Genomic DNA, 230,686 nt, shown 5'->3' with positions numbered 1-230,686 from the left:
ATACTTTACCAGCCAGAAACCGCATCCCGCACAGTACAGGATCCGCAGGCAGTGGTTATGGCACAGGGATTTCATGCTACAGGGAATGTATCAAATTCATTTTTAGCAAAAATAGGTCCGGCCACGGAGAATCCAGGCGGTGGACCCACAGACTCCCAAGCTGGAGCCAATAACCCAAGTGGGGCAAATACCCCAAACTTCCATAATACCAAAGGAAATATTGAGGTAAATGGAGTTGGGCAATTACAATTCACCTTACCAATAGATACTCCTCCGGGAGTTAAAAGTGTAGCCCCACAAGTCAATCTTGCCTATACCAGTGGCTCCGGGAATGGAATTGCCGGATTTGGCTGGAGTATTGCCGGAATCTCTACTATTTCAAGATCAGGAAAAAATATAGAACAGGACGGTGAAAGCAAAAACATTCAGCTGGATTACTCGGATTATTATAGCTTTAACGGGCAAAGATTAATTTTAAAATCCGGTGAATATGGAAAGGAAGGTGCCGAATATACTACAGAAAAGTATTCCAACATCAAGATCAAATCATTTGGTGTTAACGCTTCAGGTCCGGCATACTGGGAGGTTACTTTTGAGGACGGGTCACAGGCAAAATACGAAAAAACATTTTCCGATGGTGGTTTTAGAGGAGGAGGATATATTCCTGCACTCGAATACAACATTACAAAATGGAAAGATGCACAAGGTAATTTTATTACTTATAACTATGAGAGCAACTGGAGCAGCACAGGTTCAGGAGGCTTTAGAGAGTCAAAGGGAGGGATATCAAGAATATCCACGATCAATTGGGGAGGAAATGAAACTTTAAATAAGCCACATCTTAATTCCATTGCATTTACTTATGTTGACAGAGAGTTTGTTGAACAGTCGTATATTCAAAACCTAACAATGGTTCAGGATAAAATTTTGTCCGAGATCAAAGTGAACTCAAATTCTAAGCTTTATAAAACATATAATATAACATACACCAAAGACGATAACGGGCTAGGTTATCAATTCCTTAGTTCAATAACTGAGTCTAATTCAGCTGGGGACCAGGCTAATTCTGTTAACTTTAATTATGAAAAATCTAAGTTGGGTGGGTGGAAATCTACTCAATATGACTCTACTGAAGATCATAAAGTTTTAGGAGATTTTGATGGAGATGGAAAAGTAGATATGTTGAAATATTCTAATACGGTTAATTATTGTAAAAGGTATAATAGCGAAGCTCCGTTATCACCAAGAGCAGACGAAAATGAGATTTCTTATACGGATTACAGTGATTCAAAATGTATGGAATGGGTTTATGAATCGGGAGGTTTTTATCTTTTCAGAAACATTTTTGATGACAATAAACCTGAGAAAATCTATGTATCCGCTGACATTTCTAAAGAATCTCTTGATAACGCATCTGCCATTGTCGTTAAGGATAATAATAATATCGTTAACTCAAAACAAAGTTTGGTAATATTTAAGAAAAATCCAATAAATGGCAGTCAAAAAGCGGATCTGGAGTTTAAAGTATATATTTTCTCTGATAACAATACCTTAGATTATCAGTTTAGCAAAACAATTCAATACTCCCAATATGCTGCAGATCAAAATACAGTAGTTGAAAACCAGCTAAAGGAAGTAGACCTTAATGGAGATGGACTTTCTGAATTGATTGTAACTGTAAAAGACGCAGCAGGTTTATATAAATATCTACGTCTTAATTTAGATAAAGATATTGCTAATAACAGTTCTTTTGCTTCTTTTGACCTTCTTCCTAAAAACTCTCCTGCAATGAGCAATTATATGACAGGAGACTTTGATGGTGATAGTAAAACAGACTTTTTAAGAATTAACAACAATGTACCGACATTTGTTAAACTGCAGGACAATGGGCAAAATATCACGGTCATTGAAACACCAATATTTAGCAATTCTTTGAACAACCCTCCATCTATTACAGGAATTTGGGACAGAGCTGTATTAGGAGATTACAATGGGGACGGTAAAACGGATTTTCTAATCCCTGCAGCATTTGGTTCTTCAGACTGGAGAATGTATACTTCAACAGGTGTAGGATTTGTTGAAAAATATTATAGTAATTTCTGCTATTTTGCTGGAGATGAAAATGACCCGGACAACTATATTCCATGGTATTCCTACAAAAGATCTTATGTAGCACAAGATCTTAACAAAGACGGAAAATCTGATTTTATAGAATTCTATTCACTGGTACAAATAGGTCAAAAGGGAGCTCAATCCCGATTTTTGATTAATTTGTATGAAAATACGGGATACAAAGCCGCCTCTTCAAAAGTTGAATTTCAAAAGAAAAAATTAGTCAACTACAGAATTTCAGAGACAAAATTACCTCCTAATTCTACACGAGGATTAATTGAAAACAGAAGAGGATTCCCGTACAAGTATAACACAGACAGAGCTTGGTATGATCCTTTAGTAGAAAACTTCACATGGTCTACTGTTGCGGATCATTACAATCCAATATTTGGAAATTTCAGAATCAATATGTCTGATGAAAATATTCTTGTATTTCAAAAAAACAGACTCTATAAATTTAATTATTATGATGTTTCAAAAGATGCAAGAATCAAATCAATTACCCAAGGAAATGTAACAACAGAAATTGAGTATAAAGAGCTGAATTCAAATGTTGACCCTAATATTTATCAAACGGTTAAAAAAGAAAAATTCCCTTATTTAGAACTTAATAAAGTTTATCAAACCACAGCTGTATCACAATTAAGATACGCAGGAAGAAAACAGGATTTCCGTTATAGAGGATTTGTCTCTCATTTATTAGGCAAAGGGGTAATAGGTTTCCGCCAATCTGCACGTTCATCGTGGTATGCTGATGGATTTGAAAATACAAAAGTTTGGTCGGGTATCGAAATGGATCCATTAAATGATGCTGCTATCACTAAAGAATGGTCAATTAGAACCAATGACGAGGCAAAAGTATTTCCTGCAGATCTTTCAGAAAATAACACTCAACTATTAAGCTTTAAATCTACAATTTACAACACTGATAAATTGTTAAACGGACAGATATTAACTTCTCTTAATAATATAGACAAATCTAAAGTAGTTACTGCTGTTATTCCAACATCAACAAAAGCAAAAGATTTTCTAACCAATACCGTTACCACAAGTAATATAACTTATGGTGAATACTATTTGCCTTCACAAAGTATTTCCAAGTTAAATGATGGTTTTGCCACAACTATTTCGAATTTCGAATACATTCATAATCCGGCTGGTAATGGCTCTGATTATTACATTGGTCGTCCAAAAGTAAAAACAAGCACGATACAGGCTTATGGTGATACGAAAACTTCAAAAGAAGAATACCTCTATGATAACAATCTTTTAAAGACCTTAAAAAAATGGAATAGGGATAATACGGAATATCTCCAGGAATCTTATAACTACGATGGATTTGGAAATACAATAGAGAAAACAATTGCCAATAGTACAGATTCAAAAACCCAAACTAATAAGGCTCAATATGAGAGTACCGGAAGATTTATTGAAAAGCAAACGGATAATTTAGGCCTTGAGACTCATTTCACCTACAATGATCAGGGACAAGTTTTGACTGAAACTGATCCCATCGGCAATAAGATAATCAATACTTATGATGAATGGGACAAAATAATGAAGTCAAAATCCAATTTACAAGGTACAACCACGTATACATATACAACCCTATTTCGTAATGGAATGCTTGGATTCAGAGACCCTGTTGGAACAGAAACAGCAGAATATTCTCCTGATGGAGGGGTTAAAGTTGTATATACAAATTTATTAGGCCAACAATATAAAACTGCAACCAAGGCGTTTGGACAGGGACAATATGTTTCCAAAGAAGTTCAATATGATGTTTTGGGAAGAAAAACAGGCGAAAGCGAGCCTTCTTATGTTGGTCCGAAACCTGAAAAATGGAATAAAATCATTTATGACGATTCTGTTTTCCCTCCAAAAGTAACCGCTATATCATTTAGTGGTTTAGAAACTGTAAATACTTCCTCAGGATTAAGTACAACGATAGAGGAAACAAAAGGGAATAAGAGAGTGACCACAAAAACCATGGATGCTCTGGGTAATGTAATTTCTACAACGGATAAAGGAGGAACAATTAAATTCTCTTACAATGCTGCCGGAGACCAAATAAAAGCACAATATGCAGAAAATATTGTGACAACACAATATGATTCATGGGGAAGAAAAATTGAATTTAATGACCCTTCAAATGGAGTCTATAAATACGAATATGATGGGTTCGGTCAAATTAAAAAAACAATCAGTCCAAAAGGAACAAAAGAATATACCTATAATAATCTTGGGCAGCTTATTTCTCAGAAAGAAATTTCTACCGCAGATGGTGGAAAGGCTACCAATAAACTGATTTCCTTTGCTTATGATAATAAGGGAAGAATTACTTCAAAATCTGGTACTTCTAAAGGAAAGGCGTATGGTTCTACTATAACATACGATCCGCAGGGACGAGTTATTTCTACTTCAGAAAATAGCAATGATAAATATTTCATAAAAAAAGGAATCACTTATGACGATAAAGCAAGAGTCATTTCTTATGAAAAACAACTATATTCTTCCGGAACCCTTACAAAGGTAGTGGTTGAAAATGCCTACAATGAATGGAACGGGGATTTATACCAGGTAAAAGATAAAAATTCGGGGAAAATTTTATCTGAAATCAAAGAAACTAATCTGAGAGGCCAGATTCTTAAAGCCAAATTAGGAGCGGTTAACATTACAAACCTCTATGATGACAGCAATGGCTTTTTAACAAGTATAAATCATTCTTCTCAAGTTAAACAGGATCTTTTACAGGTAACCTATTCTTTTGATGCCATTAAAAATGAATTAAGAAGCAGAAGAACCGGAGGAGACTTTAATATCACAGAAGTATTTGAATATGACAACAACAATAGATTAGTAAAATGGACTAATCCTGTGACAGGTCAGTACAATTCTAATATTTACGATGTCAAAGGAAGAATTCTTGAAAATGACCAGGTTGGAAAAATTAAATTTGAAAATTCAGCTAAGGTTTATCAACCAACAGGAATGACCCTTAATGCAGCCGGAACACAAAATTATAATAACGATCTTATTCAAAATATTTCCTATAACGAGAATAATGATCCGATATTTATTGATGGAGAAAAAGGGGATGTAGCATTCCAATACGGATTAACAGCGATGAGACAAAAAGTCTCTTTCGGAGGTAATTTTGATCCTGAACAAGAAGGCAAATTTACAAGGTTCTATAGTGAAGATGGAAGCTTTGAAGTGACTAAAGACAATATTACCGGTAAAGAGAAACATACCATTTACATTGGCGGAACTCCATATGAGAGTAATATCGTATATTTAAAAAATTACGATGAGGCCAATGCTTCTTATAGATTCCTACATAAGGATTATTTGGGAAGTATTCTTGCTATCAGTGATGAAGCCGGAAATAAATTGGAGCAAAGGCATTTTGATGCATGGGGTAACTTCACTCATCTTCAAATAGGAAACGGGCCGATCCTGACTGATAAAAACAGCATTGATAATGCTTCATTATTAGTAGACAGAGGATATACAGGTCATGAGCATTTTGCTGAGGTAGGAATTATCCATATGAATGGAAGATTATATGATCCGTTACTCAGAAGATTTTTAAATGCTGATGAAAACATTCAGGATCCATATAATACCCAAAACTATAATAAATATGGTTATGTTCTAAATAATCCGTTGATGTTTAATGATCCAAATGGAGAATTATTTCAATTTGCCTTTCTTGCAGTGATGGGAGCATTTTGGGGAACAGTAATGACGGGTGCAATAATTTCATCAGCTATTGCAACATTTTTATATCTTGCAAAAGCATATCTGACAAAAAGCTTCAGTGTATCGGGCTTCTTTAAAGCCGTCACCATCGGATCAATAACAGGTGCAGTATCAGCAGGCCTCGGCCAGGTATTCAGTGCCGGATCCTTAATTGCAAGTATTGGTAACGGAGTATTATCCGGCGCAGGAGCTTCTGCCGTACAGGCATTAGCCAGTGGAACGAACTTCCTTAAAGGAATTACACAAGGTGCCGTGATTGGAGGTGCTATGGGAGCTATTAGTTGGGGAATTGGAAAATTATTTTCCAACAATAATAGTCAAGATGTATTACAGGCAAATGCAGAAGGAAAATTTAGCTATGACGGTCAAAAGTTTAACAGCCAAGAAGAGCTCATAGAATACATCAATAAGAATAATGGAAATGTAGAAGTCATTATGAAAAAGCTTAAAATTTCAAAGATAGAATTAGTGTCAGAAACTAATTTACCTAGTGCCGGTGATGATAAACACATATTGAAATTAAAGAATGGACTAATGACTGAATATCAAACAGATGCTATGGGCAGTTCTATTGACAATACAGGAAGAACTATTTTTGCAAAGACTGTTAAGTCTGGAGACTATTCTGCCTTATATGTATCTCCAGGATTAAAAGGCATACATGTAAATGGCCATTATCTCGCAAAAACTATTATTAATCATGAATTTATACACAGTTATCATTATATGAAAGGATTAAGCTTTGAAACATATTTAGAAAGGTCGGCATGGTCATACAACTATTCGTATGCTAGATTTCATGGACTAAATGTTGATTCATTTATTAAAAACCTCTCCAGATTTGGTGGATTTAATATTCCTAATGCTTACAAATGGAGCACTGCCGGTCTCGAAAAATTTATAAAATTATATTAGTATGAAAGCCTTTTTAGCAATACCTTTAATCATATCATTCACTTGTTCAATCTTATTTTCTTGTGGAAAAAAAGAGATATTAGGCGAAGACATTAAGATTTTAAACCAAAATAGAAATCTTTCCACTGTTGACGGAACAGATATTTATACAACAGATCTTATGATCGAGCCTGACACTTCGGACACACTTCGGTTTAAACTAACAGATAAGGATTGGGCTTTTTTAAGAAAAAGTTTTGATAAGAATAAAATCTATCTTATTAATAACGATACAAAGATAGGTGAAAGAGCAAATTCTATTGAACCTGCTGATACTATTATAATTAAAACAAATAATAGATCCCTATCAATAAACTATCGCTATTTTCTTGATGAAAAAGAGAATATTGACACTGTAAAAACTAAAAGTTTCAAAGGCTTTATGCACACTTTTGATTCTTTAGTATATTATCGATCTAGGGGAAAATAACTTTTTAACCATAGATGATTTTTAAATTTAGGCTATCTCAATTATGAGGTAGCCTTTTATAATAAATCTATTAAAAAAAGCCACCGCAAAAGCAGTGGCCAAAAAAATCAAATCTAATTATGGACTATATTATAAATTCGGGTTGTTTTCCCCTTCTCTCTGTGGAATACTGAATAAATAATAATTACTGTTCGGAACAAAAGAAGACTTATCAGGGAATCCAAAAATAGAATGCCCTCTGCCGTCTACCGTTTTTACCGTTCCATCCGGAGTAGTGATCTGAACCTTAACCGGTTTTCCATCAGCATCTACAAATGGTTTTCTGACAACAGTTCCCTGTGTTCGTAGAATATCGGAAAGAGAGAATCCTTCTCCAAACAATTCTTTTCTTCTTTCAATCAAAATCTCTTTCACTACCTCGTTCTGAGCTGAAGAGCCTGTATAAAGATTCGCTTTTCTTGCAGCCTTCAATTGGTTTAAAACTGTTACAGCTTGTGAAGTATTTCCGGTTCTTGCTTCTGCTTCTGCCTCTATCAGATACATTTCAGCAGCTCTCATATAGACAATATCTGCAATAAGAGTAGGTTTAAACTTAAACTTAGCATACCTCAGCAATCCTTCTCTTCCCTTAAGACCATCCCATGAGAATAGCTGAGATCTGATATCATTCGAATCAAACAAATCTTTAAAGTACGGGTCAGCCATAAAGTTATAATAAAAACTTCCGGATGATGACACGTCCAGATAATGGAAAGCATAACTCGCATCCGATTGCTCCTGCGTTTGCCCGTGTCCCCAGATCCATTCTACATTGCTGATATCGTTGAAGCCATCTTTATATTTTTCGGCTGGCATCAAAGGAAATCCTTCTCTTGCAATTTTTGCCGATGCAGAAGCCTTGCTCCATTCTCCGGTATTTAAGTAGGTTCTTGCTAAAAGACCATTGACTACCGCACGGTTGATCTTGTCCTTATTATTTCGGTCATAATCTTTCAGCAGATTATCTGCATCCGTAAGATCACTTTTCACCAACGTATAAATATCTTCCAGACTTGCCTTTTTCTTGCCCTGTGTGGTAATTGTTGAAGGTTCCGTATAAATAGGAGCCGTCAAAGCCGTTTTATCCTTAAGATAGCTGAACTGATAAAAACTGGCAATATTCAGATAACAGAATGCACGTAAAGCTTTAGCCTGACCTTTTACCTGGTTCTTCTTTTCCTGGCTGCCTTCCGTTCCATCAATCTTTGCAATAACATTATTCATATTATTAATTGTGGAGTACAACATAGACCAGATAAACAACGGTCGACTGGCTGTGTTATTAGCCATTTCCGCAAACTGATATGTAGAAGCGAAACCATATTTATTGGTTAAAATTGCTACATCACTTCCCATAGCATCACTGGCTCTTAAAACGGTTGAATACCCGATATTGGCATAGGTAGTCCCATCATCGTTAAATTTAGCCCAGGTTCCGTTGATTACCGTTTCTGCACTTTCAGCTGTTTTAAAAACCTCCACCTGATTTGCCTGATTCGTGGGAGCTGTCTCCAGTTCACTTTCACAGCTTGTCAATGACCAAAGACCAACAAGAGCAAAAGATAAATATTTTAATTGTTTCATTGTTTCAATTTTAAAGGTTAAAGAGTGGCCTGAAGACCAAAAGTGATTGTTCTCATTGCCGGATATCTGTAATAAGTGGTACCATCCAGCGACTGCTCAGGATCCATTCCTTTATGTTTGTAGAAAGTCAGAAGATTTTCTGCCTGAACATAAATTCTGAATTTCTTCAATCCTATTCTTTCAAAATAATCCGAAGGAAGAGTGTAGCCCAAACTTATATTTTTAAGTCTCGCATACGTTCCTGAGTATAAAAATCTTGAAGATGGCGTTGTCCAGTTATTAGATATGGTGCTCACTGCCGGAACGTCGGTGTAACGGTTGTCCGGAGTCCATCTGTTCAGCATTTCTTCGCTCCATGCACGACCTCCCAGATTTCCACTATGCATAATTGAGGTATAGTCGGTATCTAAAATTTTTCCTCCGATTCTAAAGGTCAATAAACCTGAAAAATCAAAGTTTTTATAGCTGATACTTGTACTGATTCCTCCGGTTACTTTAGCCAATGCGGAACCTTGTATTGTTCTTGTGGCTTTCCCAACCTCTGAAGTCGTTCCTTCAACGGTATTTCCATTGGCATCAGTAGTAATTGTCTTCCACAATGGATTTCCGTTATTCGGGTCTACCCCCACCCATTCCGGGATATAGAAATCGTAAACAGAACCTCCTACCTGTAATAACTTGGTTCCGGATACGATAGACCCTTTCGGAAGTTTGGTAATGGTATTATTTAAAGTACTTAAATTCACATCTACATTCCATTGAAAGTCTTCAGTTTTAATGGGGGTTGTAAATAATGAAAACTCAAAACCCGTATTTTTAATCGTTCCGATATTGGCCGGAAAATCATTAATTCCTAATGACGGGGCTACCGGCATATTAAACAGAAGATCCTGGCTTTTACGCTGGAAGTATTCAACATTCCCTTTAATTCTGTTGTTAAGGATGGCAAACTCCAATCCTACATTTAAATTAAGATTGGTTTCCCATTTTACGTTCTCCGTCATTGCCTTTTCAAGAACAGTTCCCGGTTCACCCAGGTTATTATAGAATTTGTACAATTCCTGATAAGCGTAGTATAATGGGGATTTATTAGGTTGCAATAATTTGTCGTTCCCTTGTCCTCCGTAACTTGCACGAAGCGTCAGTTGATTGAAGAAGTTTAAGTTTTTAATAAAATCTTCATTCGAAATTTTCCATGAACCTCCTACGGACCAGAATTTCCCCCATCTGTTCCCCGCGGAGAATCTTGAAGACCCATCTGCTCTTCCTGAAGCGGATAAGAAATAAGTATTATTAAAATCATATTCCACTTTCCCCAGGAAGCTCAACAAGCTCACCTTCTCACTGTTTCCACTGAAACTTCCCAGTAATGCCGCAGCATCAGGCTCGTAGTAATAGGGAAGGGAAAACTGTGTTCTTGTTCCGGAAATCGTTTGATAATCGTATTTATAAAATTCCTGCCCTCCTAAAATATTGAAGTGGTGCTTCCCGAATTTTTTATCATAGGTCAGAATATTACTTGTCGTGTAGGACAATGTTCTGTTGTTAGATCTTGTTACCGAACCATTCGTTTCACTTCCCTGTCCGATTAATGGGTTTGAATAAAAATGTCCGTTATAATTCACCAAATCAACAGAGAAACTTGATCTGAATTTCAATTCAGGTAAGAAAGTAAAGTCAAGAAACCCTTTTCCTGAGAAGTTATCTTCCTTGTTTTCATTTTTATCTAAAGGTAATGTTGCTGCCGGATTTTCATTCTGCAGCGCACTGGTAGGTCTGTATTTTCCAAAATCATACACCCGATCTCCGTTGGCATTCAAGATATAAGAACCATCTCCATTCCTTTCATAGTAAGGGTAAAAAGAAGGAATTACTCTCGCTGCCTGAATAATATTACTTGATTTGGAGTCCGAAGAAGGCGGCGCTTGCTGAATACTGTTGGTATAGCTTAAGTTCACTCCAACGTTCAACCAGCTTTTCACTTCAGAATTGAGTTTTAATCGGGTATTGTATCTTTTAAACCCAGATTCTATCGCCATTCCTTTGTCATCAAGATATCCTAATGAAAAGAAATAATTACTTTTCTCACTTCCACCACTGATATCTAAATCGACCTGGTTTCTCGAAGCCACTCTTTGTAAAATATCTCTCCAGTCATCATTCCATAATGCTCTTGCTCCCGGCAATAGCTTTCCGTCCGTTCCTACCGGTTTAGGATAAGCAGCACCATAAGGGTTAATTGATAAACCTGTACCTGAAGTAAGATTATCTGTAGCCATCTGTGCAGCCTGCTGAGCATTGATTTGTCCGGATTGGTATCCGTTTCTCATCGCTTCCCAATACAATTGGAAATACTGATCTGTGTTAACCTGCTGGTAATCTTTTACCGCTCTGCTGGAAAAACCCTGACTGATATTTAAGTTGACTCTCGCCTCTCCTTTTTTCCCTGATTTCGTTGTAATGATAATAATCCCATTGGCTCCTCTTGAACCATACAGTGCACTTGCCGTAGCATCTTTCAGAACACTGATAGACTCAATATCATTAGGACTGATCGCGTTGATATTCCCATCAAAAGGAATCCCGTCAACTACATACAAAGGATTACTGTCGGCACTGATGGAACCAACTCCTCTGATTCGAATCGTAGCTGTAGAACCCGGCTGCCCTGAGGCAGTGGTCGTCTGAATCCCAGGAACCTGCCCTTCCAGAGCTTTTGTAATATTGGTAACAGGTCTGTTGTTAATTTTATCGCTGGAAATAGTAGATACTGAACCGGTGTAGCTGTTTCGCTTTGCTTTTCCATAAGCCACCACAACGACTTCGTCAATCTCTTTTTCTTTAAGACTATCTTTTTTAGGATTGGAATTCTGTCCGCTTACTGTGGTAATTCCCAGAAAAAATGCAGCAACAGGTGGAACCCAAACTTTATAACTAATTAATTTTTTGCTAATCATAATCAATTTTATTTACCATATATCAAAATTTTGCCCTTTGCAGAATAGTCAGCAAAGGGCATCGATATATACGATAAACCAATTGCTTATTTTTCCTTTAAAGGCTGAATGTAACACCTTACTCACGCAGGTTGTCAAGACTTCGCAGGGTCAGTTCCCTCCATCTTTCTTTATAAGCCGATCGAAATATGTTTGCAAAGCTATACATATTTAGTCTACAAAACAAGTAGACTTTAAATTTTATTATGATAAATTTTTAAAAATTAACAATTGATTTTATTAAAAACCATTAAAATAAAGTGTTACAGGAATTATTACTTTATCAAACATGACAAATATCATTAAGGATTCTTTAAAGTGAAAAACAAATAAAAAAACACTGATGCTTTAAAAGTATCAGTGTCGTTAGATGTATTAAAAGAAGACTTTATGCCTTTCTTGTAAGGGATATAAAGATCTTTTTTGTCCCGGAAACTTCCATACACCACCATTTAATTTCATACCATCGGTAGGTATTACCATTGACCTGTACCTGAAGGTTGGTTGTTTCCACTTCAGCTGCAGTGGTCATCCAGTATACAATACCATCACTGTCTGTATTTTCAAAATCACCTGGAGCCAGTGTTACATTAAGATTGGTTTTATTTTGATTCACCTGAGTAGCAAATGACTGATAGCTGATGAGTTGGGAAGTACTCGCTCTGTTATAAATTCGTGGATAATAATAAGCACTGCTGTTTCCCTGTAAAGAAACTTCTATCCCATCGATGGTTGGAAGAGGCTGCAATCCATTGGAAGCGACGTAGCTGCTTAGATTAAAACTGGTGTTGGCAGCAGTTGCATTGGGCACTGAATAGATTGCGGTAATGGTTTCTCCGATATTCAGAACTTCCGCTCCTACTGTAGCAGTACATGTAGCTGCCCCAAACATTCCAGGAATCGTAAATGATGCTGTATTTGGTGATGAGGAAGAGGGCGTACCAGTTACAAAATAAGTCAACAGCCCGCCACCATTGGATAATGTTCCTCCTTGTAATGTAGCGGTTAGTCCTGTCACACCGGTAGAAGCAATAGCACTTCCAGCCGGGTATGTTCCTCCATTTCCTCCATTATAGGGAATTGTCATTGTTCCGTTATACAGCTGCCCCGCCGTATAAGTAGGTGGACTTAATTTTGCTCCAGAGCAATTCAAAGATGAGATCTGCGGAGTAACAGCGGTATTATTAATCAGACTTCGCCATTCAGAACCATTCCAGTAGACATATCCTGCATTTTTCAGATTCCCGGTTCCTGTATTATACACCAGAAGACCCGTTGCCGGATTAGGCACTGTAATCACATCTGTATTTGAATTGAGTGGCACCCTGGGAAACAAAACTCCTTTTTTCTTATTCGCAGCCAGGCCATCTGTATTTATATCCAGTAAAGCCGAAGCATCAGGCAAAATAGTACCTATTCCCACGCTTCCTGTAGGAGTAATGGTAAAGTCGTTGGCTTGTTGTACAGGGGTTGGAATTCCGGTAGCGGGATTATCTTTTCCTCCGTCTACATGAAATATTCCTTGCGGGTTAGGGGTATTAATTCCTACTTGTGAATGTGCCATTGCAGAAATTGCAAGGCCTAGTAATAATAGTCTTTTTTTCATCTCGAAATAATTTTAAATGATCTTAAAAATTGAATGTTTGTTTTAAAAATTAAAACTTGTGTTTATATAATAACATTTGTGTTTAAACTTTGGTAAAGAAAACTTTGCACATAATAAAAAGCAATTACTTGCAACAATTGATTGAAAACTAGAAAAATATCATCATTACCTACTATAATTTTCCAATAATTTCACTAAATTTCGTTGTAAAAAAGAAAATATTACACAACAACCTTTTACAGCTGAAAGCGCTTAAAATTCTATTGCCCGATCAATGTTTAAGTTTTAAAAATCCATTTCAGCAAATGTATTCGTAAAAGAGAAGCAAGAAAAAAGAACTATCAATGAAAATCCAGAAAATAGCTTAAACAATACATTAAATTGATTATCAGATAAATACCAAAGTCATTTATTAAAAATCATTTATAAATCTCAGTTAACATTAATTTTAAATGACACCATTAAATATAAAAAACGAAAAAACAGAAAAATTGAAACTTGAACTGATGGATAGATACATCATTCTCATGCTCTTCATCTTAACGGTTTATCTTTTTATTTTCACTTTTTATATTCATTATAAAATGATGTCATGGTATTTGGCCACAGGAATTATTTTACTTGGTCTCACGTATCCTTTTTTACGGAAAAAATACACTCCGAATACTCTTGTAAGAGCCTATCTGATTGTTGCTCCTTTATACAATTTTTATATCATGCTAGCTTATTGGGGAAATTCTGTAGCCGGATTTTGCTGGTTATTACCAATCCCTTTGGGGGCTTATATATTTTTTTCCAAGAAAGAGGTAATTTGGTTTACCGCCTACACTTTACTCACCATCATCACGGCTATTATCGTAGCGAATACAATTGATTTCAACTTCCCGCATCACTCTCATCAGGAAGTATTGCTTACAGATATTCTTCTGTTTATCTCCAATATCCTGATTATTGCCTTACTTATTTATTATAAGGACATATTAAAGAAACAGGAATTCATACACCGGTTCAATAATCGGATTATGGAAGTTAAAAGTCCCTCAGATACGATTATCGATATTGAAGGGATGGAAAAATTATTTGAGAGAATAGAAACGGCCATGAATAAGGATCTGCTTTTTAAGGATATCAAATTTAATCTTTCAAGACTCAGTGTTGTTCTGGATGTCAACAGTTCCTATATTTCCAAAGCGATCCGGTATAAGGGATATCCTAATTTTAACACCTACCTTAATCAATACAGGATCGATTATGTAAAAAAACTCTTTACTGAAACAGACTTTCAAAAAGCAACTTTAATGTATGTTTATACGGAAGCCGGGTTTTCCAACCAGTCTACCTTCAACAGAGTCTTCAAGCAAATTGAAGGAATCACTCCTTCAGAATATATTCAGCAAAATCTAAAAACGACGAATACACAGGATCTTTAGAAAATATCTATCTTTGGGTAAATTTTTTATATGAAAGTTTTGATTATAAACGGGCCTAATCTGAATCTTTTAGGCACCAGAGAACCGGAAATCTATGGAAATGTTTCTATGGAAGATTATTTGGAAAATCTTAAATATGAGTTTCCTTCTCATGAACTGAACTATTATCAATCCAATATTGAAGGGGAACTTATCAACAGACTTCAGGAAGATGATTTTGATGCAGTTGTCATTAATCCCGGAGCTTTTACTCATTATTCTTACGCGATCGCTGATTGTTTAAAAAATATACAGAAACCGAAAGTAGAGGTTCACATCAGCAATATTTACAAGAGAGAAGAATTCAGGCAAAAGTCTGTAACAGCAGCTAACACAGATGCTGTTTTATCCGGATTCGGAATGGATGGATACAGATTGGCCATACTTAGTCTAAAGTAAATGAATTTCTCTGTTTCATGCAGAAAATAATATTCTCTCGCAGATTGCGCGGATTATGCAGATTTTAAACTTAAGAAGCTTATTTTTATAACACAAGCATTTGCATAATCTTCGACAAAAAAAGCCTCATCAACGATGAGGCTTTCCTATGTTTTGTAATCTTATTAGATTGTCTGTTCCTGCAATTGAGGTCCTAATGAATTTCTCTGCTTCATGCAGAAAATAATATTCGCTCGCAAATTGAGCGGGTTATGCAGATTTTAAACTTAAGAAGCTTATTTTTATAACACAAACATCTGTGAAATTTGCATAATCTGCGAGAAATAAAAAAAGCCTCATCAACGATGAGGCTTTCCTATGTTTTGTAATCTTATTAGATTGTCTGTTCCTGTAATTGAGGTCCTGAAGCAATTAATCTCTTCCCTTCCTCAGTATCACAATACTGCTCGAAGTTTTTGATATATCTTGAAGCAAGATCTTTTGCTTTTTCTTCCCATTCTGAACCATTTTCATACGTATCTCTAGGATCAAGGATGCCTGTAGAAACGTTTGGAAGCTCAGTAGGAATTTCAAGATTCATAATTGGAACCTGAGTTTTAGGAGCATTATCAATAGAACCGTCAATAATTGCATCGATAATAGCTCTTGTATCTTTTAAAGAAATTCTTTTTCCTGTACCATTCCAACCCGTATTTACCAGATAAGCTTTAGCTCCGTGTTCTTTCATTTTACCGATCAATGTTTTAGAATACATTGTTGGGTGTAAGGTAAGAAACGCTTCACCAAATGCAGGTGAGAAAGATGGCTGAGGTTCAGTAATTCCTCTTTCAGTTCCTGCTAATTTAGAAGTATACCCACAAAGGAAGTGATACTGAGCCTGATCTTCATTTAAGATGGAAACCGGAGGAAGTACCCCGAATGCATCCGCTGAAAGATAAACAATCTTCTTAGCATGACCTGCTTTAGAAGGCAATACAATCTTATTAATATGGTAAATTGGGTAAGAAACCCTTGTATTTTCAGTGATAGATCCGTCTGTATAATCTGCTATACCATTGTTAACAACAACGTTTTCAAGCAACGCATCTCTTTTGATTGCAGCGAAGATATCCGGTTCTTTTTCTTCTGATAAATCGATAACTTTAGCATAACATCCACCTTCATAGTTGAATACACCGTTGTTATCCCAACCGTGCTCATCGTCACCGATAAGGTATCTTTTAGGATCTGCAGACAAAGTAGTTTTTCCAGTTCCTGAAAGACCAAAGAATAAAGCCACATCACCTTTTTCTCCTACGTTGGCAGAACAGTGCATTGAAGCCATTCCTTTTAATGGAAGGTAATAGTTCATCATCGCGAACATTCCTTTTTTCATTTCACCTCCGTACCATGTACCTCCGATGATCTGTAATTTTTCAGTAAGGTTGAACATGATGAAGTTTTCAGAGTTTAATCCCTGTTCTTCCCAGTTCGGGTTGATTGTTTTGGATCCGTTGATTACGGTGAAATCAGGTTCTCCGAAATTCTCAAGTTCATAATGAGAAGGACGGATGAACATATTAGTAACAAAATGCGCCTGCCATGCTACTTCAACGATAAATCTTACTTTAAGTCTCGTATCTGCATTCGTTCCGCAGAATGTATCTACTACATAAATCTTCTTAGATTCAGCAAGCTGGTTCAGCACTAATTCTTTACAAGACCCGAAAATTTCCGCTGTAGTAGGTAAATTTACTTTACCATCCCAGAAAATTGTATTTCTTGTAACATCATCCTGAACAATATATCTGTCTTTAGGTGAACGACCTGTGAAAATTCCTGTTTTTACCGATACCGCGCCAGACTCTGTAAGCTCAGCTTTCTCAAACCCCTGATTTTCAGAAGAAACTTCAGCCTGGTATAATTCTTCATAAGACGGATTATACACTACCTCATAGTTTCCTTTAATCCCTAATTTCTCTAAATCCTGGATGATTTTAGTGTTTTTCATTTTACTTATATTTTCTATTTCTTTATTGAGTTCAACAAAAATAATATTAATTATTTGTTAAAGACGGTTTAAATATACTGATATAAGTCAGAATGGCAAATAAAAAAAGGGGATTGTAAAATATTGATTATAAATCAATTATATCACACCATTCAAAAACGGTAGTAAAACCTTTGTCCGAAAAATAGTCTTTAAAGCCCCCAAATTTGGCACTCATCACAAAATCTCCCCCCCATGCACCTAAACTTTTGACAAAAGAAGGGCAATCGGAGAATATTTTTTCTCTAACTGTGGGTATTTCAAGAAAATCAGCAATTTTTCGCTCATGAATCATCATTAGCTCGGAAAAATTTTCCAATTCATTGCATAATAAAATTTTCTTTGTGATATCTGAAAATTCATTCACTAACTCCGGTGACTTCTTTTTCGACTTGTAAAAATTAATTCCTTCCCTGCTGTCTTGTTTCTGATTTAAATGAATAAAAATCAGGTCATTTTTAAAAGGAGGATTAAAATCTACTCTTTCATACCTTATTTCAGGTTGGCTTTGAAAAAGGATAGCCGACTTTTCTTTGGCAACGGCAATATCATATCCACTGCCTCCCAAACTGATTGAATTCAGTTGGAAAGGATCAATTTCTGCCCACTCTGCCAGATTATTCATCAAAGTAGAACTACTTCCCAAACCATAATCGGCTGGAAACTGAAGGTTCGTTTTTAAATAGTAAGTAAAATTATTCTTGAATTTTGAACTGGAAAGTTGCTGAACGTTTTTTAATGTTTTTAAAATGAATTCAGCACTTGAAGTAATGTTGGTTTCAACAATCTGCCAGTTTTTATAATCTATAACAGCCGACAACCATAATCTATTCTGATGATATGCCTCCCAATGTATCAGGGATCTTTCGTCATCTTTTTCTTCAAAAAAAAACTCTTGTCCCAGTCTGGTTGGTACCGCTAAGACAAGAGCTCCATCGATTGCGAAATATTCTGAAGTAAGCATAAGCTTTCCCGGTGAAAAAATCGCGCTCATATTTTTTATTTTAGATTGCAGAAACAGCTTCCACGGATCCATCGATCTTTTTGATCAATCCCTGAAGAGTCTTTCCAGGACCAACTTCCACGAAGTTAGAAGCCCCGTCTTTAATCATATTTTGAACAGACTGCGTCCATTTTACAGGACCGGTAAGCTGATCAATCAGATTTTGTTTAATCTCATCCGGATTGGTTACCGCTGTAGTAGTGATATTCTGATATACAGGAATCGTTGCTTTTCTGAACTTTGTCTTTTCGATAGCAGCAGCCAATCTTTCTTGTGCCGGCTGCATCAATGGTGAATGAAAAGCTCCGTTTACAGGCAATAATAATGCTCTTTTAGCCCCTGCCTCTTTCAATTTTACACAAGCTTCTTCTACAGCCACTGTTTCTCCTGAAATTACCAATTGCCCAGGGCAGTTATAATTTGCAGGTACTACAATACCATTGATTTGTGCACATATTTCTTCAACTTTAGCATCTTCCAATCCTAAAATTGCAGCCATAGAACTTGGGTTGGCATCACAAGCAGCCTGCATTGCTTTGGCTCTTTCTGAAACCAGTTTCAAGCCATCATCAAAAGATAAAACGCCGTTGGCAACCAATGCGGAAAACTCTCCTAAGGAATGTCCTGCCACCATTTCAGCTCCAAGACCGTTTACTGCCTTTAATGCTGCAACTGAATGTATAAAAATTGAAGGCTGGGTAACCTCTGTTTTCTTAAGATCCGCATCCGTCCCATTGAACATAATGGAAAGAATGTCGAAACCTAAAATTTCATTGGCAGATTCCATCAGATCTTTTATATCTTTTCTAGAATCATACAACTCTTTTCCCATTCCTACGAACTGAGAACCCTGCCCAGGAAATACTAGTGCTTTCATGTACTGAATTAAATATTATGCAAATATAACTATAATGTTAACAATATCCTTTTAAACAGATATAAATCATCTATGGAACTAACCTGATTACTCTGTAACCGGTATTTACATAAGCTCCGTTAGCTTTAGATTTTACAAACTCAAATTTTGTAGCAAGCTGAGTCTGCACTTTATTCATCTGTTTGAATATTTCTCCTTTTTTATTCTCTCTGGTCAACATATCATTTACCACATCAAAACCTACGATGGCATATTTTGGTGGGGTTTTGCAATATTTCGTTTTATAAGCTGCCAGGATTTCTTTTTCAAAATTACCGTCCGTATTGATTTTTCTATCCATCAGATAAACCAGATTTACCTGGCTCAACTCGTCCACTTTCTTTTCAAAAACCGGAGAATAGAACATACTGAATGCTTTTACACCCTGTGCTTCTTTAGAAAGAGCAATTATTTTGTTGGCAAAAGCTTCTCCCATGTCATCATTCGCTAAAACAGCAATTACAGGAGCTGCCTGCCCCGTCATCATATTCTGGTCTACCTGAATATCTGAAGGAGAATTAACGATAACTATATTAGGATTTTTCACAGCTTTTTCAAGGCCTGCTTTAATATAGTTGGCATTTTCTTTTTTAGTATCTGCCACTACATAGATTTTCTGATCTGAGTATACAGATTTTACTTCTTCTATGATTTTATCTGCATACGTCTGATTGTTGGTTTCAACAATAATCAGGTTGTTGTAGTTATATAGTTCCGGAGTATTAGCAAAAGGTGCTACTACAGGGATTTTTTGATTTTTAGTAAAGTCCAGAACATCAATTACGTTTGACTTGAAGAATGGACCGATAATAAGATCTGTATTATCAGGATTGATTTGAGTAAGAGAGTTTTTAAATGAAGCTTCATTTCCTGAGTCTACTATTTTGACATCAAGTTTCTGCCCTCCTCTTGCATTTCTTTCAATAGCCAGCTTTGCTCCGGTCAAAAAGTCAAGAGCCATTGCTCTGTACTGAGTTTCGTTGGTACTGTATCCGAATGGAAGCATTAAGATAACGCTCAAAGCATCGCCGTTTTTCTTAATGTATGCTGCGTCTTGTTTCTTAATTCTTAGAACCATTCCGGTTTTAAGACCGTGAGAAAGATCCGGGTTAAGCGCAATCAGTTCATCGATTGAAACTCCGAATCTGTTGACAATAGAGAATACGGTATCACCCTGCTGAACCGTATACGTTACATAATCGTCACCTGCCACAACGTTAGAAGTGTTGGTAGACGAAGATTTTTCATTTCCTGAATCCATTTTTGCTTTTGGATTTACAGGTTCAGCTACTACAGAGTCAGTAGTAGTAGTGGTTGATTTTTTTATTTTAATGGTTTCACCGGGTTTTAAGCCGTTTTCCTCCAATCCTGGGTTTAAAGCGTAAAGATCCTGTTGCGTGATTCCAAACTGTTTTGTAATTCTGTAATAATTATCTTTTGCCTGAATAACATAAGATTCAGTATCTGCAGAAGCAGGAGTTGTTGTTACTACAGGTTTTTCAACCGGAGTTGTTTCTGCCGGTTTTTCCGTAGCAATAACCTGCTGCCCGTCAGCGTATTTTTTGATACTGGCAAGAGGCAATGTAATTTCGTCTCCGATTTTCATGTGAGAATCCAGTTCAGGATTCAGTTTTCTTAAATCGCTTTCAGAAATTCTGTATTGTTTGGTAATTCCATAAATGGTTTGCTTGGGTTGCAAAACAATTTTACCTAAAGAAGTACTTGAAGTTGTTTTTGCTTTTTCAACAACAGCAGCTTTAGTAACAACCGGAGTTGCTGCTTTTTCTGACTTTATGGTTAAAACATCTCCGATCGCCAATTTGCCATCTTTATGCTTCGGGTTTAGCTTCAGCAATTCATCTACAGTCATTCCATACTTCTTTGCAATGTTGTACGGGTTATCACCTTGTACAACGGTATGCGATTTCTGAGCTGAAACTCCCAAAACCATACATAAACTGGATAGAATAAAAAACCTCTTTATCATATTCGATAATTATAATTTACAAAAATACTTCTTTAAAATTAAATGGCAACAATTATTAATTTGGATTCTTGAACCACCATCTCTTCCAAACAATTTTCAAGCCACGAATATCCGTAATCTGAAAAGAACACACTAAAATTATAGACTCTTTCCTGCCATGTTTTGGAAGGATGTACGTCTAAAAACAGATTTTCAAGTCTTTCCAGCAACTCGCCCTGTTTTATTTTTTCAGCATGAAGAAGGCGCTTTTTCATTCTTTTAAATGATTTCAGTTGTCTTACTTCTTCTGCCTTCACCATATTACCAAAAGATTTCTCTGTAGTTTCTGCTGAAGCCTTTAGCACTGAAAAATTAGTAACCAAAAGTTCTTCTTTCTCTTCGAGTAGTTTTAAAATAGTATTATCTTCTAAAATTTTCTGATTGGTGATGACGGTAAAGTTTTGAAAGAAATCTTCAATTTTAAGACCTAACTTCTCAATTTTGCCCAATGTTTTTTCTTTCAGGAAAAGCATTGAATTCCTTGGGATAAGTATTGGAAAAGGAATATTAATCGAAGAAAAATAGTCTTTCAACTCCAGCCAGTACATAATTTCGGCATTTCCTCCGTTATAGGCAAGGTTAGGCAATACTTTCTCCTGATATACAGGACGCATTAATGCATTTGGACTGAATTTTTCCGGATGATTTTCTAATTCGGAGAGCATCTCTTCTTGTGTAAACTGAAGTTTGGTATCAACAATGATATATTTCTGCCCGTCCCACTCAATCCTGTCTCTTGTTTCTGAAAGATAAAACAGGTTGATTTCACGAGGATTTACCTGGACCTTGCCATACTTTTCGGTTAGAAATTTTACTTTATTCTCTGATTTTTTTTGCAAAGCGGAATCAAGAAGCTCATCTTTAAAAATCTCTTTCATCTGACTTTTAAGTTCTCCGGAATCTCCATCTAATATTAAAAGCCCAAAGTCTGAAAAAAGTCTGTTCACAAGGATTCTTATAGCCTGAGTTAAAGTATTCCCAACCTTATAGGCTTCTCTCATCATTAATATTAATTCTGTTCCGAAAACTGAATCTTTAAATTCTTTTTCGAATTCAGAAATGAAATAAGTATCCGTGATCTCAATTCTTCCTACGGGACCGCCGGATTTCTCATTGGTCTCGTAGTAATTGTTCTCTGTCTTAAAATGATTGATCTCTGCAAAATCATGATCCTCTGAGGCCATCCAATATACCGGAACAAAATTAAAGTCCGGAAAATTCTCCTTCAGATAGGTACACGTTTTTATGGTCTGTAAAATCTTATATACAAAAAATACAGGTCCGGAAAAAAGGTTCAACTGATGACCGGTGGTAATTGTAAATGTATTGGGTAACTTAAGATCTTCCAGGTTTTGTTTCTGTTTTGAAGAAAGTGCAAAATCCGAAAACTGCCTTTCCAGCACCTGGTGGAGGATTTCTCTTTGTTCTGATGAGAAAGTATCCTGTTTCAGGTGAATCTGTTGACGAAAATTCTCTACAGAAAATGTTTTATTTTCAAAACCCTCAATTTTTTGGTTTAAAAAATCTTTTACCAATTGAGGGATGCTTTCTATATCATTGAATGATATTTTATTAATTGTTTTCAACTTGTATAGTTTTTAGTTGAACAAATACCACACGATACCAATATTCAGTCTGAAATCATACACCGGATAGTGTGGAAATGCATATGCTTTATTATTGGAAATAACGGTTCCTATCTGCTGCCCTTCTATGAAAAAGAACATTTTTTTAACTTTCATATTGATATAAATGTCGGCGATAGGCTGCCCACCAATCGAAAATGAGTTGGCATTAGGCAAAATATATTCGTTAAGAACAGGGAAATAGTCTCTTGAAGCAAATTTCGAGAAATAATATACCTTAAGTCCTGCCTGAATTTCTGCAGCCTTTTTAAATGCCTGCGTCTGATAGAAGAAATTGGCTCTTCCGATAAAGCCAGGCATGGGAAGCAGATCTTTATTGGTTAATGCATTCTGGAAATGCACTCTTGTATTCAAATTAAATTTCCCAAAACTGAAAGTAGCATCACCTCCGATCTGAGAAATATTCAAAGAGCTGTTGCTTTGTTGTGGGTTGCCAATACTATTAAAATAGGTGTAGTTATCAATTCTGAAATAGTTGGCAAAGATTTCTGTTTTAAACCACTTCAGATTAATATTTCCACCAATTTCCATGATGGATTGATTTTTGGCATTTTCAAGATAATAATTAAAGTTGTTGTAAATAGAAGTATTCAACAGATAATTGAATGAAGGGTAAGCACTTTGAAAGTTTACTTTTAAATTAACAAAATAATCTTTTATAGGTTCAAACTTCAGATTATTGGTTGTTTTAAGATAGCTTTTAAACTGGCTACCGTTTGAAAATTCCAGGAATGAATTCAACTGAATTTTATCCCAAAGTTTTACCTGTAGATTTCCTACAGCACCGATTCTGTTTTCTTTAAGTTCACCAGGATAAGGAACTCCGTTTTCTATAACGACGTCTCTTATTCCGAATTTAATCATCTGGTAACGAACTCCGGCATCCAGTTTAAATTTTTCATTATTAAAAACCAGGCTTACCGTATTGCTGAAATTATCGGAGTATTTTTTTGTTGTCAAAGGAAATTTATCAATCAAATCTGCAGCAGTGCCGTACCAATACTTTTCTAAAGCATCCTGATTATAATAGTATTTATTTCCCTGATGTGACATTGTATGCCTGATACTGAAAGGGAATTTTTCAGAATTAAATGGGGTAAACTGATGGCTCAGGTAGTATCTTCGGTAAGAAAACTGGGAGCTGGTCGCTATAAGGTTTACCTGTGCATTCTGTCTGTTCTTATAGTTACTGTCTCCGCTTTGGAACAAATTATCTTCGGTTATCCCACCACTTTCCTGATTGTTTACATTCTGGTGAATATAGTGAGCAAAAAGCTCATAGTTTCCACTTTTTGAAGTATAGTGTCCTGAGAATATGGTATTGTTATTGGCCGCCAGTGAGTTTCTATACATCCCCTGGGATCTGAGTCCCATATATTCCAATGCAAAATTGAATCTTTTCCCTATATTTTGGGTATAAGTAGATCTTAGCACCGCTCCGTTTCTCATTGCATTGTGGTAAATGAATGAGGCCGTAGGAGTTTTCACATCATAATATTTTACATCATTTGCTCCCAGAATCATATACGATTTATTGGAAGGTAATAAGGACAGGTTCTGCTCTGCATTCACTTCGAAGACGAGAGGATTAAACCCTGAGCCAACATTCGCAGGCTGCACTCTACCGAAGTTATCGTGATTATTATATTGTGAGAATATATGTGTTTTATCAAAAGTCATCACCGTATCAAAAACTTTCTTTTCTGAAAATTGAGTTTGAAACTGGTAATCGTTGATGGTAGGCTTGAAAATTTTTAAGGAATCTTTTTTACCGGAGTCGATGACTAATGTATCTTCCGGTTTTTGTTGAAGCTTTTGGGCTTTTACGGTGTCAACAACCTGTGCCCCGGCAGCAAAACTAAAGAAGGTGATTATGAAAAGTATATACTTCATTATTCATTATTGTTCAGCAAAAATAAGAAATAATAATATATAAAAAACCCCTGCTTGGAGCAGGGGTTTCATATAATTGGATTATTGTTGAATATTAATAACCAGTATTTTGCTGAACACCAGGATTCCCAGCAACTTCACTACTTGGAATTGGTAATGTATATCTGTAATCACCGTTTGTAAGATTAGATACATCAACGATATCATCTGTTGAATTTCTATCCATTGATACGCCAGCTTTTACAGCTAATCTTTTCAAGTCAATATATCTGTGACCTTCGAAGCAAAGTTCAATTCTTCTTTCTGCCAAGATATCTTTATAAGCAGCTGTTGCATTAGCATATACAGGCGCCACAGTTGGTGTCCCTGAAAACGATCTAGCATCTCTAATCATCTTAATATTATTTGCAGCTCCAATAAAGTCTCCACTTTGAGCAGCAACTTCACTTAGAATGAAATACATTTCAGAAAGACGAACAGATTTGATGTCATTTCTCGTATTTGTTCCAGTTTTACCAGGATATTTATCCACAATCAGCTTATCTGCTCTTGTATTTACTCCAGGATTCATATAATTAGGATTAGGAGTACTTGAAGGATCAACAAACGCATACTTTCTAACGTCATCCGGTAAAGCTCTTAACATATTGTACAGATTACGTCCCACATACCACCATGGAGTACCAGTAACACTTGAGCTATTCAAATTATATCTAGAACCGATTGCAATCCCATTAGTTCCTGTAGCTTGTCTTCCTAAAGCAAAAATAGTTTCACCTCTATTTGCATCTTTATCATCCCATAAGTTTCTATAAGGATTGAAAGAGTTTGATGTAAGATAAAATGCACTATTCCATGCAGCACTACCAATTGCAGGTGCAGGAGTAACATTAGGTTGGCTCGGAGTTCCTAATGTCAAAGCAAATGCTGCTCCACTCACTCCCGCAGTTGCACTAATTACGGCTTGCGCATCTATTTTAGCCTGCGCATAATTCCCTCTATATAAATTGAACCTTGCACTAATTGCATTAACAAAGCTTTTTCCAACATAATATTTGTTTACATCAGATTTCAAATTTGCTGGTGTTGTTGTAGCTGCGTCGTATTGTGTAAACAATGTTCTTGCAGACTGCAGGTCACTATCAATAAGAGCATAAATTTCTTTATTAGATACTCTTGGTTTTTGAACAAAGTTACTTTCATCCAATTTATCACTTAATATAACTCCTAGCGCATTTTCATCCCCCATATTTGGAGAGTAATAAGTCTCTAATTCAAGATAACAGAATGCTCTAATAGCTTTAGCTTGTGCTATAATTTTATTATAATTAGCAGTTTCTGTAGCTCCGTTAGGAGTAACTTTACTAGCTCCTGCTAATAGTCTATTAACTCTATTAATAGTTCTATAATGACTTACCCAAATAAGCTCAGGTAATGTATCAACACCACCACTTACGATAAAACGGTGTAACGAAAATTCCTGACCACCACTACCATCTCCTGGCTTTACTTCATCAGTAATAACCGAAGTAAGATAAACTTCATTACCAGTTTCTAAATTCCCATATACACTTCCAATAAGGAATGCCTGAAGACCATCCATAGTCGCAAAGGCTTGTGAATCATCTAACTGTCCCGGCTGAACAGCTTCAATTGCATCACTACAACTGTTAAGCAGAGGTAATGCTGTTAAAGATCCCGCTACGAATAATAATTTTATTATATTTCTTTTCATTTTTTAAATTTTAAAATTCTACATTGAAACCAACAGAGAATGTCTTAGGGTTAGGATAAACACTCAATGAATAATCAGTAACTGGTTCTGGATCTAGACCTTTCCAGCTGCTCCAAGTAACAAGGTTTTCACCTTGAACAAAAAGCTTCAATCCTGTAATAGGTAAATTTGCTAAACTCGCTTTAGGGAAAGAATAACCTAATGAGATTGTTTTCAATCTTATAAAGTCTGTTTTGTATAAATATCTGTCAGAACTACCATCTGAACCTGTATTGTTTGCAGTAATGGAAGGTATATCAGTATTTCTGTTATCAGGAGTCCAAGAATTTAATAAATCTGCACTTACATTATTACCTGTACCTAGACCATTAGGATCCATTAACCAAGTATATAGGTTGTCATACTGCCATCCTCCTGCTTGCCAAGAGAATAAAACATCAGCAAATACTCCTTTGAATGAGCCGTTCAAACCAAAACCTCCCTGATACTTAGGATAGTATGACTTCCCAGTCAAAACTCTATCACTATCATTAGGATTCTCTGTAATTGCACCGTTCTTATCTAAGAATTGCATTTCTCCTGTATCCTTATTAACTCCTGCGTAACGCACTAGATTCCATTGGAATGCTAATGATCCGGTAGCGTTTACGTTATCCGTTGGTGAATATCCATAAGGTAATTCTAGGATTCTGTTCTTATTGAATGAACCGTTAGCAAAAATTGATAATTTAAAATCACTTCTATTGAAAATATTATATCGAAGGTTACCTTCAATACCATTATTTCTCATTTTACCGTTATTCCCATCAATTGTAAATGTACCGGTAGACGCAGCTGATATATTTAACTTATTGAATAGATTATCAGTTGTTTTGATATAGTAATCGACGTTACCTTCTAATTTTCTATTGAATAAGACAAAATCTAGACCTACGTTAAACATTTTCTGAGTCTCCCAACGAACATCCGGGTTTCCAAGAACACTTAGTCCAAGTCCTTGTTGGTTAAGGTATGCAGTATTTGTAGTATAAACATTTCTAAATAATGTTGTTGTAGCAGCATTTACAAGAGGGTTTATGTTATTTACCGTTATACCTAAGTTTTGGTTTCCTTGTGTACCATAAGAAGATCTTAGTTTTAACATATCAAATACAGAACCTTCCATGAATGCTTCTTTATCGATATTCCATCTTCCAGATACAGCCCAGAAAGTATTCCATCTGTTTTCTTTTGAGAATCTGTAAGCACCATCTCTTCTTACCATACCTGTAAATCCATATTTACCAGCGTAATCGTATTCAGCAGTTGCAAAATAAGCTAAAGCTCCTGCATTAACTGCAGATGCCTGTACGTTTGGAACATACAACGTAGGAGTTGTAGTACTATATGGAACATATCCTGTTCCTGATCCTAAACTCCAGGTTAATGGGTTTAAGCCATTTTGTTGATATTGTTTAGCTCTGTAGTGAGCTTTAATATAATCTAAATAAGCTCCAACTTCTAAAGTATGTTCGCCCCAAGATTTATTGAATGTAAGGTTTGTAATACTGTTAATATTAAAATCCTTTGTATTATTCAATTGTTCAATACCTCCATATGGATCATTTCCAGCCTTTGCAATTAATGCTAGATATCCATAAGGTGCACGTGCAAACGCTCTATCTGATTCCTTAAAGTCAATTCCACTTTTATGACCTACAGTTAGGTAGTCTGTTAACTTGTAAGCAAAATTAACATTAGCCATAACACTTGTTTCAGTGTATTTGTTTTGAACCCCACCGTTGATGATATCTTGGGTTACCCATGGAATTCTATCACTATATTTATTCTGGTAATCTCTATAAAAATCAGATCCTCTGTTATATGGACTAGGTTCTAAATCTGGTCTTGCCAAGATTGAACTAAATAGTGGATTTTGAAGCGGATTAGCTAGCAAAGCACTAACACTATTCTCCTGATCTAATTGACTTCTCTTAGAGTAACCCACTGCAAGTTGACTACCATAAGTAAATCTTCCATCATTCGACTTACCATTAATGTTATTTCTAAAGGTGAATCTACTAAAATCAGTTGATTTCACAATCCCTGTCATATCATAATATCCTAATGATGAATATACAGAAACATTTTTACCTCCAAAAGTTAATCCTAAGTTATGCTGCTGAGTCATCCCTGTTCTGAAGTATTGTTTTCTCCAGTCTGTATTAGGAGCATTTATAACTTCGTCTTGAGAATATTGTTCATCAGGGCCAAAAACAAATTCATTTTGCAACGCCCTATACTGGCTTCCACTCACCAAATTATACTTATGATTTGGATACGTTGAGAAACCAATAGTAGAACCGAATGAAAGCTTCATTCCACTATTAAATGAACCTGATTTTGTAGTAATTACAACAACTCCATTTGCAGCTCTATTACCATAAATTGAAGTTGCAGCAGCATCTCTAAGTACAGAAATTGATGCTATATCTTCTGGATTTAAGTTTCTAAACTGTGTTCCATTCGTACTCATCCCATCAATTACATATAATGGATCCATAGCAGAGTTAAGAGAACCAATACCTCTTACTCTTACATCAATTCTACCTGATCCAGGAGAACCAGAGCTAGAGTTGATAGTAATACCTGGGGCAGCACCCTGTAAAGAGTTTAGGAAAGATGCATTCGGACGATCCTCCAACACTTTTTCAGATATAGTAGTAGATGCTGCAGTTGATTTAGCTTTAGTAGCAGTCTTACCATATCCAAGTACAACAACTTCTTCAATCTGTTTTACTTTGGATGTAGTATCTTTTTTAGCCGTTTGCGCAAAAGCTACTTGCCCTAAGAAAAACAATGCTCCAGCGCTTAATACACGTAGTTTAACATTCATATTAACAAATTTTAATATATTTTAATCGCAAATATGTTAATAAATATTAACACTTGCAAATTTTTTAAACCAATACGTACAGTTCACATTTACAATACACTATAAAGTCCAAACAACACATAAAAGAATTCATAATATTCTCCAGTTTTCATTTATTAAAATTCACATTAATCAGGAGAAAAACACAAATTTAACAGTTCCGATATAATTGATATTTTTTTATTTATAATCAATCTAAATTAAATATTTATACAAGCAGTTGCATTTTAACACTTTTATTACTATATAAACGCCTAAAAGCAAAAAAAACAGTAAACATATCAACTATTTACAACAATATATTTATACATTTGGCAAAGAATAAAAAAATTAATAAATCATACTACAATGAAAAAAATTATCACATCCACATTCTTACTCGCCAATCTTTTCAGTTTCGCACAACAAAGTATAGTTTCTCAAAACACCCCTGTATCAAGCAACCAAGGAATCTATTATACCCTTCAGTCTGCTTCAGGGAAAACTTTAAGTTATGATGACATTTTAGGAACTCCCTATCCTGATAAAAATTTCGTGAAATCTAAAATTTCCGGAACTAGCGATCAACAAACTCTTGTAAGATATAATAGTTATAATGACGAAATTGAGTTCAAAAAAGATGATAAAGTTTTAGCACTTCCTAAGAGTCAGGAATATGGAAGAATAGAAATTGCGTCTCCAAAGCAAACATTAGTTTTATTAGATACTTCAGACGAATTAAGCGGATACTTTTACGAACTTGCCAATGGCAAAAATACCTTATACAAAAAGGTAAAGACAAGATTTATTGACTTTGTCCCTGCACCTAATGGTTATGCAAGCGATAAACCAGCTACATTTAAAACATTGGATCCTGTTTATTACATCAAAACAGAAAAAGGATTCATTAAGAAACCTAAAAATCAGAAAGAGATTATCGAACAATTCTCAGACAAAAAAGAACCTTTAACAACATTCTTCAAGTCTAATAAAATCAAGTTTGATAAAGATGAAGATTTAATTAAATTAGTCACTTTCCTTAATCAAAACTAGAAACAAACAATTCTATTTGATTAACTGAAATATTTACAAAAAAATAAGCCGTCTCAATGAGACGGCTTATTTTATATTTATTTGAATATTACTTCAACTTTTTCTTAACAGCTACTTCTTCGTATACTTCAAGAATATCACCGATTTCAATATCGTTATAACCTTTCAGGTTCAGACCACATTCGTAACCTTTCGTTACTTCCTTCACATCATCTTTGAAACGCTTCAAGCTTTCAAGCTCTCCGTCAAACTTAACAATACCGTCTCTCAGTACTCTTACTTTAGAGTTTCTGGCTACTTTTCCTGAAAGAACCATACAACCTGCAATGGTACCAACCTTAGAGATTTTAAAGACCTCTCTGATCTCAACATTACCAATTACCTGTTCTTTAATTTCAGGAGAAAGCATACCTTCCATAGCTTCCTTCACTTCTTCGATCGCAGCATAGATTACAGAGTAATTTCTGATTTCAATCTCTTCTCTGTCTGCAAGATCTTTAGCATTAGCACCGGCTCTTACGTTAAATCCGATGATAATTGCGTCAGATGCCGCAGCTAAGTTAACATCAGATTCAGTGATCTGACCTACTCCTTTATGAAGGATATTTACATTAATCTCCGCAGTAGACAATCTCTGTAACTGATCTGATAGTGCTTCAACAGAACCATCCACGTCACCTTTAAGGATAATGTTCAATTCTTTGAAATCACCAAGAGCAATTCTTCTACCCAACTCTTCAAGCGTTGTATGCTTCTTAGTTCTGATAGAAAGTTCTCTTTGAAGCTGCTCTCTCTTATTTGCAATAGTTTTACCCTCACTTTCATCTTCATAAACCTTAAACTTATCACCTGCTGTAGGCGCTCCGTCTAAACCTAGAATTGTTACAGGAATAGATGGTCCTGCTTCTGTAAGGTTTCTTCCTCTTTCATCAAGCATAGCTTTTACCTTACCGTGGTTCTTCCCGGCAACTACATAATCACCAACTTTCAGAGTACCTGTTTGTACCAACATAGTGGCAACATATCCTCTTCCTTTATCTAGTGAAGCTTCAATAACAACTCCCTGGGCATTTCTATCCGGATTAGCTTTTAAATCAAGCATTTCTGCCTGAAGTAATACTTTCTCCAATAGAACGTCCATATTATTACCAAATTTTGCAGAAATTTCCTGCGCCTGAACATTTCCACCCCATTCTTCAACCAGGATATTCATCCCGGAAAGCTGTTGTCTGATGTTATCAGGGTTTGCACTTGGTCTATCTACTTTGTTCAATGCAATAATCATTGGTACTCCAGCTGCCTGTGCGTGAGAAATTGCTTCTCTCGTCTGAGGCATCACATCATCATCAGCTGCAATTACAATAATTGCAATATCCGTGATCTGAGCACCTCTGGCTCTCATCGCTGTAAAGGCTTCGTGACCTGGTGTATCTAAGAATGTAATTCTCTGACCATTTTCCAATTTCACGTTATATGCACCGATGTGCTGTGTAATTCCTCCGGATTCACCAGCGATTACATTGGTTTTTCTAATGTAGTCAAGCAATGAAGTCTTACCGTGGTCAACGTGTCCCATTACCGTAACGATTGGAGCTCTTGATACAAGATCTTCTTCGTTATCGATTTCTTCTTCGTTGTCCGTTTCTTCAAGATCAGCATCTGAGAATTCAATTTTATATCCGAATTCATCTGCTACCAATAATAAGGTATCAGCTTCTAATCTTTGGTTCATGGTAACCATTACCCCAAGTGAGAAACAAGCAGAGATTACTTCAGTTGGAGAAACATTCATTAAGCTCGCCAATTCACCTACTGTGATGAATTCCGTTACTTTAAGAGTTCTGTCTTGTGCTTCTAGCTCTTGCTGACGCTCATCCTGTTCTCTACGGAAAGTTCTTTTATCTTTTCTGTGTTTTGCAGATTTAGATTTACCTCCTTTATTAGTAAGCTTTTCTAATGTTTCCTTGATCTGGTTTTTAACTTGCTCGTCGGTTAACTCAACAGGCATTACTCTTTGACCAGGTCTGTTGTTGTTCGGACCTCCTTTCTTGAAGCCGCCACCTTGGCCACCCGGACGGTTTCCACCACCCTGGTTATTTCCGAAACGGTTTCCTCCAGGACCTCCCTGACCTTGTGGACGATTTCCTTGACCACCTTGTCCCTGACGGTTTCCACCTTGTCCACCACCATTATTATTCTGACGGTTTCCTTGGCCTTGACCACCCTGGTTATTATTTCCTGAATTTTGATTATTCCCCTGGCCTTGTCCTCCTTGTTGGTTATTCGGGCCTCCGGGTTTCTCAATTCTTTTTCTTTTCTTTTTTGCTCCAGAACCTGGTTTTGGTGCAAATTGAGTTAAGTCAATCTTTTCCCCAACGATCTTAGGACCGTCAAGTTTCTGATACACTGTCTCAATTTTCTGTGGTTCCTGAGATTCCGGCTCAGCTTCCACTTTTGGAGTTTCTACTTTTTTCTCTTCCACCACTACCGGTTTAGGAGTTTCTTTTACTGGTTCCACAGCTTTTATTTCTTCTTTTTTCTCCTCCACTTTTGGCTTGTCTTTTTTCACAGGTCTATTTCTAGATTCTATCTGAGACAAATCAATTTTATCCAAAACTTTAAATTCCTGCTTTTCAGGAGTTGCTTTAACTTCCGGCTCTTCTTTCACGATTTCTTCTTTCTTTTCTTCAACCGGTGTCGCTACAGGAGCAGCAGGGGTTTCTTCAACCTCAGGTTTAGGTTCTAGATCTATTTTACCTAAAATTTTAGTTTCTGGTTTATTTGCTTTAGCTCTTATCACTTCAGGGGTTTTCTTTTCTTCAATTTCCAGTTTTTCTTCCGGAACTTTAGTGATCACCACCTCATGGGAAGCTTTTCTTTGTTCGCCATCTTTAGCAAACTCAGCTTCCAATGCAGAATATGCCGCTTCTTCCAATTGAGCGTTAGGATTGCTTTCAACCTCAAATCCCCTTGATTGTAAAAACTCTACTAATCTGGACATCGAAATGTTGAATTCCTTAACCGCTTTATTTAATCTAATTTTTGGCATTTATATTATTTACTGTTTTTTTAATTCTTAAAATTAAAGTATTTTCTTTTTACTGTTTATTAAAATTTATTTAAAATCTTAATCTTCAAATTCTTCTCTCAGAATACGCTTCACCTCCTCGATAGTTTCCTCTTCAAGGTCAACCATATTTAAAAGACTTTCCGTCTCTTTATCCAATACAGATTTTGCAGTAGTTAATCCTACTTTCTTAAATTCATCCAAAATCCACTGCTCGATATCATCGTTGAATTCTCTTAATTCAACATCGTCATCCTCGCTGGACTCTCTGTATACATCAATTTCATATCCTGACAACCAAGAAGCCAGTCTGATATTCTGTCCTTGTTTTCCAATCACTTTAGAAATTTCTTCAACAGGAGTATATACTAATGCATAGTTTTGATCCTCGTTAATGTCAATTTTATTAACTGTCACATTTCCTAAAGCTCTCTTCACCAAAATCTCAGGGTTTTTAGACCACTGAATAACATCGATGTTCTCATTTCTCAACTCTCTTACAACGCCATGAATTCTGGATCCTTTTACTCCAACACAAGCTCCAACAGGATCAATTCTGTCATCATAAGCATCTACTGCAATCTTCGCCTTTTCTCCAGGAATTCTCACTACTTTTTTCAGCATGATTGTTCCATCCTGGATCTCAGGAATTTCCAGCTCTAATAACTTCTCTAGGAACTTAGGCGCAGTTCTGGAAATAATAATTTGTGGTTTAGAACCTTTAAAGTCTACTGTTTCAACAATAGCTCTGATATTCTCTCCCTTTTTAAAGAAATCGGATGGGATCTGGTTTTCTTTTGGCAAGATAAATTCGTTTCCTTCATCATCAAGCAAAATCACGTGCTTGTGACGGATATGGTGGATTTCTCCTACTACAATCTCTCCAATCTTATCTCTGAATTGCTCATATAGCATTGCATTATTATGCTCCTGAAGTTTTGTAGCCAGGATTTGCTTCAGGGTAAGAATATTTCTTCTTCCCAACTGAGCAACAGGAATTTCCATGGTAAAGTCTTCACCTACTTCGAAGGTAGGATCAATTTTCTTTGCCTCAGAAATTTCAATTTCCAGGTCATCGTCCTCAGACATTTCGTCCTCAACGATTGTTTTATTTAAAAATATCTGAAAATCTCCTTTATCCGGGTTTACAATTACATCAAAATGGTCGTCTGAATCGAATCTTTTTCTCAAAAGTGTCTTCAGTGAATCCTCAATAATTGCCATAAGATCAATTTTACTGATCCCCTTTTCGTCTTTAAAATCACCAAAGGATTCAATCAACGCTATATTATCCATCTATTCTTTTTTCTTTTTTAAAATTTAATTACTACTAATGCTTTTTTGATCTCAGAGTAAGGAATTTCCTTCTCCTCCTCCACATCTACCTTTCCTTTTCCGATATCTTTCGGCTTTCGGTAACGTAAAACAAGAGTGATCTTCTCATCATCTACTTTTGACAATTCCCCTTCAATCTTAGAAGAATCCTCCAGCATTACCTCAATTTCTCTTCCCAAGTTTTTATTGAACTGTCTTGGTGTGGCTAATGGTTCGCTCAAACCGGCCGACATTACCTGAAGGCTGAAGTCATGTTCTTCACGATCCATATTGAATTCTACAGCACGGCTTGCATCGAGGCAATCCTGCAAAGAAACTCCATTATCACCATCTAAAATCACTGTAATATCATCCCCTGCAGAAATCTTAAGATCAATAAGAAACAGATCTTTTCTGGTCTCAAGGAATTCATTTAATAATTCTTCAATTCTTTTTCTAAACTCCATATTTTTATCTTGATTTACCAGTACGAAAAAAGGCTTTCTTCCGAAGCCTTCCCATTTTTCCCGTAAATCCAATGCAAATATACGCATTTTTTCTAAAAATGCAAAATTATCTTATTATCAAGTAAATAGAAGGAAATTCTTTTACAATAATTTAAAGAAGTATATGAAAGTATTTTTATTATTTTTGTTTCTGAATTTTAAAAACAAACATTTTGAATATAACGATTGTAGGAACAGGTTATGTAGGATTAGTGACAGGAACTACCCTTGCAGAACTTGGCAATTCAGTATACTGTGTTGATATTGATGAAAAGAAAGTAGAAGGTATGAAAAACGGCGTTGTTCCCATCTATGAGCCGAACCTTGAAGAAATGTTTCTGAGAAACATTCAGTCCGAAAGATTATTTTTCACGACCAATTTAAAAGAAGCTTTAGATAAAAGCGAAGTTATTTACCTGGCTTTACCCACGCCTCCCGGAGAGGACGGCTCAGCAGACCTTTCTTATGTATTAAAGGTTTCCAACGATATTGGTGAGATGATGACGGAATACAAAGTCATTGTCAATAAAAGCACAGTACCGGTAGGAACTGCCGACAGAGTACGAGAAGTCATTTCTTCGAAAACAAATATTCCCTTTGATGTGGTTTCCAATCCGGAATTCCTGAGAGAAGGTTTTGCAGTAGAAGATTCGATGAATCCTTCGAGAGTGGTAGTTGGCGCAAGTTCTGACAGAGCTAAAGATATTATGTCAAAAATCTATCAGCCGTTTACCAATACGGGGATTCCTATTATTTTCATGGATGAAAAGTCATCCGAGCTTACCAAATATGCTTCGAACTCATTTTTAGCCGTAAAGATTACTTTTATGAATGAGATTGCCAACTATTGTGAAAAAGTTGGAGCAGATGTAGATAAAGTAAGATTAGGAATGGGAAGCGATGACAGAATCGGCCACAGGTTCTTATTCCCGGGAATCGGATATGGCGGAAGCTGTTTCCCTAAAGATGTAAAAGCACTTATAAAGTCCGGAAAGCAGGAAGATTTCAATTTTCAGATCCTGGAAGCTACAGAAAATGTAAATACGGCTCAGAAAGTAATTCTTATCTCAGAAATTGAAAAATATTTTGGAGGAAGTATCGCAGGCAAGAAGATCGCCATGTGGGGACTTGCTTTCAAAGCGAACACGGATGATATCAGAGAAGCTTCTTCTTTAGACAATATCGCTCTTCTTCTGGAGAAAGGAGCACAAGTTATAGCGTATGACGCAGTTGCAGAAAGCAATGTGAAAAAACTTCTTGGTGACAAAATACAGTATGCTAAAGGAATGTATGATGCCCTTGAAGATGCAGATGCGTTATTTATCTCTACAGAATGGCCGGAATTCAAAAATCCTAATTTTGAACTTATTGCTAAAAAGATGAAAAATAAGGCTATTTTTGATGGAAGGAATATGTATCCGCTTGAAATCCCTGAACAGAACGGATTTTATTATAAAAGTATAGGAAGAAAAACCATTTCATAATAATATTAAATGAAGAACATAATCATTACAGGAGGGGCAGGCTTTATTGGCTCTCATGTTGTAAGAGAATTTGTAAAAAACAATCCGGATACCACAATCATTAATCTTGATGCGCTTACGTACGCCGGAAATTTGGAAAACTTAAAGGATATTGAAAATGAACCTAATTATGTTTTCGAAAAAGCCGACATCACTAAACCTGAAGAATTAAGAAGAGTTTTTGAAAAATACAATCCGGATGCAGTTGTTCACCTGGCAGCAGAAAGCCACGTTGACAGAAGCATCACGGATCCGATGGCCTTCATCAATACCAACGTCAACGGAACAGCCAATCTTCTGAATCTTTGTAAAGAATTCTGGACATTAAATTCTGATCATACGCACGGAAGATTTCCGGATGAAAAAAGATCAAATTTATTTTATCACGTTTCTACCGATGAAGTATACGGAAGTTTGGGAGAGACGGGATTCTTTTTAGAAACAACATCCTATGATCCTCAATCTCCTTATTCTGCATCAAAGGCAGCTTCTGACCACCTGGTAAGAGCTTATGGAAATACTTACGGAATGCCGTTTATCATATCCAACTGTTCCAATAATTACGGACCGAATCATTTCCCTGAAAAATTAATTCCTCTTTGTATTTCGAATATCATTAATGAAAGACCTTTGCCGATTTATGGCGATGGAAAATATACCAGAGACTGGTTATTCGTCATTGACCATGCGAAAGGTATTCATCAGATTTTCAATGAAGCAAAAACCGGAGAAACCTATAATATCGGAGGTTTCAATGAATGGCAAAATATTGATTTGGTGAAAGAACTGATCAAGCAAATGGATGCTAAATTAGGAAGACCGGAAGGGTATTCTGAAAAACTCATTACCTTCGTAAAAGACAGACCGGGACATGACAAACGTTATGCAATTGATGCCACCAAATTAAATAAAGAGTTAGGCTGGAAACCATCCGTAACTTTCGAGGAAGGATTAGGAAAAACCATAGACTGGTATCTTGAGAATAAAGAATGGCTTGAGAATGTAACCTCAGGAAATTATCAGGAATATTATAATAAACAATACAATTAATTTTCCAATACAAAAACAATCACACGACAACACAAATGAAAACCGCTTAATTCGCAAAATACATGAAAGGAATAATATTAGCCGGAGGATCCGGAACAAGACTTTACCCTCTAACAATCGCGGTCAGTAAACAGCTGATGCCCGTTTACGACAAACCGATGATCTATTATCCACTTTCTACGCTACTTTTAGCGGGAATTAAAGATATCCTGATCATCACCACACCACACGATCAACCTGGATTTATCAAACTTTTGGGTGACGGATCTCAGCTAGGCTGCAATATAGAATATGTTGTACAGCCAAGCCCGGACGGACTGGCGCAAGCTTTTATTCTGGGAGAACAATTTATTGGTAATGATCCTGCCGCACTGGTTTTGGGAGATAATATTTTTTATGGTTCTGAAATGGGTACGCTTTTGAAAAATAAAACCAATCCTGACGGAGGAGTCGTTTTTGCTTATCATGTAGCAGATCCTGAACGATATGGAGTGGTAGAATTTGACAATAATTTCAAAGCTGTTTCTATTGAGGAAAAGCCTTTGCAACCAAAATCAAATTATGCTGTTCCCGGTCTTTATTTCTATGACAATACTGTTGTAGATATTGCTAAGAACATCCAACCTTCCGCACGTGGCGAGCTGGAGATCACCGATGTGAATAACGTATACCTAAGTAAAGGAAAACTTGAAGTTGGGGTTCTGGACAGAGGTACCGCATGGCTGGATACAGGAACTTTTGATTCCCTTCATGACGCCTCTGAGTTTGTAAGCGTTATTGAAAAAAGACAGGGCTTCAAAATCGGTTGTATTGAAGAGATTGCTTTCAGAAATAAATTCATCAACGAAGAGAAATTACTGGAAACCGCTGTCAAATATGGAAAAAGCGGGTATGGTGAATACCTGAAGCAACTCGTTGGTAAATAACAATATAATTTATAAAATTTGCAGACTATTGGCTTTACAGCCAATAGTTTTTGCTCATAATAACAATTATCAATATATTAGTTGTTGTTTTTTAGTTTTATGTAAACGATTGTTCATAAACTAAACAATACGGTAAGAAATTAATTATTATAAATTTGCAAAAACTTACACAAATGAACGAACCACAGCAAAAGTGGACAGAAACGATTGAATCCGATCATTCTTTGTTTGATTTAAGACTAAAGGAGGTTTGGAAATACAAAGATCTGGTATACATGTTTGTAAAAAGAGACTTTATTTCCAGCTTTAAGCAGACTATTTTAGGCCCTGTATGGTTTTTTATTAACCCAATTCTCACGACTATTGTTTATTTAATTGTCTTTAATAAGATTGCAAAATTACCAACTAACGGAGCTCCACCTATCTTATTTTATCTTGCAGGAGTAACCCTTTGGAATTATTTTTCGGGCTCACTTCTAGGAACTTCTTACACTTTTACTGGAAATGCAAGTATTTTTGGGAAAGTTTATTTCCCCAGGCTTGTAACACCAATCTCTGTGGTAATTTCAAACCTGATGAGATTTTCCGTTCAGTTTTTACTATTTATTATCGGTTGGCTATATTATTTAAGTAAAGGAGAAGTACATCCTAATATATGGGTTCTTGCCACGCCGTTTCTAATTCTTTTAATGGCACTTTTTTCTTTAGGATTAGGAATGATTTTTTCTGCTCTTACCACAAAATATAAAGACTTAAGTATGTTATTAGGGTTTGGTGTCAGTCTGTATATGTATGCAACACCCGTAATATACCCTGTATCACTCTTACCAGGATTTTTAAAAAAACTTTCATATTATAATCCGTTAACCGGAATTTTTGAATGTTTCAAATATGCATGGATTGGCGTAGGGGATTTCTCACCAATAATGTTGGTCATTAGCAGTTTTATTATTCTTGTTATTTTAGCAATAGGTATTGTTATTTTTAATAAGGTTGAAAAAACTTTTATGGACACTGTTTAATACTTTACTGTCTGTCTAAAAATATAAATTAAAAAATATGCTAGCTTTAAAAGCAGAAAATATATCCAAACAATACAGACTAGGACAAGTCGGAACCGGAACACTTGCCCATGATCTTAATCGATTCTGGTACAAAGTACGAGGAAAAGAGGACCCATACTTGAAAATTGGTGAAGCCAATGATAGAACGACCAAGGGGGATTCCGACTACGTATGGTCTCTTCGTAATATCGATTTTGAAATAAATCAAGGTGATGCTGTAGGCATTATTGGAAGAAACGGTGCTGGAAAATCTACCCTTTTGAAACTTTTAAGCAAAGTAACAAAGCCAACAACAGGTAAAATATATACCAATGGAAGAATTGCCTCTTTACTGGAAGTAGGGACTGGATTCAACCCTGAAATGACAGGACGGGAAAATGTTTTTTTAAATGGCGCCATTTTAGGAATGAACCGTAAAGAAATCAGCAGAAAGTTTGACGAAATTGTAGATTTTTCCGGAGTTGAAAGATACATCGACACCCCTGTTAAAAGATATTCTTCAGGAATGTATGTACGACTGGCTTTTGCCGTTGCAGCTCATTTAGAGTCAGAAATTTTGATTGTAGATGAAGTTTTAGCTGTTGGTGATGCTGATTTCCAGAAAAAATGTCTGGGAAAAATGGGCGATGTAACCAAAGGGGAAGGAAGAACAATCCTGTTTGTAAGTCATAACATGACAGCAATTAAAGAGCTTTGTAATACAGGTATTTTGTTAAATCAAGGACAGATGGCGTACACAGGTAAAATGCTAGAAACCATTATTGAATATCAAAAAAGCAGTGCTACAAAGAGTTCTTATTTATACAATGGGAATATTAATGAGGCCCTTGGAAATGAAAATATCAGAATCAAAGAATTTACAGTCTCATCAATTATGGGAGATCTTATCGACATTGATTCCGGTATTCGAGTGAAATTAGTTTTTGACAATTATGTTCCTGATATCACTCTTGATACAACATTTGAATTAAGAAATTATGAAGAGCTTATTATTTTTCATGTTGGAAAATTCGTTGCAAAAGATAACGATTCAAAAGTTGGAGAATACACTGTAGAATTTGATATCCCTTCCGGGCTATTGAATGCAGGAAATTATTATTTCAAACTATACTTCGGTAAAGACCAGACCCATCTCTTATTTGGCATTGATAATTTTGTCGGATTTGAAGTAGAAAATGTGAAGGTTGGGAATAAGCTTCATATTTACCCAGGAGTAATGCGACCTCATTTTGAATATAACATTCAGACACCATGATTCCAAAAATAATTCAACTTCCAAAAATATATGATAAAAGAGGAAATCTTTCCTTTTTCGAACATCCTAATCAACTTCCTTTTAAGATTAAAAGAACGTATTGGCTGTACGATGTTCCAGGTGGCGAACAAAGAGGTAGCCATGCATTTAAAGAACAGCAGGAATTTATCATTGCTCTCTCAGGAAGTTTCGACGTGATCATTCATGATGGCCAAGAAGAAAAATCATTTTCATTAAACAGATCTTATTACGGATTATACATACCTAAAATGTACTGGAGAAGACTGGAAAACTTTTCAACCAATTCTCTGGCATTGATTGTTTCTGACAGACTTTACGACGAAAATGATTATATCAGAGATTTTGAAGAATTTAAAACACTTGCTCATGGAAACTAGTATTTCAGTATTTGATTGTAGTGTAATTGATCTGGGAAAGATCAGTTTTGATGAAGGAAATCTTACCGTCGTTGAAAATAATTCTTCATTTCCGTTTGATGTAAAAAGAGTTTTCTACCTTTATGATATTGCAGGCGGAGAAAGCAGAGGAGCTCATTCTCATAAAGAGTGTCATCAATTTTTGATCGCAGCAAGTGGAAGCTTTGAAGTTTCTCTTGACGATGGAAAATTCAAAAGACAGGTATTTCTTAATCGCCCAGATATCGGATTACATATTCCTCCGGGAATTTGGGCTTCCGAAGTGAATTTTTCATCAGGAGCAATTTGTCTGGTTCTAGCATCTCATTCTTATAATGAACAGGATTATATAAGAAACTACGAAGATTTTAAAAGAACAAGAAATGATTTTTCATAAAGATCAGATAATAGATCCTGAAAATTTCAGGCAGCCATCCTTTTTTATCAGCCCATTTTCTACTGCTGATTTAGAAAGGAATGATGCAATTATGAAAAACCCTAATGTTTCTGATGATTCTTTAAAGGAATATAATGCTTTTTTTGGTGAACATGAATATTGCCTCAGTGGTAAGGAAGCCATTTTTAATGCACTGGATCATTATAACCTTAAAAAAGATGATCAGGTTTTAATTTTAACTACAACTTCAAATCTGTATATAAGTAGCTGCGTCACAAAAGAAATTGAAAAATTCTGTGGTTGGTCAAGAGAAAAAACCGATAACACAAAACTGATTTTCATTATTCATGAATTTGGTAAAGTATTTCATGATATGGAAACTATTAAAAATTACAATTTACCTATCATTGAAGATTGTGCTATGAGCATGTTTTCTAGTGACGAAAAAGAACTTATTGGTCAATATGGGGACTTTACGATTTATAGTCTCCCAAAATTTTTCCCGATTCAGTTTGGAGGAATTTTAAAGGTAAATTGTAAGAATTATTCTATCAATAAAAATAAAGCGTATCAAAATCATCTTCAAAAAGTAACACTTCATTATTTTGAAGATTCTGAAAACATTAAAAAGAAAAGAAAAGATAATAATAATTACCTTATTCTTGAGCTCTGCAAATTAGGTTTTACTCCCTATTTTGATTATTCGGAACGGGAAACTCCTTCAGTTTGCATGTTTACGAATAATGGACATGATCTTCCTAAGCTTAAAGTTTTTTTACAGAGAAATGGCATTGAGTGCAGTATTTTTTATGGGAAAGACGCATTTTTCATTCCTGTTAACCAAGCTTTAGGAAAGTTTGAAATGGATTATATTATTAACCTTATTACATTTTTTATCAATGAAAGTAAGTAATATATCATTAGGCGAAAATGTTGTTATTGATCCTACCACATCAATCAACAATGTAAAAATAGGAGATAGTGTAAAGATTGCGAAGTTTTGCAGTATTTACGGTTCTGAAAACGTTCAGCTTGAAATAGGAAAAGGTTCTTACATAGGCATGTTCAGTATTCTAAATGGTTTTAAAAGGAAACTATTTATTGGGAAACATGTTTCCATCGCACAGAATGTAAATATTATGACTGATTCCGGGCCAAACGCCAGTGAAGAAATGCAGAAAATATTCCCTTTGATTGAAGGTGAAGTTAGCATTGGTAATCATACGTGGATTGGCGCCAACGTTGTTATCATGCCCAATGTTCAGTTGGGTAATTTTTGTGTTGTTGCGGCAAACAGTTTTGTTAATAAAAGCTTCCCTGACTATTCTGTAATTGGAGGAAATCCTGCAAGACTCATAAAAACAATCGAAAGGTCTGATGAAATTTGAATTAAAAAAATATAACAATTCCTATAAAACTGATTGGAATTCTTTTATTTCAACCTCAAAAAATGGACTTTTCTTTTTTGATAGAGATTTCATGGAATATCATTCTGACAGGTTTACAGATCATTCACTTTTAATTTTTAATGACCAGCAAATTGTAGCCGTTTTTCCGGCCAATGAAAGTGGAGAAGAAATTATTTCTCATGGAGGACTTACTTTCGGTTCTTTGATAATGTCGCATTATTTAAAGGCAAAGGAGGTTTTGGTAATACTTGATGAGATAAAGAAATATTTTACAGAGTTATCTTTTAAAAAAATAACGTACAAAGCCATTCCACATATATTTCATAAATATCCGGCAGAAGAAGACTTATATGCGTTATTCCGCATTGAAGCTAAGCTCTTCAGAAGAGACATCTCTTCTGTGATTGATCTTTCCCATCCAATCCGTTTTTCGGAAACAAAAAGGCAACTTGTCAGGAAATGTGAACAAAAGGGAATCTCCGTTTCCGAAAGCGAAAATTTTACAGAATACTGGACTTTACTTTCAGAAGTTTTACAGAAATTTGGTACAAAACCTGTTCATACTGTGGAAGAAATTACATTATTAAAAGAAAAATTCCCTCAAAACATTCAACTTTTTGAAGCGAAAAAGGATGGAATTATTTTTGCAGGAATTGTCATTTTTAATTTTGACAATGTTATTCACACCCAATATATGGCTGCTTCCCAGGAAGGGAGAAAGGTTGGGGCGCTGGATTTTATCAACTATACTCTTTTAAATAAATTTAGCAACAAAAAATATTATAGCTTTGGTATTTCTACGGAGCAACAGGGAAAATTTTTAAATGAAGGTTTAATTCAACAAAAAGAAAATATGGGTGCCCGGGGAATTGCCTTAGATTTTTATTCTATAAAACTTTAGACTATGATTAAATTTCTTGATTTACAAAAAATAAATCTACAATATCAACAGGAGATTGAAACTAAACTTATTGATGTTTTCCGCTCCGGCTGGTATCTTATGGGAAACGAGCTTGCAAATTTTGAAACGAATCTTTCAAACTACCTCAGAGTACAACATTCCATAGGAGTAGCCAACGGTTTAGATGCTTTACGACTTATTCTTCGTGCCTACATTGAATTAGAGATTATGAATGTTGGTGACGAAATTATTGTTCCATCCAACACCTATATCGCTTCTATTTTGGCGATCTCAGACAATGGACTTATCCCTGTGTTGGTAGAACCTGAAATCAATACTTACAATATTGACATTTCAAAAATTGAGGAAAAAATTACTCCAAAAACAAAGGGAATTCTCATTGTACACCTTCAGGGAAGAACAATTTTCTCCAATGAACTAAAGGCTATTTCTCAAAAGTATAATTTAAAAATCATCGAAGACAATGCACAGGCAATTGGTGCGGAGTGGAATGGTTTAAAGACAGGAAATCTTGGTGATGCAGCTGGATTCAGCTTTTATCCCGGAAAGAACCTAGGAGCTTTGGGAGATGCGGGAGCAGTAACAACCAATGATAATGAATTGGCGAAAACCATCAGAGCTTTGGCCAATTATGGTTCAAATAAAAAGTATATTAATGTATATAAAGGTTTAAATTCCAGGCTGGATGAGCTACAGGCAGCAGTTTTAGATATAAAACTAAAATATATAGATCATGAAAACGAAATAAGAAGACAAATTGCAAAACAATTTATTACAAAAATAGATAATCCTGAAATTGTTCTTCCTGAATATCCCGAAGATGAAAAAGAACATGTTTGGCACGTCTTTGTAATCCGGACAAAAAAAAGAGACCAGCTTCAGGCTTATCTTACAGAAAATGATATTCAGACATTGATTCATTATCCTATTCCACCCCATAAACAGGAAGCATATAAAGAATGGAATGACATGTCTTTTCCAATAAGCGAAAAAATACACGAAGAAGTGTTAAGTCTTCCTCTGTCTCCAATAATGACGGAGGTTGAAATTGAAAAAATAATTTCAGTCATAAATGCTTTCAAATAAGAAACTTATAGATCTTGACCAGCTTATCAAGAAAAAATTACAATTATCTATTAATCAGAAAAACTATGATTTAGCTTTAAGATTGATAGAATTGTCTGCTCATCTGCAGTACAATTACTGTTTTAATGAATCTTGGTATGATAAGGAGCTGGAAGGTTCTCTCAAGCAAATTGCTGACCTGCATTTAGCCACACAGACTATTTCTCCCCAGAAAGATGTCATTATGTTTTATGACTATTTTGGATATGATAATCGTGGATTAACGCAACAATATCTGAGAGCTTTAAAAAAACTTAATAAAAAAATCATCCTCGTATTTGAAAATGAAGGCAGGTATTATAAAAATGAAGCGATCTTATCAGAAATTAAAGATTATGCTCATAAAGAAATATATTATCTAAACGGGGAAACTAGAATTGATAAGGCTGAAAACTTATTTAATATTATTTTATCTGTAAAGCCGGAAAGTATTTTAATGCATCTGATTCCGTGGGATACAATTGCATATTTAGCTTTTTACAAAATAAAAGGAATCACAAGATATCAGATTAATCTCACTGATCAGGCATTTTGGCTGGGAGTAGATATTACAGATATCAATATTGGATTCCGATCTTACGGACTTAATTTGTCTGAACAGTTTAGAAATATCCCAAAACAAAAAAACAAATTACTGCCCTACTATCCGATTTTATCGAGTTCTTCATTCCAGGGATTTGATTTTGAAACAAAAGACAAGAAAATCATTTTTGCAGGAAGCACACTTTATAAAGTTCTGGGAAATAAGTTAGAATTCTTTGAAACCATTCATCGGCTTTTAAACATAAACAAAAATCTTATTTTTGTTTTGGCAGGAAGTGGCAATGCAGATGCAATAACTAAATTTATTGATGATAATAATCTAAATAACCGAATATTCTTAATAGGTGATCGGTACGATTTATTTGAGATCATGAAAAAGGTAGATTATTATATTGCAACTTTTCCTTTTGCCGGTGCATTAATGACTCAGATTGCTGCAGAAGCTGACCTTCCAATTTTTTTATATGTAAAAGAAAATTGCCAATACAATGATATAAAAGATCTGTTTTACAAAACGGATAATTTAAAAAACTTTGATAATTTAGATAATTTAATAGAAAATTTCACACAAGAATATAAACAAGGAGGTAAAAGAATATCGTATAAAGATTCCATGATCACCGAAGCAGAGTTCGCAGAAAATTTAGATAGGATCTTTAATAACGAAAATCCAATGGAGTTTTTGGAAAAACGGGAAAATGTTGAAAATTCTGTTGTTACGTATAATGCTTTGACATTAGAATCCGAAAACCTTTATAATCCTTCTTACCAAAAAACAATAGACAACTATCTGTCACATTGGGAGAAATTTAAAATATTTCCTGAATACAGAAATGACTATTATAAAAAACTCTTGAAAGAAGATAAATTAAAGTTTGCAAAAACGTTATATTACCAAATAACCGGAAAGATATGAGTGTTTTAGTGAAAGTTTTATATAAGATTCTAAATTCTGAAGCTTATAAAGCGTATAAACAAAATAAGCTCGATTATTGGGCAAAAACAAATTTCAAGACATTCGGAACAAATTCTACGATCCCTGAGGAGCATTGGATTAAAAATCCAAAATATATTTCCATAGGAAAAAATTTCAGTTCCTTATTTAATTTAAGACTGGAAGCCTGGGATCACTTTCAGGAAGAAAATTTTAATCCTGAAATAATAATCGGGGATAATGTTATCCTGAATTCGGATGTACACATTGGTGCCATAAATAAAATTACAATTGGTAATAATGTGTTAATGGCAAGTAGAATATACATATCTGATCATTCTCATGGAGATATTTCCGTTGTAGACATAGAAAAGGTCCCAGCCCATAGACCTTTACATTCCAAAGGGCCGATTGAAATCAAAGATAATGTGTGGATTGGTGAAGGAGTTTGCATTCTACCAGGTGTCACTATAGGAGAAAATTGTATTATTGGAGCCAATGCAGTAGTTAATAAGAGTTTTCCAAAAAACTCGGTAATTGCAGGAATACCTGCTAAACTTATTAAAACATTAGACAAAACAACATGAAAAAAATAAAGCCGCTGGCATTTTATCTCCCTCAATATCATCCTATTCCCGAAAATGACGAATGGTGGGGAAAAGGATTTACCGAATGGACAAATGTAGGAAAAGCCAAACCCTTATTTGAAGGACATGAACAACCGATATGTCCTGCAGACCTAGGATATTATGATCTTCGTGTTCCTGAAGTGAGAGAGCAACAAGCACAAATGGCACGAGATTATGGAATACATGGCTTTATCTATTATCATTATTGGTTCGGAAACGGAAAGCAGCTACTGGAGCGTATCGCAAATGAAGTTTTAGAAACAGGTAAACCGGATTTCCCTTTTTGTTTCTGTTGGGCTAATGAAACCTGGTCAGGAATTTGGCATGGATTAACTTCAAAAATATTAGCAGAACAAACATATCCCAGTGATGAAGATATAATTTCTCATTTTAATTATCTTTTACCCTTTTTTAAAGATAAACGCTATATAAAAGTTGATAATAAACCACTACTTATGATTTATTGTCCGGAACATTTACAAAAAGGTGACCCAAATTATATCAAAAAGTTCAGAAAGCTAGCAAAAGAAAACGGGTTTGACGACTTGTATATCATGGCGAGTAACAAACAACCAGATGAGTTGGACTATGATTCCATGGGGTATGATGGAAAAGTTTCACACGCATTCCAAAAAGCATGGATTCCATATATTCAGGGAAAAGAATATATTTCCGGTGCACAATATTATAAAAGAAGATTAAAAGGTATTCTCGGAATAAAAGAGAAGGAAAAGGATAAACCAAAAGTAAGAACTCAGGATATCGCATTGATTGCAGATCAAATGCAATATACCAATGCGAATGTAGAAACTTTTCCTATGGTCTTATCCAACTGGGATAATACTCCCAGAAGTGGCTATAATGGTGTCATTTTAACAAATAATAGTCCATTGGTTTTCAGAAAACAATTGAATAAAGCCGTTGAATTTCTAAGTAAAAAAGATCATTCCGAAAATTTCCTTATATTAAAATCCTGGAACGAATGGGCAGAGGGAAATATCCTTGAGCCAGACCTTAAAAATGGGTTTTCATATATAGAAGAGGTGAAAAAAATTATAAAAGAGTAATTCATGGATACTCCATTAATTTCTATCATAGTTCCCGCTTACAATCAGGCACGCTATCTTAATGAATGTCTGCAATCCATTATGGACCAAACATTCAAAAAATGGGAGTGTATAATTGTAGATGATGGTTCTCCGGACAATACAGAAAATATAGTACAAACATGGTTAGAAAAAGATACCAGATTCAAGTATTATAAAAAACAAAACGGCGGGGTTTCAACAGCAAGAAACTTTGGAATAGAAAAAGCATCAGGACAATGGATTCTTCCTCTTGATGGAGATGATAAAATTGAAAACCAATATTTAGAATTAGCCTCAATACATTTTGAAGAAAGTGATATTGTTTACTGTTATGCTCAATATTTTGGCCTCCGAAATGATGAATTTGTCTTGGAAAATTTTCAAATTCCAAACATGTTACTTGAAAATCAAATCTTTTGCACTGCATTCTTTAAAAAAGAAGACTGGAAAAATATAGGAGGTTTTGATGAAACAATGCATAAAGGATATGAAGACTGGGATTTTTGGCTATCTTTTATTTCATTAAAAAAACAAAATATAAGAATAACAAGACTGCCATATACCGGATTTCTTTATAGAATTAAAGAAGTTTCACGAAATACGGAAGCAATGGAGGCTAATGACGATGAAATACGCAACTATCTTTATAATAAGCACCAGCTATTGTATAAAGAAAATATTTCAGAGTTTAAAAATATCCTCTATGAAAACAGAAAACTTAAGCAGAAAGTTAATCACCTGGAGAAACTAATCAACTCCAAAAGATATCAGTTAACAGAAAAAATATTTTCAATTTTTAGACGATAATGAAAAAACTAGCTATTGTTATTCCTTACTACAAAATAGATTTTCTGGAAAAAACCATACAATCTATTGCTGCACAAACCAACCAGGATTTTGTGTTGTATATCGGTAATGATAATAGTCCTGATAATCCTTTGCCTGTCCTTGATCTGTATTTCCAACCTGATGAGTATCATTATTTTGATTATAAAGATAATTTAGGGGGCAAGAATCTGGCACTGCAATGGGCAAGAATTCTGGATCATGTAAAAGAAGAATGGTTCATTATTTTGGGAGATGATGATACCATTTCTAAAAATTTTGTTGAAGAGTTTTATAATAACCTCATCCCGATTGAAGAAAAGAAAATCAATGTGATTAAATTTTCTCAGGCTTTGATGGATGAAAATGACAACGTTCTCACCTCTTTTACCCGCTATGAGCAGGTAGAATCTTCTGTGAAATTATGGTTGCAGAAAATTTATGATGGTCATCGCTCAAGCCTGTCTGAACATATTTTCAGAAAAAGTGCTTATCAGAAATATAAATTCAAAGAATTTCCATTAGCATGGAATTCAGATGATCTGGCTGTGCTGGAATTTTCAGATTTCGGATCGGTGTATTGTATAGATGCCGCCAAGACATATGTTCGCATATCTTCTTCAAGCATTTCCGGAGATGTCGAAAACACGGCTTATCAGGAACGAAAGGTAGAAGCAAGATATCAGTTTTTTGGTTATCTGATCAATACATATTATACCAGATTCAGTTCCGATACCTTACAAAAACTGATCAATGTACACCTTCATTATTGCTGGCAAAACAAGAAACAATTAAATCTTAATCTCTATAAGCTTTATTATTATTTAAAGAGCTATAAACAATTACTGGGAGCTCCAAAGAAGAAATATTTGCTGTTGAAAAACAATGATTCAGCCTGGGATATAAAACATTATACTGGGAAAGTGGATAAGATCAGGAATAAAATATTGTACCGATATCTCATTCAATATGATCAGCAGGTAAAATCTCAGAGAGAAAACACTTTAAGTATTCCCATCATTATCATTAATTTTAATCAACTTTATTATTTAAAGCAACTGATCGGATTCTTACAGGAAAGGAAGTTTGAAAATATTATCATCATCGATAACAAATCTGATTATCCTCCTCTTCTTGATTATTACAAAACGATCGATCAGAAAATTACAATAGAACGTATGTCTGATAATCTCGGACATAAAGTTTTTTTCGATACTCCCTATTTACAGGAAAAGTATGGTAAAGGATACTTTGTATTAACTGATCCCGATATTGTTCCCAACGAAAAACTTCCCGCAGATTTCATGTCTGAGATGATCTCAAAAATGGATAAATATCACAGCAGCATAACCAAAGTAGGATTTGCCCTGGATATAGAAACCATTCCCGATTATTTTCCTCTGAAAGAGAAAGTTCTCAAATGGGAAAAACAATTTTGGGAGAAGAAACTCGAAAACAATGTTTATTCTGCCTATGTGGACACAACTTTTGCCTTGTATAAGCCGTATTATCCCAACCGATTCAATAATTTACCTTTTTTGGAAGGGATAAGAATAGGTGGAGACTATACCGCCTTACACGGAGGATGGTATATGGATCCTCAAAACTATACGGAAGAATATTTGCATTACATTCAGTCTGTAGATAAATCCAGCTCATGGAAGCTCAATACCAAAGGAGAACATGATAATAAAGGAATCGCAAAATATGAAAACTAATACTCACCATGGATATTCTTTCAAAAACATAGTTTTTAACTATAAAAACACACATTGATCAATGATTATAGGAAACGGACTTATCGCTAATTCATTACAACACATCGATTCAGAGGACTATATATTCTTTGCTTCCGGGGTTTCAAATTCCCTTGAGACCAGAGACTCTGAATTTGAAAGAGAATTTAATCTCCTAAAAGATACCCTGAAAAACAACAGCGATAAAAAATTGATATACTTTTCCACCTTAAGTGTAAAAGACCAGTCAAAGCAAAACAGCCATTATGTTTTACACAAACTGGCCGTGGAAGATTATATCAAAAATAATTCTAACAACTATCTTATCCTGAGAATTGGTAATATTGTTGGAAAAGGAGGAAACCCTAATACCCTTTTTAATTACCTGAAAAGCCAGATAACCAACAACAATACGTTTGTTGTTCATACCCATGCAAGACGACTTCTGATTGATATGGACGATATAACCCGTTTTTTGAAAATCAACTGTATTCTTCCTGAAAATGGTATTATCAATTGTGCCTTCCCTTATTATTACGATTTAAAAGAAATAATTGGTGCTATTGAGAAAAAGACCAGTCAAAAGGGAATATATTCCGAGATCGATGAAGGGGATTTTTATAAAGTAGATTTTGGAGAAAATATCAACTCATTTTTTTCCGGAATAAGCCCCGAAGATTATCTGGAAACTTTAACCAAAAAGTATATTTAAGATGGCGAAAATATCAGTTATAATTGTCACTTATAATGCCATGAAATGGGCAGAAAGATGCTTTACAAGCCTGAGGCATTCTTCAGTTCCTGTCACCTGCATCGTCATCGACAACGGATCTACGGATGGTACTCAGGAATATATAAAAACACAGTTCCCGGAAGTTGATTTTATTCAATCTCCGGAAAATGCAGGTTTTGGAAAAGCCAATAATATGGGCATCGAAAAAGCTTACAAACAAGAAACAGAGTTCTTCTACCTGATGAATCAGGATGCCTGGATTTATCCGGACAGTTTCCAGCAGTTACTCGATGTGTATCATTCCCATCCGGATCAAAACCAGATAGGAATTATGAGCCCGATGCATCTCGACGGCAGCGAGAAAAAACTGGATCTTCATTTTGAAAATTATCTTGCCAAAGATCTTAGAAATAACAGAATGCTTTCTGATATTTATTTTGATGAGGCTAAACCTTACTATGAAATAAGTTTTGTGAATGCAGCCCATTGGTGGATTCCCAGAAAAGCAATCGAAAAAGTAGGTGGGTTCAACCCTTACTTCTTCCACGGTGCAGAAGATTATGAATACATACACAGGGTTTCTTATTTCGGACTTAAAATCATTGTGTGCTCAAAAAGTAAAGTGGTTCATGATACCGTGCAATCGTTTTACAAGAAGGAACCTAAAGACAAAGCAGAAGCATTAAAGACCGCAAGACTCTCTATGCAAATGCAACGTGAGACCAAATATCTTGACCCCAACTACGATTATAATATTAAAAGAGAAAAGACGGCACTGCTCTCCTATCTTCTGAAGATGGGAGCCAAAGGAAATATGAGTGAAGCCCGGTTTTATAAAGACCAGTATCAATACTTTTCAAAAAAATTCGGAGAGATTGAAGCAGCCAGAAAAATTTCCATGACAGCCCCACATCCCTTCCTAAACCTATAAGTACTAATGATTATGGAAAAACTGCCCATCAGTATCTGTATCCTTTCGTGGAAAAGTGGAGAAACTTTAAAAAACACACTGAAGTCTTACAAAAAATACGGTCTTTTACATATGATCGATGATATTGTGATCCTTTTTCAGGAAGTAAGTGAAGAAGACAAAAGAACGGCAGATCAGTACAAAGTCAGATACATAGGACTACAGGATAATATCGGAATCGGAAAAGGAATGAAAGTGCTTGCAGAAAATGCAGTGTGTGAAAACATCCTCTTTCTGGAACACGACTTTGAGCTTATTGAAGGTGAAAAGACCGTATATTCGCGCCTTAAGAGCGGTCTTGAAATGCTCAGCAACGGATTTGAAGTAGTACGTTACCGAAGCAGGGAAAATCCGGGATATCCGCTCATCTCCATCAGACATAAAGGAAATGAACTGAATTATTATGATGATTGGCATGAATGTACTTCCCCTCACCTTCTGGAATCCTTACACTGGCTGGATCCCGCATCAGAATTTCCGGATAAAATCCAGAAAAAAGGAGAATATTTTGTGACCACTTCCCGTTGGGCCAATTGGACGAATAATCCTTATCTTGTCAAGAAAAAGTTTTTGCTGGAAACCATTATTCCCTTTTCAGGAGAAACCGCATCACTCGAAAGAAATATTGCTTCCTGGTGGGTGAAACAGGATTTCAAAATCGCCCAGGGAGAAGGACTTTTTAAACACAATGATCTTACCAAATATCCGAAGAGAACCATTCTTCAGAAGATAAAAGGAAGACTGAAAAATATATTTAAATAAGATGAAAATTCTTTTTCATGAGGATGAACTCAACTATCGGGGGACTTCCATAGCAGTTTATGATTACGCAGATTTCAATGAAAGATATCTGGGAAATGAATCGATTATTGTATACAACAAAAACTCAAAGACCAATCATCCGTTGGGAATTGAAAAATTTGAAAAACGCTTCAAAGTCTACGGTTATTCCGATTTTAATGAAGTTGAAAAAATCATTACCGAAAGTAATATCGACCTGTTCTATGCCATTAAAAACGGATATCTTGACGGAATAGAAACCAAAGCAACTAAAACTGCAATCCACAGTGTTTTCACTCATTTTGAGCCCCACGGCGACGTTTACGCTTATGTTTCTGAATGGTTGAGCGAAGAAATGACCGGATCAAAATATCCTTACGTTCCTCACATGGTCAATTTCGAAACCCACACCGATCTGGATCTAAGGGCTGAGCTGAATATTCCCCCAAAAGCAAAAGTATTCGGTTATTATGGCGGCTACATCAGTTTTAATATTCTGTTTGCTCAGAAAACAATTGAAAAAATAGCCACCAGATACAAGGATATCTATTTTATATTTATGGGTGTAGATCCTTTCATCAAAAAGAAATGGTGGAAATCATTGCCGTCCAATATCATATTTTTACCTCCAAGCTCAGATATTATCATGAAACAAAAGTTCATCAATACCTGTAACGCTTTGCTTCATGCAAGACAAAGGGGAGAAACATTCGGGATTACCGTTGCGGAATTTGCGATTAAAGGAAAACCGGTCATAGCTCTGGCCAATCCACCGGAAAAAGCCCATATCAGCCAAATGAAAGATCAGGCTTATTATTATCATGACAGTAAAGAACTTCAGGATATCATTCTGGATTCGGAACTTAATCTGTCGGCAAAGGAATTATATGAACAATTCCTTCCCCATCCTGTTATGGATAAGTTTAAAAAGGTTTTTATTGATTAAAATATATCGTTCCCACTCCAGCCAGTCATTATGAAAACTAAAATAATCAATTACATCATCGGTTTTATATTGATTATATACTATTATATTAGTGTCCAGAACACCTATATGCAGGTTGTTTTTCACAAAAATGGATGGTATCTCGGTGAATGGCTAATCAGCTATCAGGATGGTGGTTTCAAACGGCGTGGACTTTGCGGAACCTTTTTTATTTTCTTGAATGAAATTACAGGAGCCCAGCTTGAATGGATTGTATTTGCATTTGTATCTTCCATATACACACTTTTATTCTTCCTTCTCATAAAATTTTTCACCCAAAAGAAAAATACACTGCTCACAATAAGCCTTATATTGCTGCCCGCCGGAATGGGAATGGTCTTGAAAGATCCTACAGTTGCCGCTAAAAAGGAAATTGTGATCTTTTTATTCTACCTGATTTATTGTATCTATCTGGAATCTCACAAAAAAATAAGAGATATTTTCATTACTCTGTTCATTATTATTGCCATTCTAAATCATGAAGCAGCGTTCTTTTATATTCCTTTTGTAAGTTTTACCTACTTTATCAGAGACAAGGCTTCTTCTCAAGTTAAAATAAAAAAAATACTGCTGTATCATATTATTCCGGCTGTGGTTACCATGCTGATCCTTTATAAATTCGGATATAGTATAAGCAGTGAAAATTCAATTCAGTTTCTCCAAAATCACGGTCTTAATTTAGTTCTTAAAGGAATTTACGGCTATGATCCTCACTATAATGTTTTGAATTTCTACCAGGCTCACCTCTATGGCTACTTAACCTATCTGATCAGTCTGTTTTTTGCATCTCTGACATTTTTCATCTACTATAAATTCAACAAAATAAAAATCAGCAGAAAATTCCTTATCATACAGGCTATTTTCCTGCTTCCGTTATTTTACATCGCCTATGACTGGGGAAGATGGATCAATATTTTTTTCACATTATTAACCCTATTCACCTTAGGAGAAAAGCAACTGAACAGTTCTCTGAAACAAGATATTGTTGCACTGGTATTAATTCTTTTTAACTCATTGTGGACCATGCTGCTCTTCACTCAGGGCTTTATGACTTTTCCGGCATTAGATGCTCTTATTAAAAAAGTGTATTATTTCATCTATTTTAAAATCCATAATTTGCTTTAAATTATAATACACCAAACCAAAAACGATTAAAAAATAAAAATGTCTGAGATTCATATCATTATTGTTACCTACAACGCCATGAAATGGGCAGAACGATGCTTTAACAGTTTAAGACAGTCTTCTGTTCCCGTAAAATGTTTCGTCATCGATAACGGATCTACAGACGGAACTCAGGAATACATCAAAACCAATTTCCCGGAAGTAGATCTTACTCAATCCGAAAGCAATCTCGGATTTGGGAAAGCCAATAATATAGGAATTGAAAAGGCATACAAAGACGGAGCCGAGTTTTTTTACCTGATGAACCAGGACGCATGGCTGTATGAGGATAGCATGGAAAAACTCCTTGAAGTCTATATCAACCATCCCAATCAGGACGAAATTGGAATTATAAGTCCTATCCACATAGATGGTACAGAAAAACATCTCGATATTTTCCTTGATCAGTATATCGCCAAAAATTACGAGAAAACAAGAATGATCTCAGATCTGTATTTCCAGACTTTAAAATCCTATTATGAAGTCTGGTTTGTGAATGCTGCGCATTGGCTGTTACCCAGAAAAACAATAGAAACGATAGGCGGCTTTAATCCATATTTTTTCCATTATGGAGAAGATGATGAATATGTAAACCGTGTTCACTTTCATCAAAAGAAGGTATTACTCGCTCCCGGCAGCAGAGCCGTACATGACGGTGTACAGCTCATTCGTAAAATAGATTTAAAAAAATATCCCGATCTCCGCATCGAAACCAATATCATGAATCCCGCCATTCCCAACGGATTGGAATTGGAAAAGAAATATTTAAAACAAGGCATGATTAAAAATCTGATGACAGGAAAGATGAATATGTATAAGGAACTGTCTCAAAAAAATAAAAAGATCAGTGAAGATGAAAAAAAACTGACTGATTTCCGAAACCGGGTGTCTCAGAAAGGCACTACTTTTCTTAATCTGTCGTAAATTAGCATATCCAAAACTGGAAAATTAATGATGAAAAATAAAATATTATGTGCGGAATAGCAGGAATTATCGGCCAAAATGCCAAAAACTACCACGCGGAAATCCAGAAAATGACGGATTCTATGATCCACCGCGGTCCGGATTCTTCACATTATGAATTTTATGAAAATGCGGCATTGGGTCACCGCAGACTTTCCATTATCGACTTGTCAGAAAATGGGAAGCAGCCCATGTTCTCCAATACCAACAACGAATGTATTGTTTTAAATGGTGAAATCTACGGATATCAGGATATCAAAAGACAATATGCAGAATATCCTTACCACGGCGGTTCCGATACCGAAGTGATCCTTGCGATGTACCAGAGAAAGCAGGAAAATCTCATTCATGAACTTCCTGGAATGTTTGCTTTTGCCATCTGGGATGACCAAAAACAGCAACTGTACTGTGCAAGGGATCGTTTTGGAGAAAAGCCATTCTATTACGCGGTGGGAAATAATAATGAATTTATTTTTGCCTCAGAAATCAAAGCCATTTTAGCATCCGGACTGATTCAGCCAAAAGTAAATCCGGAAGCGATTTCCAATTATTTACAATATGGATATGTAAGTACCTATCAAAGTATATACAGTAATATTTTCACTCTTCCGCCGGCCCATCAGCTTATCTGGAAAGAAGGAAAAATTACGGTTTCAAGATATTACAGCCTTCCGGCAAAGAATAGAGTCATCAGTCTTTCCGATGCTAAAGAAGAATTTGTTTACCTGCTTAAAAATGCAGTAAAAAAACAACTTATTGCAGACGTGGAAGTCGGGAGTTTCCTGAGCGGCGGGCTGGACTCATCCTCTGTTGTGGCTTTGGTTGATGAATTTCTACCCCACCAGACCACCATCAGTTTTGGATATGACCATAAAGACAGTGAGCTGAAATATGCAAAAGAAATTGCGGATAAATATAAGACCAATCATATCGAAGTTCATGAACAAAAAAAAGATCTTGCAGAATCTCTTCTCAACATTTCTCCTTTTTTTGATGAACCTTTTGCTGACATTTCATTCATCCCACATTATGAAATATGTAAAAATGCAAGAAAGAATCTTACTGTAGCCCTTTCCGGTGACGTTGGCGACGAATTATTTGGAGGATATCATTTTTACACCGTAGAAAATAAGTTGAAAAATCACTTCAGTTATAAAAACCTCATCGCAAAATTCGGACTTAGCCTTTATCAAAAAATAAAGCCCACTTCTTTTCTTACGCAGCAGAACCTGAAATACGATTCTATTTTAGACTTTCATCTCAACAATGTAAGAAATGATTTTAGCAAAGAAGAACGTAAAATGCTGGGCATTTCAACAGATTATCAGCAAGGGTACAGCTTCACACCAGATCCGGATTCACTAAACGATATTATGAGAGTTGATCTGGAAAATTATGTTCCGGGAAATATGATGGTAAAATCCGACAGGATGGCTATGGCCAACTCATTGGAAGTAAGAACCCCATTTTTAGACCTGGACTTTGCGGAGTTCTGTATTCAATTGCCTGATCAGCTGAAACTAACCAATGACAATGATAAAATTATCCTTCGCGAAACGATGGGTTCTTACTGGACGGAAACCATAAGAAACAGGCACAAGCAAGGCTTTGGGCTCAGTGTAAAAAGCTGGTTTGATGAAGAAAACTTAATGAAGCTCTCCAACGATCTTTTAAAAAATCCTAATCAGAAAGTTTTCAATTATATCGATTTTGATGCTGCTCAAAAATTCCTGAATAAAGATCATAAGCACTGGAATCTTTTGCAGCTTGCGCTTTGGGCTCATAACAATCAATCTGTATTATAATGCTTGATATCTCTGTAATTATTCCTGTATACAATGCTGCTGAATTTTTAAAAAAATCAGTGCTTTCGGCATTGCCTTTCGAAGAAGTAAAAGAAATTATTTTAATCGAAGATAAATCTACCGATCACTCACTGGAAGTCTGCAAAAGACTGGCAGATCAATATTCTAAGATTAAACTTCTTCAACATCCTGATAAGGAAAATCATGGCGCAGCAGCTTCACGAAACCTTGGTATTGAAAAATCAACCGGAAACTTCATTACCTTTCTGGATGCTGATGATTATTACCTTCCCAATCGATTTGATGCTGAGAAAACTATATTTGACGATCCTAAAATAGAGGGTACTTTCGGTGCTGTTGGTATTGAATATCTTACCGAAAAAGGCAAACAGGAGTTTCAGTCTAAATTTAGCGACAGCTCCCTTACAACAGTGAATTATCCTGCAGAAGGAAAAGAAATCTTCAGAGGACTTCTTGGGCTTACACCGAAAACTTTCGGTACGTTTTTTCACCTTAATGCCTTGACGATTAGAAAGTCGGCTATTGATCAATATCACCTTAGGTTTAATGAGGTACTTCGTGTACATCAGGATTCTGATTTTATCATTAAACTGGCTTTCCATTCCTACCTGAAATCAGGAATTATTGATGAGGCAATTGCGATGAGAGGAATCCACGATGACAACAGAATTACTAAAATCGTTAAATATTCGCCACAGTATAATCAAAGACAGTTTCTATTCTGGAACTCTTTATATGAATGGTCTCAGCCTCTGTCTTTAGACAAAGATATTGTGCAGCATTTTTATCTTCAGAAAAAAGCTTTTGAGCTTTCCGGAAAAAAAGGTTTTTCTAAAGCCATAGATTTCCTGACTACTGTTATAAAAAATCCGAATATTTTAAAAATGAAATACCGATTTACATACGCTCATTCTCAAAATTGATAAGTTGACCCTCTCATCTGTAAAAAATACCGTTGAAAAATAAAAAACACTCATCATCTTCCAAGATCTGTATTTTTTCATTGCTCTCCTATCTATGAAAAAGACAATTTACCCATAAAATTATTAGAGAATTAATATTCATATTAATTTTATCACATTTTGTTGAAAAAAATAAACCAGAATACGTGAAACTGAAATTAAAATCTTAAATTTCGTGCTGCGAAAGGTACTAAACAAAAACGCAACGTAATTCTAATTTATTGACAAGGAGAAATGGAAATGAGAATATCAGTAATTATTCCCGTTTATAATGCCGAAAAATATGTCCGTGATGCAGTAAAATCTGCTCTTCAGTTTGATGAAGTAATTGAAATCATTCTGGTTGAGGATAAGTCTCCGGACAACGCATTACAGATATGTCAGCAGCTTGCTGAAAAAAACGATAGGGTAAAACTCTATCAACACCCCGACAAGGGAAATCACGGCGCAGGTCCGAGCCGGAATCTGGGGATAGAAAAGGCGATCGGCGATTTTATAGCTTTTCTTGATGCAGATGATTATTATCTACCCAACCGATTTGATGCTGAAAGAGAACTTTTCAAAAACCCCGATGTAGAAGGTATTTATGGAGCACTCGGAGTTCATTATTATTCAGAAAAAGCAAAAGAACAGTATTATCAATTATTTGGTGACAGATTAACGACTGTTTATAAACATTATGATCCAAAAGATGTTTTTCCCGGACAGCTTCACATGTTGGGAAGTTTTGGTCTATTCAGTATTGATACTTTAACGGTACGCAGAGAACCTCTGATGAAAAAAATGAAATCTTTATTCAAAGCTCATCTAAGGCTTCATGAAGATACTGAGTTTTTGTTCCGTCTTTCCTATTATCTGGATCTTTATCCCGGAATACTTGATAAAGCCATAGCCATGAGAGGCGTACATGAAAACAACAGAATCACCAAAGTCGATATGCGTTTCATTGATCCCGCATTCTCCCGTGCACTGCTTTGGAAAGAAGTTGATCTTTGGTATGAAAATGAAAACAACATTTCTGAAGAAGTGAAGATCCATATCAAAAGGATGTACAGAAGTTTCGAAATTGCCAAAGCGCCTACATTTAGGAAATGGGGAATGATCGCTAAATATCTCCTGATTGATTACAAAAGCATAAGATCCGGACTTTATAATATCAATTTCAGGCACTCATTGATCTCCTGAATCCTTGCAAATACCAGAAAAATAGAAAGAAAATTCTGGTTTTTTTACTAAATTAGTAAAAGGTTGGCAAGGTTAGCAGAAATCTCAAGAAATTGTACGGCAAGATATCTCTACTTTTTTTTAATAAAATTTTAAGCCATAAGTATTTATAATTAATTATATTGCAATAGTTTTCAGACACAAAGATGACATAAAAATTGAGTTTAAAAAATGAGAATTTCAGTAATCATTCCCGTTTATAATGCCGAAAAATATGTTTCACAAGCAGTAGAATCAGTTCTTCAGTTTGACGAAGTTCATGAAGTTATTTTGATAGAGGACAAATCCCCTGATCAGGCACTGCAGGTATGCGAGAAGCTTTCCCGGCAGTATGACAGGGTACAACTTTATCAACATCCTGATAAAGGAAATCATGGAGCCGGCCCCAGCCGGAATTTAGGCATCGAAAAGTCTACAGGTGATTTTATTGCTTTTTTGGATGCGGATGATTATTTCCTTCCCAATAGATTTGATGCTGAAAGAGAACTTTTTAAAAATCCCGATGTAGAAGGTGTATATGGAGCACTTGGTGTTAATTATTACTCTGAAAAAGCTAAAGAACAATACTATTCTTTATTTAAAGATAAACTCACTACGGTTTATAAAAGACATTCCCCTGAAGAGGTTTTCCCCGGACAACTTCATATGCTGGGAAGCTTCGGGCTTTTCAGTATTGATACACTTACGATCCGTAGAGAGTCTTTAATGAAAAAAATGAAGCCACTCTTTAAATCTACTTTAAGGCTGCACCAGGATACCGAATTTTTATTCAGATTATCTTATTATCTGGATCTTTATCCTGGAATATTGGATAAAGCTGTAGCTGTAAGAGGAGTACATGAGGACAACAGGATTACCGTTGTAGATTCTAAAAAGGTGAATCCGGCCATTACCCGAGTTCTTTTATGGAAAGAGGTAGAGGAATGGGCCAAAAAGGAAAATACAATCCCCGATCATGTAAAACTTCACATTGAAAGAATGCACAGAAGCTTTCAGATCGCCAATGCCACGACTTCTAAAAAATGGGGCATGATCCTCAAATATCTGGTTAAAGATTATCAGAGCATCCGTTCGGGAATTTATAATATCAATTTCAGAGAAAATTTATTTTAGTTTTTTCGGCTTAATCTGATGGAATCTGCGATTCGGGAAGTGAATTTCTTTCCGGATTCTTTATACATATGATTCCCGTCTGTATAATCAAAATCATGGAAGTTCTTCGAAAAATCGAAAACCTTTGCATTCTGTTTACGTCCGATATCCTGCAATAATTTACTGAACTGGGGGAATTTTTCATTCTCAAGAGCCATCAGTTTTTCAGAGGCCGGAATGCGAACGATGTACACTTTGCCCCGTGTTCTTAAATAACTTATAATTTCGTCAAAAGCTCTTAACCGTTCCGGAGACAGTGCAGTTTCTTTTGCTACCATTTTGTATCCTTCTACTTTTCTTCGGGTTCGGGCTGCTACAGAATCTTTGTTCATATCTACATTTACTTCCAGCCAGCCGTCAGGATGCAGAAATGTATTCGATTTTCCTACTGCCTTTTCTCTTTCTGTAAATATTTTAAACCAACTTCTTGAATAATTCTTCAGCAAATACTCATAATTTGGAGACCAATCATAGAAATACATATTATTCAAAGGAGAGCCTTCTTCCGGAAAACCTTCTTTTTTCCTGATAGTCTTAGCCAGCGAAACATTCCATGGACTTATGCTTAAAATAAAGATTCCGTTTTTAGTTTCGGGGTCTAATTTCCTTTTTAAAGCCTTTAAATAGACCTCGCCATAGGGAGATTCAGCAATATTCAATGAAAAATTATCAAAGGGGACAGAAAGTTTATTTTTTAAAACCTGCGGTACAATTCCCTGTGATCCTCTGGAGTCGCCCAAAATTATATTCTGAGGCTTTTTTACCGCAAAATGCATATAATTATCATCTGTATTCCCATCTGCATAAGATCCTAATATTGCAAGGACAACAATCACTGCAATACAATAAGGTAGTATTTTGATTAAAAACTTTTTCATGCTAAAACTGAAAATAAATGAATGCATTATTCCCGAAATTGGCATAACGGAGAACAATAAAAATAACTATAATATAAAAACTTCGTCTTATCCACGGACTGAATCTTTTGATTTCCAATCCGTGAAATCTCTCCCTGTTGATCCATTCCACCACCAGCATAAAGCCTATAAGACCAAATGCTTTTAAAGGCAACGAATGAGGAACAGAAAAAAGCTCACTACTGAATATTCTTTTAATGTATTGGCAGGCGACAGATACCGATTCTGCTCTGAAAAAAATCCAGGCAATACACGTAACTGAAAATGTAATTAAAATCTGAAAACATTCTTTAAAAGAGGGCAGCCACTTTCCCTGAGCGGCGACTTCAAGGTTCTGGCGGTTTTTATTCGTAATCAGAAGTGGTAAAAAATATAAAGCATTCAAACCTCCCCAGACAATAAAAGTCCAGTTGGCTCCATGCCAAAATCCTGACACCAGGAAAATAATAAAGGTATTCCTGATTTTCATAGAAAGACCTCCTTTACTTCCGCCTAAAGGAATATAAAGATAGTCTCTGAACCACGAAGACAATGAAATATGCCACCTTCTCCAGAATTCTGCAATATCCCTCGAAAAATAAGGAAAGGCAAAGTTTTTCAACAATTCTATCCCGAATAACCTTGAAACACCCAACGCAATATCCGAGTATCCGGAAAAATCACCATAGATCTGGAAAGCAAACAATACGGCTCCTATGACAAGATTACCGGGGCTCTCAGTATGGTAATTATTGAAAATCTCATTCACCAGAGGAGCACAATTATCTGCAATAACCATTTTCTTGAAAAAGCCCCACAGAATCTGACGCATCCCATCTACAGCCTGCTCATAATTGAATATCCTTTCTTTCTGTATCTGCGGCAACAAGTGAGTAGCCCTTTCTATAGGTCCCGCAACCAAAAGTGGGAAATAACTTACAAATACGGCATAATCGGTAAAATTTCTTTCGGCCTTAATTCTTTTTTTATAGACATCAATCACATAGGAAAGCCCATGGAAGGTATAAAATGAAATACCAACAGGAAGTATAATGTGAAGAAGCCAAACATTAACCTTGAAACCAAACCCGTTAAGCAGATCCGAAAAACTTCCGACAAAGAAATTATAATATTTGAAAAAGCCTAAAAAGCCAAGATTAATTACAATACTTAATGTCAGCCAAAAGGTAGCTTCCCGCTTATTTTTACTGTTCTCAATTTTAATCCCTGACACATAATCCAGACCAATTGAAAACATCAGTAAAAACAAAAATCTCCAGTCCCAGCAGGCGTAAAAGTAAAAGCTCGCCAGCAACAGCAATCTGTTTTGGTGCTGAAATTTTTTATTGAAAACAAACCAATACAGACAAAAAACTATTGGCAAGAAAATAAGAAACCCTACTGAATTGAATAACATAACGTGCTTTTAGAAGTTAATGATCTATATCTATTCTCATCCTTCCCAAGGAGCCCGATAGCTCCAGCCTCTATGTTATTTCTATTGAAAAAAAAACGAAACAGAGCGTTTCTTCTTTGGAAAACACTCTTATTTGTTGGGGGAACATTTGTTATTTCAATCACTGTGAGTACTTTAAGTTACACAAAAATAGGTATTTTCAACTTACCTTTATTTTTTTAAGATAATTCCTCATAGGCTTCTCGATGCATTGATAAAATAAAATGGAAGTAATGACCAGGACAACCACATAGATCCAGAATACATTATTAATGCCCGGATCGTACTTCTTCCACTTCAAAATTTCTCTCAGAATGTACAATATCGGAATATGGGTAATATATACCGCATAGCTTGCTTCGCCCAGATATTCTAATGGTTTTAATGAGAAAATACGGGTCAGTGCTCCATTATTACGGGATATCAAAATAATAAGCGGAATAAACAGCAAAGCCATTAAACCATTGTGATAAAAAAGAGGAACAAAAATTAATGATAGCATAATCAATGTAAAAATCACCAGCACCGGAACATCATAGTTTTTCTGCTGGGTATTTTTCACAAAAAATAATCCTGCAAGATTTCCTGCTAAAAATTCATTAATATGCATTACCGGGAAATAATACAACAACTCATGGCTTTCCGTATGGGGTCCTTTATAATAAGATGATTCCGCATACAAACTGCAAAATACCTGGGTAATGATCCAGATGATGACCGTAATAACCCAGATGCTTTTGTTCCCTTTAGAATAAAAATAGTTGTACAGTACCGGAAAGAGCAGATAAAACAGGAACTCAACAGAGATAGACCATCCCGGAAAATTCAAAACCATTGCCTTTCCCGGAATCCAGCTCTGGAGCCCAAACAGATATAAAAAACTGTCGTATATACTAAAATTAGAATATCGGGTCACCAGATAAAGCAACAATCCCAATACATACAAAGGGTAGATTCTGGCAAACCTGTTTTTATAATAATCCAGATAGGCAATCTTATCTTTCTTATGATAGGCTACAATCATAATGAAGCCTGAAAGTATAAAGAAATAACTTACCCCAACATTAGCTTTCAGAAAAATATTCGAAATGTAATCGATTTTATATAAAAACAGATCTTTATTAAAATGGGAAATGACAATTGCCATAGCCGCAAGAAATCTGGTAAATGTAATCTGACTTATCTTCATATAAACTGTTTAAACAGCTGTGTTATAAGTTATATAAACATTTTTCATCCGGATCACGTCAACAAGCATTTAAACGATTCCTACTTAATAAAAACACCAATATATTTCCCTTCGTACTCTACTACTGTGGTCTCGATCTTGTTTTTCTCACAGAAATCCTGGTAAGCAGAATTGTCCCCGATATCGTCACTAATGAAAACACCTCCTTTTCTTAAATGCTTATACAACTCATCATATGCCCATATCCTGCCATTATAACTCTTGTCAGAATCATAGTGTAAAACATCAAAAACCGCATTTTCAGCAAAGATTTTTGGCAGTGATTCCTTATCTGCAAAACGGAATAATTTCCAGTTGTTTCTAAGATGTTCAGGAACTACATATCCTACATACTGATCACCATCTTGTGCCAGATACGGCATATCTGAGCTATACAACGTTCCGTTTCTTTTGATCAATGATATCAACGTTGCCAGGGAAGACCATCCATAGGCAACTCCTGTTTCCACAACATGTTTTGCATTGGCAAACTCACAGGCATAGTAGATCAGCTCCAAAGCACCGGGGCCACCCATTTTTACCGGGCAATCCTTTTCTTTTTGAGCTGCATTTGCTAAAATTTCCTGATAATCTTTTCGGAAAGCCTCTGTTTCAACTCCAAAAAGTTTTGAAACCGCTTCTTGTTGTGATATTGCCCGTTCAGCTGCCCAGGAATGTGTTTTTTCCTTTCCTTTAAAGGCATTGCCTCTGTTGACAGTATTTTTAATAATTTTCCGGCCTAGTTCCGGATATAGGTCGGGTCTTTTCAGATACCCTATAAATGTTTTGAGAACTCTTGTTATTTCGCTCACTGTGTTGCCTTTAATAGAGCAAAAATAAAGATTTTTTTTACATTTATCTAAAAACAGATTATATTTGTCTTACTCAAATGAAAAAAAAAATTTTGGCCGAATCCCGCTATGAAAAAAGCACCGTTATCGTCAGTACTCTTTTTTTTCAGGAACAGTTTTTGCTCAACTGTCTCACTGAAACATATACCAGGAAATCTTAAAGTATCGATTGCAGGCGTAAAGTTTTCTGCTAATCACCATGCTCTCAGACAGGAATTAACGTTCAATACTCTTTTACATTAATATGAAATTTTCTGTACTTATTGCCCATTACAACAATGCAATTTTGTTTAAGGACTGCTATGATTCCTTACTCAGCCAGACTTATCCTGACTGGGAAGCTATTATTGTGGATGACGCTTCTTCAGAAAATGAAAGAGAGATGGTAAAATCTATCATCGCAGGTGACGATCGGTTTAAATTTTTTGAAAATGAAAAAAATAGCGGCGTAGGTGTTACCAAAAGCAGGCTTATAGAGCTAGCCAACGGAGAAATATGTGGTTTTGTGGATCCGGATGATGCTATCCTTCCTACAGCTATCGAATCGGCAATGAATCTTTTTAAACACAAAAAGAAAGTCGTTCTGGCCTATTCAAGATTTATGGCCTGTGATAAAAAACTTACCCCTATTGCTCCGTTTAAATCGGCAATGCAGGTACGAAACAGAGATCCCTACTTTTTCAACTATCCTATTCAGATCGGTCACTTTACAACATTTAGAAAGGATGTATATCTGCAGACAGAAAAGATGAATCCTGAATTAAGGATTGCTGAAGATCAGGATCTGTATTTAAAAATGTATGAAAAAGGAGATGTCCATTTTATCAACGAAACCAACTATTATTACCGGGCTCACGCAGGAGGAATTTCTCAAAACAATAACAAAGGAAAATCGTATGATTACTTTGCACAGGTTGTTTTCAGCACCATGAAGAGAAGAAAGCTTACCACCATTAATGGAAAAAAGATTCCTGAAACGTATTCAAATCACAAGGAGATTTTTGCACTTCTTGAGTATCAAAACGGGATATGGTACAGGATTAAGAAAAAAATAGCCATTACACTACAAAAACTTTTCAGATAATGTCAGAAAATAAGAAAATAAAGGTGTTGTTCAGGCACCGTTCTATGGAAATGGGCGGTGTGGAGAAAGTGATATTAAGCATGCTCAATAATCTGAACCCTGATAGATTTGATATTACGGTATGTCTTAATCTGAATCAGGGTGAGCTTCGAAACGAGTTTCCACATCATGTAAAAAAGGTATACCTTACTGAAGGTAAAGAGAATTTTTCTCAAAATCCACTGATTCATAAACTTCAGCTCCTTCGCAGGAGAATGAAACTGGCAAGTGCACTGAAAAATCATAAAGTCTCTGATCATATCTTAGGTAACAAAAAGTTTGATATTGAAATAGCTCCTTCATATACTACATTTTCGTCAGTCATCAATTCCAGCAATGGAGTGTCGAAAAAAATAGGATGGTTTCATTCCGAAATCAATATTCCTGCCATGCAGCCTTTGGTTCCGGACATTTTAAAAAATTTCCCTCAGTTTGACCATATGATCTACTGCTCTCAAAAAATCAAAGACCTGATGCATCTGCATTACCCGGATTTACAATATCCGGCCGAGAGTGTTGTAATCAATGCCATTCCTATTGAAGAAATTAAAAAAAAGGCAGAAGAAAAAATAGAACCTCTTCCCCAAGGACCGGTTTTTGTGTCCGTAGGTCGTCTTCACAGCAGAAAAGGCTATCATAAACTTATTGATGCCCATAAAAAGCTTATCGATGAAGGTTTTCAACACAGTGTTGTCGTTATAGGAAATGGCGAGGAAATGAAAAATCTTACAGAGCAAATCCAGGCTAACAATGTCCAGGAAAGTTTTATTTTAACTGGAAACAGAATGAATCCCTATCCTTACATTAAAAATGCGGACTACTTCATTCTTTCGTCTGAATCCGAGGCATGGCCTTTGGTGATTGCCGAAGCATTAATTCTTCAGAAACCCATTATTGCAACTGATACCGGAGATGTAGGAGTGATGATCAAAGATCGCGAAACCGGTTACCTTATCAATTATGACACCAACGAAATGTATGAAGCCATGAAAACATTTCTGACAGATACCGAGCTTATTAATACCATCAGAAAAAATCTTGAAACTATTGAAGATCAATTTGATAATCAGAAAATCTTCAATGCCGTTGAAGAGATTATTGAGACCCTTTACATTCAATAATTATTGAGCGGAATATCCACCGTCTACCACAAGATTAGAACCGGTAATCCAGGCAGCTGCGTCAGAAAGCAGGAAGATACAGGCATTGGCTACATCTTCAGGTCTTCCAATTCCCAGCGGGTGCCTTTTAAGGATTTCTTCAGCAGCTTCTTCTCCTATACCGGCAAACATTTTCTCCAGAATCGGAGTATTTACCATAGCCGGACTGATGCTGTTGACCCGAACATTACTTCTGGAAAGTTCCATCGCCATGGAACGGGCTCCTGAAATGACAGCTCCCTTACTTGATGAATAGGCGGCCTTTCCTATCTCACCAACCATTCCTGCTACAGAGGAAATAAATACAAAGCTGGAAGCTTCGGCTTTATACTTTTTGAGCGAAAGAATTTTAGCGATTTCAAACCCGGCAATCACATTCACAGCAAAAATGTCGTGATATAATTTGGGAGTGTGTTTTTTTAATGGAAGTGTTTTTTCAACACCTGCACAATGAATAAAACCTGAAATCTTCCCCATTACCATGACCTTTTCAGCAATAAGCTCTTCAAGGTTTTCACATTGAGTAAGGTCAGCAATAATGGTTTCAACTTTTGTGCCCGGAGCCAGCATAGAAACCGTTGTATTCAGCTCTTCTTTATTTCTTGCAATCAGGATAAGCCCTGCTCCACTTTTGCTGCATTCTACTGAACAGCTTCTCCCGATTCCGGAAGAAGCCCCTGTAATTAGAATGATTTTATCTTTTAATGAAAACGGATTCATTAATCTTCGAAATTTTCTTTACCAATAATATTCATAAGATCAGACACGGTCTCTACATCTTTGAAATCTTTTGTATCGACTGTTTTCTCAAAGTTTTCATCCACAAAAGCAATGATAGAAAGCAAACTGATCGAATCATAGCTTTCTAATTCTTTCAGATTGGTATCCACTGTAAGGCTTTGTTCCTCTTCTAATTCTTCTTGTAATTTTTCTAAAAAAACCGATGTCTTCATATATTTTTTATTTGATGATAGTACTCAATTAAATTTCCAGTATTGTTGCGCCCCAGGAATATCCTACTCCAAAACCTGCCAGCAAAATTTTATTTCCTTCTTTCAGCAATCCTTTATCCATCATATTTTTCAATGCAATCGGAATTGTTGCTGAAACAGTGTTCCCGGTCTTTTCCATATCAATATAGAATTTTTCAGCCGGTATCCTTATCTTTTTTCTTAAATAATTCAGCATAAACGAATTGGCCTGATGAAAAACAAAATAATCTATATCTTCCATGGTCAGCCCGTTCACTTCCATTGTTTCTTTGACCAGTCCCGGTATATTTTCAATCGTGAAATTAAAAATTTCAGGACCGTTCATATACAGGTTTTCCGGGTTAAACTCATTTTCCGGATTCAATTCAAAATCAGTTCTGAAAGCTCCTTTTTTCACAATAAGATTTTCAGCTCCACTCCCGTCAGTTCCCAAACAAAACTTATAATCTCCCGCATTTTCAACTTTTTCAATAATTGCAGAAGCTGATGCATCCCCGAAAATACTGCGGTTTCCTTTATCTTTCGGATTAATATGTTTGGTATAGGTTTCTGAAGTCACCAGCAAAATGCTCTGGGCAATTCCTGCAGCTACCAAACCTTTGGCAAATGCCAGGCCATAAACGAATCCGGAACATCCCAGATTGAAATCCATGGCTCCTATATTCTTCCTTAGCCCCAGTTTATCCTGAAGAATACATGCTGTAGTGGGAAGAAAATAATCCGGACTTTGGGTACAGAATAAAATAAAATCAATATTATTCCTCTCGTAATTTTCAAAAAGCTTCTCGGAAGATTTTATCGCAAGGTCCAATACTGTTTCATTTTCTGAAGAGATATGGCGTTGGGTAATTCCTATTTTTTCTTTTATTCTCTCAGAACTCCACTCCGGAAACTCTTTTTCTAAATCCGTATTGGTCAGAACAGATTCGGGCAAATAATATTCTATTTTAGAAACTTTTATCATATAAATTCTTTTCTTTGTAGAAGAAACAAATTTAGAATAATGATATTCTTATATCGTATCATATTAAAAATTCATACCACCTACCAATATCTCATTAAGCAAATTTACCTCAAAATTTGTATTGCTAAAGGGTTAAAGGTAGGAAAAAATGTTCGCTTTGTAGAAGTTCCGGAATTGGGCACAGAACCTTTTCTCATTGAAATAGGAGATGAAACCACTCTATCCAACAACGTAAGATTTATTAATCATGACGGAGGATATAATGCCCTTCATTTTTTTGAAAAATATAAGGATGTACGAGCTTTTGGACGAATAAAAATTGGGAAACAATGCTTTATTGGTGCAGATACCATCATTATGCTCGGGGTAGAAGTCGGTAACAACTGCGTTCTGGGAGCAGGTTCTATTCTGACGTCTTCCATGCCTGATGGCACAGTGTATGCAGGTATTCCGGCAAAATTCATCTGTACAATTGAGGAATACGGAGATAAAGCCTTAAGAAACAACACCATGTATCCAAGGGAGCTTGAACCTGAAAGAGCAAAACTTGAAGCTTACATTAAGCAAAATCTTCCTTTTACCTATAAACCTGTAAAAAAATAAATGACTGAAAAAAAGAAAATCCTCATCAGAATCGGCTCCCTGCGACACGGAGGAGCTGAAAAAGTTTTGATTAATTTTCTAAAAAACTTACCCGAAGACAAATACGAAATTGATTTACTTATTAATCTTTATACAGGAATGTATATCAAAGAAGTACCGTCATGGGTTAATCTCTACTATCTTGTGAAAGGTGAAATGATTACCACCAATAAGCCTCACGAGATTCCCGTAAAAGCTTTCAGAGTGCTTTATCAGAAAATGTTTCTGTGGTTTCCGTCTTTGCTCTATACCTTTGTTTTAAAAAACAAGAAGTATGACGTAGAAATTGCGGCCATCCACGGGATGTATAAAGAACTTTTATCCAGTCCGCAGAAAGATTCAAAAAAGATCATCTGGATTCAGAATGATATTTTTAATCTGAAAGAATATACTCCGGATATCATCAGACAAATGTTCAATTTTGACAGAATTCTTGTTATTTCAAACAAACTGAAGGAAGAAATGCAGAAGCTGGCAAAAAATGAAAAGGAAAAACAAGCGGTTGTTAAAATATTCAATCCTATAGATAAAGAGGACACTCTTAAGAAGGCCAACGTTCCGGTTGATGACTTTCCTTTTTCAAATGACCTGCCTACCTTTATTACAATAGGCACGGTATATCCTCAAAAAGGGTACGACAGACTTCTCGATGTCCATAAAAAACTAATAGATGAAGGCCTGAAACATCAGATCATTATTATCGGTGATGGCTTTGATCTTGAAAATATTCAATCCAAACTTAATGATCTTAAATTACAGGAAACAGTAAAAATGTTAGGATTCAGGAGCAATCCTTACCCTTATCTGAAAAAATCGGATTTTTATGTGATGTCGTCAAGACACGAAGGTTTCCCTACCATTATTGCAGAAGCACTTATCCTGAATAAGCCGGTTGTTTCCACCGATGTTTCCGGAATTAAAGATCTTCTACAGGACGGGAAACTAGGATTGATCACTCCTAATTCGGAGGATGGAATTTATGAAGGAATGAAAAAATTCCTTACAGATAAAGAACTTCCCTTACAATATGAAAAAGAAATAGCGAATACGGATCTTCCTTTTGTGCTTCAGAAATCAGTAGCAAAGCTTCAGGAAATCATTGATGAATTATAAAAAACTCTGTTATGCCAGATTATACATCAATACAGAAAGATTTTTACCGGGAAAGCGGCCAGTGGCTTTCTACATTTGAGATTTGGACGAAGTGTATCAATCCCAATCTTCATTATATTTATCTTCTCAGAAAAGCTCAGCAATACAGGAAAAAATCTATTCCAGGTCTGTTTTGGAGATTTGTTTTAAGACATCATCAGATTAAATATGGCTTTCAGATTTACCCTGAAACCGAGATCGGAGAAGGCTTTTATCTTGGACACTGGGGAGCATTGGTCATCAATCCCAAAGCCAAAATCGGGAAAAACTGCAATATTGCTCAAGGAGTAACGATAGGCCAGCAGAACCGCGGAAAAAACGAAGGCTTCCCTGTCATTGGTGATGAAGTCTGGATTGGCCCGAACGCTGTCATTGTAGGAAATGTCAATATTGGAAACAACGTACTGATTGCGCCCAATGCTTATGTGAATTTTGACGTTCCCGGAGATTCAGTTGTTATGGGAAACCCCGGAAAGATTTATGCGGCTGAGGACGCTACAAAAGGCTACATCAACAATAAAGTTTGATATTTTAAAAACTGGCTGCTTTCTTAAAGGCTGTTTTTTATTTTAAAAATTAAGAATATTTTAATTTTCAAATGATAAATTCTAATTTTTACTTTGTATTTTTATCTTAGTTTTTTTAAACGTTTGGATTATTGAACGGTAAAGATTTTCGCTAAGGCAAAGTATACCGGCATATTAGATATGATTTTAAGCATATTTTAATATTAAACTTTGTTAAAGGTGATTAATTCTTCGGCAAAAAGTATATTTTTGCACAATTATTGATTTAATCTATTGATTTTGAAAATAATTTAAACGAAACAAATAATTATAGACCTTAAAAAATTTAAAATTATGTCACAATCGTACGAAGTTATTTTTGAAAACAATAGAAAATGGGTAGAATCTAAAGTTTCAGAAGATCCTGAATTCTTCCATGAGCTGGCAAAAACTCAGCATCCTGACTATTTATATATCGGATGTTCAGATAGCAGAGCGACAGCGGAAGAATTAATGGGTGCAAAACCGGGAGAGGTTTTTGTTCACAGAAACATCGCTAATGTTGTCAATACTTTAGACATGAGTTCCACAGCTGTCATTCAATACGCCGTAGAACATCTGAAGGTAAAGCACATTATCGTATGCGGACATTACAACTGCGGTGGTGTAAAAGCAGCGATGACTCCTCAGGATTTAGGATTATTGAATCCATGGCTGAGAAACATTCGTGATGTTTACAGATTGCACCAGGCTGAACTTGATTCTATTGAAGATGAGGACAAACGTTATGACAGACTTGTAGAACTTAATGTTCAGGAGCAGTGCATCAACGTAATTAAAATGGCTTGTGTACAGGAAAGATATATCTTAGAAGAGCAACCTATTGTACACGGCTGGGTATTTGACCTTAGAACAGGTAAGATTATCGATCTGGAAATTGATTTTGAGAAAACCTTAAAAGACATCCAGAAAATTTATAACCTTACAAGTTCTGATTGGGTAATGAGCAGAAAGACAAAATAGTTTTTCTAAAAAGAATGTAAAATGAAATTCTGGAGTATTATTGTATTAACGTTTTTTCTGAATTTTACAGCGCTGCCAAGCATTGCTGCGGTTGCAGGCTGGGATATTCTGAGAACGAATATAATAGTAAACGAAGAAGAACCACATTCTCACCCATCCTCACTTATTGTTTACGAAAAGACTCTTCCGAAACCTTTGGATGTCTTCGATTATCTAAAGTTTTCGGAACCTGATCTTCAGGGAGCGTCTTTTGTTCTGGTAGATGATGCCTTTCATCTATCACCCCTACTTACCATATTTTCTCCGCCTCCGGAAGCTTAATTTTAAAGTATAATTAGATTTTTTTTATAGTTATTCATGCCATTCCGGCTATGGATATCCTGTATGTGCTTTACAATTAACTTTCCAATCTTTTATAATTGATTATTTAGGAATAAATCGATCGGTTATACTATTTTTCAAAACATCATGAAAAAAACATCATTATTAGGAGGAATCAAGGAGAATTTCCCTTCCGGGCTCGTTGTATTCTTAGTAGCACTTCCGCTGTGCTTAGGAATCGCTTTGGCTTCCGGTGCACCCCCATTATCCGGAGTTATTGCGGGTATTGTTGGAGGTCTGGTCGTAGGAACGATTAGTAATTCAAATATTTCAGTTTCCGGCCCTGCTGCCGGCCTGACAGCTATAGTCTTAACGGCAATCACGGATCTTGGTGCATTTGAACTTTTCCTTTGTGCCGGGATTATCGCAGGACTTATTCAATTGATATTAGGGTTTGTAAGAGCCGGAAGTATTTCCAATTACTTTCCCAACAATGTCATTGAAGGAATGCTTGCTGCCATAGGTATTATTATTATTTTAAAACAGATTCCTCATGCTCTCGGGTATGATAAAGACCACGAAGGCCATGAAAGTCTTTTTGATAATGGAATCAACTTCAATTATTTCAGCGAACTGATCCAGGATATTCATGCCGGAGCTATTATTATTACCGTGATATCCATTTCAATCCTTGTTTTGTGGGATAAAATGCCTGCCTTAAAGAGGATGAAAATGCTTCCCGGAGCTTTGGTTGCAGTAGTTTCAGGGATATTGATCAATGAACTTTTCAAACTATCAGGAAGTTCTCTTGCCATCAGTAAAGAACATTTGGTATCGTTACCGGTTCCACAATCACTGGATGATTTTAAAAATCTTATTACGATGCCTGACTTCGGAGGATTCACCAATCCTAAAGTATGGATCGTGGGAGCAACGATTGCCATTGTAGCTTCTATTGAAACCTTACTGTGTATCGAAGCATCAGACAGATTAGATACACAAAGAAGAATTACGGATACTAACCTTGAACTTAAAGCTCAGGGAATCGGAAACCTGATCAGCTCATTTATCGGAGGACTTCCAATGACTTCTGTAGTAGTAAGAAGTTCTGCTAACGCCAATGCCGGGGCAACATCCAAAGTTTCAGCGATGATTCATGGTGTATTGTTACTGGTTTGTGTGCTTACCATTCCTTTTCTTCTTAACCTAATTCCTCTTGCAACCCTTGCTGCCGTGCTGATTCTGGTAGGATATAAACTTGCCAAACCGGCTACATTCAAGCATTTCTGGCATCTTGGAAAATTCCAGTTTGTTCCATTTGTAGCGACTGTGGTAGCTGTTGTAGCAACAGATTTGTTAAAAGGGGTCGGAATCGGTCTTGCGATTTCTGTTTTCTATATTCTTCAGGGTAATATGAAAAGAGCGTATTATTTAAGCAGAGAAAAACTGGATGACGCAGACGGAATCAAGATCAAACTGGCTGAAGAAGTTTCATTCTTAAATAAGGCAGCGATCAAAAAAACTCTTAAAAATATTAAATCCAATTCTACAGTGACTATTGATGCAAGAGACACATCATATATTGCAACAGATGTTCTGGAGATGATACAGGACTTTGCCAATATTCGCGCAAAAGAAGAGGATATCACCGTGGAACTTCTTGGGTTCAAAACTTCATACAGAGATTATGAAAGAAGCCAGGATTCTCACATTTTAATTACTCACAAAAGAGCTATGTAAGCTCATTTATTATCAAACTATTTTTTAACTTTAAATTCGAAAAACAATTAAATTATATGAAAGCACATACATACGAAACTCAGTCGACGATCACTCCTGAAAAAGCATTAGAGTTTTTAAAGGAAGGAAACCAGAGGTTTGTCAACAACCTTAAAGCAAACAGAGACCTTTTGGAGCAGGTAAATGCTACTCGTGAAGGACAATGGCCATTTGCTGTGGTTTTGAGTTGCATCGACAGCCGTACTTCTGCAGAACTGATTTTTGACCAGGGACTTGGAGATGTTTTCAGTATCAGAATTGCCGGGAACTTCGTTAATCAGGACATCCTGGGGTCAATGGAATTCGGTTGTAATGTTGCAGGTTCAAAACTTATCGTCGTTTTAGGTCATACTAAATGCGGAGCTTTGAAGGGAGGACTTGATGCAGCACAAATCGAAGGAATGGGAATGGATAATCTTAACCACCTGATCAATCATTTTAACCCGATCATTGATGAAGTGATTGAAGAAAATGAAGAACGTTCATCAAAAAACAGTTCACTTTTGGAAAGACTGAATCAGCAAAACGTAAAAACAGCAATTCAGGACATCCGTAACCAAAGTTCAACACTTAAAAATCTTGAAGAACAAGGTAAAATTAAGATTGTTGGGGCTAATTATGATGTTGAAACCGGAGCTGTAACCTGGTTATAACATTCTTTAGATTCTCATTTTACAGCTAGTTACAAAAAAATTATATAAAAGATAGAGCATTGCTCAAACAAAAATTGATTGGAAGTTAATTTTTAAAGCACAACAGAAGGCCATCGGAAATCCGATGGCCTTTATTTCTTACAAAAGCGTTGTGGACGTTTGTCTTCTTTCTACTTCCCGTTAAATGCAGACATGGTATTATTGATTCCTGCAAACACAAAAGAAAGACTTGCTTTTGAAAAAGTTTCAATTCTTTCAGATAGCTTTTCTGTTTCTTCTTCATTCCATGTTCCCAGCACATAATCTATCTGACGTCCTGCAGAAAAATCAGCAGAAATTCCGAAACGTAGTCTGGCGTAGTTTTGAGTTTGTAAAACCTCATTAATATTTTTAAGTCCGTTGTGACCTGCATCAGAACCTTTTCCCTTCATTCTTAAAGTTCCGAACGGAAGAGCAAGGTCATCAGTTACAATCAAAACATTTTCCAACGGAATATTTTCTTTCTGCATCCAGTATCTCACCGCATTTCCGGAAAGATTCATGTACGTATCCGGTTTAAGGACAAAAACTTTTCTTCCTTTATATTTTCCTTCTGCCATCCAGCCAAAGTTGGCAGTATTGAATGATACATCAAGTGATTCGGCTATTTTTTCGGCTACTTTAAAGCCTATATTATGTCGTGTATTTTCATATTCTGAGCCTTTGTTTCCAAGCCCAACTATTAAATATTTCATCAGAAATTTTTTGCAAAATTAAGGGATAAAAAATAAAAAACTCAATCTTTGGAGATTGAGTTTTATTATTCTTAAAAAAGGATCTTATTGTGGTTTGTAAATATAATTTACACCATATCCTTTTGTCATGTAAGTTTGTGGATCATACACATAATTTGTACTCTTTACAATCGGGCTCGGGATAGGCGGTGAAAGATCTGTTACCGACCATCTCTTAGGATTGTTTGGAGAAAGAATAAGACTTTCTTTATCATTGATTGTGGTAGATAAAAGTCTTGAAAGTTTGTAAGCATGAGGTAATAATGTGAACGGACTGATTTGGTCATCGTACGCATAATACTCGTAGCTATACTTTGCTGTTACAGGTCCATAGCCACCTCCGATAGCTAAAGGCCCGTAAAGTCTTACCACTTTGGATACATTATCTCCTACATAAGTATATCTTGTTCTTGAGTACGCCGTAAAAGCAAAATTTGTTCCTGCAGCATCCGGCCCGTTTTTCATAACGATAGAGTCCAGTTTTCCGCTGCCGGTATTGTAATATACATTATAAAGTGTTTTCTCCTTTCTTAATAATGTTTGTGGCCCAGGAGCTGTTGCCGGTGGTACTGGCGGCGGTCTTCTGAAAATAGAACGGTTCTCAGAAATCAGCTGAATTTTGCTGTTGTTTGCGTAGGTAAATAACTGAGTGTAAGACACACTGTCTTTATCAAGCTTTCCGTTTCCGTCCAGATCCAAAAAGCCATTAAAATTAATTTGGCTGATTTTATCGCCACTGTACATAATATCAGTGATGGAAGCACTATCTGTAATTACTTTATTAACAAGTAATCCGCTGTAGTAGTACTCTGCAATTGTATCTTTATCTGTAACTTCTCTGTATAATGCTCTGGGACCGGAAAGACCTCCTGTGTTATTAAGATCCAATAAAGGATTCCCCTCTTCATCTAGTAAACTCTTGCAGGAATGTATTGAGGAAAAGCCTGCTATTAGTAAAATAAAATAGAAAATTTGTTTCATTTCCTGGTATTTGATTATTTTTTCACAAATATAATTTTTTTTTGCATAAAAATTATATGATTATTGATATTCAATAGATTAATAATTATCGTTTACCTATAACGTTTTATAAGTAAAGCTCACATTTTGATTTTTTTCAACGGCAGGATACCCCTGATTATCATACGAATAACTTTGTGCTGTATTGACAGAAGGTTTCGTTGGAATCTCAATAAACATTGAGGTAGGGTTATTAGGACATGCCTTATAAAAATTGATGGGATCTATAAGACTTAGCATCAGAAAATAAGTTTTTGGAAGCGTTGAAAACGGGCTTTTCTGGCTATCGTAGTTTTGAAAACTATATTTCGATTTCGTTGCTGTAGTCATATTAGGATTTCCGTTGATATCCAATATTCCTTTTGAACAGACAGCCTGAATAATATTTTCTCCTGTATACGTAAAAGCATATTCTATAAACTTATTGTATGCGCTTATTCCACCTTCCTTTCTTTTTTCAAGAATCTTACTCAGCTTTCCTGTTGTTGCTTCATAAGTAAAGGTATAGTCACTTAAATAAGATACTCCCGGCGTTGCTCCTGTAGCAATTAATGTTGCATTATAAATCTTCCCATTCCCATCAGGAGTAATATCAAAATCATACTTTAAGCTGCTGGATGCAGAACTTACAAATTTTACTTTTGAAATCTCTTTTTTAATTTTGGGATTGGTCGTTGTATTAATGTAAGTCAGTGTTGCTGTATAATTCGCATTACCGGCATTAAGACTATTATCTTTGAAGACTGCCTGATCTAAAACATCAGCAGTTGTGAAATATTCTTCCTGAGAAACATTATTTACAGAAACTTTGGTAAGGACTTTTTGTGGAGGAGGCCCACCATCAGGATTGGGAACCGATTCAATAGGATCTGCGGTGGTATTGCATGAAGCCAGCAATCCAAGAAAAGCAATACCGGCAAACATTTTAAGAAAATAGTTTTTTACCATAAAGAATTTTTTTAGCTTGCTCAAATATAATTCAATTTTCGATAATAGAGCTTAATTTATACCTACAAATTCACAACAAACAGACTTAATAAACAAAAAAATCTAAAAACATAACGTTTTTAGATTTATAATTATTGCTTTATTATGAAATTAATACGGCTGCAATACTGATGTGGTAAGAACAGACTGTGACATATCACCATTAAGGAATGTAGTATCAACAGCTCTTCCTATCCCAAGTGTAGTACTATTTAAGGTCCTGTTGATACAGGCTACTTTCACTGAATATTTGTTTTTTGGAGTAATATTCTCAAGGGTTGCATTAAGGTTAAAAATCTTATAAGCTCCGCTATCCCCCAGCAATACATCTGTTCTCACGGCTTTAAGTTTATTATCAACAAAAACACCACAAGCAAAACTGGCAGATGCGGCACCATTATTTACCTTTTGAGCAGTAGTTTGGAAAGAAAAAGTCACCTTATTTGTTGCATTTGTAACCGAAAATGTATCAACGGCTTGCGGCAATACTGTCCAGTTACCCGTCAGGTCATCATTTTCGTTGTATGGTACAGGATTACCACTTGAAGCAAATGAAACTCCTGTTTGATCGGCAACTGTATTAATAGAGAACAAAGACATACTTCCTTGTCCGTCAGCAATTTTAATACTTTTCCAATCGTTTGCCGGCATTGCAGAGTTATTATGGAAAATATCTCCGGCATTTCCTGCAGATCCTCTCAATAAGTCAGTACCTGCTGTTCTGATCTCTTTTCTTACGTTTAAATCTCCGTTTACATCCAATGTATTAACAGGATTAGGTGTATTAATCCCCACTTGCGCGTTCATTAATCCGATAATCAATAAAAATTGGGCAAAAAATATTTTTTTCATAATTGGTTTTTAATTTATGATCGGGTTAAATACTTGTGGAACCTCATATACATCTACTTTTAAAGACGACTGGGCAACAAAGTCATTAATATTGGTACTTGTATTCTTTCCGATAGCTAATTTTTTACTGGTATCCCCGTATGAAGCAAGTCTCGAGCATGCTACGCTTACGGTATGGTTTCCTTTGGAAAGATTTTGTACAATCCCGATTTGATTGTGCGTCAAGAAAGGATATTGGGAATTAATTGCCCTTAAATTCCTCTGTCTCATATTGATCAGCTTGTTATCTACAAAAATACCACAAGCATAATCTATTGAAGTATCCGGATTTCCATTAGCTCCGAAATTTGCCTGTACTACAGTTTCAAACTGGAAATAAGCTTTACTCTCAGTACTGAACACACTAATCGTCTGTGACAAACCATCGATTTTTTTGAATCCTTTAAGACTGGTGATATCAGCTCCCTTAGTGAAAGTTGCCGCTTTAGAAGTCGTCATATTCGGTTGTTCCGAAGTCACGAATTCTACTCCTGCCTTGTCTGAGAAGGAATTGTTGAATATCAGATAAAATTTATTGGGTTCATATTCAGGAATACGAAGTGTTTTCCAGATAGGAGCATATCCTACACCCTGAGAGACCAGAAGCTGGTCATTATTTCCTTGAGAAAGGCTGTTATCTGTAGCATCCAGTACAGCAATCTTATCTCTCATGTTCATGTCCCCGTTTACATCTAGTTTTGCTTTCGGAGAATCAGTATTAATACCCACTTGTGCCGACAGCATTAATCCTGAAGCAAGAAGTAAGGCCGATAATATATTTTTCATCACTTGATTAGTTGGATTTATAAGTTACATATTCAATAACATCGATCTTCATGGTAGATTCCAATGTAAATGCATTGGCGGCACCATTAGAACTTTGAACATCACGTCCTATGGAAAACTGCGAATTTGAATTTGAGGTAGTAATTTTTCTACATGCAATTTCAAGTTTTTGTATTCCGACCGGAACATTAAGTTCTGTATAATTGAGTGTAAAAATATAATCCATGAGACCTTCCTTTTCAGAATTGTTATTGGAAGCGACTCTGTCCGGACGTACGGCTACCAGCTTCCCGTTTCTGAAAACTCCACATGCAAATCTTACATTTTCTGAAGTAGTAGATACCGGTGCTTTCATTTCAATTCCGGTCTGGAACTGATAAGTAAGCCTGTTTTTTCCGTTTTTAATAGTGAAATTATTTTCAAGACCAGCAATTTTCACCCACTTACCTTTGGCGCCATCCGTAATATCATCTCCAACACTGTTTTTGTAGACATTATCACCTGCAACACCGTTAGAAAGTGTTATAATACCAGTCTGATCCGATGACAAATACGAATTGATCAATTTGTATTGCCCCTCTTCCATAAAGGAAACATTCAATGATTTCCAAACAGGAGATTTGCCTTCTCCCTGGGAAACTAAAACCTGACCGTTCAAACCGGCATTTCCAGCCTGAGTTGAGGTCCCGCCTACTCTAAGTTCTTTTCTTAAAGTCGTCTTTCCATTTACATCGAGAGTTGATTTTGGTTTTGGAGTCCCGATGCCCACTTGTGCGTTGGCAAAGAACGAAAGAAATCCAGCCGTGCAGTATATAATTTTTTTCATAATAAGGACTGCAAATGTACAAATTCAAAATCGAAAAAATTCCAGTTATTTATTCTAAACCCATAGAAATAAACGTATTACGACATAGAATTAATCACACAAAAAAGTAGAATTATTACTACATAACTCTACTTTTCATCTCGATTTGAAATAACAAGACACTTCAAACCCTTTCTGTACAGGCGATTGCCTATTATTTTTAATCATTAAAAGGTGATTTTAAGGGTGTTAAAAGCCTATTAATTCTCTTTGTAATGAATATTTTTCAGGTGAAAAATGACAACAATCACAAAAAAACATATAAAAACTTAAGTTTTTATATGTTTTTTGAATTTTACGAAAAAATTTAAAGGATATTAAAATGATATTTTAATCGTGGGCAATTATGGCCTTTAATAATGCATTGACCTCATCTACATTCTTCACCTTTTCCTTTCTCATCATCAATTGATTGTTCTAATTTTATTAAATTAAAAACCAAAAATAATGACAGGACTTAATATATTTGTATCAGTATAAAATTAAAATGGAAAAACTAATTATAAAAAATTTTGGCCCTATAGCTGACATTGAAATTGAACTAAATAAATATGTTATTCTTATTGGTGATACATCAACAGGAAAAAGTGTAATTGCTAAATTATCAGTAATATTTAATGAAGTAGCGTTCAAAGGAATTAAAACTATTAGTAATTTTAAAGAACATTTAAAAAAATTTAACATTTCCTATCTAAAAAAAGAGAGTTATATAAAATATTCTATTGGTGATGATTATATAGAAATAAATGATAATAAAATAAAAAACAATAATTTCAAAGGACTACAACTTAATGAGAAAAAATTGCATAATCTTCAACAGAAGTATAATAATTTACTTAAAGACTCTATAGTTATAAATGATAGTGATTTATCAAAACAAATATCTGATTTAAAATTATCATTCGAAGAATTAAAAGAAACTTTTATAGATCTACAAAGTCTTGTGCATTATAATCTTCCTCTCTATATACCTACAGAAAGAATAACATTTTCAATGGCTGGGAATTCATTAGCTGGGCTCTGGGCTAATAATATAAATATATCTCAAAGCTATAAAGATTTCGCAGCTATTTATGACAAAGCTAAAGAAGCAATAAAATCTCTTAAATATGATAGTCTAAGTTTTGACTACCATTATAATGATGAAAATGAACATATTGTTCATAATAATAAAAAAATTGATTTGAATCAAGCTTCAAGTGGAATCCAATCGGTCTTACCTTTATTATTAGTATTAAATTACATTTTAATTCAATCTAATAAAGAAACTTTCATTAAATGCATTGTAATTGAAGAACCAGAAATAAGTTTATTTCCCGTAAGACAAAAGGAATTAATTGAATATATTGTTAACCTTTTCAATAAAAGCAAAGCTAGAATAGTAATTCCTACACATAGCCCATATATATTATCCGCATTTAATAATTTAATCCTAGCCAAAAATGCATATAATGAAAACACAAAAAGAAAAGAAGAAATCAATAAAATTATTAATGAGGGACTATGGATCGATTATAAACAAATATCTGTTTATGAAATAAAGGATGGAAAATCAATCACATTAAATGACGATGAACTTAAAAACATAAACATAAGTGCTATTGATAGCGCTTCAGATATACTATCAGAACAAGCCGACCAATTAATTGATATTAGATATGAAGGATAAAATTAAGAGATTTAAGGGCACATATTCTTCATGTAGCGAATTTAGTCGAACAGCAATCGAAAAAGGAAAAAAATATCAAATAGAGTGTACAGAAGTTTACTTAAAAGCAAGAATTGATGACTGCATAATCACATCTAAGTCAATAGAAAAATGTGACTTTTTATTTATTAGAGATTCCGAATGTAAAGAATCAAAAACTGAATTTTATTTTGTTGAGCTTAAAGGAAGTGATATTGAAAAAGCATTTAATCAAATTATAGAAACAATAAAACATTTAACTGATCAACTTTTGTTAAAGAAAGATCTCATTTTCGGATTTATTGTTTCTTCTAAAGTTCCAAGTGGAGGAAATGATGTCACAAAACTTAAACAATTATTTGCAAAAAAATATGGTAAAAAACTTGAAATCAAAAACAAGGTGTTAATATATAAACCAACACCTTAAATAACTCAAATCATTGACTTTAATAACGCATTGACCTCATCTACATTCTTCACCTTTTCCTTTCTCATCATCAATTGATTACCTTCTTTACCCGATTTCTCTTTAAGCTGAGCTTCGGCAGGATTCTTCGTTAAATAATGAATGATGTGCCTGAATCTGTCCGTCTGATAAAACTTATCCTGCGGATTACTTGGGAAGTAGCCTAAAAAGACTCCGTTTTTCATCACAATCTTTTCAAAACCTATATCTGAAGCAAGCCATTTTAATGCAACACTTTTTAAAAGGTTGATCGCTTCTTTCGGCAATGCTCCAAAACGGTCAATCAATTCAAGTTCAAACTGATGAAGGTCTTTTTCATTATCAATCTCTGCAATTTTCTGATACAACAGCAATCTTTCCTCCGTATTGGAGATATATGAATCCGGTAACATCAATTCTAAATCCGTATCGATATTTACATCTTTCACAGATTTAAATAGCTTCTGACGGTCTTCTTCATTGTCAAATAAGTTTTCAAAATCAGCATCATCTTTCAGTTCTTCAAGTGCTTCCTGCATCAATTTCTGATAGGTTTCAAATCCCATTTCATTAATAAAACCACTTTGCTCCGCTCCCAGCAAATCACCGGCTCCACGGATTTCAAGATCTTTCATTGCAATCTGGAAGCCGCTTCCCAAATCTGAAAACTGTTCAATCGCTTCCAGACGCTTTCTCGCATCAGAAGTCATCATATCATAAGGAGGAGTAATCAGATAGCAGAACGCCTTTCTGTTACTTCGTCCAACCCTTCCTCTCATCTGGTGAAGATCTGCCATACCGAATCTTTGGGCATCGTTAATAAAAATGGTATTAGCATTCGGTACATCCACCCCACTTTCTACAATCGTTGTGGAAACAAGGACGTCATATTTTCCTTCCATAAAATCGAGGACATTCTTTTCAAGCTGCCTGCCTTCCATTTGGCCGTGGCCGGTGATAACCCTCGCATCCGGAACCAATCTCTGAATGAGTCCTGCAATATCTTTCAGATTTTCAATTCTGTTGTTAATAAAATAGACTTGTCCGTCTCTCTGAAGTTCATACGAAACCGCATCACGAAGAATTTCTTCATTGAATCCGATAAGTTGTGTATCTACCGGCTGTCTGTTTGGCGGTGGCGTTTTAATTACGGACAAATCTCTTGCAGCCATCAAAGAAAACTGCAAAGTCCTCGGTATAGGTGTCGCAGTAAGCGTTAAAGTATCCACATTATTTTTCAGGGTCTTAAGCTTATCTTTTACCGAAACTCCGAATTTATGTTCTTCATCAATAATCAACAATCCTAAATCTTTAAACTTCACCGAACTGCTCACCAATTGATGGGTACCAATAATAATATCAACTTTCCCGTTTTTCAGATCATCCAGTGTTTCTGACTTTTGCTTAGCAGTCCTGAATCGGTTCACATAAGACACATTAACCGGAAAATCTTTCAATCTCTCTTTGAAACTTCTGTAATGTTGAAATGCCAGGATTGTAGTGGGAACCAGTATCGCAACCTGTTTTCCATCCGTCGCCGCTTTAAATGCGGCTCTGATTGCCACCTCTGTTTTACCGAAACCTACATCTCCACAAACCAATCTATCCATCACCGTATCGGCCTCCATATCTTTCTTCACATCAATGGTTGCCTTTTCCTGATCGGGAGTATCTTCGTAGATAAAGCTCGCTTCCAACTCATTTTGCAAATAAGAATCAGGTGTATAAGCAAATCCTTTTGCTGTTTTTCTTTGAGCATATAATTGAATAAGATCAAAAGCAATCTGTTTCACTTTTGCCTTTGTCTTTTGTTTTAAAGACTTCCAGGTAGGAGATCCTAATTTACTCAGGACAATCTCCTTTCCGTCAGGACCATTAAACTTTGAAATCTTATGCAGTGAGTGGATACTTACATATAACAGATCTCCATTTTTATAAGTCAGTTTAAAGCATTCCTGAATTTTACCATCATTATTTACTTTAACCAAGCCCATAAACTTTCCGATCCCGTGATCAATATGGGCAATATAATCTCCAATCTTTAAAGACATTAAATCTTTCAGAGTGAGTTGCTCCGATTTCGCAAAAGTATTTTTAGCCTTATATCGTTGGTAACGGTCAAAAATCTGATGATCAGTATATACTAATATTTTATGACCATTATCGACAAAACCTTCATGAAGCTCTGACTTAAAGCTTTTAAAAGGAAGCTCATGTTCCAGTTCTTCAAAAATAGATTCAAGTCTTTCTTTTTGTTTTTCGGTGGAAAAAGAAATCCATGTATCAAATCCTGCATTTTGCTTTTCCTCGATATCTTCAATCAGAAGCTCAAAGTTTTTATGGAAAGAAGGCTGTGGAAGCTGCTCCATTTTAATTTCGGTAATTTCCTTTAATCCTTCGATCGCAGCATTTCCAAAATCAACTGTCTTAAACTTTTTAAAATCAAATAAGAATTCCTGATCTGAAATAAAAAGTTCCTGAGGAGTTCTGTGGGCAATGTCTTTATTCAAGGTCTCATATTTTTCAAGAGACTTTTCATAGAAGGATTTGATCTTCTGCATGCCTACCATTCCGTTTCTGGAGATGACATAGCTTTCTTTCGGCAGCAACTGAAGCAAAGACACCCTACTTCCCGTTACAGAAAAATTCATGTTTGAGACCAGTTGGAAGTCTTTTACTTTCTCTACGGAAAGTTGTGTTTCTATATCAAATGTTTTGATACTTTCCACCTCATTTCCAAAGAAAGTAATTCGGTATGGCTTCTCATATGAATAAGAAAATACGTCTACAATTCCTCCTCTTACAGAAAACTCACCGGGTTCCGACACGAAATCCGACTGTTGAAAGTGATAATGATTGAGCAATTCATCTATAAAATCAAAATCTAACTGATCTCCTACTTTAATATGATGAGAAATCGCTTTAAAATCTTCCTTCTTTAATACTTTTTCAGATAAAGCACCCGCATACGCTATGATGACTTTTGGAGATCTTCCAGCATTGATTTTATTTAAAACCTCTGTTCTCAGAACCAGGTTAGCATTTTGTGTTTTTTCAACCTGATAAGGCTCAAGATGTGTTGCCGGAAAGTAAAGAACTTTTTCTTTCCCAAGCAAATCTTCCATCTCCGTATTGGCATATAATGCATCTTCCTTATCATCTACCAGATAAAGAATATTTTTCTTTTGAACCAAAAAAAGCTCAGCCACGAAAATAGAAACTGAAGATCCTGCACTTCCTTTCACAGTAATATGCTGGTTATCTTCTAACTGGTTGAAGATTTCTTTCCCGAATTCTTTTTGCATCAAATCAGGAAGAAACTTTTCGTTAATGGATTTTAATTGCATAAATAGTAATTGGTATAAAACGACAAAAGCGATTTCGGGAGTTTTCCGAAACCGTTTAATGCCTTACAAAGGTACGGATATTTTTTTCTTTGGATAAAAAACAGGAAGAGTTTCAAATTTAAAATGAAACAGTTAACGGTTAAAAAATCTTAATTGTTTACTAATTTATCTAATAACTTGTTAAAAAAATTCTAATATTTTCCCATGGCATAATGTTTGGCTTTTTTCCGCTACCAAACAAAAAAGAAATAGTATTATGAAAAAAGCAATTAGAATCTTAAGCCTTTTTATGCTGATTTTTGCAGCAGCATCTTTCACCTCGTGCAGCAGAGATGACGATCCTACCAACAACGATTTCTTCGCAGGAACTTATAAAGGAAGTGTTTCTTATAACGACGGAGGATCTACCAATACCAGTACCGATAACGGAAGTGTATTTGTAACAAAGATTGCCAGCGGCACAAAGTATAATTTTGCATTTTCAAACGGAATTCCGGATCTTAACGGGGTACAATTTGAGCAAAAAGGAGATCACACTCTGGTTATGATAGGATCAACAGAAACGTCTTATATTAGAATTGACAACAGCCAATTAAAAATCTTATATTTTAAAGATGGTAAAACATGGACAGCCAACTGTACCCGATAGAATCTAAATTAAAATTATATTGTAAAGCCTGTTTTTTCGAAGACAGGCTTCTTTATTATTATGAAATTGCTTTAATTTTTTTTTAAGCTGTACTAAACTTTAGTTAAGTTTCAAAATCCCGTTTTTCTAGCCTGCTTTTTGTATATCTTTATTCAACTAAAACAAACAGTATTCCTTATGAAAAAATTATTATCTGCAATGTCATTAATCTTAGGATTAGGACTTGCAACAGCACAACAGACTGCTCCTGCTACAAGCACAGCCCCTCATCCAGCTCCAAAAACTGTAAAAGCTACTAAGCCTGCAGAAGTAAAAGCTGCAAAACCAATGGAGGTAAAAGCGGCAAAACCTGCAACTTCTAAAGCAGCTCAACCTGCAGTAAAAATGAAAAAGGATGGTACTCCTGACAAAAGGTATAAAACTAACCAACACTTAAAAAAAGACGGTACTCCTGACAAGAGATACAAAGAAAACAAATAAGTACAACATTAACATATAGTTGTTATTTTCATAATCAAATTTCGAGAGACCGATGAACTACTTCATCGGTTTTTTTTATGCTATTCCTACACTGCCGGCAGCCCAATTTTCTTTAATATTTTTTTAAGCTGTGATAAACTTGCGTTAAGGTTCGAAATATAATTTTTTCGATCCATTTTTTGTATACCTTTAATCAACATTAAAAGATAAATTACACACTATGAAAAAGTTAACAACTGCAATGGCACTAGTATTAGGATTAGGATTTGCAATCGCTCAACAAACTACTCCAGCCGCAAAAGCTCAGGCTACACCTAAAACCACAAAGATGACAAAAGCTCCTGAAGCAAAAGCTGCAGATACCAAAACTGCTAAGCCTGCCAAAGAAAAAAAAGGAATGACTGATAAGAAAGCTGCAATGAAATAGGAATACTGATATTTTTGTTGTTTTCAACATCAAATTCTTTACAACCAATGAACTTGTTTCATTGGTTTTTTTTATGCCAGTCTTTATAAAAATGGTTACAGATTCTCTACTTATTTATAAATTTGAACCATGTTAAACTTCTTCAAGAAAAATGCAGCGCTTATCTGGGCAAAAAAACATGTTCAAAAAGCGGAAGAATTCAAAAAAAATGCGGAGAAAAATCAGGAGGATTTATTATTGTCTCTTGTCAGTACTGCTCAAAAAACACTTTTTGGGCGGGAACACGATTTTGAAAACATCCACTCCGTAAAAGAATTCCAGCAAAGAGTTCCGGTTGCTGATTATGAAGACCTCAAGCCTTATATCGAAAGGGTGAAAAAAGGCCAGGCCAATATTTTATGGACAGATACTCCTGAATATTTCGCCAAAACTTCAGGAACAACTTCCGGCTCTAAATATATTCCGATTTCTAAGGAAGGAATGCCTTTTCAGATTGCCGGGGCACAAAGTGCGCTGTTTCATTATATCAGCAAGAATAACAATGCTGATTTTGTTAATGGAAAAATGATCTTTCTACAGGGAAGCCCTGAACTTGAAGAAGTTTTTGGAATAAAAACAGGGAGGTTATCGGGTATTGTAGCCCACCACATCCCCAATTATCTTCAAAAAAACCGTTTACCAAGCTGGGAAACCAACGTTATGGAAGACTGGGAAGCCAAGGTAGATAAAATCATTGAAGAAACCGAGCATGAAAACATGACTCTGATTTCCGGGATACCGCCATGGCTGATCATGTATTTTGAAAAACTAAGTGAAAGACATGGCAAAAAGATCAAACAATTGTTTCCCAATTTGCAGCTCATTGTTACCGGAGGGGTTAATTACGAACCTTACCGGGATAAGATGGAGGATTTACTGGGAGGCAACGTAGATATCATTCAGACTTTTCCTGCTTCTGAAGGCTTCTTTGCTTTTCAGGATGACTATACTAAAGAAGGGCTTTTATTATTAACCAACCACGGAATTTTCTATGAATTCATTCCCTTAGAAGAGTATGGGAAGCCGGATGCCAGAAGATTAACGCTAAAAGATATTGAACTTAACAAAGACTACGCTCTTATCCTTACTACCAACTCAGGTTTATGGGCATATTCTATTGGTGATGTGGTGAGATTTATTGATAAAGCTCCGTTTAGAGTCCTGGTAAGTGGAAGAACGAAACATTTTACTTCTGCTTTTGGAGAACACGTTATTGCTTTTGAAATTGAAGAGGCCATGAAGGCTACTCTTGAAAAATATCCTGCACAGATTGCAGAGTTTCACCTGGCGCCACAGGTCAATCCGGAGGAAGGACTTCCTTATCATGAATGGCTGATTGAATTTGAAAAAGATCCTGAAGAGTTGGCATTATTCAGAAATGAGCTGGATCAGCAACTCAGAGCCCGAAATACTTATTATGACGACCTTATCTCAGGAAACATTTTGCAAAAACTTCATATTACAAAGCTTAAAAAGAATGCTTTCCATGAATATGCCAAATCGCAAGGCAAATTGGGTGGACAAAACAAAACGCCAAGATTGGCAAATGATAGAAATGTTGCAGATCTGTTAGAAATTTACAAGCTTTAAAGATATTTTTTCAATTCCAAAAACGTATATTCGAAAAAAATTATAAATTTGAAAAACTAAACGAAAATAATGAAAGCATCTGTACTGTTAAAATCGTCTTTATTAACGTCTTTATTTGTCATCACTTCTTGTGCCACCACAAAATACAGCGATGATATTTCAAAGAACAATTACTCTAATCTGGAAGCAGGAAAAATCTATAAAGTAACAATGAGAGATGGTTCTCCTAAACAAAAAATACTTTTTAGAAATATGGTTGGTGACAACCTTGTAGGGACAGCGGGTAAAAAAGACAGTACGGAAGTAATCATCCCTAAATCAAATGTTGCAGCTGTAAAAGACAGCAGAAAAGCAAGAATAGCAACTGGTGCTACTATTATTGGAGCTGCCGGCGTAGCTGCTATCATTATCAGTTCTTCAAGAGCTGACTAAAATAGATTTTATCTTTTAGGATAAATTTAATTTATCTTTTAAAAATTGTCATATGAATAGCCTTAAATAAATTTTTAGGGCTATTTTTGTTCATGATTTCCTTTACCCCGTTAAAAACATTACAAAATGTTGAATTCAGGAATCTTCTGACCGGAAGATTTTTTATCGTTTTAGCTTTCAGAATGCTTGCCACTTTATTAGGATGGTGGGTATATCAATTAACAAAAGATCCTTTTTCTATTGGCCTTATCGGACTTTCGGAGGTAATTCCTGCGGTAAGCTGTGCTTTGTATGCAGGACATGTGATTGATATGAATGAGAAAAAACGGCTGCTGCTGATTTGCAATTACGCTTATATCTTTTTAATCGGATTATTATTAATCCCGGCATTTTTAAATGTTGAAATGCACTTTACAGGTCACCAGATTACTTATTTTATCTATGGTGTCATTTTTTTCACAGGAATTGCGAGAGCTTTTATCGGTCCCATTGTTCCTTCTATGATTCCAAGAATTGTAAAAAAAGAAAACTTACCGAATGCGGTTACGCTGAATCAGGCAACGTTTTTGATCTCTTCCGTGTGCGGACATGCTGCAGGAGGCCTTTTGATCGGATACTTTGGTGTAAAATGGACGCTCATTGTTATTTTATCCCTGATATTCGTTGCCTCATTATTTTTCTGGCAGCTCAATAAGCAATATTCTGAATATAAAAAAGAAACTGTAAATGTCGTTGAAAGCATGAGGGAGGGAATCTCTTACATTTTCAGAACTAAGGAAATTCTGGGAGCACTTTGCTTAGATATGTTTGCCGTACTTTTTGGAGGTGCCGTAGCCCTGATCCCTGTATTTGCCACAGATATTTTAAATTCCGGCGCAGAAGGTTTTGGGTTACTGAATGCAGCTTCTGATATAGGCTCTATGTGTATCATTACCATTTTATCAATTGTTCCTTTGCGTAAAAACCAGGGAAAAATACTTCTGGCTGTGGTTACCGGATTCGGACTGTGCATTATTGGATTCGGACTTTCCAAATTGTACTGGCTGTCTTTCATGTTTCTGGTAATGAGCGGAATGCTTGATGGTATTTCTGTGGTGATCAGAGGAACCATCGTACAGCTAAAGACGCCTGATCATATCCGGGGCCGCGTTTTGAGTGTCAACTCAATATTCATCATGTCCAGTAATGAAATGGGACAATTCGAAAGTGGATTAATGGCTAAATTATTAGGGGTAGTTCGATCTGTTGTCTTCGGAGGAACAATGACTGTCTTGATTGCCTTACTTGTAGGAAGCACCAATCCTAAACTGAGAAAAATGCAGTATTAATTTCGCAAGAATAATAAAAATATCTTCAAGATGAAGAGATAAAAACTCAGAATAGAACACTCTATTCTGGGTTTCTTTTTTTAAGCGAGCATATTTATGACAATCACTAATTTAGGAACAAAATAACAGGATTTTAGCAAAGCTTTTCTGATTTCATTTAAAAAATAAAAAACCAAATCGAAATAGTGAAATATATTATTAAACACCAATAGCTTGTTTTCATTAAATATATCTCAAAATCTTTAATTTAACGTTAATAATTTTTTATATTTGCTATATAAAATATCCCCTTATGAATAAAACTCTCCTAATTTTTACCCTTTTCATAATAAGTTTTGGGGTAAAGGCTCAGTCTTTTACCGATAAAACACTACAACAAAGCGCTTTACAGCTTAATACTTCGAATACAGAAGGTGACTTTGACAAGTTATTTAAGAAATTTACAGAAACTAAAACTTCTGAAAAATGGCAGGCTTATTATTACGCTGCTGCTTCACTATATCTTAAAGCAGACTTTTTATTCAAAAAATCACCAACTTCACCGGTTACTGAGTTGAATGCTACTGCAAGTAAAATTGCATTCGCAGCATCCCACGCTCAACCTGATAATGCAGAAATCAATATCCTTTTAGGACTTATTACCCTTCAAAGCATTCAGGCAGGCATTCATAGATATCCTGAAAAGGGCTTGCAATCTGTTTCGGAATACATTTCAAAGGCTGAAACCACTGCTTCCGGTAATCCAAGACTAGCTATTTTAAAAGCTAAACTAGCTGAAAAGTCCGGCAATAAATCTGAAGCAGAGACCCAATACCAAAAAGCAGCAACAGAATTCACTTCTTCGGATTCCTTACCTGGCTGGGGTAAACAACTTATTCATACGAATTAATTAATACTATACTAAGGATTCAATTTTAAACCAGTCAAAATGAAAAAATATCTACTGATTTTTCTAATTTTCATCACCCAAATGGTTTTTGCGCAGCAGGATTGCATCACTGCCATCCCGATCTGCAGTGACTCTGAGATCTCACTAAAACCAAACGGAACTGGAACAGTAGCAGAAGGAAGTGGTTGCTTAAGCAAAGAAAGTAACTCCATCTGGCTTACATTCAGCATACAAACCGCAGGAACATTAACATTTCTCCTGACACCAACCGGCCCTACCGCTCCTACCATTGATTATGACTTCGCTCTATATGGACCAAATCACAGCTGCGCCAACATTACAGAAACCCCATTAAGATGTTCTTATGCAGGACTATTTTCATCAATCACACCTCCTCTTACGGGTCTTAATATGACCTCTACAGATACTACTGAAGATGGTGGTGGTGACGGTTTTGTAAAATATATCGACGTACTTCCCGGACAAGTATATCATTTACTTTTAAATAACTATTCTGATGAGGTTTCCCCATTTAAATTAACATTTGGAGGAACCGCTACCTTGCTGACACCATTTGATCATAATACTGCACAGATTTACCAGCCAAATCCTTTTATACAGCCTGGCCCAACTCAAAATGGTGAGATTCCTATTTGCGGAAACCCTGTAAATTTTGATTTTTCTACATTATCAAACCTAATCAGAAATAACAACCCTAATTTTGTGATCAAATACTATCATAGTGCCGTAGATGCTATGAATGATTATGACCCTATTACCACACCGATTTCTGTAAATACGACTACCAGTTATAAATATGCCATTACCTATGTAGATCCAAACAGCCCTATCAGCTTCCTGAATCAATGTAGAGAATTTGGAGATATTAAGTTTTTGGATAAATCATTTACCCTGAATCCGGCAACGCTCACCTCATGCAGCAACAACAATTCGGGAACAGCGATGTATGATTTAACAACAGCGACTGTAGGTGCCGATCCAACTCATGTATTAAAGTACTACCCTTCAATGTATGATCTTAATAACGGTATCAATGAGATAACTAATCCTTATCAGTATGTTTCTGCTGAAGGATCTGCTTTTGTAAAAGCGACCAATCAATACGGATGTTTTGCGACAGCAGAAATTACATTAAAGTTCTATGCATTAGTACCAGTAAATGATGCTGCTTTAAGAGCTTGTTTCCTGGAAACCAACCCGTCAACAGGTCTATTTAATCTAAACAATGCAGCAGTAACCAACCAGGCAGGAACAACCACTAAAAGATTCTTCCCTTCTTTACTGGATGCAGTAGACGGAACTAATGAAATATTAAATGCATCCAATTATATTGCTCCAAACGGTGTAGTATATGTGAGAGTATCTGACAACAGAGGATGTTATTCGGTGGCTAAAATTACCTTAACGGTAATGCCTCCTGTAAAATCAGAGGTTTTAAAAGATAAAATCATCTGTATTGAAGATAAAACAACATTGGATGCCGGCCCGGGATTCAAGAGCTATGAATGGAGTACCGGCGCAACGACGCAATCGATCACCAATGTAGGAGTAGGAACATACTGGGTAAAATTGAAAACCGGAGAATGTATCACGACTCAAACAGTTAAAATATATCCATCTGAGCAACCTGTAGTTACGAGTATTGATATTTCAAATAATACATTGACAGTTAATGTCATAGGTGGAACTCCTGACTACCAGTATTCAATGGACAATATTAACTGGCAGACCTCCAACGTATTCGGTAATCTTGCAAGAGGTAGCTATAAATTATATGTAAAAGATTCATATGATTGCGACCCTATTGAAATTTCAGTATTGGTTCCAAATCTGATTAATCTGATCACTCCCAACGGAGATGGTGTAAATGATGTGATCGATTATTCTGCGATTGCAGACAAACAAAACCTGGTTTTAACTATCTTTGACAGATATGGTGCTAAAATCCACCAGGCAGATAAATCCAACGGATATAAATGGGACGGAACAATTGCCGGTAAAAAAATACCTACTGGTACTTACTGGTATTCCTTAACCTGGAATGAGAATGATAAAAAGAATACTCCTTTCAAATTCTCCGGATGGGTGATTGTAAAAAACAGAGAGTAATTTTATAATAATTAAAAGCCGCTCTTGGCGGCTTTTACTCTTCACAAAATGATAAAAAATTATTTCGCAAAATTTGTTTCACAAAAATCATTTTAACAATGAAAAAAATACTACTCTTTTTAATTTTATTTATAACACAGGCTGTTTATTCACAATCTGACTGTGTTTCAGCAATTCCAATTTGTGGTAACTCTGACATTTCCTATAACCCGCCTGATCATGGCCTTATTCAGGAAATCCTAAAACAACACGGAGGATGTTTAAATTCCAATGAAAACTTATCAGTATGGTACACCTTTACTGCAGCAACTTCAGGAACTCTTGCATTCACCATCAAACCAAATCAACAGACTGATGATTATGATTTTGCGGTATACGGGCCTACCTCAACAGGATGTGCCGGTTTAATGGAGGATCCTATTCAATATATTTTCAAACAACCTATCAGATGTAACTTCTCTGGGACATCCGGCGATACTGGACTGGACTTAACCATGCCGCCACCGGCAGTATTCCCGGTTAACCCTCCTGGCAACACGGCTGATATGAATGTTGGCTCAACCAAATGGAGTCCTTATATGAATGTTTTGGCAGGTGAAACTTATTATCTGATCATTGACAACTACCGTAGTACAGCGAAAGGTTTTTCTATGATATGGTCAGGTACGGCAAGTTTAAGTTCCGCATTTAACGATCCGGTTCTTTCCCCTAATCCATTTATTACCCCTGGGATTCCAGCTGCAGATGCCAATGATCCAAGTCAGGTGATGGTTTGTGGATTACCTACACAATTTAATTTCTCAACGCTTAGCGCGGGGATTATTAATGGAAACGATGTTAACTTCAACGTATCTTATCACACCAATACCAACGATGCACTTACAGGAAACAACCCGCTTACCATCGCAACAGTAAATGGAACAACAACCTATTATTACAGAGTGGTATATAAGGATCCGAATAATCCGGACAATCCGATCAACGGATGTTTCATAACCGGAAAATTCAAATTTGTAGATGCCAGCATTACTGCCAATACAGCAACCCTATATTCCTGTAATAATAATGGAGCCGGTAAAGCAAAATATGATTTAACAACAGCAAATGTATTTGGTGGTGCCGGAGCAACTATTAAATACTACCCTACTGTAGCCGATATGAATGCAGACACTAACGAGATTACTGATCCTGTTAATTATCTTTCTCCGGAAGCTACGGTATATGTAAAAGTTATTTCAAATTTTGGATGTACAGCGACAACGACCATCAGATTATTATTCTTCGCAACAGTAAATATCAACGATACAACTATTGAAAACTGTTATATTGACAATGATATCACCCGTTCTACATTTGATCTTACCAAAGCAACAATCGGTTTGCCTAACCCAATTCCAGCCAATACCGTAATCAAGTATTACAAAACGTTGGATGATGCTAAAAATCAAACAAACCCGATTTTAAATCCGTCAGCTTATATTTCAGAAAGTACAATCGTTTACGTAAGAGTTGAAAATGACCAACATTGCTACTCGATTGCTAAAATCACGCTGAAAGTTTTACCTCCGGTAAAGTCAGCGGTTTTAAAAGACAAAACCATTTGCGCAGAAAATAAGACAACATTAGATGCAGGTCCTGGATTTGTAAGCTACGAATGGAGCACAGGAGAAACTACTCAATCTATCAGCAACGTTGGCGTAGGTGCTTATTGGGTAAAACTTCAGACAGGAAAATGCTTTACTCTTCAGGAAGTACATGTACGTGCAAGCCTTCAACCGGTTATTACCAATATTGAAATTACCAATAATAATATCACGGTAACAGCTACAGGAGGAGTACCTCCTTATAAATATTCTGTAGATGGTGTTACATGGCAGGATTCGAATTCTTTCTCAGGATTACCTAGAGGAGAGAATACAATTTATGTAAAGGACACCTACAATTGTACCCCTATCCAGATTACAGTTACAGTTCCTAACCTGATCAATGCTATCACACCAAACGGAGATAATATCAACGACTACATCGATTATTCAGCATTAGCTTATAAGAAAAATCTTGTATTCACCGTGTATGACAGATATGGAAACAAGCTCTATGAAGCTAACAGAACAAGAAACTTCACATGGGACGGTACAGCTTTCGGTAAGAAGATCCTGACAGGAACTTACTGGTATACCATTTCATGGAACGAAAATGATAAAAACAGTACTGAAACCAAATATTCAGGATGGGTATTGGTAAAAAACAAGGAATAACTTTTTATCTTATTATATCTAAAAAAATCACCTCTATCTGAGGTGATTTTTTTATCAACATACCCAATCGCCTATTGACAGCATTTTTGGAAAGACTGCTCATAATTTGTTGAATACTATTTTTTAAATATTTTTTAAATAAACTATCTTTGCATCATGGCGCAGAAAGAAACATTATCATCCCTTACACACGGAAACTTTGCAAAAGAATTGTCTATTGCGGATGGAAAAATGCCTCCCAATGCAGTGGATTTTGAAAGACTTGTTATCGGAACTTTTTTGATTGACAAAAAAGGTCTTGACCACTCTATTGACCTCCTGACCTCGGAAGTATTTTATGATCCCAGACATCAGATTATTTTTTCCAGTATCTTAAAGCTTTATGAAGGCAACCATCCTGTAGATTTAATGACGATTATCCAGGAGTTAAAAAAAGAAGATAAACTTAGTCAGGCCGGAGGCGACCATTATATTATCGACCTTACAATGGGAGTAAGTTCATCTGCCCACATTGAATATCATGTCCGTGTTATTCTGGAAAAATATATTTTAAGAAGTCTTATTAATGTTTCTGCCAATGTAATTGACTCTTCCTATAAAGAGTCTACTGATGTTTTTGAATTATTGGATAAAGCGGAACAGTCATTTTTCGAAATTACGAACGGAACCATCAAAAAGGGTTTTGACACGGCAAACTCATTGGTAAAGCAGGCTATTGATACCATTAAATCTTTAAAAGACAAGCAAGGACTTTCCGGAGTACCTTCAGGATTTAGAGATATAGACAAGGAAACCGGTGGATGGCAGAATTCTGACCTTATCATCATTGCGGCTCGTCCCGCGATGGGGAAAACAGCATTTCTTTTGTCAATGGCAAGAAATATCGCCGTAGGACACAAAATCCCAATGGCACTTTTCTCTCTCGAGATGGCATCTGTACAGCTTATCACAAGGATGATTGCTTCAGAAACAAAAATTTCTTCTGAAAAACTACGAAAAGGAACACTTGACGACGAAGAATGGCAAAGGCTGTTCTCTAATGTTTCCGAATTGGAAAACGCTCCTTTATATATTGATGAAACACCATCACTTTCCATATTCGACTTCCGTGCAAAATGCCGAAGATTGGTTATGCAGCATGGAGTAAGGCTTATCATGGTCGATTACCTTCAGCTGATGACAGCCGGAAGCGGAGGAAAAGGAGTTGGAAACCGTGAACAGGAGATTTCCATGATTTCACGTTCATTAAAGGCAATTGCAAAAGAATTGAATGTTCCGGTGATTGCACTTTCCCAGCTTTCAAGAAGTGTGGAAACCCGTCCTGGAAAAAGACCTCAGCTTTCAGATCTTAGGGAATCCGGAGCGATTGAGCAGGATGCGGATATTGTATCTTTCATTTTCAGACCTGAATACTACAAAATTACAGTGTGGGATAATGATGATGAAGGACAGGAAACAACTACTGAAAATCAGGCAGAATTGATTATTGCAAAACACAGAAATGGCGCCACGGCGGACGTCAGACTATCTTTCCTGAAACATTTTGCAAAATTTGGAGATATTGAAGCTGCATTTGATGGTGGTGCCAGTGGTGGATACCCATCTAACTTCGGCGAACCTAGTGGCTTTGATAAAATTAAAACAACAATTCAACCAGGGGCAGCATTTGATCTGCCGGATAGTTCAAAACTTTCAGGATCATCGATGAACGATTTTGATGACGATGACGACTTCCCTTTTTAAACATAACATGTAAAGAGGGTTAAAAAAATAAATAATTCAATTTTTATAAAGCAGATTTGAGAATCGAAATCTATACCGATGGAGCATGCAGCGGAAACCCCGGAAAAGGCGGATATGGCATCCTCATGCGCGTACCTGAAAAAAACTATCAGAAAACATTTTCCAAAGGCTTCCGAAAAACCACCAACAACAGGATGGAACTTCTAGCCGTCATTACGGCGTTGGAAAAACTGAAGTCTACAGAAAATGATATTCATGTTTATACAGACAGTAAATATGTAGCAGATGCCGTTAATCAAAACTGGATTTCAGGCTGGATTAAAAGAAGCTGGAAAAATGTAAAAAATCCTGATCTGTGGAAGAGATTTATTGAGCTTTATAATACGCATACACCCAAAATGCATTGGGTAAAAGGGCATGCCGGCCATTTCGAAAATGAACTTTGCGATAAACTGGCAGTGGCTGCAGCCAACTCTCCCGATTTGGAAATTGACAGCTATTTTGAGGGACTCGATAGCAATTCCTTATTTTGAATCAATTAAGACAAACCTTCAATTGAACGAATAACTTTCACTATTTCATCTTAAGAAATATTATTTTTTGAATAAAAACACATTTTTTTAACAAAATTAACATTAAGTACACATTTATTTAAGAGGATTTAATATCTTTACATATTAATCTAAATCCCATTTAAATGAATAAAAAACTACTGGTTAATTTTATTATAGTTATACTTTTTATATCGGGAAACTTATCACTAGCTCAAACCTATCAGCTTAGCGGAAATCCCGTCAATACAACTGGATGGACGTTAGTCCCAACAGCAGCGATAAATACTGATTTTATTCAACTCACTGCTGACACTAACGACCAGTCCGGATCCATCCGGCTGAACGATCCAATCAACTTGAAATATTGTGATAAATGGAGAGTAGAATTTGATTTTAGAATGGATTCTAACCAAAATTACAATGGAGACGGAATTGCATTCTGGTATCTGGCAAACCCACCTATTGCAAGTGTATTAGGTTCCGGAATCGGAGTTTCTCAAAATGCTGTTGGTTTCATTGTTGGATTCGACTCTTACAACAATACCACCTCAACAACAATGAGTAAAGTCCATGTTGCCTATGGACAGGTTCAAAATACAACCGACACCAATAATGTAGAATTCTTTAATGTTCCGGGGAGTTCATTTCATTCACCTGATCTGAATAGCACACAACCCTTCCAAGGAACAACCTTTAAGCACGTTGAAGTGACAGCACAGGTAGATCCGGCCGCTCCCACGAACTGGATCGTAAAGATCACTATGGATGGCAATGTCATTTGTAATCAGTCTTTCGCTCCTTCAGGCACGGCAGCTGCAATGACTGTTGGATATTTCGGATTTTCATCTTCTACGGGCGGTGCAAGATCTAGACATTCAATTAAAAACGTAAAAATTTATACGGATAAGGTTTCCATTTTACAAAATTCAGTGACTCAATCCTTCTGCCCTAATCCAAGTACCGGATATGGCAGTGTAAATCTTACCAGTTTTAATTCTCAATTCGTCAATAACCCTTCCAATTATACCTTTACTTATTATCCATTTGGAAGTTCTACTCCTATTGCTAACCCGACCAATTATCAATTCAATGCCAATACGACAGTGACTGTCGTTATCAAAGATAATGCAGGAATATTGTGTGATAACCCGGATGGAAAAATTCTGTTGACCATTGCGCCTTTTAAAGCAGAAGATAAAACAATTCTTGCCTGCAATAACAATAAAGCCGGAACAGCCACCTTCAACCTGAATAGCGCAGCCGTAACCGATGTTCCCGGTGTTGTTAAAAAATATTATAAGACATTAAGCGATCTGACTGCAGATACTAATGAGATCATGTATCCTGATAATTATTTATCTGCTCCGGGAGTGGTCTATGTGAAAGTAACAACGCCACAAGGATGTACAGGGACTGCTAAAATAACACTGGCTTTCTATCCTGAAACCCCTGTAAAAGAAGCTACTCTCCGATCTTGTTTTATTGAAAATAATATAACCAACGCTATTTTTAATTTAACCTCAGCGGATGTTACTTCATTAACAACCGGTGCAAGTAAAAAATATTACACTTCAGTAAGTGATGCACTAAGCGGAACTAATGAAATTATGAATTCCCTTCAGTACATGTCGACAACCACTGCCGTTTATGTAAAAGTAACTGACTCCAATGGATGTTTTGCTATTGCTAAAATAAATCTTATCGTTCTACCACCGGTAAAATCGGCGATACTGAAAGATAAAACGGTTTGTATCGGTGAGAAAACAGATTTGGATGCAGGACCAGGCTTCAACGGATATGAGTGGAGCACAGGAGAAACAACTCCTTCTATCAAAGATGTAGGCGTAGGTCTTTATTGGGTTAAACTTAAAACCGGAAACTGTATCACCACTCAGATTGTAAAAGTATTGGCAGCTCCTAATCCTGTCATTTCAAGCATTGATATTAATCACAATACCATTACCGTTAACGTATCGGGAGGCACACCTCCGTATCAATATTCAATAGATGGCGGTACCTGGCAGACATCGAATATATTTACAGGTCTGGCACGAGGTGAAGTAAGAGTTTTTGTAAAAGATTTCTACAATTGTCCTCCTGTTGAAGTTCAGATTACAGTCCCAAATCTTGTGAACGCAATCACGCCTAATGGCGACAACATCAATGATTTTATCGACTATTCTGCCTTAGCTTACAAAAAGAACCTGATCTTCATTGTATATGACAGATACGGGAACAAGCTTTACGAAGCAGGCAAAGTAAGAAACTTCACATGGGATGGAATGGCATCCGGGAAAAGAGTTCCTACAGGCACATACTGGTACACTATTTCATGGAATGAAAATAATAAAAACAATACCGAAACGAAATATTCCGGTTGGGTATTGGTAAAAAACAGAGAATAAATTTTAACTCCAAAGCTGCCTCTCATTGGGGGTAGCTTTGGTGTTGTAAATCTATTTTAATTCAAAACAAAAATTATAAAATGCTATTTCCATTATAAAGCAACTAACAATACCATAATCCATCCACTATGAAAAAACATATACTCATTTGTTTATTAGCCTTTCTATTTGGATTACCTCCAAAATTATTTTCACAAACCTATCAACTCTCCGGAAACCCTGTTAATACAACAGGCTGGAACCTGGTTTCAGATGCTGTTGTAAGTACGGATTTCATAAGACTTACTACCGATCAGACCAGCAGGTTCGGAGCTATTACTCTTGCCGATCCTATTACATTAAGTTATTGTGATAAATGGAAAGTAGAGTTTGATTTCAGAATAGATGGCAACGGAACTGCCCAGTTTGGCAGAGGTGACGGATTTACCTTCTGGTATCTGGCTAATCCGCCTACAGGTTTTGTATCAGGTGGAGGACTAGGAATTCCGGCCAATGCATCAGGCTTAATGGTAGGCTTCGATATTTTCAACAATACTACAGAAGGCCAGATGAGCAAGGTGCACCTTTTATATGGGACCAATAACACTGCCGGAAATAATATAGAATTTAACAATACTCCTGGAAGCACGTTTCACTCTCCTGACCTGATCGGCACTATCCCATTTGTAGGGAATACTTACAAGCATGTTGAAGTAAACGGAGAAACCGATCTTTCCAACCCTACAAACTGGATTATTAAAATAAAAATTGACGGCGTTCTCATTGCCGATCAATCCTTTGCTCCTTCGGGAGGTGCGGTTGGAATGAGCCAGGGCTATTTTGGTTTCTCTGCGGCAACAGGAGGCGCAAGTGCAAGGCATTCAATTCAGAATGTAAAAGTATTTGTAGATAAAGTTCCCATTTTAAGTAACACCATCACTCCTTTTGTATGCACCAATCCAGCAACAGGCAATGGAGTTGTGGATTTAACTTCTTACAACTCTCAATTTGTTAATAATCCCGGAAATTATATTTTCACTTATTATCTCCTGGGAAGCTCCACTCCTATTGCCAACCCTACAAGTTTTCAATATTCAGGAAACACCACCATTAAAGTTATCGTAAAAGATCCTACTTCAACACTTTGCGACAACGGAGACGGAGTTATCCAACTGAATCCGACTCCATTTTCTGCTACTGATGCGACGCTTACCGGATGTAATAACAATAATGCCGGCACAGCAACATTTGATCTCACTACCGCTGCTGTCACCACATTAACGGGAACCACCAAAGAATTCTATCCTACTCTATATGATCTGAATAATGGAATTAACCAGATTACAAACCCTTCTGCTTACGCATCTGCTGCCGCTACCATATATGTAAGGGTGACTACAGCACAAGGATGTGTGAGCACCTCTAAAATCACACTTAACATCCACCCTGTAGTAGTGGTAACCGATACGGAATTAAAATCCTGCCCTATTGAAGGCAACCCATCCATGGCATCTTTCAATCTTACAGGAGCAGTTGTTTCACAAGGGGGATTGACAAAAAAATATTATCCTTCTTTAACGGATGCTATTAATGAAACCAATGAAATTAGTGCTACGGCCGCTGCGGCCTATGTCGCTCCTACCGGTGTAGCCTACATAAAAGTATTTAATTCAAACGGATGTTATTCTATTGCTAAAGTGGCGCTAACGGTATTGGCACCTGTTTTTTCCAGAGTTTTAAAAGATAAAATCATTTGTATGGAAAGCAAAACAACGCTGGATGCCGGCCCTGGTTTTAAAAGTTATGAATGGAGTACAGGAGCAACAACACAAGCCATCAACAATGTGGGAGTTGGCACCTACTGGGTGAAATTAAAGACCGGTGATTGTATCGCTCTGCAAACAGTGAAAATATTACCATCGGAAAATCCTGTAGTAACAAACGTTGATGTTTCCGGAAATACCGTAACCATATTTGCAAACGGAGGAATGCCTCCTTACCAGTATTCAATGGATAATATCGTTTGGCAAGATTCCAATGTATTCCCAAATGTTCCGAGAGGTGAATCTAAGGTATATGTAAAAGACAGCTATAATTGTACTCCGATTGAGATCAACATTACCGTCCCTAATATCATCAATGTTATTACTCCGAATGATGACGGGATTAATGATGTGATTGATTACTCTGCTTTAGCCAATAAAAGAGATCTTGAAATCAACATTTATGACCGCTACGGAGTTCAGCTTTTCAGAGCAGACAGAACAAACGGATACAAGTGGAACGGAACCGCCAACGGAAGAAGAGTTCCTACCGGCAGCTACTGGTATTCTGTCACATGGAATGAAAATAACAAAACAAACACTCCAATAAAGTTCTCCGGTTGGATCCTTGTTAAAAACAGAGAATAATCTTATTTCATTTATCATTATAGAATCACTCCGCCAGCCGGAGTGATTTTTTGTTTGAATTAAAAGGATATATTTCATTTTAAAGACTCTTTATTCATATTCAATTCTTAAATTTGCCTTATGAATTATTTGGAAGCTTTAAGCAGAAGATATTCTGTGAAAAAATTTAATAATCAAATCATTCCTCAGGAGACTTTACACAACATTCTTGAGTCAGGAAAGCTGTCTGCCAGTTCCCTTGGATTACAGCCTTATAAAATTGTCGTTGTTGAGAGTGAGGAAATGAGGCAGAAGTTGATTCCGGCTTTTTATAATCCATCACAAATTTCCACTTGTTCTCATCTTATTGTTATTATTTCAAAGAAGACAATTGAAGAGAATTATATCCGGGGATATTTCAGCCATATTTCGGAAGTGAGAGAAACTCCTTTAGAGAATCTTGATCCGTTTAAAAACAGTATCAGCCAGCATATCAATCAGAAAACACAGGATGAGATCTTCAACTGGGCAGAAAAACAGTCTTATATTGTATTGGCAAATCTTATGTATGCCGCTGCAATTGAAAATATTGACTCTTGCCCTATGGAAGGCTTCCGACAGGATTTAATTGAAGAAATTCTAAATATAAATCCGGAAACAGAAAAAGTAACCGTTACCCTCGCTTTAGGCTACCGTTCTGCAGAAGATGATTTCCAGCACATGAAAAAAGTAAGAAAACCAAACGAAAAATTGTTTAAATTTATTTAATATTTAAACGATTGTACCTAAAGTAAGCATATGATAAAAGCGGATGTATTAGTAATCGGTTCCGGCATTTCCGGACTTTCCTATGCCATTAAAGTTTCTGAACAGCTCCCAGATGCCAAAATCATCATTGTAACCAAATCTGATGAAGACGAAAGCAATACCAAGTATGCACAAGGTGGTCTCGCGGTAGTTACAGATTTTCAAAATGATAATTTTGAAAAACATATTGAAGACACCATGCGTGCCGGTGATGGCGAGAACAAACGTGATGTGGTAGAAATGGTTGTAAAAGAGGCTCCATCAAGATTCAATGAAATTGTAGAATGGGGCGCTCAGTTTGATATGAAAAACGGGAAGTTCGCCTTGGGGAGAGAAGGAGGCCACACTGAAAACAGAATCGTCCACCATAAAGATATCACCGGTTTTGAGATTGAAAGAGCTTTACTGGAAACCGCTAAAAACAGTCCCAATATTGAGATCCTGGATCATCATTATGTGATTGATATTATTACCCAGCACCATATTCCGGGAAAAGAACTTAATGAAGGAGCTATCAATTGCTATGGAGCTTATATTCTGGATGAAAAATCCAAAACGATTAAGAAAATCACTTCCAAAATAACATTGGCTGCTACAGGAGGAGCCGGCCATGTCTATAAAAATACGACTAACCCGACCATTGCCACCGGAGACGGAATCGCTTTTGTAGCAAGAGCAAAGGGAAAGGTTTCCAACATGCAGTATTACCAATTCCACCCTACCGCTTTATATAATAAGATTGACGGCATGCTGTTCCTTATTTCCGAAGCAGTAAGAGGAGACGGGGCAAAACTGAGAACTAAGAGAGGCGAAAAATTCATGCAGAAATACGATGAGCGTGAAGAACTGGCTTCAAGAGATATCGTTGCCAGAGCCATTGACAATGAAATGAAAATTTCCGGAGATGAATATGTGGGATTGGATTGCCGTGAAATGAATCAGGATAAGTTTCTGGAACACTTCCCCAATATTTATAAAAAATGTAAAGACGAGGGAATTGATCCATTTACTCAATTGATCCCTGTTGTTCCTGCCTGCCATTATTTAATGGGGGGTATTGAGGTAGACAGAGACGGACAATCTTCTATCAGGAATCTATTTGCTGTGGGAGAATGTACCAATTCAGGATTACACGGCGCTAACCGACTGGCTTCGAATTCTTTGCTTGAAGGATTGGTTTTCGGACACAATGCAGCCATGAAAACGGTAGCCTTATTAAATGAAAATAATTTCAATTTTGATGACCTGAAAGCGGTTCCGGAATGGAATGAGGAAGGAATGAAAATCATGGATGAAATGGTAATCGTCAGCTATCTTAGAAAACAACTTCAGGAAATGATGAGTGATCTGGTAGGTATCGTAAGAAGCAATAAACGTTTGGCGATGGCACTGCAAAAACACCAGGAAATTGCTGCAGCTGTTGATGAAATCTACCACTATTCCATTTTATCACCTCAATTATCAGAATTAAGAAACCTGACCACCGTCGCACACCTTATCATTACCCAATCTATGGAGATGACGGAGAATAAGGGCGCATTTTATAATAAAGACCTAGCCTAAAAGCATATACAATGAAAAGACCAGCATACGTAACCGATAAAGCATTAAAAACTTTTATAAATAATGCCTTAGAAGAAGATATCCAGGATGGGGACCACTCTACCCTTTCCACTATTCCAAAGGATTTGGAACAAAGTGCTAAGCTTTTAGTAAAACAGAACTGTATTCTGGCCGGAGTAGAATTGGCAGAAATTATCTTCAAAGCATTTGATAAAAACTTAAAAGTTGAAACTTTTCTTAAAGATGGTGACGCAGCAAAAGTTGGTGACATCGCATTTATCGTAACAGGTAGTGCAAGATCCATTCTTTCTACGGAAAGGCTTCTTTTGAACTGCATGCAAAGAATGAGTGGAATTGCCACATTGACGCATGACTGGGATTCAAGGCTGGTAGGGACAAAAACAAAATTACTGGATACCAGAAAAACAACTCCTAACTTCAGAATTTGTGAAAAATGGGCTGTTGCCATAGGCGGTGGAACCAATCATAGATATGGTCTGTATGATATGATTATGTTGAAAGATAATCATATTGACTACAACGGAAGCATTACCAATGCAGTGAAGATGGCCAAAGATTATATTAAAAAGAATAAGAAAAAGCTGAAAATAGAGGTCGAAACCAGAAACCTTGAAGAGGTACAGGAAGCGATCAAAACAAAAGTTGACAGAATCATGCTTGATAACATGGATGTCAAAACAATGAAGCAGGCGGTAAAAATGATTAACGGTTCATGCGAGTCTGAAGCTTCAGGTGGAATTACCCGCGATATGCTTAAAGAAATTGCTTCCACCGGTGTCACGTATATCTCTGCGGGAGCCCTTACACACTCGGCTGAAAATATCGATTTGAGTCTCAAGGCAGTGAAATAGTTTTGAATTTTTAACAAAAACACCAGCACTTTGTTAAAAATACAATAACATGACTTTTTTCATACAAAAATTCAACTTTTATTTAAAATACTGAAAATCAACCACTTAATATTATTAAGACTGATTAAAAATTAACATTGAGTTAATAATAGTTAAAATTTATTTTGCGAATTTTGCAGAAAATTAAATCTAATTATTACTAACGATTATGAAATTAATCAACAAATCAATACTGACTGCGGTTATTACATTATCCACAGCTAGTGTTTATTACGCTCAACAAACTCAGGACACGGTGCAAGCTAAGTCTAAAGACATTGATGAGGTAATCCTAAGAGGTGTTACGGATATCGCTAAAGATAGAAAGACACCGGTTGCTGCATCTACTATTAAAGCAGCACAACTTGCAGAAAGATTGGGTAACCAGGAGTTACCTGAGATTTTGAACACTACTCCGTCTGTTTACGCTACAAAATCTGGAGGTGGTTTTGGTGATGGAGGTCTTACCATCAGAGGTTTCGAAACAAGAAACATCGCGGTAATGGTAAACGGTATGCCAGTTAACGATATGGAAGGTGGTGCTGTTTATTTCTCAAACTGGACCGGACTAGCTGATGTAACAAGTACATTACAGGTTCAGAGAGGTTTAGGTTCTTCTAAATTAGCGATTGCTTCTGTAGGGGGAACAGTAAACTTCCTTACCCGTTCAGCTGACATGAAAAAAGGTGGAGTAATCAGATTAGGAGTTGGTAACGACGATTATTTAAAAACTTCATTTTCTTACAACACAGGGAAATCTAAAGATGGTGTTTCTGCATCATTTTTAATGAGCAGACAGGCTGGAGGTACTTATATTGAAAACACAAATTATGAATCTTATGCATATTTCTTTGCATTAGGTTATGAAATCAATAAAAAGCATAACTTACAATTTACTGTAACATCTGCTCCTCAGTGGCACGATCAAAGAACTTTCGCTCCAACAATTCAAAATTACATCAGATACAATCCTAATAACGACGGAACTCCATACAGAAAATACAATTCGGATTTTGGATATTATACTGATGCATCAGGAAACAGAGTTGCTTTAGCTAACAGATCAAATTATTATGCTAAGCCGGTAATGATGTTGAACTGGGACTGGACAATGAGTGAAAAATCTAAGTTAAGTACAGTTTTATACATGTCAAACGGTAGAGGTGGTGGAACCGGTGAGCTTGGTAAAGTGGGCGGAAACGGAATCACTAACTTCACTGATGCATCAGGTCACTTTAACTATGATGCTATTTTTGCCGCTAACGCAGCCGTTAATTTAAATACTGCAGGAGCAGGAAGTACTTTGGTTAGAAGATCAAATATCAACTCTCACAACTGGTATGGTATTTTGGCTAATTTCCAGCACAAAATTAATGACAACTGGAACTTCTCAGTAGGTACAGATGACAGATATTACTATGGGTACCACTATCAGGTTCTTACAGATCTTTACGGAGGTGCAGGATACAAGGATAATGCTAACAAAAACATTGCAACCCCTAGAATCGTAAATGCACTTTATGATTACAAAAAACTTAACTGGAATCCATTCGGAGGTAAAATGGCTCCAGCTGAAGATCAGATAGGATATAGCAACGATGGAGAAGTACTTTGGTATAGCGGATTTGCGCAGGTAGAATATACTAAAGATAAACTATCTGCCTTCTTACAAGGTTCCGTATCTAACCAGGGTTACCAAAGAATTGATAATTACGTGGTAGATGGAAGTATTACACCAAAAGGTCAAACTGTAAATACTAAGACAGGATTTAAAAATATTTTCGGATATAACATTAAAGGGGGTGCCAACTATAACATCAACGAGCAGCACAATGTTTTTGCTAACTTAGGTTTTTATAGCAAGCAGCCATTCCTTAACTCCGTTTATCCAAGTAACCAACAGTTCATTAACCCTTATCTGACTAACGAGAAGATTTCTTCTGCTGAAATTGGATATGGATTCAGATCTGCGAAATTCACTGCCAACGTTAACGTATACAGAACACAGTGGAAAGACAGATGGTTAAGAAAAACAAGTCAGACTTTCCAATTAGCAGACGGTTCAACGACTACAGGATATTCTGAAATCAATGGAATCACTGAAGTTCACCAGGGAGTAGAATTTGACGGGGTATACAAACCAAACCGTTTCATAGAAGTTCAGGGGATGTTCTCTTGGGGAGATTACTATTACAAAGGAAATGCTAGCGTAGCTTCATTTGATGACAATAACAACCCAGTTACTTTAGCTAATGCTTCAGGAAATACATTATACTTAGATAAAGTAAAAGTAGGAGGATCAAGCAACAACAGTATCCCTCAGATGACTGCATCATTAGGACTTACTATAAAGCCGGTAAAAGATCTTAATATCTTCGGAACGTGGAGATATGTAGGTAAACTTTATTCTACTATTGACGCGGGAACATTCACCAATGTTTCAGCTCAGGAAAAAGGAGTATTGAAATTACCTGATTTCAACTTATTCGATGTAGGGTTCTCTTATAAAATCAGATTACAAAACGAAGCTCAGTATTTCACAATCGGAGCTAACGTTTATAACCTTTTTGATAAAATTTACATCTCTGACTCTGCTACAAGTATATTCGGAACAGATCAAATTAAAGACACCAAAGATCCTGACAACGGGAAAACATGGGAACAAGCCGGTAGAATGTACAATGGTATTGCAACTGGTAACCGTGCTTATTTCGGTTTCGGAACTACATGGGCTGCCACTTTATCATTCAACTTCTAATGATCTAAAATCTTAGAATTTATAAATATTAATCCCGGCTAAAAGCCGGGATTTTTGTTATCTTTAGCAAAACTAACTCATGGAAGATGTATTAACTACTTTTATCAATCACTGGAAATCTAAAGACTATGTGATTGCAATATTATTAACCGGTAGTCATGCATTGGGGCGACAAAATGAAAATTCGGACATTGATATCAGAATTATATTTGATACTACCCAAAAAGCAACGCTGAAAGGCATAAAAAATAAAATTTCATATTTCGCTGAAAGCATTGACTCCGTAAAAAAAAGAATGCAGCAGGACTATGTACGTAATATGAAATTCGAAGCCAGGCTTTTTAGCATCGGAAAGATATTGTATAAAAAAGATGATGCAATCGATGAATTGGTCACTATTGCTCACAAGTTTATGAATACACCTTTCAGGAATATTCAGCATAACAGGGATGCTATCATCTTAAAAACTTATTCACTTTCAGTTAACTATAATTACCTGATGCACAATGAGTCTTCAAAGCTCTATATCTATAATTACATGAGCTTTATGAGGAATGTTTTGCATACTTATTCATGGTTTATAGGCTACGAATTATTTATTGACGTTAAAACAGATCTGATCTTAAATGATCCAAATTACAGAAAGACCAACCTATGGCAGGATTATCCGGATAAGACCTTTATTCAAATCTGGATCAATTGCATTGAAGGAGAGTATAATAATGATAATGTAGAAAAAATTTTTAATTATCTGCAATCAAAAATGATACAGATTGAAGGGAGAGACTTCGAAGTGATTCGTGAGGAAAATATCTTCTAGACTACTAATTTCCAAGCTCCAATTGATTTTTTACGAGTTGGTAGTAAGCTCCTTTTAAACCGACTAATTCAGCATGGGTTCCTTCTTCTATCACTTTCCCCTGATCCAGGACAATAATTTTATCCGCGTGTTTCACCGTCGATAAACGGTGAGCAACAATTATTGCTGTACGCCCTTTAAAGAATTGTTCAAGATTATCAATGATCGTTCTTTCATTATTGGCATCCAAAGCGCTGGTAGCCTCATCAAAGAATATATATTCCGGAGATTTATAGACAGCACGGGCAATAAATAAGCGCTGCTTCTGGCCGCCACTTATTCCCATTCCTTCATTACCGATCTTTGTGTTATAAGTTAAAGGAAGGCCTTCTATAAACTCTTTAATATTGGCAATATGCACAGCATGTCTTAATCTGGATTTATCGATATCATCATCGCCTACCGCAATATTATCTGCAATGGTATCATTAAAAATATAACCGTCCTGCATCACAACTCCTACATAATCCCGCCACATTACCGGAGAAATATTCTTAAAATTTTGATTTCCGAGTTTGACCTCTCCATTGGTAGGTTCATAAAACTTCAGTAATAACTTAATCAATGTGGTCTTACCACTCCCACTAACTCCAACGATTGCCGTTGTTTTCTGATAGGGAATTACCAGATTCAGATTCTCAAAAACATTCTGATTTGATCCCGTATATCTAAAACTAAGGTTATGAACCACCAGATCTCCCCCTGATATTTCCGGGATATATTGGGAGCCCTCAGTTTCTTCTTCATCCTTCTCATGGATTTCATTAAGTCTTTCTAATGAGATACTGGCATCCTGTAATTGTTTAATAAAGCCTATCACCTGGCCTATAGGGCCATTTAACTGGCCTATGATATATTGTATGGACATCATCATTCCTAATGTGATATTCCCCTCAATAACCAATTTTGCTGACAGAAAACTAATGATCATATCTTTTATCTGATTGATAAATCCACCACCAATAGACTGCCATTGATCCAGGGCAAGACTCTCTATTCTTAACCTGAATATCTTTACCTGCAGTGATTCCCATGCCCATCTTTTTTTCTTTTCGGCATTTTGCATTTTAATCTCCTGCATGCCGTTAATCAACTCAATGACCTTACTCTGGGTCTGAGATACCTGGGAGAAATTTTTATAATCCAGATCTTTTCGCTTTTTCAGGAAAAAAAGAATCCACACCGAATATAAGGTAGCACCAACTAAGAATACGAGGAATAATCTGTAATCATAAAACAACAGAATAATACTGTACACAAAAAAGTTAACAATGGAAAACAAAGTACTCAATGCGGAACCTGTAAGGAGCTGCTCTATTCTTGAGTGATCTCCAATCCTCTGCATAATATCGCCTGTCATTCGGGTATCGAAAAAACTGATCGGCAATTTCATGAGTTTGATGAAAAAATCTGAAACTAAAGAAATATTAATCCGCGTACTCAGGTGCAGTAAAATCCAGCTTCTGACAACGTCAATTCCCATCCTTCCGAGATAGAGCATAAACTGAGCAATCAGTACGAGATAAATAAAATTAATATCTTTATTCTGAATCCCGACATCAACGATACTTTGTGTAAGAAAAGGAAGGATCAGAGAAAGTAAACTTCCTGCAAGAAGACCCACCGCCAACTGAACAATTAATGATTTATATTTAATTGCATAACGGCTCAGAAATCTGAGATTCAGTTTTTTCCCTTCATCATCCCATTCTTTATTATAAAAGGCTGGCGTTGTTTCTACCACCAAGGCAATACCTTCTTTTAAGGTTTCATCGGCATTATTTCCGATCCAGTGTTTTATAAATTCATTTTTCCTGTACGTAACAAGCCCATGAGCGGGATCTGATATATAGATCAAATAATCTTTGGATTTTTTCTTGATTTCGTATACTACTACAAAATGTTTTTTGTCCCAATGCACAACACAAGGTAATGGGATCGCTCTTGAAAGAAGGTCAAAATTTATTTTTACTCCATTCGTTTTAAACCCAATTTTTTCCGCTGCATTACTCAAATTTAATAAGCTGCTTCCGATTCTTGTTGTCTCGGAAAGCGTTCTGATATGCTGCAAGCTTACCAGCTTACCATAATATTTACTAATAATACGTAAGCAGGTTGGGCCGCAATCCTTAGCATCGGGCTGGCGATAAAAGGGAAATTTCTTCACAATGATTTAAATAACAAACTTATACTTCAACAGACTTCCGTGCTTTAATCGACTGATATTTTTTAAATAAGAAAAAATAAATTTTAAATTCATTAAAGCGTTGTTTTTCCGTAAACAACCGATTCATACTCATGTGAATATAGCTGGACAAAACAGATAAATAATCATTTCCGACATTTTTTTTAATCTGATCAATGGCTTGTTTCAAATTGGATTGGTTAATAAGCTTTATCACCTCTTCATTGAGCTTCTCGGCAATCACAATATCTTTCATCCTCCTCTGCTCTTCATGTAGGCTGTTTCTCATTATCTTGTCTTTCGTATATTCAAACTCTCTTGCATAGTTATTAAATTGCCTTTCCAGGAAATGTAATCTGGCCTCATCATTGAGATCAGAAAGATTAAGATAGTATTCTGTGAGATAATAGCCCACTAAAAACAGATCCTGATAACTTATCGTATTCCGAAAGTTATATATTTTACATATCAATGATGAATCATAATAAAACAGCGTTTCAGAATCAGTAATATTGGCACCTCCATACCTTCCCAGCTCTCTGACATAGGTATCCTGAACAATATTTGATACATATCCTTTTTTAACCAGCGGTGTCAATACATTGTTACAAGCCTTCATTATCGCAGAAAGAAACTGTAAATCACTTACATACAGACGCAGTCTCAAATGTTGTTTGGGATCTGAATATCTTATAAAAAACCATTTTTCAACAATTCCTTTTTTAACAAATTTACTTTCAATACAATCTGCAAGTTGGAGAAGTATTTTATTGATAAACTTAAAATCCACATAAATTTTAAGATAAATCCACTGAGACCCCGGAATAAACACGTGGGCATTGTAATCGTCTTTACTATTCAGTTTTCTTTCTGCAGACGTTCTAATAGCAGGATACTTTTTATCTTTATTTATAAAAGGGACTATAATTTCTTTATGGTAAATAGGGTCCGTATGTTCATTCGTCTGTTCCCATAAACTCTCATATAAGGTAATATATTTATCTTTCCTATCGACAATTTTCCACAGCATATCCATCCCTAATGAAGTTGATATATCAAGGCAAATTGTATTATCACCTTCTTTAAAGGTAACTAAATTATGAATACTTAATTCTTTTCTGATTATCTCCAGCTTATTTTTGAAATCACTAAGATTTTTGCATTTTTTTAATCCTAAAAATTTTTCATTTCTTATCACCCATTTTTTTGGTTCCAATACATAATTCCCATACGTAACCCTTGGAAAAGACTCTTCGACGGAGTCTATAATTCCCCAATCCCATACTTTAATATAAGGATTACCCTGATATTGCATGTCACATAAAAAATGATAGATAGGGAGGCCATTCTTACTGAAGTTATGCGCATTGGACAAACGAGGTTTAATAGGCTTTTCCAGCTTTCCGGAAAATAAAAATAATTCATTATTTATCAGCTGAATATAGAGATCATCTGCATAAATTTTTTGTTTTTCAGGAAGTACAGAATGAGACAAATAGGGAATTTCGTACCCTCCAAAATGTGGTCTTGCAATGACATTCCCGGCTCTTGCCTGTGGTAAATGAATAACCTCAGCGTAGATATAATTTTTGTCCAGTTCTTCATGCTCATCCATTAATTTACTTAAGTTATTATAGGCGCTCTCATGTGAAGAACAAAAACGTCCTATAAGATTGTTTCCCAAAGAACTTGAAAGGGATGAAATATGAATGAGGTCCTCTGTCTTCTGCGGATAGATTTTAAAAAAAAAGTTAATATGTGGGAGATCCGCTGATACAGTATCATTAAAATGAGTTTTTATATCAGTGGTATTAATAGTAATCTGATCCTTGTTCTGTTTTAAATATTCGTGGTATTTGTGTAAAACAAAAGTTGTTAGCCTATTATTATCATTCTTTTTTCCATTATCATAAAAATCCCTAGTGCTTCTGGCACTTTTGTAACCAATCCCCAATTCTCCGTCTAAAACCTCTGCCAGTTTGACCCTTCTATCTTCATATCGTTCTTTGAATGCTCTTTTAAAAACTTCAAACCAGGAATTTTGAGAAGGTGGTGTGGAAAATTTAGAAACAATATTGATTAACCCTTTTAATTCTTTCTTTGTGTCAGTACTAAAAGTCTGATCGTCTTTTAAATCTATGACATCCAGTTGTATCAGATTCTTTTCTGCGATCCCCGGCAATACAGTAGTAATATGTCTATGAATTTCTTTATAAAATTCTATATTTGACTGACTGCTACTCACCTGAAGCAATAAGTCTTTTACTTGTAATAAGATATTTCTGATCTCTGAAATTTTATCGCTGATCCCTTTTTGATGTAGATTTTCCAAAAATTCTAACAGGATATCAAAATAATCTTCACCTGAAACATTGATATCCAGATTACTCGTTAAAACTTTATTAAGAATTAACCCATTAATATAGCCAACTAATTCTTCTTTTGAAACATCATATTTATTTAATAATTTCTCAACCAATAAGGTATAACTTATACCAGATCTGGATATCTTAATAATATAAGACAATACTTCATCAGATTCCAACGATACAAGATGATGGGTGAGATTCATCTTTTTTAATCTGTATTCCACATACCTGTATTTCCCTCCTGCTTTATATAAACTATTATTTACTCTGTAGGTCAAGAACTCCTGTACGCCTTCAAGTTTCGAAATATAATCTCCTATTTGATATTGAACCTCCATATCTAAACGTGGGAAATATTGTAATGAACCTGATGTTTCTTCATCTTCTCCCCGTTCCTTATAGGTGCCTTGGCTAAAATTAGCAAATAATCCAAATGGAGTGCAGCGACTTGCTGACCTTATGTAATATTTAGCTAAAGAATGAAGTAGCTTTTTCTTGTCCTTATCTGAAAAGTTGTCTGGTGTTGCGACATATTTCAGAGTCTCATTATATAGAATATCAGAGGCAAGATATAACGCCTCATTTAATTGATAGTTTTCAGAAAATTCTTTGATAAGATAATTAAGAATCTCTTGATCATCATTAGCTTCAGAGAATTTATAAAAGTCAAAAAGATTTTTCAAAGGCAGAAGAGGCTTCCTCACTGCATAAAAATTACTCTCGTACATTGTTGTTGATATAATTAAAGAACTTACATTAATAACACATCACCCCATTTAATATCAGGATCTATTAAAGAAAGTAAAGATAACCCGACACCACTAAGCCCTTGTAAAAAGCCAAAATCGTTATAATATCCCCGCTCATTATGCCATGCGGAATGACCGGTTTCATATTTTTCTTCTTCAGAATGAATCATTTCAATCGTTATATTCTTCCAATACTCTATGGCTTCAGAATAATCAGCTTCTTTGTTAAGGTAAGAAAACTTATTAAAAATATGCATTACACCTGCTGATCCATGGCAAACTCCGGCATCTTTAATACTATTGATATTGAGATCTCTTTTGGGTGCTGAAAAATTAATGCAACCTAAAGCTATACTTTTAAAATCTTCATTTTGAATCGCTGTTCCAACATCCCACAACGAAATACCCATTCCTAAATCTCCATAACACCATCCCAGTCGGGATCCCCTACTCATATTGTGTTCAATACTTTCAGCTGCAGATGTCATCGTAGGAAAAAGAGAGTTTTTCTTTGTTTTAAATTTAAAATCCAGCATTGCAGACGTTGCATCGTTCAGCAATATCTTTAATTCATTACTTGAGTTCAGCTGATAAACCTTTGATAAAACAGATACGATAGCCGGCTGCCCATGTGAAAGTCCGAAATTGAGTGTATCATCATATCTTTTACCTTCGCTTACATTAAAAGATGGCCAATACGGCTTATTATAGATCGTACTTTCAGTTCTTAAAGCCAGTTTGGAAACAATATTATCTATGTAGTGATTTGTTTTATGAGCTCCCTCCGTAAAATAGTATAAAGCTCCGATAGCTCCATGTAAAAAATCGTAATTATCCCGATTGATCTCTTCAATAGCGTAGTTATAAATATACTCATCCAAATCAGACAATGCATCTTCTACTTCGAAATCAACAAACTCCTCCTTATGAAGAAATTTTAATAACCAACCTAAACCTGCTGCCCCCGTACTGAATCTATAATTATTATATTTTATACTAGCCTTAATCCCTTCCAGAATATGATCAACCAATATACTTCCTTTGTCTAAACTTTCAGGATCATTAAAAATTTTCCCATGATAAAAATAAAAAAGACAAAGACCGCCTAATTCATTTAATAATCCTGGAACATATGATTGCTTATTCTGATATAATTGATCTATTTTACTTTTTATACTCGTTATTTCTTTTATCAAATTCTCCGTCATAAATTAAATTCATCTTTTATATAAAGATAAACACGGATAACTTTTCTATAAGCTATCCGCGTTTATTTTAATTGTAAATAAAAAAATATTAGGTTCTGTCATCACACATTCCGGACCCGTCCTGTGTAAAGCAATCCATTGTGATATCTGTAACGCAGGCTGTATCATCTGTGTCATTCATTGTACAACCTCCATAAGTGCAATCTTCGTCTGTGCAGTCATTGGTGTTACAACGTTCTGTTTCATCACATACATTTCCTGGACACTGGCTAAGGTCTACGGTAATTACATTGCCTGCTCCAGCTCCCCCTATAATTTTTTGAGATTCGTCCTGTGACAGATTAAGGATGTCTTCTTTGTTAATCTCTAATTTGATAATTTTCTTCTTTCTCATGTTCACGATATTCAGTTTTTAATTAAGTTCTTTCACAATAACCAACAAAGGTTCTGTCACAATCTGTTGCATCTGTGTCATTCATGGTACAGTCTCCGTAGGTACAATCTTCATCCGTACAGTCTGTGGAACCACATCCATCCGAGTCGTTTTCACATCCTGTCGCTGGGCACTGACTATAATCTACAGTAACGGCACCACCACCTCCTATAACTTTTTGAGATTCATCCTGTGACAGATTAAGGATATCTTCTTTATTAATCTCTAATTTGATGATTTTCCTCTTACTCATACATTAAGTTCTTGTACCATTACATTGAAATACATCTCCTGTATAACAGTTTCTATCGTCACTCACTCCGCAAGCACTGTCACAACTGTCCATACCTTCCGTATATCCTTGGCAGCCTTCTTCTGTACGATTACAATCGTCGGGCAATGTCAATTGCTGGCAGGTATCTCCATTATCGTAGGTTAAAGTATCTCCTCCTCCTCCAACAATTTTCTGAGATTCAGCCAGTGAAAGGTTAAGAATATCTTCTTTATTAATTTCCAGTTTTACAATTCGCTTTTTCATGTTGTATTAGTTTGGGAATTACGTTCTTTCGCAAGTGAAGTCGAAAGTTCTGTCACAGTCTCTTGTAACATCAGTGATACAGGCTATATCATCTGTTTCATTCATCGTACAACCTCCATAGGTACAATCTTCTTCTGTACATTCAGTTGTATTGCAACCTTCTGTGTCATTACACACATTTCCAGGACACTGGCTAAGGTCTACAGTAATTACCGTTCCTGCTCCTCCTAAAATTTTCTGTGATTCATCTTGTGATAGATTAAGGATGTCTTCTTTGTTAATCTCTAATTTGATGATTTTCTTCTTTCTCATGTTATAATATTTAGTTTTAATTAAGTTCTTATCGTGTTACAGGTCCAATAATTAGCAGAAGGGCATTGAGAAGATACATCTGGTCCACAATCACAACTTTGCATGTTCTCTGTAAAGCTTTGACATCCTTCTTCTGTACAATCTTCAGAATATCCGGTACCACAATTAGCAGGTTGTGTAACCGGGCAATCAGCGCCATAATCTACAGTGAGTACTCCGTTTTCTCCCCCTAAAATTTTCTGGGATTCATCGTGCGATAGATTAAGGATCTCTTCCTTATTGATTTCTAATCTGATAATTTTTTTCTTTCTCATAGTATTTTCATGTTTTATCTACCAAATATACATTTATTTCCAAATAAAACACATTATTTTTCATTAACAATACACCAATTAGTGTCTAAACCTTTTATTGACGCCTGTTCGTGCATTACATCATAAAAATCTGATGTTTTTTGTACATTTAATAAAAAAATTATGCGATTATTTTTAACACAAACAGTATCTATACTCATGATTTTAGCATTTTTAACTTCCTTCAAAACAAGCAGTAAGTTTACGTCTGAATCGGTAAGTATCGGAATGACGAAAGATCAGGTTATCTCAAAATTTGGAAAACCTTACAAATCCGCATTTACAGAAAATAAAGAAACCAAAGAGATGGAAGAATCCTTATTTTACAAAGAAAACTTCAATCTTGGAAACAGCTCAATTACCAATATTCTACATTTTAAAGGAGGAAAATTAGTAGCTCTTGAACAAGGAAAGGAATCTGAAAATAATTCAACGACAATTGTAACGCATTAACCTTACATAAATGGCCTTTTTATAATAGGTCTCATCTCTTCAACAGAATTTATTTTAAATTCGGAAGAACATGGTCTACAACTTTATCTTTCAACTTCTAATTATCACAATATTAGATTTTATAAATATCAATCCCGACTTCGAGCCGGGATTTTTGTTATCTTTGTGTACAAAAAAAATAGATTATGGATTTTTACAAGATTTTGCTTAATGCCCACAAAGGATTCGGGTATCTTGAACTGCTGCTAGTAGCATTATTTATTATTGCACTTTTGGCTACTATGTTCGGATTCAGTGGAAAAGTGAACAAGTTTTTAAAGAAAACAACTTTATTTACAATGATCTTCTTCCACGTTCAGTTTTTGCTGGGAATAATCATGTTATTTGTATCACCAGGTGTTAAGGCTGCGATATCAGCAGGAACACTAATGAGCGATTCTTATTCAAGATTCCAATATGTTGAGCATCCATTCTCTATGCTTATTGCAGCTGTTTTGATGACTATTGTCAACAAAAAAGTAAAATCTAATGATACCATCTCTTTAGGAGTAGTGATTATGGGATTAATTGCAGTAGGTTTATTTGCATTCGCGTTCCCTTGGACAAGAGTCTTCGGGGCATAAATAGATAAAGAAATTATACATAATGCGTTATAATTTATAAATAGTTTAATCTTAAATTTTTAATTAAATCAATGAAAGTAGCTGTAGTAGGTTCAACAGGAATGGTTGGACAAGTTATGCTTAAAGTTTTGGAGGAGAGAAACTTCCCTGTAACAGAATTAATTCCGGTAGCATCCGAAAAATCTGTAGGCAAGAAGGTGAAGTATAAACAGAAGGAATTTACGATTGTAAGCATGAAGGACGCTATAGCTGCCAAACCGGATATTGCCATCTTTTCTGCCGGAGGTTCAACTTCTCTTGAGTTTGCTCCATTATTTGCGGAGGCAGGAGTAACAGTAATTGACAATTCTTCTGCATGGAGAATGGATCCTGATAAAAAATTAGTGGTTCCTGAGATCAATGCTGATGTTTTAACGAAAGAAGACAAGATCATTGCAAATCCGAATTGTTCTACCATTCAGTTGGTAATGGTTCTGGGACCATTGAACAAAAAATATGATTTAAAAAGAGTAATCGTTTCCACTTACCAATCTGTAACAGGAACCGGCAAAGCTGCTGTAGATCAGCTAAATGGAGAAATCAGCGGAGATGATTCAACTGCAAAAGTATATCCGTATCAGATATTCAAAAATGCATTACCTCACTGTGATGTGTTTTCTGATGATGATTACACAAAAGAAGAAATCAAATTGATGAAAGAACCTAAGAAAATTTTAGGAGACGACACGTTCAATTTGACAGCGACTGCAGTAAGAGTTCCCGTTCAGGGAGGTCACTCAGAAAGTGTAAACATCGAATTTGAAAATGAATTTGAACTGGACGAAGTACGAAAAATCTTATCTGAAACTCCAGGAGTAGTGGTGATGGATGATGTAAAAAACAATCATTATCCAATGCCTTTATACTCCGAAGGAAAGGACGAGGTTTTCGTAGGAAGGATAAGACGGGATCTGTCACAGCCCAAAACACTCAACCTCTGGATTGTAGCAGACAATCTGAGGAAAGGAGCAGCAACGAACGCTGTACAAATCGCAGAATACCTTGTAGCAAATAACTTAGTATAAACTAACAAAATAAAAAAGAGTCTCAAAATTGAGATTCTTTTTTTTATCAAACTCCTGATATGAATACCCAGAAACACACACACAAAGATAAAATAGGATTCCAAAAACTGATCGCCGCATTTGGAGTCATTCTTTTCATCGGAAAGATTATTGCCTGGAAACTCACCAATTCTGATGCAGTGTTCTCCGATGCTATGGAAAGTATCGTGAATGTGATTAGCGCATTCATGGGACTGTATTCCCTACACCTTGCTGCCAAACCAAAAGATGAAGACCATCCTTATGGCCATGGAAAGGTAGAATTTGTTACTTCCGGTATTGAAGGAGCTTTGATTGCTATTGCGGGGATTATGATTATTTATGAAGGGATTCATAGCCTTATTGTAGGTAAAACACTGAGCCAAATTGATCTGGGAATATGGATTATTACAGCAACTGCGGTTATCAACTACCTTTTAGGTTATATCTCTATAAAAAAGGGGGAAAGAGAGAATTCCCTTGTCCTTATTTCATCCGGAAAGCATTTGCAATCGGATACTATCACCACGCTTGGTGTGGTAGGAAGTTTAGTGATTGTTTATTTCACAAAAATCTATTGGCTGGATTCTGCGGTAGCATTAATCTTCGGGCTTTACATCATATTTGTAGGCTATAAAATTGTCCGAAAATCTTTAAGCGGAATTATGGATGAACAAGATCCGGAAATATTACACCAGATCATCAAAATCCTTGAAGAAAACAGACATACAGAATGGATTGACGTGCATAATATGAAAATCCAGCAATTCGGATCCTCACTTCATATTGACGCCCACATTACCCTTCCATGGTATTATGATCTTCGTGATGCTCACAGCGAAATGGAGAAAGTCATTATCCTTCTTGCCAGCAATATAAAACGTCCCATAGAGTTTAATTTTCATATGGATGACTGTAAGCCTATCTCCTGCCCGGTTTGTCAGATCAAAGACTGCCCGGTTCGTGAAAAGGATTTCGTTAAACGTGTAGAATGGACTGCTGAAAATGTAACCAGTATTGACAAACACACTACAGAATAGACTGGAATTAAACAGGCCTATTTATCTTTGTCTTCATTAACCATCATCTGCTTTCTGTAATAAAACATCGGAACAATCAAAAGGATAATCAAAGGCTGAATTACAAACCTCCTCATATAAAAAGAAAAAAGATAGCCTATTTTAAACTGATCATGAATACAGTAAAAATAAATAGGCAGCGCAATGGCAAAAACAATGACCATCATGACCGCTCCCTGCAGCGTCCACTGTTTGTTTTTAAATAAGCCATAAACAATCAGGCAGGAAAACAGCAAATTCAGAATAAATCTGAAAATATGCCCTAACAGTAACTTTCCCCATTCAAAGGCAGGGAATTCAATATTTTTTATCGCTTCGTGGAAGTAATCAAGAAAAGGATCATAGAAGAGTTGATCTTCGAAAATTCTAACACTCACAAGACCACAAATTCCGACAATGACGAATAACCAGTTAAGAATTTTCATGTTTTAAAGCAAAGAATTTAATCCAAATCAGCCAAAGCACAACCACCGTTCCGTAAATAATAGCGGGAAAGACAAAGTCATGAAACATTTTTCCATATTCCTTATAATCCGACATCACAATATTCAACCCGGCAATTCGCAAAAGATTCATAATATACAGTAAAACCAGTCCTACTCCTACAAATACAAATGTCTTTGAACCTTTATAAAAGGCAAAAATAAAAGACACAAATAAGATGATTACGGAAATAGCGTTACAACCCTCAACCATTCTTGTGACATAGTGATTTTTAACATAAAACCAGACCTGTTCGTTCCTGACATCGTCATAAAGCTCCGTCGGATACCCTGTACTATTTTGCAAACTGCTTACCTGATTGGCAATGATTCGTGAAAACGGATCCAGACCGGCATCTTTACTGCTGTTCAGATAAAATTGGTAAGCAAAAAGCAGCACCAGATAGATGATGATGAAACGCAGTAGAATTCCTAAAACCGGCTTAAAGTCCTTTAACATAGTACAAATATAAAAATTAGACTGTAAACTCAACTGATTTTGAGGCAAGAAACCTAAATTTTAAATCACAAACCAGGGAGGGCGTATATTGAAGTCAATATTTTACTTTTAATTGTAAAGATTTCTTCGATCAATAAAGAAACTCTCAAAACAACTTCCCTTACCCTTCAAACATTGTGATTCAACTCACGTTAAATTAGTATATTTGTTTCATATTATGACTTCTGAAAACGCAAAACGATTTTTTGAAAACCATCTAGGTAAAAAATCTTCCGAATTCGTTACACTGGCTCAAAGCGGCTCTGCGAGAGTTAATTTTTTGGCGACCGCCGGCACTGAAAAATATATCATTACCTACAATGAAAATATCCCGGAAAATGAAAGTTTTCTCTATTATTCCTATATTTTTTCTGATTTAAATCTAAATACGCCAACCATTTTTGCAGTATCTGAGGATAGAAAAATATATGTACAGGAATTCCTGGGAGCCCAAACTCTTTCCGAACTCATTGCAAAAGAAAGCCTTTCGCCTCATGTAAAGCAGCTGGTACAACAAACTCTGGAAAAATTGTTTCAACTGCAAACTCAGACTCAGGGGAAAATAGATTATTCAAAAACATTTGAATATGAATGCTATGATGAACTTCCGGTGATTCATGATTTGTATTATTTTAAAAACTTTGTAGCAGACATCCTTGAATTGGAGTACAATAAATCCAGGCTCTTAAAAGAATTCAAACAAATTGCCAATCTTATTGAAAGTCTTAAACCACAGGGAATTATGATCCGCGATTTCCAGGCAAGAAACATTATGGTGAATGACAACAATGAGGTTTCATTTATTGACTACCAGTCTGCAATGAAAGGCCCATTGATGTATGACGTCATCTCTTTTCTTTTCCAGGCAAAAGCAAACTTTCCTGAGGACTTTAAAAATGAGATGCTGGAATTTTATATCCAGCAATTTGAAGATGAGGAAATTAAAGCTCAACTATATCATTCGGTGAAGCCTGTTCAGGTGATGAGATTTTTGCAGGTCCTAGGTGCGTATGGATTCCGGGGACTCATTCAGAGAAAACAACATTTCATAGCAAGTCTGGAAAAAGGAATTGAAAACATTACCCAATTTGCAGCTTCTTGGGAGCAAATGAAAAATTTTCCTGAGCTTGAAAAAGTGATCAGGCAACTTAGCTCTGAAAAGGCTAAATCGAAAGTTGAAGAAATTTTAAATTTGAACCATTAAGAAGGATTAGTATAATATTATGCTCATAGCCTTCGACTCCGCTCAGGCTGACAATGACAAAAACTTAAAAGACCTTAATGGTCTAAACTAAAAATAAAAAGAAGAAAATGCTACACATCGATATCCACAGTTTTTCGTATAAGAAAGGAGGAATTCCAAAAGATCATTCAGGAAACGGAGGCGGTTTTGCTTTCGATTGCAGAGGAATTTTAAATCCAGGCCGAATTGAAGAATATAAAATCCAGACCGGAAATGACATAGGCGTTCAGGAATACCTTGAAACCCAGACAGAGATGCCCAAATTCCTGGAACTTGTAAAATCAATTGTTTCCATCAACATCGAAGATTATCTGGAAAGAGGATTTGAAAACCTGCAAATCAATTTCGGATGTACCGGTGGGCAACACAGATCGGTGTATTCTGCCATCAAGATTGCAGAATTCATCAAACAAAAATATCCTGAAGGCACGCTGGTGACTCTTCAGCATGACGAACAACCACAACTGAATATTAATAATCAGTAATGAGCAATAAGTAATTTTACGTTACTTATTATACATTACTCATCACTTATTACTCATATATTATGAAGGCTCTTATTTTCGCAGCAGGAAAAGGAACAAGGCTTAAACCCTTTACAGACCACCATCCAAAAGCTTTGGCAAAAGTAAATGGTATTCCTCTTTTAGAAAGAAATATCAGATATTTAAAAAGTTTCGGAATTACAGATTTTGTGATCAACATCCATCATTTTGGAGATCAGATTGTTGATTTTTTGAATAAAAACAATAATTTCGAGTGTAAGATCGAAATCTCTGATGAGTCCAACGAACTGCTTGAAACCGGGGGCGGCTTAATTTTTGCTAGAAGATTTCTTGACCACGGAGAAGATTTCCTCATCATGAACGCTGATATTTTAACCAACATAAACATCAATACATTGGTAGAATATCATAAAAAGATAAAAGATTTTGCTACTTTAGCAGTCTCAGACCGTGAAAGTTCAAGAAAACTTCTTTTCAATGATGAAATGGTCTTAAGAGGTTGGTTGAATGTGCAAACAGGAGAACAAAGGCTTGCCGAGTTTAATAAAGGATTCAAAGCTCTTGCCTTCAGTGGTGTTCATTGTATCAATCCTCTCATTTTTGAAAAAATAAAAAGAAAAGGAAAATTTTCTGTTATGGAAGAATATCTGGATCTGATGCAGACCGAGCATATTCATGGTTTTGTACACGACAGCATTCTTATCGATGTCGGAAGACCGGAATCCGTAATAGAGGCCGAAAAATATTTTAAATAAATTGTGCAATGGAACTTGATGGAACCAGGGATGAAAGTTTAGTAAATCCGGAATTTGACATTAACGAAACGAAACTACACGATAGTTTCAGACAAAAAACCTGGGATGAAACCATCACGAAAGACAGCTGGATGGTTTTCAAGGTGATGGCTGAATTTGTAGATGGCTACGAAAAACTGGCTAAGATTGGACCTTGCGTTTCTATCTTTGGCTCTGCACGTTTGAGGCCGGAAAATAAATACTACGAAATGGCCGTTGAAATCGCTGAAAAAATTACCGCATTAGGTTTCGGAATTATTACAGGTGGTGGACCGGGAATTATGGAAGCAGGAAATAAAGGAGCTTTCAATGCAAAAGGGAAGTCTATCGGACTTAATATCGATCTTCCTTTTGAACAGCATTTCAACCCTTATATCAACAAGTCTTATTCAATGAATTTCGATTACTTCTTCGTGAGAAAGGTAATGTTTGTGAAATATTCCCAAGGTTTCGTGGTAATGCCCGGAGGTTTTGGAACATTGGATGAACTGACAGAAGCAATGACCCTTATTCAAACTAATAAAATTGGTAAATTTCCAATCGTATTGGTAGGAACTGAATTTTGGGGTGGATTATTAGATTGGTTCAAGGCAACCTTACTAAAAGAAGGAATGATTGCTGAAGATGATCTTGATCTTTATCGTGTGGTAGATACTGCTGATGAGGCAGTAGCGCATATTAAAGCATTTTATGATAAGTATTCTGTAAATGTAAACTTCTAATTGGCATATTATTTGTGACTCATAACTAGCAAGTATGATTGTAAATTTATTAATTAAGATGAAAAAACTTTTATATATATCAGGAATTTTAACATTTTTTGTGTTAATGAGTTTTATGTATGTAGACTTTTTCTCTTCAATGACTAAGGTGGATTATATTGATGGAAGCAAAACATTGAAGTTTACCACAAAAATGAATACAAGCCATATCTCTGATGCTATTAAAATCAATCCGAACACGGCAGGATTTGAGGCAGAAGTAAAAAAATATGTGAACAATAATTTTGATGTATTTGTGAATGGGGCTCCTAAAACAATCACCTTCACCGGAAGTCAGGTAAGCGGAGAAACTGTATGGGTGTATTTTGAAACCGGAGGAGTTTCAGATATCAGCACCTTAAAGATTAAGAATACGATCCTTCTAAGTGCTTTTCCTAAGCAGATCAACCTGGTGAATATTGCCTATAAAGGCAGCCAGAAAACAATGAATTTCCAAAGAGGAAAAGAAGTGAATGAAGTATCTTTTTAAAAGAAATTAGATTTAACCATTATAAATGGGTACCCCGAGAAGTTAAGCTTTTCGGGGTATTTTTTGTTTAAAATCAAAACAAATCACAATAAAGAGAATAATTAAGTATAAATACCTAGGTACTAATTTCAGCATTTATACTCTTGAATAGGTATCCCTGCCTGCATAAATTTGTGATGTAATTACAACAAAAAAAGTGAAGCCGGAATCACACATAATTAATCACGGGGCGGAATCTGAAAAGCCAAACGAGTAAGAAAAAACCAATCAAAAATAATAATACATGGACACATCACAATTTTCATCAAGCCAGGCTATAGACATTATGGTCGTTATTGACACAGATTATGTAAAACATTACATCCAACAAAACAGGCTTACTCCCAGTACAAATATGGACAAGCCGGTACCTGTTGATCATATTGCCAAATATATGATTGTTCCCGCTGCAAACGCTCTTCTTGGTCAGGCAACGGGAGATTTAAATCTAAAGGCAAGAAACGGAGACAGAGTATCCTTCAGAGGAAGTTCAATTTATCAGAATTCGGATGATGCAGTCATTATCTATGGTTTTAAAAAATATGCCGGCGTTGAAGTATTTAATGGGAACCCGATGGTTTACGATGTTGTAGACAGAAAACAGGCCGCGATACCGGATCATACAAAAACAAACGGGCTTCCTGCTATACCTGCCAACGTAAATTTTTACAGCTATGATGCAACGATAGGAAGTACAGGAGAAGGAAACTACTCCCTTTTCTTTGCTTTATATACTTTAGATCCCAATAACAGTGACAAGCAAATATTGTACAGCTATTGCGTTTGGGATCCAACGATTACAGTTGAATAAACAGATATTATTAAACCACTGCATTGCAGTGGTTTTGTGTTTTTGAATTATTGTCAGCTTATTTTCTCTATTCTTATTTTACAGTAATTAATTACTTTTTATTTCTGTTCTTTGTATCTTCTGTTAAAGAATCTTCTTTTTCAGTTGATTTTAATTTTTGATTACCAAAAGTCCAGTACAGTCCTAGTTTAACACCTCTGGCATCAGCATAAGAACGTGTATTATAGGTTATACTATACAATGCTTCTTCATACGATTTCATTCCTTTTAAAAGATCGGTAGCGGTTAAATATAGCGTAAGATTAAGATTTGGAATCTTTTTTTGAAGAGTAAGATTTAGACTGCTGGTACCTCCATGTTTATAAAAGCTGTCGTAAAAATTTGTTGTAAAAGCAAATGAAGTTTCTATAACGTAATCTTTTTTCAACACAATTGTTCCTACGATTCTGTTATTGATTGCAACTGTCGTTCTTTGTTTTTGTACATCTCCAAATTCAATTATGGGTAAATAATTAATGGTAAAATAATTACGGATAAAATATTTATCTTTAAATGATTTATTAATAGATAATGAAGCATATAATGTCATTAATCTAAAATTATTATATTCCTGTGTAAGCCTCTCTCCTCTCCTCATTACAATAGTGCTTATATAATTAGGAGAATATTGCATTCCCAAAGAAAGCATTTGTTGTTTGTAATACATAGAAATGTCGACTTCGTGATCAATCTGAGGTCTAAGGGTAATATTTCCGGAAGTCGTAACAACACTATTCTCTGTACTTTTTCTTTGAAGAGAATTCAACAAATAATAATCCGGTCTCACTAGAGATTTTTTGTAGCTTGCCTCCATCTGAAAACTCTCGGAAAAATTTTGCTGAACCAGGATATTGGGATACCATCCTTTCAAATCAAAAGAATTACCACCTATGAAATTCATGAAGTTACTTTCCTGCCTTATCCCTAAACGAATATATGTTTTTTCAAACTGTTTGCTTCCCTCTAAAAAAAAGGCATAATATTTTTCTTTATAATCCTGACTACTTGCGGTTACAGGAACACTATTTTTGGAAATATCTATTGGATTTTCCATTTGATTGTAAGAAAAACGACCACCAACAGACCAATCTCCCCATTTTTTAGTGTTTAAAGTATAATTAATATTTCCTACATACTGATTAAGTCTTCGTACAGATTTATCTATATATTCTCCTGAACTCATGTAATTGCCACTGTTAAAATAAAAACTCTGGTAGGCATTGTTATACTTTTTATCAGAGTTAAAATATTCCATCTGTACTTTGAGGGTACTTGTTGCAGAGTCGTTTTTTAATGTATAATTGATCTGTATGGTTGTATTGGGACCTTGATTTGTATTTGATGAATGGTATCGGAAAATAGAATCATTTTTAGCCAATCTCTCCACAGTAGGAGATCCGTTATCAGAGCTTAATTTATTTCTTAGTGTGGAAGGCGAATACTCAGTATACAAACTTATCACATGTCTTTTGTTGGATTTATAATTGAATAACAGGGAATATATATTAGATTGGCTCAATGAAATCATTTTCTGGGGAACATCCCAGATATTATTTCGAAATTCAGTGGTGTAAGAAGTATTGGTCAGATTTTCTTTGTAGTTACTGCTGATAAAAGCTTGGATTTCTGTTCTTTTGCCTTTCCAATTGATATTTGCATTTTCAGACATATTCATTTTCTTGGTGAATCCAACAGAAGAACCAATCCCTAATTTAAGACCCTGAAAATCACTATTCCGCAGTGTAATTTTAATAATGGACATTTCATCTGCAGGACTTGTTGCATCCGGAGTACCAATAACTTCTATATGAACAATCATATTACTTGGGATAGCTTCTAAATAGTTTTTTAGCTCCGTTCCCGATAATTGAATTTTGCGATCATTGATATATATCGTGGTGGGTTTCTGTCTTATTTTAACCGATCCGGTTTCTGAGGCCTCCACATACCCTGAATTCTTAATAAAGTCCCATGAGTTTTGCGAGTCAGCAATTGGATTTCGTGCGGGTGATAGAATAATTTTTCCTCTTTTAAATCTTACATTCGGAGCTTTCAGGTTTACAGCTTCAATCTCTTTTTCTTTTTTGAGTGTATCTTTCCTGATATTTTGAGAAAATGCTAGCGAAAATGCAACTAAAAAAAATACCAGAATAATTTCTTTTTTGATCATAAGCTTCTTATATCCATTATCTTTTGGGCATACTTTCTGATTTCAAACGCTTGTTTACTTTTAACTTTTATTGGAGTATTAAGTATATCTTGTGCTGTTTTTTTTGCTTCTTCCAGCCTTTTCTGTTGGAGATAAAGCCTCATCAATTCATACCGGGGCCTAACAATATCTGGATCAAAGTATTTACATTTTATATAATTTTCTTCTGCTTTTCTATAATTTCCAATTTTTTCATAATTAACGCCAAGCAATAGAAATATATCCAGTTTACTACTCCTGAGCGAAGCTCTTTCTAAAAGCTTTATTGCAGTATCAAAGTCTTTATATTCAAGTCTGTTGTTTGCAAAAGCAAGCAAAAAATCTTTATCATTTCCAAAGGTTTTAAAAAGATCTTTATATATCAACTCAGATTGTTTATTTGACAGGCTTACATCATGTTGTTCTAAAGCCCTCCATTTCATAAGATCACTTTCGATCCCGGCTATTCTGATTATTGTTATAGTATTGATCAACACAATAAATCCTAAAATAATTTTACCGTACTTACATGAAATTTTCTCTTTTTTTATGCCGGAAAGAAAAATACCCAGATACAAAATAAGAAGAACACAAACAGCACTTGTTCTGAAAGGGAATGAAAACAGAGAAATGATCAAAAAAGAACCTAGCCCAAGTGTGATTTCTATATTTTTCAGCAGATAAACTCTGTATTTATATACATTGAATACTAAAAACAGCATTAGTATAAAAGATAATATTCCTCCTTCAATAAGGAATTGCAAAGGTTCATTATATGCTGTTTCAATATAGGTTACATTAGTAAAGTATCGGGATGGGTGCATTCTTATATAATCGGCTTGTACCAGATTATAATAGTAGTCAAAGTTGCCAATACCAATACCCTTATAAAATGACGATCCCAATAAAGCCAGGGAGTTCTTAAAAACAAAAAAACGTCCCGAAGTTGAATCCTGAAAAAATATTAAAACCGCAACGACTGCAATGGCACATGAAAAGGCAAAAAATAATATTTTCTTCCAGACAGATATCTGATTCTTATATAGGAACAAAAAATATATAAAAGAAATGATTGCTATTGTCAGCCAGCTTAATTTTGAATCTGTGAGAAAACAAATAAGGATTGAAGTCACAATTGTAAGGATATAGGTAATTTTTCCTATCTTATGTTTTTCATTTTTGTATAACCAAAGAATTCCAGGAATAGCTACTATAATAAAATTTGTAAACAAAGCCGGGCTGACAAAGCTCCCCATAATCTGAAAATTTTTATTTAAACTCCTCGTGATATCAAAGAACTGCAGCCAACCTACAATATCTTCCACAACTACCAATAAAAAAACAATGAATAGTATATTTTTTGGATGACCGCCGCTACCTAAAATCAGTCTTAAAGTAATATAGATTAAGAAATAAATAACAGGAAATAATATTTCAGCGAATGTTGTCTTATAAGGATTGTATATGATTATATTTAATACGATAAAAAGACAAAAAATCAGAACACACCAGTCTCCCATATTAACTGCCATCTTACCAACATTACCTTTTGTTACTACCAATAAGTAAATTGTTAGTACTACTAAAAAGAATAGTGGAAAAGCATAATCGCTTGAAAATATTGGATTAGCTAACATGAGCAACTTGTCCTTTTTCTTCCAGATTTAAAAAGCCACTAAGGTTTAAAAGAATCATCAGTGCTCCAAAAAAATATAAATTCATGGCTATAATAATTCCCATATGAAGGCCTAAAACAAGAATCAACCAGTACGCCTTCATTGATTTCTTCCACATAAATAATGGATATAACAATTCAATACACATTGTCGATATCCCTATAAAAGTGGGTAATATCGGATACGAGCTTAAAACATCATAATTCTCGATAATGTATGATTCAAAGCCTGGTAAATGAAAAGATTTCCAAATAGATTCTCCATTCCACCAGTTCACGCCAAAAGCTTTATCCAGGCCTGAAGTAAAATACACAATACTTAAATGGATTTTCAGCAAATTACGATAAGGAGAAGGGTTAAATTCCTTTTTTTTAAATAGGGTTGCATCTAAAGATAGTTTGCTCCCAACAGGAAAAACAGCGCAATAAAACATTGCTATGGATTTAAAATAGTCAACCCCATACATATAAGCATTGGATGATTGAAATAAAATAATGTGCAGCAATAGTAATACAATGGCTGAAAATCTGCTAAAAAGGCCTACTGTAAGGGTAATACAAAATAAAATATACAGAATAATATAGGCATATATGGTATAGATGTTTTCCACTCCAAAACCATTCAGCAGCTTCAGTACAATATTCAGAGTAGGTATTACTTCAACTCTTAATAAGCTTAATACGTTCAAGGGAATCAATCCATCATCAGTATACAATAGGCTAAAGTCTGATAAGGTCGATATAAAATGTACCAAGAAAAATAACCCAATGGAAATCCTGAAAAAAGGAAAAAACATTCTATCTTCCTTTCGGTATAGCAAGAAGTTTTGAATTACGTTTTTTTCGAAATTAAATTTATTTTTTGAGAGGGTTGACATTGACATTTAATAACTGGATTAAAACAGGTTCTTTTTTCTGGAGAATACTTTCGCGCAAAAGAGGGTAATGATACAGATATAATGTACATTCAACAAAATACTGATCTGAATTGTATTCTTTATAATAATATCTTCCAATACTTTTTATAAAAATATCCAGATACTCACCGTACTTGTCCGATTCTTTAAACTCTTCAGCTTTTTTCTTATTCAACTTATTTTCTAATATGGTCAATCTGTCCTGAAAATAGCCAAGCAGCGTATGATATCTGTTTAGTCCTTCACGGGTCTTAAAAGGAGGATAGAAAAAGACTTTTATATTATCCTTATCTTTTTTATCATACACCGAAACTTTAAGAATATAAGCACTTGCTACGTTGGGAGCAAAAAAACCATAGCCGGCATTAATCCCGCTAATTGCTTCATACTGTTTCAGGACAGGAATAGAATTAAATTCTACAACATTTCCTTTAAGTTCTTTTAAATATTTTGTAAACTCATTTTTTTGGTATGATGAAGATCGCTCATAAGAATCAACTGTACTGGAAAAACAGACTAATACAATTAAGAATATCTGCACAATTGAGAAATAAAAAAAAGATCTACGTGTAATCATATTCTTATCATCTCAAACGATTCTCTTTTATGGATCCATTATGATTATATACTTTTATTCTAAACACTCCTTCTCCCTTTCCTGTGTTAGAAACAACAATTCCCTTATTCATATGAGCAGTAATTGTAAGAGAATCATTCCTGTTTATAACTTTTGAATAGGAATCATCCTTTATCACAACTTTTAATGGGATATTTTCTTTGGATCTATTATATAACACCATCGGGAATTTATCTTTGGATGTACTATTTATAGCTACTGAAGCCTGCGATGGTACATTCCATGCATTTTCGTAGGTATGCTTCCCTCGGGTCCATGTGCAGCTACTTAAAGCACAAAAAACAAGGGAACACAATAATAATTTCATCATATTAATTATATTCTTTTAATATTTCATTTATACTCAATGACTCTTGCAAGCCAGCATAAAAAGCAATTTTTGTTTCGAAAACACTCAATGCATCTCTTCTTTCGCATGCCTGCTCTGTACATTCTTGTTTAAAATTGTACGAGGTGATAACTGTTTTATGTATAAAATCACCTTTAATATCAGACTGAGATAGTCTCTTAAGCTGTTCCCCTTTTTGAATGGTATTAAAATCCTTATCTGTTCCTGTTTCCGAAAATGAAAGCACAGATACAAATAATAAAAAAAAGAAGGGGATCGATAATATGTATTTTCCTTGTTTCATATCAATAAATTCCTGCTTACTTAAAACAATAGGGTTAAATAAGCAGGATTTAGATTAATTATTTGTATGATGCTATCACTTGGTTAATGTCCATTTCCGTAGCGTACATACTACCCAAAGCAACCTTACTTTCTGCCCAGCTAGAAGAACTTAAAGTTTCATTGGCATTGGGCCCATCCCACTTTGATTTTTTTGTATTTACACTTATTGAACTTTGTGCAACATCAGATCCTAATGCCTCGTATGTCTTTAAAGACTCATATACTTTTGCAGTTTTGATCTGATAGGTAGACTCATTTCCACTATTTGCTTTAAATGAATACAATACAAGTGGTAAAATTGCTAAAGCGGGTAATAATAATTTTCTGTAATTTTTCATAATTATATAATTTAGGTTAATGTGAATATCTTGTTTTCGGTTTAAATCAGATCACTTTATGGTTTATTAAATAAAAACTACTTTTCCTTCTATCAGAATAAATGGTCTTTTTTTTTCATTTATTTTTTCCTTTTCCGGAAGTATCATGTATATACCATCTTCATATTTATTTCTGAATGAAACAGTTCTGTTATTGGCTACTTCATTTTCCATGGTTTTCCATCCATTGTTCCAACAGTAAAGCGTATAGGGTACTTTATCCAGTAAGGTTGACTTTGAATATTCTGCGACCTTCTCTAATTTTTTATAATCGTTCCAACCATATTTTGCAATAGCTACCAACTGCTCCTGCTCTATCGACATATCCCGGTCAAGCTTGATAACAGATCTTTTTTGTGTATTAAATTGTTTAATTTGACCGGCCTTGTTTATATAAATACAAAAAGATTTATTTGAGTTATTTTTATCAAGAGAAGAAATGAGGTATAATCCGCCAACTCCTATTTTATCAAAAACCTGTTGGTTATGCTTTGGACTAATGGCTGCCACAGGAATCCAAATACCTGTGTTAAAAACAGATAGTATAACCAGATTGGTTTCTTTTTTAAAAAAGCTTTTAGTATCTACTTTTGTAGTTGGAGTATAAAGATCCGTAACATCGGTATCGGTATAAGTAAAATTGAGTCCAAGAGGAGCTAATTCTTTAAAATATTTTATATAAACAGAAGAGGTATCCGGAATAAAACCTCTCCTGTAAATCTTTGGAACTGTCCTATAGGTAGAATATTTAGGATTAGTTTTGTTTTTTATCAGATACATGGGTTCAAATTTCCCGTTGGTCTCACTCCCTTCAAAAGGATAAGATTTCTTTTTATTCATGACAAGTGAATTCCATGCATGCCCTCCATTAATATTACCCCAGGCTGGAATATAATCAGTTGTCACAGGTAAGCCATTAGCCCTACAGACATATGATACAAAATTGGTAAAAGAAATACATGAGCCTTTTTTATTTTGCAAGATCTGATCAAAGCTTAGTCCATCTTCTTTTAAATTGTCTAAGGAAAAGGCTAATATCTTTCTTATTGTATCATTAAGTATATTACAGGCAGTAAGTGCTGATTTATCATCAGTAATATTTGTTTTAGACCACTTAAAATGACTCAATGCCGCTTTTCTCCAATCCGGATCATAGGACAAGTTGACTTTGTAAGGCAAAACATAATTAATGAAACTATATTCAGAGATAATATTCTGCTGCAATAATGATTTTGAGTGATTATATGCTGACATAATATTTTCGGCCAGCTTTATAGAATCTACATCTTGTGAGTCCTGAATCAAATTTCCATTTCCATCAAGATGAAAGTTCAGGATTGCATTTTTTTTTAGAAACTTAAATGCATTTTGATAATTGAGCTCCCCTTTATCTGATACAATATCATAGGCTATTTCATTGTCTTTTTTTGTACATGAAAAGACACAAAAAAGGATAAAAGTAAAAAAAGCGGCTTTTACTTTTAACATATTACACTTATGACACATATACCTTAAGGATTTCACAATAAAATGATATAAATACTATGTAGTCAAATATAAAATATTCCTTTATCCAGCCAAATTAAAAAGCACATTTCAAGTTTTAATTTCCTTTTGCCTTACAGATTTATAAAATTGGATATGAAAAGAATTTATTTTACTAAAAAAAGAATGAAAATCAAAATAATTTTAAAGGCAAAAAACACAAAACAAGCGTAAAAATGAGACAATTACACCTGAATTCATTATCAAGATTTCATTTTTTGTATTTTCTTAAAAAAATTTCCACGCAAGGATATTTATTTACTAAAAAAATTGAAGTAAGAAAAACTGAGTCGTCCTAAAATAAGTTGACCCTTATTTTAGGACGGGACAAACGAAATAAAAAAGCCGGCTCTTTCGAGCCGGCTTTGTCTATAATAAGCAATTATTATTGTGCTTTAATTTTGAAGTCATCTACTTCCCATGTTGCTGCTCCAGAGGTTGTAGAAGTATATTTAAATGCAATTCTTACGTTTTTACCTAAGAAAGCACCTAAGTCTATATTTCCGGAACCAACCCAGTCTCCAAATGCATTGGCATTAGTATCCAGAGTTGCTGGAAGCAGAGTCCAGTTGGTGGTTGTAACATCTCCTGTATAATTATCTGTAGCATACACTTGTAATGCGTTTCCAGAATATCTTACATCTGTTGTAAAGCTTACTGCTGCTTTGGTTTTACCTGCTAAGTTAACGGCTTTAGAGATCAACCAATCTTCATTAGCAAAATTACTACCACTTGCATTCCCATTCATCATTGCATAATAATTAGTTCCGTTTCCTTGGTTGGATGTCTGCCAGAATTGGTTGGGTCCTACTTTGTTTACAGTAGTCCAGTCTGCACTGAATCCGCCTGCCGCGAAGTCATCGCTATACACAACAGGAATTGGAGTATACACACTTCCGTCACATCTCGGTGCATCAAAGTCGATATTAGCTAATTTAGTAATCCATAGTTGATAAGTTCCATTAAATACACTTAAAATAGCATATACATCACCCTTTCCACCTTTTACTTCATAAGATCCCGGCTTAGTAGTTCCGAAACTTGCCTGTCCGCTGGTTCTTAGAACAACCGTATTTCCAGAGCAATCTTCAAGGGTTCTGCTGGTAACATTATTACCGTCAGTTAATGTTCTTCCTAAATCTCCCTTCACAAACTCAACATCTTTGATTTTGATCCATCTTCCGACATCAGCCATTGACAACTGAGAAATTGTTTTTTCTGTAGGTACCACAGCTCTTGATGCAGTATTGCTATCGAAGAAATATTTATACATATCTACTTCTTCAATCTGCCCAAACTGTGTATTGTTATTGAATAAAGCTCCTATCTGAACTTCACCGTTAACACTTCTTACGTAAAGATTCTTAAGCTTAATGTTTACATCTTTACCTAATCTGAATCTGCTGTCAAGATACAGATTGGTTTTATTCATATTTATTCTGATCCCTCCTGTAGCATCTTCTACATAAACATATTTATAAAGGTTTCCTGTTTCGTCGTTAGCAACTACCTGAGCTTTAAGGTAATTATCTCCTGTAATCTGCACCCAGTTTGTAGTTCCCGCAGCCAATTGCTTCACATCAGCAACAGTTTTAGCTGTAAGAGTACTTGGATTGAAATCACATGGACCAGCTGTAAGCCCATCTAAACGAGGGAAAGTCTTCATATCAAGATCTTCAGACTTATTTACATACAATTGATACGTAGTAGTAGATCCGGACTGAAATTTACTGTAGATTCCTACAAATTTACCTTTCCCGGAAGGAAGAAGCTGACTCGCAAAAGAAGCAAAGCCACTATTTCTTACAACAGCAGTTTTTGCATATTTTCCGCTCACCCATCCTTCTCCGATTGTTTTATCCACTGTTACTCCACTTGGAGCATAAGTCGTACATAACGCTCTTGAGTCGAATTCTACATCATTTACCTGAATAAGACATCCGAAATACTGATCATTGGCAGCAATCATATCTGCTAATTTCATCACCTTAGGAACAATTTTTCCTTTTGGAGCACATGATCTGAAGATTTGTTTTGCAACAAGCTTTTCAGGAATTCTTGATACAGAAGTTGCTGAAGTTTCAGCTCCTGTTTCTACACCAAGTTGTACCAATCCACCGTACGTTCCGATAGCAAGACCGTTCAGTTTAATATATACTTTTGATCCCTGAGGATATTTTGTATAAGTACTTACTGCATCTACACTCACTGTAAATCCTTGTGTAGGATTTTCCAATGCATCCTGAACATAGATCGTTTTATAAATATTTCCTGTTTCGTCCGTAGAAGAAACATATCCTACCATATATAAATCGTCAGCTTCGTTGTCCGGCGTTGTATCTTTAGGGAATACATATCTTGCATTCTGATACTTTGCTTTTACGTCTGCAAATGGTACTACTATTCCTTTTTTATCAGCACAATCATACCCGTCAAGATTAGGCTGGTCGTACTTGTCATCATGTACACATCCTGTTACTACGAACAGAGAAGATGCCATGACAAAAATATATTTTAAAATTGAATTATATTTTTTCATTGTTATCGTTTTAGAATCTTAAATAAACATTAGTGAAGAAAGTGATTCCTCTGTCATACCAAAGTTTTGGTCCGAAATAAGGAGTTGCTCTCTGAGCATCAGCAAGAGCATCACTAAAGTTTACATTTCGTCCTTGTTCAAATCCTCCGGTTACATAATTTCTGTTGTTCAGAATATTATTTACGGACACACTTACACCCATTCTGTATTTTCCGAATTGGAAAGATTTACCTGCGTTAGCATTTAACATAAATTGATTGTCAAATTTCTTTTGTTTAGTAATAAGCTCTATCAATTCAGGAGTTGCTCCAGGGAAAGGATCGTTAGTCTGTGGATCCGTGTACATGTAAGGCGTCTTGTTCAACGCGGAGAAGTCAAGATACTGATCCATTAAGTAGTTAGCGGATGCTCCTACCCACCAGTATTTTGGAGAGTTATATTTCAATCCGAAAGAGAATGCTTTTTGTGGAGTTCCGGCTACTTTATAATCTTTAACATTTGCTTTACCCCAAACATCAGTTCCTCTGAATCCGTTAAGGTCATCAAACGTAGAAACTTCAGGATTATTTGTGTACTTGTATTCACCTACACTTGCTACCCCTACAGCACTTAAAGTAGGTGTAACTTTAACATCAAAACCTAATTCAAGACCCATATATCTCTTGTTAACGCCGCTCATTGCTTCATTAACAAGTGTACTGAATGAGTTACCTAAAGTACCATCATTTACGTCAGCATAATATCTTGAAATTTCAGTAGCATTTTGAATCGTCGTATAATAAGCAGATAATCTTAGTTTTAAAATCTGTCCTCTTAAGATATAACTTAAATCATTAGAGTTGATCATCTGATTCGTAACTCCAGGTGTTAAATAGTCAACCATTCTTGGGTTGATATAAATCTCATTCAACGTAGGTGCTAAGCTAAAGAATGCTCCGTTGTACACAATGAAGTTTTTACCATTGATTTTATAGGTAATTTTACCTTTGATCCCTGCATCTAACGCATCGTATACTGCACTTTTTCCTTTTGAATTATCTCTGAATCTGGCAAGACCACTTCTGAAATTCCCTTCTCTGTAAGCTTCTGAATAAGAAGAGAAGATGGAAGCTACAACATTCCATTTATTGAAATCTATCTCAGATGAAATGTTCAACGCATAGTGGTTTCTTGTCAATTCGTAAGAATACTGAGTTCTGTCTCCTTCTCTTACTCTTGCATCACTATTATCAGCGTCATATTTCGCATCTCCATTAAATGCATTAAGGTTATAAGCGAAGTTAGCTCCTAATAAATCTTTAACTCTTCTGAAGTTATCAGATTTTAAATTCTGATAATTGAAGTTGATGTTTAACTTCCAGTTGTCCTTCAATCTGGTATCAAAGTGAGAGGAAACGTTTAATGTTTTATCTTTATTTACATCTTCTACAACTGTATAAACAGCACCTCTCATATCACCATTTCCATTGGTAAGGTTAAGACGGTTCGCATTATACAGATAATTCCAGTCGATTTGTGACTGTTGTCTGAATTCATCTTCATTAAGAAGACCGAAGCTTGGTAATTTTCTATAGTAAGTAGGGTTCGGGTCTGAGGCGTGGAACCAGTCTAATCTGCTTCTTGCATCGCTACCAAACTGGTAAGAAACGGTATTCGTCCAGTTTGAGTTTTTACCGATTTTCAGATAATCGGTTAAGATAAACATCGGTTCAAAAACGTTTCTGATTCTGGAGTTTCTTTTCTCTCCATCCTGCCAACCCCAGTAGGAGTTGTAGTTTTTACCCATGATATCATAAACCTCCTGAGTATTCGGCGCATTGGAAGCTCTGTATGTTGGAGATCCGAAAGCCGTTAAGTTGATGGAGTGTTTATCACTGAATTTCTTCTCAATTGAAGCAAAGTAAGCATAAGCGTCCTGATAAACTCCATCAATGATTGCTCTGTCTCCCCATCTTCTGCTTCCTGAGAAAGTAAATGCCCAGCCATTTTTGGTAAGACCAGACGAATAAGTAGCCATTGCTCTGTGCAAATAACTTCTGTTCGTAAATGAATAGGCTAATGAAGTTTGTTTTCTATAGCTGGAAGCTCTTGTATTATAATATACAACTCCCCCTAAGTTACCAAAAGTATATTCTGAAGGCGTAATATTGTCTACATTCTCATAAGGATATCTTGTCACGTCATTCAAACCACCCCAGTTGTTGAAGTCTATCCTTCCATCATCATTTTTAGACATTGATACCCCATTAAAAAGCACATCCTCAAATCTGTTGTCTACTCCTCTAGGTCTGAACCAGTAAGCACCTAGTTCAAAAGCAGAAACATTCTGAAAAGCATCTCTTCCTGAGCTTAAAAGTCCTACAGTAGGCTGCATAGATGAGCCACCATCCTCAGAATCACTCGCGGCGTCGTCAATAACGATAACTCCTGCGTCTGATCCTAAAGTGTAATTAAGTGTAATGACACCTAAATCTTTTCTCTTCTCATCTGCTGTCACATCAAACTCTAAGATTTTAGACTCAAAGTTCGGTTTTGTCACGGTAATAAGATAGTGTCCAGGTTTTAAATCCACAAACTGGAAGTACCCAATTTTATCCACGGTTGTGTCACCGGTGGATTGTGCTAGATCTACTTCTGCTTTCTCTAAAGGCTTACCATCCTGATCTTTAACATACGCATACACAGTAGTTTGCGCAAAGTAAAAAGAGGCAGGCATTAATGTAAACAAAGAGATTAGGGATAGTTTTTTAATCATAATAAACTTATTTTTAACTCCTTCTTTATTTAAGGGGCAACAAATTTAGAACTATTTTCATTAACTCAAACATTTTTAGTTATTTATTCTATTAATTTTTCTTAACCTTCAACACTTATCATAATAATATATATTAATTTTCATTAATTGTAAAAAATGAAAATAACAAAATTCATGAAAAAACGGAAACAGGAAAAGAAGGTTATTATTCTGGAAAAATAACATGAACAAAAGGGTGGATTGATAAGCGGACAATGGTTTTCAGCGGCTTTCTTTCAGGATCAATTCAATGTAAAGGCTAATTCTTAACCTTTTCTTAAACCAAACTCGGATTATTTACTCTTTATTCTTATATAAAATTAGTAATTTTACCCCCTCAATTTTTTGAATATACTAAGAATATGAAAAAATATTTAATCATTGCCGCTCTATTTTGCTTTGGAACTGCCTTTTCACAACAGAAACAGGTAAGAAGAGCAGCTGTCGCATTTCTCAATGTAGAAAACCTTTGGGATACCATTCCCTCTGCAGATTATATTGACGGAACATTACCCCGTTCTAATCCTAAATTCCACAGAAGTGTACCATTGGACTCTTTAAAGTATCTTGAAACAACTGAAGATTATAAAGGAGAATGGAGTGACGATCTTTTGATTGGGAAAAAGGTGATCAGAAAACAGTTTTTATCTGATGACTTCACGGCTAACAGCCCAAAAAGATGGGGAAGCAAATATTATAACCAAAAATTAGCAAACGAAGCTAAGGTTATTTCAGAACTGGGAAGACAATATACCAATGACAACCCTGTTATTTGTGGATTAATCGAGGTTGAGAACAGACAGGTGATTGAAGATCTTATCAAGCAGCCGGCTTTAGCAAAGAGCAACTATGGCATTGTACATTTCAATTCTTATGATTCAAGAGGGATTGATGTAGCCATTATTTATCAAAAAGCAAGATTTTCTGTTTTAGATTCATATAAAAAAGAAATCAAAATCTATGATGAAAACGGAAAAAGAGAATATACCAGAGATATCGTTATTGCTATCGGATTACTGGATGGAGAGAAAGTGGCTATCTTTATGAACCACTGGCCTTCCAGAAGAGGTGGAGAAGCTATTTCTTTAGCAAAAAGAAATACTGCCGCTACTGTACTGAAAGGCGAAATGGATAAAATAAGCGCAGAAAACCCTGGAATCAAATTATTCTCCATGGGTGATTATAATGATGATCCGGTAAGCCCAAGTTTGAAAAAGCACCTTGCAGCAGTGGGTGATCCAAGCGAATTATCAGACAAGACTCCTTATTATAACCTGATGTATAAATTATATAAGGCAGGGGTAGCTTCTTTGGCTTACAGAGACGCTCCGAACTTGTTTGACCAGATTATTGTTTCTAAAAATCTTTATTCTCCGGAGAAACTTACGCCAACCTATACTATATATAAGGCAGAAATTTATGCTCCACCTTACCTTGTCAATAAAGAAGGACAATGGAAAGGATACCCATTACGTTCATGGGATGGAGACCGATTCACAGGCGGATACAGTGACCACTTCCCAGCGGTTTCTGTAATTCAGAAAGAATATGTAAAAAAATAAATAGATAGGCACTCTTATTGGAGTGCTTTTTTATTATAAAGTATTGAATCATGAAAAATTTTATAGTACTCCTTTTTATATTCTTTATTCCTTATAGCTGTTATTCTCAGGATAAGACTAAAAATGATAAAGAACAGTCAGAAATGAAGCCCTCAAAAAATGAGGATGGAGAATGGGATCTCACGGTAATTGATACACAATTTGATTATTTTTTAAATGCTGTTGCCAGACCGATCAGTCAGTATTCAGAATCTTATCTGAAAACAAAGAACACGTTCCTGGTCAACGAATGGAACGGATATTACAACTCAGGAAAATATAGAAACATTATCGAATCAGGAATTGATTATGATCCCCGGGAAAATTACGGGATAAAATTTGAGTACAAGCTGTATCAGGTTTTTGCCTATGTAAAATGGAAATACGGATTAAAAATGTATGGATTAACGGGCAGTGATGCGGTGAGATAATCTATAAAATGAACAACAGAAGGCGCTTTACGGTGCCTTTTGTTTTTTTATATTAAGATCTTGTAATATTTCCTTAACAAATATCCTAAATAAGAATATTTTTCACTAAAACATAAAATTAAAAAACAATTTTAAACAGTTCATTAAGGTTTTAATTATATTTGTATTTCACCGAAATCAAATTTCGGTGAAAAAAACTAAAGAACTAAATTAAAACCATGAAGAAAATTTTCTCAGCACTTTCGGTGTTGTCTGTGGGGCCATTAAGTGCACAACTGTATGTCCCACCTGGATCTCCTTCTGATTCAAGCAACTCAAACATTGGTATTAATACGGCTTCACTTGCCGGATCGCTAGACATCAATACTAATGAAAACATCTCCGTCATCAGGGGAAACAGTGGTTATATTCCATCTGGTCTCAGATATATGGACGATTCTTATACAGTAAAAAAATTAGCAATCTTGAAAGGGAATCAATTGGCTAATGGATTTGCACTTACCCTTTATTCGATTGAACAAAATAGGCTGGTTAAAGGAGAATTGAAACACTTAATAATCAACATAAGGCAACCTATAATAACCATTTAAATTAAATTAATTATGAAAAAAATTTTTAGACTTGCCATATGCTCGGTACTGTTTTCCTGGAACTCCATATATTCTCAATCCGGAAGTAACGGAAGTGATATAATTATCTGTCTGGACAACAGTGCATCGGTAGAAAATTTTGAGTTTAATGATATGACTGTTTCGTCCAAAAAGCTGATCCAATCAATTTTAAACTGCAATCCCAACAATAAAGTTTCAGTAATCCACTATGGAACTACTTTTCAGTCTTTACCCTTATCTCCCAAAATATATATAGAATCAGATTTTACTAATAATTTAACAACAGCCCAAACATTTACAAGAAGGTTAAATGACGGCGACCATTTCCATCAGGCTGTAGGAATGATAGGCGAAGCTATAGATCATCTTCCTAGCTCAAGTATTGTAAGTCCACAAAAAACATTAACAACAAACTCCTCAAGACCACTCATCATCTTTTTATTCACAGATGGAGAAAGAGCTGCAGGAAATGCACTTACAGGTTCTTATCTAGTCAATCTTAACCCTCCCAACGGCTTACATGAGAATAATGCATTCCTCAATTTCACTAATTTCAAGAATAACAGAAATGCAAAATTCGTAGTCGTACATGTTGAAGATTATTCTGTTTATAAAGAAGCAGCAGCCAGTATTGCGAGTTTTGGAGGATCCTACCCAGGACCTATAGAAGGCTATCCGGCTGATCCAGACAACAATCAGGTTCCGAGATTATATCTCAACAAAAATAATTTTATTCTGAGTACAACTGAAATAGCTGACCTTACACAAAATATCTGCTCTATTGGTAAAGGAAAAATCACGTTCTATCATGAGCCTATCCCTTGTGAATCGATGAATTATCCATTTAATGTTAATGGAACTTACACCATACCAGCAGGGTCAACAATTACAAATTTCAATATGGCACTTGTCAACACATCCACTGGAGTAAGCTATCCTACTTCTTCGATTCCTTCATATAGCAGCGGAAATTTTTTCTCTTTTAGTATAGATCTGTCAAATCTTACCAATCCACTTTCAGGAGAGTACAAACTACAGGCAAATCTTACCTATACCAACGGAGGTGCAAGCACTACTATTCAGGCCAATAATGGCGTTGTTGGTTTCCCATATGATATTCAGTTTTGTTGTCCGGATGATTTGTATATTAATACAAATGTCGCAGCACCCAATATCGATCTTCAGTCTGCACAGAATACAATTACTGCAGTGAATGTTATTAGCCACGGAGCCAAAGCAGTATATCATGCCGGAAAATTCGTATTATTAAATCCTGGATTCAATTCCGAAGAGGGCTCAGACTTTTTTGCTTATATTGAAGGATGTAAATCAGAACAAACATTGAAGTCTAAAGACACAGATTATCATATAGATCTTAATGCAGATCCTAATAATACAAAAACGATAGGAGGAGGAATAAAAACACAGCAACAAAGATCCTTACAGATCTCACCTAATCCAAATACAGGACTGTTTACTGTATCTATTGATAAAATAGGCTCCGGCTCACTACAGATTGCTGATATAAACGGTACAATTGTTTTTGAAAAATTATTTAAAAATGAAAAAGAAATAGATGTTAATATACAGTCATTACCATCTGCTACTTATATTGTAAAAGTCATTTCAGATAATGAAACCATGACACAAAAAGTAATCAAAAGATAAATTCCTGAAATAGGATATACTAAAAAAGGTTCAGAAAATTTCTGAACCTTTTATTTTTATAATAGCTGAAAATTATTTGTTGAATAACTCCTCTACTTTATCCCAGTTTACTACATCGAAGAATGCAGAAACATAGTCAGGTCTTCTGTTTTGGTAGTTTAGGTAATAAGCATGCTCCCAAACATCTAATCCTAAAACAGGAGTTCCTTTAACGTCTGCAACAGGCATTAACGGGTTGTCCTGGTTTGGAGTAGAAGAAACAGATACTGAACCGTCAGCATTTTTCACCAACCAAGCCCATCCTGAACCGAACCTTGTCTTAGCAGCATCAGAGAAATCAGTTTTGAACTTGTCAAGACCACCATAGTTTTCGATAGCAGCTTTTACATTTCCTACCGGCTCTTTGCTTCCTCCTGGAGTTAAGATTTCCCAGAATAAAGAATGGTTGAAGTGACCTCCACCATTGTTTCTTACCGCTGGTTTGTCAGTTCCTGTCTGGCAGATTTCCTCGATAGTTTTTCCTGCTAAATCAGTACCTTCAATTGCTTTATTTAAATTGTCAATATACGCCTGGTGATGCTTTGTATAATGGATTTCCATAGTTTTTGCATCAATAGTAGGCTCTAATGCATCATATGCATATCCTAGTTTTGGTAATTCAAATGACATAATTTTTATTTTTAATGTTATAACCCAAAATTAGCCAATATTTAAGCGATAATCAAAGATTGGGTATTACTTTAATAAATCTTTAACATTGATATATTGATTTAGAATGAATTAAATTTTAAAATAATTTTTATTTAAAATTCAAACACCTTACAGGTATCGTCCATAACTTTTAAATTATATTCAAAACATAGTTTATTTTCAATTGCGTAACTTACCAATATGAAGACTGTTCTATAACAATATTCTTCTTCTCACTGAATGTTTAACTTAAATATTTTATATATGAAAATTGGACTTTTTGGATTTGGAAAAGCAGGAAAAGCTGTAGCATCAGTTATTCTTCAAAACAAAGATCATTCTCTGGAATGGATTTACAGAAAAACAAACCGATTAAACAGCAGGGACGCTTCGGATTTCTTTGGGATTGAAAGTGAAGATCCCGGTCATTTTTATTCAGAGAAAAAATTAAGTGTGGAAGAATTACTGGAAGAACATCCGGTGGACGCTATTATCGACTTCTCATCTCAGGAAGGCATCTACACTTATGGTGAGTCTGCTGCTCAAAAGAAAATAAAAATCATTTCAGCGATTTCTCATTATTCTGATAAAGAGGTTAGTTTCCTTCACAAACTGGCTCAGAAAGCAACTGTATTTTGGTCTCCCAATATTACGTTGGGAATTAATTATCTGTTATATGCTGCTCAATTTTTAAAAAAGATTGCTCCTTCTGTAGATATTGAAATTGTGGAAGAACATTTTAAAGATAAAAAAGGAGTTTCAGGAACCGCTATCCGGATTGCAGACATATTGGATGTGAAAGATGAAAAAATAAACACCATAAGGGCAGGAGGAATTGTTGGAAAGCATGAGGTGATCTTTGGTTTTCCGTTTCAGACCGTCCGTCTTATTCATGAATCGATCTCAAGAGATGCTTTTGGTAACGGAGCATTATTCGCTGCGGAACATCTTGTCAATAAAAAACCGGGCTTCTATAAATTTGAGGATTTGTTGCATCCTTATTTCAAAGTATAGAAGCCCGGCTTATGAAAATTTAATTTATTATCTATTCATAGACATCAGGAATTCTTCATTATTAAGAGTTCCTTTGATGTTTTTATTTACAAATTCCATCGCTTCTACAGGATTCATTTCAGAAAGATATTTTCTAAAGATCCACATTCTCTGAGAAGTAACTTCATCAAGAAGTAGATCATCTCTACGAGTACTTGAAGAGATTAAGTCGATAGCAGGATAAATTCTTCTGTTAGCAATTTTTCTGTCTAATTGAAGTTCCATGTTACCGGTACCTTTAAATTCTTCAAAAATTACTTCATCCATTTTGGATCCGGTATCGATAAGAGCTGTTGCAATAATCGTTAACGAACCTCCTCCTTCAATTTTTCTAGCTGCTCCAAAGAATCTTTTCGGTTTGTGAAGAGCGTTAGCGTCAACCCCTCCGGAAAGAACTTTTCCTGAAGCAGGTGTAACGGTGTTATATGCTCTGGCTAATCTTGTGATAGAATCCAGCAAAATAACCACATCATGTCCGCATTCAACCATTCTCTGAGCTTTCGCAAGAACAAGGTTGGCAACTTTCACATGCTTTTCAGCAGCTTCGTCAAATGTAGAAGCAATCACTTCTGCATTCACGCTTCTTTCCATATCAGTAACCTCTTCCGGACGTTCATCAATCAGAAGAACCATCATATAAACTTCAGGGTGATTGGCTGCAATAGAATTGGCAATATCTTTAAGCAACATCGTTTTACCCGTCTTAGGCTGGGCTACAATCATAGCTCTCTGCCCTTTTCCGATAGGTGCAAACAGATCTACAATTCTTGTGGAAATCGTAGAGTTGTTTCCCGCAAGATTAAATTTCTCTTCAGGAAAAAGTGGAGTAAGATATTCAAAAGCAACACGATCTTTGATGAATGCAAGATCACGACCGTTAACCTCTGTAGGCTTTAGTAATGAAAAATATTTTTCACCTTCTTTTGGTAATCTTACAATTCCTTTCACTGTATCTCCGGTTTTCAGACCATAATTTCTGATCTGCGCTGTAGATACATAAACATCATCAGGCGAAGAGATATAACTAAAATCTGAAGAACGTAGGAACCCGTAGTTATCAGGTAATATTTCTAACACCCCTTCAATACTTACCATTCCATCGAAATTAAATTCTTTTCTATGATCCTGGTGTTCCTCTACCCTTTCAGAATGTCTGTTTTGATTCTGATTCTGGTTTTGGTTCTGATGCTGATGTTGATTTTGATTTTTATGCTGGTTTCCACCGTTCTGTGGATGGTTGTGGCCTTTTTGAGGTCTGTTGGCCTGTTGTTGAGGGGGATTGTTCGGCTTTTCTTCTACCAGAACAGGCTCTTGGGATTCTGTGTTTTTTGGAGCTTCTATTTTTTCCTGTGATACTTCTGTATTGCCAGTATTGGTAGGAACTCTTTTTCTTTTTTTCTTAGCATTTGCAGCGGCTGTAGATGCTTCTTCAGTGGCCGGTACAGCTTCAGTTTTGGGCTCTTCCGGTTTTATTTCCTCAGAAGCCGGTATTTGTTCTTCTACTTTTTCCTCTACTTTAGATTCTACCGGTGCTTTTGCTACTGCTTTGGGCTTGGCTGGTGTTTTTTTAGGGACAGCAGCTCTTTTTGCCGGGGCTTTCACAGCAGGTTTTTCTGCTTGAGCCTCTTCAGTATTTATGCTGGTTGTCTCTGTGGCGTTGAAATAATCTTTTGAGACTTTGGGGTTGGAAGCCTGAAAGTCAAGAATAGCAAAGATCTTGTCATTTTCATTGCTGTTTCTTGCAACTTTAACGCCCAAATCTTTTAAGATTTTAGTCAGTTCCGTTACGGATTTTGACCTTAACGTTTCTATGTTAAACATACTTAATGTAAAAATGTAATTAATTGTGAGTAAGAAAAGTAAGTCCGGTGACTTTGGTTTTCAAGTACATTGTATAATGCAAATCTACACTTATTTTTGAATTGTGCAAAATTTATGTTATTTTTGCCAAGAATTTAATATTCAATGCTACAGAGAATACAGACTATTTGGACACTATTAGCAGTTTTAGCTGCTGTTTTTCTTTTCATTACAGGACAGGATGTTGTTGTTTTTGGTACCCTTCCGGTGCTTAATATTGCATGTATTGTCCTTGTATTAGTAGGAGCATTCAGTGTTTTTAGTTTCAAAAACAGAAAAAGACAAATTCTGCTGAATACAATCAGCATTATTATAAACGCTTTGTTGATTGGTGTATTGGCGTACTGGTTACTAAACTTACCCGGAGGAATTCAATTTCCTGAGAAGGGTATTGAGCCGATTTTCCCATTGATCGCGGTGATCTGTCTGCTTATTGCAAACATTTTCATTCGCAGAGATGAGAGGCTCGTAAAATCTGTAGACAGACTTCGATAGCCTTACAACGATTTTTTGAGTGAGAACAGTTCCTTTTCAGGAGCTGTTTTTTATTGTATACCATTATATATAATTCGACTTCTTAATAAAGAGTTGATTAAAATGGTATTATACACAGAAAGCCAAGGCTTTTCATTTAATGGCTTCCTATTTTATCCGATCCATATAAATTATGTACCTTCCTGCAACTTTTCGGCGAATGATGCGACAGATTACGTAACTTTTAATTTTAAAGACAATGAAAAAGCTAACTTATCTTACTTTATCCCTGTTTTCAGTTTTTACTTTTGCACAGGATGTTTCAAAAGAAAGAGTAAAAACCATACTTTCTACTTTGGCTTCCGATGAAATGAGAGGCAGAGAAATCTGGACTCCGGAAAATGAAAATGCAGCCAACTATATCGCCACTCTTTTCAAAGAAAATAACCTTGAGTATTGCACAGGAAATTCTTATTTGATTCCATTCGAATACAAAGGCAAAAAAGCGTATAATGTATGTGGTGTAAAAAAAGGAAAAACAGATAAATATCTTGGTTTCTCAGGACATTTTGATCATATCGGAACCAGTAATAAATCCGGAGATAATATTTATAACGGAGCTGATGACGATGCCAGCGGCATTACGACTCTGGTAGGAATTGCCGATTATTTTAAAAATAAAAAACCTGACTTCTCAATGGTCTTTATGGCTTTTAATGGGGAGGAGAAAGGAATGTTGGGTTCAAGAGCCATTTCAGAAGATAAAAATCTGGATAAAATTTACAACAACATGACAGCTCTTTTCAATTTTGAAATGGTCGCTACGGAATCACAATGGGGTAAAAATGCGTTGTATATGACAGGAGACGGATTTTCAGATCTGGATGAATTATTTAATAAAAATGCAGTCAATGGATTAAAAATTAACGCCGATCCTTACGCAAGGGAACAATTATTTTACCGTTCTGACAATGTAAGTTTCGTTAAAAAGAAAATTATTGCCCATTCTTTCTCTACCGTTGATATGAGTAAAGCCACCCATTATCACCATGAAAATGATGATGTCAATATTGTAGATTTTGATAATATGACTCAGATCATCAATAATTTTGGAAAGACTTTGGAAAAATTAAATCCTCAGAATTTTAGCCCAAAATACAACGATCAGGTAAAATTTAATTAATTTCATTACTATAAAACCGCCCTTAGTGCGGTTTATTTTTTTTAGTAACATTTTAATAAAACAGTATTATATTCTATATTTTTAAAAAATCATAACAGGATCATACTCAGTTGTAACAAAAGCATATTCTTCGAAACATATTAATTAAAGTAAAATAGGATTAAGAACGTCTTATCTTTTAATTTTACGTAATTTTGCTATCCAATTTTTTCATTGAATGAACGAATATAAAAAAATCTTAAAGTTCGCGAGACCGCATCAAAAATACATCTACGGAAGTTTATTTTTCAATATCCTGTATTCCGTATTTCAGATTGCTTCCTTAGGTACTATTTTACCTGTATTAGGGATGCTTTTTGGGACTATTAAACCTGAGAAATATGAAACAGCACCTGTTTATTCAGGAGAGTTTCTCGATTTCTTCTCTTATGTGAAAGATTACTCCAACTACTATATTCAAAGTTTAGTGACTGAATATGGTGCTTTGAATGTTCTTGCATGGCTTTGTATCATTACGGCATTTATGTTCCTGTTGAGAAATATTTTCAGATATTTAGGTTCATTCCTGTTGATCAATTATCGTGTAGGGGTTACAAAAGACCTCCGTGGAGCAATGTACAGAAAAGTACTTTCTTTACCGGTATCATTTTTTACAGAAAGCAGAAAAGGAGATTTAATGTCCCGTATGTCTAATGACGTAGGTGAAGTTGAAGGGAACATATTAGGAAGCTTGGTTGAGCTTATCAACGCTCCGTTTATGTTGATCAGTACCTTAGTGAGTTTATTCATCCTAAGTCCTGAAATGACCCTTTTCTCATTATTGGTATTGCCTGTAATGGGAACAATGATCGCTTTAGTCGGAAAAAGCCTTAAGAAAGATTCCCATGAGGCACAAAATGAAATGGGAACCATTTTTTCTATTGTAGATGAGACCCTGAAATCTTCCAAAGTCATTAAGATTTTTAATGCTGAGAAGATCATGGACAACCGTTTTATGAAGTCTATGAACAAATGGATTTCAAGCTCTATCAGCCTGGGAAGAAAGAAAGAATTAGCGTCTCCGATGAGTGAATTTTTAGGTTCCATCACATTCTTAATCATTGCATGGTACGGAGGAAAACAAATTCTTGTTGAACAGAGCATCTCTCCTGCTGATTTCCTTGTTTTCCTTGGATTATTTTTCCAGATCCTGCCTCCTGCAAAAAGTTTATCAACTTCCATTTCTAATGTACAGAAAGGAGAAGCTTCTTTAAAAAGAGTGCTTGAAATTCTGGATGCAGATGTAAAAATTGAAGAAGTTGCAGAGCCGGTTTCTATCTCTACCCTGCAAAATAATATTGAATTTAAAAATATTGGATTCTATTATGACAAATCCAATCTTATTCTTAAAAATTTCAATCTGACCATTCAGAAAGGAAAAACCGTTGCATTAGTAGGACAAAGTGGAAGTGGTAAAACAACCATTGCCAATCTTTTGGCCAGATTCTATGATGTTTCGGAAGGAGAAATTCTGATTGACGGAACAGATATTAAGCATCTGAAACTACAGGAATATCGTAAGCTTTTGGGAATGGTAACTCAGGAGTCTGTATTATTCAATGATTCGGTGTACAATAATATTTTAATGGGTAAACCTGATGCTACGAGAGAAGAAGTCATTGCCGCGGCTAAAATTGCCAATGCCGATGATTTTATTACCAATCTTTCTGAAGGGTATGATACCAATATCGGGGATGATGGGAATAAGCTTTCCGGAGGGCAAAAACAAAGGGTTTCTATAGCAAGAGCCGTCTTGAAAAATCCACCGATCATGATTTTGGACGAAGCGACATCTGCTTTGGATACAGAATCTGAAAGATTTGTACAGGATGCACTGGAAAAAATGATGGAAAACAGAACTTCTTTAGTGATTGCACACCGCCTTTCAACGATTCAGAAAGCAGACTGGATTGTAGTGATGGAAAAAGGTGACATTGTAGAACAAGGTACCCACCATGATCTTATTGCTAAAAAAGGAATGTATAACAAACTTGTTGAGCTCCAGAATTTTGACTAATTATTTTAAATCACAAAAATGAATCCCATACAAGAGTATTTCTACAGAATCGAAGAGCCTGAAAGAAGTACTCTTCTTTTTTTACGGGAAAAGATCTTAGCCTCGGATACAGAACATATTACAGAAACGTTCAGTTTCGGGCTGCCCTTTATCAAATATAAAAAGAAAATGCTGTGTTATTTCTACTACAGCAAAAAGTATAAAAAACACTACATTAGCTTCTACCACGGTGACAAACTGGATTATCCAGAATTGACCCAAGACGGGAGAAAGAAGTTTAAGATTCTTTTAATTGATGTGGAAAAAGATTTGCCTTTGGATTTTATTCTCAGCCTGCTGGAAGAAATTAAAAAGTATATAAAATAAAAACTCCGGGACGATAAATCGTCCCGGAGCCTCCTTTAAAAACATCATCATTGTGTATTTATCCCGTTGAATTCAGATTTTTGAATAGCCCAAGCTATCATATTAGCAAACAATATCGAGTTTTGCACCTGCATACTGCCTGCTGAGAATCCATTTCCTGCATATCCATAGGCTGACTTCTGAACCGGAAAATACCCTCCCGAACCTGGCGCTACAAAAGGCTCAATTGTATTACTGTTAAATTGGCTTCCGTTCGCATTTTCATTACTTAAAAAACCTCCGTCGCCAAACCATACAAAATTTAAACTATTGTTTCTCAATCCCGAGATTCCTGTTCTTGTAGTAGTATTGTTAATCGGCTGAGCATAGCTGTAAGGAATAAAGCCACTTGTTAATCCCGAAACATTTACCGTTGTCGAAGCATCTTCACCCCAGTTTTTCCCTCTTACATCTCCAAAAGGACCGTTCAAAATAGGATCATCCGTATTCGCTAGTGCATATACAGATCCCGCTCCGGCTCCATATGAAGTTGAAATAGTAGGATCGGAAAAAATCCCCAGGAATAAATTCTGAGCAGCAACCGTATTATCGGTAAGGGCAATGACAACTCCCTTTTTATTCAGATAATTTGCAATATATCCCGCTTCGGTAGCATCCGGAGTATAATTATACCCAATAATTACAATATCAGGTTTATTGTTAAGAGCTGTTTGAACCGCTGCTGAAGACGGCGAATTCCCTAGTGAGATGTGATTGAAGCCCTCGTATTTCACAATACTCGATGCAGTGGTTCCAAAATTAGAGGGCGAATCCATCAGACTTCTTGATGGTCCGGTATAGGCACTGTAACCATATGCTGTTTCAAGTCCCAGGTGCAATACGGTCTTTTTGGGGATAACCACAATCACATTCACTGAACATGTGGTAGATACTCCGCCCTGACTATCTGAAGTCATGGTTATTGTTTTTACAGAAGTAGATGCCGGAGTTCCGGTTCCACTTAAAGTAATATTCTGATTTCCCGTTGCAGTAAATGTTCCTGAACCGCTAAAGGAAATTCCGTCAACCGTATTCGTTGTAATCGTATAACTACCTATTGCTGAAACATTGACAGGCAATGTAATTGTATTCGAAGCAGAAAGAGCTGTCCCTACTTTATAAACCCCGTTTACCGTTGCACTTCCACAGCTCATTGTATAAGTTCCTGCAGGGCTTAGAACAGAAATAGAAATGGCTGGGGTACAGGTTACCTCGGTTCCATTGGCTTCGAGTGTTACATTGTCCGTTTGAATTGCTTGTGGAGTACCCTGTCCTAAAACCTGTACTTTCTGAACTCCTGTATTGAGGAAAACCCCGGTTCCATAGAAGTTGTATCCGTTTGAGGTTGTTCCTGAGATGGTATAATTCCCAACTTTTGTGACGTTAACAGATATCGTAAGATAATTTGAGTTCGTAAGTTCTTTTCCTTTTACATAGCTTCCCATCGCCTTAGAAACAGAACAATCTACAGTAAAAACGGCCTTACCTAATTGGCCACAGACACTTTTCCATTCATTATCTGCAAGGCTCCAGTAGTTGAAGCAATCTTCAGTTGTATTGTAAATCGTAAGTCCATCATCTGCAGGCTTATTAATTACAATTGCATTTCGTTGTAATTCAGTGATCCGGGGAATAAGAATTCCTTTATTATTACTTCCAGAAACCACATCCAACACGGAGTTCAAATTGGGCGAGGAAGTATTGATCCCTACAGCACCGTTGTTAGTCTGTGAGTAGAATTTCCCAAAAAATAAAAACAGGGCAAAAAGCAAAGTCTTAATTTTGATCGTTGTAAATTTTTTCTTCATCATTTAAGAGTTATAGTTGTTTAATCATTACGGTTTTTAATTCAATCGATTTATTGAAACAAAATTATCATGCAGAATCAATCACAACATCAATATCATCTACGCAATATCACTCACGCGTAGTAAAACTCAAAAACTTCCAAATATTTACAACTACAAAAAAGTATGACAAAAGTGAAATACGAAATAACAAAACAAAAAAAATGATCCGATTTTTAAAAATGGGATCAATCTCTGCTTATTTAAAAAAATAATACCTTTCCATTACATACAAAAACAGTATATAAAGTTCATATCAATCCTTAAAAATAGCTTTCCATCTGGCAATCGTATTTCTGCTTATTTTAAAATGATTACTAACATGACTGTTTGTAAGCTTATGTTTCTTCTGATAAACCAAAATTTCCTTAATAGATTTTTCATCATACGAACGAAGCCTCTGATTATTAAGCTCTACCAGCTGATCGGGATTATCGAAAATCAGCTGATTAAACTTAAAAATATCAATTGCTGACCGCAGCTTTTCCAATTTCTTCAAAATTACCGGATCTAGTAATTTTTCAGGGCATTTTTCCCGAAGCAAATCGGTATAAATTTGTTTGTAGTCGGGATTCATATTATGTTTTTTTAAGCCATTTATATAAGGTCGTTCTGGGAATCTTATATCTAAAAATCACATCATTAATAGACATCTCTTTTATTTTTATTTTTTCCAGTATAAAATCTTTAACTTCCTGTGTGTAAATGTTTTTTCTAAAAATCATAGTCGTCTCCTTTTCCTTTATTACCTTGTCAATTCTTGAAGTCGGAGCGTAAAGTATCAAATGTCCGGTATAAAATCTGAAAAAATCGAATTTTAAAAGCTTAGACCATTTCAACAGAATATCAGTATCAATTGCTTTTTCATGATACATCTTTTCTACTTCCTCTTCCCGACGACCCAGAAACTTAACGATTCTTTCTAATGGGATCTGGTGCTCATCTACTTTCGATTTGATCAAATTTCCAATATGGATTTCCTTCATATTCACTGTTATTCTATTTTTTATTTAAAAATATTGACAATTACGCTGACGAATACCATTCTTTCCTTCTCAATACTACGCACGCGTAAGAATAATCATCACTCACTTTTTCATACTTTGATCAGAAAACTATTGATATTGATTTCGGAAGACACATTCAACTTTTTCCGTATTCTGTATTTTTTACTTTCTACCGCACGGATACTATTATTGGTACATTGTGCTATTTTTTTGGTGTCAAAATCAAGCTTCATTAATGCACAAAAATAAAGTTCGGAATGAATAAGATTTGGATTAATCTTCAATATTTCAGGAATAAAATGTGGAAAAAATATCTGAAATTTTTCAAAAAATATCGGTGAATTCGTTTCCGCCAAACTTAAAATTTCCCGGATGTTTTCTTCTGTAAGATGATTGATCAACATTTGATGTTTCATCAGTTCAGTGTTTGTTTTTACAAGATCTTTAATCGTAGAATCCTTCATTTTTTGTTCAACAATCAGCCCTTTTATTAATTCGTCTTTTTGAGTAATAAACACAATATCCATCAAAAAAGAGGCAATGGAAAATAAGATATTCCACAGTCTGATAATTTTAAAATCATCTTTTTCCAGAAACCTGCTTTTAGGAAGAAAATCAAAATCAAAATACACACAAACGATAAAGTTGATGCTAATAATGAAAGCAATAAAAAGTATCGAAAAAGAATCCTTTTTATAGTTTAGAAAAAAAGGAACCGCAAACAAAAGACAAAAATAAAAATATTCTACTCCTGCATTTTTATAGGTATAAATATTAAAAAAGCTAACGATAAAGGTCAATAAAACAAAAATGCTAATAATCACTGTTTTTAAAACATTCGTGAATCTTCTGGTTTTTCCCTTGATAGCCATTAAAAACAGGAAAAAAAAAGTGATGACGGTCAAAAATGTTGAGATGAAAAGATCCCCGAAAAGAGTAATTATTACAATAGAGTAAAACAGAAAAATGAAAAACAGCAATAGTAAATACCTGTTAATAAGATTTACATAATTACTTTCGAAATCGTCGTCTATTTTCTCTGCTTCAGCATTGATCATTTTAAAGAAAAACTTATAAATCATCGTGTTGTTTTTAATATTCTTTATACAAACCCACCTGGGCATTTATACGTTTTAAAATTCTTCATAATAACATCTTGTAAGCATAACAAAATGACAAAACAAATTAGTTTGTCTGGATTTTTACGATAAAGAAAATGTGACTTATGTGTTTTTTTAATGGCAACTGAACTATTACAATTGGCTATTAAAAATATCAAATATAAATATCAGTCTTAATAAAAAATTTAATATTTATGAAAAAATAAATTAAATTTTAAAATCAAAAACAACAAATTACGTTGTGTTTTACCACTGCAAAATTATTTATATTCACAAAAAGCATTTCACGAAACACTACTTAATTATACTCATGCGTAATAAAACTCAGTGTAAAAATTAACAGCTGAACATCATGCAAACAAAAAGAGAGGACTGTATAGCCCTCTCCAATATTTTATGGTGAAAATAAATTTCTTACTTCTTCAATTTGGCAACCACATCCAAACCACCTTTTGTAATATCTCCGATCTTACAAACGATCTCAGTGTCCAAAGGCAGGAATACATCCATTCTTGAACCAAATTTAATAAATCCGAATTCATGTCCGGCTTTTGCCTGATCTCCTTCATTACAATAGAAAACGATCCTTCTCGCCACATATCCCGCAATCTGTCTGAAAACTACTTTGTGATTCGTCTGCGTTTCCACAGCTACGGTAGTTCTTTCATTTTCTGTAGAAGACTTTTCATGCCATGCTACCAGATATTTTCCCGGGTGGTATTTTTTGTAGATCACTTTTCCGGTCACCGGATATCTACAAATATGTACATTCAGTGGAGACATGAAAATAGACACCTGAATTGCTTTCCCCTGAAGGAACTCATTCTCTTCTACTTCCTTGATCATAACTACTTTTCCGTCCACCGGTGCGATGACATTTTCTTTGTGATCAAGAATAGTACGGTCAGGAACTCTGAAAAACCAGAATACCAAACAGTAAATAACCAACAAAGGTACAATGATCACCAACGACCACATTTTAAGGAAATAAATAGCTAGAGCTCCCACTATCAAAAACAGAATGGTAGCTACGGTAATTGTTCCTTTTGATTCTCTATGCAATTTCATGAGACTATATAAATTTTTCTAAAATAAAGTACAAATATACGACAGGAACACAGATTATGAAACTATCTAATCGATCTAAAACTCCTCCATGCCCCGGAATGATGTTTCCACTGTCCTTTACACCGAAATTTCTTTTCAGCTGACTCTCTACCAAATCACCTAACGGAGCAAAGGCAGCGACTAAAAATCCGACAACCATCCAGTTTCCTCTGAGCTCGGGCTGATAATGTTCAATGAAATATGATAAAACTAAGGTCAGCACCACTCCACCTGCATATCCTTCCCATGTTTTCTTAGGGGAAATTTTAGGCGCCATTTTATGCTTTCCAAAGAATTTTCCTACCAGATAGGCAAAAGTATCACTGCTCCAGATCAGAATAAACAGAAATAAAACTTCCAGAGAGAAGCTGTCATTATAACTGGAGAACTTAGGTAAGCCTAATGCAAAACTAAACGGAAGAGCCACGTAAATGACCGAAAAAATAAGTTTTCCGCTATCATAGTACAATTCGTTAGGAAATTTAAATAAAGTCACCACAGCAATCCCTATTAAGACCAGCGCGAGGATCTCACTCAATCTGAAATCAAAAAAGAAATCGTGATGAAAATATCTTTTGGAAAAAATATAGAAAATAAAAATAGCCAGTGGAAAGACTACCCATTTTTCATACCCTTTTCCAAACTTCATGACTTTGATACATTCCCAGATACCAACTACCAGCAAAAGACTCATTAATCCATGATACAGATATTGCTGTTGAATAAGGCCGGGAAATATATTGTTAATTAGTTGTGCCCCTAGCGGCGTTGTACAAAGAATGATAACAGCTACATATACTAAGCCTGAAACGGTTCTTTGAATTAGATTTTTGTCCAAAATTTAAAATTTAGAAGTGGGTGCTTAATCTTCAAGCAATAATAAAAACAGTTTTGTATTGGAATTGGAAGAACTGTCCATTTTAGACTGGCTTCCGCTGATGGAAGTAAGGTTCTTGATATTTCCGTTCCTTTTTATTTTCCCCATTGCATCATTCAGGTTGTTTACGATCTGTGAAACATTGGCAATGATAATAATCTTATCCGGCAGCCTTGAAGAGTGGTAATGAAGAATATTGTTATGAGAAAGCATAATCCTTCCGTCATAGGCGATCAGGTATTCACAAGTGATGAATGCTGCATCATTAGACGGTTGCAATTCTGAAGTATAAGAAGACTTCACAACATTTAAAAAGTTCTGAAGTTCTTTGTCCCAGCAGAAAAGGTTTCCTATACCTTCTATCTTGATAATTTGATTTAAAGTTTGTAGAGCCTCCGCTTCATCTGCACAATAATTAAAAAATCCCCCCGAATGCGTAAATAATTGCGCAAACTTATAGTCGAGATCCGCATTTTTGAGCGAATCTCCTAGCTTCTCCAGACTCTGTTTGTCCTCTTCCTCAGGCTGGTTGGTTAGTTTGCTTACAATCCTCTTGAATAAATTCAACTTAATCTATTTTTAGTCAACTTTATACAAAAATAGAAAATAAATTACAATAGAATCTAATAATGTCCCTTAAATATGAAAAAACCTGACAATTTTAAAGTTGTCAGGTTTTATTTGATCTATTTTTAAAGAGTTTTAAAGCTGCGTCGGGCTTTCTGGTGCCTGTATTTCGCTTTCCTCTTCTTTTTCTTTAATTTGAGGAGTGTTCAATACTTCCACTTGTTCTTTTTCAGGAATTGTATTGGTAACGGGTTTCTCTGTCAATTCAGGATCCCATGCTCTCTTACCGAAAATTTCTTCTAAGTCTTCACGGAAGATCACTTCTTTTTCTAAAAGCTTATTTGCCAAAGCATCAAGCTTTCCTTTATTTTCTTCCAAAATTCTAACTGCTCTCTCGTATTGATTTTCAATGATTGATTTAATCTCTACATCAATTTTTGTAGCCGTTTCTTCAGAATAAGGTTTTCCGAAAGAATATTCAGACTGGCCTGAACTGTCATAGTAAGAAATGTTTCCGATATTCGGGCTTAATCCGTAGATGGTAACCATTGCCTGAGCTCTCTTCGTTACCGTTTCCAAATCAGAAAGGGCTCCTGTTGAGATATTATTGAAAATCACCTGCTCTGCAGCTCTACCTCCCAAAGTAGCACACATTTCATCCAGCATCTGTTCAGTAGTGGTCAACTGTCTTTCTTCAGGAAGATACCATGCAGCCCCTAATGAACGTCCTCTCGGAACGATCGTTACTTTTAAAAGTGGAGAAGCATGTTCTACCAGCCATGAAATTGTAGCGTGTCCCGCCTCGTGGTAAGCCACTCTCTTTTTCTCAGATGGCTTAATGGCCATATTTTTCTTTTCAAGACCACCGATGATTCTGTCTACAGCATCAAGGAAGTCCTGTTTTGTGACAGAAGTGTGGTTATATCTCGCTGCAATCAATGCCGCTTCATTACAAACGTTTGCAATATCTGCTCCACTGAATCCCGGAGTTTGTTTTGCTAAGAAATCTCTGTCAACATTATCATCAAGCTTGATTTTCTTCAAATGAACGTCAAAAATCTCTTTTCTTTCGTGCAATTCCGGAAGATCTACATAGATAGAACGGTCAAAACGTCCGGCTCTCATCAGGGCTTTATCAAGGATATCTGCTCTGTTGGTTGCAGCCATCACAATGACATTAACGTCAGTTCCGAAACCATCCATCTCAGTAAGAAGCTGATTCAGGGTATTTTCTCTTTCGTCGTTTCCGCCTGAGAAGTTGTTTTTCCCTCTTGCACGACCGATTGCATCAATCTCATCGATAAAGATAATCGCAGGAGATTTTGCTTTTGCCTGTGCAAAAAGATCTCTCACTCTTGATGCTCCTACTCCAACGAACATTTCTACGAAGTCAGAACCAGAAAGGGAGAAGAATGGAACTTTAGCTTCACCTGCTACAGCTTTTGCCAATAATGTTTTACCTGTTCCCGGAGGGCCTACTAAAAGAACACCTTTAGGGATTTTACCTCCCAGTTTGGTATATTTCTCAGAATTTTTCAAGAAGTCAACAACTTCCTGCACTTCTTCTTTAGCACCTTCCAATCCTGCAACATCTTTAAATGTTACCTGAATTCTTTCTTTTTCGTCAAAAAGCTTCGCTTTTGATTTCCCGATTGAGAATATTTGTCCTCCAGGACCTCCGCCACCGCCCATCTTTCTGAAAAGAAGGAAGTAGAACAATCCCAGAATAGCAATCCAGATTAATGCAGATATAAGAATATCTGCAAAAGGACTTTTTCCGGTTCCGTAATCTTTAGCAGTTTTAATAGCCGGATCGGTCGATTTGATCTGTTCAAATTTCTGAAGGAAAAGTTGAAGATCCCCATATTTTACAGAATAATCTGCTTTTGGGGCCATATCTAAAGCTGAAAAAGGATTATTTTCCTTTCCGGTTTTGGAAACCATTGCTGATTTTGCTTCTTTGGTAAGGAAAACATCAGCTTTCTCTATGTCTTTGTATATAATAATATTCTGGACTTTTCCTGCCTGCATTTCTCTAAAGAAACCATCTTCATCAATAGTTTTTGCCGTATCTCCACCAAGAAAAGTGGAACCAAAATAAAGCAAAAGAGCTACGACTGCAATTGGAAAGAACCAGTTGAATCCTTTGTTATTCATTTAGACTTTTTAAAATTTTAAAATTCATTTTCAATTTTGGTAATGACTGCGTCACCCCAAAGCTCTTCTATGTCATAGTACTCACGTACTTCTTTTTGAAAAATATGAACCACCACTGTAACATAATCTACCAATACCCACATGGCGTTCTCTGCACCTTCTACGTGCCAAGGTCTGTCTTTCAGATCGTTTCTTACTTTTTTCTCTACACTTCCTGCTAATGCAGCTACTTGTGTATTTGAGTTTCCGCTACATATTACGAACGTTTCCGCTACAGAGTTTTCAATGTTTGAAAGATCGAAGATCATGATATCTTCGGCCTTTACATCTTGAAGTGCTTCAACGATTTTATCTATTAGTGCTTGTTTTTCTGCTGTTTTATTCATTAAAAAAATACTATAATCTGCAAATTTATTGTTTTTTCTTTACTTTAACCTTACTTTTACCCCCTTAATGTCTTAAAGTTTTCTTAAATGAGCCAACTATTCTACCTGAAAGAATGTTCTTCTACTAATGACGAAATATCAAAGTTTTTACTTTACGAAAATTCAGATTTTTTAGGACTACATACTTTTAATCAGACAAAAGGTCGCGGTCAGTATGGAAATGTGTGGACTCAGACTGCCGAAAAAAACCTTGCTTATACGCTGGCAGTGAATACTCAAAACATCTTGTGCTCCGACTTTATATTCAATTATTATACCGCAATTATTATCAGGGATTTCCTTGCCAATTTGGCTGATTATGATGTAAAAATTAAATGGCCGAATGATATTATCCTTAAAGGTAAAAAAATCGTCGGGATTTTGATCGAAAAGAAAAAAATTAATCAAAATAATTATTTCATCATCGGAAGCGGAATTAATATTCTTCAGGATAAATTTGATGAAATATCCAATGCAGGTTCACTCCTGACCCAGACAGGCAAAGAATTTGACCGTGAAGACCTTGCATTACAACTTCATGAATATTTGTCTGAAAGACTGAAGAATATCCCTTCAGAAAAAGAAATCCTCGAAGACTTTAACCAGAATTTATTCCGCAAAGATGAGATATCGGTCTTTGAAATTGAAAAAGAGCGACAAAATGGCATCATACGAAATGCAGACGAAAAGGGAGAACTCTGGATCGAACTGGAAAATGACGGTATCCGTTCTTTTTATCACAAAGAAGTAAAACTCCTTTACTGATTGGCTCTTTTAATGTAAAGATAAAGGGTAAGTGGAAGAAATACCAAATTGGGAAGCCACATTGCCAATGCAGGTGGTAAGCTTTTATTCTCTGAAACCACTTTTAACGCTTCAAATGAGAACACAAAGAGGAATGCCAGTGAAATTCCTATCGCCAGATTAACTCCCAGTCCTCCCCTTTTCTTTTGAGAAGAGAGCGACAGAGCCAGGAATGTAAGAATGATAATAGAAACTGGCATTGAGGTTCTTTGGTGAAGTTCATTCAGGTAAGAATTCAGGTTACTGTTTCCTCTCGCTTTTTCCCTCTCAATAAATTTCAGAAGCTCCGGGGTTGTTTTGTTCTGTCCTAGAAGTTCGTTCGGGAAAAGCTCTTCCGGAGAATGGCTGTAGTTTCTTGTTAACTCAGTTCCATGGCCCAGCTTTTCCGTATTGTCTTTATTGATGGTTTTTTCGTAATAATTGTTTAAGACAAACTGCTTTTTGGTATTATCCCAATATACATCGCTTGCCTTCAACTCATAAATCATCTTCCGGTCTTTATCAAATTTTTGATAGACAAAGCTGGAACCTCTTTTTTCTCTTTTATTCCAGGAATCAACAAAAATATATTCCGTTTTACTGAGCTGCGAAGATGCAGGTGCAGTTCCCAGAATCTTTTCTTTATTGGCCGCATTATAGGTGTAAGCTTCCAGCTCATTCTTCTTTATATTAGCCCATGGAAGAACCATATGATAGACAAGAAGCGCCATTACAGCAAGTAAAATGGAAGTATACAAATAAGGTTTGGAAAACCTGTGAAAGCTTGCACCACTACTGATAATCGCTACAATTTCAGTATTATTGGCCATTCTGGACGTGAAGTAAATCACTGTAATAAATACCAGAATTGAAAGAAACGTTACCACAAGATTAATGATCCAGAAAGGGTAAAAATGAATCAGAAAGTATGTAAGGTCAAGTTTTGGATCAATTGCCTTAGCATTTTCAATTCTCGGGATCTTTTGTTGAACGTCAATCACAAGTACTACAATAGACAATAGCACCAGCATGAAACTAAAAGTTCCAAGATATTTTTTGATGATATATTTGTCTATAATTTTAAACATATGCTTTTATAGTCTTTGTCTTAAAACCGGAACTACCGAATCTTTCCACTGATAAAAATCTCCCGCGATGATGTGTTCTCTTGCTACTTTCACCAAATCAAGATAGAAGGCAAGATTATGAATTGAAGCGATTTGCTTGGCCAGATATTCTTTTGATACAAACAGATGGCGAAGGTATGCTTTTGAATATTCCTTATCTACAAAGCTGGTTCCAAACTCGTCTAAAGGTGAAAAATCACGCTTCCACTTTTCATTTTTAAGATTCATCACGCCCTGCCATGTGAAGAGCATTGCATTTCTTGCATTTCTTGTAGGCATTACGCAATCCATCATATCAATTCCCAGACCGATAGATTCTAAAATATTCCATGGAGTTCCAACTCCCATAAGGTATCTTGGTTTTTCTTTTGGAAGGATGTCTGTCACTTCGTCAGTGATTCTGTACATTTCTTCTTCAGGTTCACCTACAGATAAGCCTCCGATGGCATTTCCTTCAGCTCCGGCTTCAGAAATTACTTCGGCGGATATTTTTCTTAAATCCGAATAGGTTGATCCCTGAACAATTGGGAAAAGTCTTTGTTTATGACCATATATTTCAGGATTATCATTGGTCCAGTCGATACATCTCTTTAGCCAGCGATGCGTCAGTTCCATTGATGATTTTGCCTGATTGTATTCGCAAGGATAAGGAGTACATTCATCGAAAGCCATGAAAATATCGGCTCCGATCTGTCTTTGAATTTCCATGGATCTTTCGGGAGAAAACATATGATAACTTCCGTCAATATGAGATTTGAATCTCGCTCCTTCTTCGGTCATCTTTCTGTTGCTTGCCAACGAAAATACCTGAAAACCTCCTGAATCGGTAAGAATAGGAAGATCCCAGTTCATGAATTTATGGAGTCCACCTGCATCCTGCATGGTTTCCATTCCCGGACGAAGGTAAAGGTGATACGTATTACCCAAAATAATCTGGGCCTTGATGTCTTCTTTTAATTCTCTCTGATGAACTGTTTTCACACTTGCTACAGTTCCCACAGGCATAAAAATGGGAGTTTGAATTTTCCCGTGATCTGTGGTGATCTCCCCTGCTCTTGCTTTTCCTTCAGAGGTTTTTTCTATATTAAAAAATTTCATTCGTCGTACTTTATAATTTACCGCTTTTAGCGATTCGTCTTTTTCCAGGTAGAACCTGCATCTTCAATATTACCTCACCAAAGGGGCAGGATTTCCATTCTGATTGGCTTTGTCCTTTACATATTTGGCTGCTTTAGAGTCTTTTTTCAACAAAATCGCCTGTGCATCGTTGGTGATTCCTTCCATTTTTTCTTTGATGATGTAGTATTTAAAGCTTTCTACAAAATCATCAGGTTTCACATGGTGAGATTTCAGGATAAATCTTGTCCCTGCTTCCATATTTTTGTTCTGATACATAAAAGTTGCTTGCTCATTCAGCATCAGATCCGCTATAACTTCAGCCATAACATTTTCATCGATCAGATTTTTAGGCTTATCGATAAAATCGCTGCATGAAAACAGTCCCAATAAAACGAAAATAAAGATCAGCTTTTTCATCTGTTTAATTTTACATTTCTAATGCTCTGATAAAAATTCGCACGATATTATTCTTCTTAAAGAACAATTAACGGTGTTCCTTATTTATAGCCTGTTGATAATTGATTTCCATTTTAAATTTAAAACACCGAAAACAGCTTCATGAATGATGCCACCATTCATTTTGCTTTCTCCGAGAATTCTGTTTGTAAATATAATAGGAACTTCTACAATTTTAAAACCTTTTTTATAAGCTCTGAATTTCATTTCTATCTGAAATCCATATCCCTTTAACCTTACATTATCCAGGCCGATTTCGTCTAATACCTTTCTCGAAAAGCAAACAAAACCTGCTGTAGTATCATGAATCGGAAGTCCTAATACAAATCTCACATATTTTGATGCAAAATAAGAAAGCAGAACTCTTCCCATTGGCCAGTTCACAACATTTACCCCTTTTGAGTAGCGAGATCCTATGGCCATATCCGCTTTCAAACAAGCTTCAAAAAGTTTAGGCAAGTCATTCGGATTGTGTGAAAAATCGGCATCCATCTCAAAAATATAATCATATTTATTTTCGATAGCCCATTTAAATCCATGGATATAAGCCTTTCCCAAACCATCTTTCACATGTCTTATTGACAAGTGAAGATAATGTGGATATTTTCTCTGCAACTCCTTCACGATCTCTGCAGTCCCGTCCGGAGACGAGTCATCCACAACCAAAATATGAAAGTCATCTTCCAATGCAAAAACTGCGGAAATAATATTTTCAATATTTTCCTTTTCGTTGTATGTCGGGATGATGACGAGTTTTTTCATTTCAGTTTGCAAAGATAGTTTATTTAACCTTTTTATTTTATACAAAATAATCTATAATTTTGCAAAAATATTCCTCACAGATGAAGCGAATGAGCCAGAAACTTTTATTTAACAAATCTGAATCATGCAAACATCGATGGGAAAATATATGGTAACAACAAATTTACAGATCAGGTACTACTTAAAATCTATGCCAAGTCTGTGTTATTTATCGTTAAATAAAAAATAAAAAAAAATAAATTTTGCCGTCGTCACAAAACTTTGTTAACCATATAAGAATACCCGAGAACAATGATTGGGTAATCTTTATTCTGGTAGGCTGTATATTTTTATATGTGTTTATGATGAACATTATAGAAAGAGATGCGAGCCTTAAAGATTTTTTGCTTCAGAAATATTTTGATGCAAGTAATAACCTGCCCAGTTGGATTATCACCTCATGTGTGATGACTCTCACGTTATCCATTTTGATTTCGCAGTACATCCCTATTGTACCGAAATACATTGCCGATCTTCAGCTTTTGGGGTATCAATTGAACAAATTCGGATATACTTTACTGGCAGTTTTGTTTTTTTATATCATTAAATCAACATTGGGGTTTTTATTTTATCAAAGTATAGGGGATGGTAAAAAATGGTCTATATTTTATTTTACCTCCACAAAATTTTACTTCATCCTTTCATTTTTGTTAATAATTTTATGTGTAACCCACTATTACTTCCCTATTGACAGAAATAAAATGTTTTTGTATTACATTTTCTTCTTTTCTTTTGTATTCGTTTTTAAGGTATTTTTCTATTTATTTCACAAGAACAAGATTCTTCCGGAGAAATGGTATTATAAATTTTTGTATATTTGCACCCTCCAAATTGCACCAATATTACTGCTTTGGAAGTTGTTATTTTTTTAATAAATGTCAATGATGAGAATAAAGTCCATATTGGTTTCTCAACCAGCGCCTAGTGAGTCTTCTCCATATTTGGATATAGCCAAGAAGGAAAAAATAAAGATTGATTTCCGTCCATTTATCCACGTTGAAGGAGTTGACAATAAAGAACTTAGAACACAAAAAATAGATTTAACGCAATATACCGGTATAATTTTTACCAGTAAAAATGCGATTGACCATTACTTCAGACTTGCGGAAGAGCTGCGTTTTGCGGTTCCGGATACGATGAGATACATCTGCCAGTCGGAAGCAATTGCCAACTATCTTCAAAAGCACATTGTGTATAGAAAGAGAAAAATCAGCTTTGGGGAGAAAAACTTCTCTGACCTGCTTCCTCTTTTCAAAAAATTCCCTGCTGAAAAGTATCTGTTGCCATCTTCAGATGTTTTAAGCCCGGATATTGTAAAAACTTTAGATTCAGCCAATGTAGAATGGACAAGAGCAATCATGTACCGTACTGTATGCAGTGATCTTACAGATATCAACATCAAGGATTATGATATGTTGATTTTCTTCAGCCCACAAGGAATCAAGTCTCTGCAGCAAAATTTCCCGGAGTTTAAACAGGAAGAAACAAAGATCGGAGTTTTTGGAAACACGACCTTGGCTGCTGCTGAAGAAGCAGGATTAAAAGTAGATTTAATGGCGCCTACGAAGGAAACTCCTTCCATGACAATGGCCCTTGAAAAATATATTAAAGCTCTTCACAAATAGTCTTTAGTATAAAAATACAATCAACCATCTTTTCTTAGGAAAGGATGGTTTTTTTATATCAAAAAACAAAATTAAAATATTCTTCCAATAGTAGAAATCAATTAATTAGGAAATCATTTTTTTCACCTTACTGAGATTTTTATTATATTTAGTAAAACTTTCAATATGAAAAAATTACTACTTTCTTTATTTTTATTCACAATTGTATTTGTAAATGCACAAAATGACGATTGTACAGGAGCAACTTCCTTACCTGTTGGCACAGACTTCTCATCGGGAGCCATCACATCGAACAATACCGGAGCGACCACTGACGGCTCTGCACCTTCATGTAATTCAGACGCAGTAGAAAATGTGTGGTTTAAAGTCGTAGTACCACAAAGTGGAAACCTGAAGATAGAAACACGCGAAGCTTCAGGTTCTGATTTTGACGACAGCGTACTTAATGTTTATACAGGGGCTTGTGGCTCTTTAACTGAAATCGACTGTGATGATGATGGTGGTCAAGGCTACTTCTCACTAATTTCTTTAACCGGACAAACTCCAGGGACTACTTTGTACATTAATGTTTGGAAATATAGTGACACTGTAGACAGCGGAGAGTTTCAGATTTCAGCTTATGACCCTATCCCACCAGCCAATGACAATTGTACCGGAGCAATCTCTCTAACTGCTGGTTCAGATTTCGCATCGGGAGTAATCACCGCAAGCAATAACGGAGCAACAACAGAAGGTTCTTTACCTGCGTGTAATTCAGACGCTGTGGAGAATGTATGGTTCACGGTCATAGTACCGCAAAGTGGAAACCTTAAAATAGAAACCCGTCAAGCTTCAGGTTCTGATTTTGATGACAGCGTGCTTAGTGTGTATAGCGGAACATGTGGGGCTTTAACAGAAATAGACTGTAATGAAGATGATGGAGAGGGGTATTTCTCACTGCTTTCTTTAACAGGACAAACTCCGGGAACTACTCTGTATGTAAATGTTTGGAAATATTCACCTGATACAGGTAATGGTGAGTTTCAGATTTCAACCTATGACGATACCTTGTTATCAACTCATGAAATAACCGATAACAAAAAGAAAATCGCCGTATCACCTAATCCCTTTAGTGATGAGCTTACCATCTCTGATATATCCGATGTAAAATCAATTTCTATTACAGAGAGTTCGGGTAAATTAGTAAAAACAATTGAAAAGCCTACCTCTTTATTGTATCTGAAAGATTTGAAAGAAGGACTTTATTTCATTACTTTAAGATTGAAGGACGGAAGCGTCAAAACGATTAAAACCATAAAAAAATAATCTTATTATCCAATATTAATGAAAAGGCTATCAAAAATCTGGTAGCCTTTCTTATATTTGAACAAGAATTAACATTAAAACAAAACGTCTGCATTTATCACTTAAAAATGTCAGGACGTAACCCCATTTAAAATATTCGGATGAGAGCTCCACAGGCAAAAAAAATAGAAAAAATACTAGAAACTCATAGCGACAGAAGGACAGACAACTACTTCTGGCTTAATGAAAGGGAAAATCCCGAAGTCATTAAATATCTTGAAGAGGAAAATGCTTACGAAGAATTCATCATGAAAGACACGGAAGAACTTCAGGAGCAACTTTTCGAAGAGATGAAAGCCCGTTACAAAAAAGATGACGAATCTCTTCCTTATTTCTTCAATGGATACTGGTACATTGTTCGTTATGAAGAAGGCAAAGAATACCCTATTTTCTGTAGAAAACATACTAGTCTTGACAATCCTGAAGAAATTGTACTGGACGTTAATATTCTGGCGGAAGGTGAAGATTTCTTTGAGGTTGGAAGTGTTGCCGTAAGTCCAGGTAATGAGCTGGCTTCTTTTTCGGCAGATAATGTGGGAAGAAGAATCTATACTTTAAACTTCAAAAATCTAAAAACCGGAGAGATTCTTGCGGATGTCATTCCCAATACTACGGGAAAAGCGGTATGGGCCAATGACAACAAGCATGTTTTTTATATCAGAAAGGATAAAAGCCTTCGTGCATTTCAGGTGTACAGACATGAACTGGGAACAGATTCTTCGGAAGACGTTCTTATTTTCCATGAAGAGGATGAAACTTTTGACGTTAACGTTTTTAAAACAAAATCTCTTCAATATATTTTCATCGCAAGTTCCAGCACGATTTCCGATGAGCATCGCTTTATCCCTTCTGACAATGTTTTCGCAGAATGGACAGTGATTCAGCCAAGAATAGACGATTTGGAATATTCGGTAGAACATTACGAAGATGAGTTTTATATCATTACCAATGCTGATGATGCTTTCAATTTTAAAATCGTAAAAACAAAGATCGACAACTGCGGCATGGAAAACTGGGTGGATGTTATCCCACATCGTGCTGAAGTATTATTGGAAGGTTTTGAGATTTTTAGAGATTATCTGGTTCTTGAGGAAAGAGAAAGAGGTTTATTACAAATCAAAATTATTGATGAGAAAACACAAAAGTCTCATTATTTACCATTCTCTGATCCAACCTACACTGCTTATATCGGAATTAACCTCGAGTTTGACACAGAGGTTTTACGTTATGGGTATACTTCCTTAACACAACCAAGCTCTACATACGAGTATAATATGAAGGACAATACCACTGAGCTTCTGAAACAACAGGAAGTATTGGGCGGTAAGTTCTTCCCTGAAAATTATATTTCTGAAAGGATCTGGGCCGATTCCAGAGATGGAAAAACAAAAGTGCCTATTTCTCTTGTCTATCATAAAGACACAAAGAAATCTGCTGACACGCCACTTCTTTTGTATGGATACGGAAGTTATGGACATACGGTAGATGCAAGTTTTTCGAATGTAAGATTATCAATTTTAGACAGAGGTTTCATTTATGCCATCGCTCACATCCGTGGTGGAGAATACCTTGGAAGGGAATGGTATGAAGACGGGAAAATGCTGTTTAAGAAAAATACTTTCTTTGACTTTATTGATGCCGGAAAATATTTAGTAAAAGAAAATTATACATCATCCAAGCATATGTATGCCATGGGCGGAAGTGCCGGTGGACTTTTGGTAGGAGCTGTCGTGAATTACGAACCTCAGTTATTCAACGGGATTGTAGCGCAGGTCCCTTTTGTAGACGTTGTTACTACGATGTTGGATGATACGATTCCTCTAACAACCGGAGAGTACGACGAATGGGGAAATCCTAATGATAAGGAATATTATCAATATATGAAGGAATATTCTCCTTATGACAATGTGGAAGCCAAGGATTATCCGCATATGCTTATTACAACGGGATTCCATGACTCTCAGGTACAGTATTGGGAACCTGCGAAGTGGACTGCCAAACTTAGAGAATTAAAGACAAACGATAATATTCTGGTCTTCAAAACAGACATGAGCTCAGGACATGGAGGCGCCAGCGGAAGATTTGAATCGCTGAAGGAAGATGCATTGGAGTATGCATTTCTGTTGAAGATCAATGATAAATGATAAAAGATTATTGATATGGAGTTTATGAACAACTACAACCAGATCTTTGCACAAAGAACTAAGGCATTAACAATTACAATTATTAATGAGTTGTCCGAGATCCCATATTCAGATAAAATATCAAATATCAGAAAGCAGATTTTCCGATCCGTTTCATCAACAGCAAGTAACTACAGAGCAATGTGCAGAGCACGCTCTACAAAAGAAAAATATTCTAAAATGTGCATTGTTGTTGAGGAAGCTGATGAAACCTTATTCTGGTTGGAGTTAATAGACGAACTCCACTTACTAAAAAAAGAGAATGTAGAACAACTTATTAATGAAGCCAACGAAATTTTAAAAGTAACTTCTACTTACAAAAAGAAATTAGGTGAAGAATTAAAATAGTAGCAACATCAATTATTAATCATCATTGATCAATTATATGAACGAAGCCGATTATTGGAAAAAGATAGAACAGTTTTTCGAAGATAACTTCCAGACAGAAAAAAATCCTCCTATTGAAACGCTGTTGTTTTTGATAGGACTTCAGGAATTGGGAAGTGGTCAACAGAAATATACAAAGGACGATAAAGTGAATCTGATTCATATTGCAGTATGCAGATTACTTGAGCCATTTGGATATTTTAAATTCACCCACTACGAAGACGGATGGCCACAGTTTGACAAACTGGAAGAGCTCCCGGAATTAAAGCCAAATGAGCAGTCGTTGCTTATGAAAAAGGCTATTATTCAGTATTTTCAGGAAGAAGAATTACTATAAAAATAAAGCTTGGAAGAATTTCCAAGCTTTTTATATTTTAAATTGTCCCTATATTTTATTTTAAAATTTCCTCTAATTGAGTTAAACCCATTGTAAATCCTCCTTCAAATCCCATATCCATCATAGTCTTCATGGTTTCCTGGGATTGGTAATGAATATTGATAGTCACTTTTATTCCCTCTTCTACTCCTGTAAAGCCAATCAGCCATTGTGATTGCGGGGCACCTTCAGCTATATTTCCTTCTTCATCACAAAAAGCACTCGTCCAATCTATGCTTCTATGTTCCATAATTTGCCCATAATTGGAACGGGAATAACCGGCTTTCTCTCCATTTGGGCCTACCATGGTATACAGCCAGCTACCTCCTTCTTCAAAATTCTGCTTTATAGTTTCACATCTCCATGGTCTAGGTCCCCACCACTGATCCAATAATTCGGATTGGGTAAAATGATTCCATACTTCTGATACATCAGCCTTATATACTTTCATGACATAAGCGCTGTTTGCGTCAAAATCTTTGTTGAAAACGATATTAGATTCCATAAGTAATTATTTTTAATAAAGTTACTGTTTTATTTTATTGATGCCACTTTACATAGGCCAAGTAATCATTAATTCATAAATAAATGTTAAAAAACACTCTTTTAAGAAAAAAAATACAATTTTTTGGCTCGTTTTTTGTTTCGCTAGTCTTAAAACAATTAATTTTAACATTCATTTTTCGAAAACATATATAATTAAATAATGAATAACAAATTCATCCCAATAATTTCGGTGTTTATGACGATCTCACTGATTGTCTTTGTCACGCTCCAATTTTATTGGTTGAAAGGCTACTATGGTGCACTGGAACAGGATTTTTCAAATAAAGTGTATTCTGTGTTGGAGAGTACTTCAAAAAGTATTGAAGAAATTGAAGCCGATAAATATTTAAATCAGGATTATAAAAACTTCAGGAAAAATATCATTGCCAACAGCAAAGAACCTTCTCAGACAACTATTCAGCAGGTAGAAGATTCAGGGTCGCAGAGGCAGATTATTTACTCTAAAAATATTATTTCAAAAACGCAATTACCGATTTCTCCAAAAGGAGATTCTGTAAAGCTTACCACGTTATATACTGATGAAGCTGCGTATAAAATAAAGAGAGACAGCACCAACCGGGAACTTCTTACCACAGATATCAATCAGGATATTGAAACCGGTGACTACTCTATGAAAGAGTTTGTAAAAGTATATGGCAACAATCTTCCAATTACAAAAAGGGTGGATCCCAAAGCTCTTGACTCTGTGATTACCAAAGAACTGAAGATCAGAGGAATCACTGCAAAATTTGGATATGGAGTTATTGACCGAAATAATAAACTGACGAGCATTGTAAATAAAGCCTATAAAGAGAAAAAAGACAGCAATACGTACAACTATCCTCTTTTTACAGATAAGAAAAATACCCTCTATAGTCTTGCATTGGTATTTCCAAAGAAAGAATATTCTTTGGCAATGAATAACTGGCCGATGCTTTTAGGGACTTTCCTTTCTTTACTTACCATCCTTGGTATCTATATTATTTCCATTAATTATATGATGAAGCAGAAAAAGTTGGCGGAAGTAAAAACAGACTTCATCAATAATATGTCTCATGAATTCAAAACCCCGTTGGCCACCATTTCAGTAGCTACTGATTCTTTAGCCAATGATAAAATTGCTACCAATCCGGACAAAGTAAAATATTATTCGGAGCTCATCAAACAGGAGAATTTAAGAATGAAGAAGCAGGTAGAAAATGTGCTTAATATGTCTAAGCTTGAAAGGAATGAGGTAGAATTATTTTTAAGGGAAACCAACGTAAGAGAATTAATCAAAAGAACCACAGAATCATTCAATCTGATTGTTCAGCAGAGAAACGGTTCACTTACCCAGCAATTTAATGCCACTCAGTATAATTTTAAAATAGACGAGTTTCATATCTCCAACATGTTGGTAAACCTATTGGACAACGCCAACAAATACTCACCCGAAGCTCCTGAAATTCATGTAGAAACAAGAAATGACGGACATTGGTATGTAATTGAAATTTCGGACAAAGGAATGGGGATGGAAACCCAGAATAAAACAAAAATTTTCGAGAAATTCTTCAGGGAAGAGACTGGAAATATTCACAATGTAAAAGGCCAGGGCTTAGGTCTTTCGTATGTGAAAAAAATTGTAGAACTGCACAAAGGCCAGATTATCGTAGACTCCAACAAAGGAACAGGAAGTACATTTACGATAAAGCTGCCAATGAGCTGAAATATAAACGATGAATCAGAAGGAAATCGAGATTCCTTATCAATTATAAAATAAGAACCAAATAACAATATATAGGAAGATAGAGTGAAGAAGTTCATTCTTAATTATTAATTTTTAATTATTAAAATTATGAGCAACAGAATATTATTAGTAGAGGACGATCAGAGTTTTGGAGCGGTACTTAAAGATTATTTGACTATCAATAATTTTGAAGTTACCCTTGCAACAGACGGCGAACAGGGATTGAAAGAATTTACAGAAAACGAATTCGATATCTGTATCTTCGATGTAATGATGCCTAAGAAAGATGGATTTTCATTAGCTGAGGATGTAAAAAAGATTGATAAGAATACCCCAATCATTTTCCTTACTGCCAGAAATATGAGAGAAGATATCTTAAAAGGATACCAACTGGGAGCTGATGACTACATCACAAAACCTTTTGACACTGAACTTCTTTTATACAAAATCAAAGCGATACTTCAAAGAAGCTCTACGCTGGAAAATGAAGAACAGGAACAGTTCAAGATCAGCAATATTTTCTTCGACTCTATGCTGAGACAATTGAAAGTAGGCGATAAAGAATATAAACTTTCTCCGAAAGAGAACGAACTTTTAAAACTTCTTTGTATCCATAGAAATGATTTCATGCCAAGAGATCTGGCTTTAAGAAAAATCTGGAAGAAAGAAAATTACTTTACAGCAAGAAGTATGGACGTTTATATCGCCAAACTACGTAAATTACTGAAAGACGACGAAGGATTGGAAATCATCAACGTTCATGGTGAAGGGTTCCGTCTTCTGGTAAAAAATTAATCGAAAATAGAATCATTGATATAATAAACCTCCTTCTGGAGGTTTTTTCATTTTTAGATTTTATAACATTTTTACAATAAGATTAACACAATCCCAAATACTAAACGTGTAATCAGACTGTTATAAAAGAGTACAGTATTTGTAAATTTCCCTCCCTCTATATATCCGCGAGGCCTTGAAATGATAAGGCCAGATGTTCCCTATTAACAGAAGTAGTAAACCTTTAAAACTTTTTTAATATGGCAATACCGAAGCAGATCTTTCAGACATTCAAATCAAAAAAGCTTCCATGGATAACCCGCTGGCATATTTGGAATATGAAAAGAAAAAATCCCGAATATGAATATCATTTTTACGATGACGATGACATCCGGAAATTCATAACAGAAGAATTTCCGCCAAGGTATATAGAAATGTACACCAGACTTACTATTGGTGCCGCAAAAGCTGATTTTTTCCGGTATGCTGTTTTATATAAAAAAGGCGGCATCTATCTGGATATTGACAGTGCAGTAACGCAGCCTTTCAAACATCTAATAAAAGAGGATGATGAAGCAGTTATCAGTGTGGAAAGACATATTGACCTCTATCTGCAATGGGCACTTATTTTTAATAAAAATCATCCTTTTCTTAAAAATACACTGGAAATGATGATGGATAATATAGCAACCCATCGTTATCCCAATGACATCCACTCCACTACCGGGCCACGGGTATTTACCAATGCAATTAACCAAACATTGGACGAAAAACCTGATATTCCTTTCAGACTCTTTGATGGCATAGAATTTCGCGGCTATCTACAATTTAAATATAAGCTTGGAAAATTCTTTCTTTATGAAAGGAAAGCCGAACATTGGAAGAAAAAACAAATGGCTCAGGATATTATAACGCAAAAAGTCAGAGCCTTAATTTTATTTTGTGCGGATCACCTATCCGCATTTACTTTCGAAGGAATTGAAAACTTAATATAAACAGGGAAAATTTTTATGCTTACAGCAATTTAACAGGATCTGTTTAAAAAATCCACGAAATAGGATTATTATAAATATAAAATTAGCAAAACAATTGAAAATGTTTTGCTAATTTTGTTTCATACCCATGAATATGAAGAATACATTTTTAGGTTTAGCTGCCATTTCCATATTGGCGACCTCATGTAAAAAAGATGAAAAAGCGACTTATTTAAAGGAAGAAGCCAGTGTTCAACAGCCTAGTGTGGTAACAAATACTACTTCAAAAACAGCTTTGATGGATCAGGCCGGAATTCAGTCTAATTCTACTCCCGATCCTATAGCCACGGCTCCAGGAATGAATCCTCCTCACGGACAACTGGGTCACCGATGTGATATTCCTGTGGGACAACCATTAAATACCCAGTCCAAAGCTCCAGCCTCACAAAATATTACGGTAGGCAATAATAATGTTATCCAGATTGATCCAAATGCCGTATCACCAGGCAAAATAGTCCTTGATAATAATGGAAAACAGGTTAAAACAGCTCCGGAAATGAATCCTCCACACGGACAGCCGGGACATCGATGTGATATTCCTGTCGGACAACCGTTAAACAGTAAGCCTGCGCCTGCTTCACAACCTGTTCAGAATACCGCGCAAGCAACTCCTCCATCCGCTCCTGCAGAACAGAATCTTGCAATGGGAGAAAAACCAAAATTAAATCCGGCTCATGGTGAACCGTGGCATAGTTGTTCGCTAAAAGTTGGTGATCCTTTGCCATAAATTTTGTATTTTTGCAGGCATGAAGCTGTTTCACATATTGGCGATAGTTTTTTGTTTAGGAATTTTCTTAGTTCCTAAAGATAGCTTCTATGCACAATCGATGCAGCAAACATGCTGTAAAGAAGAGTCTAAAAAAAATGACTGTTGCAAAAATCATTCTTCAAAAGAACATAAGGGAGATTCCACAAAATCTTCCTGCAATGATGACTGCTGCTCAACATGTGTAGCATGTTTTACTTTTATTGAGACTCCGTTTTCAAAAAACATGCGTCTGGAACTGTCTTATTACAAAGCGAATAAAAATCCGCAGTTCCATTACTCAGCTCCTTATCTTTCAGACCGTTTAAAGGAAATCTGGCAGCCCCCTAAATTAGGTTAATTAAATACAGCCTGTTCACTAAGTCATTTAGTGAACCGATTTTTAATTAATCTAAACTTTTAAACAAAATGAAATTATATATTTCCAGGTTGATACTTGGTACTCTATTCTTATTTACCCAAATTTTATCTGCTCAAAATCTTTCAAAAAACCAGTTCAAAGTAAAAGGGAACTGCGAAATGTGCAAAACAAGAATTGAAAGTGCAGCAAAAAAAGCCGGAGCCAAAAAAGCGGAATACTCTATTGATCTACAAACTTTAACCTTTGAAACTGACAACGTTTCAACAGATGATATTCTAAAAAAGGTTGCTGAAGCTGGTCACGACAATGAAAAATTCAAAGCATCCAATGAGACTTATGAAAGCCTTCCAGGATGTTGTCATTACGAAAGAGATTTACAAACAGCGTCTTCCCCTGCAGAAACTCATGAGCATCAGACAAAAAAAGAAAATGAATTTTTCGTAAAAGGAAACTGTGCTTCATGTAAAGCCAGAATCGAAAAAGCAGCCAAGGAAGCAGGAGCAAATACTGCGGATTGGAGTGCCGAAAAACAAACCGTTATTCTTGATTTTGATTCTTCAAAAACCTCTTCAGATAAAATTTTAAAAGCAATAGCTGATGCAGGTCATGACAACGAAAAGTACAAAACGTCAGAAGCTACTTATAAAAACCTTCCGGGATGTTGCTTATATGACAGAGATATTCCACTTGGAGAAGCTAACCCGAATGTTCACTATGAAGAGGGAAACAAGCATGATGATCACAAAGAACATCAGGTAAAATCTGCTGATGAATCTCATGATAAACACGAAAAAAACATTGAAGGAGTTGTAGTAACCGGCTCCAAGGCGGCGACATCTTTAAGTAAGAAAGAAGCCGGACTTGTTTTTAATATTGATAAAAAAGAGTTGTTAAAAGCGGCATGTTGTAATTTATCGGAAAGCTTCGAGACGAATGCAACAGTAGACGTTTCTTTCAGCAATGCCGTTACCGGTACAAAACAGTTGAAAATGCTCGGACTGGATCAGAAATACACCAGCCTGACAAAAGAACAATTGCCTGAAATCAGAGGCCTGGCGTCTGCTTATGGACTGAATTTCATCCCCGGAAGATGGATCGAAAGCATTCAGCTGACCAAAGGAGGAAGTACAGTAACAAATGGCTATGAAAGCATTACAGGTCAGATTAATACTGAGCTTTTGAAGAATGCAAAAACTCCCGAAACGTCTTTGAATCTTTTTTCTGATTTCAACGGAAGAGCTGAAGCTAATATTACCAGTGTTTCTCCGATCAATGATAAGTGGTCACAAACATTTTTACTTCACGGGAACGGAACTTTCGGAAATACGGATATGAATCATGACGGTTTTCTTGACAGGCCGAAGGGAACACAGATTAATGCAGCTTACCTTCTTAATTATAATGATTTGGAAAAATCAGGGTTTGGATCTCATTTTGGAATTAACTTTATCCGAGATGAAAGAACTGCCGGACAGGTTGCTTTTGATAAAAAGCTGGCTCAGGATAAACAACCGGCTTATGGTGTGGGAATCGATATTTCAAGATTTCAGGTTTGGAACAAAACAGGATATGTTTTTAAAGGAAAGCCATATCAAAGTATTGGTTGGATGAACCAGTATGTGTATCACCAACAGGACAGCTTTTTTGGATTGAGAAATTATGCCGGACAACAACATACGTATTATTCCAACTTAATTTTTGAAAGCATCATCGGAAATACCAATCATAAGTATAAAGCAGGGGCAAGCTTTTTATACGATGGCTACAAGGAAACATATTTGATGGATGACCTCAGAAGAAACGAGATTGTTCCAGGGATTTTTGCTGAATATACTTTAACAGGGTTAAAATATACTTTAGTTGCAGGAACAAGAGTTGATTTTCATAACCTTGCAGGGACTCAATTTACACCAAGGGTTAATTTTAAATATGATTTTACACCGCAAACCATCTTAAGGCTTTCCGCCGGAAGAGGATTCAGGACGGCCAATGTTTTTGCAGAGAGTCAGCAGTACTTTGCATCCAACAGAACGATTACTATTTTACCTAACGGAGGAAATATCTACGGTTTAAAACCTGAAATCGCCTGGAACTATGGAGCAAGCTTACAACAGGAGTTCAAGCTTTTCGGAAGAAAGTCAACGATCATTGCAGATTTCTTCAGAACTGATTTCCAGGATCAGGTTTTGGTAGATCTTGACCGTTCTCCTCAGCAGCTTACTTTTTATAATTTGGAAGGAAAATCATTTGCCAACTCATTCCAGACTCAGTGGGACTTTACCCCCTTCAAGAATTTTGATGTAAGACTTGCCTACAAATATTATGATGTACAGGCAGATTATCTAGGAGGCAGAAGAGAAGTTCCTTTCATGGCGAAACACAGAGGTTTTGTGAATTTGGCCTATGCCACTAATAAAAATAACAATGGTGGTTTCTGGAGTTTTGATACTACCCTAAACTGGGTTGGAAAACAAAGACTTCCGGATACGGCAACTAATCCTGCAGAATTCCAATTGCCTGCTTATTCTGATTCCTATGCGGTATTGAATGCACAGATTTCAAGAAACTTCAATAAAAAGATCAGAGCTTATGTAGGTGGAGAAAATCTTACTTCATACTATCAGAAAAATGCGATTGTAGATTTTAGAAATCCTTTCGGAAATTATTTTGACGGCGGAATGGTATACGCACCGATTATGAAAGCCAATTTCTATGTAGGTCTGGATGTAACATTCTAATGAAGAACATCTATTAAAAAACGAAACAGCATCAAAAATAAATTTGATGCTGTTTCTAATTACGACATTCATATTAACAACTAATAAAGCCTAAGCTCCATTAGTAAAGTTCTTTCTCAATGGGCAGACAAAATATATTTCCTTTCTTCATAATTCTGAAGTCATCAAAATAAAATCCTTTCTGCAAGCCTTTAACTTCATGAATAACATGTTCGTTTTCATGTGAACAACTAAGGTCAAAAAGGCCATCTTCTATTTTTTGTAACTCCCAATTTTGAACTTCACAGTCCAATTCGGGATGTTCCTGTTGATTTACAATAAGGTCCAGCAACCAGAAACAATTTTCGTACTCAGCTATATTATTGATACCTTCTGTAATCTTATAGCCTTCTTTATATTCATATAACTTATCTGGAAATGTATAAATATCATAAAGATCATTTGCAGAGTTCTTAATTTTGTAATGCTTATTAGTAATCATATGGTTTTTATTTTTCTGGTTTAATTATTAATTTTAATCACAGGCATTATTTAACATTGTTATATTAAATATGTTTTTTATCTTTGACAAATATAGTCTAAATTTAGACCAATTTAAGAAATTATGGACAAAATTCAAACCATAAAAGAAAGAATTTTCTTTTTTCTTGAAAAAAGGGGCATTAAGAAGGAAACTTTTTATAAAGAAACAGGCATGTCATCCTCTAATTTTAAAGGAGCCGGGCTAAAAAGTGACTTAGGAGTAGATAAACTTGCGAAGATTTTAAATGTTTATCCGGAATTAAAAGAAAATGAGAATTTAATCTGGCTGATTACCGGTAATGGTTTACTGAGTTTGAATTCAGATTCTAAGAAAGGCCAGCAAGAACTTAATCTTCATAACGAAGAATCCACTGAGAAATTGGGAGATTTGCTTGCTAACTTGTTTGCACAATATAATACTCAGGATAAAGGGATCCTGTTTATTCAAAGCCAGATTTCAAGAATTGAAAAAAAATATGATGAAGCAATTCTACAGCAAAATAAATATTTAGAAGAAATTTTATCTCTGACGAAAGCTGTCGTAAAATAATATTAATTCCTATTAATAATTATTTTTTCAGAACCCCCTAAAAGCGTTTTAGTAGGGCTTATTAAAATGAGGTATCCAAGATCTTTAGTAAAAAGATCCAAATCCTCCATGGTACCTATAAATCCTTTATTGATCTCCTTCTTTACCAAATAAATCTTTTTCAGATATTCTTCTTCAGAAATAATGGTTTCAGAATAATCTTCCCATAACTTATCAGATAGGGCAACAAGGATTTTTAATCTTTCTCTATGATTATTCATTATCTTCAATTTCATTACGTTTAAAGAGAATCGTAGAGAACCTGTCCAGTGTGCTATTATTAAATTGATCTAATAAATTCAATTTCCTATAATAGTTATCCAGTTTAAAAACCAGAAAAATAATGAGTGCCAGAAGCAATATAATAGCGATATCAGCTATTGCCGATATTTTATTTTCGTTAAAGAAAATAAATTTTATATAGGTTACCAAATGAAAGTAACCCGCCACTAAAGCTACATAATAAGTATATCGATGAGCTCTGAATAACCCGCCTAATGCCAGAAATATCACACATGATGATATGGATAGAAAATAAATAGTTGAATCAAGATCCAGTCTTCTTTCACCGGCATTATTCTCTAACTGAACACTTACGTCAACAAAATATCCTACTATATTATTCAAAAATGGTAATATAGCAGAGATTAAAACAAAAGCCGAAGCTATTATTTCAATAGTAAGTTTATTTAGGCCGATCCGATTTTGTTGGATCGATTGTTTCTGCAGCTTCTGAGGAGTTTTCTGTGTCTCCTGGCTTATTGTTGGTTTCATCTAAACTGTTCGTTTTTTTCAGAGAATCACTTACGGCTTTGGCGGTTTCTGACCTTCTTGCTCCGATATCAACTTTTTTTTGATTAACCGGCGCAGCAACTTCCACTTCCTCACTTCTATCTGAACAAGCCGTCACGATAGATAGTAGTAAGATTCCTGATAATAATAATCTTGCTTTCATAGGTAGTATATTTTTGACAACTTAAAGATAAGCGGTACTTCTTATATTCAGGTTATAAAAATATGGTAATAATTTTCTTCTGTTAAATAATTTATAAAAGACAGAAATTTTACATTACCATTTATTAAAGTCAAATTTAATAAATATTATATCTTCAACAGCAATTTATTACAAAAAAATTAAGTAATTAATCAAAAACAGACATTAAACGTAGATATAACAGGAATTACCATCAAATAAAAAAACACGATAAAACAAAATATCTATTTAAAATTTACATTAAAATATTTTTTCCTAATAATATTATTCTATCAAAAACCCACTCTGAGGTGATTAGTTACCAAGATAATATTTTATTTTGGAAAATAAATTCTAAGGCAATTTACCTGGAAATATCCAATGTTTTAAGTTATTTGTTATTCAAGAATCATTAATTGTACAAATTTTATCAAAAAAAATCAATTCAATTCAAAAATTTATTACCTTCGCACTTTAACATATGTATGAACATACCAACCCAAGATTTTATCATTGATCACAACAGCAAACTCCCTCTGCATGTACAGGTAGAAGAACTTTTCCGTAAGCTCATCAAAATGGAAGCTTACAAAAAAGGGGCTTTATTGCCTAAAGAAGTTGATCTTGCCAATCTTTGGGGAGTTTCCCGAAACACCATTCGCCAGGCAACCAATAAACTGGAGCATGAAGGATTGATCACTCGTAAAAAAGGAATCGGAACGCGGGTTGCAGAAAAGAAAAGTCTGGTTACCGGACTAGACCATTGGTACAGCTTTACAAGAGAAATGCAGGAAAAAGGAATTCATGTAGTCAATCAAGCCTTAAAAACCAGTACTGAACAACCTAATGAAGAAATCTGTAATTTCTTTAACTGTCCAGCAGATAAAAAAATATTTAAGCTCTCTAAGTTAAAAGGGGAAAGCTCCGGCGATCCTATTGTTTACTTTGAGAGTTTCTTCCATCCGAGAATCGGAATTGATAAAAATGATGATTTTAATGTGCCATTATACAGCATGTTGCAGGAAAATCATGGAGTTATTGTACACCGCTCCAGGGAAAATATAAGCGCCTGTCAGGCTGGAGCTGTCATTGGAAAAAAATTAAAAGTATCCGCTTCCTTCCCTGTATTGAAGCGTGAACGTTTTGTATATGATATTAACGGAAAACCGGTAGAATATAATGTGGGATATTATCGTTCGGATAAATTCACCTATACAATAGATATTAATAAATCCCAGGAAATCTGATTTCCTTTTTTTAGCATTTATTATGTTCAAACATTCTAACATATAATTATAAAAACTAAGCTCATGTATAACAGGTATTTTCTTTTGCTGGTGTCCTTCCTGATGACAGGCAATTTTGTATATGGTCAGAAAAAAGTTCCATACTTTGGAAACATACATCCCATTAACGGATATGAACGTGAAATAAGCGGTGAAAACATCGATTATTTTTCAGCTTTCCCGGATCATGCCAACAGGGCATTATTAACCAGAACCACCGATGGTAAGAAAACCATTGAGTGGGAAACAGCTCCCACTCCACAGAAAATTACAGGTCAGTACATCTATTTCAACTGGTTAGTTTCCCATTCATCTGGAACAAGTGGAGGACCCAGAAATTTTGACTTATATATCAATGACCAAAAAGCATTAACCCTGACTACTTACCCTGCCAACCAACACCCGGATTGGATTTCCAAAGCAGCAGACAGCACGGCTTTTGTATTCCATCAAACCAAAACAGACGGGTTAAAGGACTCTTACGGGATTGCCTATCTGAGAGTGCCTGTCAATAGGGTAACACCGGGGAAACCTCTCCGTTTAAAAATAGTCGGCCAGGCTCAGAACAGCAGAGACTGGATGATGACCTATAAATTCACTTTCCAGGAAAAGATAGACGCTCAATCTACTCCCTTTCTTTTAAAAGACGGTAAACGTCTTTTAACACTTACCACATTGCACTTCGGACCGGAGCAAAAAATAACAGCAAAAATAGCCAACAAAGATACTTTCTCTTTTACCATGCCGGATGGGATTAAAACATTTGATATTCCTGTTTCTCTTTCATCTGAAGGAGGCAAGCTGGAATTGGTAGTTACTTCAGGAAAGAAAGAACTTCTGAGAAAAACGATTCAAGCCCAGGCAATAGTACCCCGTACTTTATATTTCATTCATCATTCTCATACGGATGTCGGATATTCACATTTGCAGGCTGAAGTCGAAAAAATTCATACAAAGAATATCTATGAAGCTCTTTCCATGATCGAGAAGACCAAGAATTTTCCTGAAGAAGCCCGTTTCAAATATAATGTGGAAGCGCTTTGGGATGTAGAAAACTTTATGAAAAATGCCACCGCAGAAGATAAAAAGGCCTTTGTAAAAGCGGTAAAAGAAGGTGGTATTGGTCTTTCTGCCATGTATGGTAATATTTTAACAGGGCTTAGCCAGCCGGAAGAATTATTCCACTACACGGAATATGCTCAAAAACTGGAAAAAGAATTTGGTCTAAAAATCAACAGTGCCATGATGTCTGATGTCCCGGGATTTGCCTGGTCATTAGTACCTGCCCTTACTTCATCAGGAGTAAAATACTTCTCAAGCGGCCCAAATTATCTTGGAAAAACAAATCCTTATCTGGGAGACCGTGTCGGAAATTTTGTGAAAAACTGGGGGGATAAACCGGTGTGGTGGCAATCTCCTTCGGGAAAAGAAAAAATATTATTCTGGACCGCCGGAAGAGGCTATTCCTCATGGCATGGTGTACATCCCGGAGATGTATTTGATAACGGTCAGAAAAAAATTGCGGAATACCTTGAAGACCTTAACAACACCAATTATCCTTATGATATGGTACAATGGCGTTACAATATTGTTGCCGACAATGGACCTATAGATCCCACCATATCCCAATTTGTAGATGAATGGAATAAAAAATACACTTCTCCAAAAATTGTACTGAGTACCAATGAAAAAATGTTCGAAGTATTTGAAAAGAAATACGGCGATAAAATCCCTGTTGTAAAAGGAGATATCAGTCCGTATTGGGAAGATGGAGCCATGTCTACCGCCAGGGAAGAGGGAATCAACAGAAACAGCAGTTTAAAACTGCAACAACTGACGACTCTTTATTCTATGATAAATCCCCGTCAGTATAACAACCAACACTTTTATGAAGCATGGAGAAATGTTATTCTATTTCATGAGCATACATGGGGAGCTTTCAATAGTATTACAGCACCTGATCTCCCATTCGTGGCAGATCAATGGAAAGTAAAAAAACAATTTTCATTGGATGGTAGCTCTCTAGCCGAAAAGCTGGAAAAAGAACTGCTTCAGCCTCTGGCAAATTCTACGTCCAACACAATAGCTGTATTCAATACCTCATCGTGGGTGAGAGATGGCGTAGTGATTGTTCCAGGAAACACTGAGGCTAATGCAGTACAAGATGCTACAGGTCAGAAACTGCCTCTGCAAAAACTAAAGAACGGAACAATGACATTTTTAGCCAAAAATGTTCCGGCTCTGGGATCTGCAACATATACTTTTATTAAAAACAAAGTATCTTCTCCGTCTCCGTTTATTATCACAGACAGCAGTATTTCGAACGGAAAAATTACAGTTACCTGGGATAAAAAAGCAGGAAGTATTACTCATCTCACAAATAGTAGTACTATCAATTATGCAGGAAATTTTAAAGATCAGGGATTAAATTCTTACTGGTATGTTCCGGGATCTGATCCACAAGAAGCAGTCTCTAATGCTGATGTACAGATGAAAATAATGGAAAACGGGCCTGTACTGGCAAAAATATCATTAATATCTGAAGCTCCAGGAGCTAAAAGACTTGAAAGAATTATTACCATCAACGCCGACAGTGACGAAGTAGCACTGGAAAATATTGTAGATAAAAAACCGGTTCGTACCAAAGAAGCTGTCCATTTTGGTTTTCCTTTTAACCGCGAATTCAAAAATATTATGATAGATGCAGGCTATGGCAATATGAAATACCTTACCGATCAGCTTCCAGGTTCCAACATGGACTATTGGTACAGCCGCCGTTGGGTCGATGCTTCTTCAGATCAAAAAGGAATTCAGTGGATGATGTTGGAAACCCCTCTGATTGAAGCTGCTGAAATGATTGACGAAAGAATGATCATCGACAACAGCCACAAAAAATGGAAAGATAATGGTACGCCAGGAACAACAAATTGGTTCAGTTATGCGATGAACAACTACTGGCACACTAATTATAAAGCAGATCAGGAAGGTCCGGTTCATTACCACTATGTGCTGCGACCGCACGATGGTTTTAATTCTGTAGAAAATGAAAAATCGGCAACCGCTTTTACACAACCTCTGGTGGCGATTCCTGTTAAAGATAAATCTTTCAATACAGGAAGTCTTTTTTACATAAGCAATGACAAAATTGTGGTCACAAGTATTACTCCACAGGAAGATCAAAGCTATATAATCAGATTATATAACCCGGATGAAAAGGAACAAATGACCTCATTTCAGTGGGAAAAACTTAAACCTGTAAAGCTTATCAACCTTAAAACAGGAAAGCAACTACCTGTTACCGATAAATTTAGTTTAGATGGAATGGGTGTACTTGAAATTAAAGTAATTCCCTAACAGAAAACGCTTCAATTCATTAAAAGTGAGTGTTTTTGATCGAAACCTATAAGGTTTGAGTAGCAACAATAAGTATTTGTCAATATTTAAATCAAATCAGACAATGTCGAAACCAGTAATTGCCATAGACATGGGCGGAACAAAGATTAAGATCGGTCTTGTACAGGAAGAAACGATTTTATCTTATATTTCCATTGATGCTGACTCGGGAAAGGGACTTGCTGCAAAGCTGCCTTTCATACAAAGAACAATAGAAAATCTGTTGAGTCGCCATAACTTAACAAATTCTGACATTGCAGGATTAGGTATTGCTTCTCCGGGAATTGTAGACAGTATTCAGAAAAAAATTCTTTCAATTGATAAAAAATTCAGCGACGCTCCGGAAATTAATCTGGAAGAATGGTGCTTGCAAGCTTTTAACCTCCCCTTTTCTATTGAAAATGATGCCCGTTCTGCACTAATAGGAGAATGGAAATATGGAAAAGCAAAAACTTACGATAATATTGTCCTCATGACTTTAGGAACGGGTATTGGAAGCGCTGTAGTTATGGAAAGCCAGTTATTGAAAGGAAAACATTTTACCGCCGGTATATTAGGAGGCCACTCTGTAATTAATTACAAAGGAAATCTTTGCAACTGCGGCAATAAAGGATGCGTAGAAACCGAAGCCTCTACCTGGAATCTCCAGACTATCGCAGAGATGAACAAGGACTTTAAAGAAAGCAGACTCGCTCCAGAGCTTGTCATTGATTATGAGCTCATCTTCAGGCTGGCTGAAGAAGGAGATATTACTGCAATAGCTATTCGTGACCAGAGTCTGCAAGCCTGGTCTGCCTGTGCCATCAACCTCATCCATGCTTATGATCCTGAAGTTCTGATACTCACGGGAGGCATTATGGCCAGCAACTTTTATATTCTTCCCTATATCAGGCAACATATCGAAACTCATGCATGGACTCCCTGGGGAAAAGTACAAATTGAGGAAGGAAATTTCCCCCGTACTGCAGCATTGCTTGGGATCACTCATCTTATCAACCATTAATCAAAAAAAATGAAATCAAATTTCAATAAATTTCCTATTATCCCCATAAAAGATCATACCTGTATCGCGGGTTGGGAAGATATTTTAAAAGAACTCACTGTAAACACTCCCGAAACCGTTGCTATTGAATGCTATCCCGGAGTATTCATAAATGAAATTATTGCTGCTGTAAAGCAATTTTTACAACCTGAATTAATTATTAATACTCCAGAAGCAATGAAACCGGAGAACGAAATTTCGGCCATGGTACAGAACTATGTTACTGATGATCCCGTATTTGGTTATATAAATCCGCTGGAACTGGAAGATTATTTTGACTCCTCAAAAATAACAGATCTTCGTAAAAAGCTGGATGAAATAAAAGGATGTACAATAATTATAGGACCCGGAGCAGCTTTAGTAAGCGAAAAACCTGATATGATCCTGTATGCAGACATGCCCCGATGGGAAATACAGAAGCGTTTCCGACAAAACACAGCCTGCAATCTCGGAAGAACCAACTATACCGATTCTTTTTCTTATCAATATAAACATGCTTATTTTGTTGATTGGCGAGTTTGTGATCGCTACAAAAAAAGAATTTTAAACCAGTCTCATTTTGTACTGGATACAACCGTTCCTCATCAGCCTAAAATGATAAAGACAACTGCTTTGTTTGAGGCTCTCCAACAAACGGTACAACAACCTTTCAGGGTGGTCCCGTTTTTCGATCCGGGTCCATGGGGCGGACAATGGCTGAAAGAAGTCTGTGACCTGGACAGAAGCCAGCCTAATTATGCATGGGGATTTGACTGTGTACCGGAAGAAAACAGTTTATTATTAGGTTTCGGAGACCAGGTGTTTGAAATTCCTTCCCTGAATCTTGTATTTTTCCAACCGGAAGCTTTGCTTGGAAAACAGGTGTATGAAGGATTTGGAGATGAATTTCCTATCCGCTTTGACTTTCTGGATACGATGGAAGGAGGTAATCTAAGTTTGCAGGTACACCCGTTGAAAGAATATATCAAAGAAAAATTCGGGATGACCTATACTCAGGATGAAAGCTATTATATGTTGGATGTAAAAGAGGATGCTTTTGTCTACCTTGGGTTGAAAGAAAATATCGATCCTGAATGTATGATGAAAGATCTTACTGCGGCACAAAATCACTCTATCCCTTTTGATGCGGATCAATATGTACAAAAATGGCCCATGAAAAAGCATGATCATGTTTCCATACCGGCAGGAACTGTACATTGTTCAGGAGCTAATTCCGTGGTATTGGAAATTAGTGCCACTCCTTATATCTTTACCTTTAAGCTTTGGGATTGGGGAAGAATGGGACTGGATGGAAAACCGAGACCGATATCTCTGGAACATGGAAAAAATGTCATTCAATGGGATCGTAAGACTTCCTGGACTCAGAAAAACATTCTGAATCTTACAGAAGTTGTACAGGAAGGCGATGGCTGGCGTGAAGAACGTACCGGATTAGATTCTATGTCGTTTATTGAAACCAGAAGGCATTGGTTTACCAAAAAAGTAGTTCATCATACGGAAGGTCTAGTCAATGTGCTAAACCTGATAGAAGGTCGTGAAGTAATTGTAGAAAGCCCTGATCATCGTTTTGAACCTTATATCATCCATTATGCAGAAACATTTATTGTTCCTGCTCAAGTCGGAGCCTACACCATCACTCCTCACGGAGAAAGTGCCGGAAAAGAATGCGTAACCATTAAGGCCAGCATCCGTACAGAGATGATTTCCCATAAAGTTTTAAAATAAAAGCTATGTCATCAACTTCACACTCAACTCTTATTTATAAATCAACTCTTGTCGCTTCTGTGGGTGGTTTATTATTCGGTTATGATACGGCCGTGATTTCCGGAGCCATCGGTTTTATGAAAATCTACTATCATCTTTCTGATGTGATGATGGGCTGGGTGGCTTCATGTGCACTTCTCGGATGTATTGTGGGAGCAATGTATTCCGGGAAACTTAGTGATCATGTCGGAAGGAAAAAGGTATTGATGCTTTCTGCCTTATTGTTTGTGATTTCTTCCATAGGGACAGCTGTAGCTCCCAACCTTTTGTTTTTCGTCGTATTCAGAATTATCGGAGGTATGGGAATCGGGATTGCTTCCATGCTTTCCCCTATGTATATCTCGGAAATGGCTCCGGCGGCAATAAGAGGACGTTTAATCTCCATTTTTCAATTGGGGATTGTCACGGGAATTCTGGTTATTTATTTCGTGAATGCCTATATCGCCGGAATTCATAATGAAACCTGGAATATTTCTACCGGGTGGCGATGGATGTTTGGCTCAGGGGTTATTCCATCTATTATCTTTATCCTTTTATTGCTAACGATTCCCGAGAGTCCTCGCTGGCTGGCATCCCATCAACGAAATTCAGAAGCACTGGATATTCTTACTCAAATTAATGGTGCTGAACTCGCTCAGCAGGAATTAGAATCTATCAATGAATCACTAAAAGATGAAACCCCATTTTCTTTTTCTGATATAAAGGCTCCGCAACTCAAGCGGGCAATGGGAATCGGTATTTTGCTGGCTATTCTTTCTCAGATTACCGGAATTAACGCCATTATGTACTATGCTCCTGAAATTTTTAAATCTATCGGTGTTGGATCAGACTCTGCTTTTATGCAAACTATTCTGTTAGGCATTATCAATGTTATTTTCACATTGGTTGCCATACAATATGTGGATCATTGGGGACGAAAAAAGCTATTATTACTTGGTATTTCAGGAATGACTATTTGTTTGTTCATTACAGGTCTTGTTTTTTACACACAACAACAAGGATATCTATTGCTTATCGCGATACTCGGCTATATTGCCTGTTTTGCGATGTCATTGGGACCGCTTACTTTCGTTGTTATCGCTGAAATTTTCCCTACAAAAGCCCGTGCTACAGCCATGTCTGTGGCCACTTTCTTTTTGTGGCTGGCTGTATTTCTGGTCTCACAGACTTTCCCTGTTCTGATCGGATCTGTAGGAAGTGCCTGTACATTCTGGATTTATACGATTATTGCAGTATTCACCTTTATTTTTATCTGGAAGACGATCCCTGAGACGAAAGGAAAGACGTTGGAAGAGATAGAAAAAGAGTGGACGGATCGGGAATAAATAAGTTTAGGCTAAAGCCAGATTGACTAGGGTATCATTAAGAAAGCGGACTAAAGTCCGCTCCTATTGATGCCCCAGCTACCAATGCATCAATATTTTTTATTCGCGGATTCGTGGCAAAAAACATTGAAAACAAATACGTTTTGGCTGAAACCAGATTATGGGATATAATAAGAAAGCGGACTAAAGTCCGCTCCTATTGATGTTTTTTCTTTATAATTATAAAAAATGACCTTTTCTCTTTGCTAAATTAAACAGGTTTTATGCTAATGGCAAATCCTCCGCCCGGTGCTACTTCTATTTTAAGTTTCTCACTTGACTTTACCTTTTGTTTGGAAATTTCATAGCTTTTGGGATTATGATTCCAGCTGGCATTTTTTCCATCTTTATAAATAATGGCTTCAAATTTTTGACCTTTCGGAAGGAATGATAAATCTACGGTGGCTTCTCTTGGGTTTTCATCGGTGATACTTCCGACAAACCATTCATTTTTATTTTTAGCTTTTCTTGCGATGGTAACATAATCGCCCGGTTCTGCCTCAAGGATATACGAGGAATCCCAGTCTACGGCAACATCTTTAATAAACTGAAAGGCGTCAGGGTATTTTTTGTAGTTTTCAATAAGATCCGCAGCCATTTGAAGCGGGCTGTACATCGTAATATAAAGAGCAAGTTGTTTGGTCAATGTTGTACTTAATTTCGCTTTATTATTTCCATAAACGGAAAGATCACCTTCAAAGATCCCGGGAGTATAATCCATTGGTCCACCAATCAAACGGGTAAAAGGAAGAATGGTGGTATGATCCGGTTTGTTTCCGTTAAAAGATTCAAATTCTGTTCCTCTGGCAGACTCCTGGGCAATCCAGTTGGGATATGTCCGGTGTAATCCTGTAGGTCGTACGGCTTCATGTGAATTGACCATAATCTGATACTGAGCAGCAGTTTCAGCAACATATCTGTAATGGTTGACCATCCATTGGCCGTCATGATATTCACTTCGGGGAATTATAGGGCCAACATATCCTGTTTTTACCGCATTATATCCGTTATCCTTCATAAATCTAAAGGCATCTTTTAATTGTCTTTCATAATCGACTACTGAAGAAGTACTTTCGTGATGCATAATGATTTTTACATTTTTCCTTTTTGCATAGGCTTGAAGTTCTTTTACATCAAAGTCCGGGTATGCTTTGGTAAAGCTGTAAATATGTTCTTTTCTGTACGCCTGGTTATCTTCCCAGCCTTCGTTCCAGCCTTCCACCAGAACGGCATCAAATCCATTCGCTGCGGCAAAGTCAATATATTCTTTGACATGTTTTGTATTGGCACCATGTCTGCCATTCGGTTTTAGAGTTTTATAATCTGTTTCTCCGATTCGGATATCCTGATTATCAGAAAAGGCCCAGGTAGACCCGCCTCCTGTAAAATATTCCCACCATACTCCGATATATTTAGTCGGTTTTATCCATGAAGGATCCTCAATTTTGTTGGGTTCATTCAGATTAACAATAAGATTGGAAGATAGTATTTCTCTTGCGTCGTCACTGATGATCATTGTACGCCACGGGCTTACTGAACCGGTTTGAATAAACCCTCTGTCACCGTTTTTATCGGGAGTAAGGTTAGAGGATAGAATAAAGTTTTTATCATCAAGATTCAGGGTCATTGCCGGAAAATTAACCAGAGCAGCTTCATGGATGTTGATGTAAATTCCGTCCTGAGACTTCAGCATCAATGGGGTTTGTACGGCTAAACTTGTACTTGGAGCTTTGGCTGCCAACGGTTCTTTTCTTACCTCATCAATTAACCCTGAAATTCGGGATAATGCTGAAGTGGTTACCGGAAATTCATTGGTATCATAATCTGCGGGAATCCAGAATGCTTTATAATCTTTTCCCAGATTAAAAGAGGTAAGTTCATTATTGATCGTAAAATGTCTCAACTCAGGTTGAACGGGAAATTCATATCTGAAACCTAATCCGTCATCAAAAAGTCTGAATCGGATATCCAGTTTCCAGCCTGTTTTATTTTGCACCAGATGAACCAGCATTTCTTTATAATGATCATTGACTTCTTTGTTCGGGCCCCAAACGGTTTTCCAGGTATTGTTTTCAGAAGTATAGCTGATATTTTCTACTTTAAATCCTGAAAAATAAGAGGTGGAAGGTTTTAAAATAAATCCCAGTTTACTATCCTTCACAATGGTTTTCCCTTTATATTGAAGCGCATAATACGGGCTTCCTTCTTCTTTGATGGCAAAGTTCAGTTGCAGTTTACCATTGGGAGATTCGAATGATTGAGCATGTATAATGATTCCGCATACAACAGATATGCAGAGGGTGAAAATATTTTTTATCATGATCTTCAGCTATTTAATTATTTAAAAAGAAATTCATTCCGTCATATAAAAATGATGACCGGAAATCATAAGTTCAGGATTCATCGGAGGTGCAAACGTGTAGAGAAGTCGCTTAAGAAATACTGAATCCGAAAAGAGGCAAGTGACATTATATTCTTCCCCTCAACAATTCTGAAGGGAAGAAATAAATGTTTTTATAGGTAATTATCTTCCGAAATCATCCTGTACACGAACGATGTCGTCTTCGTCTGAAGGATTGGAAGCATCGGTATGTTGCCAGATTTCAGCAACAATTCCCCAGCCATCTAACCCGATTAAACGGTGTCTTTCTCCCTGCTGAAGCTTTACCTGATCTTTTGGATTGTATTCTGCTACTTCACCTTCGTCGTCGGTACTGCTTCTTTTGATTCCTACGGTACCTTCCACAACCTGCCAGATCTCGGCTCTTCTGTGGTGATACTGCCAGCTTAATCTCGCCTGCGGAGCCACAATAAGAATTTTAGGGCTTAATTTCCCTCCTATTCTTAAGTTTTCAACATCAATACCCTCAAAATACTGGTTGGCAAAATCCTGTGCCTGATTTTCATCAATTACAAAAAATCCTCCCCATGGTCTTGTATCATCTTTTGCTGCAATAGTAAACCCTTGCGCTCCCAGCATCTCTTCTACTCTTTCGAATATTTCTTTCTTTTCTGTACTCATACAGTTGTATTTCTAAGTGTTAAATTATTTTATTTTGATTGTTCTTTTGACATTGAATACGGAAAGTCTTTTTCCTGTGAACCTCTTTCTTTGTTTGGCTTGCTATCCATTTTAAAATCCAGAACTGCTCCTTTCATCAGCTCCTGATGACTTAACCAGTTTTTGGAATAAGGCTGTTGATTAACATTCAATGACTTTACATACAGATTATCTGCATTGTTTTCCGGTGCTTTTATTTCAATTTTCTTTCCGTTTTCAAGATGAATAGTTGCTTCCTTGAATAATGGTGCTCCCAGTACATATTGATCTGTAGCAGGCGTCACCGGATAGAATCCTAAGGCTGAGAAAACATACCATGCAGAAGTCTGCCCGTTATCTTCATCTCCACAGTATCCGTCTGGCGTAGCCATATAGAGCTTATTCATAACCTGTCTTGTCCAATATTGTGTTTTATACGGAGCTCCGGCATAGTTATAGAGATAAATCATATGCTGTATCGGCTGGTTTCCGTGGGCATATTGCCCCATATTCATGATCTGCATTTCTCTGATCTCATGAATCACCCCGCCGTAATAACTGTCATCAAATACCGGTGGAAGTGAAAATACCTCATCAAGTTTGGCTTCAAACTTCTTTTTACCGCCCATCAATTCTGACAGCCCGTCAATATCCTGAAAAACAGACCAGGTATAATGCCAGCTGTTTCCTTCTGTAAAAGCATCACCCCATTTAAAAGGGTTGAAAGGCTTCTGGAAATTACCGTCTTTATTCTTACCACGCATTAAACCGGTTTCTTTATCGAACACATTTTTGTAATTATACGCTCTTTTTTTGTAAATATCAATTTCTGAAGCAGGTTTTCCTAAGGCTTTTCCCAATTGGTAAATGGAAAAATCATCATAAGCATATTCCAATGTTCTGGCTGCATTTTCATTGATTTTTACATCATAAGGAACATAGCCTAATGTATTGTAATATTGTACTCCTGCACGACCTACCGCTTCAATAGGCCCTTCATTATTGGCACCATGTTTTACAGCTTGCCATAAAGTTTCCACATCATATCCACGAAGTCCTTTGATATAGGCATCTGCCACTACTGAAGCAGAATTATTTCCAATCATAATATCAGAATATCCCGGGCTGCTCCATTCCGGTAAGAAACCTCCTTCCTTGTAAGCATTGGCCAGTCCTTCCTGCATTTCTACGTTAATACTTGGATAAACCAGGTTCAAGAAAGGATATAAAGCACGGAAAGTATCCCAGAATCCGGTTCCGGCAAACATTTTGCCGTCAGCGATTTTACCGTTATACGGGCTCCAGTGTTTTATTTTATTTTGAGCATCAAATTCATACAATTTCTGTGGAAAGAACAAGGTTCTGTATAACGAAGAATAGAAAGTTCTCATCTGCTGATCAGTCCCTCCTTTCACTTCTAATTTTCCAAGGGTTTTATTCCAGATATTCTTTGCATCTGTTTTTACCTGTTCAAAATTTCTGTTGCCGATTTCTCTTTTCAAATTCAGCTCTGCCTGTTCAAAGCTAATAAATGAAGACGCTACTTTTGCGTAGACTACCTCTTTGTTTTTTAATTTAAATCCAACTACTGCCCCTGCATGATCGCTTGTAATTTCTAACTGATCATTGACCAGTTTATCATTTTTCCAGGCTCTTGTCAGCTCAAAATCTTTATCAAACTGAACAACAAAATAGTTTTTAAAATTTTCATATTTCCCTGTTGAATATCGGGTTGTATAGCCCAGAATTTTTCTTTCTTTAGGTAAAATCTTAATGTATGAGCCTTTGTTTAAGGCATCAATGACAACATAGGCACTGTCTGTTTTAGGAAAATCAAATTTAAAGAAAGAAGCTCTTTCCGTTGGTGTAAACTCAGTGGTTACATTGATATCTGCCAGATACACACTATAAAAATAGGGCGTTGCTACCTCAGCTTTATGACTGAACCAGCTTGCCCGTTCATCTTCTTTAAATTTTAGTTTACCTACTCCCGGCATCATGGCAAAAGCACCATAATCATTCATCCATGGAGAGGGCTGATGGGTTTGTTTAAACCCTTTAATTTTATCTGCATCATAGGTATATGCCCATCCATCACCCATTTTACCCGTTTGAGGAGTCCAGATATTCATTCCCCATGGAAGGCCAACTGCGGGATAGGTATTTCCGTTGGATAAAGAAGGTTTAGACTGGGTCCCCATCAATGGATTCACATAATCCACCAGGGATGAGTTTTGGCTGAATGCCAATGCATTTAAGAGGAGAAAAAGTGTTGAACAGAAAGACTTCATTATATCATTTTATTAGTTATTCAGGCTTTTTTCATCGCATAACTTGCAGCTCCTAAAATGGCTGCATCTTCAAAAATAGCAGAGATTTTCACCGGCAAGTTAATATTATTCTTTTTTAAATTTTCATTAAATCTTTTTTCAAAATGAGGATATGCTTTGGCAATATTTCCTCCTATAACTAAAACTTCCGGTTGATACATGCTGACATGCTGCACAATAAATTCCGAAAAGGAATCTGCATATTCATCAAACATTGTATTTTGAATCTCCTGAGGCTTTTCAAGCAGTTCTTTTGTTCCTGAAATCTTCTCACCGGTTAACTCTTCATAACGGTTGACAAACCAACGGGTCGCCATATAGTCTTCAAAAATAGAATCTCTGAAAGGAGCATCCCAAAGGTCTTCATCGGTTGCTATTTCTCCGTTATAAAAGGTAGTTCCAAATCCGGTTCCCAGGGTCACTCCAAAAATTTTTGTATACTCCTGCACACAACCTCCAAAAACTTCACCTTCCATAAAAGCGGCGGCATCATTTACAAAATGAATCTGATCCACTGAAATGGATAAACGCTTTGCCAGCTCTTCTTTAATATTTACGTTATAGATGTCAAGAAATTTCCCATGCAGCATCAGGGCAATTCCGTTTTCATAATCAAAAGGTCCGGGCATCGCTACTCCTATCAGAAGATCCTCTCTTTTCAAATCATGAGAAGCTTTTTCTATTGCAGAAACCCATGCAGAAAAAATGGTTTCCTTTTTTTCAAAAGAATCTACATGTTCCCTTACATAGGTTGATGAAATGATTTCACGTTTTTCAGGATCTACCTGAGCCAATGTAATATGGGAGCCTCCAATATCTATTCCTAGTATATTTTGCATTATTTTCTAATTTATTTACTCATTGTTTCAGGAGTTGAAAACGGACAGACAAGAAAGCAAAACCTGCCTGCCATTTCAAATCTCAAAATTAATTCTAAGGTATGTATTATGGCAAACCACAAAGGTTACTTCACCATAATCTTTCCTGAAGACAAGATATGATTGTCTACTGAAATTATTTTATAAATATAGGTACCAACAGATAAATCCTGCGTATTTACTATGTTATTATTTTTATTAATTCGTTGTTTTTTCAATAATTTCCCGGAAATATCATACAAAGATATTTCACTTGCTGAATTATTCTCAATTTTAAAGTGAATATCACTTCCTTTTTTAACAGGATTAGGATAAACGCTGCTTTCCTTTCCGATAGCAAGGCCTTTTAGATCATCTACAGATAATGAGGAATTACAAGCCACATCCGTACTCCAGTTGGCATTGGTCATATTGGTGAGCGTAGCAAAATGAGTGTTGGCAGTAGCATCTAAAGCTCCGTTACCACTTCCTTCATCCATTTTCCAGTTTGCTTCCAATGCAGTTGAATTGGCGGCTACATTACATTTATTATCTAAAATCTCTTGTGCTGTCAATGCTCTTTTCCAAACTCTGAATTCATCCAGATTTCCATTAAGCGTACGGGAATTATCATAGTTTCTGGCCAGGTAAAGTATACCGTTTGCGGTAAAGTTACCTGTTGCTGTAGCACTTGCATCAAGGGTACCATTGATATACAACTTCATTGAAGCCCCGTCATAAGTAGCAGCTATATGGTACCATGTGTTGGTATTAAGTCCTGCGTTACTGTTCAATTTTATCTGTGACGATCCAAAGCTCAATATGAACTGTAATTTATTGTTCGCAAGATTTCCATCTCCAAATCTAAGTATTGCCGAATTATTATCTCCCACTTCAATTCCCATTACAGACGAAATATAAGGGAAGCCTGTTTTGAATGCATTGACCTTTACCCAACCTTCAAATGTCAATGCATTTCCGCTAAGGTTAAATTGTCCTGCATTAAGGTAATTCGTGTTTCCATTAAATGAAAGTGATCTTGCTCCCGGACTGGTAACAGGTGCAAAGCCACTATTAAATGTACTCTCCCCGGAATAGGTACTTACAGTTCCTCCGGTACATACCGATTGTACTTTCCATTGGTAGCTGGTATTGGGTGACAGATTCTGAAGGGTATATGTATTTGTTGAAATATTTGGAACATCCGTCCAGTTTGTAGCTGCGGTTGTCTTGTATTGCAAATTATAGGAAGATGCCCCTGTTGCATCCCATGATAACTGTGTCGTCGTTCCAAGATTGCTTCCGGATACCAGACCTGCCGGAGTTGCACACCCGTTTCCGGAATTGAATCTCGGAGCAAATAGATAAGTACTTGTCAATGTTGAAGAACAGCTTGATTGAATTCTCCAGTCGTAATCTGTGTTTAAACTCAGGTTATTGATCACAATATTAGTTCCTGAATAATTGGTTCCTGCGCTTACCCACGTTGTAGAGTTAGCAGGTTTATAATCAATATTATATGTCTGAGAACCATTAGTAGTCCAGTTTAATTTAGCAGAAGTACCTGTTACATTAGTTACTTCAAGTCCTAGGGGCGGATCGCAAGCTACCCCCTGACTCCATGAATACAATGAGCCCGTAAGCTGTGTATTTTCATTGTAAAGAATATTGGATCCTGTACTCAGATAACTGGCAACATCCGTTCCTCCCAAATCATACCACATGAATACTCCGTAGCCATCGTTTTTAGTATTGGTGGCCAGCGTAGTAAGTGTAGCCGTAGATGTAGACTGAGGATTTGTATTCTGGATCCACGTTGCTGCTGGAGAAAGTTTAGATTTAGTGAGAGGCGGTACATTAGGAGCACTGTACGTTCCGTAATAAGGATTCCAGCTATAGTCGATATAGTTCCCTGCAGCATCTCCTCCGAAACTTTGTCTGCTTGTTGCAGGCCCCAGATAATAGAATGTGATCAGTTTATCAGGCATAGCTGCCTTTAATTCCTGTAAAAGCATGACAAAAGAGCTGCTGTTCGGTTGCCCTGTTCCGTTATTTCCATATCCTGCATATTCATCGTCAAGGTCTACCCCATCTAAACCATATGTGTAAACGGTATTTGCAATCTGTAAAGCAAAGTCTTTAGCTGCCTCTCTGTTTGGAAAGTTAGAAATCCCTGCTCCCTGATGATTTCCCAAAATATCCAGTAATACCTTGATCCCCTTCTGTTGTAAAGGTTTTACATACGTATTCACATCGTTCAATACTTTAGTCACATTGTTGTTGCTTGAGATATAAGCTCTGCTTTTGGAAACATCATAATTGATATTCGCCGCAAAGATAATGGCAACGTCAAAAAGCTGCTTATTGCTGTTTTGCAAGGTATAAGACCCTGCATTAAGCATATTGTTGTTATTAACCTCCACATAACATATACCTACGGGATTATTAAGCTGCTGCGCCTTAAGCACGGAAGCTGTCTGAATCCCCAGCAATGCCAGGGCAGCAAGAATAGATGTTTTTTTCATAGTATACTATTTTTAGTTTTGATAAAATCATTGGGCCGAAGCCCAATGATGGAGTTTGTTTATTTGATGATTAATTTTTCAGTCTGTTTCAAACTTCCGTTTTGAGATTCAAACTGAAGGATATAATTTCCTGCAGGGAGCTTTTGCAGATTGTATTCATGATCTCCGCTTTTTAATGTTTGTGTATCCATTAAACTTCCATTATAATTATACACTTTCAGCTGCCCTCTGTTGTATTCTTCAGGACTAGAAATAGTAAGCTGAGAAGATCTGCTTAAAGGATTCGGGTACAGTTTCAATTGTTTTTTCAACCCTGTCTGCTCAGAACCGATTACCTTTTGGCTTACTGTATTTTTTGAAGCTCTTGCTGTTGAAGTGGTACATGGTATATCTGTTGACCAGATAGAAGCATCAGCTCCTGATAATGTCAGTGTCAATCCATTTCCTGAATTGTCTTGTACGGATGAACCGCTACCTTCATTAAATTTCCAATACGCTGCAAGAGAAGTGGCAGGTAAACTTACATTACACATATTCTGGCTTATTTCCGTTTGGCTTAATGCACGTTTCCAAACACGAACCTCATCTATTTTTCCATTGAAATTTCTTGAAGCTTCGTATAAATATCCAACGTTGAACGCTCCGTTCGAACTCACACTTCCCGTTTGAGCTTTGCTGGCGTCAAGAGCTCCATTGATGTACAATTTCATGGTTGTTCCGTCATAAGTTGCTGCAACATGATACCATGTATTGGCATTTAATGCGGTATTGGAAGCCAGTTTTTGTTGCACATTATTAATACTGAGGACAAACTGAAGTTTGTTATTGGCAAGACTGGCATCTCCTAAACGGAAGAATGCAGAATTAGCATCACCAGCTTCTGTTCCCATGATTGCTGAAATATATGGGAATCCTGATTTAAAAGAAGAAGGTTTTATCCATCCTTCAAAAGATAATGCTGAACCACTTACATTGATGTTCCCGGCTGAACCTGATTTACTGGTACCGTCAAGACTGATGGCATATGAACCGGTAGGTGTGGTTGTTCCGCCTCCGCTATTAAACCTCGGAGCAAACATATAGGTACTTTTCACACTGCAGTTGGTTCTGATTCTCCAGTCATATTCTGTATTGGCTGTTAATCCTGAAATAGTTGCAGAGGTTCCGGTCATAGCAGTAGCTACACTCGTCCAGGTCGTAGATGAAGCTGCTTTATAATCGATATCATATGTATTTGTTCCAACGGCAGTCCAATTTAATTTTGCACTTGTTCCCGTAAGGTTGCTTGTGGACAAACCGATAGGAGCATCACAGTTGGTTCCTGCTGTCCATGATTGTAAAGTACCGCTTAAAACGGTTTGTTCTCCATATAAAGTTTGGGTACCTGCAGAAAGTTGTGACACCTGATTAGTTCCTTTCAAATCATACCAAAGATATAATCCGTATCCTCCGGTTTTGGTCTGACTGGCAAGACTGGTGGTAGTTGAGTTGGAAGTATTTCCTAACCAAACAGCTGCAGGAGAAATCTGAGCTTTCGTTAACGGGGGAACGTTAGGAGCAGAGAATGTTCCGTAGTTGGCATTCCAGCTGTAGTTGACATTGTCTCCTACTCTGCTTCCGTTCCATGAAAGCCTTGAAGCAGCTGGTCCATAATAATAAAATGAGATAATTTTATTAGGCAAAAGGGCTCTCAACTCTTGAACGAGCATTACAAAAGAGCTGTCATTCGGCTGTCCGGTTCCATTATTTCCATATTCCGAGTATTCATCATCGAAATCAATTCCATCCAATCCGTAGGTATTGACGGTATTGGCTAATTGTAATGCAAAATCTTTGGCAGCCTCACGGGTTGGGAAATTACAGATTCCGGCTCCCTGGTGGTTTCCTAAGATCGTTAATACTACTTTCATTCCCTTTTGCTGAAGAGGTTTGATGTAGGTATCTGCATTAGTCAATACTTTGGTGACATTGTTATTGCTATACAGATAAGCTCTGCCACGGCTTGTGTCGTAGTTAATGTTCGCTGCAAAGATATTGACGACATTAAACAGGTAGTTGTTTGAGGTTTGTAATTTGTACGCTCCTGCGTTCAGTAGGTTGTTGTTGTTTACTTCCACGTAGCAGATTCCCATAGGACTAAGCTGCTGCGCATAAAGCTCAGATTGTTCGTGAATGATCAATAGGATCAATGCAATAAAGGCTTTTTTCATACTGTTTTTTTTAAGTTATTTGATTTGTTATATCTAGTCGTTTCTCCTCATTTATAAAGGAAAAAACGGATTAGGTATGCAATGAGAGTCCTACAAGGCCTCTCTGAACAAAAAGCCTTGTAACACAATTCAACTAAAAAACGGGAATAAAGGGACGCTGTTTCCTACTGCAAAACACCCAACCTAAGCCAGTAAATCCGGGTTCTCGTTAAAGGTTTTCCATAAGAGTTCACCAAATAATGTATTTGACCAAGCAAACCATTCTCTGGTAAATTTCTTGTCATTGTCTTTGTGGAAGGATTCATGCATAAATCCTGTTCCTCCATGAGTTTTCTGTAAGGTGTTGATACACCATCTGATCTCACTTTTATCATTTGAAGTGAGTGCTTTCATAATAATACTCATCGGCCAGATCATGTCCAGTCCGATGTGCGGGCCTCCGATTCCTTCCGCCAGCTTGCCTTTGAAAAAGAAAGGGTTATTTTCTGACCATACAAATTTTCTTGTATTCGCATAAACAGGATCGTTAGATTTCACGGCACCCAGATAAGGCAATCCTAATAAACTCGGGCAATTCGCATCATCCATCAGGTTATAACTTCCGAAGCCATTGACTTCAAAAGCATATATTTTTCCGAATTCAGGATGGTCGTAAACTCCGTATTTCTTAATCGCAGCATCTACCTCATCAGCGAGGCTGTTCAATTGCTGGGCTAAAGCTTTTTCATTTTTAATCTGAGAAACCATTTCCGCCGCCTGACGTAAGCTTACGACTGCAAATAAATTAGACGGAATTAAAAATCCATAAATCGTAGCATCATCACTTGGACGGAACATAGAACTGATCAATCCAACAGGTTTGGTCGGATAGCCGTAACCACCCATAGGAACTCCGTCTGTAGCCCATGATGTAGTACGTTCAAATTTGTAAGGCCCTAAATCTTTTTTTCTCTGCTGTTCTGTAAAAGTCTGCAAAGTAAGCTTGATCCCTTGCAGCCAGTTGGCATCAAAAGGTTTTGTATCTCCTGTTTCTTTCCAGAAATGATATGCTAAGCGGATAGGATAACACAATGAATCGATTTCCCATTTTCTTTCATGGATCCCCGGTTTCATATCGGTGTGGTCGTACTCTTTCCACTTGCTGATCTTTTGGTCATCATTGTAAAAAGCGTTGGCATACGGATCCTTAAGAATGAAAGTGGTCTGCTTGTGAATAACTCCGGAAATCAGTTTGTGAAGTTTTTCATCTTTTTTTGAGAACTGCAGGTAAGGAAATACCTGTGCAGAACTATCACGAAGCCACATGGCATCAATATCACCTGTAATCACATAGGTATCAGGGTTTCCATTGGCTTCAGTGTAAAAAACAGTAGTATCTAAAGTATTGGGAAAGCAGTTTTCAAACAGCCATGACAGTTCTTTATTTTTAACTTTCTTTTTGAAGGTGGCAATTGCATTTTCTACGGATTCACTGGTAAAATGTCTCTTGTCTTTCGGAACACGGACAACAGGAAAATCATCCATAATCATATTTTTAGCAAAAACATTTTGAGTAAACAGCAATCCGGCTCCTGCCAATGCACTTGTTTTAATAAAATTTCTCCTTTCCATTGATACTATTATTTCGTTTTTATTTTTATTCTTTTATTTTACAGGCTTACTTCCCATTACAAATCTCAGTTCTCCGCCATTCATAATGTCGCTGTGGTTCAGTTCCCAACTTTTGTATTCTTTTCCGTTCAGGAACATTTTCTGAACATAGATATTCTTATCGGAAATTTTATCCGCAATCACGGTAAATGTTTTTCCGTTTTCCAGCTTCAGGGATGCTTTAGGAAATTGAGGAGCACCAATGGCATATACAGGTTTCCCCGGTGTCACAGGATAGAATCCTAATGAAGAGAAAATATACCATGCTGACATTTGTCCGCAATCTTCATTATTTACAATTCCGTCAGGTTTTGCGGCGTACATATTGTCACGGATATATTTTACCATTTTCTGAGTTTTGTAAGGACTTCCTGCGTAGTTGTACAGATACGGAACATGATGTCCCGGCTCATCTCCAAATCCCAATGAACCAATGAACCCTGAAATGTCAACATGTTGCTCTCCCTGCATATTAAGGTTCTCTGTAAATGTTTTATCAAGCTTTTCTTCAAAACCTTTTTTTCCACCGTAGAGATTCATCATTTCATCAATCTGATGAGGAGCAAAGAAGTCGTACGCCCAGATATTTCCGGAAACCCAATGGGGTTGTAATTTTTTCCAATCGTTTAAAGCAAAATCAGCGAGGAACTTTCCATCTTTTTGTCTTGGCCAGAAGTGATTATTTTCTTTATTGAACGTATTCAGGAAGTTCATAGAACGTTTTCTATAGACTTCTGCTTCGTCTTTTTTTCCTAATTTTTCTGCAAGTTGCAAAATGCACCAGTCATCATAAGCATATTCTAATGTTGCGGAAACAGAAGCACCATTTTCAGAAGGACTATAGCCTAATTTGATATAATCATTAAGACCTCCGCCTCCATCGCTACTGCTCATTTTGTCCGTTAAAGAAGCATCTTTCATCGCAGCAAATGCTTTTTCAGCATCAATACCGGGTACTCCTTTTGAAATAGCGTCCCAGATTACCGATACACTGTGATATCCTAACATACAGAAGTTATCGTAACCACAAAGTTCCCAGATCGGCATATGATCTTTACGATCTGTATATCTGCTGATCAACGAGTTGGCAAATTCTTTGGTATGCTTCTGATCCATGATCGTCAACAATGGGTGTGTTGCTCTGAATCCATCCCAATAAGAGTAGGTACTATAATTGGTAAACCATTTGGTATTCATATTTTCCTGAGCAGCTACATAATCTCCGTTGGCATCCATATATAAATTGGGGGCAATAAAAGTGTGGTAAACTCCTGTATAGAAAATTTTTCTCTGACTGTCTGTACCTCCCGACACCTGAAATCTTCCGATAAGGTCTCGCCATGTTTTTTGTGCTGTTTCTTTAGCCTGTGCAAAGTCTACATTCTTAGCTTCGGTATCAAAGTTCTCTTGTGCATTCTCTGTACTTACCGGAGATAAAGAAACTTTTACTTCAATGCTCTCGTTATCTTCAGTAGCAAATCGTACAAAAGCTTTGGCATCTTTAGCAAGCGCAATCTTTTCATTGTTTTTTATCTTTCCTTCAGCATAAACTCCGTAAGACTTGAACGGTTTTGAAAACTCCATTACGAAATAAGCGAAACGTTTACCACCCCAGCCATTGCTGTAGCAATATCCTTTAATCTTATTATTCCCTTCTACGCTTACCAACGTGTGGTAAATATTTCCGAAGATTTTATTCGTAGGGTCGATGATGATATTGGATTCGTCACTTTTCGGAAATGTATATTTATGAAAACCCACTCTTGGCGAAGCGGTCAGTTCCGCTTTAATCCCATAGCTATCAAGCATTACGGAATAATATCCCGGAGAAGCTGTTTCTTTATCATGGCTGAAAGTTGAGCGATATCCAGTTTCAGGATTTGCTTCTGTACCCGGAGTCATTTTCACCTGACCTACAGTAGGCATTACCAGAATATCGCCGAGATCTGCCCAACCGGTGCCGCTCAGGTGATTATGACTGAAACCCATAATCGTCTTGCTGCTGTAATGATACCCGGAACACCAGTCCCAGTCGCCACTTTTGGTATTCTGATCCGGACTGAGCTGAATCATTCCGAAAGGTGTGGTTGCCCCCGGAAATGTATGTCCATGTCCTCCTGTTCCGATAAAAGGATCAACCCAGGACAACACATCATTCTTATTTTGCTGGGCATTGGTGATCGAAACCAGGGCCGTAAAAAAACAGATAAGCAATTCTTTCTTCATGATCAAAGGTATCAGGATGTTTTTAATTTAAAAGTTGGTTTAAAAATAGGAAAACCATTACAAAAATCCCAATAATAAAGGGAATTAAGATGATATTCGTATTTAAAAAGTTCATATTCTTTAGATTGAATTCTTTTTCATGAAATCAATAATTTCTGAAATATATCCGAATGCAATAGCCACTACAGTATCGGCAGCACCATAATACACTGTTACTTTATCTCCCTCAGTTAATGCTGCACAAGGGAAAACGACATTCGGAACATCTCCCGTAAGTTCATATACTTCTGCCGGAGCCAATAGATAAGGCTTGGTTCTGTATAATACTTTCGTAGGATCTTCAAGATCAAGCAAAGCTGCTCCCATTGAATATCTGAATCCTCTGCAGGTATTGATTACTCCGTGGTAAAACAACAGCCATCCTTCTTCTGTTCTAATAGGAACCGGCCCGCCACCAATCTTTGTACACTGCCATGCACTGTCTTCAAATGGAGTTACTTTCATGACACAACGATGTTCCCCCCAGTATTTCATATCAGGGCTATAGCTGATATAGATATCTCCGAAAGGCGTATGTCCGTTGTCACTCGGGCGGCTTAGCATCGCATATTTACCATTGATTTTTTCAGGGAAAAGCACTCCGTTTCTGTTGAAAGGTAAAAAGGCATTTTCGCACTGGAAAAACTCTTTAAAGTCAAAAGTATATCCAATTCCAATCGTAGGACCGTTGTATCCGTTACACCAGGTAATCCAGTAACGGTCTTCAATAAAGGTCACACGTGGATCATATTTATAATCAGATTCGATCATTTCTGTGTTTCCAGCCTTCATTTCAATAGGACCATGATTGATATCCCAATTGATTCCATCTTTACTGAAACCTGCAAAAATATTCATCTGTACCGCTTTGTTGTCACAACGGAACACTCCTGCAAATCCATCTTCAAAAGGGATCACTGCACTATTGAATATACTGTTGGAAGTGGGTATCGCATATCTGTTAATGATCGGGTTTTCGGAAAACCTCCACATGATATCATTGCTACCTTCCGGGCGATCCTGCCATGGGATCATTACTGATTGAGCTGTCATAAAGTATTTTTACTTTTTATTTTGATTGTTTACTAATTGATTGTGTTATTTTAAACCTAACAGGTTATAGAAACCTGTTAGGTTACATGTCGTTTAACTACGTTCTTCTTTATTTTCTGAATAAGGGAATGGAACAAACAAGGTCACAAGGAATGCAGGGATGGTTGCAATTAAAACCCAGATAAAGAAAACTTTATATCCTACCCAGTCACTGATCATCCCGCTGAACATTCCGGGAATCATTACTCCAAGGTTCATAATACCGGTTGCAAATGCATAGTGGGCTGTTTTATGTTTTCCTGGTGCAATCTGTTGCATCATGTACAGCATCAGACCTACGAAACCAAAGCCATAACCGAAATATTCTACTACAACTGCCGCTGCTACAGGCATAAGATCTGCCGGCTGGTAATGAGCTAATAAAGCATAGACCACAAATGGAATATTGAAAGCACAACATAACCATATCAAAGACCTTTTCAGACCGCGAGCAGAAATAAAATATCCTGCCAATACAGATCCCAGGATAAATGCAGCTGATCCGTATGTTCCGTAAACAAGTCCGATATCAGAAGTTGATAATCCTAATCCTCCCGAAGATCTCGGAGCTTTAAAAAACAACGGCGCAATCTTGATGGCAAAACCTTCGGCAAAACGGTACAGGATGATAAACAACACACACCACAAGATCTTAGGTTTTGTAAAAAATGAGGTAATCACTTCCAGCAATTCCTGACGGATATTTCCGGTTGTTTTCTCCACCTTCTGTTCTTCTTTGTTTTCTTTAGGTAAAATCCATGAGTGATACATTGCTAACGCAAAAAATACCACCGCATAAATTCCCATGATGATCATCCATGCATGAGTAACTCCTTTGGTTTTTTCCAGAACTCCTGCGAAATAAACTAATGCTCCACTGCTGATAATCTTTGCCAAGTTATAAAAAGCTCCCTGCCATCCGATATATTTTGCCTGCTCTTTATTAGTAAGAAAACTGATATAAGTACCATCAGCAACAATATCATGAGTCGCTCCGCAAAAAGCAATAATGGCAAAAAGAGCAATACTGTACTTGAAAAATCCGGGTAAGGGAAGGCTTAAGGCAACCAGTGCAAATAAAATTCCTATCGCAAACTGAGTAAAAACAACAAAAAATTTCTTGGTTTTATAAATCTCCAGGAAAGGGCTCCAAAGCGGCTTCAAAGTCCATGAGAACATAATAAGCGCCGTCCAGAATGTAATCTGAGAATCTGAAATCCCCATATCCTTGTACATAATTCCGGAAACGGCATTGATGGTTACAAAGGGCATTCCCATTGCAAAATACAATGTCGAGATCCAAAGGATAGGGTTTACCAGACGGTTTCCTGAGTTGTTTTTTCCCATATTAAAAATAAATTCTGAAGAAGAGGCCATCTTAAAGTTTCATTTCTGACTTTAACGAAACTATAATATCGGAGATTTCTCCCCTGTCGAAACTCTGATCTTTAAGTGGCCTCTGTATTCTGAGTGATTCTGATTAGTTATAATTTTTTATCCCACCAAAGTTTGGTTCCTCCTGTATCTGGACCACCTAATGTTGCAGCCGCTTTGTCATATCCCGGAGCATTATTATTTCTGTATTTAGCCGGAATCGGAATCCTTCTGATAAAATCCTGAGTGCTAATTGTCCCACCGCTATTATTAATTACATTTGGGAACAATTTAGGGTAGCCGGTTCTTCTTTGTTCTGCCCATGCTTCTACACCGTCAGGATAAAGAGCCAGCCATTTCTGAGTAATGATACGCTCCAACTTTATTTCAAAAGAACTAGTATTATCCCACTTTATAGTAGCTGTACTTAGAATAGGATTTCCCGCCAATATATTATTTCCACTGTTTTTAGGATCAATATATTCCTTAGGCAATGATGAGCTGTCATCTATATAAGCTGAGTAGCCTGCACTTTTACCCCACTCTATAAAAGATACCTGCACTCCTTTTTCATAATTCGTTTTAGCATCTCCTGCTCCTGAATACCCTCTTAATGCCGCCTCTGCTCGTAAAAACCAAGTTTCTGCTGCCGTAAAAACTTTTGCTTTACCATCTGTATTTGATAAATAATTACCTGTAGCTGCTTCGGCTGTATTATGAGCAAAACCTCCATATTTATCTTTGTTGGATCCTAAATCAATACCTTGTCTTACCCCAATATATTGTCCGTTTATCGTTTGATCTGTTGCAGGAACTATATATGATTTTAACCTTGGATCATTATATCCATTTAGAAAAGAAGTTAACGGAGCTCCTGCATTAGCATCTCCCCATGCGATACACACAACATATACAGGAGATTGGTTTCCATAGCTTATTAATGCGTTATCCGAATTATCTTCAATAAGCCCAACAGGAGAAGATAGAGCTTCTTCGGCATATTTTTTAGAAGATACAGGATCAGCATAAGCCATTCTCATTGCTAATCTTAGCTTTATTGAGTTTGCCAGTTTAGCCCATTTTAATGGGTTTCCTCCAAATGTAATGTCAGATTTAGTAAGCACTGTTTTATCTTCGACCCCCAGATTTTTTTGCAAATTTTGAATGGCATCAGATAAGTCCTTAATAAAAAATTTATAGGCATCCTGTTGAGAGTCATAATCGATGGAAAAATCCGGATTGGGTTTTCCGAAGTGACTGTATATTACCGGACCGTGCGCATCAGATACCCTTGCAGAAGACATTACCTTTAATATGCTTAAAACACTTTCACTTCCACTAAAATCTATATTTGGATACAGCTTTAGTTTAATATTATGGAAATCTACTGCCCGCTGCATAGCCTCTTCCAACTGGTTTTTCATGATCCAATCATTCCAGTCACGCATGAAGTAATTACTGTTATTCTGCCCGAATCCTCCATTGGCAGTTGCAAAAAAGCCGCTATATAAATCAGCATTTAATCCAACCTGCAATTGATACATAAAATCGGTAGAATAAATAAAATTCTGCTGGGCAAGTTTAAGCGGATTTACCAATCCTACAAAATCTGCCCTTATCTGTTCATCTCCTACTCCTGAAAACTCAGAGTTAATGTTTGAGAAATCATCAGTACAAGCTACTAGCCCCAAACAAAAAATAAGTGATATCGAAATTTTTTTAATATTGATCATGACTTTTTAAAAATTTAATTTAACAGAAAAACCTAATGACCTTGTTATTGGCATTCCAAAAACATCAACTCCTACACCTCCCGGATTCACGCCTGAAACCTGTTCCGGATCAAAAGGAGCTTTTTTATAGAAGAAGAAAAGATTGGTTCCGATGACACTCACCGTAGCTTCTCTCATGTATTTAGAATTCACTCTAAAAGTATATGATGCAGATGCTTGTCTTAGGCGAACGGTTGTTGCTTCATACATATAAGCTTCAGCAATATTAGGAGCCACTTGCCCTCCGATCGTTGTATAATAAGTTTTTGCATCTGTTTTCCCTGTATATGGAGTCCCATTTTGGTACACGGCATTTTCTATAGCCACACCTCCATCTCTTCTGGCATCGGCCGACCTTTGGCTTACCCCATTATAATCGTACGTAGCTTCTGCCAGACTCAGTACTTTCCCTCCAAATTTACCATCGATCAAAAAGTCTAACTTAAAGTTTTTATAGGAAAATGAGTTACTAAATCCTAATATGAATTTCGGATTCGGATTTCCTAAAAATTTCCTACTGTTTGGATCCACCATAGGAGCCCCTTTAGCATCTACAATAATCTGTCCTGCATCATTCCGTAAAAAAGCAGTACCATAAATATCCCCGAACGAACCTCCTGCTTTCAGTTTATTATAATTTCCGCCTCCAACCAGGTCGAAAAAGCTATTGTCTCCGCTATAAAATTCTGAAGGGAATAGTTTCATGATTTTATTTCTATTTGCAGAAGCATTGATTGTGGTTGTCCAATTAAGATCTCCTCCTTTAATTGCATCATAGCTTAAGGACATTTCGAAACCTCTGTTTTGAATTTCCCCTGCATTGATATCAATCTTGGTTCCTGATAAATCGCTCAGCCCCGGAGCGGCTTCAACTTGTCGTAAATATTGGTTTTGTACAAGAGAGTTATAAAATGTGAAGTCAAAATTGAGTCGATTTTTAAATAGTCTGATTTCTGTTCCTACTTCAAATGTCTTATTAAACTCCGGTTTTGGTGGGAATAATTTTGTTAAATATGCTGAATAGCCTGTAATAACACCATTATTAAGGATAGGAACAGGATTGGCATAAGTTGGCTCCAGAGCATTACCAACTGTAGCATAGGAAGCTCTTACTTTCCAGAATGAAAAAGCTTGTGGTAATTGAAAAATGTCACTTAATATTGCATTAGCACCCACAGACTCATAATCAATACCACTATAATTGCTTCCGAATAAAGTAGAAGACCAGTCATTTCTGAAGGTAAGGTCTAAATAAAGCATTTTCTTATATCCGATTGTAGTACTTGCAAATACCGATTGATCTTGTCTGTGCGGAGTAAAGATCGTATATGTTCCAGATCCTCGAGACCAGTAAATGTTGGACAATGAAAATAAGTTAGGTACAGAAAGTCTTTCACTTTGTATCTCTGTAACAACATCTTTTTTATCACTTATACTGGCACCAACTGTAAAATCAAAGCTGATATTGTCTGAAATATTAGGGCTACCTATAAGCAAAGCATCACCATAATAAGCATTGGTTTCCAGATTGTTGTAATACATTTTTCCATTACCAAACGATCCTGCTATTGAAGGAACTGTAAAGGCATACAAATCTCTTTCTGTATTGGATGTGGAATATGTATAATTTCCACGAACTTTCGCTGTAAGCCAATTATTAATCTGATAAGATAATGCTACTGAAGAATATACATTTTTATTCTTGCTTACAGAAGCGTTTCTGTTTAAGATCCAGTAAGGATTTTGTCTGATTCCTGTAAGGTTATACCAATTCTGGGCGGGAATCTGACGTTCAGAATCCAGATACATATAATCTTTATACTGGTCAAAGTTAACTCCCCTCGGCAAAACAGCTACCTGATAAATAGGGTTGAAATATACACCCGGAGTTAATCTGTTTTTTGACTCCTGCATGGAAGCCATTATATTGGCATCTAATGTCAACTTATCATCAAAAAACTTACTTGAGTTTCTAAAGTTAACATTATATTGATCAAAGTTTGAAACAGGAACGATCCCTTTATTGGTCGTATTGGCGACAGAGAAGAAACTTGTAGACTTCTCATTTCCCGCAGAAAATGTAAGGCTATTTGTCCATGTAGTGCCGGTTCTTAAAAAATCTTTAAGATAATCTTTAGAGCTTCCTGCTACTCCCCAACTATCATCTCCGTAAGTATTGGTAGCAGCATCATGACTTTGTAAAAATTCATGCTGAAGTTTAGGAAGTGCATAAGCCTTATCAAAAGTTAAACTTGAAGTAAACGAAAGATTCGCCTTTCCGGCTGCTCCTTTTTTAGTTGTAATCAAAATAGCTCCATTACTACCCTGAGATCCATACAACGCAGCTGCTGACGCTCCCTTTAAAAAGGTCATGCTTTGAATATCTTCCGGATTGATACTACTGAAGATATCTCCAGCATCTGCTGATCCATTATATGAGTCGGCGCCCCCTCCACTGGAAATGGTACCATCCGATCCAATTTTTGATGTCCCTATGGAATTGATTACAGGAATACCATCAATGACAAGTAGAGGCTGGCTATTCCTTGTAGATTTATCTCCCCTCATTACCACCCTTACAGCACCTCCGATTCCTCCACTCGTTCTGTTAATTTGCACATTGGAAACTTTCCCGTTGATAGAATTTAAAAGATTGGGAGTTTTTACCTCGGTAAGTTCATCTCCGCCAATCTGCTGGCTGGAGTAAGTGAGGGATCTGGCCTGTCTTTTTATCCCCAAAGAAGTGACAACGACCTCCTGAATATCGGTTGTCTTCGTGGTGTCGGCCGCCTTTCTTTCCTGAGCATTAGAATAAAAGGAAAGAACTAATAGAACCGGTATAACTGCTTTTCTCATAAGGTTTAGATTAGTTAGATTTAATTGAGAATCAATTACATCACTTTAGGATTCAATACAGAGAATTTATTATTCTTTTGGCAAAATTTAGCCGTTTATGTATTAAATTATTTAAAGTTTTGTTAAGATTTAATTCACATTAACAAATCTAAATTTTGTTGCCAGTCCGATATAATACTATTTTGTCATAAAACGATATTATTCTTTCATACATTTTAAAAATATGATCACAAAATAGTGATTTACAAATAAATACAACCATCAAAAAGCACACTATTAAAGAGGAATTATTTCGCTTTTCTACAAAAAAAGATCCGATATTTAAACCGGATCTTGATATGATATTATTTTATTAACCTAATTTCCTATTCAATCTTCTTCACTCCTTTAAATTGTTCCCTGAATTCCGTAGGTGTTGTCTTTTTTATTGATTTAAAGACTTTATTAAAATTAGCAATATTATTAAAGCCTGCTTCAAAGGCAATTTCAAAAACAGTCAGATTCTTTTCCATCAACCACCTCGCTGCATAACTGATTCTAACTTCATTCAAATAATTGACAAACGTTTTTCCGATTCTTTTTTTAATAAATCTGTTGAAGGTCACATTACTCATATTCACCAATGACGCAACCTCATCGAGTGTTATTTTGTTTTCAAAGTTTTTATGGACAAAATCATGAACGATCTTCATTTTATCATGATCACCAAAGGTCTCCAGCTCGATACTATAAGATGATAAAAGGGTTTTGTCTTCTGCTATCGCTAACTCGTTAAGAATCTTCATAATTTCGATGAACGATTCAAAACTGCTCATTTTGGAAAGGTTCAGAAAAGAATCCTTTAGTTTTTCTGCCGTTTCCGTTGAGAATAATATTCCCCGGATTGATTCTTTCATCAGGTTGTTAATCGGTTTCAGAATATTCTTTTGCATCAGAGACTGGCTGAAAAAATCCTGATTAAACTGTACCGTAATCTCATGGGTCTTCCTGTTTTTACAACGATAATTTGCCCAACAGTGCGGAAGATTGGGACCAACAATGACCAATTCTATATTCCCGATTTCTCCGGTATGATCTCCTACCATTCTGCGGTAGCCCTTTCCTTTGTAGATAAAGTTAATTTCAATTTCGGGATGATAGTGATAAGGGAAATCAAATGAGGCTTTGATCCTGTCGAATACGAGAAAACTGTCTTCAGGAGAAAGTGGAGTTATCTCCCTTAAAATATTTTCAAGTTCACTCATACAACAGTTTTTTTTAAATTTAAAAATAAAAGTTACAATACAAATCTTTGTAAATTTGATAAAATAATATCAATCTGAAGATATGTTTTTATTTTTTTTCAAAAGAGACCACTACCCCATTTACCTGGCACAGGTTTCTATAATTTAACATCCCTAAAATTAAGCTTTTTTGTATCTTTAAAATCCGGAATATAAAACCGACATCTCTTTCCGGACATACTTTAAACTCAATATAAACCAAAACAAATATTATGAGACGTAACGCAACAGCCGTTTGGAACGGTACTATTAAAGAAGGTAAAGGACATTTAACAACGCAGAGTACCACTTTAAACCAAACTCAATATTCTTTTAACAGCCGTTTTGCAGATGGTGTGGGAACCAATCCTGAAGAATTACTGGCAGCAGCTCATGCAGGATGCTTCACTATGAAACTGGATGCAGAGCTCTCTCAGGCGGGTTACAATCCTGAAGAATTAAAAACCACTTCTGTTATTACCCTTGATCCCAATATCGGAAAAATCACAAAATCAGAACTGACTTTAACGGCTAAAGTTCCGGGAATCTCTGAAGAAGAATTTCAGAAATTTGCTAAAATTGCTGAGGAAGGATGCCCTGTAAGTGCGGCGTTTAATTTTGAGATTACATTGAATGCGACTTTAGAACAATAAAAACTTACTATTAAATCTGGGTCATAAAACGCTCAGATTTAATTTTTCACACAAATATACCAATCGGTATATTTTTTGCATATATTTGCAGAGAATTAATCAATTACATGTCTAAGGCAGAAAAAACAAAACAACTCATCATAGAGAAAACGGCTACTCTTTTTAATACAAAGGGGTATATTTCCACTTCCCTTTCAGACATTACTCAGGCTACGGGCCTTACAAAAGGAAGTATCTACGGAAATTTCGAAAACAAAGATGAAGTCGCTATTGAGGTATACAAATACAATGCAGGACTGTTAAGTACAACCATGAGTCGATCTTTTGGAGACGAATTTCCTACTTCAGGAGAAAAACTTCATGCTTTCGTAAATTTTTACAGGAAAAACTGGCCTGTTGTTTTTTCAAACGGAGGCTGTCCATTGATGAATGCCGCTACAGAAGCAGATGATTCTTTTCCGGCTTTAAAAAACCAGGTCAAGAATTCATTCGATGTATGGATGACAAAAATTTCATCTGTCATTCTGGAGGGCAAAAAGAAAAGGGAAATAAATGAAAAAGCAGATGCAGAAAAATATGCTTCCCTGTTTGTCATGCTTATCGAAGGCGGAATTCTTCTTTCGAAAACAACAGGAAATCAAAGCTACCTGAATCAGGCTCTGGACAAGATTTCTGATATGATTGATCATGAACTAATTATTCTTCCATCATAAATTTCACGATATGGAAACAAAAAAAGTGGCTATTGTAGGATACAACAGAATCCCATTTGCCAGAATGAACACGGCTTATACCGAACAAGGAAACCAGGATCTTCTGCTTGCAGCCCTTAATGGACTGATAGACCGTTACCAGCTTAAAGGCAAACTTCTTGGTGAGGTTGCGGGTGGCGCCGTCATTAAACATATTTCGGAAAGTAACCTCATCAGAGAATCTGTCATGAATACTTCACTGGATCCTGCTACTCCGGCCTGTGATCTTCAGCAAGCATGCGATACAGGTATTGAGGCCGCTATTTATATAGGAAATAAAATTGCTTTAGGCCAGATAGAAAGCGGGATCGCCTGTGGTGTAGAAGCAATGAGCAATATTCCTTTTGAATCTTCACCAAGGTTAAGAAAGGCACTTTTAAAAGCCAATAAGGAAAAATCCGCATTCGGAAAATTAAAACAATTACTAAGTCCGAAACTTAAAGACTGGATGCCTATTCCTTATAAAGGGCAAGAGCCTAAAACAGGTTTGGTGATGGGTGAACATACTGAAATTACAGCAAAATATTATCATATTTCCAGGGAAGAACAGGATGAGTTGGCATTCAAAAGTCATCAAAATATGGCTAAAGCGTATGACGAAGGTTTTTTTGATGATATGATGAGTCCCGCTTTTGGCTTAGATAAGGACAATAATCTGCGCCGTGATACCAGTTTAGAAAAACTTTCTCAGCTGAAACCCGCATTCGACAGACAAAATGGTACATTAACGGCAGGAAACTCTACTCCTTTTACTGATGGAGCGTCCGCTGTTTTATTGGCCAGTGAAGAATGGGCAAAAGCGAATAATCTTCCAATATTTGCCTATATTACCTTCTCAGAAATTGCAGGAATAGAATATGTTGAAAATAAACAGAATTTACTGTTAGCTCCTATTTTTGCCGCAGACAGAATGCTTAGAAAAGCAGGAATGAGTCTTGAAGATTTTGATTATTATGAAATTCATGAAGCCTTTGCCGCACAAACTCTGGCAACGATGAAAATCTGGGAAAATGATGATCTGGCTAAAAAATTCGGATTGGAAAAAGCATTGGGAAAGATTGACCGGACTAAACTGAATGTGAAAGGAGGAAGTCTTGCCGCAGCCCATCCATTTGCAGCAACGGGAGGAAGAATTATCGCGACTTTAGCAAAATTACTTCATGAAAAAGGAAGTGGAAAAGGCTTTATTTCTATCTGTGCTGCTCGTGGACAGGGAGTTACCATGATTTTAGAAAAATAATATTACAACCATAAAAGTCTTTCCTGCGGCCAAAATCTTTTGCTATGCTACAAATAATACTGTTAATTATTTGTTTGCAACGAAAGAAAAATGATAATATTGCAGTCGAAAAGCAAAAATAGAACATGGGTACTTCTTGTTTAGCCCATGAAAATTAATCTATTTAACATTAATAACTAAGTATGAAAAGAGTTGTCATTACAGGATTAGGTGCGTTAACACCTATGGGAAATAATGTCGAAGATTTTTGGCAAAACAGCATAAACGGAGTCAGCGGAGCAGGATTAATTACCCATTTTGATTCAGAAAAATTTAAAGTTCATTTTGCCTGTGAAGTAAAAGGCTTTGACCCAAAGGTTCATCTGACCCACAACGAAATAAAAAGAAGTGACCTGTTTTCACAATATGCCATGTATGCTTCAGCGGAAGCGATAAAAGATTCCGGTCTGCAACTGGAAAACATGGATCCTTTCGATACCGGAGTGATCTGGGGAACAGGACAGGGTGGAATGTGGACGTTTGAAAAAGAGGTAATGGATTTTGCCCATGGTGATGGTACTCCCCGTTTCAATCCGTTCTTTGTACCGAAATTTATTGCCAATATGGCATCGGGTATGATCTCCATGAAATATGGACTTCAGGGTATCAATTATACTACAGTTTCTGCTTGTGCTACAGGAAATACGGCTTTAATGGATGCTTTCAATTATATTCGTCTTGGAAAAGCAAAAGTGATTATCAGTGGAGGTTCAGAAGCCGCGATTACACCTGCTTCTATCGGAGGGTTCTCTATTATGAAAGCCATGTCTACGAGAAATGATGACTTCACTACAGCCAGTCGTCCATACGATGCTGACAGAGATGGTTTTGTAATGGGCGAAGGGGCCGGAGCTTTGATCCTTGAAGAATATGAACATGCTAAAGCGAGAGGTGCCAAAATCTATGCAGAGCTAGCAGGAGCAGCGATGACAGCTGATGCCTACCACATGACAGCACCTCATCCAGAGGGAGTGGGAGCGATTAAAGCAATGCAATTGGCCGTTAAAGAAGCGGGTGCAGACATGGAAGATATCGATTATATCAATCCGCATGCGACTTCTACGCCATTGGGAGATCTTGTTGAGCTGAAGGCTATTAACAAAGCTTTTAAAGGAAATAAAAACCTTGACATCAGTGCTACAAAGTCTATGACAGGGCATTTGTTAGGAGCAGCAGGAGCTGTAGAAGCCATTCTTTCTATTAAAGCTATTCAAAATGGAATTATTCCACCAACGATCAATCTTCATAGTATTGATGAGAATATTCCACAGGACATTAATATTGTCTTTGGGGAAGCAAAAGAGAAAGACATCAATTTTGCATTGAGTAATGCTTTTGGTTTCGGAGGGCATAACGCTACTGTCGTTTTCAAAAAGTTCAGCTAATCTGAAAATAAAAATAATTATAAATCTCTGTATGATTTTCATGCAGAGATTTTTTTATCACGCTGATTGAGCAGATAATGCAGATCTTATTCCGAACCGAATAACATAATCATCTGCGTAATCTGTATAATCTGCGAGAGATTATTAAAGTCTTCAAGAAAGAATCCACTATAAGATTAGATTGTCATGTCATTTTTTTTCTCGCTGATTGAGCAGATAATGCAGATTTTATTCCGGACCGAATAACACAATTATCTGTGTAATCTGTGTAATCTGCGAGAGATTATTAAAGTCTTCAAGAAGGAAACCATTATAAGATTAGATTGTCATGCTGATTTTTTTTATTTTCGCTGATTGAGCAGATAATGCAGATTTTATTCTGTATCTAATAACACAATCATCTGTGTAGTCTGCGAGAGATTTAGCAGGAAATAAGTACCCTAAAACATCCCGTCATCAGGAATGAAAAGATTATAAGCATTCTCTGCCATCGGAATATACAATCTTACCCATTCTTCATCATCTGTCATATCCCAGCTGTGACCTTCTCCCTCAGTATCTTCTGCCAACAGAATAGTCCCAGGTTCTATCACAAAGGTTGAGCCATCGGTAACTTTGAATCTGACAGTGCCTTTTATGGTGATCACATATTGTTTTCGTGGAGCAACATGTATATTCTTCTCCCATTCTTCCGTTTGACTGCTGATCCAGAATACATTAACATCGATATGACTTAACGTTGGGATCTTCCCCCGTTCAAAGGTGCAGGATCCATCAAGATTACTCATTAACCTTACGGCCGGAACAAATCCTGTTGACACCTTTTTTGCTGCATCTGTGTTTTGATCATTCTTATATTCTGTATTCATACCTCCGGGGATAATTGTTGTTAAGTTTTTGATGATATTTCAGATACTAAATATATTCAAAAATAAAAAAGCAGTCAAATCTGACTGCTTTATCTTATGCTTTTAACCATTCCGATGAGGAAAGATAGTTCTGATCAGGATAATAAATGAAGAGACAGTTTCTGCCTTTTATCGTATTGATAATGGGCTGTGTCAGTTCTTTTGGTACTGCAGGACATCCCCAGCTTCTTCCGATTCTTTTGTGCATGGTGGCAAAATCGTCGCTTACATAATTGGCTCCGTGCAATACGATCGCTCTTCTGTAGGCTGCATCATTAAATCCTTTATCCATTCCCAATAGTCTTAATGAATATCCGTTATCTCCCTGATACGTTGCATCCGTGATATAAAATCCCAGGCTGCTCTGCAACGAACTTTCCCTGTTAGAAAAATTCGTCGCAAATTCTTCACCTGTATTTTTTCCGTGGGCAACCAGTGAGTTGAATAATACTTTCTTATCATCAATATCTATAATCCAAAGTCTTTTTGTATTGGAAGACATAGAAAAATCGCAAATCGTTAGTAAGTGCGAATCCTGAGTAAGCAATCCTGCTTTCTTTAAATTTTCAAATCCTGTTAATGCTTTTGAGAAAACCTCATAATTTAATTCATGTTCAGGGTCAAATGCAATTGATTGGTACAGTGCTTCTGATGAAGATACAGCATTACTTGCATGCTTCTCAGATTTCATTTCAATAACTCTTTCTGTTTTTGTTGTATTGACATTTTCATTCTTTGCCGCCACTCTTGGAGAAATGTAGAATGATGTCGTAACCATGTACACCAGGCCTATTATGCCGTATAATCCTTTCATTCAATAATATGTTAATTCAAAATTAGTGGGGCAAAATTATAAAAACATAGAGATCAAGACGTTATAACTCTAAAAAGTTTAACGCTATTTAAGAAACTTTAACGTCCTGATTCTGTGAATTAAAGGCTGTTATTTTTGCGAATCCGGAACAAATTCCAGACTAATGGAATTCATACAATAGCGCAATCCGGTGGGCTTTGGACCATCATCAAAAACGTGTCCCAAATGGGAATCACATCTTTTACAAAGCACCTCTACCCTTTCCATTCCGTAGGATACATCTCTTTTGTAATAAGTCCCTTCTTTATCTGCTTCAAAGAAGCTTGGCCAGCCACAACTGCTTGAAAATTTCGATGTAGAGCGGAACAAATGGTTTCCACATACGGCACAATAGTAATCTCCCACCTCATCAAACTCATTGTATTTTCCGGTGAAAGCTCTTTCTGTTGCAGCTTCTCTTGCTATTGCATAGAGATCCGGAGCCAGGATTTGTTTCCATTCTTCGTTGGAAACGTTTAGTTGGGTAGTGTCGGTTCTTGAGTAGTATGGATTGTTTTTTGCATCTGTATTTTCCATAGAAGAAGTTTTAACGGGTTGATATTTCTGCGTACATGATGGCAGAAAGATTAATATGATGATTGAAATTAAAAATTTCATCGCAATTTTAATTAAATATTAAAAGTGATAAAAAATTAAAACACCCAAGTTATGTTAAGTTACAACCTTTATACATAAGAAGTGCAATTAAGTTTTCTAAGGTGAACTAAAGTGTTTAAAATACATCTTTTGTCACTTTTATAATTTAAATAGTAAACGGTTTGACAGCCAAATTTAGTAAATTTGAGAATATGAATGACGAAGCAAAAAGAAAACAGCTCAGAAAATACAAAGCGATTGCCACAGGATTGTTTGTCTTAATGGCCGTTATTTTCATTATTACCACCATTTTACAGAAGTCTAATAATTCTCATTGGATTGGCTACGTTCGTGCTTTTGCAGAGGCTGCAATGGTAGGAGCTCTGGCCGATTGGTTTGCGGTAACAGCTTTATTCCGTCACCCTTTGGGACTTCCCATTCCCCACACCAATCTGATTGAAAACAGCAAACAAAAGCTAGGTGATAATCTGGGAAGTTTTGTAGTCAGTAACTTTCTTTCGCCACAAAACATCCGTCCGTACATTCAGAAAATCAAAGTATCCAATTTTGTTGGAGAATGGCTGAGTAAGGAAAAAAATCAGGATATTCTGATCAGAAACCTTTCAGATATTGTGCTGGATATTCTCAATAAACTGGACGATTCTACCGTAAGCCAATTCATCAGCAATAAGGTCACAGAAATGACTGACAATATTAAACTCAACCAAATAGTAGGAAATGGCATTCATTATATTCTTGAGAAAAACGATCATCAGCGAATCATTACCAATCTTTCCAAACAGATCAAAGACTATATCCTTGAAAATGATGAAATGATCAAAGACCGTGTAAAAAAAGGAAGCTATACTTTCATTCCATCATTTGTAGATAATAAAATTGCCGATAAAATTGCGGATGGGCTTGCTGATTTTTTTAAAGAAATTGAAGAAAACCCTCAGCATGAAGTAAGAGCCCTGATCACTCAAAAGATCCACGAATTTTCTGTTGACCTTAAAGAAGACCCCAAATGGGATGATGAATTTAAAACCATTAAAAACGGGCTCCTGAAAAACGATAAACTGGATGAATATTCTAATGACATCTGGGTTTCAATTAAAAAAACGTTGATGAAAGAACTTCAGGAGGAACATTCTGCTTTGAAGGGATATCTTTCTAAGAATTTGAACGAGTTTTCACAAAATTTAAAAACAGACGAAAATCTTCAAAACAAAATTGATCACTGGGTTCGGGTAACGGCCTACAAATATATCCTTAGAAACACCCACCAGTTTGGAAGCCTCATCAGTACTACCGTTGGAAACTGGCAGGGTAAAGAATTAAGCGAAAAAATGGAGCTGGAAGTAGGAAAAGACCTTCAGTTTATCCGTGTAAATGGAACATTGGTGGGAGGTTTGGTAGGATTACTCATCTATACTGTTTCCCACTTCTTCATCTAAAAACTAGTAATTAACCATGAAAAAAATATGTAGCCTACTCCTCCTGGGATTTTTTGTCTTTTATTCAAGTCAGAAAGTTGAACTCAAATCAGTGACCGATTCTTCTCAGACCTTCAAAGGAGAAATTGCCGGAGTTCCCATTACCATTCAGCTTAATTATGCTGGAATTGTAGATTGTGACCAGTACCAGCATTATGTAGACGGATGGTATTATTACGATAAGTATCAGAAGAAAATATATCTAACCGGGATCTACGATTTTTATGGTAATCTTTCATTATACAACTTTGGAGCGAAACACAAACAGAAATCTAAAGTTCTAAAAGAAGAAATCACCTCCCGGCAGAAAATAGAAAACACCAATGAAATTGCACAGAAATTATCCCCTCAGGAATCCTTGATTTTTGAGCAACCGAATCCTAAGGAAAATGCTATTTCAGGCACATTTTATATGAATAAAAAGACTGCTGCTGCCAAGCTTTTCACCGCAAATGATATGATTTACCGCTACAACAATTATCTGATTCTTCCCAACCATAAAAAGATCAATACGTTTGATTTCATCAACCGTGCGGGAGGAAATAGTCTTGTGTCAACGGCCTCTGACCATTCCGGGCACAGAGTTCTGCTTTATTTTGAAGAAGTTTCCAATTTTAATTTTTGTGGAATGTGTGGTGCCAGCGACGGAGAAAAAGGATACCGCGTTTTATATTTTACCAAAGACTGGAATTATAAACATTACGATCAATTTCTTACTGAGAGTTGCCGGGAAGGAATATCTGAAACTGAGAAAATTAAGACCAAAGACCCAAAAATCCTTCAGTTTAAAATTCCAAAGTCATATTCTTCTCCGGCTTATACATTGACTGTAGATACAAAGAATTCGTCTATTACCAAATCAAAGTAAGGGAAATAAAAAAAGAGAGCTGTTAAAACTCTCTTTTGCTTTTTTTTATCTCGGCAATCTGCTTGCTCTTTTCAAAATTTCCTTGTTGATTTCATTGATCAGTTCCGGACCTTCATAAATAAATCCGGTGTACAACTGAACCAGACTTGCACCCGCATCCAATTTTTCCATCGCATCCTTTGCAGAGTGAATTCCTCCTACTCCAATGATCGGGAAAGATTTATTGCTTTTATCAGAAAGGTATTTGATCATTTTTGTACTTCTTTCACGAATAGGCTTTCCGCTTAGACCTCCATTCCCTATTTGTTCCAGCACTTCGGAAGAAGTTTTCAAGCCTTCCCTGTTGACTGAAGTATTGGAAACAATTATTCCATCTATTTTTGTTTCAGCAATCAGCTCAACAATTTCATCCAATTGATTGTTATTAAGATCCGGAGCAATTTTCAGTAATATCGGCTTCTGTACAGATTTTGACTGATTGATTTTTTTCACTTCCGTAATCAGTTCGCGTAAATAGCCTACATCTTCAAGTTTGGCGTGGCTTCCTACATTCGGGCAACTTACATTTAGCACAAAATAATCTACATGAGGATGAAGACCTTCAAAACAATCCAGATAATCCTCGGTATAGTTTTCGGGGCTAGTATCGGTGTTTTTTCCAATATTTCCTCCGATGATTATTTTTCCCTTGTTGGATTTTAGTTTTTCAATAGCTGCTTCAAGGCCATCGTTATTGAATCCCATTCTGTTGATAATCCCACCGTCTTCTATCAATCGGAATAATCTTTTCTTAGCATTTCCAGCCTGAGCTCTTGGGGTTACCGTTCCGATTTCTACAAATCCAAAACCTAAGTCTCCCAATTCGTTGAACAACACAGCATTTTTATCAAATCCGGCTGCCAATCCTACAGGATTTTTAAATTTCAATCCGAAAACTTCTCTTTCCAGACGCTTGTCTTCAATAGGTTTTGGGAAAAATAATTTAGTGAGAAATCCAAAGTTCTTAAGCATCGAAAATGTAAAGTGATGAACATCTTCGGGATCGAATTTAAAAAGAATTGGTCGAATGAGCGATTTGTACATTGAAAAAAAGTTTTACAAAAATACTCATTTTAAAATTAATCAATAATTGACCTGTGATATTTTATCGAAAAATTATCCTTGTCAAGGTTTAGAACCTTGACAAGGATAATACGAGCTTAAATCAAAATTCAAAATATCTCCTACTCTTTTAAATTCGTCATTAACTGTGGCATTCAACGTCATCCTTTCGTTGGTGATGGGATGATTAATAATCAATTGATGAGCGTGAAGCATCAATTTAGTCATATTGAAAGTCTCCAGCCACAATTTATTCTGCTTATTACAACCATAAGGACGACACCCCAGAATAGGATGCAAAATATGTTTAAAATGCTTCCTCAGCTGGTGCATTCTACCTGTTTCCGGAATAGCTTCTACCAGACAATAACGGGAAGTCTGATGTTTTCCAAATGCCAAATCTATTTCCGAGATTTGTAACCGATGATAGTAAGTAATGGCATTTTGCTGGATCTCATCTTCATTTATTAAGTCATAATCGATCGTTTCTTCTTCTTTTGTCCAGCCCCGAAGGATTGCTAAATATTTTTTTTCAACCTGTCGTGTCGCAAATTGATCGTTCATGAGCCTTAACGTATCTTTATCCAAAGTAAACAATAAAACCCCTGACGTTTTTCGGTCTAAACGATGGGCAGGATAGACATATTGCCCGATCTGATCTCTTAACTCCTGAATCGCATAGGTATCTGCTTCTCCTGCATAATAAGATTTATGAACCAATAATCCGCTTGGTTTATTGATGGCAATAAGATGCTCGTCACGATAAAGAATTTCTAACATGGGGCAAAAGTAGAAATTTTCTGCTGATTCTTGTTTAAACTATAAAATCTTAAAATCGAATGGTTATAGCTTATTCTAAACCTAACAGGTTTTTGAAGCCTGTTAGGTTTGTAGATATGCAGAGTTTAATAGCCCTGATTGAGTGGCATGTTTGAGCTCTTTTCTGGAGTTTGGGCGGCGGCAAAGCCGCCGCCCCCAAACTCCAGAAAAAGCGAGTAACGAAAGCAGGTTCCTGGCTCATTATATTTAATCATTATACTTCAATTAAATTTTTTATATTAGTATCGGGTACACCTTTAATTAAAAAAATTATGACAGACTATTTTGGTTTCTTTGTAAAATTGACTGTGATCTCTGTCATTATAGCGATCGCTACTATTATTTTCGTACCCTTTAAAAAGTATAAAATCGCAAAAATAGTATTGTTAATTATTGCCGGTATTTTATTTATCATCGGTGCCGGAGGATGCTTTTTAATGACTATATCGAATGTAGGATCTTACAGGTATTAATATTTTACCAATAAAAAACATTATTTTTGCACATCAGACGTAAAAATTATGGCAAAGCAAGAAGATGTTTTCAAGAAAGTGATTTCTCACGCTAAAGAATATGGTTTTATTTTCCCATCAAGTGAGATCTATGATGGTTTATCCGCTGTTTATGATTATGGACAGAACGGAGCCGAACTAAAAAATAATATCAAACAATACTGGTGGAAAGCTATGGTACAGCTTAACGAAAATATTGTGGGTATTGACTCGGCGATCCTTATGCATCCAACAACCTGGAAGGCATCAGGCCACGTAGACGCTTTCAACGATCCATTGATTGATAATAAAGATTCTAAGAAACGTTTCAGAGCAGACGTTTTGGTAGAAGATTACTGTCTAAAAATTGAAGATAAAGAGAACAAAGAAATTGAAAAAGCAGCCAAAAGATTTGGTGAATCTTTCGATAAGGCTCAATTTGAAGCTACGAATCCAAAAATTCTGGAATACAGAGCAAAAAGAGAGGCTATTCTTTCAAGATTGGCAAAATCTCTGGAAAATGAAGATCTTGCCGATGTAAAGGCTTTGATTGAAGAGCTTGAAATTGCTGATCCTGATACAGGTTCTAAAAACTGGACCGAGGTAAGACAATTCAACCTAATGTTCGGAACCAAACTTGGAGCTTCTGCAGATTCTGCGATGGATCTTTACTTGAGACCGGAAACTGCTCAGGGTATCTTCGTTAACTTTTTAAATGTACAAAAAACGTCACGTCACAGACTTCCTTTCGGTATTGCCCAGATTGGAAAGGCATTCAGAAATGAGATTGTTGCAAGACAGTTTATCTTCAGAATGCGTGAATTCGAACAAATGGAAATGCAATTTTTTGTAGCTCCGGGTACAGAACTTGAATTCTACGAGCAATGGAAACAAAAACGTCTGAACTGGCACTTAGCTTTAGGATTAGGTAATGAAAATTACAGATTCCATGACCATGAGAAACTAGCTCACTATGCCAATGCTGCGGCTGATATTGAGTTTAATTTCCCATTCGGTTTCAAGGAACTGGAAGGTATTCACTCCAGAACGGATTTCGACCTGAAAGCTCATGAAAAGCACTCAGGAAGAAAACTTCAGTTCTTCGATCCTGAAAGAAATGAGAATTATGTTCCTTATGTTGTGGAAACATCAGTAGGTTTAGACAGATTATTCCTTTCTATCTTCTCACACTGCTTAAAAGACGAAGTATTGGAAGATGGTTCAGAAAGAACTGTTTTATCTTTACCTCCAGCTTTAGCCCCAATTAAGGCAGCTATTCTTCCACTGATGAAGAAAGACGGTTTAGCAGAATATGCAGAGAAAATCTTCAATGATCTAAAATATGATTTCAACTTATTCTACGAAGAAAAAGATGCGATCGGAAAACGTTACAGAAGACAGGATGCCATCGGTACTCCTTACTGTATCACAGTAGATCATGATTCATTGACAGATCATACGGTAACCATGAGAGACAGGGATACGATGCAGCAGGAAAGAGTTACTGTTTCAGAGTTGAGAAGAATCATTGATGAGAAAACCAACTTCAGAAATTTACTTTCTAAAATATAATTGAAAAGCCTTGATTCAGTCAAGGCTTTTTTGTTTTTATACAATCTGCTTTATTTCATTCTATATTTTGAATTTCTCTCAAAAATTATTTTAAATTTGTTAAAGACCGATTCACGAGAGTATGAAAATAGTAAAATATATGATAGGTGGCGCTGTCGCCGGTGCAGCAGCAGCTTATCTTCTGGGATACGATTATCTGTTTAATGGTATTTCCAAAACTTATCTGAAAGGAAAATCAAGTGCCTATATTGATGATGGAGATCTGTTTCCCAGCAATCCTATTGTTACGGAAGAACCAAGATTATGGGAAGAGGATTCTGAGTATAATAAAAAGGAATTACCTAAGCATTTAGTTGATCAATTAAAACATTCCAAAACGGCTGCGTTTGTGGTCATCAGGAATGGTAAAATTCTTCACGAACAATATTGGGCAGGCTATAATCAACTGTCACAAACCAATTCTTTTTCTATGGCAAAAGCGGTAACGGTGATGCTTCTGGGAAAAGCTTTGGAAGAAGGAATTATTGAGAATATTGATGAAAAGCTGTCAGATTTTTATGCTGAATTTAAAGAGAAAGGATTCGGAAGTGAAGTAAGTCTACAAAATCTGGCTCAGATGGAAGCCGGGCTCGACTGGGATGAGAATTATAATAATCCTTTTCTTCCCAATGCCAAAGCATATTATGGAAAAAGTCTTGTGAAAGCGGTATTTTCAAGAAAATTTAAAGAAAAACCGGGAACCCGATTTGAATACCAAAGCGGCTCTACCCAACTTCTGGGATTTGCTTTAAAAAAGGCACTCAATCAACCACTAGCAAGCTATTTATCAGAAAAATTCTGGATTCCTTTAGGGATGGAACAGAACGCCAAATGGAGTACCGACGATTACGGAATGGAAAAAACCTATTGTTGTATTCATTCCAACGCCAGAGACTTTGCCAAACTGGGACAATTATTTCTGGATGATGGTAAAGTTGAAAATCAACAGGTTCTCAACCTTGATTTTATTGAACAAATGAGAACTCCGACAGAAAAGTCTGAAGAGGTTTATGGAATGGGACTTTGGATCAATCATGACAATCCGGTCAAACATTATTATTTCCTGGGGCTGCAAGGGCAATATATCATTATGGTTCCAGAGTATAACATGGTGATTGTAAGGACAGGAAGTTATGCCAACAGTCCTAAAAATGACAGAGGAAGACCGGACATGGTAAGATTCCTGGTGAATGAAATTGTAGATTTATTTCAAGAAGAATAATGGAAAAATACAGTTCAAAAATAGATGCTTATATTGAAAAATCTCAGGATTTTGCAAAACCCGTTTTACATTACATTCGTGAAACGGTTCATGAACACTGTTCTGAAGCTGAAGAAACTTTGAAATGGGGATTTCCTCATTTTATATACAAAGGGAAAAATCTTTGTGCTATGGCTTCTTTTAAACAACATTGCACCTTCGGGTTCTGGTTGGAAAAAGAGATGAAAACAATGCAGGAAATCACTCAGGATATTGAAAAAAACTCAATGTTCAGTCTCGGAAAAATCACCAGAGTTGAAGACCTTCCTTCAAAACCTCAGCTTAAAAAAGCAATACGGGAGGCAATGGAGCTCACAGAGATGGGTGTTACCATGAAAAAAGCAGCTCCCTCGAAAACAGAAATTGAAATCCCTGATTATTTTCAAATTGCTTTAAATACCCATAAAAAAGCATTAAATATTTTCGAAAAAGCATCACCATCATTCAGAAAAGAATACATCACCTGGATTATGGAGGCCAAAACAGAAGCCACCCGAAATAAACGAATAGATCAGGCTTTGGAATGGATTTCTGAGGGAAAAGGCAGGAACTGGAAATATGAGAAGAAATAGCTATCCGCAAAAAGAAGCATTCTAAATCATCCTTAATCTCTCCTCTTCCAGATCAAGCTGATACAACTGATGGCGGATAATTTCTTCATTGATCGATATATCTTTGTTCAGCTCTGAAAGAAACTGTCTCTGACTTTCTAGCATTTCAAGGAAAATAAGCTTGGTTTTTTCATTCATCCATTCCGTATCGCTTGCTTTATTTTTCTCTTCCCAGTGTTTCAGCATTCGCTCTATACCGGCATGACTTTGAAGCTCATTTTCATGTTTATCTTTAAGAAAATGATAGACATGCTGCTTCAGTTTTGTTTTTATTTCCTGACGGACTAATTCTTCTTTTTCATCATCAATAAAATCGTCAAACACATGCCCAAATCTGATAAGATAAGGCAATGTAAGGCCTTGCACAAGAAGAGTAAGCAAT

Annotated in this window: 195 protein-coding genes and 1 riboswitch (2 of these 196 running past the window's edge); of the genes, 108 read left to right on the top strand and 87 right to left on the bottom strand. The window is 36.0% G+C overall.

Features of this window, described 5'->3' with window-relative positions; all coding sequences use genetic code 11:
• Positions 1 to 6,792: the 3' portion of an RHS repeat-associated core domain-containing protein gene (locus EG342_RS07400; protein WP_103289103.1), read on the top strand. Its footprint begins 60 nt before the window's first position; the window shows 6,792 of its 6,852 coding nt (coding positions 61–6,852); its start codon lies beyond the left edge, outside the window; the stop codon is at positions 6,790 to 6,792.
• A 1-nt stretch (position 6,793) separates the two neighbouring features.
• Positions 6,794 to 7,261, top strand: a complete 468-nt coding sequence (locus tag EG342_RS07395; protein WP_103289102.1) for a hypothetical protein — start codon at positions 6,794 to 6,796, stop codon at positions 7,259 to 7,261.
• Between the two features lie 129 nt (positions 7,262 to 7,390).
• Here EG342_RS07395 and EG342_RS07390 read toward each other — a convergent pair whose 3' ends face one another.
• The 3 genes from EG342_RS07390 to EG342_RS25345 all read right to left on the bottom strand — a co-directional run bounded on the left by EG342_RS07390 (position 7,391) and on the right by EG342_RS25345 (position 13,486).
• Positions 7,391 to 8,884, bottom strand: coding sequence for a RagB/SusD family nutrient uptake outer membrane protein (locus tag EG342_RS07390; protein ID WP_103289101.1), 1,494 nt, complete (start codon positions 8,882 to 8,884; stop codon positions 7,391 to 7,393).
• 17 nt (positions 8,885 to 8,901) lie between these two features.
• Positions 8,902 to 11,841 carry a SusC/RagA family TonB-linked outer membrane protein gene (locus tag EG342_RS07385; protein ID WP_103289100.1) on the bottom strand — a complete coding sequence of 980 codons (2,940 nt, stop codon included), beginning with the start codon at positions 11,839 to 11,841 and terminating at the stop codon, positions 8,902 to 8,904.
• Positions 11,842 to 11,924: 83 nt separating this feature from the next.
• A riboswitch (SAM riboswitch) is annotated at positions 11,925 to 12,020 on the bottom strand.
• 248 nt (positions 12,021 to 12,268) lie between these two features.
• Positions 12,269 to 13,486 carry a hypothetical protein gene (locus EG342_RS25345; RefSeq protein WP_185126881.1) on the bottom strand — a complete coding sequence of 406 codons (1,218 nt, stop codon included), beginning with the start codon at positions 13,484 to 13,486 and terminating at the stop codon, positions 12,269 to 12,271.
• 452 nt (positions 13,487 to 13,938) lie between these two features.
• On the opposite strand from EG342_RS25345, the gene EG342_RS07370 reads away from it, so the two are divergent.
• A complete protein-coding gene (locus EG342_RS07370) occupies positions 13,939 to 14,916 on the top strand; it encodes a helix-turn-helix domain-containing protein (RefSeq protein WP_103289099.1) in 978 nt (325 codons plus the stop codon).
• Between the two features lie 30 nt (positions 14,917 to 14,946).
• Positions 14,947 to 15,354 (top strand): type II 3-dehydroquinate dehydratase, encoded by a 408-nt coding sequence (locus EG342_RS07365; RefSeq protein ID WP_103289098.1) that lies wholly within the window; start codon positions 14,947 to 14,949, stop codon positions 15,352 to 15,354.
• Between the two features lie 373 nt (positions 15,355 to 15,727).
• Here EG342_RS07365 and pckA read toward each other — a convergent pair whose 3' ends face one another.
• The 8 genes from pckA to EG342_RS07325 form a co-directional block, all read right to left on the bottom strand.
• Positions 15,728 to 17,344, bottom strand: a complete 1,617-nt coding sequence (gene pckA / locus EG342_RS07360; protein ID WP_103289097.1) for a phosphoenolpyruvate carboxykinase (ATP) — start codon at positions 17,342 to 17,344, stop codon at positions 15,728 to 15,730.
• 127 nt (positions 17,345 to 17,471) lie between these two features.
• Entirely contained in the window at positions 17,472 to 18,377 is a 906-nt protein-coding gene (locus EG342_RS07355) for a GYDIA family GHMP kinase (RefSeq protein ID WP_103289341.1), read from the bottom strand.
• Positions 18,378 to 18,387: 10 nt separating this feature from the next.
• On the bottom strand, positions 18,388 to 19,263 hold the full coding sequence (fabD, locus tag EG342_RS07350) for an ACP S-malonyltransferase (protein ID WP_103289096.1): 876 nt from the start codon (positions 19,261 to 19,263) through the stop codon (positions 18,388 to 18,390).
• Positions 19,264 to 19,333: 70 nt separating this feature from the next.
• Entirely contained in the window at positions 19,334 to 21,289 is a 1,956-nt protein-coding gene (locus EG342_RS07345) for a LysM peptidoglycan-binding domain-containing protein (protein ID WP_246008752.1), read from the bottom strand.
• A gap of 38 nt (positions 21,290 to 21,327) precedes the next feature.
• On the bottom strand, positions 21,328 to 22,914 hold the full coding sequence (bshC, locus tag EG342_RS07340) for a bacillithiol biosynthesis cysteine-adding enzyme BshC (RefSeq protein WP_103289094.1): 1,587 nt from the start codon (positions 22,912 to 22,914) through the stop codon (positions 21,328 to 21,330).
• A gap of 12 nt (positions 22,915 to 22,926) precedes the next feature.
• Complete coding sequence (locus tag EG342_RS07335; RefSeq protein ID WP_103289093.1) at positions 22,927 to 24,867, bottom strand: putative porin; 1,941 nt, start codon at positions 24,865 to 24,867, stop codon at positions 22,927 to 22,929.
• A 94-nt stretch (positions 24,868 to 24,961) separates the two neighbouring features.
• Positions 24,962 to 26,602, bottom strand: a complete 1,641-nt coding sequence (locus EG342_RS07330; RefSeq protein WP_103289092.1) for a RagB/SusD family nutrient uptake outer membrane protein — start codon at positions 26,600 to 26,602, stop codon at positions 24,962 to 24,964.
• 10 nt (positions 26,603 to 26,612) lie between these two features.
• Positions 26,613 to 29,477: a SusC/RagA family TonB-linked outer membrane protein gene (locus EG342_RS07325; RefSeq protein WP_103289091.1), complete on the bottom strand. Its 2,865-nt coding sequence runs from the start codon at positions 29,475 to 29,477 to the stop codon at positions 26,613 to 26,615.
• Between the two features lie 387 nt (positions 29,478 to 29,864).
• On the opposite strand from EG342_RS07325, the gene EG342_RS07320 reads away from it, so the two are divergent.
• Positions 29,865 to 30,548: a hypothetical protein gene (locus EG342_RS07320; protein ID WP_103289090.1), complete on the top strand. Its 684-nt coding sequence runs from the start codon at positions 29,865 to 29,867 to the stop codon at positions 30,546 to 30,548.
• Positions 30,549 to 30,636: 88 nt separating this feature from the next.
• On the opposite strand, the gene infB is transcribed toward EG342_RS07320, so the two are convergent.
• From infB to rimP, 3 genes are all read right to left on the bottom strand, one after another.
• Entirely contained in the window at positions 30,637 to 33,597 is a 2,961-nt protein-coding gene (gene infB, locus EG342_RS07315; RefSeq protein WP_103289089.1) for a translation initiation factor IF-2, read from the bottom strand.
• Positions 33,598 to 33,675: 78 nt separating this feature from the next.
• Positions 33,676 to 34,911, bottom strand: coding sequence for a transcription termination factor NusA (gene nusA, locus EG342_RS07310; protein ID WP_047097519.1), 1,236 nt, complete (start codon positions 34,909 to 34,911; stop codon positions 33,676 to 33,678).
• A 17-nt stretch (positions 34,912 to 34,928) separates the two neighbouring features.
• Positions 34,929 to 35,396: a ribosome assembly cofactor RimP gene (gene rimP / locus EG342_RS07305; protein ID WP_103289338.1), complete on the bottom strand. Its 468-nt coding sequence runs from the start codon at positions 35,394 to 35,396 to the stop codon at positions 34,929 to 34,931.
• Between the two features lie 212 nt (positions 35,397 to 35,608).
• On the opposite strand from rimP, the gene EG342_RS07300 reads away from it, so the two are divergent.
• From EG342_RS07300 to EG342_RS07175, 26 genes are all read left to right on the top strand, one after another.
• Positions 35,609 to 36,919 (top strand): UDP-glucose dehydrogenase family protein, encoded by a 1,311-nt coding sequence (locus EG342_RS07300; protein WP_103289088.1) that lies wholly within the window; start codon positions 35,609 to 35,611, stop codon positions 36,917 to 36,919.
• A gap of 9 nt (positions 36,920 to 36,928) precedes the next feature.
• Positions 36,929 to 38,008 carry a dTDP-glucose 4,6-dehydratase gene (rfbB, locus tag EG342_RS07295; RefSeq protein ID WP_103289087.1) on the top strand — a complete coding sequence of 360 codons (1,080 nt, stop codon included), beginning with the start codon at positions 36,929 to 36,931 and terminating at the stop codon, positions 38,006 to 38,008.
• 62 nt (positions 38,009 to 38,070) lie between these two features.
• Entirely contained in the window at positions 38,071 to 38,934 is an 864-nt protein-coding gene (gene rfbA / locus EG342_RS07290; protein ID WP_103289086.1) for a glucose-1-phosphate thymidylyltransferase RfbA, read from the top strand.
• A gap of 173 nt (positions 38,935 to 39,107) precedes the next feature.
• A complete protein-coding gene (locus tag EG342_RS07285) occupies positions 39,108 to 39,956 on the top strand; it encodes an ABC transporter permease (protein ID WP_103289085.1) in 849 nt (282 codons plus the stop codon).
• 37 nt (positions 39,957 to 39,993) lie between these two features.
• Positions 39,994 to 41,253 (top strand): ABC transporter ATP-binding protein, encoded by a 1,260-nt coding sequence (locus EG342_RS07280; protein WP_103289084.1) that lies wholly within the window; start codon positions 39,994 to 39,996, stop codon positions 41,251 to 41,253.
• A complete protein-coding gene (locus EG342_RS07275; RefSeq protein WP_103289083.1) occupies positions 41,250 to 41,651 on the top strand; it encodes a sugar 3,4-ketoisomerase in 402 nt (133 codons plus the stop codon). Before EG342_RS07280 ends, EG342_RS07275 begins: the two co-directional genes overlap by 4 nt.
• Positions 41,641 to 42,066 (top strand): sugar 3,4-ketoisomerase, encoded by a 426-nt coding sequence (locus tag EG342_RS07270; RefSeq protein WP_103289082.1) that lies wholly within the window; start codon positions 41,641 to 41,643, stop codon positions 42,064 to 42,066. Before EG342_RS07275 ends, EG342_RS07270 begins: the two co-directional genes overlap by 11 nt.
• Positions 42,053 to 42,979 (top strand): DegT/DnrJ/EryC1/StrS family aminotransferase, encoded by a 927-nt coding sequence (locus tag EG342_RS07265; protein ID WP_103289081.1) that lies wholly within the window; start codon positions 42,053 to 42,055, stop codon positions 42,977 to 42,979. The genes EG342_RS07270 and EG342_RS07265 overlap by 14 nt, the downstream gene beginning before the upstream one ends.
• Positions 42,966 to 43,454 carry an acyltransferase gene (locus EG342_RS07260; protein ID WP_103289080.1) on the top strand — a complete coding sequence of 163 codons (489 nt, stop codon included), beginning with the start codon at positions 42,966 to 42,968 and terminating at the stop codon, positions 43,452 to 43,454. The genes EG342_RS07265 and EG342_RS07260 overlap by 14 nt, the downstream gene beginning before the upstream one ends.
• Complete coding sequence (locus EG342_RS07255) at positions 43,444 to 44,376, top strand: GNAT family N-acetyltransferase (RefSeq protein WP_103289079.1); 933 nt, start codon at positions 43,444 to 43,446, stop codon at positions 44,374 to 44,376. The genes EG342_RS07260 and EG342_RS07255 overlap by 11 nt, the downstream gene beginning before the upstream one ends.
• A gap of 3 nt (positions 44,377 to 44,379) precedes the next feature.
• On the top strand, positions 44,380 to 45,483 hold the full coding sequence (locus EG342_RS07250; RefSeq protein WP_103289078.1) for a DegT/DnrJ/EryC1/StrS family aminotransferase: 1,104 nt from the start codon (positions 44,380 to 44,382) through the stop codon (positions 45,481 to 45,483).
• Positions 45,470 to 46,981 carry a glycosyltransferase family protein gene (locus tag EG342_RS07245; RefSeq protein ID WP_103289077.1) on the top strand — a complete coding sequence of 504 codons (1,512 nt, stop codon included), beginning with the start codon at positions 45,470 to 45,472 and terminating at the stop codon, positions 46,979 to 46,981. Before EG342_RS07250 ends, EG342_RS07245 begins: the two co-directional genes overlap by 14 nt.
• A complete protein-coding gene (locus tag EG342_RS07240; protein ID WP_103289076.1) occupies positions 46,978 to 47,586 on the top strand; it encodes an LbetaH domain-containing protein in 609 nt (202 codons plus the stop codon). Before EG342_RS07245 ends, EG342_RS07240 begins: the two co-directional genes overlap by 4 nt.
• On the top strand, positions 47,583 to 48,695 hold the full coding sequence (locus tag EG342_RS07235; RefSeq protein ID WP_185126880.1) for a glycosyltransferase WbsX family protein: 1,113 nt from the start codon (positions 47,583 to 47,585) through the stop codon (positions 48,693 to 48,695). The genes EG342_RS07240 and EG342_RS07235 overlap by 4 nt, the downstream gene beginning before the upstream one ends.
• Before the next feature lie 3 nt (positions 48,696 to 48,698).
• Entirely contained in the window at positions 48,699 to 49,523 is an 825-nt protein-coding gene (locus EG342_RS07230; RefSeq protein WP_103289074.1) for a glycosyltransferase family 2 protein, read from the top strand.
• Positions 49,523 to 51,259 carry a glycosyltransferase family 2 protein gene (locus EG342_RS07225; RefSeq protein WP_103289073.1) on the top strand — a complete coding sequence of 579 codons (1,737 nt, stop codon included), beginning with the start codon at positions 49,523 to 49,525 and terminating at the stop codon, positions 51,257 to 51,259. The genes EG342_RS07230 and EG342_RS07225 overlap by 1 nt, the downstream gene beginning before the upstream one ends.
• Before the next feature lie 61 nt (positions 51,260 to 51,320).
• Complete coding sequence (locus EG342_RS07220; RefSeq protein ID WP_103289072.1) at positions 51,321 to 51,989, top strand: Rossmann-fold NAD(P)-binding domain-containing protein; 669 nt, start codon at positions 51,321 to 51,323, stop codon at positions 51,987 to 51,989.
• Between the two features lies 1 nt (position 51,990).
• On the top strand, positions 51,991 to 52,941 hold the full coding sequence (locus EG342_RS07215; protein ID WP_103289071.1) for a glycosyltransferase family 2 protein: 951 nt from the start codon (positions 51,991 to 51,993) through the stop codon (positions 52,939 to 52,941).
• Between the two features lie 12 nt (positions 52,942 to 52,953).
• A complete protein-coding gene (locus EG342_RS07210) occupies positions 52,954 to 53,742 on the top strand; it encodes a glycosyltransferase family 2 protein (RefSeq protein WP_123868045.1) in 789 nt (262 codons plus the stop codon).
• Position 53,743: 1 nt separating this feature from the next.
• On the top strand, positions 53,744 to 54,706 hold the full coding sequence (locus tag EG342_RS07205) for a glycosyltransferase family protein (RefSeq protein ID WP_103289069.1): 963 nt from the start codon (positions 53,744 to 53,746) through the stop codon (positions 54,704 to 54,706).
• A gap of 30 nt (positions 54,707 to 54,736) precedes the next feature.
• A complete protein-coding gene (locus EG342_RS07200) occupies positions 54,737 to 55,870 on the top strand; it encodes a hypothetical protein (RefSeq protein ID WP_123868044.1) in 1,134 nt (377 codons plus the stop codon).
• Positions 55,871 to 55,909: 39 nt separating this feature from the next.
• Complete coding sequence (locus tag EG342_RS07195) at positions 55,910 to 56,833, top strand: glycosyltransferase family 2 protein (protein WP_103289067.1); 924 nt, start codon at positions 55,910 to 55,912, stop codon at positions 56,831 to 56,833.
• Between the two features lie 47 nt (positions 56,834 to 56,880).
• Entirely contained in the window at positions 56,881 to 58,677 is a 1,797-nt protein-coding gene (gene asnB / locus EG342_RS07190; RefSeq protein ID WP_103289066.1) for an asparagine synthase (glutamine-hydrolyzing), read from the top strand.
• Positions 58,677 to 59,621, top strand: a complete 945-nt coding sequence (locus EG342_RS07185) for a glycosyltransferase family 2 protein (protein WP_103289065.1) — start codon at positions 58,677 to 58,679, stop codon at positions 59,619 to 59,621. Before asnB ends, EG342_RS07185 begins: the two co-directional genes overlap by 1 nt.
• 279 nt (positions 59,622 to 59,900) lie before the next feature.
• The gene (locus EG342_RS07180) at positions 59,901 to 60,845 is read left to right on the top strand and encodes a glycosyltransferase family 2 protein (RefSeq protein ID WP_103289335.1); all 945 of its coding nucleotides are present in this window, start codon (positions 59,901 to 59,903) and stop codon (positions 60,843 to 60,845) included.
• Between the two features lie 210 nt (positions 60,846 to 61,055).
• Positions 61,056 to 61,997: a glycosyltransferase family 2 protein gene (locus tag EG342_RS07175; protein WP_103289064.1), complete on the top strand. Its 942-nt coding sequence runs from the start codon at positions 61,056 to 61,058 to the stop codon at positions 61,995 to 61,997.
• On the opposite strand, the gene EG342_RS07170 is transcribed toward EG342_RS07175, so the two are convergent.
• The 4 genes from EG342_RS07170 to EG342_RS07155 form a co-directional block, all read right to left on the bottom strand.
• Positions 61,994 to 62,914 (bottom strand): hypothetical protein, encoded by a 921-nt coding sequence (locus EG342_RS07170; RefSeq protein ID WP_246008751.1) that lies wholly within the window; start codon positions 62,912 to 62,914, stop codon positions 61,994 to 61,996. The two genes, EG342_RS07175 and EG342_RS07170, sit on opposite strands and share 4 nt — an antisense overlap.
• A 1-nt stretch (position 62,915) precedes the next feature.
• Positions 62,916 to 64,349: an MBOAT family O-acyltransferase gene (locus EG342_RS07165; RefSeq protein WP_103289062.1), complete on the bottom strand. Its 1,434-nt coding sequence runs from the start codon at positions 64,347 to 64,349 to the stop codon at positions 62,916 to 62,918.
• A gap of 199 nt (positions 64,350 to 64,548) precedes the next feature.
• On the bottom strand, positions 64,549 to 65,577 hold the full coding sequence (locus tag EG342_RS07160) for an acyltransferase family protein (protein ID WP_103289061.1): 1,029 nt from the start codon (positions 65,575 to 65,577) through the stop codon (positions 64,549 to 64,551).
• An 80-nt stretch (positions 65,578 to 65,657) separates the two neighbouring features.
• A complete protein-coding gene (locus tag EG342_RS07155) occupies positions 65,658 to 66,428 on the bottom strand; it encodes an O-methyltransferase (protein WP_103289060.1) in 771 nt (256 codons plus the stop codon).
• 283 nt (positions 66,429 to 66,711) lie between these two features.
• Between EG342_RS07155 and EG342_RS07150 the strand changes: the two genes are divergently transcribed.
• Both EG342_RS07150 and EG342_RS07145 read left to right on the top strand, forming a co-directional pair.
• A complete protein-coding gene (locus EG342_RS07150; RefSeq protein WP_103289059.1) occupies positions 66,712 to 67,551 on the top strand; it encodes a glycosyltransferase family 2 protein in 840 nt (279 codons plus the stop codon).
• The gene (locus EG342_RS07145; protein WP_103289058.1) at positions 67,551 to 68,711 is read left to right on the top strand and encodes a glycosyltransferase; all 1,161 of its coding nucleotides are present in this window, start codon (positions 67,551 to 67,553) and stop codon (positions 68,709 to 68,711) included. Before EG342_RS07150 ends, EG342_RS07145 begins: the two co-directional genes overlap by 1 nt.
• Here the strand turns inward: EG342_RS07145 and EG342_RS07140 are convergent, their stop codons facing one another.
• The 3 genes from EG342_RS07140 to EG342_RS07130 are packed head-to-tail and all read right to left on the bottom strand — an operon-like array spanning position 68,712 to position 70,706.
• Positions 68,712 to 69,470 (bottom strand): SDR family NAD(P)-dependent oxidoreductase, encoded by a 759-nt coding sequence (locus tag EG342_RS07140; protein ID WP_103289057.1) that lies wholly within the window; start codon positions 69,468 to 69,470, stop codon positions 68,712 to 68,714.
• Positions 69,470 to 69,703 (bottom strand): phosphopantetheine-binding protein, encoded by a 234-nt coding sequence (locus tag EG342_RS07135; protein WP_103289056.1) that lies wholly within the window; start codon positions 69,701 to 69,703, stop codon positions 69,470 to 69,472. The genes EG342_RS07140 and EG342_RS07135 overlap by 1 nt, the downstream gene beginning before the upstream one ends.
• Positions 69,704 to 69,731: 28 nt before the next feature.
• Entirely contained in the window at positions 69,732 to 70,706 is a 975-nt protein-coding gene (locus EG342_RS07130) for a 3-oxoacyl-ACP synthase III family protein (protein ID WP_103289055.1), read from the bottom strand.
• Positions 70,707 to 70,745: 39 nt separating this feature from the next.
• On the opposite strand from EG342_RS07130, the gene EG342_RS07125 reads away from it, so the two are divergent.
• From EG342_RS07125 to EG342_RS07095, 7 genes are all read left to right on the top strand, one after another.
• Positions 70,746 to 71,309, top strand: coding sequence for an acyltransferase (locus EG342_RS07125; RefSeq protein WP_103289054.1), 564 nt, complete (start codon positions 70,746 to 70,748; stop codon positions 71,307 to 71,309).
• Entirely contained in the window at positions 71,310 to 72,461 is a 1,152-nt protein-coding gene (locus EG342_RS07120) for a glycosyltransferase (protein ID WP_103289053.1), read from the top strand.
• Between the two features lie 11 nt (positions 72,462 to 72,472).
• The gene (locus tag EG342_RS07115) at positions 72,473 to 73,027 is read left to right on the top strand and encodes a serine O-acetyltransferase (RefSeq protein WP_103289052.1); all 555 of its coding nucleotides are present in this window, start codon (positions 72,473 to 72,475) and stop codon (positions 73,025 to 73,027) included.
• A gap of 333 nt (positions 73,028 to 73,360) precedes the next feature.
• Complete coding sequence (locus EG342_RS07110; protein ID WP_103289051.1) at positions 73,361 to 74,029, top strand: carbonic anhydrase; 669 nt, start codon at positions 73,361 to 73,363, stop codon at positions 74,027 to 74,029.
• Positions 74,030 to 74,050: 21 nt separating this feature from the next.
• The gene (locus tag EG342_RS07105; RefSeq protein WP_103289050.1) at positions 74,051 to 74,350 is read left to right on the top strand and encodes a hypothetical protein; all 300 of its coding nucleotides are present in this window, start codon (positions 74,051 to 74,053) and stop codon (positions 74,348 to 74,350) included.
• 147 nt (positions 74,351 to 74,497) lie between these two features.
• Positions 74,498 to 76,090, top strand: a complete 1,593-nt coding sequence (locus EG342_RS07100) for a SulP family inorganic anion transporter (protein WP_103289049.1) — start codon at positions 74,498 to 74,500, stop codon at positions 76,088 to 76,090.
• A gap of 56 nt (positions 76,091 to 76,146) precedes the next feature.
• The gene (locus EG342_RS07095) at positions 76,147 to 76,782 is read left to right on the top strand and encodes a carbonic anhydrase (RefSeq protein WP_103289048.1); all 636 of its coding nucleotides are present in this window, start codon (positions 76,147 to 76,149) and stop codon (positions 76,780 to 76,782) included.
• A 170-nt stretch (positions 76,783 to 76,952) separates the two neighbouring features.
• Here the strand turns inward: EG342_RS07095 and pth are convergent, their stop codons facing one another.
• From pth to EG342_RS07065, 6 genes are all read right to left on the bottom strand, one after another.
• Positions 76,953 to 77,516, bottom strand: coding sequence for an aminoacyl-tRNA hydrolase (pth, locus tag EG342_RS07090; RefSeq protein WP_103289047.1), 564 nt, complete (start codon positions 77,514 to 77,516; stop codon positions 76,953 to 76,955).
• An 84-nt stretch (positions 77,517 to 77,600) separates the two neighbouring features.
• Positions 77,601 to 78,536, bottom strand: a complete 936-nt coding sequence (locus EG342_RS07085; protein ID WP_103289046.1) for a hypothetical protein — start codon at positions 78,534 to 78,536, stop codon at positions 77,601 to 77,603.
• A gap of 96 nt (positions 78,537 to 78,632) precedes the next feature.
• The gene (locus EG342_RS07080) at positions 78,633 to 79,523 is read right to left on the bottom strand and encodes a hypothetical protein (protein WP_103289045.1); all 891 of its coding nucleotides are present in this window, start codon (positions 79,521 to 79,523) and stop codon (positions 78,633 to 78,635) included.
• 150 nt (positions 79,524 to 79,673) lie between these two features.
• Positions 79,674 to 80,414, bottom strand: a complete 741-nt coding sequence (locus EG342_RS07075) for a hypothetical protein (RefSeq protein WP_103289044.1) — start codon at positions 80,412 to 80,414, stop codon at positions 79,674 to 79,676.
• A 9-nt stretch (positions 80,415 to 80,423) separates the two neighbouring features.
• Positions 80,424 to 81,239, bottom strand: a complete 816-nt coding sequence (locus EG342_RS07070) for a hypothetical protein (protein ID WP_103289043.1) — start codon at positions 81,237 to 81,239, stop codon at positions 80,424 to 80,426.
• A gap of 7 nt (positions 81,240 to 81,246) precedes the next feature.
• Entirely contained in the window at positions 81,247 to 82,065 is an 819-nt protein-coding gene (locus tag EG342_RS07065) for a hypothetical protein (RefSeq protein WP_103289042.1), read from the bottom strand.
• A gap of 526 nt (positions 82,066 to 82,591) precedes the next feature.
• Here EG342_RS07065 and EG342_RS07060 point away from each other — a divergent pair.
• Together EG342_RS07060 and EG342_RS07055 are read left to right on the top strand one after the other, a co-directional pair.
• Positions 82,592 to 83,773, top strand: a complete 1,182-nt coding sequence (locus EG342_RS07060) for an AAA family ATPase (RefSeq protein WP_103289041.1) — start codon at positions 82,592 to 82,594, stop codon at positions 83,771 to 83,773.
• A complete protein-coding gene (locus tag EG342_RS07055) occupies positions 83,763 to 84,218 on the top strand; it encodes a hypothetical protein (protein WP_103289040.1) in 456 nt (151 codons plus the stop codon). Before EG342_RS07060 ends, EG342_RS07055 begins: the two co-directional genes overlap by 11 nt.
• 5 nt (positions 84,219 to 84,223) lie before the next feature.
• On the opposite strand, the gene mfd is transcribed toward EG342_RS07055, so the two are convergent.
• On the bottom strand, positions 84,224 to 87,583 hold the full coding sequence (gene mfd / locus EG342_RS07050) for a transcription-repair coupling factor (RefSeq protein WP_103289039.1): 3,360 nt from the start codon (positions 87,581 to 87,583) through the stop codon (positions 84,224 to 84,226).
• A 256-nt stretch (positions 87,584 to 87,839) separates the two neighbouring features.
• On the opposite strand from mfd, the gene EG342_RS07045 reads away from it, so the two are divergent.
• The 18 genes from EG342_RS07045 (at position 87,840) to EG342_RS06960 (ending at position 111,735) form a co-directional block, all read left to right on the top strand.
• The gene (locus tag EG342_RS07045) at positions 87,840 to 88,232 is read left to right on the top strand and encodes a hypothetical protein (protein WP_103289038.1); all 393 of its coding nucleotides are present in this window, start codon (positions 87,840 to 87,842) and stop codon (positions 88,230 to 88,232) included.
• Positions 88,233 to 88,409: 177 nt separating this feature from the next.
• Positions 88,410 to 88,712, top strand: coding sequence for a hypothetical protein (locus EG342_RS07040; RefSeq protein WP_103289037.1), 303 nt, complete (start codon positions 88,410 to 88,412; stop codon positions 88,710 to 88,712).
• A gap of 220 nt (positions 88,713 to 88,932) precedes the next feature.
• Positions 88,933 to 89,139, top strand: a complete 207-nt coding sequence (locus EG342_RS07035) for a hypothetical protein (protein ID WP_103289036.1) — start codon at positions 88,933 to 88,935, stop codon at positions 89,137 to 89,139.
• Between the two features lie 129 nt (positions 89,140 to 89,268).
• Positions 89,269 to 90,768 carry a GH3 auxin-responsive promoter family protein gene (locus EG342_RS07030; RefSeq protein WP_103289035.1) on the top strand — a complete coding sequence of 500 codons (1,500 nt, stop codon included), beginning with the start codon at positions 89,269 to 89,271 and terminating at the stop codon, positions 90,766 to 90,768.
• 69 nt (positions 90,769 to 90,837) lie between these two features.
• The gene (locus EG342_RS07025; protein ID WP_103289034.1) at positions 90,838 to 91,200 is read left to right on the top strand and encodes a hypothetical protein; all 363 of its coding nucleotides are present in this window, start codon (positions 90,838 to 90,840) and stop codon (positions 91,198 to 91,200) included.
• Positions 91,201 to 91,292: 92 nt separating this feature from the next.
• Entirely contained in the window at positions 91,293 to 92,528 is a 1,236-nt protein-coding gene (locus tag EG342_RS07020) for an MFS transporter (protein ID WP_103289033.1), read from the top strand.
• 292 nt (positions 92,529 to 92,820) lie between these two features.
• On the top strand, positions 92,821 to 93,417 hold the full coding sequence (locus EG342_RS07015; protein ID WP_103289032.1) for a hypothetical protein: 597 nt from the start codon (positions 92,821 to 92,823) through the stop codon (positions 93,415 to 93,417).
• A 39-nt stretch (positions 93,418 to 93,456) separates the two neighbouring features.
• A complete protein-coding gene (locus EG342_RS07010; RefSeq protein WP_103289031.1) occupies positions 93,457 to 95,547 on the top strand; it encodes a T9SS type B sorting domain-containing protein in 2,091 nt (696 codons plus the stop codon).
• Positions 95,548 to 95,645: 98 nt separating this feature from the next.
• On the top strand, positions 95,646 to 97,805 hold the full coding sequence (locus EG342_RS07005; protein WP_103289030.1) for a T9SS type B sorting domain-containing protein: 2,160 nt from the start codon (positions 95,646 to 95,648) through the stop codon (positions 97,803 to 97,805).
• A gap of 156 nt (positions 97,806 to 97,961) precedes the next feature.
• Positions 97,962 to 99,548 (top strand): replicative DNA helicase, encoded by a 1,587-nt coding sequence (gene dnaB, locus EG342_RS07000; protein WP_103289029.1) that lies wholly within the window; start codon positions 97,962 to 97,964, stop codon positions 99,546 to 99,548.
• A gap of 56 nt (positions 99,549 to 99,604) precedes the next feature.
• Entirely contained in the window at positions 99,605 to 100,081 is a 477-nt protein-coding gene (gene rnhA, locus EG342_RS06995; RefSeq protein WP_103289028.1) for a ribonuclease HI, read from the top strand.
• Between the two features lie 164 nt (positions 100,082 to 100,245).
• On the top strand, positions 100,246 to 102,507 hold the full coding sequence (locus EG342_RS06990; RefSeq protein ID WP_103289027.1) for a T9SS type B sorting domain-containing protein: 2,262 nt from the start codon (positions 100,246 to 100,248) through the stop codon (positions 102,505 to 102,507).
• 128 nt (positions 102,508 to 102,635) lie between these two features.
• Positions 102,636 to 104,897 carry a T9SS type B sorting domain-containing protein gene (locus tag EG342_RS06985; RefSeq protein ID WP_103289026.1) on the top strand — a complete coding sequence of 754 codons (2,262 nt, stop codon included), beginning with the start codon at positions 102,636 to 102,638 and terminating at the stop codon, positions 104,895 to 104,897.
• A 120-nt stretch (positions 104,898 to 105,017) separates the two neighbouring features.
• Complete coding sequence (locus EG342_RS06980; RefSeq protein WP_103289025.1) at positions 105,018 to 105,644, top strand: NAD(P)H-dependent oxidoreductase; 627 nt, start codon at positions 105,018 to 105,020, stop codon at positions 105,642 to 105,644.
• A 30-nt stretch (positions 105,645 to 105,674) separates the two neighbouring features.
• Positions 105,675 to 107,246 (top strand): L-aspartate oxidase, encoded by a 1,572-nt coding sequence (gene nadB, locus EG342_RS06975; RefSeq protein ID WP_103289024.1) that lies wholly within the window; start codon positions 105,675 to 105,677, stop codon positions 107,244 to 107,246.
• Between the two features lie 11 nt (positions 107,247 to 107,257).
• On the top strand, positions 107,258 to 108,118 hold the full coding sequence (gene nadC, locus EG342_RS06970) for a carboxylating nicotinate-nucleotide diphosphorylase (protein WP_103289023.1): 861 nt from the start codon (positions 107,258 to 107,260) through the stop codon (positions 108,116 to 108,118).
• Between the two features lie 208 nt (positions 108,119 to 108,326).
• Positions 108,327 to 110,915: a TonB-dependent receptor gene (locus EG342_RS06965; protein ID WP_103289022.1), complete on the top strand. Its 2,589-nt coding sequence runs from the start codon at positions 108,327 to 108,329 to the stop codon at positions 110,913 to 110,915.
• 79 nt (positions 110,916 to 110,994) lie between these two features.
• Complete coding sequence (locus tag EG342_RS06960) at positions 110,995 to 111,735, top strand: nucleotidyltransferase domain-containing protein (protein WP_103289021.1); 741 nt, start codon at positions 110,995 to 110,997, stop codon at positions 111,733 to 111,735.
• A gap of 4 nt (positions 111,736 to 111,739) precedes the next feature.
• Here the strand turns inward: EG342_RS06960 and EG342_RS06955 are convergent, their stop codons facing one another.
• From EG342_RS06955 to EG342_RS06920, 8 genes are all read right to left on the bottom strand, one after another.
• Positions 111,740 to 113,941 carry a peptidase domain-containing ABC transporter gene (locus EG342_RS06955; protein ID WP_103289020.1) on the bottom strand — a complete coding sequence of 734 codons (2,202 nt, stop codon included), beginning with the start codon at positions 113,939 to 113,941 and terminating at the stop codon, positions 111,740 to 111,742.
• Between the two features lie 19 nt (positions 113,942 to 113,960).
• Positions 113,961 to 117,056, bottom strand: coding sequence for a lantibiotic dehydratase (locus EG342_RS06950; RefSeq protein WP_103289019.1), 3,096 nt, complete (start codon positions 117,054 to 117,056; stop codon positions 113,961 to 113,963).
• A 23-nt stretch (positions 117,057 to 117,079) separates the two neighbouring features.
• Positions 117,080 to 118,285 (bottom strand): lanthionine synthetase LanC family protein, encoded by a 1,206-nt coding sequence (locus tag EG342_RS06945; RefSeq protein WP_103289018.1) that lies wholly within the window; start codon positions 118,283 to 118,285, stop codon positions 117,080 to 117,082.
• A gap of 88 nt (positions 118,286 to 118,373) precedes the next feature.
• Positions 118,374 to 118,679, bottom strand: a complete 306-nt coding sequence (locus EG342_RS06940) for a class I lanthipeptide (protein WP_103289017.1) — start codon at positions 118,677 to 118,679, stop codon at positions 118,374 to 118,376.
• 22 nt (positions 118,680 to 118,701) lie between these two features.
• Entirely contained in the window at positions 118,702 to 118,971 is a 270-nt protein-coding gene (locus EG342_RS06935; RefSeq protein ID WP_103289016.1) for a class I lanthipeptide, read from the bottom strand.
• A 3-nt stretch (positions 118,972 to 118,974) separates the two neighbouring features.
• Positions 118,975 to 119,256 (bottom strand): class I lanthipeptide, encoded by a 282-nt coding sequence (locus EG342_RS06930; RefSeq protein WP_103289015.1) that lies wholly within the window; start codon positions 119,254 to 119,256, stop codon positions 118,975 to 118,977.
• 18 nt (positions 119,257 to 119,274) lie between these two features.
• Positions 119,275 to 119,568 carry a class I lanthipeptide gene (locus tag EG342_RS06925; RefSeq protein ID WP_103289014.1) on the bottom strand — a complete coding sequence of 98 codons (294 nt, stop codon included), beginning with the start codon at positions 119,566 to 119,568 and terminating at the stop codon, positions 119,275 to 119,277.
• Between the two features lie 20 nt (positions 119,569 to 119,588).
• The gene (locus EG342_RS06920) at positions 119,589 to 119,882 is read right to left on the bottom strand and encodes a class I lanthipeptide (protein WP_103289013.1); all 294 of its coding nucleotides are present in this window, start codon (positions 119,880 to 119,882) and stop codon (positions 119,589 to 119,591) included.
• 198 nt (positions 119,883 to 120,080) lie between these two features.
• Here EG342_RS06920 and EG342_RS06915 point away from each other — a divergent pair, with 198 nt between their 5' ends.
• The 4 genes from EG342_RS06915 to EG342_RS06900 all read left to right on the top strand — a co-directional run bounded on the left by EG342_RS06915 (position 120,081) and on the right by EG342_RS06900 (position 123,119).
• Positions 120,081 to 120,374 carry a DUF2845 domain-containing protein gene (locus tag EG342_RS06915; RefSeq protein WP_246008750.1) on the top strand — a complete coding sequence of 98 codons (294 nt, stop codon included), beginning with the start codon at positions 120,081 to 120,083 and terminating at the stop codon, positions 120,372 to 120,374.
• A gap of 185 nt (positions 120,375 to 120,559) precedes the next feature.
• Positions 120,560 to 120,997: a hypothetical protein gene (locus EG342_RS06910; RefSeq protein ID WP_103289011.1), complete on the top strand. Its 438-nt coding sequence runs from the start codon at positions 120,560 to 120,562 to the stop codon at positions 120,995 to 120,997.
• A gap of 71 nt (positions 120,998 to 121,068) precedes the next feature.
• On the top strand, positions 121,069 to 122,061 hold the full coding sequence (locus EG342_RS06905) for an aspartate-semialdehyde dehydrogenase (RefSeq protein ID WP_103289010.1): 993 nt from the start codon (positions 121,069 to 121,071) through the stop codon (positions 122,059 to 122,061).
• A gap of 59 nt (positions 122,062 to 122,120) precedes the next feature.
• The gene (locus EG342_RS06900; protein ID WP_103289009.1) at positions 122,121 to 123,119 is read left to right on the top strand and encodes a cation diffusion facilitator family transporter; all 999 of its coding nucleotides are present in this window, start codon (positions 122,121 to 122,123) and stop codon (positions 123,117 to 123,119) included.
• A gap of 17 nt (positions 123,120 to 123,136) precedes the next feature.
• Here the strand turns inward: EG342_RS06900 and EG342_RS06895 are convergent, their stop codons facing one another.
• Both EG342_RS06895 and xrtF read right to left on the bottom strand, forming a co-directional pair.
• The gene (locus EG342_RS06895) at positions 123,137 to 123,583 is read right to left on the bottom strand and encodes an exosortase F system-associated membrane protein (RefSeq protein ID WP_103289008.1); all 447 of its coding nucleotides are present in this window, start codon (positions 123,581 to 123,583) and stop codon (positions 123,137 to 123,139) included.
• A complete protein-coding gene (gene xrtF / locus EG342_RS06890; protein ID WP_103289007.1) occupies positions 123,570 to 124,100 on the bottom strand; it encodes an exosortase family protein XrtF in 531 nt (176 codons plus the stop codon). The genes EG342_RS06895 and xrtF overlap by 14 nt, the downstream gene beginning before the upstream one ends.
• A gap of 217 nt (positions 124,101 to 124,317) precedes the next feature.
• Here xrtF and EG342_RS06885 point away from each other — a divergent pair, with 217 nt between their 5' ends.
• The 6 genes from EG342_RS06885 (at position 124,318) to EG342_RS06860 (ending at position 128,783) form a co-directional block, all read left to right on the top strand.
• Positions 124,318 to 125,343: an aminoglycoside phosphotransferase family protein gene (locus EG342_RS06885; protein WP_103289006.1), complete on the top strand. Its 1,026-nt coding sequence runs from the start codon at positions 124,318 to 124,320 to the stop codon at positions 125,341 to 125,343.
• Between the two features lie 107 nt (positions 125,344 to 125,450).
• Positions 125,451 to 125,867, top strand: coding sequence for a RapZ C-terminal domain-containing protein (locus EG342_RS06880; RefSeq protein WP_103289005.1), 417 nt, complete (start codon positions 125,451 to 125,453; stop codon positions 125,865 to 125,867).
• A 62-nt stretch (positions 125,868 to 125,929) separates the two neighbouring features.
• On the top strand, positions 125,930 to 126,643 hold the full coding sequence (locus EG342_RS06875) for a nucleotidyltransferase family protein (protein ID WP_103289004.1): 714 nt from the start codon (positions 125,930 to 125,932) through the stop codon (positions 126,641 to 126,643).
• An 8-nt stretch (positions 126,644 to 126,651) separates the two neighbouring features.
• Positions 126,652 to 127,404, top strand: a complete 753-nt coding sequence (locus EG342_RS06870; RefSeq protein WP_103289003.1) for an LOG family protein — start codon at positions 126,652 to 126,654, stop codon at positions 127,402 to 127,404.
• A gap of 58 nt (positions 127,405 to 127,462) precedes the next feature.
• Complete coding sequence (locus EG342_RS06865) at positions 127,463 to 127,933, top strand: DUF6702 family protein (protein ID WP_027371877.1); 471 nt, start codon at positions 127,463 to 127,465, stop codon at positions 127,931 to 127,933.
• 283 nt (positions 127,934 to 128,216) lie between these two features.
• The gene (locus EG342_RS06860) at positions 128,217 to 128,783 is read left to right on the top strand and encodes an inclusion body family protein (protein WP_103289002.1); all 567 of its coding nucleotides are present in this window, start codon (positions 128,217 to 128,219) and stop codon (positions 128,781 to 128,783) included.
• 91 nt (positions 128,784 to 128,874) lie between these two features.
• Here the strand turns inward: EG342_RS06860 and EG342_RS06855 are convergent, their stop codons facing one another.
• From EG342_RS06855 to EG342_RS06810, 10 genes are all read right to left on the bottom strand, one after another.
• Positions 128,875 to 130,992: an outer membrane beta-barrel protein gene (locus EG342_RS06855; protein WP_103289001.1), complete on the bottom strand. Its 2,118-nt coding sequence runs from the start codon at positions 130,990 to 130,992 to the stop codon at positions 128,875 to 128,877.
• Entirely contained in the window at positions 130,989 to 132,266 is a 1,278-nt protein-coding gene (locus tag EG342_RS25615; RefSeq protein WP_260232359.1) for an O-antigen ligase family protein, read from the bottom strand. Before EG342_RS25615 ends, EG342_RS06855 begins: the two co-directional genes overlap by 4 nt.
• A 370-nt stretch (positions 132,267 to 132,636) precedes the next feature.
• On the bottom strand, positions 132,637 to 133,482 hold the full coding sequence (locus EG342_RS06845) for an HTTM domain-containing protein (RefSeq protein WP_164465158.1): 846 nt from the start codon (positions 133,480 to 133,482) through the stop codon (positions 132,637 to 132,639).
• A 58-nt stretch (positions 133,483 to 133,540) separates the two neighbouring features.
• Positions 133,541 to 134,143, bottom strand: coding sequence for a hypothetical protein (locus EG342_RS06840; RefSeq protein WP_123868042.1), 603 nt, complete (start codon positions 134,141 to 134,143; stop codon positions 133,541 to 133,543).
• A 43-nt stretch (positions 134,144 to 134,186) separates the two neighbouring features.
• Positions 134,187 to 134,549 (bottom strand): hypothetical protein, encoded by a 363-nt coding sequence (locus tag EG342_RS06835; RefSeq protein ID WP_103288997.1) that lies wholly within the window; start codon positions 134,547 to 134,549, stop codon positions 134,187 to 134,189.
• 1 nt (position 134,550) lies between these two features.
• Positions 134,551 to 134,871 carry a hypothetical protein gene (locus EG342_RS06830; RefSeq protein ID WP_103288996.1) on the bottom strand — a complete coding sequence of 107 codons (321 nt, stop codon included), beginning with the start codon at positions 134,869 to 134,871 and terminating at the stop codon, positions 134,551 to 134,553.
• A 58-nt stretch (positions 134,872 to 134,929) separates the two neighbouring features.
• The gene (locus EG342_RS06825; protein WP_103288995.1) at positions 134,930 to 135,250 is read right to left on the bottom strand and encodes a hypothetical protein; all 321 of its coding nucleotides are present in this window, start codon (positions 135,248 to 135,250) and stop codon (positions 134,930 to 134,932) included.
• A gap of 66 nt (positions 135,251 to 135,316) precedes the next feature.
• On the bottom strand, positions 135,317 to 136,777 hold the full coding sequence (locus tag EG342_RS06820) for a transglutaminase-like domain-containing protein (RefSeq protein WP_164465157.1): 1,461 nt from the start codon (positions 136,775 to 136,777) through the stop codon (positions 135,317 to 135,319).
• A gap of 442 nt (positions 136,778 to 137,219) precedes the next feature.
• Positions 137,220 to 139,373, bottom strand: coding sequence for a DUF5689 domain-containing protein (locus EG342_RS06815; RefSeq protein WP_103288993.1), 2,154 nt, complete (start codon positions 139,371 to 139,373; stop codon positions 137,220 to 137,222).
• Positions 139,374 to 139,383: 10 nt separating this feature from the next.
• Entirely contained in the window at positions 139,384 to 142,128 is a 2,745-nt protein-coding gene (locus EG342_RS06810) for a TonB-dependent receptor (RefSeq protein ID WP_103288992.1), read from the bottom strand.
• Between the two features lie 401 nt (positions 142,129 to 142,529).
• On the opposite strand from EG342_RS06810, the gene EG342_RS06805 reads away from it, so the two are divergent.
• The 4 genes from EG342_RS06805 (at position 142,530) to EG342_RS06790 (ending at position 146,478) form a co-directional block, all read left to right on the top strand.
• Positions 142,530 to 143,729 (top strand): endonuclease/exonuclease/phosphatase family protein, encoded by a 1,200-nt coding sequence (locus tag EG342_RS06805; protein WP_103288991.1) that lies wholly within the window; start codon positions 142,530 to 142,532, stop codon positions 143,727 to 143,729.
• 50 nt (positions 143,730 to 143,779) lie between these two features.
• Positions 143,780 to 144,199 carry a DUF6146 family protein gene (locus EG342_RS06800; RefSeq protein ID WP_103288990.1) on the top strand — a complete coding sequence of 140 codons (420 nt, stop codon included), beginning with the start codon at positions 143,780 to 143,782 and terminating at the stop codon, positions 144,197 to 144,199.
• A 218-nt stretch (positions 144,200 to 144,417) separates the two neighbouring features.
• A complete protein-coding gene (locus EG342_RS06795; RefSeq protein ID WP_103288989.1) occupies positions 144,418 to 144,789 on the top strand; it encodes a hypothetical protein in 372 nt (123 codons plus the stop codon).
• A 12-nt stretch (positions 144,790 to 144,801) separates the two neighbouring features.
• On the top strand, positions 144,802 to 146,478 hold the full coding sequence (locus EG342_RS06790) for a 3-coathanger stack domain-containing protein (RefSeq protein ID WP_103288988.1): 1,677 nt from the start codon (positions 144,802 to 144,804) through the stop codon (positions 146,476 to 146,478).
• 72 nt (positions 146,479 to 146,550) lie between these two features.
• On the opposite strand, the gene EG342_RS06785 is transcribed toward EG342_RS06790, so the two are convergent.
• Positions 146,551 to 147,147 (bottom strand): superoxide dismutase, encoded by a 597-nt coding sequence (locus EG342_RS06785; protein WP_103288987.1) that lies wholly within the window; start codon positions 147,145 to 147,147, stop codon positions 146,551 to 146,553.
• 285 nt (positions 147,148 to 147,432) lie between these two features.
• On the opposite strand from EG342_RS06785, the gene EG342_RS06780 reads away from it, so the two are divergent.
• A complete protein-coding gene (locus EG342_RS06780; RefSeq protein ID WP_103288986.1) occupies positions 147,433 to 148,182 on the top strand; it encodes a 4-hydroxy-tetrahydrodipicolinate reductase in 750 nt (249 codons plus the stop codon).
• A gap of 27 nt (positions 148,183 to 148,209) precedes the next feature.
• Here the strand turns inward: EG342_RS06780 and rho are convergent, their stop codons facing one another.
• Positions 148,210 to 150,042, bottom strand: a complete 1,833-nt coding sequence (gene rho, locus EG342_RS06775; protein ID WP_103288985.1) for a transcription termination factor Rho — start codon at positions 150,040 to 150,042, stop codon at positions 148,210 to 148,212.
• A gap of 144 nt (positions 150,043 to 150,186) precedes the next feature.
• Here rho and EG342_RS06770 point away from each other — a divergent pair, with 144 nt between their 5' ends.
• The 4 genes from EG342_RS06770 to EG342_RS06755 all read left to right on the top strand — a co-directional run bounded on the left by EG342_RS06770 (position 150,187) and on the right by EG342_RS06755 (position 154,160).
• Positions 150,187 to 150,576 (top strand): DUF4293 family protein, encoded by a 390-nt coding sequence (locus EG342_RS06770; RefSeq protein WP_103288984.1) that lies wholly within the window; start codon positions 150,187 to 150,189, stop codon positions 150,574 to 150,576.
• 238 nt (positions 150,577 to 150,814) lie between these two features.
• Positions 150,815 to 151,738, top strand: a complete 924-nt coding sequence (locus EG342_RS06765; protein ID WP_103288983.1) for a M28 family metallopeptidase — start codon at positions 150,815 to 150,817, stop codon at positions 151,736 to 151,738.
• 217 nt (positions 151,739 to 151,955) lie between these two features.
• The gene (locus EG342_RS06760) at positions 151,956 to 153,794 is read left to right on the top strand and encodes an ABC transporter ATP-binding protein (RefSeq protein WP_103288982.1); all 1,839 of its coding nucleotides are present in this window, start codon (positions 151,956 to 151,958) and stop codon (positions 153,792 to 153,794) included.
• A gap of 18 nt (positions 153,795 to 153,812) precedes the next feature.
• Positions 153,813 to 154,160, top strand: coding sequence for a DUF1801 domain-containing protein (locus EG342_RS06755; RefSeq protein WP_103288981.1), 348 nt, complete (start codon positions 153,813 to 153,815; stop codon positions 154,158 to 154,160).
• Between the two features lie 47 nt (positions 154,161 to 154,207).
• Here EG342_RS06755 and EG342_RS06750 read toward each other — a convergent pair whose 3' ends face one another.
• From EG342_RS06750 to rsfS, 9 genes are all read right to left on the bottom strand, one after another.
• Positions 154,208 to 156,010 carry a hypothetical protein gene (locus EG342_RS06750; RefSeq protein ID WP_103288980.1) on the bottom strand — a complete coding sequence of 601 codons (1,803 nt, stop codon included), beginning with the start codon at positions 156,008 to 156,010 and terminating at the stop codon, positions 154,208 to 154,210.
• 292 nt (positions 156,011 to 156,302) lie between these two features.
• The gene (locus EG342_RS06745) at positions 156,303 to 156,623 is read right to left on the bottom strand and encodes a transposase (protein ID WP_103288979.1); all 321 of its coding nucleotides are present in this window, start codon (positions 156,621 to 156,623) and stop codon (positions 156,303 to 156,305) included.
• A 1-nt stretch (position 156,624) separates the two neighbouring features.
• A complete protein-coding gene (locus EG342_RS06740; RefSeq protein WP_317126841.1) occupies positions 156,625 to 157,032 on the bottom strand; it encodes a transposase in 408 nt (135 codons plus the stop codon).
• A 110-nt stretch (positions 157,033 to 157,142) separates the two neighbouring features.
• Positions 157,143 to 158,135 (bottom strand): helix-turn-helix transcriptional regulator, encoded by a 993-nt coding sequence (locus tag EG342_RS06735; protein ID WP_103288977.1) that lies wholly within the window; start codon positions 158,133 to 158,135, stop codon positions 157,143 to 157,145.
• A gap of 453 nt (positions 158,136 to 158,588) precedes the next feature.
• On the bottom strand, positions 158,589 to 159,242 hold the full coding sequence (locus tag EG342_RS06730) for a phosphatidylserine decarboxylase family protein (protein ID WP_103288976.1): 654 nt from the start codon (positions 159,240 to 159,242) through the stop codon (positions 158,589 to 158,591).
• Between the two features lie 4 nt (positions 159,243 to 159,246).
• Positions 159,247 to 160,119: a phosphatidate cytidylyltransferase gene (locus tag EG342_RS06725; RefSeq protein WP_103288975.1), complete on the bottom strand. Its 873-nt coding sequence runs from the start codon at positions 160,117 to 160,119 to the stop codon at positions 159,247 to 159,249.
• 24 nt (positions 160,120 to 160,143) lie between these two features.
• Positions 160,144 to 160,725, bottom strand: a complete 582-nt coding sequence (locus tag EG342_RS06720; protein ID WP_164465156.1) for an LUD domain-containing protein — start codon at positions 160,723 to 160,725, stop codon at positions 160,144 to 160,146.
• A gap of 135 nt (positions 160,726 to 160,860) precedes the next feature.
• The gene (ftsH, locus tag EG342_RS06715) at positions 160,861 to 162,882 is read right to left on the bottom strand and encodes an ATP-dependent zinc metalloprotease FtsH (RefSeq protein WP_103288973.1); all 2,022 of its coding nucleotides are present in this window, start codon (positions 162,880 to 162,882) and stop codon (positions 160,861 to 160,863) included.
• A gap of 17 nt (positions 162,883 to 162,899) precedes the next feature.
• The gene (rsfS, locus tag EG342_RS06710; RefSeq protein WP_103288972.1) at positions 162,900 to 163,268 is read right to left on the bottom strand and encodes a ribosome silencing factor; all 369 of its coding nucleotides are present in this window, start codon (positions 163,266 to 163,268) and stop codon (positions 162,900 to 162,902) included.
• Positions 163,269 to 163,355: 87 nt separating this feature from the next.
• Here rsfS and EG342_RS06705 point away from each other — a divergent pair, with 87 nt between their 5' ends.
• Positions 163,356 to 164,072 carry a biotin--[acetyl-CoA-carboxylase] ligase gene (locus tag EG342_RS06705; RefSeq protein ID WP_103288971.1) on the top strand — a complete coding sequence of 239 codons (717 nt, stop codon included), beginning with the start codon at positions 163,356 to 163,358 and terminating at the stop codon, positions 164,070 to 164,072.
• Here the strand turns inward: EG342_RS06705 and EG342_RS06700 are convergent.
• The 4 genes from EG342_RS06700 to EG342_RS06685 form a co-directional block, all read right to left on the bottom strand.
• Positions 164,066 to 165,178, bottom strand: a complete 1,113-nt coding sequence (locus tag EG342_RS06700; protein WP_103288970.1) for an LptF/LptG family permease — start codon at positions 165,176 to 165,178, stop codon at positions 164,066 to 164,068. The genes EG342_RS06705 and EG342_RS06700 overlap by 7 nt on opposite strands.
• A gap of 6 nt (positions 165,179 to 165,184) precedes the next feature.
• Positions 165,185 to 166,315 (bottom strand): tRNA guanosine(34) transglycosylase Tgt, encoded by a 1,131-nt coding sequence (gene tgt, locus EG342_RS06695; RefSeq protein WP_103288969.1) that lies wholly within the window; start codon positions 166,313 to 166,315, stop codon positions 165,185 to 165,187.
• Positions 166,316 to 166,384: 69 nt separating this feature from the next.
• Complete coding sequence (locus EG342_RS06690; RefSeq protein WP_103288968.1) at positions 166,385 to 166,753, bottom strand: DUF4296 domain-containing protein; 369 nt, start codon at positions 166,751 to 166,753, stop codon at positions 166,385 to 166,387.
• A gap of 84 nt (positions 166,754 to 166,837) precedes the next feature.
• Positions 166,838 to 167,554, bottom strand: coding sequence for a polyprenol monophosphomannose synthase (locus EG342_RS06685; protein WP_103288967.1), 717 nt, complete (start codon positions 167,552 to 167,554; stop codon positions 166,838 to 166,840).
• 242 nt (positions 167,555 to 167,796) lie between these two features.
• On the opposite strand from EG342_RS06685, the gene EG342_RS06680 reads away from it, so the two are divergent.
• From EG342_RS06680 to EG342_RS06655, 6 genes are all read left to right on the top strand, one after another.
• Positions 167,797 to 168,465 (top strand): DUF4271 domain-containing protein, encoded by a 669-nt coding sequence (locus EG342_RS06680; RefSeq protein ID WP_103288966.1) that lies wholly within the window; start codon positions 167,797 to 167,799, stop codon positions 168,463 to 168,465.
• Between the two features lie 12 nt (positions 168,466 to 168,477).
• Positions 168,478 to 169,218, top strand: coding sequence for a uroporphyrinogen-III synthase (locus EG342_RS06675; RefSeq protein WP_103288965.1), 741 nt, complete (start codon positions 168,478 to 168,480; stop codon positions 169,216 to 169,218).
• Positions 169,219 to 169,383: 165 nt separating this feature from the next.
• A complete protein-coding gene (locus tag EG342_RS06670) occupies positions 169,384 to 170,523 on the top strand; it encodes a T9SS type A sorting domain-containing protein (RefSeq protein WP_103288964.1) in 1,140 nt (379 codons plus the stop codon).
• Positions 170,524 to 170,663: 140 nt separating this feature from the next.
• Positions 170,664 to 172,706, top strand: coding sequence for a S9 family peptidase (locus tag EG342_RS06665; protein ID WP_103288963.1), 2,043 nt, complete (start codon positions 170,664 to 170,666; stop codon positions 172,704 to 172,706).
• Between the two features lie 15 nt (positions 172,707 to 172,721).
• Positions 172,722 to 173,093: a four helix bundle protein gene (locus EG342_RS06660; RefSeq protein WP_246008748.1), complete on the top strand. Its 372-nt coding sequence runs from the start codon at positions 172,722 to 172,724 to the stop codon at positions 173,091 to 173,093.
• A gap of 37 nt (positions 173,094 to 173,130) precedes the next feature.
• Positions 173,131 to 173,469 carry a hypothetical protein gene (locus tag EG342_RS06655; RefSeq protein ID WP_103288962.1) on the top strand — a complete coding sequence of 113 codons (339 nt, stop codon included), beginning with the start codon at positions 173,131 to 173,133 and terminating at the stop codon, positions 173,467 to 173,469.
• Between the two features lie 55 nt (positions 173,470 to 173,524).
• Here EG342_RS06655 and EG342_RS06650 read toward each other — a convergent pair whose 3' ends face one another.
• Positions 173,525 to 174,013, bottom strand: a complete 489-nt coding sequence (locus tag EG342_RS06650; protein WP_103288961.1) for an SRPBCC family protein — start codon at positions 174,011 to 174,013, stop codon at positions 173,525 to 173,527.
• Positions 174,014 to 174,214: 201 nt separating this feature from the next.
• Between EG342_RS06650 and EG342_RS06645 the strand changes: the two genes are divergently transcribed.
• From EG342_RS06645 to EG342_RS06620, 6 genes are all read left to right on the top strand, one after another.
• Positions 174,215 to 175,759 (top strand): sensor histidine kinase, encoded by a 1,545-nt coding sequence (locus EG342_RS06645; RefSeq protein WP_103288960.1) that lies wholly within the window; start codon positions 174,215 to 174,217, stop codon positions 175,757 to 175,759.
• Positions 175,760 to 175,888: 129 nt separating this feature from the next.
• Entirely contained in the window at positions 175,889 to 176,575 is a 687-nt protein-coding gene (locus EG342_RS06640; protein ID WP_002982671.1) for a response regulator transcription factor, read from the top strand.
• A gap of 239 nt (positions 176,576 to 176,814) precedes the next feature.
• A complete protein-coding gene (locus EG342_RS06635) occupies positions 176,815 to 177,549 on the top strand; it encodes a glycosyltransferase family 32 protein (RefSeq protein WP_103288959.1) in 735 nt (244 codons plus the stop codon).
• Between the two features lie 133 nt (positions 177,550 to 177,682).
• Positions 177,683 to 178,315 carry a hypothetical protein gene (locus EG342_RS06630; RefSeq protein ID WP_246008747.1) on the top strand — a complete coding sequence of 211 codons (633 nt, stop codon included), beginning with the start codon at positions 177,683 to 177,685 and terminating at the stop codon, positions 178,313 to 178,315.
• A 19-nt stretch (positions 178,316 to 178,334) separates the two neighbouring features.
• Positions 178,335 to 178,694, top strand: a complete 360-nt coding sequence (locus tag EG342_RS06625) for a hypothetical protein (RefSeq protein WP_246008746.1) — start codon at positions 178,335 to 178,337, stop codon at positions 178,692 to 178,694.
• A 68-nt stretch (positions 178,695 to 178,762) separates the two neighbouring features.
• The gene (locus EG342_RS06620) at positions 178,763 to 181,453 is read left to right on the top strand and encodes a TonB-dependent receptor domain-containing protein (protein WP_103288956.1); all 2,691 of its coding nucleotides are present in this window, start codon (positions 178,763 to 178,765) and stop codon (positions 181,451 to 181,453) included.
• A gap of 100 nt (positions 181,454 to 181,553) precedes the next feature.
• On the opposite strand, the gene EG342_RS06615 is transcribed toward EG342_RS06620, so the two are convergent.
• Entirely contained in the window at positions 181,554 to 181,934 is a 381-nt protein-coding gene (locus EG342_RS06615) for a DUF6876 family protein (RefSeq protein ID WP_103288955.1), read from the bottom strand.
• A 123-nt stretch (positions 181,935 to 182,057) separates the two neighbouring features.
• On the opposite strand from EG342_RS06615, the gene EG342_RS06610 reads away from it, so the two are divergent.
• Positions 182,058 to 182,525, top strand: a complete 468-nt coding sequence (locus EG342_RS06610; protein ID WP_103288954.1) for a hypothetical protein — start codon at positions 182,058 to 182,060, stop codon at positions 182,523 to 182,525.
• Between the two features lie 2 nt (positions 182,526 to 182,527).
• Here the strand turns inward: EG342_RS06610 and EG342_RS06605 are convergent, their stop codons facing one another.
• Genes EG342_RS06605 through EG342_RS06595 form a run of 3 tightly spaced genes read right to left on the bottom strand, consistent with a single transcriptional unit; the run spans position 182,528 to position 183,519 of the window.
• Positions 182,528 to 182,785, bottom strand: a complete 258-nt coding sequence (locus tag EG342_RS06605; RefSeq protein ID WP_103288953.1) for a hypothetical protein — start codon at positions 182,783 to 182,785, stop codon at positions 182,528 to 182,530.
• A complete protein-coding gene (locus EG342_RS06600; protein ID WP_103288952.1) occupies positions 182,778 to 183,191 on the bottom strand; it encodes a hypothetical protein in 414 nt (137 codons plus the stop codon). Before EG342_RS06600 ends, EG342_RS06605 begins: the two co-directional genes overlap by 8 nt.
• Positions 183,192 to 183,249: 58 nt before the next feature.
• A complete protein-coding gene (locus EG342_RS06595) occupies positions 183,250 to 183,519 on the bottom strand; it encodes a hypothetical protein (RefSeq protein WP_103288951.1) in 270 nt (89 codons plus the stop codon).
• A gap of 503 nt (positions 183,520 to 184,022) precedes the next feature.
• Between EG342_RS06595 and EG342_RS06590 the strand changes: the two genes are divergently transcribed.
• The 5 genes from EG342_RS06590 (at position 184,023) to EG342_RS06570 (ending at position 192,347) form a co-directional block, all read left to right on the top strand.
• Positions 184,023 to 184,784: a GntR family transcriptional regulator gene (locus EG342_RS06590; RefSeq protein ID WP_103288950.1), complete on the top strand. Its 762-nt coding sequence runs from the start codon at positions 184,023 to 184,025 to the stop codon at positions 184,782 to 184,784.
• Positions 184,785 to 184,847: 63 nt separating this feature from the next.
• On the top strand, positions 184,848 to 188,177 hold the full coding sequence (locus tag EG342_RS06585) for a glycoside hydrolase family 38 N-terminal domain-containing protein (protein ID WP_246008745.1): 3,330 nt from the start codon (positions 184,848 to 184,850) through the stop codon (positions 188,175 to 188,177).
• Between the two features lie 103 nt (positions 188,178 to 188,280).
• Positions 188,281 to 189,219 carry an ROK family protein gene (locus EG342_RS06580; RefSeq protein ID WP_103288948.1) on the top strand — a complete coding sequence of 313 codons (939 nt, stop codon included), beginning with the start codon at positions 188,281 to 188,283 and terminating at the stop codon, positions 189,217 to 189,219.
• Between the two features lie 9 nt (positions 189,220 to 189,228).
• On the top strand, positions 189,229 to 190,983 hold the full coding sequence (locus tag EG342_RS06575; protein ID WP_103288947.1) for a class I mannose-6-phosphate isomerase: 1,755 nt from the start codon (positions 189,229 to 189,231) through the stop codon (positions 190,981 to 190,983).
• A gap of 5 nt (positions 190,984 to 190,988) precedes the next feature.
• Positions 190,989 to 192,347: a sugar porter family MFS transporter gene (locus tag EG342_RS06570; protein ID WP_103288946.1), complete on the top strand. Its 1,359-nt coding sequence runs from the start codon at positions 190,989 to 190,991 to the stop codon at positions 192,345 to 192,347.
• Positions 192,348 to 192,597: 250 nt separating this feature from the next.
• Here the strand turns inward: EG342_RS06570 and EG342_RS06565 are convergent, their stop codons facing one another.
• The 13 genes from EG342_RS06565 to EG342_RS06505 form a co-directional block, all read right to left on the bottom strand.
• Positions 192,598 to 194,706: a glycoside hydrolase family 97 protein gene (locus tag EG342_RS06565; RefSeq protein WP_103288945.1), complete on the bottom strand. Its 2,109-nt coding sequence runs from the start codon at positions 194,704 to 194,706 to the stop codon at positions 192,598 to 192,600.
• A 204-nt stretch (positions 194,707 to 194,910) separates the two neighbouring features.
• Positions 194,911 to 195,408 (bottom strand): cupin domain-containing protein, encoded by a 498-nt coding sequence (locus EG342_RS06560; protein WP_103288944.1) that lies wholly within the window; start codon positions 195,406 to 195,408, stop codon positions 194,911 to 194,913.
• Between the two features lie 29 nt (positions 195,409 to 195,437).
• Positions 195,438 to 197,717, bottom strand: a complete 2,280-nt coding sequence (locus tag EG342_RS06555) for a GH92 family glycosyl hydrolase (RefSeq protein WP_103288943.1) — start codon at positions 197,715 to 197,717, stop codon at positions 195,438 to 195,440.
• Positions 197,718 to 197,737: 20 nt separating this feature from the next.
• Positions 197,738 to 198,595: an ROK family protein gene (locus EG342_RS06550; RefSeq protein ID WP_103288942.1), complete on the bottom strand. Its 858-nt coding sequence runs from the start codon at positions 198,593 to 198,595 to the stop codon at positions 197,738 to 197,740.
• 125 nt (positions 198,596 to 198,720) lie between these two features.
• Positions 198,721 to 201,138, bottom strand: coding sequence for an endo-beta-N-acetylglucosaminidase H (locus EG342_RS06545; protein ID WP_103288941.1), 2,418 nt, complete (start codon positions 201,136 to 201,138; stop codon positions 198,721 to 198,723).
• A gap of 59 nt (positions 201,139 to 201,197) precedes the next feature.
• The gene (locus EG342_RS06540; protein ID WP_103288940.1) at positions 201,198 to 203,348 is read right to left on the bottom strand and encodes an endo-beta-N-acetylglucosaminidase H; all 2,151 of its coding nucleotides are present in this window, start codon (positions 203,346 to 203,348) and stop codon (positions 201,198 to 201,200) included.
• A 183-nt stretch (positions 203,349 to 203,531) separates the two neighbouring features.
• Positions 203,532 to 204,959: a glycoside hydrolase family 125 protein gene (locus EG342_RS06535; protein ID WP_103288939.1), complete on the bottom strand. Its 1,428-nt coding sequence runs from the start codon at positions 204,957 to 204,959 to the stop codon at positions 203,532 to 203,534.
• Positions 204,960 to 204,992: 33 nt separating this feature from the next.
• A complete protein-coding gene (locus tag EG342_RS06530) occupies positions 204,993 to 207,224 on the bottom strand; it encodes a GH92 family glycosyl hydrolase (protein WP_103288938.1) in 2,232 nt (743 codons plus the stop codon).
• Between the two features lie 120 nt (positions 207,225 to 207,344).
• Positions 207,345 to 208,316 (bottom strand): glycoside hydrolase family 130 protein, encoded by a 972-nt coding sequence (locus EG342_RS06525; protein ID WP_103288937.1) that lies wholly within the window; start codon positions 208,314 to 208,316, stop codon positions 207,345 to 207,347.
• Between the two features lie 93 nt (positions 208,317 to 208,409).
• A complete protein-coding gene (locus EG342_RS06520) occupies positions 208,410 to 209,702 on the bottom strand; it encodes an MFS transporter (RefSeq protein WP_103289330.1) in 1,293 nt (430 codons plus the stop codon).
• 137 nt (positions 209,703 to 209,839) lie between these two features.
• Positions 209,840 to 211,462, bottom strand: a complete 1,623-nt coding sequence (locus EG342_RS06515; RefSeq protein ID WP_103288936.1) for a SusD/RagB family nutrient-binding outer membrane lipoprotein — start codon at positions 211,460 to 211,462, stop codon at positions 209,840 to 209,842.
• A gap of 6 nt (positions 211,463 to 211,468) precedes the next feature.
• On the bottom strand, positions 211,469 to 214,357 hold the full coding sequence (locus EG342_RS06510; protein WP_103288935.1) for a SusC/RagA family TonB-linked outer membrane protein: 2,889 nt from the start codon (positions 214,355 to 214,357) through the stop codon (positions 211,469 to 211,471).
• 365 nt (positions 214,358 to 214,722) lie between these two features.
• Positions 214,723 to 215,601 (bottom strand): AraC family transcriptional regulator, encoded by an 879-nt coding sequence (locus tag EG342_RS06505; protein ID WP_103288934.1) that lies wholly within the window; start codon positions 215,599 to 215,601, stop codon positions 214,723 to 214,725.
• A gap of 251 nt (positions 215,602 to 215,852) precedes the next feature.
• On the opposite strand from EG342_RS06505, the gene EG342_RS06500 reads away from it, so the two are divergent.
• The 4 genes from EG342_RS06500 (at position 215,853) to fabF (ending at position 219,688) form a co-directional block, all read left to right on the top strand.
• The gene (locus EG342_RS06500; RefSeq protein ID WP_077413428.1) at positions 215,853 to 216,272 is read left to right on the top strand and encodes an OsmC family protein; all 420 of its coding nucleotides are present in this window, start codon (positions 215,853 to 215,855) and stop codon (positions 216,270 to 216,272) included.
• Positions 216,273 to 216,379: 107 nt separating this feature from the next.
• Complete coding sequence (locus EG342_RS06495) at positions 216,380 to 216,985, top strand: TetR/AcrR family transcriptional regulator (RefSeq protein WP_103288933.1); 606 nt, start codon at positions 216,380 to 216,382, stop codon at positions 216,983 to 216,985.
• A gap of 10 nt (positions 216,986 to 216,995) precedes the next feature.
• Positions 216,996 to 218,264 (top strand): acetyl-CoA C-acetyltransferase, encoded by a 1,269-nt coding sequence (locus tag EG342_RS06490; protein WP_103288932.1) that lies wholly within the window; start codon positions 216,996 to 216,998, stop codon positions 218,262 to 218,264.
• Positions 218,265 to 218,446: 182 nt separating this feature from the next.
• Positions 218,447 to 219,688: a beta-ketoacyl-ACP synthase II gene (fabF, locus tag EG342_RS06485; RefSeq protein ID WP_103288931.1), complete on the top strand. Its 1,242-nt coding sequence runs from the start codon at positions 218,447 to 218,449 to the stop codon at positions 219,686 to 219,688.
• A 440-nt stretch (positions 219,689 to 220,128) separates the two neighbouring features.
• Here fabF and EG342_RS06480 read toward each other — a convergent pair whose 3' ends face one another.
• From EG342_RS06480 to msrB, 3 genes are all read right to left on the bottom strand, one after another.
• A complete protein-coding gene (locus EG342_RS06480) occupies positions 220,129 to 220,557 on the bottom strand; it encodes a cupin domain-containing protein (protein ID WP_103288930.1) in 429 nt (142 codons plus the stop codon).
• Between the two features lie 94 nt (positions 220,558 to 220,651).
• Positions 220,652 to 221,410, bottom strand: coding sequence for a murein L,D-transpeptidase catalytic domain family protein (locus tag EG342_RS06475; protein ID WP_103288929.1), 759 nt, complete (start codon positions 221,408 to 221,410; stop codon positions 220,652 to 220,654).
• A gap of 129 nt (positions 221,411 to 221,539) precedes the next feature.
• A complete protein-coding gene (gene msrB / locus EG342_RS06470; RefSeq protein WP_103288928.1) occupies positions 221,540 to 222,067 on the bottom strand; it encodes a peptide-methionine (R)-S-oxide reductase MsrB in 528 nt (175 codons plus the stop codon).
• Between the two features lie 191 nt (positions 222,068 to 222,258).
• On the opposite strand from msrB, the gene EG342_RS06465 reads away from it, so the two are divergent.
• Both EG342_RS06465 and EG342_RS06460 read left to right on the top strand, forming a co-directional pair.
• A complete protein-coding gene (locus EG342_RS06465; protein WP_103288927.1) occupies positions 222,259 to 223,503 on the top strand; it encodes a DUF445 domain-containing protein in 1,245 nt (414 codons plus the stop codon).
• A 16-nt stretch (positions 223,504 to 223,519) separates the two neighbouring features.
• Complete coding sequence (locus EG342_RS06460; RefSeq protein WP_103288926.1) at positions 223,520 to 224,410, top strand: hypothetical protein; 891 nt, start codon at positions 223,520 to 223,522, stop codon at positions 224,408 to 224,410.
• Between the two features lie 45 nt (positions 224,411 to 224,455).
• Here the strand turns inward: EG342_RS06460 and EG342_RS06455 are convergent, their stop codons facing one another.
• Both EG342_RS06455 and EG342_RS06450 read right to left on the bottom strand, forming a co-directional pair.
• Positions 224,456 to 225,493, bottom strand: coding sequence for a quinone-dependent dihydroorotate dehydrogenase (locus tag EG342_RS06455; RefSeq protein ID WP_103288925.1), 1,038 nt, complete (start codon positions 225,491 to 225,493; stop codon positions 224,456 to 224,458).
• An 81-nt stretch (positions 225,494 to 225,574) separates the two neighbouring features.
• Positions 225,575 to 226,291, bottom strand: coding sequence for a pseudouridine synthase (locus EG342_RS06450; protein WP_103288924.1), 717 nt, complete (start codon positions 226,289 to 226,291; stop codon positions 225,575 to 225,577).
• Positions 226,292 to 226,602: 311 nt separating this feature from the next.
• On the opposite strand from EG342_RS06450, the gene EG342_RS06445 reads away from it, so the two are divergent.
• The 4 genes from EG342_RS06445 to EG342_RS06430 all read left to right on the top strand — a co-directional run bounded on the left by EG342_RS06445 (position 226,603) and on the right by EG342_RS06430 (position 230,265).
• Entirely contained in the window at positions 226,603 to 226,803 is a 201-nt protein-coding gene (locus EG342_RS06445; RefSeq protein WP_123868041.1) for a hypothetical protein, read from the top strand.
• A gap of 48 nt (positions 226,804 to 226,851) precedes the next feature.
• On the top strand, positions 226,852 to 228,393 hold the full coding sequence (locus tag EG342_RS06440) for a glycine--tRNA ligase (protein ID WP_103288922.1): 1,542 nt from the start codon (positions 226,852 to 226,854) through the stop codon (positions 228,391 to 228,393).
• 121 nt (positions 228,394 to 228,514) lie between these two features.
• Complete coding sequence (locus EG342_RS06435; RefSeq protein WP_103288921.1) at positions 228,515 to 229,654, top strand: serine hydrolase domain-containing protein; 1,140 nt, start codon at positions 228,515 to 228,517, stop codon at positions 229,652 to 229,654.
• Positions 229,654 to 230,265, top strand: coding sequence for a YdeI/OmpD-associated family protein (locus tag EG342_RS06430; protein WP_103288920.1), 612 nt, complete (start codon positions 229,654 to 229,656; stop codon positions 230,263 to 230,265). Before EG342_RS06435 ends, EG342_RS06430 begins: the two co-directional genes overlap by 1 nt.
• Positions 230,266 to 230,286: 21 nt before the next feature.
• Here the strand turns inward: EG342_RS06430 and EG342_RS06425 are convergent, their stop codons facing one another.
• Positions 230,287 to 230,686, bottom strand: partial view of a Na+/H+ antiporter gene (locus EG342_RS06425; protein WP_103289327.1) — the 3' end only. Its footprint extends 1,181 nt past the window's final position; the window shows 400 of its 1,581 coding nt (coding positions 1,182–1,581); its start codon lies beyond the right edge, outside the window; it ends in the stop codon at positions 230,287 to 230,289.

The organism is Chryseobacterium lactis (assembly GCF_003815875.1).
In the GTDB taxonomy this organism is placed as follows: domain Bacteria; phylum Bacteroidota; class Bacteroidia; order Flavobacteriales; family Weeksellaceae; genus Chryseobacterium; species Chryseobacterium lactis.
The sequence above is the reverse complement of the archived record's forward strand: the minus strand, read 5'-3'. Positions and strand labels throughout refer to the sequence as shown.

Excerpts from the sequence above, each read along its gene's own strand:
- EG342_RS07395 (WP_103289102.1), top strand. The coding sequence starts at position 6,794 with ATGAAAGCCTTTTTAGCAATACCTTTAATCATATCATTCACTTGTTCA.
- EG342_RS07390 (WP_103289101.1), bottom strand. The coding sequence starts at position 8,884 with ATGAAACAATTAAAATATTTATCTTTTGCTCTTGTTGGTCTTTGGTCA.
- EG342_RS07385 (WP_103289100.1), bottom strand. The coding sequence starts at position 11,841 with ATGATTAGCAAAAAATTAATTAGTTATAAAGTTTGGGTTCCACCTGTT.
- EG342_RS25345 (WP_185126881.1), bottom strand. The coding sequence starts at position 13,486 with ATGAAAAAAAGACTATTATTACTAGGCCTTGCAATTTCTGCAATGGCA.
- EG342_RS07370 (WP_103289099.1), top strand. The coding sequence starts at position 13,939 with ATGACACCATTAAATATAAAAAACGAAAAAACAGAAAAATTGAAACTT.
- EG342_RS07365 (WP_103289098.1), top strand. The coding sequence starts at position 14,947 with ATGAAAGTTTTGATTATAAACGGGCCTAATCTGAATCTTTTAGGCACC.
- pckA (WP_103289097.1), bottom strand. The coding sequence starts at position 17,344 with ATGAAAAACACTAAAATCATCCAGGATTTAGAGAAATTAGGGATTAAA.
- EG342_RS07355 (WP_103289341.1), bottom strand. The coding sequence starts at position 18,377 with ATGAGCGCGATTTTTTCACCGGGAAAGCTTATGCTTACTTCAGAATAT.
- fabD (WP_103289096.1), bottom strand. The coding sequence starts at position 19,263 with ATGAAAGCACTAGTATTTCCTGGGCAGGGTTCTCAGTTCGTAGGAATG.
- EG342_RS07345 (WP_246008752.1), bottom strand. The coding sequence starts at position 21,289 with ATGATAAAGAGGTTTTTTATTCTATCCAGTTTATGTATGGTTTTGGGA.
- EG342_RS07335 (WP_103289093.1), bottom strand. The coding sequence starts at position 24,867 with ATGAAGTATATACTTTTCATAATCACCTTCTTTAGTTTTGCTGCCGGG.
- EG342_RS07330 (WP_103289092.1), bottom strand. The coding sequence starts at position 26,602 with ATGAAAAGAAATATAATAAAATTATTATTCGTAGCGGGATCTTTAACA.
- EG342_RS07325 (WP_103289091.1), bottom strand. The coding sequence starts at position 29,477 with ATGAATGTTAAACTACGTGTATTAAGCGCTGGAGCATTGTTTTTCTTA.
- EG342_RS07320 (WP_103289090.1), top strand. The coding sequence starts at position 29,865 with ATGAAAAAAATTATCACATCCACATTCTTACTCGCCAATCTTTTCAGT.
- infB (WP_103289089.1), bottom strand. The coding sequence starts at position 33,597 with ATGCCAAAAATTAGATTAAATAAAGCGGTTAAGGAATTCAACATTTCG.
- nusA (WP_047097519.1), bottom strand. The coding sequence starts at position 34,911 with ATGGATAATATAGCGTTGATTGAATCCTTTGGTGATTTTAAAGACGAA.
- rimP (WP_103289338.1), bottom strand. The coding sequence starts at position 35,396 with ATGGAGTTTAGAAAAAGAATTGAAGAATTATTAAATGAATTCCTTGAG.
- rfbB (WP_103289087.1), top strand. The coding sequence starts at position 36,929 with ATGAAGAACATAATCATTACAGGAGGGGCAGGCTTTATTGGCTCTCAT.
- rfbA (WP_103289086.1), top strand. The coding sequence starts at position 38,071 with ATGAAAGGAATAATATTAGCCGGAGGATCCGGAACAAGACTTTACCCT.
- EG342_RS07285 (WP_103289085.1), top strand. The coding sequence starts at position 39,108 with ATGAACGAACCACAGCAAAAGTGGACAGAAACGATTGAATCCGATCAT.
- EG342_RS07280 (WP_103289084.1), top strand. The coding sequence starts at position 39,994 with ATGCTAGCTTTAAAAGCAGAAAATATATCCAAACAATACAGACTAGGA.
- EG342_RS07275 (WP_103289083.1), top strand. The coding sequence starts at position 41,250 with ATGATTCCAAAAATAATTCAACTTCCAAAAATATATGATAAAAGAGGA.
- EG342_RS07270 (WP_103289082.1), top strand. The coding sequence starts at position 41,641 with ATGGAAACTAGTATTTCAGTATTTGATTGTAGTGTAATTGATCTGGGA.
- EG342_RS07265 (WP_103289081.1), top strand. The coding sequence starts at position 42,053 with ATGATTTTTCATAAAGATCAGATAATAGATCCTGAAAATTTCAGGCAG.
- EG342_RS07260 (WP_103289080.1), top strand. The coding sequence starts at position 42,966 with ATGAAAGTAAGTAATATATCATTAGGCGAAAATGTTGTTATTGATCCT.
- EG342_RS07255 (WP_103289079.1), top strand. The coding sequence starts at position 43,444 with ATGAAATTTGAATTAAAAAAATATAACAATTCCTATAAAACTGATTGG.
- EG342_RS07250 (WP_103289078.1), top strand. The coding sequence starts at position 44,380 with ATGATTAAATTTCTTGATTTACAAAAAATAAATCTACAATATCAACAG.
- EG342_RS07245 (WP_103289077.1), top strand. The coding sequence starts at position 45,470 with ATGCTTTCAAATAAGAAACTTATAGATCTTGACCAGCTTATCAAGAAA.
- EG342_RS07240 (WP_103289076.1), top strand. The coding sequence starts at position 46,978 with ATGAGTGTTTTAGTGAAAGTTTTATATAAGATTCTAAATTCTGAAGCT.
- EG342_RS07235 (WP_185126880.1), top strand. The coding sequence starts at position 47,583 with ATGAAAAAAATAAAGCCGCTGGCATTTTATCTCCCTCAATATCATCCT.
- EG342_RS07230 (WP_103289074.1), top strand. The coding sequence starts at position 48,699 with ATGGATACTCCATTAATTTCTATCATAGTTCCCGCTTACAATCAGGCA.
- EG342_RS07225 (WP_103289073.1), top strand. The coding sequence starts at position 49,523 with ATGAAAAAACTAGCTATTGTTATTCCTTACTACAAAATAGATTTTCTG.
- EG342_RS07220 (WP_103289072.1), top strand. The coding sequence starts at position 51,321 with ATGATTATAGGAAACGGACTTATCGCTAATTCATTACAACACATCGAT.
- EG342_RS07215 (WP_103289071.1), top strand. The coding sequence starts at position 51,991 with ATGGCGAAAATATCAGTTATAATTGTCACTTATAATGCCATGAAATGG.
- EG342_RS07210 (WP_123868045.1), top strand. The coding sequence starts at position 52,954 with ATGGAAAAACTGCCCATCAGTATCTGTATCCTTTCGTGGAAAAGTGGA.
- EG342_RS07205 (WP_103289069.1), top strand. The coding sequence starts at position 53,744 with ATGAAAATTCTTTTTCATGAGGATGAACTCAACTATCGGGGGACTTCC.
- EG342_RS07200 (WP_123868044.1), top strand. The coding sequence starts at position 54,737 with ATGAAAACTAAAATAATCAATTACATCATCGGTTTTATATTGATTATA.
- EG342_RS07195 (WP_103289067.1), top strand. The coding sequence starts at position 55,910 with ATGTCTGAGATTCATATCATTATTGTTACCTACAACGCCATGAAATGG.
- asnB (WP_103289066.1), top strand. The coding sequence starts at position 56,881 with ATGTGCGGAATAGCAGGAATTATCGGCCAAAATGCCAAAAACTACCAC.
- EG342_RS07185 (WP_103289065.1), top strand. The coding sequence starts at position 58,677 with ATGCTTGATATCTCTGTAATTATTCCTGTATACAATGCTGCTGAATTT.
- EG342_RS07180 (WP_103289335.1), top strand. The coding sequence starts at position 59,901 with ATGAGAATATCAGTAATTATTCCCGTTTATAATGCCGAAAAATATGTC.
- EG342_RS07175 (WP_103289064.1), top strand. The coding sequence starts at position 61,056 with ATGAGAATTTCAGTAATCATTCCCGTTTATAATGCCGAAAAATATGTT.
- EG342_RS07170 (WP_246008751.1), bottom strand. The coding sequence starts at position 62,914 with ATGAAAAAGTTTTTAATCAAAATACTACCTTATTGTATTGCAGTGATT.
- EG342_RS07165 (WP_103289062.1), bottom strand. The coding sequence starts at position 64,349 with ATGTTATTCAATTCAGTAGGGTTTCTTATTTTCTTGCCAATAGTTTTT.
- EG342_RS07160 (WP_103289061.1), bottom strand. The coding sequence starts at position 65,577 with ATGAAGATAAGTCAGATTACATTTACCAGATTTCTTGCGGCTATGGCA.
- EG342_RS07150 (WP_103289059.1), top strand. The coding sequence starts at position 66,712 with ATGAAATTTTCTGTACTTATTGCCCATTACAACAATGCAATTTTGTTT.
- EG342_RS07145 (WP_103289058.1), top strand. The coding sequence starts at position 67,551 with ATGTCAGAAAATAAGAAAATAAAGGTGTTGTTCAGGCACCGTTCTATG.
- EG342_RS07140 (WP_103289057.1), bottom strand. The coding sequence starts at position 69,470 with ATGAATCCGTTTTCATTAAAAGATAAAATCATTCTAATTACAGGGGCT.
- EG342_RS07135 (WP_103289056.1), bottom strand. The coding sequence starts at position 69,703 with ATGAAGACATCGGTTTTTTTAGAAAAATTACAAGAAGAATTAGAAGAG.
- EG342_RS07130 (WP_103289055.1), bottom strand. The coding sequence starts at position 70,706 with ATGATAAAAGTTTCTAAAATAGAATATTATTTGCCCGAATCTGTTCTG.
- EG342_RS07125 (WP_103289054.1), top strand. The coding sequence starts at position 70,746 with ATGATATTCTTATATCGTATCATATTAAAAATTCATACCACCTACCAA.
- EG342_RS07120 (WP_103289053.1), top strand. The coding sequence starts at position 71,310 with ATGACTGAAAAAAAGAAAATCCTCATCAGAATCGGCTCCCTGCGACAC.
- EG342_RS07115 (WP_103289052.1), top strand. The coding sequence starts at position 72,473 with ATGCCAGATTATACATCAATACAGAAAGATTTTTACCGGGAAAGCGGC.
- EG342_RS07110 (WP_103289051.1), top strand. The coding sequence starts at position 73,361 with ATGTCACAATCGTACGAAGTTATTTTTGAAAACAATAGAAAATGGGTA.
- EG342_RS07105 (WP_103289050.1), top strand. The coding sequence starts at position 74,051 with ATGAAATTCTGGAGTATTATTGTATTAACGTTTTTTCTGAATTTTACA.
- EG342_RS07100 (WP_103289049.1), top strand. The coding sequence starts at position 74,498 with ATGAAAAAAACATCATTATTAGGAGGAATCAAGGAGAATTTCCCTTCC.
- EG342_RS07095 (WP_103289048.1), top strand. The coding sequence starts at position 76,147 with ATGAAAGCACATACATACGAAACTCAGTCGACGATCACTCCTGAAAAA.
- pth (WP_103289047.1), bottom strand. The coding sequence starts at position 77,516 with ATGAAATATTTAATAGTTGGGCTTGGAAACAAAGGCTCAGAATATGAA.
- EG342_RS07085 (WP_103289046.1), bottom strand. The coding sequence starts at position 78,536 with ATGAAACAAATTTTCTATTTTATTTTACTAATAGCAGGCTTTTCCTCA.
- EG342_RS07080 (WP_103289045.1), bottom strand. The coding sequence starts at position 79,523 with ATGGTAAAAAACTATTTTCTTAAAATGTTTGCCGGTATTGCTTTTCTT.
- EG342_RS07075 (WP_103289044.1), bottom strand. The coding sequence starts at position 80,414 with ATGAAAAAAATATTTTTTGCCCAATTTTTATTGATTATCGGATTAATG.
- EG342_RS07070 (WP_103289043.1), bottom strand. The coding sequence starts at position 81,239 with ATGAAAAATATATTATCGGCCTTACTTCTTGCTTCAGGATTAATGCTG.
- EG342_RS07065 (WP_103289042.1), bottom strand. The coding sequence starts at position 82,065 with ATGAAAAAAATTATATACTGCACGGCTGGATTTCTTTCGTTCTTTGCC.
- EG342_RS07060 (WP_103289041.1), top strand. The coding sequence starts at position 82,592 with ATGGAAAAACTAATTATAAAAAATTTTGGCCCTATAGCTGACATTGAA.
- EG342_RS07055 (WP_103289040.1), top strand. The coding sequence starts at position 83,763 with ATGAAGGATAAAATTAAGAGATTTAAGGGCACATATTCTTCATGTAGC.
- mfd (WP_103289039.1), bottom strand. The coding sequence starts at position 87,583 with ATGCAATTAAAATCCATTAACGAAAAGTTTCTTCCTGATTTGATGCAA.
- EG342_RS07045 (WP_103289038.1), top strand. The coding sequence starts at position 87,840 with ATGAAAAAAGCAATTAGAATCTTAAGCCTTTTTATGCTGATTTTTGCA.
- EG342_RS07040 (WP_103289037.1), top strand. The coding sequence starts at position 88,410 with ATGAAAAAATTATTATCTGCAATGTCATTAATCTTAGGATTAGGACTT.
- EG342_RS07035 (WP_103289036.1), top strand. The coding sequence starts at position 88,933 with ATGAAAAAGTTAACAACTGCAATGGCACTAGTATTAGGATTAGGATTT.
- EG342_RS07030 (WP_103289035.1), top strand. The coding sequence starts at position 89,269 with ATGTTAAACTTCTTCAAGAAAAATGCAGCGCTTATCTGGGCAAAAAAA.
- EG342_RS07025 (WP_103289034.1), top strand. The coding sequence starts at position 90,838 with ATGAAAGCATCTGTACTGTTAAAATCGTCTTTATTAACGTCTTTATTT.
- EG342_RS07020 (WP_103289033.1), top strand. The coding sequence starts at position 91,293 with ATGATTTCCTTTACCCCGTTAAAAACATTACAAAATGTTGAATTCAGG.
- EG342_RS07015 (WP_103289032.1), top strand. The coding sequence starts at position 92,821 with ATGAATAAAACTCTCCTAATTTTTACCCTTTTCATAATAAGTTTTGGG.
- EG342_RS07010 (WP_103289031.1), top strand. The coding sequence starts at position 93,457 with ATGAAAAAATATCTACTGATTTTTCTAATTTTCATCACCCAAATGGTT.
- EG342_RS07005 (WP_103289030.1), top strand. The coding sequence starts at position 95,646 with ATGAAAAAAATACTACTCTTTTTAATTTTATTTATAACACAGGCTGTT.
- dnaB (WP_103289029.1), top strand. The coding sequence starts at position 97,962 with ATGGCGCAGAAAGAAACATTATCATCCCTTACACACGGAAACTTTGCA.
- EG342_RS06990 (WP_103289027.1), top strand. The coding sequence starts at position 100,246 with ATGAATAAAAAACTACTGGTTAATTTTATTATAGTTATACTTTTTATA.
- EG342_RS06985 (WP_103289026.1), top strand. The coding sequence starts at position 102,636 with ATGAAAAAACATATACTCATTTGTTTATTAGCCTTTCTATTTGGATTA.
- EG342_RS06980 (WP_103289025.1), top strand. The coding sequence starts at position 105,018 with ATGAATTATTTGGAAGCTTTAAGCAGAAGATATTCTGTGAAAAAATTT.
- nadB (WP_103289024.1), top strand. The coding sequence starts at position 105,675 with ATGATAAAAGCGGATGTATTAGTAATCGGTTCCGGCATTTCCGGACTT.
- nadC (WP_103289023.1), top strand. The coding sequence starts at position 107,258 with ATGAAAAGACCAGCATACGTAACCGATAAAGCATTAAAAACTTTTATA.
- EG342_RS06965 (WP_103289022.1), top strand. The coding sequence starts at position 108,327 with ATGAAATTAATCAACAAATCAATACTGACTGCGGTTATTACATTATCC.
- EG342_RS06960 (WP_103289021.1), top strand. The coding sequence starts at position 110,995 with ATGGAAGATGTATTAACTACTTTTATCAATCACTGGAAATCTAAAGAC.
- EG342_RS06950 (WP_103289019.1), bottom strand. The coding sequence starts at position 117,056 with ATGTACGAGAGTAATTTTTATGCAGTGAGGAAGCCTCTTCTGCCTTTG.
- EG342_RS06945 (WP_103289018.1), bottom strand. The coding sequence starts at position 118,285 with ATGACGGAGAATTTGATAAAAGAAATAACGAGTATAAAAAGTAAAATA.
- EG342_RS06940 (WP_103289017.1), bottom strand. The coding sequence starts at position 118,679 with ATGAGAAAGAAGAAAATTATCAAATTAGAGATTAACAAAGAAGACATC.
- EG342_RS06935 (WP_103289016.1), bottom strand. The coding sequence starts at position 118,971 with ATGAGTAAGAGGAAAATCATCAAATTAGAGATTAATAAAGAAGATATC.
- EG342_RS06930 (WP_103289015.1), bottom strand. The coding sequence starts at position 119,256 with ATGAAAAAGCGAATTGTAAAACTGGAAATTAATAAAGAAGATATTCTT.
- EG342_RS06925 (WP_103289014.1), bottom strand. The coding sequence starts at position 119,568 with ATGAGAAAGAAGAAAATCATCAAATTAGAGATTAACAAAGAAGACATC.
- EG342_RS06920 (WP_103289013.1), bottom strand. The coding sequence starts at position 119,882 with ATGAGAAAGAAAAAAATTATCAGATTAGAAATCAATAAGGAAGAGATC.
- EG342_RS06915 (WP_246008750.1), top strand. The coding sequence starts at position 120,081 with ATGATTTTAGCATTTTTAACTTCCTTCAAAACAAGCAGTAAGTTTACG.
- EG342_RS06910 (WP_103289011.1), top strand. The coding sequence starts at position 120,560 with ATGGATTTTTACAAGATTTTGCTTAATGCCCACAAAGGATTCGGGTAT.
- EG342_RS06905 (WP_103289010.1), top strand. The coding sequence starts at position 121,069 with ATGAAAGTAGCTGTAGTAGGTTCAACAGGAATGGTTGGACAAGTTATG.
- EG342_RS06900 (WP_103289009.1), top strand. The coding sequence starts at position 122,121 with ATGAATACCCAGAAACACACACACAAAGATAAAATAGGATTCCAAAAA.
- EG342_RS06895 (WP_103289008.1), bottom strand. The coding sequence starts at position 123,583 with ATGAAAATTCTTAACTGGTTATTCGTCATTGTCGGAATTTGTGGTCTT.
- xrtF (WP_103289007.1), bottom strand. The coding sequence starts at position 124,100 with ATGTTAAAGGACTTTAAGCCGGTTTTAGGAATTCTACTGCGTTTCATC.
- EG342_RS06885 (WP_103289006.1), top strand. The coding sequence starts at position 124,318 with ATGACTTCTGAAAACGCAAAACGATTTTTTGAAAACCATCTAGGTAAA.
- EG342_RS06880 (WP_103289005.1), top strand. The coding sequence starts at position 125,451 with ATGCTACACATCGATATCCACAGTTTTTCGTATAAGAAAGGAGGAATT.
- EG342_RS06875 (WP_103289004.1), top strand. The coding sequence starts at position 125,930 with ATGAAGGCTCTTATTTTCGCAGCAGGAAAAGGAACAAGGCTTAAACCC.
- EG342_RS06870 (WP_103289003.1), top strand. The coding sequence starts at position 126,652 with ATGGAACTTGATGGAACCAGGGATGAAAGTTTAGTAAATCCGGAATTT.
- EG342_RS06865 (WP_027371877.1), top strand. The coding sequence starts at position 127,463 with ATGAAAAAACTTTTATATATATCAGGAATTTTAACATTTTTTGTGTTA.
- EG342_RS06860 (WP_103289002.1), top strand. The coding sequence starts at position 128,217 with ATGGACACATCACAATTTTCATCAAGCCAGGCTATAGACATTATGGTC.
- EG342_RS06855 (WP_103289001.1), bottom strand. The coding sequence starts at position 130,992 with ATGATCAAAAAAGAAATTATTCTGGTATTTTTTTTAGTTGCATTTTCG.
- EG342_RS25615 (WP_260232359.1), bottom strand. The coding sequence starts at position 132,266 with ATGGGGAGCTTTGTCAGCCCGGCTTTGTTTACAAATTTTATTATAGTA.
- EG342_RS06845 (WP_164465158.1), bottom strand. The coding sequence starts at position 133,482 with ATGTTTTTTCCTTTTTTCAGGATTTCCATTGGGTTATTTTTCTTGGTA.
- EG342_RS06835 (WP_103288997.1), bottom strand. The coding sequence starts at position 134,549 with ATGATGAAATTATTATTGTGTTCCCTTGTTTTTTGTGCTTTAAGTAGC.
- EG342_RS06830 (WP_103288996.1), bottom strand. The coding sequence starts at position 134,871 with ATGAAACAAGGAAAATACATATTATCGATCCCCTTCTTTTTTTTATTA.
- EG342_RS06825 (WP_103288995.1), bottom strand. The coding sequence starts at position 135,250 with ATGAAAAATTACAGAAAATTATTATTACCCGCTTTAGCAATTTTACCA.
- EG342_RS06820 (WP_164465157.1), bottom strand. The coding sequence starts at position 136,777 with ATGTTAAAAGTAAAAGCCGCTTTTTTTACTTTTATCCTTTTTTGTGTC.
- EG342_RS06815 (WP_103288993.1), bottom strand. The coding sequence starts at position 139,373 with ATGAAAAAATATAATTCAATTTTAAAATATATTTTTGTCATGGCATCT.
- EG342_RS06810 (WP_103288992.1), bottom strand. The coding sequence starts at position 142,128 with ATGATTAAAAAACTATCCCTAATCTCTTTGTTTACATTAATGCCTGCC.
- EG342_RS06805 (WP_103288991.1), top strand. The coding sequence starts at position 142,530 with ATGAAAAAATATTTAATCATTGCCGCTCTATTTTGCTTTGGAACTGCC.
- EG342_RS06800 (WP_103288990.1), top strand. The coding sequence starts at position 143,780 with ATGAAAAATTTTATAGTACTCCTTTTTATATTCTTTATTCCTTATAGC.
- EG342_RS06795 (WP_103288989.1), top strand. The coding sequence starts at position 144,418 with ATGAAGAAAATTTTCTCAGCACTTTCGGTGTTGTCTGTGGGGCCATTA.
- EG342_RS06790 (WP_103288988.1), top strand. The coding sequence starts at position 144,802 with ATGAAAAAAATTTTTAGACTTGCCATATGCTCGGTACTGTTTTCCTGG.
- EG342_RS06785 (WP_103288987.1), bottom strand. The coding sequence starts at position 147,147 with ATGTCATTTGAATTACCAAAACTAGGATATGCATATGATGCATTAGAG.
- EG342_RS06780 (WP_103288986.1), top strand. The coding sequence starts at position 147,433 with ATGAAAATTGGACTTTTTGGATTTGGAAAAGCAGGAAAAGCTGTAGCA.
- rho (WP_103288985.1), bottom strand. The coding sequence starts at position 150,042 with ATGTTTAACATAGAAACGTTAAGGTCAAAATCCGTAACGGAACTGACT.
- EG342_RS06770 (WP_103288984.1), top strand. The coding sequence starts at position 150,187 with ATGCTACAGAGAATACAGACTATTTGGACACTATTAGCAGTTTTAGCT.
- EG342_RS06765 (WP_103288983.1), top strand. The coding sequence starts at position 150,815 with ATGAAAAAGCTAACTTATCTTACTTTATCCCTGTTTTCAGTTTTTACT.
- EG342_RS06760 (WP_103288982.1), top strand. The coding sequence starts at position 151,956 with ATGAACGAATATAAAAAAATCTTAAAGTTCGCGAGACCGCATCAAAAA.
- EG342_RS06755 (WP_103288981.1), top strand. The coding sequence starts at position 153,813 with ATGAATCCCATACAAGAGTATTTCTACAGAATCGAAGAGCCTGAAAGA.
- EG342_RS06750 (WP_103288980.1), bottom strand. The coding sequence starts at position 156,010 with ATGATGAAGAAAAAATTTACAACGATCAAAATTAAGACTTTGCTTTTT.
- EG342_RS06745 (WP_103288979.1), bottom strand. The coding sequence starts at position 156,623 with ATGAATCCCGACTACAAACAAATTTATACCGATTTGCTTCGGGAAAAA.
- EG342_RS06740 (WP_317126841.1), bottom strand. The coding sequence starts at position 157,032 with ATGAAGGAAATCCATATTGGAAATTTGATCAAATCGAAAGTAGATGAG.
- EG342_RS06735 (WP_103288977.1), bottom strand. The coding sequence starts at position 158,135 with ATGATTTATAAGTTTTTCTTTAAAATGATCAATGCTGAAGCAGAGAAA.
- EG342_RS06730 (WP_103288976.1), bottom strand. The coding sequence starts at position 159,242 with ATGAAATTGCATAGAGAATCAAAAGGAACAATTACCGTAGCTACCATT.
- ftsH (WP_103288973.1), bottom strand. The coding sequence starts at position 162,882 with ATGAATAACAAAGGATTCAACTGGTTCTTTCCAATTGCAGTCGTAGCT.
- rsfS (WP_103288972.1), bottom strand. The coding sequence starts at position 163,268 with ATGAATAAAACAGCAGAAAAACAAGCACTAATAGATAAAATCGTTGAA.
- EG342_RS06705 (WP_103288971.1), top strand. The coding sequence starts at position 163,356 with ATGAGCCAACTATTCTACCTGAAAGAATGTTCTTCTACTAATGACGAA.
- EG342_RS06700 (WP_103288970.1), bottom strand. The coding sequence starts at position 165,178 with ATGTTTAAAATTATAGACAAATATATCATCAAAAAATATCTTGGAACT.
- tgt (WP_103288969.1), bottom strand. The coding sequence starts at position 166,315 with ATGAAATTTTTTAATATAGAAAAAACCTCTGAAGGAAAAGCAAGAGCA.
- EG342_RS06690 (WP_103288968.1), bottom strand. The coding sequence starts at position 166,753 with ATGAAAAAGCTGATCTTTATTTTCGTTTTATTGGGACTGTTTTCATGC.
- EG342_RS06685 (WP_103288967.1), bottom strand. The coding sequence starts at position 167,554 with ATGAAAAAACTCGTCATCATCCCGACATACAACGAAAAGGAAAATATT.
- EG342_RS06675 (WP_103288965.1), top strand. The coding sequence starts at position 168,478 with ATGAGAATAAAGTCCATATTGGTTTCTCAACCAGCGCCTAGTGAGTCT.
- EG342_RS06670 (WP_103288964.1), top strand. The coding sequence starts at position 169,384 with ATGAAAAAATTACTACTTTCTTTATTTTTATTCACAATTGTATTTGTA.
- EG342_RS06665 (WP_103288963.1), top strand. The coding sequence starts at position 170,664 with ATGAGAGCTCCACAGGCAAAAAAAATAGAAAAAATACTAGAAACTCAT.
- EG342_RS06660 (WP_246008748.1), top strand. The coding sequence starts at position 172,722 with ATGGAGTTTATGAACAACTACAACCAGATCTTTGCACAAAGAACTAAG.
- EG342_RS06655 (WP_103288962.1), top strand. The coding sequence starts at position 173,131 with ATGAACGAAGCCGATTATTGGAAAAAGATAGAACAGTTTTTCGAAGAT.
- EG342_RS06650 (WP_103288961.1), bottom strand. The coding sequence starts at position 174,013 with ATGGAATCTAATATCGTTTTCAACAAAGATTTTGACGCAAACAGCGCT.
- EG342_RS06645 (WP_103288960.1), top strand. The coding sequence starts at position 174,215 with ATGAATAACAAATTCATCCCAATAATTTCGGTGTTTATGACGATCTCA.
- EG342_RS06640 (WP_002982671.1), top strand. The coding sequence starts at position 175,889 with ATGAGCAACAGAATATTATTAGTAGAGGACGATCAGAGTTTTGGAGCG.
- EG342_RS06635 (WP_103288959.1), top strand. The coding sequence starts at position 176,815 with ATGGCAATACCGAAGCAGATCTTTCAGACATTCAAATCAAAAAAGCTT.
- EG342_RS06630 (WP_246008747.1), top strand. The coding sequence starts at position 177,683 with ATGAAGAATACATTTTTAGGTTTAGCTGCCATTTCCATATTGGCGACC.
- EG342_RS06625 (WP_246008746.1), top strand. The coding sequence starts at position 178,335 with ATGAAGCTGTTTCACATATTGGCGATAGTTTTTTGTTTAGGAATTTTC.
- EG342_RS06620 (WP_103288956.1), top strand. The coding sequence starts at position 178,763 with ATGAAATTATATATTTCCAGGTTGATACTTGGTACTCTATTCTTATTT.
- EG342_RS06615 (WP_103288955.1), bottom strand. The coding sequence starts at position 181,934 with ATGATTACTAATAAGCATTACAAAATTAAGAACTCTGCAAATGATCTT.
- EG342_RS06610 (WP_103288954.1), top strand. The coding sequence starts at position 182,058 with ATGGACAAAATTCAAACCATAAAAGAAAGAATTTTCTTTTTTCTTGAA.
- EG342_RS06605 (WP_103288953.1), bottom strand. The coding sequence starts at position 182,785 with ATGAATAATCATAGAGAAAGATTAAAAATCCTTGTTGCCCTATCTGAT.
- EG342_RS06595 (WP_103288951.1), bottom strand. The coding sequence starts at position 183,519 with ATGAAAGCAAGATTATTATTATCAGGAATCTTACTACTATCTATCGTG.
- EG342_RS06590 (WP_103288950.1), top strand. The coding sequence starts at position 184,023 with ATGAACATACCAACCCAAGATTTTATCATTGATCACAACAGCAAACTC.
- EG342_RS06585 (WP_246008745.1), top strand. The coding sequence starts at position 184,848 with ATGTATAACAGGTATTTTCTTTTGCTGGTGTCCTTCCTGATGACAGGC.
- EG342_RS06580 (WP_103288948.1), top strand. The coding sequence starts at position 188,281 with ATGTCGAAACCAGTAATTGCCATAGACATGGGCGGAACAAAGATTAAG.
- EG342_RS06575 (WP_103288947.1), top strand. The coding sequence starts at position 189,229 with ATGAAATCAAATTTCAATAAATTTCCTATTATCCCCATAAAAGATCAT.
- EG342_RS06570 (WP_103288946.1), top strand. The coding sequence starts at position 190,989 with ATGTCATCAACTTCACACTCAACTCTTATTTATAAATCAACTCTTGTC.
- EG342_RS06565 (WP_103288945.1), bottom strand. The coding sequence starts at position 194,706 with ATGATAAAAAATATTTTCACCCTCTGCATATCTGTTGTATGCGGAATC.
- EG342_RS06560 (WP_103288944.1), bottom strand. The coding sequence starts at position 195,408 with ATGAGTACAGAAAAGAAAGAAATATTCGAAAGAGTAGAAGAGATGCTG.
- EG342_RS06555 (WP_103288943.1), bottom strand. The coding sequence starts at position 197,717 with ATGAAGTCTTTCTGTTCAACACTTTTTCTCCTCTTAAATGCATTGGCA.
- EG342_RS06550 (WP_103288942.1), bottom strand. The coding sequence starts at position 198,595 with ATGCAAAATATACTAGGAATAGATATTGGAGGCTCCCATATTACATTG.
- EG342_RS06545 (WP_103288941.1), bottom strand. The coding sequence starts at position 201,138 with ATGAAAAAAACATCTATTCTTGCTGCCCTGGCATTGCTGGGGATTCAG.
- EG342_RS06540 (WP_103288940.1), bottom strand. The coding sequence starts at position 203,348 with ATGAAAAAAGCCTTTATTGCATTGATCCTATTGATCATTCACGAACAA.
- EG342_RS06535 (WP_103288939.1), bottom strand. The coding sequence starts at position 204,959 with ATGGAAAGGAGAAATTTTATTAAAACAAGTGCATTGGCAGGAGCCGGA.
- EG342_RS06530 (WP_103288938.1), bottom strand. The coding sequence starts at position 207,224 with ATGAAGAAAGAATTGCTTATCTGTTTTTTTACGGCCCTGGTTTCGATC.
- EG342_RS06525 (WP_103288937.1), bottom strand. The coding sequence starts at position 208,316 with ATGACAGCTCAATCAGTAATGATCCCATGGCAGGATCGCCCGGAAGGT.
- EG342_RS06520 (WP_103289330.1), bottom strand. The coding sequence starts at position 209,702 with ATGGGAAAAAACAACTCAGGAAACCGTCTGGTAAACCCTATCCTTTGG.
- EG342_RS06515 (WP_103288936.1), bottom strand. The coding sequence starts at position 211,462 with ATGATCAATATTAAAAAAATTTCGATATCACTTATTTTTTGTTTGGGG.
- EG342_RS06510 (WP_103288935.1), bottom strand. The coding sequence starts at position 214,357 with ATGAGAAAAGCAGTTATACCGGTTCTATTAGTTCTTTCCTTTTATTCT.
- EG342_RS06505 (WP_103288934.1), bottom strand. The coding sequence starts at position 215,601 with ATGAGTGAACTTGAAAATATTTTAAGGGAGATAACTCCACTTTCTCCT.
- EG342_RS06500 (WP_077413428.1), top strand. The coding sequence starts at position 215,853 with ATGAGACGTAACGCAACAGCCGTTTGGAACGGTACTATTAAAGAAGGT.
- EG342_RS06495 (WP_103288933.1), top strand. The coding sequence starts at position 216,380 with ATGTCTAAGGCAGAAAAAACAAAACAACTCATCATAGAGAAAACGGCT.
- EG342_RS06490 (WP_103288932.1), top strand. The coding sequence starts at position 216,996 with ATGGAAACAAAAAAAGTGGCTATTGTAGGATACAACAGAATCCCATTT.
- fabF (WP_103288931.1), top strand. The coding sequence starts at position 218,447 with ATGAAAAGAGTTGTCATTACAGGATTAGGTGCGTTAACACCTATGGGA.
- EG342_RS06480 (WP_103288930.1), bottom strand. The coding sequence starts at position 220,557 with ATGAATACAGAATATAAGAATGATCAAAACACAGATGCAGCAAAAAAG.
- EG342_RS06475 (WP_103288929.1), bottom strand. The coding sequence starts at position 221,410 with ATGAAAGGATTATACGGCATAATAGGCCTGGTGTACATGGTTACGACA.
- msrB (WP_103288928.1), bottom strand. The coding sequence starts at position 222,067 with ATGAAATTTTTAATTTCAATCATCATATTAATCTTTCTGCCATCATGT.
- EG342_RS06465 (WP_103288927.1), top strand. The coding sequence starts at position 222,259 with ATGAATGACGAAGCAAAAAGAAAACAGCTCAGAAAATACAAAGCGATT.
- EG342_RS06460 (WP_103288926.1), top strand. The coding sequence starts at position 223,520 with ATGAAAAAAATATGTAGCCTACTCCTCCTGGGATTTTTTGTCTTTTAT.
- EG342_RS06455 (WP_103288925.1), bottom strand. The coding sequence starts at position 225,493 with ATGTACAAATCGCTCATTCGACCAATTCTTTTTAAATTCGATCCCGAA.
- EG342_RS06450 (WP_103288924.1), bottom strand. The coding sequence starts at position 226,291 with ATGTTAGAAATTCTTTATCGTGACGAGCATCTTATTGCCATCAATAAA.
- EG342_RS06445 (WP_123868041.1), top strand. The coding sequence starts at position 226,603 with ATGACAGACTATTTTGGTTTCTTTGTAAAATTGACTGTGATCTCTGTC.
- EG342_RS06440 (WP_103288922.1), top strand. The coding sequence starts at position 226,852 with ATGGCAAAGCAAGAAGATGTTTTCAAGAAAGTGATTTCTCACGCTAAA.
- EG342_RS06435 (WP_103288921.1), top strand. The coding sequence starts at position 228,515 with ATGAAAATAGTAAAATATATGATAGGTGGCGCTGTCGCCGGTGCAGCA.
- EG342_RS06430 (WP_103288920.1), top strand. The coding sequence starts at position 229,654 with ATGGAAAAATACAGTTCAAAAATAGATGCTTATATTGAAAAATCTCAG.